This is a genomic window from Trebonia kvetii, from assembly GCF_007827045.1.
Taxonomy (GTDB): Bacteria; Actinomycetota; Actinomycetes; order Streptosporangiales; family Streptosporangiaceae; genus Trebonia; species Trebonia kvetii.
On record NZ_RPFW01000002.1, the window covers coordinates 507,337 to 734,495 of the forward strand.

A 227,159-nucleotide genomic window follows, 5' to 3' on the forward strand; every position below is an offset into this window, starting at 1 on the left:
CAGCTGAGCTCCACAATGCCGGGCGTGCCCGCTAAGCGCCAGACGGGACCTCTGGCCCTACGTTTACTAGGTGCGCGAGGCGATCGTGATGGCAGGGAGCGGAAAGGCTATTCCCATGGTGGTTCGGCGCTGACTGCGGAGTGCGATGCATCCGGATGGTGAGCTCGCGCTGCGGGCTGGTGAGGACGCGCGTGCGGCCGCGCTGCGGCTGGGACGCGCGCATGACACGTTTGTCTCGTCGCACGGCATGTCGTCCTGCGTGCGCCCGGTGATCGCTGGCTCATGGAAGCGCTGCATGACCATGGGCGCCAGCCCGGACGGGCGCCGCCTGCCGGTGATCCGGATGGACGCTGATGAGGTGGAGGGTTACCGGTCCCGGCATCCGCTGGCCCGGGCACTGCCGGTGTTCCGTGAGCTGCTGGGTGAGCGTGCCGTCGATGACGAGCATGTCTTCGCCGTCGCCGACGCGGCGGGGATCCTGTTGTGGGTCCAGGGCCACAAAAGCACGCTGGACCGCGCCGAGCGGATGAACTTCACCGAGGGCGCCGACTGGTCGGAGGCGGGGGCGGGGACTAATGCGCTGGGCACCGTGCTGGCGGTCGGGCGCCCCGTCCAGATCTTCGCGGGCGAGCATTACAACTCGGTCGTGCACCCATGGTCTTGCTCGGCCGTCCCGGTCCGCGATCCGGACGGCGGAGGCGTGCTCGGCGTCGTGGACATCACCGGCGGCGCGAGCATCGCCAGCCCATACGCGCTGGCGCTGGTGCGCGCCACCGTGCGGGCCGCGGAGGCAGAGCTCGCCATCCGCGTGGCGGCGGCCGACGAGCAGGCCCGGCGGGAGTTCGCGGACCGCCATGTGCCGGGGCGGTCGGCTGTCGCGCTGCTCAGCCCCGGCGGACGGCTGCTGGCGGCCACGCCGGGTGGCCGGGACTGCCTCGCCGGGGCTGCCACGGACACCGGAGCGCTGTCCGGCGGAACGCAGATCGGCCTGGTTGCCGAGCCCATCGGCAAGGCCGGCCACCTGCTGGTGCATTTCTCCGGCACTGCCCGGCCACGTGCGGCGGTCGCCGGCGTACGGCTGACGGCCCTCGGCCGCGACTGCGCCCTCGTCGAGATCGACGGGCGCAGCGTGCGGCTACGGCCGCGGCACAGCGAGATCGTCGTCATCCTCGCGCTCGCAGCCGGCGGGCTCAAGGGTCCTCGCCTCGCGGTTGAGCTATCCGAGACGAACATCAATCCGGTCACTTTGCGGGCCGAGATGTCGCGGCTGCGCACCTTGCTCGGGGAGGGGCTGCTCGGCTCGCAGCCGTACGCGCTTCGGCGGCCGGTCACGTCCGACTTCGCTGGCGTACTGGGCCTGCTCGCCGCGGGCCGGGTGGGTGAAGCGCTCGCCGCATACCCAGGCCCGCTGCTGCCGGCTTCCGAGGCGCCGACCGTCGTGGACTACCGGGCCCTGCTGGAGCAGCAGCTCCGGGCAGAGGTGCTCGCGAGCGGCGATGCCATGCTGCTGCGCCGCTGGGTCGGCGCCGCATGGGGGACGAACGACGTCGCCGCCTGGCAGGCCCTCGCGAGGCAGCTGCCTGGGGGGTCGCCACAGCGCGCGGCCGCGGCTGCCCGGGCCCGCGCCCTCGGGGGCGACGACGTGACGGCAATCACGAAGAATTGACGGCTCAGTCCCCCGTCATGGCGTCCGGATGCAACGGTCAGGCAACCCCGCCGCCCCTAGCGTCTGAATTGACGGCAAGTGAGCCCGCCGGGCTCGCTGCCAGATCTCGAGGAAGAGAGGGGACGGCTATGAAGTACGTTCCTCCAGGACAAGCCGGCAGCATCGTCACGGTGCAGCCGCGGTATGAGAACTTCATCGGCGGCAAGTGGCTGCCGCCGGCCGCGGGCAAGTACCGGGTCAACCTCAGCCCCGCCACGGCCAAGCCGATCTGCGAGGTCGCGGACTCCACGCCCGAGGACGTGGAGACCGCGCTGGACGCGGCGCACGCCGCCAAGGATGCCTGGGGCGAGACCTCACCAGCAGCGCGCGCCAAGGTGCTCAACGCGGTCGCCGACGCGATCGAGGCGCATGCCGAGATGCTAGCGGTTGCCGAGAGCTGGGAGAACGGCAAGCCGGTCCGCGAGACGCTGGCGGCCGACATCCCGCTGGCCGCCGACCACTTCCGCTACTTCGCGGCGGCCATCCGCGCTGAGGAAGGAGCGATCTCCGAGGTCGAGGGCGTGGGCGACAAGCGGCGCCTGGTCGCTTACCACTACCGTGAGCCGCTCGGCGTCGTCGGGCAGATCATCCCGTTCAACTTCCCGCTGCTGATGGCCGCATGGAAGCTGGCGCCGGCGCTCGCGGCCGGGAACTGCTCGGTCATCAAGCCGGCCTCGCCGACCCCGTGGTCGATCCTCAAGCTCGCCGAAGTGATCGGCGACATCGTGCCGCCCGGCGTGGTCAACATCGTCACCGGCCCCGGCGCCGAGATCGGCAAGGCGCTGGCGGCAAACCCGCGGATCGCCAAGGTGTCGTTCACCGGCGAGACCGTCACCGGCCGGCTGATCATGCAGTACGCAGCCCAGAACATCGTCCCGGTCACCCTGGAACTCGGCGGCAAGTCGCCGAACATCTTCTTCAGGGACGTGGCGGCCGCCGACGACGAGTTCCTGGACAAGGCCGTCGAGGGACTGGTGCTTTACGCGTTCAACAAGGGCGAGGTCTGCACCGCCCCATCGCGCGCGCTGATCCAGGAAGACATCTACGACGAGTTCATGGCCCGCTGCCTGGACCGGATCGCCAAGATCAGGCAGGGCAACCCGCTGGACACTGAGACCATGATGGGCCCGCAGGTGTCGCAGGCGCAGATTAACAAGATCAGCTCTTACGTGGACATCGGCACGAACGAGGGCGCCGAGGTGCTCATTGGCGGAAAGCGCGCCCAGGTTGGCGGCGAGTTCGCCGACGGGTACTACTTCCAGCCAACGGTCCTCAAGGGTCACAACAAGATGCGGGTGTTCCAGGAGGAGATCTTCGGCCCGGTGCTGGCGGTCACCACCTTCAAGGACTACGACGAGGCCATCTCGATCGCCAACGACACGCTGTACGGCCTCGGGGCTGGCGTGTGGAGCCGCAACTACGACCTCGCCTACAAGGCCGGCCGGGCCATCAAGGCGGGCCGGGTGTGGACCAACTGCTACCACCAGTACCCGGCGGGTGCCGCGTTCGGCGGTTACAAGATCTCCGGCATCGGCCGCGAGACCCACAAGATGATGCTCGACCACTACAGCCAGACCAAGAACCTCCTGGTCGACTACAGCAGCAAGCCGCTTGGCTTCTTCTGATGGGTGAGCCGAGCCGGCAGCATGCCCGGATCTCGGCGACTCGGGCGGCGCGCGAGGCGGTCATCCGCCTCCGCGCCGAACGGGGGCATTCGCCGTGCAGTCCGGAGGATGCTGCGCCGGGAGCACGCCGATGTGCTTTCCGGCCGGGGAATTCATCATCGGCGACGTCGACCTGCTCCTTGGCGAAATCGAAGGCAGCCCTTTCTATATCGATTCCCGGCTGTATGAGGCATGGAATAAGGCAGAGCTGATGCTGGACGTGGCGCCAGGCGAGCCAGAGGGATTCTCGCTCGGACCGGGCGGAGGAATGCACTTCGTGGTGCGATCAGAAGCAAGCGCCCTACCCGATCAAGCTACATAGCGGAAAGGGACCAATTACCCTGTCCGCCGGGGTGAACCGCAGCATAGAAAGGACGTGGTGTGGCGACAAGCGAGAATCGGGAATCCGGTCACGAGACAGCCCGCCAGCAATTCCAAGTTAGGAGAAAGAGCCATGAGGACCATGAAAGCCGCGGTAGTCCCTGAACTGGGCGCCAAGCTCGAGATTCGGGAACTTCCCGTCCCTGAGCCCGGCCCCGGCCAGGTACTGATCCGGATGCAGACCTCCGGACTGTGCCACACCGACATCCACGCCGCCGCCGGCGACTGGCCGGTCAAGCCAAACCCGCCGTTCACCCCGGGGCACGAGGGTGTCGGCATTGTCGAGGAGACCGGCCCAGATGCCAGCCTGCACAAGGTCGGCGACCGAGTTGCCATCGCCTGGCTGGGCAAGGCATGCGGGCACTGCTCGTACTGCGTCGACGGCTGGGAGACGCTGTGCGAGTCGCAGCAGAACAGCGGCTACTCGATGGACGGCGCATGGGCCGAGTACGCGCTCGCCTTCGACAGCCATGTGGTCACGGTTCCCGAAGCCGTGTCCTCCTTCGATGCCGCGCCGCTCACCTGTGCCGGGGTCACCACGTTCAAGGCGCTCAAGGTTTCGAGGATCGAGCCTGGCGAGACAGCCGCGGTGTTCGGCGTCGGCGGCCTGGGGCACCTTGCCCTGCAGTACGCGAGGGACTTCGGCGGCAGGGTGATCGCCGTCGATGTCGAGGACTCGAAGCTGGGCCTCGCGCGGCAACTAGGAGCCGACCACGTGATCAACGCGCGGACGACCGACCCGGTTGCGGCCATCCGGGATCTTGGCGGTGCCGATGTCGCGGTCGCTCTCGCCACGTCGCCCCGGGTATTCGAGCAGGCGTTCGGATCGCTGCGCCGTGGCGGCCGGCTGGTGTGCGTCGCGCTCCCGGCGGACGACAAGATGACCGTTCCGATCTTCGACACCGTCATCGGCGGGAAGTCGATCATCGGGTCCATCGTGGGCACCCGCAAGGACCTCACCGACGTGTTCGCGCTGCATGCCGCGGGCCGCACCAAGGTCATCGCGCAGGAGCGGCACCTTGACGACGTCAACACCTGCATCGAAGAGGTGCTAGCGGGCCAGGTGCCCGCCCGCCTGGTCTTCACCTTCTGACCCATGGCCATGTCAGCCGACGCGCACGGAAACGATAGGAGGAGACCGTGACAATGACGACGATAGGCGTGGTCCGGGAGACCACGCCTGGTGAGCGAAGGGTCGCGCTGGTACCCGACGTCGTCGCGCGGCTGCGCGGCGCGGGCATGGAAGTGCTGATCGAGGCCGGCGCGGGCAGAGGCGCGAGGTTCCCCGACGGCGCCTACATCGCCGCCGGCGCCACAGTCACCACGGCCGGCGACGTGTATGGGCGCGCGGACGTGCTGGCCTGCGTGTCGCCACCCATTGACGCCGCGCTGCACTCCGGCCAGGTCCTGCTTGGCCTGCTTCAGCCGCTGGCCAGGCCGGACCTGATCCGGGATCTCGCCGGGACCGGGGTCACCGCGATCAGCCTTGACCTGATTCCCCGGACGCTCTCGCGGGCGCAGCCGATGGACGCGCTCACCTCGCAGGCCAGCGTGGCCGGATACAAGGCGGCGCTCGTGGCGGCCGATGCCTACGGCGGGTACCTCCCGATGATGATGACCGCGGCCGGAACCGTGAAGCCGGCCACCGTCCTGGTGCTCGGCGCCGGGGTGGCCGGGCTCCAGGCCATCGGGACCGCCCGCAGGCTCGGCGCGGTCGTCACCGGATACGACGTCCGCCCGGAAACCCGCCAGGAGATCGCCTCCCTCGGCGCCAGGTTCCTCGACCTGGGCACGGCCGTCGAGGCGGCTGGCGCGGGCGGCTACGCGCGCGAGCTGACCGCGGCCGAGCGTGACGCGCAGCAGCGCGCCCTCGACGAGCGGATCGCCGGATTCGACATCGTGATCACGACCGCGGCCGTCCCTGGCCGGCGGCCACCGGTGCTAGTCACTGAGCAGGCACTCAAGGGCATGCGCCCCGGCTCGGTCCTGGTCGACATGGCGTCTGGCCCCCTGGGCGGGAACGTCGCGCTGTCGCAGCCGGACACCACGGTGGAGGTCGGCGACGGGGTGACCGTCATCGGCGCGGGCAGCCTGCCAGCTCAGATGCCGGCGGCCGCCTCAACCGCATACGCGCGGAACGTCGGCGCCACGCTTGAAGAGTTCGTCCGCGACGGTGCCCTGACCATTGATCTCGATGATGAACTGCGGGCGGCCATCGTCGTCGCGCACGACGGGAAGCTGCTGAACGCGGCGGTCCGCGCGCTGCTAGAGAAGGAAGGAAGTGCGGCGTGACCACCGAACTGCTCACTGATCTGACGATCTTCGTGCTCGCGGTCCTCGTCGGCTTCGAAGTCATCAGCAAGGTGCCGGCGACCCTGCACACCCCGCTGATGTCCGGTGCGAACGCCATTCACGGCGTCGTGCTCATCGGCGCCATGGTGATCACCGCGACCGTATCGGCCCCGTACGCCTACGTGCTCGGGGCCGTGGCGATGGCTTTCGCCGCGATGAACGTCGTCGGCGGCTACGTGGTCACCGACCGGATGCTGCACATGTTCCGCCGCCGGCCGGCAGTGCCTGCGGCACGGGCGGCCCACCATGACGAGGAGGTGGCGGCGAGATGAGCGGCGTTTCGTTCACCATCAGCCTGATCTACGTGCTGGCGGCGGTGGGCTTCGTGCTCGGCCTGCACCTGATGAACGCGCCGGCGACCGCGCGGCGCGGGAACCTGATCTCCGCGGGCGGCATGGCCGGAGCCGTGATCGCCACTGTGGTGCTGCTCGCACAGCACCATGTGGGCACGGTGAACTGGACCGTCATGGCGGTCGGGGGTGTCGTCGGCGGCGGCGCCGGCCTGTGGGAGGCCCGCGCCGTGAAGATGACCGCGATGCCGCAACTGGTCAGCATCTTCAACTCCGTCGGCGGCGGCGCCGCGGCGCTGCTGGCGATTAACGACATCCTGCAGAACAGGCACGTCGGCATCTCCAACCTGTCCTCGATAACCGGCGCCCTGGACATCCTGATCGGGCTGGTCACCTTTACCGGATCGCTGGTCGCCGCCGGGAAACTGCAAGGCTGGATTCCCGGGCAGCCGCTGATGTTCCGCGGTTCCCGGGCGTTCAACGCGGTGGTAGTGGCCGGCTTCCTGGCCGGCGGTGCATGGCTGATCGTCAGCCCGGCGAGCACCGCGGCACTCGCGCTGCTGCTCGCAGCGGCCGCGACTTTCGGGGTGACGATGGTGCTGCCCATCGGCGGTGCCGACATGCCCGTCGTGATCTCGCTGCTGAACGCCTTCACCGGAACCGCGGTGGCGATGGCAGGCTTCGTGATCGACAAGCCCGTGCTGATCATCGCCGGAGCGCTCGTCGGCGCGTCCGGGAGCATTCTCACCAAGCTGATGGCCGACGCGATGAACCGGTCGATCCTCAACATCATGGTGGGCGGATTCGGCACCGGTGACAGCGCCCAGCCCGCGGCGGTGACTGGCGACGTCTCCGTGCGGCAAGTCACGGCCGACGACGCCGCGATCCAGCTCGGCTATGCCAGCAAGGTCATCATCGTGCCGGGCTACGGCCTGGCCGCCGCGCAGGCGCAGCACGAAATGAGCCAGCTGTCGCAGTACCTGGAGGACCGCGGGATCGACGTGAGCTACGCGATCCACCCGGTGGCCGGCCGGATGCCCGGGCACATGAACGTGCTGCTGGCCGAGGCGAATGTGCCATACCCGCTCCTGAAGGAGATGGACGAGGTCAACCCCGAGTTCGACATGGCAGACGTCGCCCTGGTCGTCGGCGCCAACGACGTCACAAACCCGGCCGCCCGGCGGCCCGGGAACCCGATATCCGGCATGCCGATCCTCAACGTGGACCACGCCAAGAGCATCATTGTCATCAAGCGCTCGCTCGGCCACGGATACGCGGGACTCGACAACGAGCTCTACACCGATCCCAAGACCGCGATGTTCTTCTCCGACGCGAAGAAGGGACTTGCCACGTTGCTCGCGGCGATGAAGACGCTCGTAAGCTGACGTTCCGGGCTTGGAGACCTTCCCGGAATCTCGCCAGCCGGGGTGACCGTACGTCTGGTCTTCACCTTCTGACCAGGCGTACAGCCACGGGATCATCCTCAAGCAATGCTTCCCGGTTGCCGCCGGCCGCCCGCCTGCGCGGTGGACGTGGACGCGGACAGGACAATGGCTAACGTGACTCTGCTCCTGTCCGGGTCGGATCTGTCCCAGCTGCTCGACGTGACGTCGTGTCTCAACGCGATCCGCGACGGATTCACAGCGGTGTCGTCGGGGATCGAGGCGCAACGGGTCAGCACTGCCCTGCCGGGACCCGGCAGCGCCACGGCCCTGATTCCGGGGCTGGTCGAGGGCATCCCCGCTTACACCGTGAAGGTCAACGCGAAGTTCCCCGCGTCACGGCCAGCGCTGCGTGGCGTCGTCTGCCTGCATGACATCGCTTCAGGAGAGTTGCTCGCACTGCTCGATTCCGCGACGGTGACCGCGTGGCGGACAGGGCTGGCCGCCGCCATCGGCACCGATGCCATGGCTGGCTCCGCCGCCGGGACCGTCGCGGTCATCGGCGCCGGGACACAAGCTGGCCTGGTGCTGCGCGGACTGAAGGCCCTGCGCCTGGTGGACCGGCTGGTCGTCTGCGATGTCGACCCGGCGCGTGGCAGCTCGTTCGCCGCCGTACACGCGGGCGGCCGCACCGCGGTCATCGCTGCGGACGCGCGTGAGGCGGCGCGCGACGCGGACATCGTCATTGTCGCCACGTGGTCCCGGGTCCCGCTGCTCGACGACGGCGACATGGGGCCCGGCGCGCACGTCACCGCGCTTGGCGCCGACGAGCCTGGCAAGACGGAACTGTCGGCCGCGCTGCTGCGGTCCGCGCGCGTCATCGTCGACGACACGCGCCTCGCGGTTACCTCCGGCGCACTGGGCACGGCGGGGCTGTCTGCCGGTGACGCGGCGGGCACCCTCGCCGATGTCCTGCGCGGAACCGTCCCGGGCCGGACATCGGACAGCGAGATCACGATCTACGCGCCGGTCGGGCTGCCGTGGCAAGACCTCGCCCTAGCCTGGACCGCCTACCAGCAGGCCCTGCGGGCAGGCATCGGGCGCCACTTCGACTTCCTCGCCTGAATGAGCTCAGGCGGCCTTGCGACCCACGAGGTGAAAGACGCGGCTGAGCTGACGGTAGGGATCGCGCCGGCTCGCCTCCAGTTCGACTGCGGCGGTCGCCGCCACCTGTTTCGCATCGGTAGGGTCAAGCTCGGTTCCGCCGAACTCGAGCCAGTCGACAAACAGCCATACCCCGTACCAGCCCAGTGGCGTCACGCCGCGGCTCACCATGAGCTCGCTGAGTTCCTCGACCGTGTCGGCCCGGCCCAGCACGCCAAGCACGCCGATCTCGGTCCTGGAATCGAATGACGCCAGGGCGTCGTCCCAGCGCCGTTCCATGGCCGGACGGACGGCCGCGGCCTTGGCGTTGCCCGTCATGATCGACACGATGCCGCCGTCGGCAGCGCACTCACACAGTTGCGTGACCAGCGGCTCCGGGTCGTCGAGGTAACCAAGCACGCCGTGGCACAGTACGGCCCGGAAGCACCGTCCGCGCACCGCCTCGGCCGCGTGCTCGCCGTCGGCTTCAAGCAGCGTCACGCGCTGCCGTGCCCCGGCGGGCATTCGCTCGAGGCGCTGCCGCGCCTTCGCGAGCATCGCGGGCGACGAGTCGAGCAACGTCACGTCGTAGCCGGCCTGGGCGAGCGGAAACGACTGATGGCCCGCGCCGCCGCCGACGTCGAGCACTGTCGCCGGCGGCGGCGGCAGGTGCTCGAGCAACTGGTGGTGCATCACGTAGGTGCGCACGTAACCCTTCACCGAGGCGTAGGCCTCGTCGGCAAACCGGTCAGCCAGGCTGGCCCAGGTGTCATCGCTCACCACAGCAACGTTACAAGTCGCTGTCGGACCGCACCGCGCTCCCGCTGCAGCTCCAGGGGTTCGCCGGCTACTGGGTCCGCCGCATAGGCTTGGTGCACGTGACAGCTATCGTGAGGCCCGTACGCGTGGGCCTGCAACTGCAACCACAGCACGCCGACTACAAGGCGATCCGCCGCACCGCTTCCGACGCGGAAGAATACGGCGCGGACGTCGTCTTCAACTGGGACCACTTCTATCCGCTGTACGGCGAGCCCGAGGGCAAGCACTTCGAGTGCTGGACGATGCTCGGCGCCTGGGCGGAGTCGACCTCGCGCGCGCAGATCGGCGCGCTGGTTACCTGTAACAGCTACCGCAACCCGGAACTGCTCGCCGACATGGCGCGGACCGTCGACCACATCAGCGAGGGCCGGCTCATCCTCGGCATCGGCTCGGGCTGGTTCGAGAAGGACTACGACGAGTACGGCTATGAATTCGGCACGGCTGGCCGCAGGCTCGATGACCTCGCTGAGGCGCTGCCGAGGATCGAGTCGCGGCTCGCCAAGCTGAACCCGGCGCCGACCCGCAAGATCCCCGTGCTCATCGGCGGCGGCGGCGAGAAGAAGACGCTCCGTCTTGTCGCGCGGCACGCCGACATCTGGCACAGCTTCGGCGACGCGGACACGCTCGAGCGCAAGCTCGCTATCCTGCATCAGCACTGCGCCGACGTCGGCCGTGACCCCGCGGAGATCGAGATCTCGGTGGGCGTGCGAGGCAACCCGGAAAAGGCTGGCCCGCGGCTGCGAGAGCTCGGCGCCTCGCTGTTCACGGTCGGCGTGGGCGGTCCCGACTACGACCTTGCCGAGCTGCGTGACTGGATCGCCTGGCGTGACAGCCTGAACGGCTGACCCGTCCGATTGCTGCCGGGCGGGGGACCACGTTGCTGCTCCCCCGCCCGCAGCGGCGGGTACCCGCCAGCCCGCGCTACGCCAAATGCCCGGTTTTTAGTTTCAATGTGCCATTGATGCGCAATGGTGGGGAACGTGAGCGACGTCGGCGGGACAGGGACAGCCGTCGGCGCGCCACGCGTGGTTCCCCTGCGGGACAACGCGGGGTTCCGGCTGCTGTGGATCGGCCAGCTGCTGTCCGACACCGGCTCCGAGACCGGACGGCTCGCCTACCCGCTGCTCATCTTGGCGCTGACCCATTCGGCGGTGCTCGCGGGCGCCGTGGGGACGGCGCGGGCGATCGCCGTGTTCTGCGTGCAACTGCCGGGCGGGCCGCTGGCGGACCGCTTCGACCGCCGGCTGACGATGATCGCGTGCGACACGATGCGTGCCCTGCTGCTTGCCCTGCTGGCTGTCTTGATCGTGGTGCAGCTGGCGTCATGGCCGGTCGTTCTGGTGGTCAGCCTGATCGAAGGGGCCGCGGGTGCCATCTTCAACCCGGCGGCCTCCGCCGCGCTGCCGGCGATCGTCCCCGACGGGCAGCTTGAGCGAGCGTGGGCGGCCACCGAGGCCCGGATGTACGGGGCAAGCCTGGCGGGCCCGGCGCTCGGCGGAGCACTGTTCGCGCTGGGCCGTGCCATCCCGTTTCTCGCTGACGCGGTCTCCTACGCGGCTTCGTTTGGCACCGTAAGCCGGATCAAAGGCAGCTTCCGGCCGGAGCGGACGGCCACCCGCAAGGCGCTGTGGCGCGAGGTAGCCGACGGCCTGCGCGTGGTGTGGCAGGTGCCGGTCCTGCGCACAGTGGTGATCGCGGCGCCCCTGGTCAACTTCGCCTTCACCGGCGTGTTCTTCACCATCACGCTCGCGCTGCGCCAGCACGGCACCTCCACCGCGGTGATCGGCCTGGTGCAGGCGGCCATCGCGGCCGGCGGGCTGCTCGGCGCAGTGCTGGCACCCCGGCTGCAGGGACGCCTGCGTCTGTCGACGATGGTCGCCACGATTGACACCGCCGGCGCGCTGCTGTTCGGCGTCGCGGCCCTGCTGATTGCGTCGCCGCTCGTGGCGGTGCCGGTCGCGCTTTCGATGCTGCTCGCGCCCGCGGTGAACGCCTCACTTGTCGCTGTGATGCTGCGCAGCGCGCCGGAGGAGATGCGCGGACGGGTCAGCAACACGGTGCTCATGGCGGCGACCGCGCTGTCCACATTGGCGCCGCTTGCCGCCGGCCTGTTTGTCCAGCACGTGTCCGCCGCCTGGGCGATCGGCGCCTTCGCCGTCGCGATGACGGCGGCTGCGGTGATCGGCCAGCTCCTGCCTGGCCTGCGAGAAGCGGAGGCGCTCGCCGCGGCCCCGGACAGGAAATGAGGCCGACCGCACGAGAAAACTCCGCGACGGCATCTCACGGCGTGCCCCCTGGCGCGCGTCTTCGTGGTGCGCGCCCACCCACGGACGCACCCGACGATTCGCCACAGGAAAGGGGCAGGACCCATGCCGATCGAGGAGAACAAGGCCATCGTGGGCCGGTGGTTCAGCGAGTTCTGGGGCAAGGACTTCAACCCGGCCGTCATCGACGAACTGGCCGCCCCGAACATCCGTTTCGAGTACTCGCTGCACACGCCGCTGCGCGGCAAGGACGCGGTCCGCGCGTTCGCGGGCAAATTCCGCGCCGCGTTCCCCGACCTCAACTTCTGGGGTACCGCCGACCTGATCGCCGAGGGCGACTACGTGGTCGGCCAGTGGGAAGGCGGCGGCACGCACACCGGGGACGCGTTCGAGGACACGCCCTACGGCCCGGTGCCCGCCGCCACCGGGAAGGTCCTGCGGTTCACCGGCACGACGGTACTGAAGGTCGAGAACGGCCTCATCACGCAGGAGATCGGCCTCGACGACGGCGTCACCGCACTGCGCCAGCTCGGGCTCATCCCCGACGCCTGACGCGGAGAACCAGGGTGTGCCGTGCGCGGGTTCCGGCCCCGCTGCGGCACTCCCCGGTGCCGCTAATCAGGACTCAGAACGGGTTCGTGGTGCCACTCCCCGCCTCCTTCCACGCGCGGTACCGGTCCGGGCAGCAGACGGCGCACGGACGATATCCGGCGGCGATCGCGGCCGCCTCGTCGGCGAAGAAGACACGGTGCCGCACGTACCCGCCACGGGCGATGGCGCGCAGCGCCGACGGACAGTCGAGGCGGCCGTAGATCCGGGTGCCCCGGTGACCGCCCCACTCGCCCCGCACGTCCGACTCATACGGCGTGCCGTCCGCGCCGAGCAGCGTGTAGCTCATTCCGCCTCCCACTGGGGCAGACGCGCCGGGCATGCCGAACGTGATATCGCCGCCCGCCATGAGCCTCTCACCGATGGATCACGAGCAAGTCAGCGTGCCGAGTCAGCTGCCGGACGGCGGTGCCGACGACGACGTGGCCGGCGGCGAGGAGTCGGTCGGCGAAGCCGGGGACTCTGAGGGCGCGGACGACGGCGGAGGCGAAGACGGTGCCGTCGGGTTCGGCGACGGGTCGGTCGGCGTCGGCGTCGGCGCGGGCGACGGCGTCGTCGGGGTGGGCCCGGCCGTCGTCGGGAGCGGCGACGGCTGGCGTGACGTTACCGTCCAGGTGAAGGTGAGCGAGCCCGCGACCCCGGATGAGTACGCGGCGCTTACCGTCACCCGGTAGCTGCCCGCCGCCGTGATGGTCCCGGTGATGAGCCCCCCGGTGCTGATCGACGGGCCCGGCGGCATGCCCGACGCGGTGAACTGCGGCGACTGCCCGGCCGCGGCGTTGAGCGAGCTGACCTGCAACTGAATCGCGTCGCCGGCCGCGCTTTGCTGGTCGCCTGGATCCAGCAGCCGCACCGCGGCGCTCAGGAGATAGCTGACGTCCGCGTGCCCGACAATGCCGGGGACGCTCCCCCGGCTCGTGTACTGCCAGAACGTCCAGGTACCCCACCCGGCCGGCATCTCCGGGCTGCCGCTGCGGTACGCGGCCACCCACAGCTGATTGGACCCGAACGCGGTGCTGTCCCCGGTGCAGGTGCTCCACCAGTCCGCGGTGGTGTAAATGAACGGCGACTGGCCGGTGAGCCGCTGCGCCTCGCCGGTGAACGCGGACAGCCACGCGACCATTTGGGCGGGCGACAGCCCGTAGCATTCGGCGCCGTAGGGGTTGTATTCGATGTCGAGCGCCAGCGGCAGGGTGTCCGTCGGGAGAGTAGCCGCCGTTCGCGACGGCGTAGTCGGCCTGGCTGACGCCGTCGCTGACGTTGGGGATGGCGAAATGGTACCCGGCGGAGTACAGGCCTGCCGCCTTCGCCTGCGCCAGGTCAGAACCGTAGTAGGGGTTCGCGTAGTAGTCGCCCTCGGTGGCCTTGACGAACGCGAACTTGTACCCGGCGGCGGCGGCGACCTGCGGCCAGTCGATGGGGGCGCCGTTCGCGTGCTGGTAGTCGGCCACGTCGACACCGAGCGCTCCCGCGTCCGCGGGCGGCGGGGACGTGACGGCGGAAGTGGACAGCTGCTGCTGTAGTTGCGGTGAGTGCGCGGACCCCACATTGTTCCGTCGCACGCCGTCCACGACCGGCGGCGGCTTCTCCACGATCTGCTGGGCTGCCTGTCCGTCGGCGGGGACTGTGGCATCAGGATCGATCGTCAGCGCAGGAGCGGGGGCGGCCGAGGCGCCCGCGGCCGTCGGCGCCTGCTGTGCGGTCATGGTGACGGGAGGCCCCTGGGCTGCCGCCGGAAGCCGCGAGGATCGCTCCGATGCTGCCGGGCAATGCCAAGGCGGTCAGCGCGGCGATAACCGCCGGGCGGTGCGTGCGGGCACGCCTGCGCATGGCGGTCCTCGGCAGGCGGGACATCACGAGTCGCGCTAGGCCAGGCACCCCAGGCCGGTCTGACTTCACTTGTGCGAGTGAAACGGCCCCGGCTGACCGCGGGACCAGGAACGCCCGGTGAATAGTGCCGGAACCTGAGGCCACTCGCGACTGGGCCGATGCCGCTGCCGCGGGCAATGAACGAGCGCGCAATGCAGTGCTGAAAAATACCGGGCTGAAAAGTACCGGAATAGCAGAACTCTTGATAGAGTAGGGATTCTCTGTCTGCACGCAAAAGAAGGGCGCGCTCTTGTCCCAGTTTCAAAATAGCACAGTCCGGGGAATGGCGTCAACTAACGCGCAGGCGACCTCGGCCGAAATTACCCACGAGCAGGCATATCTGACAATGCTGTACGGGCGGCTCGACGCGCTGCGCGCCGCCACCGGCCAGCGGCTGGCCGAGGTGCGGCTCGGCCCGACCGCGGAGAATGACCAGGGATGGTCGGAGCGCGAGGCGTTCGTCCAGGAGTACCAGGATCGCGCGGCGGAGCTTGACGCCGCGGAGCGGAACCTGTGCTTCGGCCGGCTGGACTTCGACGACGCTGACCGGCTGTACATCGGGCGGATCGGCCTGCGCAGCGACGATTACGACCAGGTGCTCGTCGACTGGCGCGCCAGGGCGGCCGAGCCGTTCTACCGCGCCACGCCGCGTGAGCGCTGCGGCGTGACCCGCCGCCGTCACCTGCACACCGCCGGGCGGCGGGTGGTGAGCCTCGACGACGACGTGCTCGACCTGGACGCCGTCGACGAGACCCGGCTGACGGGCGAGGCGGCCCTGCTCGCCTCGCTGCGCCGCGGCCGCACCGGGCGGATGGGCGACATTGTCGCGACCATTCAGGCGGATCAGGACCGCATCATTCGCGATGACATGCGCGGAATTCTCGTCGTGGAGGGCGGCCCGGGCACCGGGAAAACCGTCGTCGCGCTGCACCGCGCCGCCTATCTCCTATACACGTACCGGAAGCAACTGGTGCGGCGCGGAATTCTGGTGATCGGCCCGAGCGCCACATTCCTGCGCTATATCGACCAGGTCCTGCCCTCGCTCGGCGAGAACGACGTCGTGCTCGAGACCATCGCCACGCTGTTGCCCGGCGTCGAGGCGCGCGGCCAGGAGCCCGCCGATGCCGCCCGGGTCAAGGGCGACGCGAAGATGGCGGACGTGCTGGCGAAGGCCGTCACCGGGCTGCGCCAGCTGCCCGCGAGCACCATCGAGATCAAGGTCGACGGCACTGTCTACCGGCTCACGCCTGGCCTGTGCGGCCGTGCCCGCGCCGAGGCCGAGCGAACCACCGACCCGGACACCGACACCCTGCTCCCGCATAACGCCGCCCGGCGGGTCTTCATCGGCCTGGTGGTGCGGGAACTGGCACGGCAGCGGGTACGCGACCTCGGCGGCCGGCGGGCATGGGAGCCTGGCGACGAGGAGGAACTGCGCGGGGAACTGGCGGACACGCCGGCCATTGCGAGCGTGCTCGACGCCCTGTGGCCGGAGGCGGCGCCGCAGCAGCTCCTCACCCAGCTCTACGCCGAGCCCGGCCGGCTCGACCTGACCGACGCGGAACGCGCCGCCATCGCCCGCCTCACCCCGCGGCCGTGGACCCCCGCCGACGTGCCGCTGCTCGACGAGCTCGCCGAGCTCCTCGGCATGCTGACCGCCGAGGAACGGGCGGCAAGCCGCGGCCGCGCCGAGGACGAAGCCGAGCGGGCCGAGGCGCTGCAGTACGCGCGGCAGCTGGTGGCGGACCTGGTCGAAGCGTCGGCCATCGTCGTGCCGCCACTGGAGAACGACACCTTCGTGACATGGATCGCCGGCCGGAACATCGCGTCGGCGGCTGGCGGCGCGATCGCCGAGCGGGCGACCCGCGACCGCAGCTGGACCTACGGGCACGTGATCGTGGACGAGGCGCAGGAGTTGTCCGCGATGGACTGGCGGATGGTGATGCGCCGCTGCCCGGCCAGGTCGATGACCGTCGTCGGTGACCTGGCGCAGACGTCCGCGCCTGGCGGCGCCGACTCGTGGGCGCAGGTCCTCGACCCGGTGGCCGCGGGGCGCTGGCGCACCGCGCGGCTGACCGTGAACTACCGCACGCCCGCGCCGGCGATGGCGCTGGCCGCCGCCCTGCTCCCGCCGGGCATTGAGCCGCCGCTGTCGGTCAGGGACTCCGATGAAGTCCCGTGGTCTGGCCGCGTGGCGGATCTCGCCGCGCTGGTGCGGCGGGAGCGGAAGCTGATCGGCGCCGGGCGGGTGGCGGTGATCGCACCGCAGTCCCTGGTCGCGGGGAACGGCGCGGAGCTCGGCCTGGCTCCCGGGCCCGACCTTGACGCCCCGGTGGCGGTGCTCGCGCCAGAGCAGGCCAAGGGGCTGGAGTTCGACTCGGTCATCGTGGTCGACCCGGCGGTGATCCAGCAGTCGTCACCGCGCGGGTGGTCGGACCTGTACGTGGCGCTCACCAGGACGACCCGCCGGCTCGGGCTGGTCAGCCAGGGAGAGCTGCCCGCCGTGCTGCGGGCCGCGCTCGACGAGATGGCGGACGGAGCGCAGTAAGCCGAACCCGTAGGGATGATTCCGCAGGGAAGTGGCGGACGGCGGTGCGGTCGCCGTGTTCCCGTGACAATGGATGGCGTGATCCATGATCATGTCGCGATCGTGACGGGCGCCAACCATGGCATCGGGGCGGCGACCGCGCAGGCCCTGGCGCGCCGCGGCTGTGCCGTGCTGTGCACGTTCTTCCGGGTGGCTGACCCCGACGATCCCGGTACGCCGCGGGCGTACCGGGATAACCGGGCGCGGGACGCGGCGACCGTCATCGCCGGCATCGAGGCGGACGGCGGCGCGGCGGCCGCAGTGGAGGCTGACCTGTCCGATCCGGCAGCGCCAGCACTGCTCTTCGACACCGCCGAAGAGCGGTTCGGCCCGGTCGACATCCTGGTGAACAACGCGACCGGGTGGCTGGCTGACAGTTTCGCCGCCGCGGCGACCGACCGGCTCGGCCGGACGCTTGAGCCGGTGACCGCGGCGAGCTGGCGCAGGCAGTTCTCCGTGGACGCGATGGGCGCGGCGCTGATGATCGGCGAGTTCGCGCGGCGGCACATCGCGCGCCAGGCGACCTGGCTCGGCTTCCCCGAGGAGGTCTCCTACGGCGCGGCCAAGGCAGCGCAGGAGAACTACACGATGTCGGCCGCCATCGAGCTCGCACCGTACGGGATCACGGCGAACATGGTGCACCCGCCGGTCACCGACACCGGCTGGGTCACCGACGCGGTACGCGCGCACGTGGCGGCGAGCCGGACGCTCATCCACATCGCCGCACCGGGCGAAGTCGCCGAGGTGATCGCCTACCTGGCCTCCGACACCGCCGCGCTGATCACCGGGAACGTGATCAACCTCAGGTAAGTCTGTCGTAGCGGTGGCGGTGCGGCTGGCCTCGCGTATGATCGGCTTAGCAGGCGCCGATCGAGGCTTTCTCTCGGCTTCTCTGCTTATCTGAGGCCTTTCCTCCCGCCACGCATCCTCTGCCGCGTCGCAGGCTTTCCTGTTTCCACCAAATCGCATTCTGCACCAGAGGAGCTTTCTCATGCCGTCCTACATTCTCACCGGGGCGCCAGGTGCCGGAAAGACGGCTGTCCTGCGCATGCTCGAGGTGGCCGGGTACGCGGTCGTCGAGGAGGCCGCGACGGACGTCATCATGCTCGGCAACGCCCTCGGCCGCGACGAGCCGTGGCAGGACCGCGACTTCATCGGCAAGGTCCTCGCCCTGCAACGGCAGCGTCAGGACGCGGCCCGTGCGGACCTTGGGACCGTGTTCTTCGACCGCTCGCCGGCGTGCACCCTGGCGCTGAGCCGCTACTTGGCCGCCTACACAGGCACAGCCCCGTCGCCTCCGCTGGACGGCGAGGTCAGCGCGCTGATGGCGCGCGGCGGTTACGAGACGATGGTGTTCTTCATGCGCAACCTGGGGTTCATCCAGCCCACTACGGCGCGGCGGATCAGCTTCGAGGACTCCCTTGCCTTCGAGCGGATTCACGAGGAGACATACCGTGAACTCGGATTCAGCCTGGTCGACGTCCCCGCCGGGCCGCTGGCCGGCCGAGTCGACCTGATCAGGCAGACCGTGCGTGCGGCATCGGTTGCGGTCAGGAGCCACCGGTCCAGCCCGCGGGCAGAGCAGGCGTCGTAGAGCGGCCGGCTACGGGCGGGACCTGCGCACCAGCGGCATCTGCTGGACGGTTATTTTCCGGCTGACGGCCACCGCTGATCAATGATGCTTCAGTATCCGCGCCAGGCCGCCAGTCAGTCGGTCCAGTCGAGTTGCGGCTCAGGAACGCCAACGGAACGGCCGTGTGCCTGGGCTTCCCCACGCCCGGCCTGGTCGCCGCGCGGGTAACGGAAGACCTTGCCGGGAAAGACCACGGTTGCTTCGGTGTCGCTGTTCCAGTTCGCGTACCAGCCCGGGCTCAGCAGGCTGTCGGCCAGATCGCTGGCTAGCGCATCGCTGATGCTCGCGGCCGCCTCGAATTCAATCAAGGTCCAGATGGGCGGCTGATAATCGGCGGCGCCGGTGACCTCGTACCGTGCGCAGCGGATGACCCGCATGCCGTGGCCGTCGAATCCCGTGCCGACCTTAAGGCTCTCGGCCAGAATGGCGCCGCGGATGACCGCTTCAGCTTCCGAAGGCTGTCGCTGTTCCATGAGGTCCAGTATCGGCACGAGACCCGACATTCGACGCGGCCCCTGCCTCGGCGGGTGCCGCGACTAGCGAGGCCCTTTCGCCGGACGCTACTTGTCTGCTTGCTCGCCTGTGTCGCCCACGGCGATCGCCATGCCGAGAGCTCGGAGAATCTGCCCGGCTGCCGAGGTCACCCGGGGCGTACCCACGACCGGTGCTACGGCGATCATGATGCCCTCGATGTCCTGCTCGGTCAGCCCGGCCTGCGCGAGTGCCGGGGCGTTAGCCAGATAGGACGCTGGCGGGGCGTCTACCGCGATCAGGGCTGCCAGCCTCGCTAGCATGAAATCGCGCGGCGAGACGGAATTGTGCTCAATCGAGGCGGTCGTGATGTCCATGATCGTGTCAAGGACTGGCGTGTCGGTGGTACCCACTGATCCTCCGGCTATCCGTGCAGAACGGCGGGCCGCCGCGCTGCGGCTACGTGACGCTCCAAGTTCAGCGCCACCATTGACCGCTGGCATCCTCCTCGACGGGTGATTCCAGGCCAGTTCTGGTGCCTCGGGCGCAAGTAACCCGTAGCTCCTGCCCTCAGCAACGCCCCTTGGCCTAACGGGCTGAAGTCTGATTATCGAAAAAAGATCTTGATCCGACGCATTGATGTTCGTTGATAGAACTGGTAGTCTAATGACAGAACTTCAGATGATCGACGGCCGGCTTGCCGGCATAGGGCGCGAGCGTGGACGCGCGTAACACGCGACGACAGCGCCGTGACGCCGTCCCCATCTGGAGGTGAGTGCCGTGTGCACCGCGGAATCCGCGCCTGCCGGCGAAGACGCCCCCGGCCCTGCTCCTGATCGCGGGGCTTGTCCCGGCCCTGGTTCTGCCTTCACCGCGTCTGGCTTTGCCTTCACTTCCGCGTCGCAGGCGCTGCGCATGGCGGGCGCCGCACTGGACTACCTCAACGCCGCGGCCGGCAACACGGCAGCCGCCGGTCTGGACGGCGCGGCCTGCGGTGGGGTCCTGATCGCCCTCGGTGAGATCCAGGCGAAGCTGACCGCGGCGCATGCCGGGTTCCTGCGCGCCTTCGATGCCGCCGGTGCTCATGACGCCGAAGGGTACGGCACGTCCTCGTCTTGGCTGGCGGCGAAGGCGGGTCTAACGAAGAAGGCCGCGAAGGCGGCGGTGCGGCAGATGCGCCAGCTGCGCGACCGGCCGCTGCTCGACGAAGCGCTCGCAGCCGGGGACATCACCGACTCCCTGGCCTTCGAGATCGCCGGGTGGACCCGCAAGCTGCCCGCGGCGATGCGTGAGGGGACCGACCGCATCTTGCTGGAAGCTGCCGCGGCTGGGGCGTCCCTGGATGACCTGGCTACCATCGCGGCCTGCGCGATCGAGAACTGGCGCCAGCAGCAGCCCGATCCCGACCGTCCCGACGACGGCTTCGACGACCGCTACCTCCAGGTGGGCACCACGTTCGGCGGCGCGGGGGTGATCAGGGGTGACCTGACACCGGAGTGCGCCACCGCGGTCCGCGCGGTCCTGGAGGCGCTCGGCAAGAAGGCCGGCCCGGAGGATGACCGGACCGAGCCGAAACGGTTCCATGATGCGCTGCAACTGGCGTGCGAGCTCCTGATGCGCGCCCGGCTGGTCCCGGACCGGGCAGGCGCCGACACCCAGGCGGTGGTGCACATTCCGCTGTCCCAGCTGCGCGCCATGCCCGGCGCGGGTGACCTGGAGGACGCCTGGATCAAGGCACGGCTCGGCGAAGACGGCTACCTGACCGGCACCGGCGCCCAGGCTGCAGCCTGCGATGCGCAGGCCGTCCCCGTTGTCACCGCCACCATCAACCCCGACGTCATCGACCAGATCATCGACCTGGCCCGCACCGCCGCCCCGCCACCCGCAACCGCGCATCCCTCGCCGTCCGGCTCACCCGATGCCCGACGCGCTCTGCGCTATGCCATCGCCCGCCTCGCCATCGACCTCGTGTCCGGCCCCGCCGGCGTCGCCGCAGCCCTCCGCCAAAGCCTGCTGGATAAACCCTGGAACCCCCCGAGCCTCCCCCTCGACATCGGCCGCAGCCGCACCATCCCCGGCCACATCCGCCGCGCCGTCCTGCTCCGTGACCGCCACTGCGCCTGGCCACAGTGCGGCCGGCCTGCCGCCCACTGCGACGTCCACCACCTCAGGCACCAAGCAGACGGCGGCGAGACCTCACTCGCCAACTGCGTGCTGCTGTGTCAGTACCACCACGACGTGTGCGTCCACCGCCACGGCTGGACCCTAACTCTCCACCCCGACGGCACCGCCGAGGCCCGCAGCCCCGACGGGCGTCACGTCCTGCACAGTCATCCTCCGCCAGCCCCGCGCCGTCGCGAGGCTGGGTCGAGCGGGTCGCCGTGCCTGCCCGGCTGCTCGTAGAACTCCCTGATGCGGCCGAGCAGCAGCCGGGCACATGACCGCACGACACGCATGACGGCGGTCAGGCCATCAGGTCGCGGCGATCTCGCCGCCCGCGTTCATCGCTGCTGGTCCGGCCGGTGCGCCATGCCGGGCCGGAGCGGACTGGCGGGCCGGCTCGGGACGCACGCGCGGAGCGGCGCCGAAGTCGCGCCAGGCCCGCTGAGTGAGGCCGCCGATAACCGCGGCGGCGATGGTGACGGCGGCGAACAGGAAGAATGACGCCGGGCCGAGCGCGTGCCCGAACCAGGCGGCGAGCAGCACCGAGACCGGGGCCATGCCGAAGCTGGTGAGCAACAGCAGGCCGTTCAGCCGGCCGAGGCTGCCCGCGGGCGCCCAGCGCTGGAACGCGGTGACCGTGTAGGTGTTGCCGAACCCGTTGCAGAGGCCGAACACCGCCTGGGCCGCGATCACCCAGCCGACAACGCCGAGGAACGGGGTGGCCGCGATGGCCACCGCCTCGATGAGGAACGCCGCCGACCCGGTGACGACAGGCCGACGCGGCCGGCCCGCTTGGCCCGCCGCGAGGGTGCCGAGCAGCGCGCCGGCGGCGAACCCCGCGAGGATCGCACCGTAGCCCTGCGCGCTCGCGTGCAGGGGGCCGTGCGCGAGTGACGGCAGCGCAACGCCGTTGAGGCCGGCCGACCCGAGGTTGGCCGCGATGTTGATGGCGATGAGGACCGGCAGCACCCGTTCGGTGCGAAGCAGGGTGCGCAGGCTCGGACCCGCGGTTCCTGAGGCCGCGTCAGGAACGGCAGCCGGTACCTTCTGCGCGTCGCCTGATCGCGTGGCGCCGGATCGCGCGGAGCCGGAGCGGGCGGTGCCGGAGCGGGCGGGGTACATGGCGAGCAGGGTGGCGGCCGACACCGCGAAAGAGACCGCGTCGAGCCAGAACGCCGCCGACGGGCTGCCCATGGCGACCAGTGCGCCGCCGAGAGCTGGGCCGGCCAGCGACGCCAGTTGCGTACCGCCGGAGGCGAGCGCGTTGCCCGCCTGAAGATCGTTGCCTGGCAGCAGCGAGGGGACGACAGAGAAGGAGGCCGGCAGGAACAGCCCCTCGCCCGCGCCGAGCACGACCGCGACCGGGATCAGCAGTGCCGCGCGGGCTGGGCCTGCCGCCGTCACGGCCAGCGCCGCCATGGCCACGACCCGGAGGGCATCGCTCACCAGCATGACCGTCTGCGGCCGCCACCGGTCACTGGCCCAGCCGCCGGCCATGATCAGCGCGGTACGCGGGATGCCGTAGGCGGCGAGCACGGTGCCGAGCAGCACCGTGCCGCCGTGTCCGGCGAGCACGAACCAGGGCAGCGCGACCGCGTAGCAGGCGTCGCCCACGTTGGAGGTGACCTGGCCGGCGACGAGCAGCCGGAAGTCGCGGTGCCGCAGCGGCGCCAGCGCGCGCGGCGGCCGCAGCCGGGTCACCGGCCCGGCCCAGTGTCCTGGTCCGGCGCGATCCCCTGATCCCGCGGGGCTTCCCGGTCCGGCGCGGCGATCGGGTAGTCGAACAGCAGTACCTCGACTGGGGCCGATCCCGCCGGCCGGCGGTCCGCGTTCGCGACCCGCCCGCCGTCGAGCCGGAACCAGCGCATGAGCACCTCGTGCACCTCGGAGTTCAGCTGCCGCAGCTCACCGGGTGTCAGGTAGAACAGGTACTCGCTGTCGGTGGCGGCCTCCTCCCATGCCTTCGGATAGGAGCCGCGATGCGCCCGCCATGTCTCGTAGCGGGCGAGCTGCCGCTCGCGGAACAGGTCAAGCGCCGCCTCGGACGCGACCTTCGCCGCCGAGTCGCCGCTGGCCGGGGCGAACGACATGCCGATCGACGTCAGCCGCCACGGCCTGGACCTGCCAGGGCCGCCGCCCGCCTCCTCGACGAACCCGTACTTGGCGAGCTGGCGCAGGTGGAACGAGCAGGTGGTCGGCGTTTCCCCGATCCGCTCCCCCGCCTCGGTCGCGGTCTGCGCGCCGTCCATCAGCAGCGTCTCGAGCAGCGCGATCCTTACCGGGTGCGTCAGCGCGCGCAGCGTCCGTGCGTCGGTAATCTGCCTGATCTCCCGCTGGCCGGCGTCCTGCTCCGGCGCGGCCGTGTCATCGCTAGACATCTCTCGAGAATAAACTCTCGAGAGAATGCTTTCAAGAGATATCTCTCGACGGTTTCACCCTGCTGGCCCTGGATTCCAGGTAGCGCCGCTCGGCGAGGCTAGCGGTCGCCTTCGCTGCGCGCCGGTAATGCTCGTAGGCGCCGGCCGTGTCGCCGGTTTTCTCCAGCAGGTGCGCCCGCACGGAAAGCAGCCGGTGATGCCCGGCCATGCGCTCGTCGTCGTCCAGGATGGAAAGCAGGGCCAGCCCGGCCCACGGGCCGTCGAGCTCGGCCAGCGCGATCGCGCGGTTGAGCGTGACCATCGGGTTGGGCGCGATGCGTTCCAGGATCAGGTACAGGGCGTGCACCTGCGCCCAGTTGGTCTCCTGTGCCGTGGGCGCGTCGGCGTGCGTCGCGGCGATGGCTGCCTGCAGCGCGTAGGGCCCCAGTGCCGGGCCTGCGATCGACGCCTTGACCAGGTCCGTGCCCTCCTCGATCAGGGCCAGGTCCCACTGGGCGCGGTCCTGCTCGGCCAGCGGCACCAGCTCGCCTGCGGCGGTCGCGCGTGCCCGCTGCCTGGCCTGGGTCAGCAACATCAGCGCGAGCAGCCCGCTCACCTCGCCGTCCGCGGGCAGTTGCCCGTGTACCATCCTGGCCAGCCGGATCGCCTCGTGCGCGAGGTCGGCGCGCTGCAGCGCGGCGCCTGATGAGGCAATGTAGCCCTCGTTGAATATCAGGTAGAGCACGTGCAGGACGACCCGGAGCCGTTCCTCGCGCTCGGCACCCTCCGGCACGGTGAACGTGCTGCCCGCGGCCTTGATGCTCTGCTTGGCCCGGCTGATCCTGGCCGCCATGGTGGCCTCGGGTACCAGGAACGCGCGGGCGATCTCGGCCGTGGTCAGGCCGCCGACCGCGCGCAGCGTCAGCGCGGTCTGCGAGGCCGGGGTCAGCGTGGGATGGCAGCACAGGAACAGCAGCGCCAGCGTGTCGTCGGTGTCCGGCACGTCCTTGGCGGCCACCTCGGAGGTCGCCGCCTCAGAGGTCACCGACTCGGCGGCCAGCGCGGATTCCCGCTCGCGACGCGCGTGCTCGCTGCGCACCTGGTCGATGAGCCGCCGGGACGCGACGGTCAGCAGCCAGCCGCGCGGGTTGTCGGGTACGCCCTCGGCGGGCCACTGGACGGCGGCCGCCAGGACGGCCTCCTGGACCGCGTCCTCGCAGTCTTCGAACTGGCCGTGCCTGCGGATCAGCGGGCCGAGGACCTGCGGCGTGAGCTCACGCAGCAGGTCCTCGATGGCCGGCGTCGTCATGCGTCAAGCAAGCCGTCGGCGAACATCACCTGCCGCACCTCGACCCCCAGGCCCGCGATGGCGCAGTCCGGGATCTGCGCCGCCAGTTCGATCGCCCGCTCCTTGTTCTCGCAGTCGATCAGGTAGAAACCGCCCAGGTACTCCTTGGCCTCGAGGAACGGCCCGTCGGTCACCACCGGCTGCCCGTTGCGCACCGACACGACGGCGGTCTGCGACGGGTCGGCAAGCGCCTGGGTGGTGATCAGTTCGCCTGAGGCCTTCAGCGCCTCGATGAACTTCTGATGGCCGGCGCCGAGCGCCTGCTTCTCCTCGTCGGTCAGCGCGTCGAGCACGGCCTGGTTGATGTGCAGGCTGATCACGAACTGCATGTCGCACTCCTCGTGGTTCGCGGGCCCCGGCTGGGCCCTTGCGCCCGTTGGTCGGAGCCGGTGCCGCCATCTTGACATCCCCCGGCGAATTCCCGCCGCACCGATGCGGATAAGGGGTGCCTGCGCGGCTAGCCACGGGGCGGCCGGCTCGCCCGGGCGATCGCCGTGGGGGCCGGGAGTTACCAGGCAACCGTTCGGGGAGATACTCGAATGGCTCGGCCGCACCTCACCGGACGCCGCAGCCAGGAACTAGGTGGAGACCGCCGCCCTCGCCGAGCACGCCAGCCCGGGCGAGGCCACCGTCTTCGTGCTGCACGGCCGGGTCACCCTCACCGCGGGCGACAACTCCTGGGAGGGCCGCGAGGGCGACCTGCTGCTGGTGCCTGACGCGGCGCCGCACAGCCTGACCGCGCATGCCGACTCCGCCGTGCTGCTCACCGTCGTCAAGCTGCCTTGACCTGCGGGGGTGTGCGCCAATTTTGTAGGTAGCCAAGATCATCTTCGGGCCTGGGCTGGTTAGGCGGTTCGCGTCTGAGTGTCGGGAGTGTTGCAGATGGCTTCCCACTTGCTGCTGGCCTCGCGGCAGCGCAGGGTGATGATGGAGTCTGCGCCGCTGGTGGTCCAGTGCATTCCTGCCTGTTTGAGGCGCTGGCCGACGATGGTCTTGCAGCCGGCCTCGACGACTCCGGAGCCGACGAACAGGCCGCACTGCCGGAACCACTTGTAGCGCATCCGGGGGGCGTTGTTGAGGAAGTACCCGAGTTCCTTGTCGGCCTCGGTTTTCTTGGTTCCTTCGAGGGGGAACTCGCGGACGGCAGCCTCGATGCCGTCGATGTAGCCGTAGTCGAGGTCTTCGAGCCGGGCTTCCAGCCATTCGCCGTAGTGGTCCAGCAGCATGAACTCCAGGGACCGTGCCAGGCTGTGCAGGTGCTCGCGGGCATGGTAAAGGTCGACGATCTGGGTGGCCGCGGGGAACGTACCGGTTACGAGATTCCAGATCCAGGCGGCGCCGTCACCGATGAAGGTCAGCTGCCGGACGTGGTCGGCGCCGCGGCGGATCCCTTCTGCTTTCACCAGGCCGGCGAAGGCGCTCGCGGTCTCGAAGCTGGCGATGTAGCTGGAGGAGGCCCGGTCCCGGACCGGGTAGCCCTCGTCGCTGAGTTCCGACTGGTTGAAAAAGACGGCGAGCTTGACCTCGCGGGTGCGGGCGCGGCCGTCTTCGCCCCTGCCTTCCCGGCCCGCCGTCTCCCTGGCAGTCATCGGGACGCCGGTGCCGTCGATCACGCCGCAGAGCATGTCCGGGGCCGGCCGCAGCGGCAGCGGGACCAGCTTGCGGGCGGCGGTCAGCGCCGCCCGCTCGCGGTCCCGCGCTGCGTGCGCGGCGCCGCTGGCCTCGGCAGCGCGCTCGGTGCGCTTGACGGTCAGGCGTATCCCGGCCAGGTCTTCCAGCATGGCGGCTGCCCCGGCGAATGGCCCTGCCGCTGCGGCCTTGTCGTTCATCGCGGTCAGGCCCGGGGACAGGGAAGCGCCGGCCACGCCGAGTTCGGCGTCGCGCGGCGCCAGGCCGTGCTTGCACTCCGCGCAGTGATACCAGGCGCGGTTCAGCGTGACCGGGCCCAGCACCGTGTCGATGACCTTTTCCCGGTAGGAGATGAATTCCGCCCGGTGGCCGTTCCCGCACGGCACCCGGGGGCCGCGGTGACCCCGGTCGGCAGACAGCAGCTCCCCGAGCATGCCGGCCCCGACCTTGAGCATCCCGGCCCGGATCACCGTCTCCGCGGCCTCCAGGCCGGCATCTCCGCAGCCCAGCGCCCGGGCGGCTTCCCCCGCCAGCCGCGTGATCTCGGCGGCCCGCTCGTCCGCGAGCTCCTTCAGGAGCCCCCCTTTTCCCCTCCCGTCGCGGAGGGGTCCTCATCGCCGGCCTCGCCTGGCGGAGCCACCGGGCGCGCGTCGCAGATCGCCTCGTTTACCTCCGTGACCTGCCCGACCAGGTCACGGAACCGCTGGTAGGCCGCTGCCTCACGCCGGATCTTGTCCAGTTCCGGGCCCGGCCGCAGGTGCCGGGTCTGCGTCCGGCCCTCCACCCGCCGGGTCAGGTTGTACTGCGGGCCGTGACCCGGGTGACCAGGCGCCGCGCAGGCGCAGTTCGGCTTCCCGCACTTACGGCGCACCTCGTTCAGCGACCCGGGCCGGAAGTCCCCGACCCGGGCAAGCTGCTGGTAAAGCTCCGCTCGCCGCCGTTCCAGTTCCGGCAGCTCATCGGGTTCCTCCGGCACCACAGCCTCCAATCTGAGTAATGACAACACTCAGACTAGGCCGACAGCCAGCTACGATCCAGAACCCCTATGAATGTGTCGCACACCCGACCTGCGGGTCGCCGGCTCGCAATGTCAGACCGCGCTGCTAACCTGACGGGGTGACGCCGCAGGAACTCGCCAACTACGCGCACCTGCGCCGCGCCAGGGACCTGATGGACCGCGAGTACGCACGGCCGCTCGATGTCTCCGCGCTGGCGCGGGCCGCGCTGATGTCGCCCGCGCACTTCTCGCGCCAGTTCCGCGCCGCCTACGGCGAGACTCCGCACGCCTACCTGATGACCCGGCGGATCGAGCGGGCCAAGGCGCTGCTGCGCCTCGGCGAACTGTCGGTCACCGACGTGTGCGTGGCGGTCGGCTTCAGCTCGCTCGGTTCGTTCAGCGCCCGGTTCACCGAGCTCACCGGCGAATCGCCGACCGCGTACCGCGCCCGCGACCACGGCGAACTCGCCAGCCTGCCCGGCTGCGTCACGCGGGACATCACGCGGCCCATCCGCAGGCGGGCCGGCAGCTCATCGAGCGGGGACGGAGAAGCGGGCAGCGAGCTGGTTGGCTAGCGTTAGCCGCATGGACCTTACTCTGTCGACCTGCTTCGTTCTCGTGCACGACCCGGAACTCGCCGTGGGGTTCTACCGCGACGTGCTCGGCCTCGAGGTGCGCAACGACGTGAAGCGCGAGGACTACCGGTGGATCACCGTCGGCTCCCCGGCGCAGCCCGGCGTGTCGATCGTGCTCACCAACTACCTCAATGGCAGCCCCGCGGACGCAGACGCGCTGGCCGGCCTGATGGCCAAGGGCGCGCTGAGCGGCGTGAACTTCCACACCGCCGACCTGGACGCCGCCTTCGACAAACTGCGCGCCGCCGACGCCGAGATCGTGCAGGAGCCGACCGACCAGCCCTGGGGCACCCGCGACTGCGCGGTGCGCGACCCGTCAGGCAACATGGTCCGCATCGACCAGCCGCCCGCGTAGCCTGCTCAGTCGGCCGATGGCGCGGTGGTGGCCATCGACTCGTCGAGGAACAGGCAGAACGGATGGCCAGCGGGATCAAGCATGACCCGGACATCGTCTTGCGGCTGGTAGTCGGCGAGGCTCGCGCCGGAGGTGAGCGCCCAACTCACCGTCTCGTCCAGGTCGCCGACGGCGATGTCCAGGTGCTGCGTCGCGTTCTGCGCGCCGTCGGCCGCGGGCCACACCGGCCTGATGAACTTGACCTCGTACTCGAAGTTGAGCGTGGGGCCTTCCTGGCCAGGCGGCGGCCGCAGCTGAGCCCAGCCGTCCTCCGGCGGCATCCCCGGCCGCGCCGGGTCGGTCGCGGTGACCGGCCAGCCGAGCAGCCGCGCGTAGAACGCGGCGAGATCGCGCGGCGCTGGCGCGCCGATCGTGACAGAGGTGACCGCCATCAGCGGGCGACGGTCCATGCCGGCCTCCCAAGCTTCGCTGTGGGTGCTCCTCCGCGCACTGTAACCCAGCCGGCGAGGCCGGCGGGAAACCGAAGCCGGGGTAGCGTGCCGGTATGGACACCAATGCACGCGGCTCGGTGCGAGTCGAACCGGGCAAGAAGCGAGTCCGCGCCTACCTGGCCGGCCGTCTCGTCGCCGATACCCGCCACCCGTCGCTGGTCTGGGAGATCCCCTACTATCCGGCCTACTACGTGCCCCTTGGCGACGTGACCGCCGAGCTGGTGCCGACGGGCAAGACCGAGCACTCGCCGAGCCGCGGCGAGGCCGACCTGTACGACGTGCGCGTGGACGGTCAGGTCGCCGAGGGCGCGGCGAGTCGCTACCCGGACTCGCCGCTGACCGCGATCCGCGACCTGATCCGGTTCGACTGGGCGGCGATGGACGAGTGGATGGAGGAAGACGAACCCGTCTACACCCATCCCCGCGACCCGTATCACCGCGTCGACATCCTGCACAGTTCGCGGCACGTTCGGGTGGAGGTGGACGGGATGACGGTCGCCGACTCGGTGCGCCCGGTCATCTTGTTCGAGACCGGACTTCCGCCGCGCTATTACCTGCCGCTCAGCGACCTCCGCACCGAGCTGCTCACCCCGACGGACACCCAGACGCACTGCCCGTACAAGGGGACGGCGAGCTACTGGACGGTGGACACCGGGCACGGCACGCACGCCGACCTGATCTGGGCGTACCGGATGCCGCTGCCGGAGAGCCAGAAGATCGCCGGCCTCGCCTGCTTCTACGACGAGAAGGTCGACGTCTACCTGGACGGCGAGCTGCAGGACCGTCCCCGCACGCACTTCGCCTGACGGCAGGCTGGTCCGCGTTAAGCGATTACGGTTGTGACCGGCGTGCCGCGTTCGATGGTGCGGCTCACCGTGCACAGCCGGTCGTGGGACTTCTTGACGATGTCCGGCAGGATCGCGCGGGCGGCGTCTCCCGCATCGCCGTCGGGGAATTCGATCCTGAAGGTGACCGCGATGTCTTCCAGGTGGTTGCCCTCGCTGCCGCCGAGCTTCAGCGCGTCGGTGTCCACGCGGAACGAGACGGGCTCGGCGCGCCGCGTGGTCACCACGTCGACGTCGATGGCGGTGCAGCCGGCGATGGCGGCGAGCAGCAGCTCCACCGGGGTGAACTCTGTGCCGCTGCCATCCCCGATGCCGATGGTGGCCCCGCGCTCGTTCGTCGCGGTGTACCTCTTCTCGCCGGTCCGGTCGATGGACACGTGCCGGCGTGCGTCCTGATCCGTCATCAGATTTTCGGCGTGGAGACCCTGGTCTTCAGGCCAGGGAGGAAACGCCGCTCCCTCCTCTCGCGTGTCGGCTCATCCATGACAGTTCCTTCCGGTAGCATTCAAACATGCGTACGGCCTACAAGTGCAGGGCCTACCCCAACCCCGAACAAGCGAGCGTGCTGAACCGCACCTTCGGCTGCGTCCGCATAGTGTGGAACCGCACCCTGGCCTGGCGCCAGGCCCGGTACCATGACGGGCAGCTCAGCACCACTTATGCCCAGGCCAGCGGCTACCTGACCGCCTTGAAGGCCACCGAGGAACTCGGCTGGCTCAACGGAGTCTCTAGCGTCCCGCTCCAGCAGGCGATCCGCCACCAGCAGGCCGCCTTCGCCGGCTTCTTCGCCGGCCGCGCCCGCTGCCCCCGGCACAAATCCCGCACCGGACGGCAGTGCGCCGAGTACACCCGCTCGGGGTTCCGGTACCGCGGCGGGCAGCTGTTCCTCGCCAAGATGCCCGCGCCGCTGGCGTTCGCCTGGTCGTGGCCGCACCTCGACCCGGCGTCGCTCGACCCGAGCACGGTGACAGTCTCGAGGGATCCGTGCGGCCGCTGGTACGTCTCCTTCGCCGTCGAGGTGCCCGACCCCGCGCCGCTTCCCCCGGCCGGCGCTGTTGCCGGCCTGGACCTGGGCATCAAGGACTTCGCCGTCACCTCTGACGGGCAGAAGATCGCGAACCCACGGAGCCTGGTGAGGCGGGAACGCGGCCTGGCCCGCTACCAGCGGCGCCTGGCCCGCTGCCAGCAGGGCTCGGCGAACCGGGCCAAGGCCAGGGCCAAGGTCGCCCGCGCCCACCGCAAGGTCCGCGCGTCGCGGGCCGACTTCCTGCACCGCACCTCCGCCCGGCTGGTCCGCGACCACGACGTCATCGTGATCGAGGACCTGGCCGTGAAGAACATGGTCCGCAACAGGTCGCTCGCCAAGGCCATCTCCGACTGCGGCTGGGGTGAATTCCGCCGCCAGCTCCAGTACAAGGCGGCCAGGGCCGGACGCCGCCTGATCGTGATCGACCGCTGGTACCCGAGCTCGAAGACCTGCTCCGCCTGCGGGCACCTGCTTGCGCAACTCTCCCTCAGCGCACGGGCGTGGGACTGCCCGGGCTGCGGCACCCGGCACGACCGGGACATCAACGCCGCCAAGAACATCCTGGCGGCAGGTCTTGCCGTTACTGCCTGCGGAGCTGATGTCAGACACCCCGGATCCTCCGGGGTGCGGTCGGCCGTGAAACAGGAACCCCGGCCCGCGAGGGCTGGAATCCCCGTTCCTCAGGACGGGGAGTAGTCAACTGCACGTACTTGGCGGAGGCGGCCGTCACTGTCTTTGCAAGCACTGTGTTCGCGTGCACCGCCTGCGCGGGCAGCAGGGCCACGGCCGCCGCGGCGGCGGCAATGCCCAGCGTCCGGATGCTCAGCGTTCGCAACTGTCGCATATCGATACCCCGATACCGGTGAGAAGCGATGGTTTCCCCCGCATCACGCGGGATAACCGTAGCGAAGGTTTCCCGGTGGGATACTCCGAACCAGTGAGTGCTTCCCCTGTTCCCACGCTGATCGTCTTGAGCGGGCCGGCGGGCTCGGGCAAGACGACGCTGGCGCACGAGATCGCTCGCGCCGTGGGTTGCCCTGCGATCTGCCGGGACGAGATCAAGGAGGGGATGGTGCACGCCGCCGCCCCGGGATTCCGGCCCGCGGTCGGCGACGAGCTGACCATGCGGACCCTGCCGGTGTTCTTCGGCGTGCTCGAGCAGTTGCTGCTGGCGGGCGTGACGTCGGTCGCGGATGCGGCGTTCCAGGACAAGGTGTGGCGCCCGTGGCTCACCCCGCTGCTGCCGCTGGCCCGGCTGCGGATCGTGCAGTGCGCCGCTGACCCCGAGGTCGCCTTCGGCCGGATCGTGCTGCGCCGGGAGCGGAACGCAGTGCGCGACGCGCACGCCGACCCGAGTGCCGCGGACCGGGTGGAGTTCCTGAGCCGACTGCGCGCGTTCGACCGGATATCGCTCGACGTTCCTGAGCTTGCGGTGGACACCACCGCCGGGTATCGCCCGTCCCTTGCGGAGATCGTCGCGTTCGCTCGGGGCCAGGACTAAGACCGCCGGCCCTACCTACAACTGCGGCGTCCCGCGGTAGGAGGCGCGGGTGCGCAGCCAGAACCAGCGGTCGCGCATGCTCACCCGGCGGTTGCCGAGCCAGGCGGCCCAGCCGCCCGGCAGGCCGGCCAGCCATCGCGGGCGGTACCGCATCCGGCGGTAGCGCGGCGGCGGTCGGCGGATGCGGGGGCCGAGGTCGGGGCCGGCCTGCGACGTGCGGCGGGTGACCTCGGCGTCGTGCCGGCTCATCAGCGAGTAGCGCTGGTCGTCGGCCAGGCCAAGGCGGTCGGCGACACGCAGCGCCGCGTCGCATTCCAAGTTGCCGAGAGCCGCCAGGTCACCCCGGCGGCGAAGCTTGCCGAGCGGCAGGTGGTCCTGCCGCCAGCGCAGAAGATCCCAGGCGCGCTCGGCGAGTTCTCCGATGGGCAGCGCGGGACGGTCCAGGGTGCCAGCGGGAACCGGCCGCGGCAGCTTGAGCGGCGGCAGCCCGGCGGGCGCCCCCACAGCGGCCAGGGCCGCCTGCCTGACCGCCGCGGGGTCGAGGCCGGCCAGCGACAAGGCGCGCAGCACGTCGGGAGTGGCCTGGTCCAGCAGCGCGGTCAGCAGGTGCCCGGCGGCCGGCTGCTGGCCGAGTGACGCCGCCAGCGACGTGGCCGCGTCCTGCGCCTGCATCTGGAGGTAGCCCGCGCCGTCGCCGAAGGCGTCGCCCGCGTCGCTGACGGCCGCGCGCAGCGAGCGCCCGTCGCCGGGATCCAGTGCCGCGGCAGCGGGGCCGCCGCCCTCGGCGACGCCGACGAGCAGGTGCAGCGGACCGCACTGCCTGCCCAGCTCCCTGGCGTACTGGAACCCCCGGTGGATGGCCCCGAGGTACAGCTCGGGATATCGCTCCTGCGATGCCATGACAGCATGCTAAGGCGCGGATCAGGCGTCGGCCAGCGGTGCCGCCAGGCGGCGCCGGGCCGCAGCTGCCGCCTGCTATATTTGCGAAATTGCGCACCGATGATGCTTTCGGGGCCGGGAGGTTCGCGATCGGCATGTGGCATGACCCGCGGCGCGCGGGCTGGCTGATGTGGGCCTACTTCCTGCTGTCACTGATTGTCGGCTCGGTGGTCTACCTCAGCGTCGGCCCGGCTTCTTCCGGACAGCCGGGCCACGGGTACAACTGGATCTTCTCGGCGTTCTTCGCCTGGCGGGTGACCAGGGGCGGGCGCATCTCCCGGATGCTGCTCATCCTCGGTGCCGGGCTGGGCTACCTGGAGACGGCGTTCACGGTCGCCAGGCACTTCGGGCCAGCGACGTTCGGCGTGCTCGCGATCTACATCGTCCAGCTGGCCTTGCTGATGAGCCCGTCGGTGTACCAGCGGACCCGGCCGCGGGACTGGGCCGAGCCGCCCGCCGCTACCCGTGTCCTGCCGCCGCTCACCCTCCTCCTGCTCGGCGTTTTCGCTGGCCTGTCCGTCACGCTGCTCGGCCTGGCGGGCATGGGTCCCGGGCCGGCGGCGCCCGGCTGCGTCGCAAGCGCGGCGCCGCCCGGCCTGTGCGACACCCTGGCCGACGGCACGCCGCTGCGCTGGGTGACCTTGCATGACGGCCTGCCGTCTGCCCACTGGGCGGCGATGGCCAAGGACTGGGTGCAGTGGTCGGTGGTCAGCACCTCGATGCTCTATGGCCTTTGGCTCGCGAAACTGGCCAGGCGGGAGCCGCTGCGCACCACGTTCCCTGTCGCCGCCGCCGTCGGCTCCGCGCTCGGCGCGCTAGCGCCTCGCCCGCCTTGCCAGCAGGTAACCGCGCGGGCAGCGGCGCCGCCGCGACGGTAGTCACTGAAGACGGCCCGCCAGCCGTCCGAGGGCGCTCCTAGTCCAGCACGGACACCGCGGCGCGCGGCGGTTCCCCCGGCACCGGCTCCCCCGCCACCGCGCCGGGCACGGCCGGCTCGCCGGCGCGGCGGGCGGAGCGGACGCGGATCGTGCCCTGGGCGATGAGGACCCCGGCGACGAGCAGGACCGCGCCCGCGAGCTCGGCCGGGCCTGGGGCCTCGCCGAGCAGCGCCCACGAGCTGGCCATCGCGACCACCGGGGCGAGCAGGACCCACGGCACCACCTGCCCCGAGGGGTAGCGGGACAGCAGCCGGTTGAAGATCGCGTAGCCGACGAGCGAGCACAGGCCCGCGGTGTAGACGGTGGACAGCGCGCCGTGCCAGCCGATGTGCGCCAGTCCGCGGCCCACCTCGGCGGGGCCGTCGATGAGCAGGCTGAGGGCAAGCAGCGGCACCGGGACCACGGTCGCCGACCAGACGGTGAGCGCCAGGCCGCCCGGTGCCTTCGACGAGCGGGAGACGACGTTGCCGATCCCCCACGACAGCCCGGCGAGCAGGCACAGCGTGAGGGCGAGCAGGGTGATGCTGCCGCCGATGCCAATGCCGACGACCGCGAGGCCGGCCACGCCGAGCGCCACGCCGGCCACCTGGGCCCGCGACGGCCGCTCGCGCAGCACGACGGCGGCGATCACGATCGTGAACACGACCTGCGCCTGAAGAACCAGCGCCGCCAGGCCGGGCGGCATCCCCAGGTGCATCGACAGGTACAGCAAGCCGAACTGGCCAAGGCTCATGAACGCCCCGACGGCGGCGACGGTGCGGAACGGCACCGCTGGCCGCGGCACGAGGAAGCAGGCGGGCACCGCAACCACCGCGAACCTGATCGCCGCGAACAGCAGCGGCGGCACGGTGCCCATGCCCCAGTCGATGACCACGAAGTTGAAGCCCCACAGCGAGGCGACCAGGACGGCGAGGAAGGTGTCACGGCGGTTCACGTCATCCAGTGTCACCGAGGCAACGATGAAGCACCAGCGAATATTCGTGCGGTCAATCATGTAGCATTGCTTCATGATTGATCTGGTCGCGCTCGACGCGCTGCGCGCGGTCGGCACGCACGGCTCGGTCGTCGCGGCTGCCGACGCACTCGGCTTCACGCCGAGCGCGGTGTCTCAGCAGGTCAAGCGGCTGGAAAAGCAGACCGGCGTGCCGCTGCTCGAGCGGGTGGGCCGCGGAGTCATGCTCACCCGGCACGGCAGGCACCTGGTCGAGCAGGGTGGCCGCCTCCTGTCCGACCTGGAGGAACTTCAGGCGGGGCTGCACCAGCAGGCGGGCACCGTCGCCGGGCACGTGCGGCTGACCGCGTTCTCCACCGCGATGCGCGGCCTGATCGCGCCGGCGCTGCCGGCCGTCCTGGCGGCGCATCCGCACCTGCGGGTCAGCCTGGCCGAGCGGGAACCCTGGGACACCGTCAGCCTGGTCGCCTCCGGGCAGGCGGATCTCGGCGTCGCGCACAGCTGGGGCGACCTCCCCCTCGTGATCCCCGACCATCTCGCCCGCCGCACCGTGGGGCACGATCTCGCCGAGGTGATCGTCCGCCGCGATCACCCGCTCGCCTGCCGCGACGTCGTCGCGCCGCGCGACCTGGCCGACGAGGACTGGATCGCCACCGCTGAGGGGACCATCTGCCGGCAGTGGCTGAACCGGATGTTCGACGGCACCGGCCGGCTGCCCCGCATCGCGCACGTCTCCATGGAGTTCGACAGCCACCTGGCACTGGTCCGCGCCGGGCTCGGTATCGCGCTGATCCCGCGGCTCGGCCGCGCGCCGCTCGGCGAGGACCTGGTGGCCGTGCCCGCGGTCGACCCGGTGCCCAGACGGGAGATCGTCGCGCTGTACCGCGTCTCGATGAGCGACTCGCCCGCCATCGCCGCGCTGCTCAGCGCCCTGGACGGCGGGGAGGGCGACTGAGGCGCGGTCGCGGGAGATAGGCTCCCGCGAAGAGCACGGCCAAAAAGGTGACTCAACTAGCGAAACCGGCGCAGGGGCGGAACCCGGCTGGCCTGGCGCGCAGACCTGCGGAAAGGGAGGCAGCGCATGCCCTATTCCCTCGACCCCGAGTTGCGGCGGGCCGTGGCCGCCATGAGCGGCGAGCAGGCGCCCGCACCCGCGGCCCGCGGCGACTGGCGGACGCTGCGCGCTTACGGCGAGGCCGCGCTTGGCCGCCTGGAGGCGGTGCTTGACGAGCGCCCGTCGGTTTCCCGCACCGATCACCAGGCCACCTCCCACGATGGCAGCCGCCTGCTGGTGCGCTGGTATGCCCCGGCCGGCCGCGACCGCTCGACGGCAGGTCCGGCCGCGGTCTACCTGCACGGCGGCGGCATGATCATGGGGACGGTGGCGCTGCACGACCGCATGGTGGCCGGCTATGCGGCCGACAGCGGAATCCCCCTGCTTGCGGTGGACTACCGCCGCGCCCCTGAGCATCCGCATCCCGCCCCGGCCGAGGACGCCTACGCCGGGCTGGCCTGGCTGATCGCCCACGCCGCGGAGCTTGGCGTAGACCCGGCCAGGATCGCGCTAATGGGCGACAGCGGAGGCGGCGGCCTGGCCGCCGCGGCCGCGCTGCTCGCCCGCGACCGGGGGCTGGCGGTGGCCAGGCAGATCCTCATCTACCCCATGCTGGATGACCGCACCACCACCCCCGACCCCGCACTGGCCCCGTGGGCCGGCTGGTCCTACGACGACAACTACACCGGCTGGCACGCCCTGCTCGGAGATCTGATCGGCGCCCCGGACGTGCCCGCCTACGCCGCGCCGGCGCGCGCGGCAGACCTTTCCGGGCTGCCCGCCACCTACATCGAGGTCGGGGAACTGGACATCTTCCGCGATGAGGCGATCGAGTACGCCCGCCGCATCGCCCTGACCGGCACCTCGGTCGAACTGCACGTCCACCCCGGCTGCCCGCACGGCTTCGACCGCATCACTGCCGAGGCCGGCGTCGTGCGGCGGGCCCGGGCTGACCGGTTGCGAGCGCTGACCACGCTCGCCTGACTGCCGGGGGCTGGCGCGTCCCGGTGAGCCCCTCCCCGGGCCGGGCATCGCAGGCCGCGGCGGCCTGCGATGAGATCCCGTGCGAGCTGGTGTCAGAGACGATAAGTATGGTGCACGAACGCCGAAGCGAGGAGGGCGTCAGCCAATGGAGTTCAGCGCAGAGCTAGAGCAGGCCCCCGGCAAGGCGGCCACCGGCATCACGGATCCCGAGGACGTGCTCGCCGCACTCGGCGGCGGGCGCCGCCCGGCCGTGGCGGTCACGATCAACGGGCACACGTTCCGTACCACCATCGGCAGCATGGGCGGCTTCGCGAAGATCCCGGTCAGCGCCGCGGTGCGCGCCGCGGCCGGGGTGACCGCCGGAGACGTGCTGATCGTCGGGCTGGCCGTCGACGCCGCCCCGCGGGACGTGGCCATTCCCGACGACCTGACCGCCGCGCTGGCCGGCGACCCGGTAGCCGCCGAGTTCTTCGCCGGGCTGTCCCCCAGCCACAAGAAGGCCTACGTCACCTGGATCGAGGAGGCGAAGAAGCCCGAGACCCGGGCCAAGCGGGTCGGCGAGGCCGCCGCGAGGCTCGCCGCCAAGCAGGCACAGCGCTGACCGACTGCCGGCTGGCGACTGGCCGGCTGGCAACTGGCCGCGGGGTACCGCGCCTGGCGGCCCGCGTCCGCGTCAGCCGGCCGTCCGCGCCGCGACGATCGCCAGCGTGGTGTAGCCCATGGTGAAGCCGCCGCCCGCGGCCTCGACGGCCGCGCCGAGTCCGTCGAGGAGAGCGGCGATGACGGGCGGCGGGAACTGGCTGTGCCCGCCCAGGGTGGGCACCATGTCGAGCCATTCCTGGCGGGTGTAGTGCCGCTCCCACGGCTCGCGCCACTCCTGCGGCTCGCCGAAGGCGCCGGCGGCTCGCATGCCGTCGGCCGCGCGGACCCCGCCCGCCGCGTACGCGTCGACCGCGGGCCTGGACCAGAACCCGGCGGCCATCGGGTGCTCGGGCAACTCCCGCCGGTACACCGCGCCGAACGCTTCCTTCAGCGCGGCCGGCGGCTCCATCGCGTTCCAGAAGACCGCCAGCAGCCCGCCTGGCCGCAGCGCCGACGCCGCCTTGGCCGCACCCGCCACCGGGTCGACCCAGTGCCAGGCCTGCGCGGCGGTCACCGCGTCGAACATCCGGCCCCTGGCGTCCCAGTCCTCGAACTTCGCCACCTCAGCGGCGGTGCCGCCGTTCCTGGCCAGCTCCGCCATCCGGGGGTCGGGGTCGATGCCGAGGACACGGCAGCCCGCCGCGGCGAACAGCCGCGAGGCGATGCCGGTGCCGCAGCCGACGTCGAGCAGGTCGCGTCCCGGGCTCGCCGTGACGATCCGGCCGGTCAGCCCGGCCGGGTAGCTGGGCCGGGCCCGGTCGTAGCGGCCCGCGTCGTCACCGAAGCCCTCGGCGACCCGCCGGTACTGGTGCGTATCCGTGCTTAGCGCGGGTGCGGACGGCGATCCTGAGCCGTGCTCCCGCGAAGGTTCTGCCGGTAGAGTGGCCATGCGCCCACTCTAAATGGGCAAGCGCCCACTTAGGAGACCAGTTCGCCGTCGGCGAAGGGTCAGTCAGGGAAGGACACCCACGACGTGCCCACCGGAGTGGCCATCCGCGACCCGCGCGGTCAGCTGTTCGACGCCGCGGAGCGGGTGCTGCTGCGCGACGGGCTGTCCGGACTAACCAGCCGCGCCGTTACCGCGGAGGCCGGGGTCGCCAAGGGAGTGCTGCACCGGCACTTCGCCGACTTCGAGGACTTCCTCACCGGGCTCGCCCTGGACCGGGTCGCGCGGATCGGCGCCAAGGCCGGCGAGCTGCGCACCACGGCCGGGACCGGCACCGTCGCCGGCAACCTCGCCGCCACGCTGCCCGAGGTGCTCAGCCCCGGCTATCTCGCGCTGATCCGCCTGGTCATCGCCCGCGACGAGCTGCGCGCCCGGTTGCGGGCGGCCACCGGGGTCAGGCTCCCGCTGATGTCGGAGTCCACCGCGCTTGTCGCCGGCTACCTCCAGGCCGAGCGCGACCTGGGCAGGATCGCGGCGGGCGCGGACATCGCCACGCTCGCCCCGACCCTGATCGGCGCCGCGCACCTGCTGTTCAGCGACGCCGACGACGCGGCACCCGACCCGGCGGCGCTCGCCAGGGTGATCGGCACGGTCCTGGCCGGCGTCACGGCAGGCGAGTGAACCCTCTTGGGTACCGCAACTCAATCGCCGTCGCTGGCGGGTCTGCTGTTGGGCATGGCCGCGGCCGAGTCGCCCGGCGTCTCGGTGCGCGCGGTCAGGGAAGACCTCGCCGCCTTCCTGCGGGCGGTCGAGCCGCGGGTCTTCACAGCCCAGCGGACGCGGCAGCATGAACTGCGTCGCCTGCTCGGCTGGGACGATGAGTCTCTGCACCGGTTCATCGGCGCGCCGCTTGTCGTGCACAGCTCGACGCACGTCAGCATGAACGCGTTCGCCCCGATGCTGACCTTCCCCTGGTTCTGCCTGCGGGTCATGTCCGGGGCGGCGAGCGGGCCCGGCAGCAAGGCGGCGCACCTGCGGACCCAGGTCACGCACAACAACCTCAGCGACAGCCGGTGGAAGCCGCACGCGTGGTGGCGGCTCGATGACCGCGGCGTCGTGACGAAGACCCGCCTGTTCAGCCGGCCCGCCGCGGTTTCTCGGAGTGCGGGCCATCGCGCTCGACACGCTCGCGCCGCTTGGTCCGCAGGTCGCCGCCGGGCTTGACCGGGTGGGCGGCAGGCCGTCCCTGCCGCTGTATGCCGCCACGTACCGCGGCTCGCTGGCCGCGGTGCTCGACCGCGCCCTGCCACAGCCGGCCGATGCCCTTGCTAGCGTCGTGGCGAGAGCCTGACGGCTTCTCTGGTTCCTGACCGCGGCCAGTTCGCCGCAGCGGCGGTGCGCCCTGGTTCAGGCGCTGCTGGCGCCCGCAGGGGGCGATGGCGGTGCCGCGCGTCACAACCACAGACCGCGGCCGCGCGAAGGGGGGAACGACATGGCGAAGGTGACGACGGTGGGCCGGGTGCTCGTCCCGGTCGGGGACCAGGACGCGGCGATCTCGTTCTACACCGGCAAGCTCGGGTTCACGCTGACGGCGGATGCCGCGTTCGGCGAGAACTCCCGGTGGGTGGAAGTCACCCCGCCCGGCGGCGGCGCCGCGTTGGCGCTCGTACCGCCGCAGGGCGAGCAGTACCGGCCGGGCCGGATGACCGGCATCTCGCTGGGCTCGACCGACCCGCGCGCCGACCACGCCGAGCTCGCGAGTGCCGGGGTCGACGTGGACGCGGACCTGTGGGGCGGGGACGGGACCGTGCCGCTCGGCTTCTTCTTCCGCGACCAGGACACGAACCAGCTGATGATCGTCCAGGCGTGAGCCGTCGCCAACCGAGGGCCGACGGTGCACGGTAGCCTGCCGGCATGCGGCTCGAATTGGTCACGATCATTGTCGACGACTACGACCCGGCCATCGCGTTCTACACCGGCGCGCTCGGCTTCGACCTCGTCGAGGACTCGCCGTCGCTGACGAACGACGGCAGGCCCAAGCGCTGGGTGGTGGTCCGGCCGCCGGGCGGGCAGACAGGCATACTGCTCGCCCGCGCGGACGGGCCGCACCAGGCCGCGGCGGTCGGAAACCAGACCGCAGGACGGGTCGGTTTCTTCCTGCGGGTCGATGACTTCGCCGCCGCCCACGACCGGATGACGTCGGCAGGCGTGCAGTTCGTCACCGCGCCCCGCACCGAGCCCTACGGGCAGGTCGCTGTGTTCCTCGACATCGCGGGCAACCGCTGGGACCTGCTCGGCCCCTGAACCTTCCGCGGCCGTGCCGCTATGTCAGGAGCGTGCCTGTTCCGGCGCGGCGAGCAGGTGCGGCTCGGCGGCCGCACGCAGCGCGCCCGGGCGCAGCGGGGTGCCGAGCAGCTGGCTGACCAGGGCACGGTGCGAGGCGTGCAGGGTTCGGACCGCGGCCGGGCTGATGCCGGGCTTGGCGGATGGGACTCCGCCGCGGGCCCGGCCCGGCTTGGTCGGGATCCACAGGTGGCCCGGGTCGCTGCCTTCCAGGTCGGCGACGATCGACGCGCGGGCGGCCAGCCAGCGGGTGAGGATGTGCACCGTCGCCTGGGTGAGCGGGACCTGTTCCCCCTCGACATCGGCGTGGGGTTCGTCGCCGTCCAGGTGCAGCGCCTTGACGTTCAGGTCGGCGAGTTCGGGCACGCCGCGGCCGGTGTCGGCGACGAGCGCGGCAACCGCCGCGGTGCGCAGCGCGGTCATCGCGTTGGCATGGATGGGCCGCTTGACGGTCAGGTCATGCAGCAGCGCCTCGGTGTCGCCGGGGGTGAGGTGAAAGCCGCGCGCCGGCGGCTGCCGGTCCAGCCGGGCCGTCTCGCCGATGAACTCGGCGAAGGCGTTGACCGAGTCGATCCGCACCCGCATCGAGTTCGGGTAGGCGGACGCCTCGGGGCCGCGGCTGGTGTTGCGGATGCGGGTCTTGCCGGCCGCCGCGTCCTCCAGCCACGCGCGCGCCCGGTCGGCGTCCATCAGCTCGCCCGCCGTGAGCGGCCGCCCCGTGCCAGGATTCTCCGGGTCCTCGGCCGCCCCCTGCGCGTGCCGCAGGTACTCATTGAGGTACGTCTTGCGGATCCGGCGAGTCGTCGCGGACAGTCCGCGATCGGCGAGGTGCCGCAGGAACGCGTCGATGGCGTCGCGTGCCTGAGTGCTCGCGCCTGAGCCTGGCACGTCGCTGCCTGGCATCTCCGGGACTGGCGCGCCGGAGGCCGGCACGTTGGGGGCTGGCATGGCCATCAGCGTACTATCCAGCGCAGATAACAGTAAGAAAGGACACGCCGGCGGACCGGGATGACAGCCATCTTGGAAATCCTGCCCATCCAGCCCCTACGGCCACGGGGACGCGCCGGCGCTGACGGCGGCGGGCGTTAGCTAGGAGATTGCGATCTTGCGGGCGCGAAGCGCCGTCGCCGCATCGGCAGGATGCGATCAGGTCCACCGCCGGCCGCTGCCAAGGCAGCCGGCACCGCAGACCTTGTGCGCGGTCGCGGTGCCGTTCGCCCGGATCTTGGTCTTGCGGCCGCACCAGCTGATCCGGACGGCTTGCCCTGACAGGTCGTCTGATGATGAGGCGATGAACGGGTTTCGGATGGATTTCCGGGTCGAGGAGGACAGGGTTGGTGACGGTGCGCCAGCGAGGCACGAACTCAGCCGCTGGGGCTGATTGCGAGCGTCGGCGACAAAGCCGCGAAAGCCGGTTCCCGCCAGCAAAGCGCTGGCGGGAACCGGCTTTCGCGGTCGGCGATGCCGATGCCGGGGGTCGGACCGGTGACGAGAGTGACTTTGCCCACGAGGGATGTCCTTTCGGGGTGTCCGGCTCAGATGACCGGGTGGGAGTGTGGGGCAGCCAGGGAATTCTCGTTACCGGCGATCCTCGGGGTTCGAGGACACGCCCCCGGCTACAGGAACTCGCTTCGGTAAGTCGAGGCCAACTCGGCCGCGAGGCGGCGTCGCTGCGCGAGCTCGTCCGGCGACAGCTGTGGCGGCGGCGCGTCCTTGCCCGCGACGACGTCACCGATGCGCATGAAGTACTCTTCCTGGCCGGCGGGGGTACACATGCACAGCATGCGGGCCGGTGCACCCGAGACGTTGCGGAAGTTGTGCGGCGCGTTGGCCGGGATGTTGATCGTGGACCCGGCCCGCACGGTGTGCTTCTCGCCGCGGAAGGTGAACTCGATCTCACCCTGCAGGATCGTGAACATCTCCTCGAAGTCGTGCCGGTGCGGCGGAGGGCCGCCGCCGTCGGGGACGCGCATGTCGATCAGGCAGTATCGGCCGTCGGTCTGCGCGCCGGTGATCAGCATGGCGTAGGTGTTACCCACCAGCGATATGTACGTCGTGCTCGGGTCGTCGGGGTTCGCCACGGTCAGTGAGCGGGACGGATCGTCGTCGGGGATCATCGTGGTTGTCTCCTTCAATGGCCGGTCAGGTGGGAGTCAGGCGCCGGGGGCGACGATGACGGTCTTGCCGCCGGGCAGCTTGCCTGTGGCAGCCTGGGCGTGCACGGCCGGCAGCTCTGCGAGTGGGACGCGCTGGGCGACCTCGATGCGCAGCTCGCCGGAGTCGATCAGCGCGACCAGCCGCGAGAGCTCCTGCGCGTCGCTGCGCACGTACAGGTCGATGCCGCGTACGCCGCGCTCCTCGTCGCTGGGCGCGGGCATCCACACCGTGGTGTTGACCAGGACGCCGCCGGGCCGGATCAGGTCGAGCAGCGCGGCAAGCTGCGCCGGTTCGATCGGTGCCAGGTTGAGCACCACGTCGACCGAGGCTGCCGCCGCGATCACGGCGGTGGTGGTGTGGTCGATGACCTCATCGGCGCCTGCTGCCTTGACCCGGTCGCCGCTGCTCGGGCTCGCCATGGCGATCACGTACGCGCCGGCGTTCTTGGCCAGCTGCACGGCGTAGCCGCCGACCGCCCCGCCCGCGCCGTTGATCAGCGCGCGCTGGCCCGCCGCGAGCTTCGCGTGCTCGAACAGCGCCTGCCACGCGGTCAGGCCCACGATCGGCAGCGCCGCGGCGTCGACCAAGGGGACGCTTGTGGGCGCTGGCGCGAGAATCTCGGCCGGAGCGACCACGTACTGCGCGGCCGCGCCATCGTCCGTCATCGGCAGGAACCCGACGACCTGGTCGCCGACCTCGAAACCCTCGACGCCATCGCCCAGCGCGGCGACCGTGCCGGAGACGTCGATACCCGGCGTGTGCGGCAGCGTCACCGGGATCGGACCCTGCATGAAGCCCGCGCGGATGTTGCCGTCGACCCCGTTGAACGTGGTCGCGGCAACCTGGATCAACACCTGCCCGGCGCCGGGGACGGGCTGCTCGACGTCCTCGTAACGCAGGACGCTCGGGTCGCCGTACTCGTGGAAACGCACTGCCTTCATCACAAGCCCTCATCTCTTCCGTTCTGTCATGTACTTCGGATTCGAAGCACATTTCGACCATAGCACGCTTTGAATTCGAAGCAACTTGGGTGCGGTGTCAGCCGCCCGACAGCCGCCGCGCCCTAGCGCCTCGGCGCTAGTCGCCCGCAGCGGCCAGCAGGCGCAGCTTCTCCTCGCTCGGGGAGCCTGGGACGGCCATGAAGACCAGCAAGACCTGGTATTCCACGGGATCCAGCAGGAGCTGGCGGTACAGCTCCAGCCCGCCCAGCTCGGGATGCCAGTAGCGTCTGAGGTGGTCGTGATCGGTGACGCCCACGCGAACGAGGTAGTGTTCGCGCACCGCCAGGTCGGGGAACCAGCGGTCGACCAGGGAGCGCGACGATCTGCCGAACCGCGTGTAGTCGCCGAACAGGGCAATCGCCGGAGGTGTCTGCGAGAGCACCTCGCCGAACCGGGAGAAGACCACCGCGGGATGGTCCGACAGACGCTCGACGAGGTGCGTCATGAAACGTCCGGCGTGATCGCCGCTCTCGCCCGGCGTCGCAGTCTCCTCGGGGCTAGCCCGCCGGAACTGCGCCAACGGTTCCCGGTCCACGTTTCTCACCGCCTCCCTTGTCCGACGGATCAAGCATGGCGCGAACCGGAAACCGGGTGAAGGTCGAACTTGTCCAGGGACAAGTTGTCCGCGGATAACAAGGCGGGAAGCGCACGGCCCCGCGCCCCGCGCCCCGCGCCCGGGCGCCGGCTTGTGGCGGTCAAATCACGTGGCGCTCAGATCATCGTTTCGTCGCCGCTGCTGTTCACCGTGCTCAGGCTCTCAAGCTTCTGCTCGCTCGGAGAACCGGGCTCCGCCATGAAGACCAGCAACTCCTGGCCCTCGTCGGGATCCACCAGCCGCCGGGTATACATCTCCAGCTCGCCCAGCTCCGGATGACAGTAGCGCTTGAGATCGCGGTGATGGGTGACGTCCACCTCGTGCAGCCGCCAGACCTCGGCGAACTCGGGGCTGACCGCGAGCAGCGCTTCGACGATCTCGCCGGCTACGCCCGTAGGGTCGGCCGTGTACGCCGCCCGGATCTCCACCGTGAAGACCCGGCCGCGCAGGGCATGGTCCTCGGGCGGATAGATGGCGCGTTGCGCCGGGTCGGTGAACCACCGGTAGAGGAGGTAGCGGGACATGCCGCTGAAGCGGGTGTAATCGCCGAACAGCGCAATCGCCCCGCGGGTCTGCAGCAACGTCTCGCCGAACTGGGAGAGCACCATCGCGGGCGTGTCCGCCAGACGCTCGACGATGCGCCGCATGGCGGGACTGACGCGCTCGTCGCGCAGCACGCGCCGCGGAGCGGAGTGCCCGCCGAGGGCGAAGAGGTGCTCGCGCTCGCTCGAGCTGAGATTCAGAGACCGCGCGAGGGCGGCAAGCATCTGCTCGGACGGCATCGGGCCACGTCGCTGCTCGATCCGGCTGTAGTAGTCGGCCGACATGCCGGCCAGCACCGCGACCTCCTCGCGGCGCAAGCCACCGGCACGACGCCGGGTACCGCGGGGAAGCCCGACGTCCTCCGGCTGCAGCGCCTCGCGGCGCGCCCGGAGGAAGTCGGCCAATAGTGCCCGGTCCATTGCCCCCTCTCAGTCGGTTCGGCCGCGCCCGGCGCGAGGTTTGGCCGACCTTGGCGGAGTGGCGCGCATATGGTCCCGCACCCGGCCGAGAACGGTGCTCAGGGCGGCGAGGTCCTTGCCGCTCATCGGCTCGAACAGCACCTGCCGCACGCGCTCGACATGCCCCGGAAGCACGTGGGCGATCAGCTCTCGGCCGGCGCCGGTGACTGTCACGATGACGCTGCGCTCGTCATCCGGCGACGGCGAGCGGGTGATCAGGCCGCGCTTGTCCAGCAACCCCGCCTGGTAAGTCAGCCCGCTGCGGCTGTACACGACACCGTCGGCCAGATCGGTCATCCGTAGCCTGCCTTCGGGCGCGTCCACCAGGCGGGCCAGAATCTGGAACTGCACGTAGCTGAGATCACCGTCGGCGCGCAGGTGCTCGTCCACCGCGTACTGAAGCAGGCTGCTAACCTCCATCAGCGCGAAGTACGCACCGAGTTGCTCCGAGTTCAGGCCGGATGTCGGGTCACCCACCCCACGATCCTACGTGCTTTGAATTCGAAGTGCACCTCAGGCTTGCGCGCCCTCCCTGCGGGACGCCGAGCGTCAATCTTCTGCGACGGACAGGCCGCCTTCGCGAGCTTCTTCGCCGGCCGCGCCAGATACCCGCGGTACAAGTCCCACGCCGGACGGCAGTGCGCCGAGTACACCCGCTCGGGGTTCCGGTACCGCGGCGGGCAGCTGTTCCTCGCCAAGATGCCCGCGCCGCTGGCGTTCGCCTGGTCGTGGCCGCACCTCGACCCGGCGTCGCTCGACCCGAGCACGGTGACAGTCTCGAGGGATCCGTGCGGCCGCTGGTACGTCTCCTTCGCCGTCGAGGTGCCCGACCCCGCGCCGCTTCCCCCGGCCGGCGCTGTTGCCGGCCTGGACCTGGGCATCAAGGACTTCGCCGTCACCTCTGACGGGCAGAAGATCGCGAACCCACGGAGCCTGGTGAGGCGGGAACGCGGCCTGGCCCGCTACCAGCGGCGCCTGGCCCGCTGCCAGCAGGGCTCGGCGAACCGGGCCAAGGCCAGGGCCAAGGTCGCCCGCGCCCACCGCAAGGTCCGCGCGTCCCGTGCCGACTTCCTGCACCGCACCTCCGCCCGGCTGGTCCGCGACCACGACGTGCTCGTGATCGAGGACCTGAATGTGTCCGGCATGCTGCGGAACCGGACCCTCGCCAAGGCAATCTCCGACTGCGGCTGGGGCACCTTCCGCCGCATGCTCGAATACAAGGCAGCCAGGGACGGGCGGCGCCTGATCGTGATCGACAGGTTCTTTCCGAGCAGCAAGACCTGCTCCGCGTGCGGGTGCCTGCTCGCGGAACTGTCTCTCGGTACCCGGACGTGGCAGTGCCCGTCCTGCGGCACCCGGCACGACCGGGACGTCAACGCCGCGAAGAACATCCTGGCGGCAGGTCTTGCCGTTACTGCCTGCGGAGCTGATGTCAGACACCCCGGGTCCTCCCGGGTGCGGTCGGCCATGAAACAGGAACCCCGGCCCGTGAGGGCCGCAATCCACGTCCCTCAGGACGGGGAGTAGTCAACGCACTCTTCCCTCGGCTGGCTGGCTAGCGTATTCGGGGCCGGCGCATCGATGAAAGCGGATAGCGGATGGGCCGATGGTGCCCGTGCGGGGGTAGGACCGTTAGCCGCGCAGCAGGGGCAGGACCCGGGTGCCGAGGAGCCGGACGCCGTCGGAGTCGGTCAGCCCGTGCGGTGTGCCGAAGTCGATCCGGCCGGCGCCGGCCGCGATCACGGCGCTGGCCTGCCCGGCGACCTGCTCGGGGGTGCCGGAGAAGGCGAACCGGTCGAGCACGTCGTCTGGGATGAGCGCGCCGGCTGCCGCCTCGTCGCCGGCCGCGGTCAGCGCGGAGATTCTGGGTAGCAGTCCTTCCGGCAGTTCGCGGGTGCTGTCGAGCGCGCCGACGACCGCCAGGTACATGGCGACCTCCGAGCGGGCCCGCCGCCTGGCGGCGGCGCCGTCCTCGGCGACCACGGTGACCGCGCCCGCGACTACCCGCACCGAGCCGACGGCACGCCCCGCCGCCTGCGCGGCCGCGGCGGTACGGGCGCAAGCCTGGGCGACGACGCCAGGGCTCGCGGTCCCGCCTATCTTGAGCTCGTCGGCGATCTCACCGGCCAGGGCCGCGCCGCGCGGGCCCCATGCGCCGAGCATGAGCGGCGGGAGCCTGTCGGGCAGCGGATAGCGCAGCCGGACGCCAGGCGCCAGCCGGAACTCCTCCCCCGCGAAACCGCTATCGTCGCCGGACAGCAACGCACGGACAATGGCGGCGGTCTCGCGCAGCCGGACCAGCGGCCTCGGCTGGGCGAGGCCGATCGCATCCAGCCAGGCGCCGCGGGCCAGGCCGAGGTAGCCGCGCCCGGCGGAGGCGGCGGCAAGCGCCGCGGCCTGGCCTGCGATCTCGTACGGGTGCAGCGTGTAGGGGTTCAGGCAGGCGGTGCCGAGGCGGACCCGGCTGGTCGCGGCGGCCATCTCAAGCAGCGCGGGCAGCGGCGGCTGGTACAGCAGGTCGGCGAAGACGCTGACCACGTCGAAGCCGTGCGCCTCGGCGGCGGCGGCCAGCGGCCCGTAGCCGCCGGCTGGCTTGTCGGTCTGGAACGCGATCCCGATCTCGGCGGGCGCAGGCCCGGCAGGCTGCGCGGCGTGGTTGCGCCCCGCGTGCAGTTCGCGGTCAGGCACTGGCGTGCCGCTCACGTCAGGTCGGCGGAGCGCAGCGGACGCCGGGTGGTGCGGGTGATCCGCATGACAAGCCGCTCGTCCGGGTCGGGGCAGGCGACGAGGTTGTCGCGCTCGAGCCAGTCGGCCGCGGGCAGGTCACGCTGCTTGGCGGGCAGCAGCGGGAGCACCGCCGCCAGGGCGTACAGGCAGAAGTGGCGGTCGGCCGGAATGGAGAGTCGGCAGCTCTGCGTGACGTCGAAGGAGTCGCCGACCGACAGGCCGCACACTGGACGGCCGCCGATGGAGTCGACGGTGACCCGCAGGTCCCACAGGGTCATGTCGCTGCCACCGTCGCCGGCGGGTTCCGGCTGGCCTGACTGGCTGTCTTCCTGCCCGGTCATCGCCTGCCGCCTTCTGTCGGGACCGCCATGCGGGACGGCGCGGTCCCGGCAGCGGGAACATCCGCTGATTGCGGCAGCGCGCGCAGCGCGGGCAGGACGCGTTCGCCGAGCAGGCCGATCGCGGTGACCGGGTCAGGCCCGAGCGGCGGACCGAACGACAGGTGGCTGGCGCCCATGTCATGCAGCCCGCGGCAGCGCGCGATCACGTCGCCAGCGTCGCCGGCGATGCCGAGCGACAGCATCCGTTCGTCGACGTGCGCGGCGGCCGCCTGTCCGCTGTGCGCGAGCCGCGCCGCCTCGGTGAAATCGGCCGGCCGCAGCCCGGCCTGCTCAAGCAGCGGCTCGGCGAAGGACGCGCCGTAGTACGCGAGCTTTTCCGCGAGCGCGGCCCGGGCCAGCGCCGGGTCGTCAGACAGCGACACCCAGAAGCAGGCGGGCAGGTCGACGTCGCGGCCCGCGGGTGCCGCGCCGGACAGTACCGAAGCGCGGGCGGCGGCGTAGGTCTCCGGCGGGTACAGCAGCGGCAGGGCGCCGTCGGCGTGCTGCCCGGCCATCGTCAGCATCCTGGGGCCCATCGCGCCGACGTAAACGGGAACCGGCCGGCCGAGCGGGAACTTCAGCGCCGCGACGTGCTCGCGGGCCCAGGCAGGCAGCAGCGACCGGTCGACGTCGGTGTGGCCGAGCAGCGCCCGCAGGGTGACGACCGCGGCCCTCGTGGTGGCGAGCGGCGCGGTGCGGGCAATGCCCGCCCAGGCGAGAAACTCCTCGGCGCCCGCGCCGATCCCGAGCAGGAACCGTCCGCCGCTTGACTCCTGCAGCGTGGCGGCCATCATCGCCAGCTCGCTCGGGTGCACCGAGTACGGGTTCATCACGCCGATGCCGAGGCTGATCCGGCTGGTCCGCGCCGCCAGGGTGGCGGCGAGCACCGGGGCGGACCGCAGCAGCAGGTCGTTGGACACCCACACCTGGTCGAACCCGGCGGCCTCCGCCGCGACGGTCAGCGCGCTCAGCTCCGCGACGCTCAGGTCGTTGTTGACTCGGACGGAGAACCTCATCCGGCCGCCACTGCCATTGCCTCCACCTCGACGAGGAAGTCCCCGCCGATCAGCCCGGCGACGTAGAGCATGGTGTTGGCCGGCGCGACATCGCCGAGCGCCTCCCGGTGCGCCTGCGACGCCTCTTCCCAGTTCGCGTCCGGCGCCAGGTACACGACTGTACGAACCACGTCGTCCGGGGTGCCGCCGAGCGCGGCCACCGCGCCGAGCACCCGCTCTAGGCAGATCCGCGCCTGGCCGAGGGTGTCACCCGGGCACAGCGCCGCGCCGTCCGGGCCGGTGGCGGTGGTGCCGCTGACCGTGATTACCGGCCCGCGCCGCACCGCGCGGCTGTAGCCGGCCTGCTGCTGCCACCCGGAGGAGTCGGTGTACCGCGCGGTGCTGGTCACCGGGCCGCCCCGGCGGGAACGCGGCTGTCGCGGATGACCCGGCCTGCCTGCATGACCAGGCTGATGTCGCCAAGCGCGGCAAGGTCCGCGAGCGGGTTGGCGTCGACGGCGATCAGGTCGGCGGCGTAGCCGGGGCGGATCTGGCCGACGTGCTTGTCGATGCCGAGCAGCCGCGCGCCGTTGACCGAGATCGTCTGCAGGGCCTGGTGATTGGTCAGCCCCGCCTCGGCCATCAGGAACAGCTCGAGCACCGCGACGGGCACCCCGTCAACCTGGTCGCCCGGCGGGTAGTCGGTCCCGTTCAGCAGCGTGATGCCGGCCTTGATGGCGCGCCGCGCGCTTGCCAGGTGCTCGTCGGCGGCGTTCGCTGCGTTGGCGATGGTGTGCTCCTCGAACCCGTTGGCCCGCATCCACGTCTCGGACCTGGTCACGCACAGCGTCGGGGTGACGTAGGCGCCGCGGCTTGCCAGCAGCGCGGCGGTGTCTTCGTCGAGCTGGTAGGCGTGCTCGAAGCAGCGCACCCCCTGGGCGAGCGCCTGCCTGATCGCGGTGGACCCGCCGGAGTGGGCCACCACGTAGCTGTCGCGAGTGTCGGCGGCGCGCACCGCGCCGCGGATCTCCCCGTCGCTCATCTCCGGGTTCTCGACCCGCTCCCCCGCGCTTGCCAGGCCGCCGCTGATGAAGATCTTGATGTGGTCGGCGCCCGCCTCGAGTTCGGCGAGCGCGGCCGCGTAGAACTCGTCCTCGCCTGACGCCTCCGCGCAGCCGGAACCCGCGCCGTGCCCGCCACGGGTGGAGACGGCACGGCCGGCGCCGAGGATGCGCGGCGCGTCGATCCAGCCGCGCCGCGCCGCCTGGCGCAGCAGCAGGTCGGCGCGGTTCTGCTCATGCACGCAGCGGATGGTGGTGATCCCCGCGGTGAGCGCCGCGCTGGCCCTGGCGGCCGAGCGGTAGGCGGTGAGCGCCGGGTTCTCCGCCTCGTCGGTGTCGGAGAACGGGAACACCACCGAGAGGTGGGTGTGGCATGAGATGAGGCCGGGCAGCAGCCAGCGGCCCGCCACGTCGCTCACCTGCCCGTCCGGCAGGCCGGGCGGAACGGCGGCCGCGACCTGGGCGATCGTGCCGTCTGGTGCGATCTCGATGGCGCGCGCGGGCAGCACCTCGCCGGCCAGCACGTCGACGACGTGCGCGTTGACAAGCCACATAACGAGGCAGCTCCGGATGCCTGAGGGCGCGAATCGTCCGCGCCCGCGCCGGCTGGGTCGAGGGCGGTGCCAGGCAGCGGCGCGCGGACATGGCAGGCGGCCGCGCGGCTGCCGAGCGGTACGAGCCGCTGTTCGGTGCTCGCGCACTCGTCGCGGGCGATCGGGCACCGCGGGTGGAACCGGCAGCCGGACGGTGGGCTCGCCGGGTCGGGCACGTCACCGGGCAGGTCGGCGGGCAGCACCCCGGCGCCGTCGGCGCGCGGGATTGCCGCCACCAGCGCCTCGGTGTAGGGGTGGTTCGGGCTCGACCACACCTCTGCGGTCTCGCCGGACTCGACGATCCTGCCCAGGTACATGACCGCGACCCGGTCGGCGACCTGCCGGACCACCGACAGGTCATGGGACACGAGCAGCAGGCCGATGCCCTCCTCGCGGACCAGGGCGGTGAGCAGGTTGGCGATCTGCGCCTGCGCGGAGGCGTCGAGCGCGCTGATCGGCTCGTCGGCGATCAGGCACGACGGCTTGGCGGCCAGCGTGCGGGCGATCGCGATCCGCTGCCGCTGCCCGCCGCTGAACTCGTGCGGGTAGCCGTCGGCCGCGGTGGCCGGCAGGCCGACCCGCTCGAGCAGTTCGACCGCGCGGGCCCGGCCGGCGGACCGGCTGCCCCCGCCGAGCAGCACCCCGTCGGCGATCAGCTCGCCGACCTTGCGCCGCGGGTTGAGCGACTCGTACGGGTCCTGGAAGACCATCTGCAGGCCGCGCAGGCGGCCGGGCCTGCGGCGCATGCCGAGCGGCGCGACCGGCTCCCCCTCGAAGCTGACCGTGCCCGCCGCGAGCGGCACCAGGCCGACTGCGGCGCGGGCGAGCGTCGACTTGCCGCAGCCGGACTCGCCGACGAGGCCGACGACCTCGCCGCGGGCCACGGTCAGGTCGACGCCGTCCAGGGCGCGGACCCGCTGGCCATGGCGGCGGTACTCCACGGCCGCGTCCGTCATCGCCAGCACGGGGTTGTCCGACCCGGGGTTGCTGAACACAGTGCCGTCGGTCACGGGGTTCTCCTGGCTGACGGTCATGACGCGGCCCGCAGCGGATCGGGCGGGCAGGCCAGCAGGTGCGGGCCGTTCTCGCCGCCGGCCTGCACGGCGTCGGGCCGCGTGGTCGCGCAGGACGCCACCGCGTGCGAGCAGCGGGGGTGGAACGGGCAGCCGTCGGGCACCGCGCCGAGCGACGGCGGGGTGCCGCCGATCGGGACAAGCGGCGCGCCGCCGGCCTCGGGGTGCGGCAGCGCGTCGAGCAGTCCCCGCGTGTAGGGGTGCCGCGGGCTGGTCAGCAGCCGCGAGGTGGGGCCCGCCTCGGCGAGCCGGCCCGCGTACATCACGTAGACCCGGCGAGCCAGCGCGGACATCACGCCCAGGTCGTGGGTGATGACGATGACCGCCATGTCCCGCTCCTGGCACAGCCGGTCAAGCAGCCGCAGGATGCCTGCCTGGACCGTCACGTCAAGCGCGGTGGTCGGCTCGTCGGCGACGAGCAGCCGCGGCTCGGCGGCGAGCGCGACCGCGATCGCGATCCGCTGGCGCATGCCGCCGGAGAACTGCCCCGGATAGGAGCTGAGCGCCCGCTCCGGGTCGGGGATGCGCACGGTGTCGAGCAGTTCCGCCGCCCGGCTCAGCGCTTCGGTCTTGGAGACGCCGAGATGGTGGCGCATGTGCTCAGTGAGCTGGGTGCCGATGGTGAGGATCGGGTGCAGCGCGGCGGACGGGTCCTGCGACACCATGGCGACCTGCTTGCCGCGGACGGCGCGCAGCTGCTTGCCGCGCAGCGCGAGCAGGTTAGTGCCATCGAGCCTTGCCTCGCCGGAGACCCGGGCGCCCTGCGGCAGCAGGCCGAACAGCGACAGGGCGGTCATCGTCTTGCCGCTGCCGCTCTCCCCCGCGATGCCCACCACCTCGCCGGAGTTCACGGTGAGGGACAGGTTGTCGACGGCGTTGCGGTAGCCCGCGCGGGTCGGCAGCGCCACGGTCAGGTTGTTCACTGCGAGCAGTTCACTCAAGAAAGCCGCACCGCCCTCGCCGTGCGCGGGTCGAGCGCGTCGCGCAGCGTGTCGCCGATGAAGTTGAACGCGAGCACCACCGTCAGGATCGCCAGGCCCGGGAACAGGCCCACCCACCAGTCGTTGAAGTTCTGCGTGCCCTCGGCGACCATGGCGCCCCACTCGGCGGTCGGCGGCTGCGCGCCGAGGCCGAGGAACGACAGGCCGGACAGCAGCAGCACCGCGTTGCCCAGGTCGAGCGCGCCGAGCACGAACACCGGGCCGGAGATGTTGGGCCTGATGTCGGTGAGCAGCACCCGCCACCCCGACGCGCCGAGCATCCGGGAGGCGGTGACGTAGGGGGCGGTACGCGCGGACAGCACCAGCGAGCGGACCAGCCGCGCGTACGACGGCCAGGACACCGCGACCACCGCGATCACCGCGTTGCGCAGCTGGGGGCCGAGCGCGGCGGCGACTGCCATCGCCAGGATGATGCCGGGGAACGCGAAGAACAGGTCCGCAACGCGCATCAGCGCGTTGTCGACCCAGCCGCCGAGGAACCCGGCGGCGGCGCCGATCACCGCACCGATGATCATCGAGAGGATGACAAGCAGCACCGAAAGCGGCAGCGTGACCCGGGCGCCGGACAGCACCCGCGAGAGCACGTCGCGGCCGAGTTCGTCGGTGCCGAACCAGTGCGCCGACGACGGCGCCGCGAGGATGTCGTAGTTCTGCGCCAGCGGGTTGTCCGGGCCGATCAGCGGTGCGAACACGGCGATCACCACCCAGGCGGCGACCACGGCGACCCCGGCGGCGGCGAGGGGACGCCGCCACGGCGCGGGAATCCGGAGCCAGCGGCGACGACGCAGCGCCTCCGCGGCCAGGGCGGGCACGGGCGGGGGAAGAGACGATTCCGTCATGACAGCCTGATCCTGGGGTCGATAACCCCGTACAGCAGGTCGACGACGAGGTTGAGCACGATGTAGACCAGCGCGATGAACAGCGACACGCCCATGATGGCGGGCAAGTCGAGGTTGACGGCGCTGTGATAGGCGTATTGGCCCACGCCCGGCCAGGCGAAGATGTTCTCCACAAGCACGGTGCCTGACAGCAGGTTCGCGAACGCGAGCCCGGCCACGGTGATGACAGAGATGAGGGCGGGGCGCAGCACGTGCCGCAGGATGACCGTCCGCTCGGGCAGCCCCTTGAGCCTGGCGGCCCGCACGTAGTCGTTGCCCATGATCTCCAGCATCGAGGCGCGGGTGAACCTGGTCAGCATGCCGACGGTGTAGACGGCGAGCACCAGGCCGGGGAGCACCAGGTGGCGCAGCGCCGACCACAGCAGCGCCCACTGGCCGTGCACCAGCGCGTCCACCGTGTACAGGCCGGTCAGGTGGGTCGGCGCGACCTGGGTCGGGTCGAGCCTGCCACCGCCCGGCAGCCAGCCGAGGCGGAAGAACAGCAGGTAGAACGCGACGAGCGCGATCCAGAAGACCGGCATCGACACGCCGCCGAGGCTGACCACCCGGATGAAGTGATCCGGCCAGCGGTCGCGGAACGCGGCGGCGAGGATGCCGAGCCCCACGCCGATCACCAGCGAGGTCACGATGGCGAACAGCGCGAGCTCGACGGTGGCGGGCACATACTCGTTCAGGTCGCTGAGCACCGCGCGGTGCGACTGCTCGGAGATGCCCAGGTTGCCGTGCAGCAGGTCGCCGAGATAGCGCAGGTACTGGATGGGCAGCGGCTGGTCGAGACCGTACTGGTGGCGGAACGCCGCCACCGCCGCCGGGTCGTTGAGCGCGCCCTGGCCGAGGTTGGCGGCGACCGGGTCGCCGGGCACCAGGTGGGTCACCACGAACGCCACCAGGGTGATCCCGATCAGCAGCACTACGCCGGTGCCGAGCCGACGGAGCAGGAAACGGCGCAGGTCGTGGCCGGGCTAGCCGAGGTCACGTCAGCCGAGCTCACCCAGGTTGACCAGCCACAGCGCGTTCGACTGCAGGTTCTTCACCGAGGTGGTGCCCACGACGATCTGCGCCGGCTGGATCAGCGGCATGAACGGGCTCGCGGTGTTCATGGACTCCTGGATCTGCTGGTAGATCGACGAGCGAGCGGAGTCCTGCGTGGTCGACGCGGCGGTGGAGGCCAGCGACTCGATCGACGGGTCCGCGCCCTTCGCCCAGCCGGCCCGCAGGCCGACCAGCTGGCCAGGCATGAAGTTCAGGTAGTCGCTCGGGTCCGGGTAGTCCGGGCCCCAGTACCACAGGCCCATCTCCTCGGTGCCCGCCCGGTAGGTGTTGAGCGCCACCTGGATCGACTGGCCCTGCAGCTTCACCGTGATGCCGACCTGCGCCAGGTCCTGCTGCACGCGGGCCGCCAGGTCACCGAAGCTGATGCCGTTGACCGACAGGTCGCTCGGGTAGGTCATGGTGACCGTCGGGTGCCCCAGGCCGGACGCCGCCAGCGCCGCCTTGGCCTTGGCCAGGTCGTACGTCGGCGCCTTGCTGGCCGGCAGCGAGCCGAGGAACATCGACGGGATCACGCCGGCCGCCTGCACCGAGCCCTTGCCCGCCAGCTGCAGCAGGCTCGGGTAGTTGATCCCGTCCCTGACCGCGGTCTGGAAGTCCTTGTTCGACGCGGTCTTGGAGACCTTGGTGCTGTCGTTGGACAGCACGAAGAACAGGTTCGGCGAGGCGCCGTTGACGATCTGCACCCCGCTCATGCCTTCGGCCTGAGTGGGCGACAGGTCGACGGCGATCTGCGACTCACCGCGCAGCACGTCCAGCTTCTGCACGCTGGCCTCGACGTTGCGGATCACGATCTTGCCGTACTTGGCCTTGGGGCCCCAGTAGTCAGGGTTCGCGGTCAGCACGACCTGGCTGGTGGTGCTGAAGCTGGTCAGCGTGTACGGGCCGCTGCCCGCGGAGACCGTGTTGAGCTTGGTCTCGGCCTTGTCAGCGGTCGCCGCCTTGGCGCTGTCCGTGCCGCCGTCGGCCGTCACGGCCTTGGCGTCGAGGATGCCGAGCGCCGGGTTGGTGACGATCGCCGGGATGGCGGTGTTCGGGGTCGCGGACGTCAGCACCACGGTGTTCGCGTCGGGCGCGGTCGCGGTGATCCCCGCCATCAGGAACGACGGGTTGCCTGCGATGTTCTTGGTCCGGTTCAGCGAGAAGACGACATCGCTGGCTGTGACCGGGTCGCCGTTGGCGAACTTCACGCCCTTGCGGAGGGTGAAGGTGAACGTCTTGGCGTCCGACGAGGCGGTCCACGAGGACGCGAGGTCGGGTACCGGCTTGGACACGTCGCTGCCCTTGTAGGTGAGCAGCGTGTCGTAAAGCACACGGTCGATCATCAGGCCGGTCGGCTCGAACATCCGGCCCGGGTCGAGGGTCTTCAGCACGAAGGCGTTCTCGACGACCAGCGTCGCAGACGAGCCCGCCGAGGTGCTCGACGTGCCACCCGAGCTGGGGGAGCCGCTAGATGCGGAGCTGCCGCACGCGGTCACGCCGGCGGCAACCGCCGCCACGGCGCCCGCAGCCGCCCATCGGGACAATCTCATCGATAAAGCTCCTTCACCCTCACTCCGGTCTAAGGTACGCAAACGTTCCCATTCGATACCCCTGCTGGTCAAGCGGGTTGTGTTTCTTCCGTGCAACGACTTCGTGTCCATTTGCCCAGGTAAGGCGATGACCGTCGGGACCGGGGCCCCCGCGCGATGCGGCCGTCCGGAGCCGGATACGGTTGCGCAAACGTTGCCTCAAGCGGTTCTCACGAGACGGTTTGACGAGAGAGGGGAACCCGGTGCGCGAGCTCGATGACCTGGCCGCCCGGTTCTGGGCCTGGCGTGCCCGCCAGCAGCCCCGCAGCCGCGACGACATCCCCCGGCTCGACCGGCCCCGCGGCTGGCTGCCCGAGACCGACCCGGACCTCGCCGGCCGCAGGTACGAGGAACTCCAGGCGTTCCGCGCCGAGCTCGGCCGGATCCGCCCGGACGCGGACGCGGTGCCCGACCGGGTTGACCACCGGCTGCTGCGCTCCGCGATCGCCCGGGTGACCTGGGAGTCCGACACGCTGCGGGTGCGGTCGGTCCCCCGCTTCTGGACCGACCAGGCGATCGGCCCGGTCTTCGACGCGCTGCTGCGCCCCGGTGTGGACGAGGCCAGGGTCACGGAGGTCGTCCGCCTGCTGCGCGCCGTCCCCGCCACCCTGGGGCACGCACCCGCCGCGCTGGCGGGCGCGGCCCGCGAGTTCGCCGAGCTGGCGCTCGGGGAACTCGACGGCATCCGCGGACGGCTCGACGCGTGCACGGACGCGCTCGCCGCGATCGCCCCGGCCGCCGCGGCCGACCTGCGCTCCGCCGCCGGCGAGGCGGCCGGCGCCCTGGAGGCGCACGCGAGCTGGCTGGCCGCCGCGCTGACCGGCCTGGCGCCCGCCGCCCCGGTCGGTCCCGAACGGTACGAATGGTTCCTGCGCGAGGTGGCCTGCGTCCCGCTCACCATCGGCGAGATCGACGCGATCGGCCGCCGCGAGTACGACAGGGCCGTCTGGCTCGAACTGGTGCACCGCCACCGCAACCGGAATGTCCCCGAGCCGCCGCTGCCGGCGACCGCGGCCGGGCAGTGCGCCGCCGAGGACGCCGCCGAGGCGTCGGTGCGCGCGTTCTACGAGCGCGAGGACCTGCTCAGCCAGCCCGCCGGCCTTGGCAGGTACCTGGTGCTGCCCATGCCCGCCTACCTGGAGCCGCTGCGCTTCCTTGGCATGACCGACGAGCTGACCGGTCCGGGGCGGCTGGACGAGAACGGCGTCGCCTACGTGCCGGAACCGGGCCCGCACCTGCCCTACTTCTACGCCGCCAACGCCCGCGACCCGCGCGCCGGCATCATCCACGAGGGCGTGCACTACCAGCAGCTCGCGCTGTCCTGGCGCAACCCGCGGCCCGTGCGGCGGCACTACTACGACTCGGGCGCCAACGAGGGCATCGCGTTCTACAACGAGGAGCTGATGCTGGCCGCCGGCCTGCTCGACGACGCGCCGCACACCAGGGCCGCCGTGTGCAACTTCATGCGGCTGCGCGCGCTGCGGGTGACTGTCGACGTGGGCCTGGCCACTGGCGCACTGTCGATAGCCGACGCCGCCGCCGAGCTGACCGGCCGGGTGCCCATGGACGCCGAGACCGCCGCCGAGGAAGCCGCGTTCTTCGCCGAGTCGCCCGGCCAGGCGCTGACCTACCAGATCGGCAAGTCGCAGCTGATCGCGCTGCTCGCCGACGCCGCCCGGGTGCGCGGGGCTGGGCTCGACGGCACTGGCTTCGACCTGCGCGAGCTGCACGACGCGATCTGGGTCAACGGCAACGTGCCGATCGCGCTGCTCCGCTGGGAACTGCTCGGCCTGACTGACGAGCTCCCCGCCATCGGCGTCGACGACTAGGCCATCGACGACGACTAGGCGCAGGCGCCGGGCAGCGGGCGGCACGAGTCCCGCTCGACCAGCCGCCCGCCCACCCGGAACTCGCTGAACTCCCGGGTGCCGTCCTGGCCGGCCGGCTGCTCGAGCCTGGTCAGCAGCAGCCGCGCGGCGAGCTCGCCCATCTGCCGCGCGCTGTTGTCGACCACCGTCATCGCCGGATGCCACCAGCGCACGAGCGGCGAATCTTCGTAGCAGATCACCGACAGCTCAGCCGGCACCGCGACGGACCGGCCGCGCAGCGCGGGAAGCGCGCCGTAGACGGCCTCGTGGTTGGCGATGATCAGCGCGGTCGGTCGGCGGGCGGGCGGCAGCGCGAGCAGCGTGGCGACCGCCTCGGCCCCGGCGTCGGGCGACAGGTCGGCCGCCACCGCGAGGTTCGCGTCCGGGTCGATCCCCGCGCCGCGCATCGCCAGCCAGTACCCGGCCATCCGCTCCCGGCCGGACTGCACGCCGCCCGGCCCGGCGATGATCGCGATCCGGCGGTGGCCGAGGCCGAGCAGGTGCTCGGCCGCCAGCCGCGCACCGGCGATGTCGTCGCCGAGCACGCAGTCGCCTGCCAGGTGCGGCGGACGGCGGGCCAGGTGGACCGTCGGCACGCTGAGCGCGCGCAGGTCCTCGCTCGCGCTGTCGTCGGCGCCGACCACGATGACGCCGGCGGCGCTGTGCTCGGCCAGGGTCCGCAGTGCCGCCCGTTCGGCGGCGGGGTCCCCCGCCGTCACCGCCAGCATGAGCTGGAAGCCGCGCCTGGCGAGCTCATGCTGCACGACCTCGGCGATCGTGTGGAAGCTGGTGTTGACCAGGTTGGTGACGACGAGGCCGACGAAACCGGAGCGCGCGGTGCGCAGCGCACGCGCGCTGGCGTTCGGCCGGTACGCGAGGGCGGCGGCAGCAGCGCGAACCCGCGCCTCGGTGGCGGGACTGACCCGCCCCGAGCCGCGCAACGCGCGGGACGCGGTCGACACCGACACACCGCTGTGCCGTGCCACGTCCCGGAGATCGACCGCCACAGCCCACGCTCCCGCACCGCCGCATACGAACGTTCTCGCCCCTGCCGCGCCGGTAACCCAAGGGCACCCGGGCCAGCGGCGCGGTGAGCAGTACGAGCGTACTTGCTGGTCACGGCGTTCGTCTGCCCTGTCTGGTGATGATTTGACCGATTATTATGAGCAAGCTAAGCCACGGTGATTCTTGGTGATCGCTTCTTGCTGTTATCAGCGGAGGTGGGAGGCACACGGCGGGCTGGCCTGCCTTGGTCAACTGGCCGGCTCTGCGCCGAGGAAGCGGGTCACGTCGGCGGCCTGCGCGTCTAGTGCGGCCAGGGTCTGGTCGGCGAGCGGTGCGAACGGCGCGAGCGCGACCTTCCCGCCGGCGAACGACCAGGTCGCCACCGCCACTCCCCCGGCCAGGGCGAACGGGCGGAACAGCCCGTTGACGGTGACGATCTGCCGGTGCGGGCCGACGATGGCCTCCCGGGATGCCCAGCCGAGCAGCAGCGGATCGAACGCGCCGAGCAGCAGCGGCGGTGGCAGCGGGGCTTGGGCGCGCCGGCCGGCGCCGGACAGTTCAGCCAGGCCGTCCGGCCGCTGAACCGCGCCGCACCCGGCAAGGCCGAGTCGTGCGTCACGGAGCCCGATGCCCGCCCACTGGGCAAGGTCGCGGTCCGATGCGGGCGCATGCCCGGCGAGGTAGCGCCTGGCGAGCTTACCCAGCGCGCTCTCCCGGCCCGGCGCCGGCGGCGGTGTGCCAAGCCAGTCGCTGACCAGCACGAACGCCTGGTCCTTGCCGGCCATCGGACCCCGCACGATCAGGCCGTCGATGGTGGCGAGCGCGAGGATGTGCACCATCGCCTGGCCTCCGGTCCGCACCCCCGCGGCGGCGACCCGCTCACGGAGCCGCGCCCGGGTCAGCGGGCCGTCGTCGGCAAGCGCCTCCCGCACCGCGGCCACCGCCTTGGCCGCGTCGTCCGGCGGCACGCCCTCCTGCGCCAGCCGGCGCGAGTTCCCCGTGCGCATCTGCGGGGTGGTGAGCGGATGCAGCCACCAGTAGTCCTGCACGCGGACCAGGTGCAGGGTCCCGCGATTCAGCCAGGAGACGACCAGCGATCGCTGGTCGAGCGCGGCGTCGACGTCGGCGGCGGTCAGCCCCGCCGAACGGGACCTGATGGTGAGCCGGGCGCCGCGCGGGTCTTGTGCCTGGACGGCGAGCAGCCGCCCGGTGACCTCGGCGGCGCTGGCCGCCTGGTCGCCGCACAGCAGCTGCGCCGCGCACCGCTGCGCGGTCACCGCCCGCTCGTCGTGGGCGGTCCCCGCGGCCGCCCGTGTCTGTGAAGTGCCCACCGGCGGCGAGCCTACCGCCGGAGCAGGCGGCTGGGATAATCCCTCTCGTGCGCACCTACCGGCAGCCCGGCACTGTCCTCACCGACCATCACTTCAGCGTCCCCCTTGACCACGGAAGACCGGACGGCGAGCGGATCGAGGTGTTCGCCAGGGAGGTCGTCGCGGCGGGCAAGGCCGACCGTCCCGACGCGCTGCCGTGGCTGGTGTTCCTGCAGGGCGGCCCGGGGTTCGCCGCGCAGCGGCCGGTCGGCAAGTCAACGTGGCTCGCGCGGGCGCTCGACGACTACCGGGTGCTGCTGCTCGACCAGCGGGGCACCGGGCGGTCGACTCCGGCGACCGCCCGGTCAGTGGCACGGCGAGGCACGGCGGCCGCGCAGGCGGAGTACCTTGCGCACTTCCGCGCTGACTCCATCGTGCTCGACTGCGAGCTGATCCGCCGCCAGCTGTGCGGCGAGCGACCGTGGTCGGTGCTCGGGCAGTCGTTCGGCGGGTTCTGCACGGTGAGCTATCTGTCCTTCGCGCCGCATGGCATGGCGGAGGCGCTGATCACCGGCGGGCTGCCCGGCCTCGGCTCGCACGCCGAGGCCGTCTACCGGCTCACCTACGGGCTGTGCGCCGACCGCTGCGCCGCGCACTACGAGAACTACCCCGACGACATCGAGTCGGCCCAGGCGGTCGCCAGGCAGCTGGCCACCCACGACGTGCGGCTGCCCGACGGGTCGCGGCTGACCGTCGAGCGATTCCAGTCGATCGGCGACATGCTCGGCGGCTCGTCAGGCAGCCACGAGCTGCACTACCTGCTCGAGGACCCGTGGGACGGCGACGGCGGGCTGTCGGACGCGTTCCTTGCCGACATCGCGGACCGCACCGGGTTCGCCCGCGCCCCGCTCTACGCGGTGCTGCACGAGTCCTGCTACGCGCAGGGCACGGCGACCCGGTGGGCGGCGCACCGGGTGCGGGCCGAGTTCCCCGCCTTCGACCCGGCGGCCGCGGTCGCGGGCGAGGCACCGCTGCTGTTCACCGGCGAGATGGTCTACCCGTGGATGGTCGACCTCGACCCGGCGCTGCTCCCCCTGCGCGACGCCGCGCACCTGCTCGCCGAGCGCGAGGGCTGGCCGCCGCTGTACGACCCGACGCGGCTCGCCGCCAACGAGGTGCCCGCCGCCGCCGCGGTCTACCACGACGACCTGTACGTGCCCGCGGCGCTTTCGCTGCGCACCGCCGCGTCGATCAGCGGCCTGCGCACCTGGGTCACCAACGAATGGGAGCACGAGGGACTGCGGATCAGCGGCGGCAAGGTCCTCGACCGGCTGATCGCGATGAACCGCGGCGAGGTGTAGCCGGGTAACTCGCGCGGGCCATTGGTAAATGCAATTGCGTATATATCCGGTGAAATTCCCCCACAAGCACGCCACCATTCTCGCGAGAACACTCAGAACTGGGCGTGCGGGATTCGCGGGATCACGATCGCCGGATAGCCAGCCCGACGGTGGACGTTTGGGCACGCCGGGGCGTGCCCAAACGTCCACCATGATCGCTGTCGTCGTTTCTTGCGAGCGCTTCTTGCTGTTATCAATGGCCGGGCGAATGGGACGGTGCCCCTGGCCACGGTCGATGGCCGGCAGGCGATCATGGAGGGCATGAACACCGTCACCGTGAGCACCGGGCCGGTCAGCTTCGCCGACGTCATCGCGGTCGCCAGGCATGGCGCGGCCGTGGCGCTCTCTCCGGACGCCGAGGCGGAGATCGTCGCGAGCCGCAAGGTCATCGACGCGCTCGCCCACGACACGGCGCCGCATTACGGCGTGTCGACCGGGTTCGGCGCCCTGGCCACCAGGCACATCCCCGTGGAGCGGCGCACCCAGCTGCAGCGGTCCCTTGTCCGCTCGCACGCCGCGGGATCCGGGCCGGAAGTCGAGCCGGAAGTCACCAGGGCGATGATGCTGCTTCGCCTGTCGACGCTGGCCACCGGGCGGACCGGGGTGCGCCTTGCGGTGGCGCGCACCTACGCGGCGATGCTCAGCGCCGGGATCACCCCCGTCGTCCACGAGTACGGGTCGCTCGGCTGCTCGGGCGACCTGGCGCCGCTCGCGCACTGCGCGCTCGCCGCGATGGGCGAGGGCACCGTGCGGGTCGTCAGGCCGGGCGAGACAGGCCCAGGCGATACCGGCACAGCGATTCCCGCGGCGCAGGCGCTCGCCGCCGCCGGCATCACGCCGCTCGTGCTGGCGGAGAAGGAAGGCCTGGCGCTGATCAACGGCACCGACGGCATGCTCGGCATGCTGGTCATGGCCTGCACCGACCTGCGGCTGCTGCTCGTCACCGCGGACATCACCGCCGCGATGAGCGTCGAGGCGCTGCTCGGCACCGACGCGGCGTTCGGGGCCGGCCTGCAATCGCTTCGCCCGCATCCCGGTCAGGCCGCCTCCGCCGCCAACATGCGGGCACTGCTCGCCGGCTCCGCCATCGTCGCCAGCCACCGCGGCCCGCAGGACACCCGGGTACAGGACGCCTACTCGCTGCGCTGCTCGCCGCAGGTGCACGGCGCCGCGCGGGACACCGTCGCGCACGCCAGCACCGTGGCGCAACGTGAGCTGGCGAGCGCCATCGACAACCCGGTCGTCACACCGGACGGCCGGGTGCTGTCCAACGGCAACTTCCATGGCGCGCCCGTCGGCTACGTGCTGGACTTCCTGGCCATCGCCGCCGCCGACCTCGCTTCGATCGCCGAACGGCGCACCGACCGGATGCTCGACGTGGCCCGCTCGCACGGCCTGCCGCCGTTCCTGGCCGGCGACCCGGGCGTCGACTCCGGCCACATGATCGCCCAGTACGCGCAGGCCGCCATCGTGTCGGACATGAAGCGGCTCGCCGCGCCCGCGAGCGTCGACTCCATCCCGTCGTCGGCCATGCAGGAGGACCACGTGTCCATGGGCTGGTCGGCCGGGCGCAAGCTGCGCCGCGCGATCGACGGACTGTCGCGGGTGCTGGCCATCGAGCTGCTCACCGCCGCCCGCGCGCTCGACATGCGCGCGCCACTCGCGCCCGCGGCCGCCACCGCGGCGGTCACCGCCGGGCTGCGCCACGCGGTCCACGGGCCGGGAGGCGACCGCTTCCTGGCGCCGGAGATCGAGTATGCGGTGACGTATGTCGCGAGCGGCGGCGCCGTCCGCGCCGCCGAGGATGTCACGGGGGCGCTTGAGTGACACCACGCACCCGTTCGGATGATGCTGTCTTAGAACCGGCACCACCAGCCAGCCCGCACTGACCAGCCGACACCGGCGGCGTCGCGGGAGATAAGGAACGATGATCATGGAAGGCGCCCGGCCCGTCCGCGCACCGCGCGGCATCACGCTCACCGCCAGGTCCTGGCAGACCGAGGCACCGCTGCGGATGCTGATGAACAACCTCGACCCCGAGGTGGCCGAGCGCCCCGACGACCTGGTCGTGTACGGCGGCACCGGGCGGGCCGCCCGCTCCTGGGCCGCGTTCGACGCCATGGTCCGCACCCTCACCGAACTGCGCGAGGACGAGACCATGCTGGTCCAGTCTGGCAAGCCGGTCGGCGTCATCCGCACCCACGAGTGGGCGCCGCGAGTGCTCATCGCCAACTCCAACCTCGTCGGCGACTGGGCCAACTGGCCGGAGTTCCGACGCCTGGAGGCGGCCGGGCTGATCATGTACGGGCAGATGACCGCCGGGTCATGGATCTACATCGGCACCCAGGGCATCCTGCAGGGCACCTACGAGACGTTCGCCGCCATCGCCGCCAAGCGGTTCGGCGGCACGCTCGCCGGGACGCTGACGGTGACCGGCGGGTGCGGCGGCATGGGCGGCGCGCAGCCGCTCGCGGTAACGCTCAACGACGGCGTGTGCCTGGTCGTCGACGTCGACCCGGTGCGCCTCGCACGGCGTGTCGAGACGCGATACCTCGACATCGTGGCGGAAGACCTGGACACCGCGCTGCACCTGTGCCTGGCCGCCAAGGCGGAGCGCAAGGCGCTGTCCGTTGGGCTCGTCGGCAACTGCGCCTGGGTGCTACCCGAGATGCTGCGCCGCGGCGTCGAGGTCGACATCGTCACCGACCAGACCTCCGCCCACGATCCGCTGTCCTACCTGCCGGAAGACGTGGACCTCGGCGACTGGCACGACTACGCGGACAAGAAGCCGTCCGAGTTCACCGACCGGGCCAGGCAGTCCATGGCCAGGCACGTGGAGGCGATGGTCGGGTTCATGGACGCGGGCGCGGAGGTATTCGACTACGGCAACTCGATCAGAGACGAGGCACGGCTCGGCGGGTACGGCCGTGCCTTCGCGTTCCCCGGCTTCGTGCCCGCCTACATCAGGCCGCTGTTCGCCGAGGGGAAGGGGCCGTTCCGCTGGGCGGCGCTGTCTGGTGACCCGGCCGACATCCGGGTCACCGACGAGGCGATACTCTCGCTGTTCCCGGACAACGACCGCCTGCGTACCTGGATCACCGCCGCCTCCGAGCGTGTCGCGTTCCAGGGGCTGCCCGCGCGGATCTGCTGGCTCGGCTACGGCGAGCGGGACGTGGCAGGGGCGTGCTTCAACGAGCTCGTCGCCAACGGCGACGTCCGGGCGCCGATCGTGATCGGCCGCGATCATCTGGACGCGGGCTCGGTCGCGTCCCCCTACCGGGAGACCGAGTCGATGGCCGACGGCAGCGACGCGATCGCCGACTGGCCGGTGCTCAACGCGCTCACCTCGACCGCGTCCGGCGCGACCTGGGTGTCGTTCCACCACGGCGGCGGCGTCGGCATCGGCCGCTCGCTGCACGCAGGGCAGGTGTGCGTGGCGGACGGGACGCCACTCGCCGCGGCCAAGATCGAGCGGGTGCTGTCCAACGACCCGGGCCTCGGCGTACTGCGGCACATCGACTCAGGCGACGGACCCAACGGGGAGCAGACGCTGGCGGACAACGCCCGCTGCGGGGTCAGGCTGCCCTCCTGGGACTGACCCGACGGCGGCGCTCACGGTGAACGGTGGCGCCGCTTGCCCGGGGTGGCCGTTCGCGTGCCGCTACCGGGGGCGGCGCCAGCGGGAAGGGCGCCACCACGAACGGGTGCCATTCGCCGCCTTGTCCGGCCGGGCTCCAGCCTTCGCCCCGGGCGCGGCGGCCTTGGCGGCCTGGGCCTCCTCGGCCAGGCGGGCGGCCCGTGCCGTCCGCCAGCGGTTCACCAGGTCATCGGCGTTCACCAGGCGCACGTGGATCGGCGGCCCGACGGGGATGCGCCGCCATTCGACGATCCGCCTGTTGAGGTCGGCGGCGGCCTCGCGGACCTCCGACTCGGACCTGAACTCCCCCGCGCTCTCGGCAAGCCGCTCGATCTCGCGTCGCAGCCGAAGCGGGGTCGGCAGCATCTCCTCGGCGGCGACGCCCTCGCGTTGCGCGTAATCGCGCAGCCACGCCTGGCCGTAGTCGCCGTCGGCGGCCCCCGGCTTGATGTTCAGCGGCTTGCCCGCCCCCGGCAGACCGTCGAACAGGCCGCGCCGCTCCGCGTCCGCTATCTGCTGGTCGATCCAGGAGTGGTAGGACATCTGCGGTGGCTTGCGTTCAGTCATCGCTTCCAGGGTAACCCGGCGGTCAGGGCAGGAGCTTGAGGGCACTCGCCCAGTCCAGGCCGAGCGGGCCCTGCAGGGTCATGTGCAGGAGCTGGAACGCCTCGAGTTCCCTGGCACGACGCAGCGGCCCGGTGTCCACCGGCCGCATGCCGCCGTCGGTGACGAGAGCGGCCACAAGGGCCTTGGCTTCGGGATCGTCGCCGGCGAGGAACACGTCGACCGGCATGCCGCCGACCCAGCCCGCGACGAGCACGGAGGCGAACGTGGTGTTGAACGCCTTCACCACGCGCGCATCGGGGCTTGCCGCCGCGATCTCCTCGGCCGCCGACATGCCCGGGCTTGTCAGCAGCGAGTCGAAGGTGGAGAAGTCGACCGGGTTGCAGGTGTCTACCACCGTCACGCCAGACAGCGCGGCCCCCTGCTCGCGTGCCAGCAGGCGTCCCTGCGGGTAGGGCACCGCCAGGACCACCATGTCCGCGCCCGCGATCGCCTCCCCCACGGTGGCTACGCTCCGTGACAACGAGCCGCTCTCCGGTGCCCCACCGCGCTGCCGCCTCGCCGCCAGAGCCGCGACCAGCGCGTCAGCCTTGCCTGGCTCGTCATCCACGATCCGTACCCGGTGCCCGCCCGCCAAGGCCCGTGCAGCAATGCCTTCGGCAAGCCGTCCGGCCCCCACGATGGTCACGATCATCTATCCCCCCGGTAGCTGACACCTTACCCAGGGGCACGCGTTCAAGATCACCAAGGTGGCGGTGAAGTAACTCTACGTAACTTAACCGCCGGTCGAGCAGGGCGCCAGGGCACAGGAAACGGCGGGCAGGGAAGACGGGGTGCCGCGCTAGCGCGACTCGGTACCGCGGACAGCCGCGCGGGTGCAGGATTGGCCCATGCGAATCCTCATCCTTGGCGGCACCCGGTTCGCCGGCCGTGCGATCGTCGAGGCCGCGCTCGGGCGCGGCGACAGCGTGACGATGTTCAACCGGGGGCAAAGCAACCCCGGCCTGTACCCGGGGGCGGAGACCGTGCTCGGCGACAGGACGAAGAACCTGTCGCCCCTCGACAACCGCGAGTTCGACGCGGTCATCGACGTGGCCTGCTACGACCCGGCCGCGGCGCGGCTGTCGGCTGAGGCGTTCGCGCGGCGGACCGGGCGGTACGTGTTCGTGTCCACCGTGTCGGTTTACGCGAGCCAGGCGACCACCGAGGCGCAGCTCGAGGACGCCCCGCTCGCCGCGCTCAAGCCGGACTCGACGGACTTCGCGGAGAACTACGGCGCGAACAAGGCGCTGTGCGAGCAGGTGATCCAGGAGGTCTACGGCGACCGCTCGCTGATCGGCCGGCCCGGCCTGATCAGCGGCCCGTACGACCCGACCGACCGGTTCCCCTATTGGCCGCGGCGGATCGCCCGCGGCGGCCGGGTGCTCGCCCCCGGCGACCCCGGCGACCTGATGCAGGTCATCGATGCCAGGGACCTGGCGGCGTTCCTGCTCGACGGGCTGCACCGCGACAGGCGCGGCGTGTACAACCTGACGGGAGCCCCGCGCCCGTTCGGTACCCTGCTCGACCTGTGCCGGACGGCGACCTACAGCGACGCCGAGCCGGTCTGGATCTCCACCGAGCGCCTGGTGGCGGCGGGCGTCGACCCGGGCATGGGCATACCGCTGTGGGTCGGCGAGCCCGGATACGAGGCGTTCAACGACGTCGACTCCTCGCACGCGGTCGGCGCGGGCCTGGCGTGCCGGCCGCTGACCGAGACGATCCGTGACACGCTCGCCTGGGACCTGGGCCGCGGCGGGCCAGAAACGGAGGGCCTCGACCCGGCCGAGGAGCAGCGGCTGCTCGACGAGCTCGCCGGGTAACCCGCATCCAGGGCTATCCGCGGGCCTCGACCGCCGCGGCGGACGCGCGGGCGCGGGCCGTGGTGGACAGGAAGCCGGCCAGCGCCACGACCAGGCCGCAGCCGACGGCCAGCGCCCAGGCCGCGTGGGTCGCCGCGCTCAGCGCGGCCGCGTGGTCCTGCCCGGCCGCCATCCGCGCGCTGACGCCGGTGGTGACCAGGTCGCCCATGACGGCGACGCCGAGCAGCGAGCCGATCTGCCGGGTAGAGGAGATGACGGCGGACGCCACCCCGGCCTGCTCGGCCGGCATGCCCGCGATGGCGGCGGCGGTGATCGGCGGGTTGACGAGGCCGAGTCCCGCGCCGGTCACCGCGAGAGCGAGCGCCAGGTAGCCGAACGGCGTACCGGGCGCGAGACTGAGCAGCATCGCCATGCCCGCGGCGGTCAGCAGGCCGGCGGTGACGAGCGGGATGCGCGGGCCGCGGTGGCCGGTGAGCTGGCCGGCGATGGGGCCGGCGGCGGCCATCACCAGTGTGGCGGGCAGCAGCGACAGTCCGGCCCGCAGCGGTGAGAAGCCGCGGGCCTGCTGCAGGTAGAGGGTGATGACGAAGAGGAACCCGCCGAGCACGACGAACGAGGCGACCGCGATCACGCTGGCACCGGTGAACGGGCGGGAGCGGAAGAACCGCAGCTCGAGCAGGGGCTGGCCCCCTTTTTCCGCACTCCGTCGTTCGACCGCGACGAAGGCGGCCGCCGACACCGCGGCGACGCAGAACAGGGTGATCACCAAGGCGGAGGCCCAGCCGGTGACCGGGCCCTGGATCACCGCGAAGGTGAGCGAGCCGAGCAGCGCGATCATCAGCAGCTGGCCGGGAAGGTCGATCGCTCGCGGCTTCGGTGCCCGGGACTCCGGCACGTAGCGAAGCGTCGCGATGATCATCACCGCGCAGATCGGCACGTTGAGCCAGAAGATCGACCGCCAGCCGATCGTGGCGACGAGGACGCCGCCGACGATGGGGCCGCACGCGGTGGCCACGCCGAAGATCGCCGACCAGACGCCCAGGGCCTGCGCTCGTTCGCGCGGGTCATGGAACGTGTTGCGGACGATCGACAACGAGATCGGGGTGAGCATCGACCCGCCGATGCCCTGCAGCATCCGCAGGGCGATGAGCCAGCCGGTGTTCGGCGCGAGCGAGCACAGCAGCGAGCCGACGCCGAAGCCGGTCAGCCCGACGAGGAACAGCCTGCGGCGGCCGAGGCGGTCGGCGGTCGAGCCGGTCAGCATCAGCAACGACGCGACGACGAGCAGGTAGGCGTCGGCCACCCACTGCAGGCCGGACAGCGAGGCGTGCAGGTCCTTCTGCAGCGTGGGCAGCGCGACGTTGAGGATCGTCGTGTCGAGGTAGACGATGAACAGGCTGGAGGAGCAGATCAGCAGCACGCCCAAGCGGCGGCGCCGGCCTGCAGTCCCCTCGGGGATGATCACTTCACGAGCGAACGTCGTCGTCTCGATCTCACCGTCTCCTTGCTGGGCGCCGCATCGTGCGGCGCTATCCGGCCGTGGCCGGCTCCGGCAGCGGCCACGGCAGCGAGCGGAAGAATCGCAGGTCGATCAGCGGCTCGGCCAGCCAGCCGAGGCCCGGCGCCAGCGAGCAGGCGACCGAGCCGAGGGTGAAGGTGGCGATGCCGATCTGGAACACCGTGGGGCGGCCCACCCGGTCCCCCGTGGAGCCGGCCAGCATCAGCAGGCTCGCCGTGACAAGCATGTAGGCGTCGACCGTCCACTGCAGCCCGGAGACGGGCGCGCTGAAGTCCCGTCCGATCGACGGCAGCGCCACGTTGATGATCGTGGCGTCCATGCCGACGAGGAACAGCGACAGACAGCAGATGGCAAGCACCAGGTAACGGCGCTTGCGGCTCGGCTCAGGCAGCGGGAACCTCCACGGAAGCGGCCCCATGGACGCGAACGGACGGCGATACTTCGCATTATACAACTAATACCGTTCGCGCCTTATGCCTGAACAGGCGGGTTCCGGCTAGCCGCTCTGCCCCGCAAGCAGCCCCTCGAGCAACAGGCTGTAGTGCGGGAACCCCGGCACCGCGGCGTGCGGGTCCTTGGCCAGGTCATCCCACCGGCGCACGGCGATCGCGTGGGCCGCGAACGGCACGGCCTCGAAGGCGCGGGCCTGCGCCTCGGTCATCGGGCCGCCCTGGACGGACAGGGTGTAGACCGAGGCTTGTGACAGCTTCGCGAGGTAGCCGGGCTCGGCCGCGCACAGGTAGCGCTTGGCGGCGACGTGCAGCCGGACCGGCTCGGTGAGGGCAGGGGGGAACCAGCGGGCCAGCCACGCCGCGCCGCGGTCGCCGTGGCCGTTGTCGTTGCCCGCCATCAGGTCCCTGCCGCTCAGCTCCGCCTCGTCGGCCAGCGGGTCGGCGCCGCGCAGGTGACCGACGTCGTGCAGCAGCGCGGCGCCGATGAGCGCGGGCGGCGCCGCGGCGGCCTCGGCGAGCGCCGCGGCCTGCAGCAGGTGCTGCGCGACGGTCACCGGCTCCCCTAGGTAATCACCGGCTCCCTCGGAATCAAACAGTTCCGCTAGCCGGCCCACCGGTGACATCATCGTGGACATGCGCCCGCCCTCCCAGATTCTGACGTGTCCCGCCGCCGATACTAGGTGTCCAAGTTGAACGGAGGGTCGATGTACATCGTCGAGACCGCGTACGGCAAGGTCCGCGGGGCCGAGATCGCCGACGGCGTACTGAGCTGGCGCGGCATCCCCTACGCGGCGCCGCCCGTGGGCGAACTGCGACTGCGCCCGCCGTCACCGCCGCAGGCTTGGAGCGGCATCAGGGACGCACTCGCCTACGGTGACCGCGCACCCCAGCCGGAGCCGCTCCCCGAGCCAGATGCGCCGCCGATGGCCGAGGACTGCCTGTACCTCAACGTGACCGCGCCTGCTGGGGCGTCCGGCCGCCCAGTCCTGTTCTGGATTCACGGCGGCGGCTACGAGATGGGCCACGGTCCCGACCAGGCGGGCGACGGCGCGGCCTTCGCGCGCAGCCACGGCCTAGTCGTCGTCACCTTCAACTACCGGCTCGGCGCGCTCGGCTTCCTCGACGCACCCGGCGAGCGGCCGACCGGCGCGTTCGGGCTGCACGACCAGGTCGCGGCGCTGCGCTGGACGCGGGAGAACATCGCGGCGTTCGGCGGCGACCCCTCCCAGATCACCATCTACGGCCTGTCGGCCGGCGGCAAGTCGGTCACCAACCTGCTGGCCTCGCCGCTGGCCGCCGGCATGATCGCGCGGGCGGCGGAGTCGAGCGGCGGCGACCACATCAAGAGCCCGGAGCAAGCCGCCGCGCTGACCGAGCGGTTCCTGCGCGAGCTCGGCACGACGGCAGGCCGGCTGCGCGCCGTCCCCGCCGCCGATATCCTCGCCGCGCAGGCCGCCATCGCCTCGCCGCCGCGGTCGACCTGGATCTGGCGTCCCTCGGTCGACGGGGTGGCGCTGACCGCCCATCCGCTGACCGCGATCGCCGGCGGCGCCGCGGCCCGCGTTCCGCTGCTGCTGCAGACATGCGCCAGGGAGACTGCCCTATACCAGCTGCTCGGCCCGGACGCCGCCGAGCAGACAGAAGGGGTGCTCGACGGATACTTCGGCGCCGGCAAGGCGGCCGCGATGCTGGCCAGCTACGCGGCCGCCTACCCGGACCTCGACGCGACCGCGCTGCGCGTCGTGATCATGTCCGACGAGCGGTACATGGCGCGCACCGAGATGCTCGCCGACGCGCAGGCCGCGCACGGCCCCGTCTGGCGCTCCCGCTACGACGGGCCTTACTTCGGCCTCGACGACGACCCCAGGTTCGCCAAGTTCGCACCTGTCCTCGTCGGCGCGCACGGCGGCGACGGCGCCGGCATCTGGCTGGGCGGCGAGGGCGTGGCCGGCCCGCTGCACGAGGCCTGGGGCGCTTTCGTGACCGCCGGCGACCCCGGCTGGCCCGGCTACAACGCCGCGACCGGCCGGACGGCGATGATCTTCGACGCGGTCCCGGACGGCCCGCGGCTGGCTGCCGACCCGTTCGCGCACGTCCGCGCGACCTGGCTGGACCTCAGCTGGCAGCCAGGCACCTGGTGGCCCGCGCTCGGCCTCGCCTGATTGCCTTAATCCCGAAGTCCCGCGAAGTGCCGGCCCGTTTGACGCGCTCCGCGCTTGTTGCTGTTATCCGAGATCGGCCGCAACCTTTCCATCACAGCGGCTAACCGCCGGCACGCACCGCCCGCACTGCAGCCGAACAAGCCTCACACACTTGCAGCCCTCGCCGTACCCGCACTGAGAACGTGCAGGTCACCCCGGCGGCGGGCGGGCGGCTCCGTTCCGTACGGGAAGGAGCACGCCCTCCGGTCGCGCTTCGGCCCCGGCTCTCCACGCTTGTTGCTGTTATCAGCCTTGAGCGGTGGCCGCGGCAGGTGCGCGGGCACGTTCACGCAGATAGTGGATAGGCCTGCACCCGGTGGTTTTGGCACCTCAATCCGCCATCTTTGCCCTAACGGTTGGCGGCTGTGTACCTTGCTGTTATCCGTTGCTGAGGAGTGGCCGCCTGGGGCCGACGGCCGGTTTGGGCAAGATAGTGGATCGTTAGGAGGCCCGGAGTCGGCTAGCCGGCGGACACCAGGACGCAGAATGGGTGGCCTGCTGGGTCGGCGAATACGTAGAGCGGCTCGTCCTGTGCCGCTGATCGGTCGTAGAGCAGGACCGCGCCGAGTTCCTCCGCCCGGCGACGCTGCTCCCGCAACTCCGCGACGTTCGGCACCCGGAAGTCGTGGTGCATCTGCTTGGGTACCTCGTCGGTCGGCCACGTCGGGCGAGAGAGGGATTCGACCTGGTTGAACGCGAGGACCCGGTGGCCCGATTCGTCGACGAGCACAAGCCAGTCGGCGTCATCGGCGGTGCCATCCGTGGGCGGCTCATCGCCCGGACGGTAGCGGAGCCCGCTCAGTCGAGTACATTCCCACGCTCTCCACTGACAGAGCACTGGTGCGGGCTCGAGCCGGACGCCATCGGCAACTTGCCGGGCGGGGTGTGCCCGGCCGGCGCGCCCTGAACGGGCGCGGTCCCCCGTCGGGAGTCCGGCCTGACGGGAGAAAGGCGGGAAAGGTGGTGCTGGAGTCACGGGCCGGCCAGTAAGGCGGAGCGCGTGCGGAGGTGCGGGCCGCTCGGGCTGCCCGCCGTGGTGCGGGCAATAGGCGAGAACCTCACAGTCCGGTCTGCCTCTGCCCGTTGCGCCGGGGCCCGTGAGGCCGGCGAATCCGCCGCTTGCGATTTCGTCCTGCCGGACCTGGCCCCCGGTGCCATCCGCGAGCTCGCAACCCGTGAAACGATGGTTCCGTGACGGGAACCGATACCGGCGGCCTTGGGCGTGTGTTCAACGAGGTCCCCGAACTCTACGACCGGACGCGGCCTACCTACCCGGACGCGCTTTTCGCGGACCTCACTGAGATAACCGGCCTGGGCCAGCGGTCGCGGGTGCTCGAGGTGGGCTGCGGCACCGGCCAGGCAACGCGGTCGCTCGCACCGCTCGGCTGCCAGGTGACCGCTCTCGAACCCGGGGACGGCCTGGCGGCGCTGGCCCGTCAGCGCCTCGCGATGTTCGGCAACGTCAATGTCGAGTCATCGACGTTCGAGGACTGGGACGACCGCGGCCGGCGTTTCGACGTCCTGGTGGCCGCGTCATCGTGGCACTGGGTCGATCCGGCGGTCGGCTGGCGCAAGGCCCGCGAAATGCTCAGCCCGGGCGGCTGGATGGCCCTGCTGGGCCACGCCACCGTCCGCAGACCCGGTGAGCCGGAGGCGTACGCGGAGACCGCCGACCTTCACGAGCGCTTTTCCCCGGGTGACCCCGACTGGGGGCATCCACCGCTGGAGGACGAGGTACGGTCGACGAGCGAGGGGTGGGGACCGAACCACGACCCGGGCGACCTGTTCGGCCCGACGACCGTTCGCTGGTATCCCAATGTCCTGTGGTTCGACGGGGCGGGTTTCGCCGATCACCTCCGCACGCTGTCGATCTACCGCAAGCTCAACGACGACGTCCGCGAACTCCTGCTGGAGGCGATCGCTGAGCGCATCCGCACGCGGCTAGACGACCGCGTGCCGCGCCGCTACCTGAGCATGCTGCGCACCGGGCAGCGAGCCGACTGAACGAGACACGAAGATCGGGCCGGGGCCGGCGGCCAGCGGGCCGTCGCCGGCTCGTTCCTCAGCCGGTGACGGACGGCCAGAGCTTGGCGACGACAGTGTCCGCTGTGGCCTGCTCGGCCGCGCTCGGCAACTGGTAGACAGCGCTGGCCGGCACCTTGGGCAGGATCTGATACGCAGGCGCGTCGATCATGCCGGCGGCCAGCAGGCTGCGCAGCTCTATCGGGCGCACGGAGCCCTCGAGGAAGAGGTTCTGCCCCTCCGCCGAGTAAAGGAACTCCTCCCACAGCCGGGCGGCGGCCGGGTGCGGCGCCGACGCGCTGATCGCCTGGTTGTAGTAGCTCGCGTACACACCGTCCGGCGGAATGACGATCTTCAGGTTCTTCACCAGCGGCCTGACCTGGGAGTTGAGCAGGTAGTCCCACCAGATCAGGATCGGAGTCTGGCCGGAAAGCATGGTGCCAGGGGTGCCTCTGACCTGCACAAAGTTGCCGGCGTGCTTGAGGCCCCTGAAATAGTTGACGCCTGCGGCGATGTTGGCAAGCGAGCCGCCGTTGGCCAGCGCCGCGGCGTACACGGCGGCGAACGCGGACCTGGTCTGGGTCGGGTCGCCATCAATCGCCACCTGGTTCCGGTACGGGCCCCTGAGCAGCGACTTGAAGGTGGTCGGCGCGACCTTCACCAGCGACGGCTCGTACCCGATGGCCATGTAGCCGCCGTAGGCGGCGTAGTAGCCGCCGTTCGCTAGCTTGGCCCAGGTGGGAATCTTGTTCCAGGCGGTCACCCGGTAGGGCGCCCAGTAACCGTCGTGCTCGCCTTCGGCGGCGGACGCGCTGTCGATGTCAACGACATCCGGGGCGTTGCTCTGGCCCTTGAGCTGCTTGACGGCGTTCAGCTCATCCTGGCTCGATCCCTCGGGGTTCATGTCGGTGATCTTGATCCCGTACAAGGCCGTGAAGTCGTCCATGATGGTGCCGTAGTTCGCCCAGGTGGAGGGCAGGCCGATGACGTTCAGCTGCCCCTCACGCTGGGCCGCCGCGACGAGGCCCGCCATGCCGTGGAAAGCGGCGGCCGACCTGGCGTTGCTCCCGAACGGCCGGGCGGCGTTCGGGGAGCCCGAACTGGTGCATCCGGCGGCGAGCAGAATGGACCCGACCGCGGCAGCAGCCGCCACGATCGCCTTTGACGCGCGCAAAGTATCCCTCCCGTGCCTGCCCAGCGGTAACAGGGCGAGCATGGGCATCTTAGCCAACACCGCGAGCTTCATCGCGTTGTTGGTGCCGTCGCAGGAGCGCCAGGGCGGAAAGCAGGCCGTCGATATCGGCGTAGCAGCCCTGCAGGTGCCGCTCCCCGGTGCCGCCTTCCGGCACGGCGAAGGCGCTGCGGGCGTGCAGGAGCCGGGTGTTATCGAAGATCAGGCAGTCACCGGGCGCCAGGCGCAACGTCAGGCGGAACTCGGGCCGGCCGAGCAGGGTCGCCCAGGCCCGGTACGCGTCGTAGGCCGCCTCCGCCTGCGCGTAGGGCAGCCGCAGCGGCTGCATGGACCGGTTGTTCAGCCGGACCGCGGCGATCCGGCCGCCGGGGGTGAGGGAGATCAGCGGCTGGATGGCGGATAGCTCCGCCGTGTTGTCGGCGTACTCGAACCGCCACGAGGTGCTGGTCAGCACCGCGAAGGACGCCGGGTCGGTGCGCCGCAGTTCCGCGGCGGCGGCGAAGCCGTCGACGAGGCCGCTGTCGCCGCCGATGTCCGCCGAACGCAGGCAGTGCAGCAGCTGCAGGGTGGGCACCGGGTCCCGGTACGGGTTGTCGGTGTGCGGCGCGATCTCCCGGCTGGTGAACGCCAGGTTCGCCGGGTCGGCGACCACGCGGACGTCGAACAGCCGCCCGTAGTTGGTCTCCCTGACGTAGCCGAACGTCTCCGCGACGCGCAGCACCATGTCCGGCTCGGGGTCCACGCCGTGCAGCAGGACGAAGCCGAGCATGGCCACGGCGTCGAGGCACGCTTCTCGCGCCGCGTCGTCGGCTAGGTAGGCGGCCCAGTCCGCGGATGGCAGCGCGTCGCCTGCCAGGTCGGCCGCGCACCATAGTCGCTTGCCGTCCTCGGTGCGCGGGTCCGCGTCGGGCCCGCCGCCTGCGTCAGGTCCAGGAACAAACGAGGCTGCGGCCGAGCCGGACGGCTCGGGGACCGGGGTCTCCCCCGCCGTCGCGGCCGCCGGCCGTGGGACTCCGGCGAGGCCGGCGAGCCAGGGCGACCGCGCCGCGTTCGCGGAACCCGGGGGAAACGCGGGCGCCGGCGGCAGCGCGTGCGCCGCCAGCCAGGCGCGGCGGAACACCGCGCGGTGTCCCTCCGGGGTGAACTCCACCGACACCGAGTCGGCGTCTTCGCTGCGGACGGTCACCCCGCACCCGTTCGGGATGGAAGTGACCTCGGTCAGCCGCTGGCCGGTGACCGGGTCCCGGCAGTCGGAGCATGGGCAGTTGTGCCGCAGCCAGACCGCCGGGAACCCGAGGGCGGACGCCGTCACCGGCGGTCAGCTCTCCCGCGCGGCCACGAGCACCGGCGCCGACGGCAGGCCCACCGTGACGGCCGTGCCCGGCGCCATGGGCAGCGCCGCGGTCGACGGCACGTCAACCGAGACCTCCGTGTCGCCGGACAGCCGGACCGCGACGCGGGTGACCGCGCCGAGGAAGGTCCGCCCGGTGACGATGCCGTCGCCGCCTTCCGCCGGGGTGACCGTGAGGTTCTCGGGGCGGACGAGGGCATCGGCCGGGCCGGCGGCGGGGCCGCCGTCCTGGACGGGCACGGTGACGCCGAGGACGGTCGCGGTCCTGCCGTCGCCGCTGAGCTCGGCCGGCAGCCGGTTCATCGTGCCGACGAACTCGGCGACGAACGCGGTGGCTGGCCGCGCGTACAGCTCGGCGGGCTCGGCGACCTGCTCAAGCTTCCCCGCGCGCATGACGCCGACCCGGTCGGCCATGGACAGCGCCTCCTCCTGGTCGTGGGTGACGAACAGGGTGGTGGTGCCCAGGCGCTGCTGCAGGGTGCGGATCTGCTCGCGCAGTTGCAGCCGGACCTTCGCGTCGAGCGCGGACAGCGGCTCGTCGAGCAGCAGCACGCGCGGCTCGATCGCCAGCGCGCGGGCGAGCGCGACGCGCTGCTGCTGACCGCCGGACAGCTGGTGCGGGTACTGGCCGGCCTGGGGAGCGAGGCCCACCATGTCGAGCAGTTCGGCGGCGCGCTTGCGGCGGGCGGACCCGGCGACCTTGCGCATCCGCAGGCCGAACGCCACGTTGTCGAGCGCGTTCATGTTCGGGAACAGGGAGTAGGACTGGAAGACCATGCCCATGTCCCGCTTGGCGGCGGGCACGCCGGACACGTCGCCGCCGTCGATCAGCACCTCGCCGGAATCGGCGAACTCGAACCCGGCGACGATCCGCAGCGCGGTCGTCTTGCCGCAGCCTGACGGGCCGAGCAGGGCGACGAGCTCGCCTGGTGCGATGTCGAGCGACATCTCATCCAGTGCCCTGGTCGCGCCGAACGCGCGGGTCAAGGCGCGCAGCGACACGCTTGCCCCGTGGCCGGCGCCCGCCGCGTCACTCAGCCCGGCGACGCTCTCGACGGCCTTCGCCGCCGTCGTCTCGTTGCCCGCTAGTTCGTTAGTAGGCATTAGTTTCCAATCGTCTCTCGGGGGGCCACGGTGAACAGTGTCACTTCGCCGCCGCCTGTGCGGCGCGACTGGCGGGTGGCAACGACCGTGATGAGCATCAGCAGGAGCCAGGTGATGAGCAGGGCGAAGATCGATGCCGCGACCGACATCTGCGCGTCGAGCTGGTCGAACAGCACGATCCACACCGGGAACGTCTGCTGCAGGTCGAGGCTGGCCATGGTGAACTCGCCGAGCACGAGCGCGACGATCAGGATGGTCGCCGAGAGCACCGCGGTGCGCAGGTTCGGCAGGATGACCCGCCACAGCGTGGTGAGCCAGCCGGCCCCGAGCGACCCCGCGGCCTCGGTGAGCGTCTTGATGTCGATCGCGCGCAGGCCCGCGTCGATGGCGCGGTAGGCGAACGGCATCGCGAGGATGACGTACTCCAGCGGCAGCATCCACACGGTGGCCCGCAGGCCGAGCGGCATCACCTGCAGCACGCCGATGATGAGCACCACCGGCGGGATCACGATCGGCAGGATCGTGATGCCCTCAAGCAGCCGGCGCAGGCCCGGCAGCCGCAGGTGGATGTAGACCGTGGTCGGGATCATCAGCACCATGGTGACCAGCCACGTCACCGCGGCCAGGCGCACCGACAGCCACAGCGACGAGCCGAACCCCGCCGCGGTGAACACGGTGCCGAACGCCTTGATGCCCGCGAACCGCAGCGCCGCGAACAGCGGGAGCAGGAAGTAGACGGCGGCGATGAGCATGACCACCCATCGCCATACCGGCACCGAGCGCCTGCGGGGCCGGGCCGCGGCGACCGGGGCGGGCGCCGGGGTGCGCTCTGTCGCTACCGCAGCCATTTTGAAGCCCTCCGCTGGAACAGTACGTAGCAGGTCATCAGGATCGCGATGATGACCACCATGCCGAGTGACAGCGCCTTGCCGACGTTCTCCTGGCCCGCGATGACGTTCCCGTTGAGGAACGACCCGATCTGGATCGAGGTCAGCGGGATCGTTCCGCTGGTCAGCGCCTCGGCCGTGGCATAGGCGGCAAGCGCGGAGCCGAACAGCAGCATGAGGCAGGACATGAAGGACGGCAGCAGCACGGGGCCGCCGACGTACCGCCAGTACTGCCGGGAGCCGGCGCCGAGGTTCTCCGCCGCTTCCCGCCATGCCGGGCGCAGCCCCTCGAGCGCGGGCAGGATGATCAGCACCATCAGCGGGATCTGGAAGTACATGTAGACAAGCGCGACGCCGGACATCGTGTAGAGGCTGAATCCCAGGTTGTAGATGTTCAGCCCGATGGAGTTGAGCCAGCCGGTCACCAGCGCGCTCGACCCGAACGAGGCGATGAACAGGAACGCGAGCGGGATGCCGCCGAAGTTGGCGAACACGCCGGAGGCGGTGATCACCACCTGGCGCAGCGCCGCGGCGCCGCGGCCCTTGGCGGTGAAGATCGCGTAGGCGATCAGCAGGCCGAATACGCCGGGGATCACGGTGGCGAGCAGCGACAGCTCCAGCGACTGTTCGAAGCCCTTGAGGTAGGCGCCGTGCGTCGCGATGTTCACGTTGGACCAGGTGAACGCGTTGGTGGTGGGGTTCTGGAAGGCCTCGACCACGATCGAGACCAGTGGCAGGAGCAGGAAGATCGCGACGTAGGCGAGGAACGGCACGGCGCCCGCGTAGCGGGCGATGGCGCGCACCGGCTTGGGCGCGGTGCGCAGCGGCGATTGGAAGCGGCGAACCCCGGGGCTCGCGCGGAACCCCGGGGTCGTGACCGTATCGGTCGTGTTAGTCATGTCAGCCGGCGACGGACGGCCACTGCTGAGCGACGACGTTGCCGGCCGTGGTGACCTGCGCCGTGGTGGGCAGCTGCAGGGACCCGCTGCCCGGCACCTGCGGCAGCGCCGCCTCGGCGGTCTTGTTGATCGTGCCGGCCGTCTGCATGGCCGCCATCTCGATCGGTCGGGTCGAGCCCTCAAGGAACAGGTTCTGCCCGTCGGTGGAGTAGAGGAACTCCTCCCACAGCCGGGCGGCGGCCGGGTGCGGCGCCGACGCGCTGATCGCCTGGTCGTAGTACCCGGCGTACTGCGCGTCCGATGGGATCACGATCTTGAAGCTCGGGACCTTCGCCTTGACCTCGGAGGCGAGCAGATAGTCCCACCAGATCAGGATCGGGGTCTGCCCGGACTGCACGGTCGCCGGGGTGCCCTCGACCGGCACGAAGTTGCCGGCCTGCTTGAGGCTCTTGAAGTAGCTGACACCGGGGGCGATGTTGGCGAGCGAGCCGCCGTTGGCCAGCGCCGCGGCGTACACGGCGGCGAACGCGGACCCGGTCTGGGTCGGGTTGCCGTCGATCGCGACCTGGTTCTTGTACGAGCCGGTGAGCAGCGACTTGAACGACGTCGGCGCGACCTTCACCTTGGCCGGGTCGTAACCGATGGCCACGTAGCCGCCGTAGTCGGCGTAGTAGGCGCCGCTCGCGTCCTTGGCGGCGGCCGGGATGTCGTTCCAGTTGGCCACCTCGTAGGGTGCCCAGTCGCCCGCCGCCTTGCCGGTGACGGCGAAGGAGTAGCCAACGTCCACGACGTCGGGCGCGCTGCTCTGGCCCTTGAGCTGCTTGACGGCGTTCAGCTCGTCCTGGCTGGAACCCTCGGGGTTCGCGTCGGTGATCTGGATGCCGTACTTGGCGGTGAACGCCTTCATGAGCGCGCCGTAGTTCGCCCAGTTGGACGGCAGCGTGATGACGTTGAGGTGACCCTCGGCCTTAGCGGCGGCGACGAGCGCGTCCATGCCGCCCATGGCGGCGGCCGAGGTGGCGGTGCTCGCGTTCGCCGACGCGCTGGGGCTGCTCGATGAGCTGGCAGCCATCGAAGCAGAAGAAGTGCTTGAGCCCGTCGCGGCGGGGGCGCTCGATGAACTCGAGCTGCTGCACCCGGCGGCGAGCAGAATAGACCCGACCGCGGCGGTAGCCGCCACGATCGCCTTTGATGCGCGCAAAGTGACCCTCCCATGCCCGCCCGGGGGTTAAAACGGGCGAGCGTTGGCATCTTGGCTAGACAAGTCAGTATCCTCGCCAATGCCGTTTAACGGAAGGTTGCTAACTAGTGAAACGCAGGCGTCCGTATCGTCGCGATTTGCGATGCGCAATTGGGGGATTTATACCCTTCCCGTTAACCGGGAAGTCATTTTCTGCTGAGCGCGGACCGCTGACGTGGAAAATGCCAGCGGACCGTCGGCGTTGGCCCCCCAACCTTCGCCGACGGTCCGCATGGTCGCCACCGCCGCTGGTTCAGCGTCTGCCGTGGCCTCCGGTGACGGCGGCGCCCCCCAGAGCCGCCATCACCGGGTGCCCGGCTCGGGTCGCGGTCCCCCGTCCGCGACCCTTTTCCCGTGCGACGACGACGGTCCCCCCGTCCGGTCATCGTCGCTTGCCCTCCCCGACGACCGCGTCCTCCGCGCCGCCGCCAGGGAAGTCAGAAAAGCTAAAGCAATGAAAAGGAAATATCTATACAGAACGGATGCGGGTTCCTCTGCCCCGCGCGCCACCACCGCCCGGTTCGGCGCGCCGCTGCCTGGCAATATCCCGTCGTTCCCGCTGCTGCTGACGCTCCCGCTCGCGGCGCACGTGCAGTCGCCGCTCGTCCTCGGTCGTCCCACCCCACACGCCGTCCACCTGGTGCGTCGCGAGCGCGTACTGCAGGCACTCTCGCCGCACCTCGCAGGTGGCGCAGACCGCCTTCGCCTGAGCTATCTCTCCGGCGCCCGGCCCGCGCGCCGTCACGGGGAAGAAAAGCTCCGGATCCGTTTCCCGGCAGGCGGCCAGTTGCCACCAGTCGCGCCGCTCCTCCTCAAGCGCGGCACGCTGGGCTGGTAGCCGAGTAACAACCATGCGCAGACCCCCGAATCACTCCCGTCCTAGATTCACTGGTGACTCTCTGTCGCGCATCGGTAACACTACCTACACAGGTTACCTATATGAAGAGTGTCTTAGGAGAGTGGTCCGAGCATGTTTATGCACGTACAAAGCCTGGTAAGAGGTGGTTTGGCATCGGTATGGGAGTCCCTTCGCCCCGGGCCTGACATCGTGCGACATGCTTGCGCTGTGTAATCGGACTCAGTGAGGTCACGGTCACCGGGCGAACAGCCGCGCGGCGTTGTCATGGCAGACGGCGCGCAGCCACGGCGTGCCGAGGCCCGCCTTTTCCAGCGCCTCAAGGGCGTCCGGATACGGGTACGGGATGTTCGGGAAGTCGGTGCCGAGCAGCACGCGGTCGCCGAGATCCCGCAGCCGGGGCAGCTCGGCCGCGGGGAAGCCGCCGCCCGCGTCCTCGCTGAACGCGGTGAACGACATGGTGGTGTCGAGCAGCACGCGGACGTGGCGCTCGGCGAGCCCGAGAAACTCCGCATACTCGGGCGTGCCCAGGTGCGCCACCACAAGGCGGAGCCCCGGATGGCGCCTGAGCAGCGCGCCGACCGGGCCTGGCCCGGTGAAGCGACCGGGCACCGGGCCCGAGCCACAGTGCGTCACGACCGGGACGCCGGCCTCCGCGAGCAGCCCCCATGCCTCATCGAGCAGCGGGTCGTTCGGGTCGAAGTCACCCACTTGGATATGGCACTTGAAGACGCGGGCCCCTTGGTCAAGCGCGCGGCGCACGTCGGCGGCGGCGCTCGGCTCAGCGAAGAACGTCGCGCTGTGCAGGCAGTCGGGGGTGCGGGCCGCGAAGCCGGCGCCCCACTCGTTGAGCGAGCGGGCCATTCCCGGCTTGTGCGGGTACAGCAGCGCTGTGAAGGCGCGGACGCCGAACGCGCGCAGCGCCGCCACCCGCGTCTGCTCGTCCTGGCGGTACACGATCGGCCACGCCCGGCCGATCAGCGGCCCCGCCGCGTCGAAGTAGGCGCGCACCGCGGCAAGCAGCCGCTCCGGCATGAAGTGGGTGTGCACGTCGATGAGGCTGTCGAGGCCGAGCCGCTCGCGGAACGCCGCAGCCCGCGCCAGGTCCGCCTCCGGCGGCATCACCGGACGGTTCCGCGGGCGTCGAGGAAGACCTGGGCGCACAGCGAGCCGCGCGCGGCCGCCTCCTGCAGCGACGCGGGGTCGCTGGTGAACCGGCAGGCCGTGTACTGGGTCATCGACCCGTCGGGCTGCGGCACCGCCGGGACTCCCGCGATGATGACGGCCTCGTAATCGGCGAGGCGAAGCGCGTGGCCGCCCCGGTCGGCGCTCCGCTCGCCGATGCGCGCGCCGACCGCGAGCTCGACCCCGAGCTTCACGTGCCCGGCCCGCCCGACGGCGGCAACCTCGTCCTCGCCGTCAAGCAGCGTGATCGCCGGCAGCCCCCAGAGCCCGGCGAGCGGGTCATCGGGGTCCTCGGGCCGCCGCACGATGAGGAACTCCTCAGGGACGGACCCGCGCACCACGACCGCCACCGAACGCTTTACACGTTTCATCGCACTCCATGATCCCACTCCCGGCTCCCGCCGGCGACAAGTCGTCCGTGCTTCTTGCTGTTATCTGGGTCCGGGTCCACCGCTCTCCTCGCATGCGCGGGAGGCGCCATCCTGCACAGTTGCTGTTATCCGTGGGCGCTGTGGCGCTTTTGACGGGCCGCGCTATGGTCGGATTATGGGGATTGTCCCTGCGGATGCCGCGGTGCGATCGGCGCGGGTCGGGCGGATCATGGCCGGCGTCACCGTCGCCGTGCTCGCCGCCGATCAGGTCAGCAAGTCGCTGGTGCTCGCCGCGAATCCGACCGGCGACGTGGGCATCGGCTGGGTCTCCGTGCGCCTGGTGCGTAACACGGGCGCCAGCGGCGGTCTCGCCTCCGGCCACCCGGTTCTCGTCACGCTGTCCGCCTTGGCGGTCACCGCGGTCGCCGCCACGTTCGCGCTGCGCGCCCGCAGCCGTGGCGTCGCGCTGTGCCTGGCCGCGGTGCTCGGCGGTGCGGCCGGAAATCTCGCCGACCGGATCTTCCGCGCGCCGGGCTTCGGGCGCGGCGGAGTCGTCGACTGGATCCACTTCGGCGGCCGCGGCGGGTCGCTCGACCTGGCCGACCTCGCGATCCAGTTCGGCGTGCTCGGGGCCGTCGTCGTTATCCTGGCAAGCGGCCGGGCCAGCACCGCCAGCGAGCCCCGCCATCAGGAAGATCACCCATAGCCCTGGAGCGGGGAAACCGATGGGAATCGAGTGGATGCTGATAGTGCGCTGAGGGAGGGTCTTCAGCGGCCACTCAGTTTCACCGGGCATAAACGGGTCATGATCGGGAGCCGGACCGCGCCAGCATGCGCCCAACCGGGCGGAGACGCGGCATGACCACGGTGGCGCAGCGGCGGGGCGCACCGCCCGCGGACGCGCCAGGCAGCCTGCCGCGCTCCGCCGTTCGCGCACGCCCGCGCCTCGTCCTTGCGCTGATCGGCGCCGGGGCGGTCGCGGTGCTCGGGCTGTGGTGGCACGGGACGCCGTCGCTGCACGGTTTCGGCGACTGGCTGACCAACGCGGGCCGGATCACTGGCCTCGAGGCGGGCTACGGGGTGATCATTCTCGTCGCGCTGATGGCGCGCATTCCGCCGGTCGAGCGGGGTGTCGGCGCGGACCGCCTGGCCCGGTGGCACGCCATGGGCGGCCGGTACGTCATCGGGCTGATCGTGGCGCACGCGCTGCTGATCATCTGGGGATACGCGGTCACCGCGCACACGGCGGTGACGAGCCAGACCTGGACGCTGCTCAAGAGTTATCCCGACATCCTCATGGCGTCGGTCGCCGGGCTGCTGCTCGTCATGATCGGCATCGTCTCCGCCCGGGCCGTGCGGCCGCGCATGCGCTACGAGACCTGGTACTACCTGCACTTCTACACCTACCTGGCGGTCGCGCTCGCGTTCAGCCACCAGTTCGCCGACGGCGCCGAGTTCATGACGAACACCGCCGCCCGCGTCGCCTGGTCCGCCCTGTACATCGCGGTGGCCGCGGCCATCGTCTGGTACCGGTTCATCACTCCGGTCAGGCAGGCGGCGCGGCACAAGTACCGGGTGCTGAACGTCAGGTCCGAGGCACCCGGGGTGGTGTCGATCGTGATCGGCGGACATGGCCTGTCCGCGCTGCGGGCGGAGTCCGGCCAGTTCTTCCGCTGGCGTTTCCTCGCCCGTGGCCTGTGGTGGACGTCAGCCCCGTACTCGCTGTCCGCCCCGCCGCAGCGGGACCGGCTGCGCATCACGGTCAAGGCGGTCGGCGACCACAGTCAGGCGCTGCGGCGGCTGAAGCCGGGCACCCGAGTGATCGCCGAGGGCCCCTACGGGGCCATGACCGGGGCGGCGCGCAGCCGCAGCAAGGTGCTGCTGATCGCCGGCGGCGTCGGCATCACACCGCTGCGCGCGCTGCTCGAATCGCTGCCGGCCGCGCCCGGAGACCTCACCCTCATCTACCGGGTGAGCAGCATGCGCGACGCGGTGTTCCGCGAGGAGCTCAAGCAGCTCGCCGACCGCCGCGGTGCGAAGGTCTGGTTCGTCGCCGGCAGCCGCACCGAGCTGGACGGAAATCCGCTGACCGGCGGGGAGCTGACCAGGCGCGTGCCCGGTCTCGTCGACCACGACGTCTACCTGTGCGGACCGCCGGGGCTGACCGCCGCCGTCACCCGCGAACTGCTCGACGCCGGGGTGCGCCGCAGGCACATCCATCACGAGTCCTTCGAGTTCTGACCAGCCCGCAATCCGAAGAAAGGCAAAGCATGCGCCGCGTCATCCTGGCGATCGTCTCCACGGCCATCGGGCTGGTCTTCCTGCTGTCCTTCAAGACGCATACCCAGTCAGCGCTCGGCACTCCGGCCGCCGCCCTCGGCACGCCCACGCCGGGCAGCGGCGGCACGGCAAGCGCGGGCGCCACCCCATCCGCGACCGCGAGTTCGGCCGCCCCGAGCTCAGCGAAGAAGGGCGGCTCGACTCCCGCGGCCAGCGGGTCGGGCAGTGCGACGCCGGGCGCCGCGAGCCCGTCGAAAACGCTGACCGGCGAGGCGATCGACACGATCTACGGCCCTGTCCAGGTGAAGATCACGGTGAAGGGCGGCAAAATCACCGCGGTCACCGCGACCGAGTACCCGCAAGACACTCCGCGCGACTACCAGATCAACTCCTACGCGATCCCCGCGCTCAACTCCGAGACGCTGCAGGCGAGCAGTGCCGACATCGACTCGATCTCCGGCGCCACCTACACGTCGCAGGGCTACATCGGGTCGCTGCAGAACGCGCTGGACCATGCGGGCCTGTAGCCGCCTGCCTGCCAGCGTGGTGCCGCCTAGTACTTGGCGGCGATGGGCAGGTCGATGGCGGGGAACCTGGTGAGAATCTCGATGCCGTAGTCGGTGACCACGACCTCTTCCTCGATGCGGGCGGCGGAGATCCCGTCGGCGGCCGGGCAGTAGGTCTCCATGGCGAAGACCATGCCCGCCTTGAGCTCGATCGGGTGCTCGAGGCTGTTGAGCCGGGAGATGATCGGCCGTTCGTGCAGGCCCAGGCCGAGGCCGTGCGCGAACTGCAGGCCGAACGCGGCCAGCTCGCTGTCGAAGCCGAAGTCCTGCGCCCGCGGCAGCGTGCGCGCCACTGTGTCGGAGGACACGCCGGGTTTGATCGCGTCGAGTGCCGCGTCCATCCACTCACGCGCCTGCTGATAGGCGTCGCGCTGCCCGGGTGTCGCCCAGCCCACCCCGAAGGTGCGGTAGTAGCAGGTGCGGTAGCCGTTGTAGGAGTGGATGATGTCGAAGAACGCCTGGTCACCGGGCCGGATGATGCGATCGGTGAAGTTGTGCGGATGCGGGTTGCAGCGCTCGCCGGAGATCGAGTTGACCGCCTCGACCTGGTCGCTGCCGAGCTCGTAGAGCCGCTTGTTCGCCAGGGCCACGATCTCGTTCTCGCGGCGGCCGGGGCGCAGGAACTCGGCGATGTCCTGGTAGACGCCGTCCACCATCGCCGCCGCCTGGTTGAGCAGCATGATCTCGTCCGGTGACTTGATCACCCGGGCGTCGAGCATCGGCTGCTGCGCGTCGGCGACGGCGATGCCCTGCCGCTGCAGCTCGAACAGGAACGGCGGCTCTACGATGTCGATGCCGAGCGGCGAGCCGAGCACGCCCGCCTCGGCGAGCAGCGACTTGATCTCGGTGACCGCGTCCCGCATCAGGCCGGCCTCGGGGGCGACCGCGCCGCGGAAGCCCAGGAAGCCCGGCCGCCAGTTCTCGTCGGGCAGCCACTGCGAGTACAGCTTGTGGTGCCTGACCGCCGAACCGAAGTCCCACTCCACCGGGGGCCGGTCGCGCAGCAGCAGCGCGTAGCGGATCATCTTGTCGCCGAGCGCGCCGCCGATCCAGGTCTGGGTCGTGTACCTGATGTTGTAGAAGTCGAACAGCAGGAACGCGCCGCAGTCGCTCTCCCGCAGCGCCTGCTGCGCGCGATCGAGCCGGTAGCGGCGGAGCCGGTCGAAGTCGACGCGCGCCTCGTAGTCGACGCCCATGTGGCCGGGCGCGCCGATCGGCCGCACCCCGGCCGGACGCTGCGACGGCCGTTCGTATCGCGCGACTTCTGACGGCTCAGGCATCTAGGGCTCCTCGGGTGCGAGCCCGTCGTCGACCGGCACGTTCTCCGGCTCGATCTGGTACCCGGACCGGCGGGCCTGCTCCAGGACCAGGGTAGCGAAGTCCTGCTCGGTGTAGCCGGCGCCGATGGCCTGCGCGATCATCATGTCTGTCGCCGCGGCGAGCGGCATCGGCACGCCGAGCTCCTTGCCAGCCGACAGGCCGAGCTGAAGGTCCTTGCGGAGCAGCACGTTGGTGAACGTCGGGTGGAAGTCCAGGTTGACCAGGGCCGGGGACTTGTAGCGGGTGAACTCGGAACCCAGCACGGACGCGTTGAGGAACTCAAGGAACGCGGCCCGGCTGACCCCGCCGCGCTCGGCGAGCACGGTGATCTCGGCGAGAGACTGGATGACCACGCCGAGGAACACGTTGTGCGCGATCTTGACCAGCCGGGCCGTCTCGCCCTCGCCGACGTAGGTGACGCCGCGTCCCCAGGTCGCGAGCAGCGGCTGGGCCTCGTCGAACGCGGAGCGCGGGCCCGAGGCGGCCACGGTGAGCTTGCCGGCCGCGATCACCTTGGGATTGCCGCTGACCGGGGCGGCGAGGAACTGCACGCCATCCGCCTCGACGCGGGCGCGGACACGCGCCGACGCCTCGGGCGAAACGGTGGAGGAGTCGACGATGAGCTTCGGCCTGCCGCCCGTGGTGAGCAGCCCGTCCGGACCGTCGATGACCGCTTCCAGGTCCTTGTCGGCCGAGACCATGATGAACACGATCTCTCTGGCGGCGAGGGCAGCCGGGCTGTCGGCGATCTCCGCGCCGAACTCGGCGAGCGGCTCGCACTTCGCCCGCGTCCTGTTCCACGCCGCCACGTCATAACCGGCGTTGAGCAGGCGCAAGGCGAGCTGGTACCCCATACGCCCGGTACCGATCCACCCGACGGTAGGCGCGGTCATGCTTCCTCCTCGCGAAAACCCAGCACACAGAGCCCCGACGATGAGCAATGCTCACTGCACAGGTTGCAATCGTTTGCAAAGCTATTGTTCGCAATGCTGTCGAGAACCGCCGTCAATGTCAAGTCAGCCCGCCGTCAGGCGAAGATCTCCGGATGCCCGGCCAGCTCACTACGGGTGCGGCGGATGTGCATCACGAGGACACGCTCGGCGTCTTCCGGGTCCGCGCGGCGGATGCAATCGATCAGCAGCTGGTGCTCCAGGTGAGTCGCGCCGAGGCCGGCCCGGCCCACGGCCATCCGGGTGAACTCGCGGCGGTAATGCTGGGTGCTGTTCCACATCCGCGCGATGATCTCGCGCGTCTCCCCCGGTCCCGCGGCCGCGTAGCTGGCCCAGTGAAACGCGCGGTCGGCGCGGAGGAACGCGGCGACGTCGCCGTCCGCCGCCTCCATCGCCTTGGCGAATTCGGTCATTCGCGCGATGGCACCGCCGTCGAGCGAAGGCAGCGACGCGCGCAGCAGCAGCGGCTCGAGGCGCTCCCTGATCTGGTACAGCTCGGCGCACTCGGCCAGGGTCAGCTTCGCCACCCAGGCACCGGAGTTCGCGACCAGGGTCACCAGGCCTTCCGCCTGGAGTACCCGCAGCGCCTCGCGGACCGGCATGCGGCTCGCGCCCGAGCGGGACGCCACGTCCTCCTGCCTGATCCGCTCCCCTGGCCGGTAGCTGCCGTCGAGTATCGCGGTGCGCAGCGCGTCGGCGATCCTGACGCTCGCGCCGCCATGACCGTCGAGGCCGCCCTGGCCGGCGGGGCCGGTCACCGCTCCGGGTGGCCCGGATGCCACAGCATCACCGTCGCCCCGTCCCGTTCGTATGCCTTGCCGCCCGGGTAGCTGACCAGCTCGAACTGCATGCCCCAGGGAGCGAGGAAGTACCGCCAGCGCTGCCCGGCCGAGGCGTTCCTGCTTGCTACCGGGCCGGCCAGCAGCCTGACGCCCTTGCTCTCCAGGTAGGCGCACGCCTCGTCCATGTCGTCGACATACAGCGCGACGTGGTGGCCGCCCAGGTCGCTGTTGCGCGGCACGTCGCGCTGGCCATCGTGCGGCTCATACTCGAAGACCTCGAAGTTCAGCCCGAAGCCACACCGGTAGAAGCGGATCTGCCGCACCGCGCGGCGCGGGTCGACGTTCAGGTGCTCGCGCATCCAGTCGTCGTCGTGCCGCATCTCCGGCAGCGCGTACGCGAACTCGCAGCCGAGCACGTGCACGAGGAATTCGTGCGCCTGCTCGATGTCGGGCACGGTGATCCCGATGTGATCGCCGCCCCGCAGCCCCGGTATGCCCATGGATCCTCCTGTCCCGTGACTGTATCCAATCAGATGGTAGATGAACATAATTTGCCCGAACGGGTGCAGCTGACTCTTGATATGTATCCAATCTGCGGTTAGCGTGGCGAGCGTTCATGACCGCAAGAGACCCGCTGGAGGTGCGGAATGCCTCGCGTCAAGCGCCTCGTGCCGGCGGCGGAGTGGAGCGAGCTGTCCACGACGGCGGCGGACTGGAAGGCGGCGGACCCCGCGCTGCTCGCCACGATGCTCGGCCAGCTGCACCTGATCCGCGCCTTCGAGGAGACCGTGCTCGAGCTGGCGGGCGAGGGCCTGGTGCACGGTCCCGCGCACTCCTCCATCGGCCAGGAGGGCGGCGCGGTCGGCTCGATCGTGTCGCTGCGATCGACGGACGCGGTCAACGGTTCGCACCGGGGCCACCACCAGTTCCTCGCCAAGGCGCTCACCCACGTCACGAAGGGCTCGCTCGCCCCGGACGACCTGGTGACCCCCGCGGTCGGCGAGGTGCTGCGGCGGACACTGGCCGAGATCCTCGGCCTAGCACAGGGCTACTGCGGCGGACGCGGCGGCTCCATGCACCTGCAGTGGTTCGAGGCCGGCGCGCTCGGCACCAACGCGATCGTCGGCGGTGGCGTGCCGATGGCCCTGGGCAACTCCTGGGCCCAGAAACATTCGTCGGCACCCGGATCCGGCAGCGATCTGACTGTCACCTACTTCGGTGACGGGGCGGTCAACATCGGGTCGGTACTTGAGTCGCTCAACCTCGCGTCGGCGTGGCGGCTGCCCGTCTGCTTCTTCATGGAGAACAACGGCTACGCGGTGTCCACCACCGTCGAGGAGGCCACCGGGGAGCCCCGGCTGTCGGCCCGCGCCGTCGGTTTCGGCGTCACCGCCTGGCGGGTCGACGGCATGGACCCGCTCGCGGTGCACCTGGCCATGGAGCGGGCGGCCGAACGGCTGAGGTCCGGCAAGGGACCCGTCGTGATCGAGGCGCTCGTCTACCGGTTCTTCCACCAGAACGGGCCGTATCCCGGCTCCGCGTTCGGCTACCGGACCAAGGAGGAAGAGGCCGCGTGGCGCGCCCGCGACCCGCTGGACCTGGTCGCGCGCGAGATGACACGGCTTGGTCTCATCGACGAGGCTGGAGTGGCCGCGGTGCGGGCGCAGGCGCTCGACGCGATGAAGACCGTCGCCGCCGCGCTCGTCGAGCCCGACCCGTCACCCGGCGCGAAGCCCGGGCAGCGGCGGATCAAGCCCGACCTGTGGCCCGACCCGGCGTTCGTCAACGTCGGCATCCGCGGCAACCTGTCGGAGATCGCCGGGGCACGCACCGCCGAGCGTTCCTCGTTCACCGGACAGCTGCGGCAGGGGAAGTTCATCGAGGCCGTGGCGGCGGTGATGGACCGGCGGATGGGCGACGATCCCCGGATCGTCGTGCTCGGCGAGGACGTGCACAAGCTCAACGGGGGCACCAACGGCGCGACACGGGGCCTGGCGAAGAAGTATCCGGGCCGCATCCTCGGCACGCCGATCAGCGAGAACGCCTTCGCCGGCCTGGGCGGCGGCCTGGCGCTCGACGGCCGGTTCCGCCCGGTCGTGGAGTTCATGTACCCGGACTTCCTGTGGGTCGCCGCCGACCAGGTGTTCAACCAGATCGGCAAGGCCAGGCACATGTTCGGCGGCAGGAACCCGGTGCCGCTCGTGCTGCGCACCAAGGTCGCGATGGGCTCGGGCTACGGATCGCAGCACCTGATGGACCCGGCGGGCGTGTTCGCCACCAGCGCCGGCTGGCGGATCATGGCAGCGTCCACCCCGTTCGACTACGTGGGCCTGCTGAACACCGCGCTGGCGGTCGACGACCCGGTGCTGATGCTCGAGCACGTCGACCTGTACGGATCCGATGGCGAGATCCCGGTCGACGACCTGGATTACCAGATCCCGTTCGGCACGGCGGCGGTGCGCAGGACGGGTTCCGACGTCACCGTGCTGACGTACCTGTCGATGGTGGCGGTCGCGGCGGAGGCGATAGAGGCGGCCGGCATCGACGCCGAGCTGATCGACCTGCGGTTCCTCGACCGGGCGTCGCTCGACTGGGACACCGTCGGCGCATCGGTCCGCAAGACCAACGCGGTGCTGATCGTCGAGCAGGGCACCCTCGGTACCTCGTACGGCGGCTGGCTGGCGGATGAGATCCAGCGCAGGTTCTTCGACTGGCTCGACCAGCCGGTCCAGCGGGTCACCGGGGCGGAGTCGTCGCCGTCGATCTCCAAGGTCCTCGAGCAGGCCGCGATCGCGAAGACGTCGGACGTCGTTGCTGGGCTGGAACGGGTTCGGGCGGGCTTTGGAAGGGCGGCTGGCTGATGTTTCCTACCAGGGCTGCCGCATTGCGAAGGGTCGCTGGGCCCTTGGGGCAGATTTCCGCCGGCACTCCTGCGGAAGGCCGGCGGAAATCTCCCCGGCGGGCCCCGCTCCGCGTTTCCCGCGGGGAGGGACGGTCATGGCAGTCGTAGTGCGGATGCCCAGCGTGCTGGCGGGGGCGACGGAGGCAGCCATCGCGCACTGGCTTGTCTCGCCGGGCGACCGCGTGAGCGTGGGGATGCCGCTCGCGGAGATCGAGACCGAGAAGGCGCTCGTTGAGTACGCGGCCGAGGAGGCGGGCGTCGTCGGGCGTCTTGTTCTCGGCGAGGGTGACACCGCGGAGATCGGCGAGCCGATCGCGGTGCTGCTTGTGGCGGGCGAGACCGACGCGGATGCCGAGATGGCGCTTGGCCTGCCGGGGCCATCTGCTGCCGTCGCACCGGGCGCTCCGGTGGTCGCACCGGATTCTGCGGCGTCCACGGGTCCGGGATCCGCGACCGCGCCAAGCGCCGCTCCTGAAACGAATGTCCATGCCCTTCCCGGCGGACGGATCTTCGCCAGCCCGCTGGTGCGCAAGCTGGCCGGGCAGCGGGGCATCGACCTGACGGGCCTAGCCGGCACCGGGCCGCACGGCCGGATCGTCCGCCGCGACCTTGAGCGCTACCTCGCGGCGGGGCCCGGCGCGTCCGCTGTGCACGCGTCCGTTTCCGCCGTGGCGCCGGCCGCCGGACCGTCCGCGCCGCTTTCCGAGACCGCCCCTGGCCGGGAGGCGGAGCGCGCACCCGTTCGGGAGAGTGCGCTGGAAGCGGCGCAGACCGAGGGCGACGGGACTACGCCGGCCGGTGAGACGCTAATTCCGCATACGCCGATGCGGCGGGCTATCGCGCGGCGGCTGACGGAGTCGAAGGCGACGGTGCCGCACTTCTACCTGACCGCCGAGTGCGTGGTGGACGAGCTGCTTGCGCTGCGCGCGCGGGTTAACGAGACGTCACCGGTGAAGGTCTCGGTCAACGACTTCGTGATCGCGGCGGTGGCGGCGGCGTTCGGCGACGTGCCAGAGGCCAACGTCACGTGGACGGACGAGGGGCTGCTCCAACATCGACATGTCGACATATCGATCGCGGTGGCGACCGACTCCGGTCTCGTGACGCCGGTGCTGCGCGGCGTGGAGGGCATGCGGCTGTCCGCGATCGCGCGCGAGTCGGTGGACCTGGCGCGGCGGGCCAGGGACAGGAAGCTGCGGCAGCACGAGATCGAGGGCGGCTCGTTCGCGGTCTCCAACCTGGGCATGTACGGCACGGCGGAGTTCTCCGCGATCATCAACCCGCCGCAGTCCGGCATCCTCGCGGTCGGCGCGGCGCGGCAGCAGCCCGTAGTGGTGGACGGCGCGCTCGCCGTGGCGACCGTCATGCGGTGCACCCTGTCCGTCGATCACCGGGCCATCGACGGCGCCCTCGCCGCCCGCTGGCTCGCCGCCTTCAGCGCTCGCATGGAAAACCCGCTCGCCGCGGTCATCTAAGCACGACTGCGGGGCCTCGTACCCGGGCAGCGGCGGCGGGGCGTATGGTCAGGAGTAGGCCAAGGGTATTTGTCCCGCACGGACCACGTGCAGGGACCGTGTCGCTGCCGATCCGATCCTGGCGGCATGGCCAGGCCGGCCGGGTCGGGTTATGGCGGTTCACCGATGCGCAGGTCATCTGCCGGGTGCCGCGGCACGCTCGCGGCGTCCCGCGGGGCGCGCTCCAGTCGGGGGGGCTCGCGTGCTTGAGTGTTTCCTCCCGGTTGCGTGGGACGGCGCCCAGGCAGTGGTGGTCATGCCGGAGCACATCGGGGCATCGAACGCCGGGCAGGTACGTGACGCACTGCTTTCGGTCATCAACCTTGGCGCGGTGACGCTGATCGCGGACATGACCGCGACCGTGTCCTGTGACCATGCCGGCGCCGATGCCATCGTCCGTGCCTGGCGGCGGACCGTCAGCAGCGGGACGGAGCTGCGGCTGGTGGTCACCGCCGCGAGCGTCTCGCAGGTCCTCAGCCTGCGGGGCCTGGACCGGCAGGTCTCCGTCTATCCCTCCCTGGAGGCAGCCGCCGCCGCGAGGCTGCCGGCGGCGGCCGCCGTCCTGGCTGCGGCCGTGCCCCGGTCCGGCGGCCAGGCACCGGAGGGTTACGGGGCGGACCCGGTCCTGCCAGGATGGCTGCTCGACGCGCTCCAGGATGCGGTGGCGCTGGCAGACGGCGACGGCACGATCACGGCGGCCAGCGCCCGGCTGGAGGACATGTTCGGCTACGGCCCGGGCGAGATGGCCGGCCTTCCGGCCGAGGCTCTCGTGCCCGCCGCCCTGCAGGAGACGCACCGCAGGCACCGGTCCGCCTGGGCGCGGTCCCCGTCGACCCGGCCGATGGGCGCGGGCGCGCAGTTGGCCGGGCTGCGTAAGGACGGCACCACCTTCCCTGTCCGGGTCAACCTGATCCCGGTCACGACCGCGTCCGGGCAGCTCACCCTCGCCGTCATCCGCGACATCACCGGGACCGGGCGGCTCGACGACCTGGCCGCGCTGGCCGGGGACGCCGCCGAGGCCCAGCAGGTGCACCTGCGGCTGCTGGACGCGGTCATCACCGGCCTGTTCCACGCCGGGCTGGGTCTCGCGGCCGCCGAGGGCCAGCCCGCGGGCGCCGCCAGGCAGCGCTTCGGGGAAGTCGCCGCCGAACTCGACGACATCATCGCCCAGATCCAGGCTGCCGTGCTCGCGGGGGCCGCCCGGCGAGGCCCCGCCCCCGCCCCGCGCCGCCGGCGATGACCATTAGCCGGTCGCCTGGCCAGCTCCGTGGGCGGCCGGATCGTCTCTTTCGAGGGGACTGTGAATACTCCGGGAGGGTGATGTTGATCAGCACTGTACAGGCGTAGCCCGCCACGTCCGGCAAAGGCAGCTCGCCGCCGCCGAGGACAACCCGAGGCCGCGAGAACGTCTCGACAAGGACGATCGATTCGCCATCAAGGCTCCGGTGGCCCAGGGAGACCCAGGTCGCCGGGTCACCGATCCGATCGCCGAACGACTCCAGCCACCGCGACCCAGGCCACGACGGTTCCAGGCCGTAGACCGGAAAATCAACCGGCGGCGAAGGAAAAACAGAACCCCGGACGGGACGGTTCATGGTCCTAGTGTGCCCCATCAGGTAGGACCCGCAGGACCCCTATGCGGGGTCGATGGTGACCTCGGCGCGGTTGCCGTAGAAGGCGACGTGGCCGGCGATCTCGGCGACCGACGGGAACGGGTGCTCGTAGGTCCAGATGACATCGGCCTCGGTGCGGCCGTCGGGCGTCTGGACGGTGTAGTAGCTGGCGTCGCCCTTGTAGGGGCAGTAGGTCTGCGTGGTGGTGCGGTCGAGCAGCGACTGGTCGACGTCGCCGAGCGGTATGTACTGAACCACCGGGTAGGAGGCCTCGGCAAGCGACAGCGCGTGATCGGTCTCGGCCACCACGCTGCCGCCCAGACGCACGGTCACGTGCGATCCTGTCGGACGGATCGTGATCGGGTGGGTGGCGTCGGGGATCTTGACGGTGCGGGTCATCTCAACTCCCTGCGAGCGTTCCACTGTTGCTAACGTCAACCCAGCGACCCGTCCGGGACATTCCGGCGAACAGCCGGCCGGGTCGAGCTGCAGGCGCTGCGGCGGAAGGTAGGCCACGTGAACCCGCGGCAGCCGCCGCTTGTTGCTGTTATCCGTTGCCCGGGCGCGGGGCGGAGCGGGCGGCCTCAGTCGACTTGCATTAGACAGACCTGTCTGTTTTAATGATGGTCATGGATAGACAGACTGGTCTACCTAACGATTTCGGACGGGGAGTGGTCATGAGCCAGCACCGTACGACCGCCGAACTGGCGGCCGTCAGGGCAGACAGGGCGGCGGCGCGCGTCGTCACCGGCCTCGACCTGCCTGAGGATCCGCTAGCGGGTCGCGCCGGCCGCCGTGGCGATGGCCGGGCGCAGATCACCGGGATGCCGGCGCTGCTGCTGCTCGCGTCCCTGACCGTATCGATGCTCGCATCCTCCGGCGCGCCGACGCCGCTGTACGCGATCTACCAGCAGCGCTGGGGGTTCACCCCGATCACGACGACGATCATCTTCGGGATCTATGCGATCACCGTGCTCGTCGCGCTGCTGGTGTTCGGGCGGCTGTCGGATTACACCGGGCGGCGGCCCGTACTGCTCGCCGCCATCGCGGTCCAGGCGGCCTCGCTTGTGGTGTTCGCGACGGCGGGGGGCGTCGGCGACCTGATCGCCGCCCGCGTCATCCAGGGCATCTCGGCTGGGGCGGCGCTCGGTGCGATCGGCGCGGGCATGCTGGACATCGACCGCGAGCGCGGCGCGCTGGCCAACGCGCTCACCCCGGGCATGGGCACCGGCACCGGCGTGCTGCTGTCCTCGCTCGCGGTGCAGTTCCTGCCCGCGCCGACCCGGCTGATCTACCTGGTGCTGCTCGGCGTGCTCACGGCGCAGGCCATCGGCGTCCTGCTGCTGCGCGAGACGGTGACACGCGCGCCCGGCGCGCTGCGGTCGCTGGTCCCCGACGTGTCGCTGCCCGCCGCCACCCGCGGCCCGATGCTCGCCGCGGCGCCCGTCGTGTTCGCCGTCTGGGCGCTGGCCGGGCTCATGGCGGCGCTCGGCCCGGAGCTGGTGCACGCGCTCACCGGGTCGGCCAGCGTGCTCGCGGGCGGCGCGGATGTGACGCTGATGACCGTGGCGGCCATCGTCGCGACCTTCACCTTGCGGAACACCGCGGCGACGACGGTGATGCTGACCGGCATCGGCGCGCTGATCGGCGGGTCGGCGATTGTCCTCGCCGCGCTCGGCACCGGGTCCGCGGCGGTGCTGTTCCTCGGCACGGCGGTCAGCGGCTTCGGCTTCGGCGCCGGGTTCCAGGGCGGCATCCGCACCGTGGTGCCCGCGGCGAAGCCGCACGAGCGGGCCGGCGTGCTGTCCCTGCTGTTCGTCCTGTCCTACCTGGGCATGGGCGGGCCGGTGGTCATCGCGGGCTACGCGGTCGTGCACGGGCAGGGGCTTGTCGGCGCCGCGCGGGAGTACGCGATCGGCCTGATCGTGCTCGCCGTGTTCGCGCTGGCCGCGCTGGCGCGCACCAGCAGGACCCGGCGGGTCCGCGCGGCGTGAGCCGGTCGCCACGGCCCCTGACGCGGGTGCGGGGGTGCCGGAGTCACCCGCACCCGTTCGGGATCGGCTGGAGCCCCGGCCGCCGTGCGACATGAGCCTCCGCGCGCGGCGGTACCGGCGCATACGATTCGTTAGACAGGTCAGTCTGAAGAGGTGATGGCAATGAGCGCTAAGGCGGCGACGGGGCTGTCGGCGCGCGAGCGGCTGCTCGATGCCGCGAACGAGCTCTTCTACGCCGAGGGGGTGCACACCGTCGGCATCGACCGGGTGATCGAGCGGGCGGGTGTCGCCAAGGCGTCGCTTTACAACACCTTCGGCAGCAAGGACGAGCTGGTCCGCGCCTACCTGGAGGGCCGCCACGCGCGGATGGCCGGGCGGATCACGGCGTACCTCGAGCGGTATGCCGATCCTCGCGACAAGCTGCTCGGGATTTACGAGGCGCAGGGCGAGCTGTTCGCCGAGCCGGGTTACCGCGGCTGCGCGTTCGTCAGCGCCAGCGCGGAATCGCCTGGCGAGGCGGTGTCCCGCGCATCCGACGACTACCGGGGCTGGGTGCGGACGCTGTTCGCGGACCTGGCGAGCCAGGCGGGGGCGGCCGAGCCTGAGCGGCTGGCGCGCCAGCTGCACATGCTCTACGACGGGGCGTCGCTGTCGACGCGGATGGACCGCGACCCGGCGGCGGCCGCGAACGCGCGGGCGGCCGCCGCGATCTTGCTGGACGCGGCGCTCGCCGGGCGCTGACCCGGGAGAACCGCGGCGGCTCCCTTTGTTCCCGCTGGCGCTGGCGCGGCTCGCCATGCGCCGCGCGCCTCAGTGCATCGGCATGCCGTCCTCCTGACGGCGGCGGACGGGCGGCACCAGGAAGGCCGCGATCACCGCGGCGGCGAGCGCGCTCGCCGCGCCCGCGGTCAGCGCCGTGCGGAAGTCGGTGACGGCGGGGCGCGCCGCCACCAGGGCCGCGCCCGCGATGGTAGACGCCACCGCCACCCCGGCCGCGCCGCCGAGTTCGTGGAACGTGTTCACCAGCGCGCTGCGCAGCCCGGACTCGGCGGGCGGCGCGTCGGTCAGCGACGCGGTGAACGCGGTGACAAAGCAGAAGCCGATGCCGAACGCGGCGACGCTCAGCCCGGTCACCGCCTGCGCCGGTCCCGGCCACAGCGCCGCGATGCCGTAGCCGGCTCCGGACAGGATCAGGCCGGTCACGGCGACCGCCCGCGCGGGAACGTGCGTCAGCAGGTGGCCCGCGGTGTGCGCGGCCGCGACGATGGCGACGGCGACCGGGATGAACACCAAGCCCACGTGGAGCGCGCTGTAGCCGTTGGCGTGCTGCAGCAGGAACGAGGTGAGGAAGAACCCGCCGACGAGCAGCCCGGTCGAGACCAGCATCAGGAAGCCGCCCGCCGCGGTCGGCCGGCGCAGCAGCAGCCCGACGGCAAGCAGCGGGCTCGCGAAGTGCCGCTCCACCCAGGCGAACGTCGTCCAGCCGGCGACCGCGAGTGCCAGCGCGGTCAGTGTCGACATGGACGCCCAGCCGTGGCTTCCGGCGTTGACCAGGCCGTAGACGGCGGCGGCGGTTCCGCCGGTGACAAGCAGCGCGCCGGGCACGTCGAGCGGCCGGGCTCCTTGGTCACTGGCGGCGCGGCCCGACGGCGCCACCAGGGGCACCGCGATCAGCAGCGCGATCCCGATCGGCACGTTGATGGTGAAGATCCAGCGCCAGCCCGCCTCCGTGGTGAGGACGCCGCCGAGAATCACGCCGAGCGCGGAGCCGAGGCCGGCCAGGCCGGACCACACGCCGAGCGCCTTGGTACGGTCGGCGCCGGCGAACATCGCGAGCACGGTGGCGAGCGCGGCGGGCGAGAGCAGTGCGGCGCCGGTCCCTTGCAGGGCCCGGCCGGCCAGCAGCCACGCTGGATCGGCGGCGAGGCCGGACATGAGTGACGCGCCGGTGAAGACGGCCAGGCCGGCCAGGGTGAGCCGCCGTGGCCCGAACCGGTCGGCGAGCCTGCCGCCGAGCAGCATCAGGCCGCCGAAGCAGACCGTGTACGCGGTCATCACCCAGGGCAGCCCGTCCCTGCTCAGCCGCAGCGCGACGCCGATGTCCGGCAGCGCCACGTTCACCACGGTGACGTCGAGTATGAGCATCAGCTGGGCGACCGCGAGCAGCGCGAGCACGGTCCAGCGCGTACCGCGCGGACCCGGTGCGGCGGCCTGCCCGGCCTGGGCGACCGAGGAAGCGGTCATCGTTCCCCTCCCGAGTTAACTCGTATACTGCTATACAGGTTTCCTGAGCTGAGGATAGCAGGTAACCCGTATAGCGCAATACGACTTAATCGTGGAACGGCGTGGCGGAGGCACCCGGTCGCGTCGCGCACCCTAGAAAGGGAAGAACCGCACCAACCGCCGACAGCAGACGAAGGGCCGCGAGTGCGCATGGCCGCAGCAGCCGAACCGACGGAGGGCCGCCCCGCGCCGCGGCGGGCCGACGCCAGGCGCAACGTCGCTGCCATCCTGAACGCGGCCACCGAGTGCCTGGCGAAGAACCCGGACACGAACATGGCCGAGATCGCCGCCGCCGCCGGGGTCGGCCGGATGACGCTCTACGGTCACTTCCCGACCCGCGCCGAACTGGTCGACGCCGTGATGACGCGCACGGTCGCGCACGCGCAGCAGGCGCTGGACGCCGTGGACATCTCCGGGGACCCGCGCCAGGCGGTGGCCAGGCTGGTCGCCGGGAGCTGGCAGATCGTCGACCAGTTCAGGAACGTGCTCGCGGCGGCGGAGCGGGAGCTGCCGCCTGACCGCATCCGCGCCGCGCACGACCCGGTGCTCGACCGCGTCTTCGCGCTGATCGAGCGCGGCCAGCAGTCCGGTGCCTTCCGCGCCGACCTGCCGCTGCCGTGGCTGACCACCCTCGCCCTCACCGTGATGCACGCGGCGGCGACGGAGGTCTCGGCGGGCCGGATGACCGCCGACCAGGCGCCGTCGATCGTCACCAGCACATTGCTCGCCGCGCTCACCGCGCCCGCCGATTACGCTTGATCGTCATGATCACCGAGTCCCTGTACCGGAAGGTCGCCGAGGACATCAAGTCGGCCATCGCGGCGGGCACCTATCCGCCGGGCTCACTGCTGCCCTCCGAGGCCGAGCTGGCCGAGCGGTACGGGCTGTCGCGCGGCACGGTGCGCCAGGCGTTCGCCGCGCTGCGCGCCGACGGGGTGATCGCGTCGCGGCGCGGCGCGCGGCGGGTCGTCATCGGCGGCCCCCGGGTGCAGTCGTTCGGCGAGCTGCTGTCGTTCTCGCGATGGGCCCGCGCGATCGGCGAGGAGCCGGGCGGCCGGGTGATCGCGCTTGAACGGCGCCCGGCGACAGAAGCCGAGACGTCGGCGCTTGGCCTGGACCCCGGCGCCATCGTGTACTACCTGGTCCGCGTTCGGCTGCTGTCCGGGCGCCCGGTCATGATCGAGCGGGCCGCCTACCCGGACAAGGTCGGCGCGCTCGTCGCCGGGCTTGACCTGACCGTGGACTCGATCACCGAGCGGCTCGAGGAACTCGGCGTCGGGTTCACCGACGCCGAGCATGTCATCGACGCGGTCGCCGCCTCGGCCGAGGACGCCCGCTGGCTCGAGGTCAGGGCAGGCATGCCGCTGCTGCGGGAGCGGCGCCGCACCACCGACCGCGCGGGCCAGCCGGTCGAGTGGTCCGACGACCGCTACCTGGGGACAGCCACCGCCTTCAGTGTGCGGAACTCGGTATCGGTCAACGCGCTGTCCCGTCGTCCCCCGGCGTAGCGGGCGGGCGAGCCGGCCCTGTCGAGTGAACAGTTCCGTACCCGCTGAACTCAACTTGGCTATACAAGTTCCTAGATGTCTATACTTGTTTCCGTGGGCGCTCAGTCTGGACAGGTCATCATCGTCGGCGGCGGAATCCTCGGGACAATGCACGCGATCATGGCGCGGCGACGCGGCCTCGCGGTCACCCATCTGGAGCGGGAACCGGAGGGACGCGGCGCCAGCGTCAGGAATTTCGGCCTTGTCTGGGTGAGCGGACGCCGGGCGGGCCCTGAACTGGCCCTCGCGCTGCGTGCCCGTGAGCTGTGGGAATCGATCGGCGCGCAGGCGCCGGGCGCGGGCTTCCGACCGGCCGGGTCGCTGACCATCGCCTCCACCGAGGCGGAACTCGCGGTGATGCGCGAGGCAGTCAACCTCCCGGACGCCAAGCGGCGCGAGTTCGAGGTGCTCTCGCCGGCGGAAGTGCGGTCGGTCAACCCCGCGCTGAACGGCGAGTTCCTCGGCGGGCTGTGGTGCCGGGCCGACGGGATCGTCGAGCCGCGACTCGCGCTGCCCGCGCTCCGTTCGTCGCTTGCGGCGGGCGGTCCCGGGTATGAGTGGCTGCCTGGCCGCGAGGCGGTCGAACTGGCGCCGGGCGCCGTCCGCGACCACCGGGGCGACTGGCACCGGGGCGATCTCGTGGTGCTGTGCACCGGGGCGAACTTCACCGGCGTCGCCGGCCCGCACCTGACCGCGGCCGGCGCCCTGGCGAGCGCTCCCGGGTCCGGCGGTGCCGGGCTGAGGCGGGTCCGGCTGCAGATGCTGCAGACCCGGCCGTTCCCCGGCCGGCTCACCACCTCGGTCGCCGACGGCGACTCGCTGCGCTACTACCCCGCCTACGACGTCCCCGCGCTGGCCTCGCTGCCGCCGCAGGCGCCGGTGGCCGCGGAGAACCGGGCGCAGCTGCTCATGGTGCAGCGCCTCGACGGATCTCTCACCATCGGCGACACGCACGAGTACGACGAGCCGTTCACCTTCGACGTGGACGAGGACGCCTACCATCACCTGGTCGCGCGCGCGGCGGCGCTGCTCGGCGCGGCGCTGCCGCCGGTGCAGCGCCGCTGGGCGGGCGTCTACAGCGAGGTCACCGGCACCCCGGCGCTCTACCACCGCTCGACCGTCATGCCCGGCGTGGTCCTGGTGACCGGCCCCGGCGGGCGCGGCATGACCTGCTCACCCGCGATCGCCGAGGAGACCTTCCTGTGAGCCGTTTCTCCGTCGTGTGCCTGGACATGGCAGGCACCACCGTCCGCGACGACAACACCGTCATGGAGGCCTTCGCCGCAGCGATCGCCAGCAGGAACCTGCCGGCCGCCGATTTCAACAGCGGGATGAAGTACGCCAGGGAGACGATGGGGCAGTCGAAGATCGAAGTGTTCCGGCACATCCTCGGGTCGGAAGCCTCGGCCAAGGCGGCGAACGAGGCCTTCGAGGAGCACTACGCGGGCGCGGTCGCGGCCGGGGACATCTCCCCCATGCCCGGCGCCGTCGGACTGTTCGCCGCGTGCCGTGCCGCGGGGATCAAGGTGTGCCTGTCCACGGGATTCGCCCCGGTCACTCGCGACGCCATCGTCGCGGCGCTCGGGTGGGAGACGCTGGTCGACCTGTTCCTCTCCCCGGCCGACGCCGGCCGAGGCCGGCCCTGGCCGGACATGCCGCTGACCGCGCTGCTGCGGCTGCGCGGCGAGTCGGTGAACTCGCTCGCCGTCGTTGGCGACACGCCATCGGACATCGAGGCCGGGCTGCGGGCGGGAGCCGGGCTGGTGGTCGGCGTGCTGTCCGGCGACTGCACCTTCGACGAGCTGAACGCGGTGAAGGCCGCGACGGGGCTGCCAGGGGCACCGCTCATCCTGGACTCGGTCGCTGACCTGCTCCCCCACCTGGGCCTGTAGCGGCGCCCTGCCGGGAGACGCGCCGCAGCGTGGTGACGGCGGTATAGTCCTTCTCCGGCCCCTGGACCCGCCAGTACTCCTGCACGACGTCGTGCGACTTGACGACCGTGGAGATCTCGTAGTGGTCGGCACCGCACGGGTGGACGGCATCCCAGGCGCCGCCGGTGAGATCGAGGTCGACATAGGGCTGCCGGCCGGGCCGGTAGAGCATGACCGCGCCGCCGGGCCGCCGCACGAAGTCCAGGCTGCGGGCGGCCGGGCTCCGCTGCGAGCCGAGGCAAAGCTGCCCCGTCTCCTCGTACCGCGCCAAGTCCAGCCCTTCCAGCGCCAGGCCCGCAGGGTCCAGCGCCAGCACGGCCCGTCCCTGGAAGGTGGGCGCCGTCCCGGAGCGGTGGTCGGTGTAGAACCGGCTCACCTCCCAGGTGCCAAGCAGGAACCCGAGCGTGTCCGAGATCTCCATGGCACCATTTTGCCCGTGAGGACATGAAGCGGGCATTCCCGGGGCCCGCCCCTGGGAACACTCAGCGACCTCGCTGCCCGCTTGCCGGACGTGGCACTAACCGGACGTGGCGAGAGCGGCCTTGTGTTCGGCGGCGCGCAGCGCCGGGAGGCTGCTCATGGCGATGCCAGCCAGGATGACGACGCCGCCTAGGGCCAGGCGGGGGCCGGCCGGGTCGCCGAAGGCGAGGACGCCGATCAGGGCGCCGACCAGGGGCTCGAGGTTGAGAAAGGCGCCTGCCACCTCGGTGGAGACCTTGTGCTGGCCGTAGGCGAACAGGGTGAACGGCGCCAGGGTGCCGACGGCGGCCAGGCCGAGGACGGCGAGCACCGCGAGCATGCCCGGTCCGCCGGCGGCTGGAGCGTGCGGCAGGCCCTCGGTGATCAGCGCGACCGGCAGGGCGCCGATGGCCGCGCCGAGGAACTGCACGGCGGTGATCGCCGCAGGGTCCTGGTCCCTGAGCAGCCTGCCCTGGGCGACGGTCAGCGTCGCCGCGACCATCGCGGAAGCCAGGACGATGATGTCGCCGGTCCCGCTCGCGCCGCCGCCCTGGCCGCCCGCCACGACGGCGACACCACCGAGCGACAGCGCGAAGCCCACCCAGGCGACGGGGCGTGCCACGTCGCGATGCCAGAGCGCGGCGATGACGGCGACGAGCACAGGCCCGCAGCCGATCAGCAGCGACGCGTGCGTGACGCTGGTCATGCCGATGCCGGCGTTCTGCACGAGGACGGAGCCCCCGAGACCGAGCGCGCCCCAGCCGAGCACCGGGGCGCGGAACGCCGCGCGCAGCGCCTTCCTGTCCACGGTGGCGAGCAGCACGGCGGCGGCGATCGCGAACCTGACGACCACCAGCCAGGCCGGCGGAAGCCAGGCAAGCGCCGACTTGGACAACGGGACGCTCGTTCCCCAGGCCACGCCGGCCGCGGCGAGCGCCGCGACGGCACGGGTCCGGCTGCTGCCGGCTGCTGCGGGAAGGCGAAGAGTCCTCATGCCGTTAAGGATGCCGCTGACCCTGCCATCGTTTGCTAGTTAACGTTGTCCACTAAATATAATTTGGCATTGTGCCCATCAAGCTTGATGAAATTGACATTCAGCTGCTTTCGGCGTTGGAGGCAGACGCCGACCGCACCAACGTGGAGCTCGCCCGGCTGACCGGGCTGTCTCCCGCCGCCACGCTGCACCGGGTGCGCTCGCTCAAGGAATCCGGCGTGATCCGGATCATCCGGGCGCACGTCGACCCGGGCCTTGCCGGATTCCCGCTGCAGGTGTGGGTGACGGCGGCGATGGGGCGGCACGATGCCAGGTCAAGCGCCGCCTTCGAGGAGCACGTCCGCAAGCTGCCGCAGGTCATCGCCGCGGACAGCATCGCAGGCGAGACCGACTACCTGCTGAACATCGTGGCCCGCGACGTCGCCGAGCTGCAGCGGGTGCTCGCGTCGCTGTCCGCCCGCGGCGGCCAGCGGCTCGTCACCTACCTGCGGCTCGCGGAGGTCAAGCCGCCGTCACCGCTGCCGCTCGGCGTGGCGCCCGTGCCCGGCCCGGTGCGCCCGTCCCGGCGCGGCGGCCGGCGGCCCCTGGCCGGCGGCGCGGGCTAGCCAAACCTGCTCAGCGGCTCGGCACTTTGCCGTGGAACAGCATCGCGAGCGCGGCGGGCTTGAGCGCGTCGGTTCGCCGCCAGAACCGCGCGGGGATCGTGTCCCGCTGGCTGACGGCCCGGATGTCGCCGAATCCGGCGCGCGCGGCGATGTCCGCCATCTCGGCCGGGGTGAAGCAGGACAGCCACGGCTCGCCCCGCTCGGCGGACGCCTGCGCGACGAGCGTGCCGTACAGCGCACCCGCCTCGTCCCGCGATCCCTCGGGAAGCATGTAGTCGGCGATCAGCTCGCTGCCCGCGGCGAGGCCGGCGATCGCCGTCATCGTCGCGGTGACGGCCGCTGCGGTGAGGTACATCGTGACGCCCAGCCAGCCGACCACCGCCGGGGCCGCGGCGTCGAACCCGGCGTCGGCCAGGCATCCGGCCAGCGAGTCGGCCGCCAGGTCGGCCGGGACGAACGTGACGCCGCCCGGTACGGGAATCCTCGCGACGGCGAGCGCCGCGCGCTTGTAGTCCTGGCTGGCCGGGTGATCCACCTCGAAGACGCGCAGCGAGCCGTCGCAGCCGCCGCGATAGGCGAATGAGTCCAGGCCCGCGCCGAGGATCACGTACTGCCGGACACCGCCCGCCGCTGCCCGTGCCAGGGCCTGTTCGGTGTAGCGGCTGCGGCAGGTCACCTGGACGCGCGCGCCAGCCAGCACCGGGTGCGTGCCATGCAGCGTGTGATAGCCGGTCAGTTCCGCCGCGCGATCGCCAAGGAGGGCCGCGGCGAGCGGGTCGGCGAAGATCCGCGGTTCGTCGTCCACGATCAGGTGCGCGGCGCGCGCCGCCGCGGCGGTAAGCGCGGTCCCCGACGGTTCATTGTCCATGACACAGAAGGTTATGCGCGGATTCGAACATCATAACATATGGATGAATTTTGCGCATCACTAATGGGATAACAGTTCTATAAGAATTCATGGCCCGCCGCCGGAGGGTGCCGCGAAAAGTTTTCCACAGCCCCTGTGGGTAACCGTGTGCACCACGCCGGCGAACCCTGTGGCTAGAGGTGGGGATAACCGTGGATAACCTGTGCGTACTCATCGATGCCGATGCGCGGCGACATGCGCAAAGCATTGTGCATAAGCATGCGCGCCTGTGGATGATCTCTACCGTGAGGCGAAAACTCAGCCGCTGAACTCCGTGTCGAGCATCCCGAACAGGACATCGTCCGCCCATGCCCCGTTCACCCAGGACCCGCTTCGGATGGTGCCCTCGCGGGTGAAGCCGAGGCCCTCGGCGACGGCGATCATCGCGCGATTGTCCGACAGCGTCTCCATCTGGATGCGGTGCATGCCGCGGATCGCGAACCCGTAGCGGCACAGCACCCGCACCGTGTCCCTGCCAAGGCCCCGGCCCCGGCAGCCGGGCAGCAGCGAGATCCCGATGTGCGCGGAGCGGTTGTGCACGTCGATCCCCCACAGCAGCGCCTCGCCCGCGAGTTCGCCGCTCGCCAGTTCGGTCACCGCGAACACCGCGGCGTCCTGCGCGGACGGCGCCGCGTCGCCGGGCCAGTGCGGCGAGGCGGGACCGAACGGTATCGGGATCCACGGCCGGGTATCGGCCCGCACGTAGTTGTCCACGTCCTCATAGAGGCCGTCGTGCAGGCTTCTCGCGTCATCCGCCGTGCGCGCCCGCAGCAGGGTCAGTTCTCCACGGAGCATGCGGTGACCCTATCGAAGCCCGGGACATGGCGCGTGGCCGGGATCGCCGCATAATCCCGGCCCCGCGGCCGCTGGCGGCCGGCCGGGGCCGTTCACCCCGGCCGGCCTGTCAGGCGGTCAGGGATAACCGACCACGTCCACCGGGTTGGTGCGCCTGGGCTCGTCGAGTTGACCCCACGATGTGTACGTTTTATTAATGAATTCACGCCTGCTAGGCCAGGCCGAGCACCTTGACCGCGTTCGCCTTGAGGATCTTGGCCCTCGCCTCGGGCTTGACGTCGAGCGTCTCGAAGTCGCGCAGCCAGCGCTCCGGGGTCAGCAGCGGGAAGTCCGTGCCGAACAGCACCTTGTCCTGCAGGTAGGAGCTGGCCGCGCGGACCAGGTCCGGCGGGAAGTACTTGGGCGACCAGCCGGACAGGTCGATGAACACGTTGGCCTTATGCGTCGCCATCGAGATCGAGGAAGCGGCCCACGGCACCGACGGGTGAGCCAGGATCACGGTCAGCCCGGGGAAGTCCGCGGCCACGTCGTCGACGAGCATCGGGTCCGACAGCCGCAGCTTGATGCCGCGTCCGCCCGGCATGCCCGCGCCGATCCCGGTCTGCCCGCTGTGGAACAGCGCCGGCACGCCGAGGGACTCGATCGCCTCCCACAGCGGGTAGAAGGCCGGGTCGTTGGGCGTGAACCCCTGCAGCGAGGGATGGAACTTGAACCCCTTCACCCCGTGCTGGGTAACCAGCGACCGCGCCTGCGCCACGGCGTCCGCGCCGCGCAGCGGGTCGACGGAACCGAACGGGATCAGCACGTCAGCGTGCTTGGCCGCCTCGTCCGCGATCTCCGCGCTGGAGATCGGCGGGTGGCCGGTCGCGGTCGACGCGTCCACCGTGAAGACGACCGCCGCCATGTTCAGCGACCGGTACCTGTCGGCGATCTGCGCGAGCGTCGGCGTGCGGTCATGGTCGGCCCTGAAGTACTTGGCGCTGGCGTCCATCAGCTCTTGGTCCAGCGAGTAGTGGCCATGCCCGTCAACCTCGATGTGCACGTGCACATCGATGGCGGCGAGTGAATCGGTCTGCATTCATGGCATGGTACACGTCTCCCATCGCGCGGAATGTCTACCATGCCGCCTGATCAGGAAAGCCATCTCGCGGCCCGGCCGGCGAAGCACTGGGCCCGCCCCCAAGATCACGAGGGGTTAACTAGTAGGCGTCGCCATTGCCGACGACTCGTCCGTTATGCGAACCTCTGCCATGTGAGTGATGCCGTCGATTCCCTTAGCGTGCCTATGGACCTGTCCGCGAACGACCCGGTGACCGGCCACGTGCGGGCTGGCGACCTGTTGTGGACACCGACACCCGAGCGGGTCGCGAACGCGAACATCACCGCGTTCATGAGCTGGCTGGAGGCAAACCGCGGACTGGCGTTCACGAACTACCCGGATCTCTGGGAGTGGTCGGTCACCGAGACCGACGCCTTCTGGCAAGCGATCTGGGACTACAACGACATCGCCGCCGCCGCGCAGCCGACCGCCGTGCTCGGCCAGCGCGAGATGCCGGGCGCGCAGTGGTTCCCCGGCGCGCGGCTCAACTACGCCGAGAACGTGATGCGGCGCGAGGCTCCAGGCGAGGTGGCGCTGTACTACCACTCGGAGACCGTGCCGGTCACCCCGATGTACTGGGACGAGTTCGGCCCCGCCGTCCGGATCCTCGCGACCAGGCTGCGTGAGCTCGGCGTCAAGCCGGGCGACCGGGTCGCCTCGACGCTGCCGAACATCCCGCAGGCGGTCATCGCCATGCTGGCCACCACGTCCATCGGGGCGATCTGGACGAGCGTGTCACCCGACTTCGGCTGGCGCGGCGTGCTCGACCGGTTCCGTCAGTTGCAGCCGACGGTGCTGATCTGCACCGGCGGCTACGCCTACAACGGCAAGGCCTACGACCGCTCCGGCGAGATGCGGCAGATCGTCGACGACCTCACCTGCCTCGAGCACGTCATCTACCTGCCGTTCGGCGACGTTCCCGCGCCGGCCGAGGGTGCGCACGACTGGCACGCCTTGCTCGACCACCCCCCGGTGGCCGCGGAAGACTTCGCGTATCACCACGGACCGTTCGGGATGCCGCTGTGGATCTTGTTCTCCAGCGGCACCACCGGACTGCCGAAGGCCATCACCCACAGCCACGGCGGCATCCTGCTCGAGCAGCTCAAGCTGCAGCGGCTGAATATGAACCTGTCCCCTGGCGACGTGTTGTTCTTCTACACCACCACCGGGTGGATGATGTGGAACTTCATGGTTAGCTCGCTGGTGCTCGGCGTGAAACCGCTGCTTTACGACGGCAACCCCGGCTACCCGGAGCCGGACGCGCTGTGGCGGATGGCGGCCGAGGCGAAGGTGACGCTGTTCGGCGGGTCGCCCGCCTACGCGGACATGCTGTCCAAGCGCGGCGTGGTGCCCAGGAACAAGTACGACCTTTCGGCCCTGGAGTGCGTGATGCTCGCGGGCTCCCCGGTCAGCCCCGAGGTGTACGCCTGGTTCTACCGCAACGTCAAGCGCGACCTGTGGCTTCACGTCGGCTCCGGCGGCACCGACGTGTGCTCCGGCTTCACCGGCGGGTCGTGCACCCTGCCCACCTACGCGGGCGAGCACCAGCACCGCAACCTCGGCGTCGCCGCGTACGCGTTCAACGACGCGGGCCAGCCCGTCGTGGACGAGGTCGGCGAGATGGTGATCACCAGGCCGCTGCCGTCGATGCCGGTGAAGTTCTGGGGCGACGACGAAAACATGACCCGGTACAAGGACACCTACTTCGACACCTGGCCAGGCGTCTGGCGGCAGGGCGACTTCTTCCGGGTCACGCCGCGCGGCGGCACGTTCGTCCTCGGCCGGTCCGACGCGACGCTCAACCGGTTCGGCGTGCGGATCGGCACCGCCGAGATCTACAACGTCCTCGAGGGCATCCCCGAGGTGGACGACGCGATCGTGGTCAACCTCGACCTGCCTGGCGGGCACTTCTTCATGCCGATGTTCGTCAAGCTGGCCGATGGGGTCACGCTCGACGAGCGGATCGAGAATGAGATCAAGACGCGGCTGCGGCGCGAGTACACGCCGCGGCACATCCCCGACAAGTTCATCCAAGTGCCCGCCATCCCCACGACGCTGACCGGGAAGAAACTGGAAGTCCCCGTGCGCCGGCTGCTGATGGGCATACCGCTCGAGAAGGCCGCCAACACGAGCGCGATGGCCGATGCGTCCGCCCTGGACGCGTTCATCGACTATGCGCGCACCCAGCACGATTACAAGATGTAAGGCTGTCCCGACCAGGGGAGTTCCAATGACGGAACAGACCGGCTTCCCGCTGCCCTCGCAGATCGCCGACGTCCCAGGCGCGGAGAACTGGCGCTCCATGTACCAGTACTTCACGCGCTTCCAGCCGGACGACGACAAGCGCTTCTGGTTTTACAACTCGATGCACTTCCCCGAGCCGATGCCGGCCTTCGACACGATCACCGGGGAGGTGCCGTATCAGGCGATCGGCGCCAACACGGCGCGGCTGTTCGTGCTGCCGACCACGCTCGGCATCGAGCACAGAATCGTGAACGGCCGGATCTACATCACCGCCAACCCGGTGCTCGACCCGGCGGAGATCGAGCGGCGCGCGGTGGAGTTCGGGCCGCGGGCCGGGTACTACTTCGAGAACTGGGACGCGCTGTACGAGGGGTGGAAGAACCGGCTGCGCGCGCTGATCGCCGAGATCGAGTCGATCGACGTGCCGCAGTTGCCCGAGTGGGAGCCCGCCGACGTGGTGTTCGGCGCGGTCGGCATCGCGCAGAACCACTACCTGCAGGAGAACTTCCACCGGGTGCTCGCCCTGTACTCCAAGATGTGGCACCACCACACCGAGATGCTCATGCTCGGCTACGGCGCCTACGTCGTCTTCTTCCAGTTCTGCCAGCAGGCGTTCCCCGAGATCAGCGACCAGACCATCGGCCGCATGGTGGCCGGCATCGACGTGATCATGTACCGGCCGGACGACGAGCTCAAGGGCCTGGCCAACCTCGCCGTCGAACTCGGCGTGGACGACCTGTTCACCCAGGGCTGCGTCGCCGCCGAGGTGCTCGCCGCGCTCGAGGGCCGCGGCGAGGCCGGCGCGCGCTGGCTGGACGCGTTCGGCAAGGCACGCGACCCGTGGTTCCACGTCTCCTCCGGTGACGGCTTCTACCACCATCACCTGTCCTGGAACGACGACCTGACCGTGCCGTTCACCGCGCTGCCCGGCTACGTGGCGGCGGTCAAGGCGGGCGGTATCGCGCCGCGCCCGACCGAGCAGCTCACCGCCGACCGCGAGCGGATCGCCAACGGCTACCGTGACCTGCTTGGCAGCGACGACGAGAAGGCCGCCTTCGACCAGATGCTCGGCCTGTGCCGCCTGGTGTTCCCGTTCGTCGAGGACCACAAGTTCTACTGCGAGCACTGGTTCACCACCAGGTTCTTCCAGAAGGTAAAGGCGTTCGGCGCGCTGCTCGCCGCGCAGGGCGTGATCGCCGCGACCGACGACGTGTTCCACCTGCACCACACCGAGATCGACCAGGCGCTCGCCGATGTATCGCTCGCCTGGGCGGCGGGCACGCCGCCGCTGGGCGCCGGGCACTTCCAGCCGATCATCGCCGAGCGCAAGGCGATGATCGAGGTGCTCAAGGGCTGGTCGCCGCCGCCCGCACTCGGCCCGGTACCCGAGGCGCTCAACGACCCCGCCGTGCGCATGCTGTGGGGCATCACCCAGGAGCGCGTCGCGTCCTGGCTCAACCCCGACCCCGACGAGGTGGTCGGCGTCGCCGCGTCGTCCGGGGTCGTGGAGGGCATCGCCCGGGTGCTGCACGACGTGTCGGAGATGAGCCAACTGCGCGAGGGCGAGATCCTCGTCGTCCCGGTCACCGCCCCGTCCTGGGCGCCGGTGTTCGCGAAGATCAAGGCGGCCGTCTCCGACATCGGCGGCTCGATGTCGCACGCCGCGATCGTCGCCCGCGAGTACGGATTGCCGGCCGTCGTCGGCACCGGAGACGCGACCAAGAGGATCAGGACTGGCGACAAGATCCGCGTAGACGGCGACCGCGGCCGGGTACGGGTGCTCTCGTGACGGGAGGCCTCGTGACTGGTGATTGTGTGACTGGGAGCCGCGGATGAGTTTCGTGGTGACGCTCGCCTCGGCGCGCGGTGCCGGCGCGGTCGGCGGCAAGGCGGCGAGCCTCGGCGAGCTGATCCGGGCCGGGGTGGCGGTGCCGCCCGGGTTCGCGGTCACCGTTGCGGGGTTCTCCGCGGCGATGGACGCGATCGACCCCGGCGGAACGCTGCGCGCCGAGGTATCCCGGCTCGACGCCGCCGACCTGGCGGGCATCGCCGCGGCGGGCGCCCGGCTGCGCGCTGCGGTCGGCGCCGCGGCACCACCGACGGACGTCGCCGCCGCGATCAGCGAGGCATACGCGGCGCTTGGCGGCGCCGGCGGCCCGGCAGCAGGCGCGGACGTCGCGGTGCGCTCGTCGGCGACCGTCGAAGACAGCGCCGACGCCTCCTTCGCCGGGCTGCAGGACACCTACCTCGGCATCCGCGGCGCGCCCGCGGTGCTTGAACACGTCGTCCGCTGCTGGGCGTCGCTGTTCAATGACGAGTCGCTGACCTACCGGCGCCGGCTCGGCCTGGACGAGGCCGGACTGTCGATGGCCGTCGTGGTGCAGACGATGGTCGCGCCGCGCGCCGCCGGCGTGCTGTTCACCAGGTCCCCGGTCTCCGGCGACCGTTCGGTGGTGGCCATCGAGGGCACCTGGGGCCTCGGCTCCGCGCTCGTCGCCGGCGACGTGACGCCGGACTCGTGGGTCATCAGCAAGATCACCGGCGAGATCACCGCCCGGCGCGTCTCCGCCAAGCTGAAGACCCATCGCTACATCCCGAACGGGTTCGCGGCTCCGCCGTTCCCCGCCGCGGACTCTCCCTCCGGCGCCGGCGTGCTCATCGGCGACACGCCGCCCGAACTGCGCGACGCGCCCTGCCTGACCGACGACGAGATCCGCGCCCTTGCCGACACGGCTCGCCGCGTCGAGGCGCACTACGGCACGCCGCAGGACATCGAATGGGCCGTACTGGATGGCGAGTCCGCGCCGGAAGCCAGGATCGTGCTGCTGCAGTCCCGGCCGGAGACCGTCTGGGCGGCGCGCGAGACCGGCCCGGCCGGCGCGCCGAAACCCCGGGCGGCCGACCACGTGCTGGCCCTGTTCGGGAAGCAGAACCGATGGACCTGAGCAACGACGACGTCGCCGAGATCCTCGCGCTGCTCGACTCGCTGCCGTATGACGAGCTCGACGTCGAGACGCCGCGGTTCCGGCTGACGCTGCGCCGCGCGCCGGGCGGCGGCTGGACCGAGGAAAGCCAGGTGCGCGCGGAGCCCGTCGTGGCAGAGGCGGCGTCGCGGGCTCGCGCAGCGGGCGCGTCCGCGGCAGCGGCGGATGCCACTGCCGCCGCCAGCGGCGCCGCGGCCGGGCCGGCCGGCGGCGATGCGGCAGGGGAAGACGGCAGGGACGGCCTCGTCGCGGTCACCGCGCCGCTGCCGGGGACGTTCTACCGCGCGCCGCGGCCGGGCGCCGACCCGTACGTGCGGGAGGGAGACGCGGTCAGCCCGGACACGGTCGTGGCGATCGTGGAGACGATGAAGCTGATGAACTCGGTGCATGCGGGCACGGCCGGCCGGGTGGCCAGGATCTGCGCGGACAATGGCGAGTTCACCCCGCTCGGCACCACCCTGCTGCTGATTGAGCCGGACACGTGATCAGCCGCCAACCGCCCAGGACGCGCGCGAGCGCTTGTTGCTGTTATCCGGATCGGGCGGCGGCGGAGTGAGTGGCCGGCGGGTGCTGCGGCGGGTGCTTGTCGCCAACCGGGGAGAGATCGCCGTCCGGGTGATCCGCACCTTCCGGCGGCTCGGCATCGAGACCGTGCTCACCGTGTCGGAGGCCGACGCCGCGTCGCTGGCGGCGCGGCTCGCGGACCGGGTCATCGGCGTCGGGGCCGCTCCGGCCGCCGCGAGCTACCTGAACGTGGACGCGGTGGCAGGCGCCGCGGTGGCCGCCAGGGCCGACGCCGTCCACCCGGGATACGGGTTCCTGTCGGAGAACGCGCGGCTTGCCCGGGCCTGCGCGGCGGCCGGGGTCGTGTTCATCGGTCCGGACCCGGAGACGCTCGAGGCCACCGGGGACAAGCTCGCGGCGCGGGAGCACGCGGTCGCCGCGGGACTTCCTGTGCTGCCAGGCGGGCACGTGACGGCAGCTGGCCGCAGCGACGCCGACATCGCGGCGATGGAGTCGCGCGCTCAGCAGGCCAGTCCCGGTTTGGCTGGCGGGCCGGCGAAACAGGCCGGCGCGGACCAGGTCACCGGCGAGGACGCCGCCGGGCTTGCGGAGCGGATCGGGTATCCGGTGCTGGTCAAGGCGGCGGGCGGCGGCGGCGGGCGCGGGCTGCGGGTGGTCCGCGACCCGGCTGGGCTGGAGCACGCGGTCGCGGTGGCGAGCGCGGAGGCGGCGGCCGCGTTCGGTGACCCGCGGGTGTACCTGGAGCGGTACGTCGAGCGCGGTCGGCACGTCGAGGTGCAGCTGCTCGGCGACGGCGACAGCGTCATCCACCTGGGCGACAGGGACTGCTCGGTGCAGCGCCGCTACCAGAAGCTGATCGAGGAGGCACCCGCGCCCGGCCTCGACGCCGGCCTGCGGGACCGGCTGCGCGCGGCGGCCGTGGCGCTCGGGCGGCACCTGCGCTACCGCGGGGCGGGCACGGTGGAGTTCCTCGTCGACGCCGAGCGCGGCGAGTTCTACTTCCTTGAGGTCAACGCGCGCATCCAGGTCGAGCACCCGGTCACCGAGGCGATCACCGGCATCGACATCGTCGCCGAGCAGATCGCGATCGCCGAGGGACGTGCGCTACGGCTGACACAGGACGACGTCGCGTTCGCCGGGCACGCGATCGAGGTGCGGGTCAACGCCGAGGATCCGCGCCGGGACTTCCTGCCGAGCCCCGGGATGGTCACTCGCGCGGTGTTCCCCGCGACGACCCTCACGGCCGGGAACGCCGCCGGGCGGGTGCGAGTCGACACGCACATCCAGGCGGGTGCGGCCGTATCGCCGCTCTACGACTCGCTGCTCGCCAAGGTCATCGCGCACGGCGCCGACCGCGACGACGCGCTCAACGAACTCCGCGACGCACTGGGCCGGTGCCGGATCGAGGGCGTGACCACCAACGTGGGCCTGCAGCGGGCGGTGCTCGCTGACGGCGAGTTCGCGGCCGGCGGGGTGGATACCGGGTACCTCGGGCGCTTCCTGGCGCGCGATCCCCTCGGCGACGGGCAAGGCGCCGCGGGGCCGGCCGGCGACATGAGGGCCGGCGACGGGCAGTCGGCCGGCCGCGGCGCCGGCCAGGCGGCGGGGAGTTTCGGTGCGCGGGGCGAGTCAGCCGAACCCGTTCGGGATGATCGTGATGGGGATGCGGGGGCGGCCCGTGGCTGACATCCGCCTGGTCGACGTGTCGCTACGGGACGGCAACCAGTCGCTGTGGGGTGCGGCGGGGCTGCGGACCGCGCACATCGCGACGATCGCGCCGCTGCTCGGCCGGGTCGGGTTCCGCGCCCTTGACTACTCGTCGTCCACCGCGATGGGCATGTCGGTGCGCAGGCACCGGGAGGACCCGTGGGCGCTGCTGCGGATCAGCCGGGCCGCCATGCCGGACACGCCGCTGCAGTTCATCGGGACCGGGTTCCGGTTCATCTCCTGGGAGCGTGCGCACCCGGAGGTGATCGAGCTCGTGTACCGCCAGCTGGTCGACAACGGCATGGACCGGTTCGTCGTGCTCGACCCGTCGCACGACATGGACGCGGCGCGCGCCACCGCGCGGATCGCGAAGAAGGCCGGCGGCCGCGAGGTCATCGGCGCGCTCACCTACACGATCTCCGCCGTGCACGACGACGCCTTCTACGCGGGGATCGCCGCGCAGTACGCGGCCTGCGCCGATATCGACCGCGCCTACATCAAGGACCCGGCGGGCATCCTCACCCCGGAGCGGGCGCGCACGCTGATCCCCGCCGTCCAGGCGGCGCTGGGCGGCAAGCCGCTGGAACTGCACTCACATGCCACCCTCGGGCTGTCGCAGCTCACCTGCCTCACCGCCGCCGCACTCGGCGTGCACGTGCTGCAGGTCGGCTGCGGCGCCCTCGGCGACGGCTCCTCACTGCCCGACGCGGAACGCCTGGTGGCCAACCTGCGTGCCTCCGGGCACACGGTTGACGTGGACGACCGGCTGCTCACCGCGGTCGCCAGGTACTTTGACCGGCTCGCCGTGGCGGAGGGCCTGCCGCCCGGCACGCCAGGCTCCTACGACGCGGCGTTCATGGACCATCAGCTGGCGGGCGGCACCATGTCGACCACCAGGCGGCAGCTTGCCGAGCTCGGGCTCGCCGACCGGTTCGGGGCGCTGCTGGCGCAGATCGCCCAGGTGCGGGCCGAGCTCGGCTACCCGATCATGGTGACGCCCTACCCGCAGATGGTGATCGGGCAGGCGCTGGCGAACCTGCTGTCGGTCACCGCCGGCGGCGGCCGCTACGACAACGTGCCCGACCAGGTGATCAGGTATGCGCAGGGCACGTTCGGCAAGCCGACCGCCCCGATCGACCCCCAGGTGCTCGACAAGGTGCTCGGGCGGCCGCGGGCGGACGAGCTCGCCGCCGAGCCGCCGCCGCTGACCGTGGCCGAGCTGCGGCAGCGCTTCGGCGGCCGGATCAGCGACGAGGAACTGCTGCTGCGCTTCGGCATGCCGGGCGCGGAGGTCGACGCGATGGTCGCCGCCGGGCCCGCGGTCACCCACTACAACCCGGACACCGTGCCGGTGCTGCGGCTGCTGCGGTCGCTTGCTTCACGCCCTGCGGCACGGGAGCTGACGGTGGACAAGCCGGGCTTCCGGCTGTCGTTGCGGAGTTCGATGTCTACGGAAGGCGGGGACGTGTCGTGAGCGCGCAGGACGCTGCCATTCCCGACGAGGTGCTCGCCCGACTGCGGGACGCCCGCGGGTTCATCTTCGACATGGACGGCACGCTTGCGCTCGGCGACCGGGTCAACCACGGGCTCACGCCGCTGCCCGGCGCCGTCGAGATGCTCGCCTGGGCACGCGCCCGCGGCCTGCCGTACCTGGTGTTCACCAACGGCACCAACCGTTCGCCCGCGCACTTCGCCGCGGTGCTGCGCGAGGCGGGGCTCGACGTGCCGGACGACGCGATGATGACGCCGGCGTCCAGCGCGGTCGTCATGTTCACCAGGCGCGGCTACAAGCGGGTCATGGTGCTCGGCGGCGACGGTCTCACCGGGCCGCTGCGCGCCGCGGGCATCGAGGTCGTGCCGCCGGTCGCGTTGAGGGCTGCGGGTCGTCTTGGTGACCGCGGGCCGGCCGCGGTGGACGCGGTGCTCGTCGGCTGGTTCCGCGAGTTCACGCTGGCGCACCTGGAGGCCGCCTGCGACGCGGTCTGGTCAGGCGCCGCGCTGTACTCGGCGTCGCAGACCCCGTTCTTCGCGACCGCCGGCGGCCGGGCGCTCGGCACGTCCCGCGCGATCTGCGCGATGATCACCTCGATCACCGGCTGCCGCCTGACCATAACGGGAAAGCCGTCGCTTGACGCGCTGCGCGCGGCATCCGCTCGCCTCGGCGTTCCCGCGCGTCACCTGGTGGTGATCGGCGACGACCCGCTGCTCGAGGTGCCGATGGCGCACCGCGGGCACGCCCTGGCGATCGCTGTGCAGACCGGCCTGACCGGGCCGGACGCCTACGACCGAGTGCCGCCGGAGAAGCGGCCCCATCTGCACCTGCGCGGCATCGATGAGCTGCTGTCCCTGTGCCGCGCAGCCGAACAACAACCCTGACACCGAACGGGTGCGTGGCTCCGCCGCGTACCCTCGCACTTCTTCTGGAGGACGAATATGGCGGACATGCGGGCCGTTGGCTGCACCGAGTTCGGTGACCCGTCGGTGCTCGGCATCGTCAGCGTGCCGAAGCCTTCGCCGGGACCAGGGCAGGTCCTGGTGGCGGTGGCGGCGGCCACCGTGAACCCGACCGACATCGGCTTCAGGCAAGGCTTCCGGCCGATGCCGGACGAGGTGACCGGTCCGTACGTTCCCGGCATGGACCTGGCCGGCGTGGTCTCGTCGGCCGGGCCGGAGGTGACTCAGTGGCAGGCAGGCGACCGGGTGATGGCCGCGGTCTCCCCCTTCGAGCCGGGCGGCGGCGCGCAGTGCGAGTACCGGGTGGTGGACGCTGATCAGCTCGCGGCGGTGCCCGACGGCTGGGCGCTGACCGAGGCCGCGACGCTGCCGATGAACGGGCTGACCGTCCTTGCGGCATATGACCTGCTCGCGCTGCCCGCGGGGTCTGTTCTTGCGGTGACTGGCTCGGCCGGCATCGTCGGGCAGTACGCGATCCAGCTCGGCACGCACCGCGGGCTGACGATGATCGGCGACGCGGCGCCGGCCGACGAGGCCTTGATCGCGTCGTTCGGCGCCGCTCACGTGGTGCCGCGCGGCGAGCCGATGGCCGCCGCGGTCCGCTCGCTGTACCCGGACGGGGTCGACGCGGTCATCGACGCGGCGCTGCTCGGGCCGGCGATCTTGCCCGCGGTCCGCGACGGCGGGCAGCTGCTCGCGGTCCGGCCGTTCGCGGGCTCAACGGAACGGGACATCACCATTCACCTTGTCCTCGTCGGCAGGCACCTGCACGAGGGACACCGGATCGCGGAGCTGGCCGGCCTGGTCAGCGAGGGCGTGTTGACGGTGCGTGTCGCCGAAGTGCTGCCTGCCGAACGAGCGGCCGAGGCGCACCGTCGGCTTGAGGCCGGCGGGGTCCGCGGCCGGTTGGTGCTGACCTTCTGACGCATCCACGCCAGCGGAGCGTGCAGAACTATCCACCATCATGACGACGCCGCGGTCTCATGGAGCCGCGCCGCAGGCCAGGACTTGCTGCACGCGCAGCGGACGGCGGGCTAAATCAATAGACGACGCGCGGCGCGCTGTGTCACCGTCGGGTGCCATGGGCATGGAAGAGGCCGCGATCAGGGCGTACTACGACCGCGGCGAAGAGCGGGACAGGCTGAACGACGGCGCGGGCCAGCTCGAGTTCCTCCGCACGACCGAGATCCTGGCGCGCCGCCTGCCGCCGCCGCCCGCCGTCATCGCGGACATCGGCGGCGGTCCCGGACGCTATGCCCTGTGGCTCGCCTCGCTCGGCCATCAGGTCGAGCACAGGGACCTGATGCCGCTGCACGTCAGCCAGCTCCAGGCGGACGCAGCCGAGATAGCGGGCATCCGGACCGCCGTCGGCGACGCGCGCGAACTCGACCTGCCTGACGCCTCCGTGGACGCGGTCCTGCTGCTTGGCCCGCTGTACCACCTGGTGACGAGGTCCGAACGGATGGACGCCATCGGCGAGGCGGTCCGCGTCCTGCGGCCCGGCGGTCCGCTGTTCGCCGCGGCGATCACCCGGTGGGCCTTCCGCATCGACGGCATCGTCGCGAAACGGATCTACGACGAGTACCCGGCCGCCCTCGACCTGATCGACGAGACGGAACGCACCGGAATCATGCCGCCGCTGCACCCGGGCGCCTTCACTTCCTACTTGCACCGCCCGGAAGGGCTGCGGGCGGAACTGACCGAGGCGGGTCTCGACGTCACCGGCATGGTCTGCGTGGAAGGGCCGGCGGTGATACTCGCCGACCTGGACACGCGGATGGCCGACCCGGCGGAGCGCGCCGTCATCCTCGAGGCCGCACGGGCCATGGAAAGCGTTCCCGAGCTGCTCGGCTTCGGCCCGCACCTGCTCGCCACCGCCATCCGCCCCGCGGCCGGCTGAGCCTGACGGGCGGCGGGCGGGTGAAGGCGGACGGCTGCCCAGGCGGCGAACGCTAGGCGGCACCGCCAGTGCTGAGCGCGGCGGCGAGGTCGCCGGTCCTGCCGAGCAGCCGGGCCAGCGCGATCGGGTCCATGTAGTCGTCGTAGCGGACGATCTCGCCGTTACGGACCCGGATGAAGCCGAGCGCGGTGAGCCGGTACGGGCCGCCGGTGACGTTCGACCGGCCGTGGTGGGTGATCTCGGCGATGACGAGGTCCGGGTCGTCGGTCTCCCAGACGGTGGCTTCGACCCCGTCCTGGACGAACAGCTCGCGCGCGCGTCCCATCGCGGAGAAGTAGGAACGGATGGTGTCGCGCCCGCGCAGTTCCGCGGGCTGCCCCGGCGGCGCGAACGGGTAGGTGAGCACGCCGTCCTCGGCGAACAGGTCGGCGAACACGACGCCATCGCGGTCGCGGGCTCGCTCCAGGAGGACCTGCACGCCGCGCTCGACGTGCTGCTGACCCGCGCTCAGCGGGCGGGCGCGGTGCGCGCGGACATCACCACGCTGGACCTGGTCGTGCTGCTCAAGGGGCTGCTGCGCAGCGTCCATGAGGCGGCGGCGAGACCTGACCTGCCCGGCCGGCTGCTCGCCGTGCTCAGCGACGGGCTGCGGCCACCGCCCTGAACAGCCCGGTGGCCGGCGAGGCGAGCAGCGGGACGAGGAACCACAGCCAACCGCACCGATCAGCCGCCCGCGTCGAGACGGCGCAGGGCGAGCTCGGCATACAGGGCGGCGCCGTCCGCGAGCACGCCGTCGTCGAAGCGGGCGGCCGCCGAGTGGTTGGAGGGGACGGTTGCCGGGTCTGCGTCCGGCGGGCAGGCGCCGAGCAGGACGAACGCGCCGGGGACCTCGTTGAGCACGTAGGAGAAGTCCTCGGCGCCGGTCAGCGGCGCCGCGGGCGTGACGATCCGCGCGGCACCGAACAGGCCGGCGACGGTCTCGCCGGCGAAGCTCGCCTCGGCCGGGTCGTTGAGCGTGACCGGGTAGCCGGGGATGTACTCGGCCTCCGCGGTCAGGCCGTGCGCCGCGGCGATATCCCGTACCAGGCGTGCGGTCTCGTCCCGCAGCCGGTCGCGGGACACCTTGCTGAAGGACCGGAGCGTGGTCTTGAACACTGCCTCGTCGGGAATCACGTTGTCCGTCGTTCCCGCGTGGAAGCTGCCGACCGTGACGACGACCGGGTCGAACACGTCGAACCGGCGCGTCACCAGGGTCTGCAGCGCGGTCACCATCTCGCACGCGGCGGGAATCGGGTCGGCGCTGTGCTGCGGCGCCGAGGCATGCCCGCCGCGGCCGCGCACGGTGACGTACAGGCGGTCGGCGGCCGCGAGCGCCGGGCCCGGCCGGACGGCGAACACCCCGTGGCCGAGCTGATGGGACTGGACGTGCATGCCGTAAGCGGCCACGGGCCGCTTGCCCGCCACGTCGAGCACGCCCTCCTCGATCATCATCCTGGCCCCGTGGCCGCCCTCTTCCGCGGGCTGGAACATGAAGATCACGCCGCCCGGCAGCTCGGCCTGCCGCGCGGAAAGCAGCCGGGCGGCGCCGGCCAGCATCGCGGTGTGCAGGTCGTGGCCGCAGGCGTGCATGACCCCGGCGAACCGCGACGCGTAGGGAAGCCCGGTCGCCTCGGTCACCGGCAGGGCGTCCATGTCGCCGCGCAGCAGCACCACCGGGCCCGGCCGGCCGCCGCGCAGCACCGCGGTCACCGAGGTGAGCTCGCTGCCCTGGCTTATCTCGAGCGGAAGCCCATCGAGCGCGGCGAGCACCTTGTCCCGCGTTCTCGGCAGGTCATGGCCGATCTCCGGCTCACGGTGGATGGCGTGGCGCAGTTCCGCGATCTCGCCGGAGATCGCGGACGCCTCCTGAAGCAGCGTCACGGCAAGCACCTTCCTCGGTAAAAGGGCCTCGGTAAACGGGGCCCCGGCAAACGGGCCTCAGCAGACGGGCCTCAGCAGACGGGCCTCAGCCGCGGGTGGTGAGGATCACCGGGCCGTCATCGGTGATCGCGATGGTGTGCTCGACGTGCGCGGCGCGGCTGCCGTCGCCCGTGCGGATGGTCCACCCGTCCTCGTCCAGGTAGATGTCGTCGCTGCCGCCTCCGATGAACCATGGCTCGATCGCGATGACCAGCCCGGGCACCAGCCGCAAGCCGCGCCCCGCCTTGCCGCGGTTAGGGATGTGCGGGTCCTCGTGCATGGTCCGGCCCACGCCGTGCCCGCCGAGGTCCGTGGAGATGCCGTAGCCGCCCGCCTTGCCGATCTTGCCGATCGCGGCGGAGATGTCGCCGAGCCTGCCGCCTGGCTGTGCGGCGGCGATCCCGGCGGCGAGCGCGGCCTCGGTGGTCGCGATCAGCTCCGCGTCGCCGTCGTGCGCCGTTCCCACGCTGAACGAGATCGCCGCGTCGCCCACCCAGCCGTCCAGGGTCGCGCCGGCGTCGACGCTCAACAGGTCGCCGGGGCGCAGCCGGTAGTCGCCCGGTATGCCGTGCAGCGCGGCGTCGTTCACCGACGTGCAGATGACCGCCGGGTACGGGATGGGGGCGAACCGCGGGTGATAGTTGAAGAACGGCGAGGTCGCCCCCGCCTTGGTGAGGATCTCCCTGGCGGCGGCGTCGAGTTCGGCAAGCGTGACGCCGGGCGCGGCGGTGGACCTGGCCGCGGTCAGGATGTCCGCGACTACCTGCCCGGCGGCCGCGATCGCGTCGATCTCCCCGCGCGTCTTGATCTCGACCACTGGCAAATCCTCTCCCCGCGCCGTCCCAGTGCCGGCACCGAAGGCCGGCACCCGACGGGCGGCGGCCGGCGATGCCGGGCAGTGCATGCCAGGATACGAACCCGGCAGCGGTGCCGGCGAGCCGGCCCGCGAGAGGTTACCGGCGGAGCGGAGTCAGCCGCAACCGTTGTGCTGATTGGTCTTGGTTATTTGTCCCTAGGAGGCGACGGCGACCACGGCGGAGTTGATCAGGTCCCAGTCGATGCCTGCGCCGAGGCCCGGGCCGGCCGGCGCGTGCACCTCGCCGCAGGAGTCCACCGCGAAGGGCTCGGTGAGACCGTAACTGAGCTGGCCGAGGCTGTGGTCGCCCGCGCGGTTGAACGCGAGGACCTCAAACCAGTCGCAGTTGTCGATGGCCATCATCACGTGCAGGCCCGCGACGTTGTTCAGCGCATTGTAGGAGTCGTGGACCTCGCAGTTCATGCCGAACGCCTCGGCCAGGTGCGCGATTTTCATCAACCCGGTGATGCCGCCCGTGATGACGACGTCGCCGCGCAGAAAGTCGGTGGCGCCCGAGGTGATCCACGGCGGCAGCGCGGCGAGGCCGCCTGGGTTGATCTCGGTGGCAAGCAGCGGGATGCTCAGGTGCCTGCCGAGGCGGACGTAGCTGTGCATGTCATGGGTGGGAAACGGGTCCTCGAACCAGTGGTAGCCGAGGTCTTGGATCGCCTGGCCGACCCTGAGCCCTTCGGTGTAGGAGTAGCTCCACGAGGAGTCGAGCATCAGCGTCATGCCGGCGCCGGCCGCTTCCCGCACCGCCGCGCACGCCTCGATGTCGAAGTCGATAGGGGGCGAGCTGTCCGGCGGCAGCCACGGTGCGCGGGGCGGGTGGAGCTTGTAACCCTTCCAGCCCTGCTGCTGCCAGTAGACCGCCTCGTCGGCGTAGGCCTGCGCGGTGTCGTGGTTGGCGGAGGAGAAGTAGGCGGGGACGCGATCGCGGCAGGTGCCGAGCAGCCGGTGCACGGGCAGCCCCGCGGCCCGGCCCGCGATATCCCACAGCGCGATGTCGACGGTGCCGACGGCGTGCGGCGACAGAAAATGGAACTGATTCTGCATCCGCCGCCAGTGCCTGCCGATGTCGAGGGGATCCTCACCGAGCAGCCACGGCTTGATATGGGTGACGATCTGGTAGGCGATCTGCGCCGGGCCCGGTCCCGGCGAGCTGAGGAACGCGTTGCCCTCGATGCCCTCGTCGGTTGTCACCCGCAGCACGCCGAGCGGCACCGGGCGGGCGGGGCCGAACGCGGCGGAGGGGACCGACCTGCGCTCGTGGAGGACAACCGTGATATCCGTGATCCGCACGTCCCCTGACGTTACTCGCTCGCGCGGTGAACGTCAGGGGACGGCGGGCCAGGCGGCTAGCTCAGGCCGACGGACTGCAGCCACTCCTGGGCGGCCGTGGTGTAGTTCTCCTTGTCGGTGATGACCTTGACGTCAAGCGCGAGCAGGGCGCTCGTGGTCAGCTTGGCGGAGACCGCGTTGAGTGTGTCCGAGATGGTAGAGGTCAGCGCCGGCTTGTAGACCAGCGGGATGACGTTCTGCGCGGCGAAGTTGAACTTCGGGTCGGTCAGCGAGACCAGCTTGTCGCTGACAATCTGCGGCGTCGTGGTGAACACGTCCGCGGCCGCGACCTTGCCGTTTTGCAGCGCGGCCAGGGTGATCGGGCCCGACTCGTCGAGCGGGTCGAAGCTCTTGAACGTCAGGCCGTAGGTGGACTTCAGTCCGACCAGGCCGTCAACCCGGGTCTTGAACTCCGGCGGGCCGCCGATGACCAGTTGCGACGCGTAGGGCTTGAGGTCCGCGATCGACTTGAGGTGGTACTTGGCCGCGGTCGCCTGGGTGACCGTCACCGAGTCGCTGTCCTGGGCGTCTGCCGCGTTGAGCACGGTCAGCGTCGACGGCAGCTTGGCCGCGAGTTCCGCGTCGACCGCCGCGGTGGTCTTCGCGGTGGAGTTCTTGTCCACCTCGACGCTGAGCAGGGTGCCGTTGTACTCGGGGATGATCGAGATCGTGCCCTTCTCGATCTGCGGGTAGTAGGCCTCGCGGGCGCCGATGTTGAGCTTGGTGGTGACCTTGACCCCCTTGGCCTGCAGGGCGAGAGCGTAGACCTCGGCGAGCACCTCGTTCTCCGGGAAGTTGGCGGAGCCGATGACCACGGAGCCCGACGAACCGCCGCCGCTGAGCGGGTTGGAGGAGGCACTGGAGGCGGACGCGGACGAGCTCGCGGCCGAGGCGCTGGTGCTGCCGGCCGCGGCGGGGGTGGAAGAACTGCTGCTTGAGCACGCGGTCACGGCCGCGAGGCCGACGACCGCGAGGGCGGCGATCCCGCTCGTCGCGGTAAGCCTGATCGTCATATGGGTTTTCCTTCCGGACGGGTTGGTTAATCGGTCTTGGCCTGCTTGCGCAGGCCGGCCGGGATGACCAGCCTGGAAAGGCCGGCGAAAAGCGCGAGGATGATGATGGCGAGGATGACGACGAGCAGCGCGCCGCCCGCGACGGGGCCGTACTGCTCGCTCGCCAGGCCGTCGATGATGAAGCGGCCCAGGCCGCCGAGGCCGATGTAGGCGGCGATCGTCGCGGTGGCCACCACGAAGATCGCCGACGTGCGCAGCCCGACCAGGATGAGCGGCATCGCCATCGGGACCTCGACCTGCACGACCTGCTGCCAGGTCGTCATGCCGACGCCCGTCGCCGCGTCCCTGATGTCTGGGTCGACGCCGGCCACGCCCGCGCAGGCGTTGACGAGGATCGGCGGGATCGCGAGCACCACGAGCGGCAGCAGCCAGGTGAACGTGGAGAAGCCCAAGAAGACCGCGAGCAGGATCAGCAGGCCGAGGGTGGGGATCGACCGCCAGGCGTTGGCGATGTTGACCACGATGACGCTGATCTTGCCGCCGCGGTGGCCGATCGCCACCCCGGCGGGTATCGCGATCAGCGCGGCGACGAGCAGCGGCAGCAGGCTGTAGCCGATGTGCGCCAGCAGCTGCTGCGGGATGCTGTCGTTGCCCTGCCAGTTCGCCGATGCGGTGACCCAGTCCCAGGCGTAGGAGAAGAAGCTCATCAGCGCACCGTCCACGGGGTCAGCGCCCGCCCGGCGCCGACCAGCAGCAGGTCGCAGACGAGGGCGAGCGCGATGACGAGGACGAGGCCGACGTAGATCTCGGTCGGGAAGGATCGCTGCAGGCCGTCGATGAACAGGTAGCCGAGGCTGGAGACGCCGATGAGCTGCCCGACGCTTGCCAGGCTGATGCCGGACACGACGCCGACCCGCAGCCCGGCGATGATCACCGGGGTCGCCAGCGGCAGCTCGACGGTGACCAGGCGGCGCAGCGGGCCGTAGCCCATCGCGGTCGCCGCCTGCGTCACCGGGGCGGGGACGCCGCGCAGCCCGGCGACCACGTTCGGCAGGATGACGCACAGCGAGAACACGGTCAGCGCGATGATCACCGTGGTGTCGGTGAGCCCGAACGTCGGGATCAGCGCGATGAACAGGGCGAGCGACGGAACCGCGTACAGGATGTTGATCGCGGTGAGCACCGGCGGGTAGAACCAGCGCCAGCGGGCGGCGATGATGCCGAGCGGCAGCGACAAGATCAGCCCGTACAGCGCGGGCAGCACGCCCAGCTTCGCGTTCTCCCAGGTGAGCTGCCAGATCAGCGAGCCGTTGCTGGGAATCCACGACCACATCATGGGCGCGGTCCTCCCCCGGCGTCGCCCGCGCTCGCCTGGCCGGCGCCGGCGCTCGCCCGGCCTTCGCTGGCCCGGCTTGCCGCGTGGATCGCGGCGCGCAGCTGGTCGAAGCTGGCGACGCCGAGCACCCGGCCGTCGCCGTCCACCGCGACCGCCTGCCCGGCGGGCGACAGCACGGCGGCGTCGAGCGCGGCCCGCAGCGAGTCGGTGCCCGCCGTGAAGCTGTGCCCGATCCCGTCGGGTGCCAGCGAGCCGAGCGTGCCGCCGTCGGGCAGCGCGGCGAGCCGCGCCGTGTCGACCCAGCCGAGCGGCCTGCCGGTGCCGTCCTCGGTGACCAGGAGCCACGGCTCGCCCGCGGTCCGCGCCTTGACGACGGTGGTGTCGGCGGCCAGCACCGGGCCGGTGCCGAGCGGCAGGTCCGCGGTGGACACGAACGACAGCCGCCTGATGCCGCGGTCGAAGCCCACGAAGCCGGCCACGTAGTCGTCGACGGGCGAGGCGAGCAGCTCGTCAGGCGGTGCGAGCTGCGCGATCTTGCCATGCGGGCGGAACAGGGCCACCAGGTCGCCGACCTTGATGGCCTCCTCGATGTCGTGCGTGACGAGCACGATCGTCTTGCGCAGCTCGGCCTGCAGCGACAGCAGCTGATCCTGCAGCGAGGCGCGAACCACCGGGTCGACGGCGCTGAATGGCTCGTCCATCAGCAGGACCGGCGGGTCAGCCGCCAGTGCCCTGGCAACGCCGACGCGCTGCTGCTGCCCGCCGGACAGCTGGTGCGGGTAGCGCTTGGCGAGCGTCGCGTCGAGGCCGACCAGGGTGAGCAGTTCCCGCGCGCGGTCCCTGGCCTTCTTGCGCGACAGGCCGGTGAGCACCGGGACCGTCGCGATGTTGTCCTCAACGGTCCGATGCGGGAACAGGCCGGTCTGCTGGATCACGTAGCCGATGCCGCGGCGCAGCTGCGCGGGGTTGCGGTCCCTGATATCGGTTCCGTCGAGCAGGATGCGGCCGGAGCTTGGCTCGACGAGGCGGTTGATCATCCGCAGCGACGTGGTCTTGCCGCAGCCGCTCGGCCCGACGAGGACCACCGTCTTGCCGGCCGGGACCTCAAGGTCGAGGTCGTCGACCGCCACCGTCCCGTCCGGGTATCGCTTCGTCACTGACTCGAACGTGATCAAGCCGCTGCCAGGCCCTTCCGGATATTTCGCACTTTTCCGACCATAATAGTATGAATATATACGAACTTGCGTGCTGTCCTCACCCGGATCACTGGCCCGAGCCGCATCCCCCCACCCTAACCGGCGCCACCGACAACGCCCATGTTTGCGGCACTCGCGTCGCTAACGATTTGTGCTGCATGAGCCGTTATGGCACGGCGCAGCACGACACGCTACCCCGCCGCCGGCCGTTCATGCCCGCGCGCCGCCGTGACCGGCCACAATCGTGAGATGGACGCCGAGTTGACCGCGCGGTTGCGCGACATCTGCATGGCACTGCCCGAGGTCACCGAGCGGCCCTCGCACGGCGCACCGACCTGGTTCGCGGGCGGCAAGAAGTCGTTCGTCCAACTGTGGGCGTCCGGGCACCACGCCGACGACTTCCCGCACCTGTGGTGCGCCGGGCTGCCCGGCGCTCAGGAGGCGCTGACCGGGTCGGCGCCCGACCGCTTCTTCCGCCCGCCGTACGTCGGTCACCGTGGCTGGATCGGCGTGCGGCTCGACGGCGAAGTGGACTGGACTGAACTGGCCGAACTGTGCGCCGACGCCTACCGCGCGGTGGCCTCGGCCCGGCTGATCGCGCTGCTCGACGACGCGCGCTGAGCCGCGCTCCATCATCCCGAACGGGTTCGTTCCTTCGCCTCATCCCCACAGCGGCTGAGTAGGCGTTGTGACGTTCTGTCCCCGACTGCGCCTCCGGCGATATGCTCCAGGCGAAGTCAGGCGGCTGGCGCGCAGCGGGCGGGAGGCGTGATCCGGAGATGGCCGTGAGCCGGGAAACTGACGCACCGCCAGTCAAGTGGGTCTCCGCCCTGTTCGTGCGGGAGGACGAGTCCCTGGCGGAGGCTCTCTGGGCGGGACTGACGTCGCGGCGAATCCCCTTCCCTGATGCGCAACTGGCCAGCGTCGACCGCTACAACACCACCGATCAAATTGACATCGACGCGGCCACCGTGGTCCTCGCGGTCTGCTCGCCGGCCAGCATTCAGGACGTTCCGTTCCTGGATCAGGCCAAGCGTGCCTATGGCCGCACTGTTGCCGTGACGCTCGGCGATGTGTCCTCCCTGCCAGGCGAATTCGGCAACATTGAGCCGTTCGACCTGTCCGGGTGGCTGGGCGACACCGCCGATCCCCGCCTCGACGAACTCGCGCGCGCCCTGATCTCCGCGCTCGCCGAACGGGAGGCACCAGCCATCGCAGACGGGAGCGCGGCGACGGCCGACAGCCAGGCCAGCTTCGAAACGGAGGTCCCGTCCGAGAGCGAGACCCCGCCAACGAGCGGGGTGTCGTCCGCGTCCGGTGAACGCGTGCCCGACATGCTCGACCGGGCCGTCGAGCTGCTGCCTGGCGGCGCCGGGGAAGCCGTCAGGTTCAGCGACTCCGCTGCGAATGTGCTCAGGCTGAGCGGGCAGACGTCGGGGGATGCCACCGCCGTCTTCCTCATCGCGCTGAGCAACGCGCCCCACGAGCCAGGCTCAAACGTCAGCAGCGCCCTCCGGGGCGTGATCGCCAGCGAAGTCCCCGATGACCTCGGCGCACTGCTCCGTGATCTGACGAGCGGCCTGCCCGCCCGGACAGCGACGGGGGGTGACGATCCTCCGCCAGCCTTCGTCGCGCTCCTCGGCGACGCGCTCGGCTACGCGGACGCCGTCTCGGGCCGCCCGGAAATTCACACCAGGCACCTGCTCGCGGCGGCCGCGCTCGCCAACGACCAGCCGATCGCCGGGGCGGTCCTCGATGCGCTGCACCTGTCCCGGGCGCAGTTGTGCCGACTGCTCTTCGAGGTGATCAGCCAGTTCCGCGGCATCGGGCGGGTGCGGGCCTGGCACGACCTGCTGCTGGCCAGCCTGACCGGCGGCATCAGCACCGACCGGGTGGACCCCAACGAGGGGATTGCCCGCGACCTGGACGCGCTCGACTTCAGCGTATGGACGTCCATGTTCGCCGACGTGATCGCCGACAGGAACACCGACGCGAACCTGCCGTTGTCAATCGGCCTGTTCGGCGCGTGGGGATCGGGCAAGAGCTACTTCATGGGGCTGCTCCGCTCGGAGATCGACAGCAGGTGCGGCCGTCCCGGTTACGTGCGCGACGTGGTGCACGTCGGCTTCAACGCGTGGCACTACGCGGACTCCAATTTGTGGGCGAGCCTCGGCGATGAGATCTTCCGCAAGCTGATGGATGAGCTCGCGTCGAAGGCCGGCGAACAGAAGGAGATACTGCGGGAAGAGATCGCCGCTGGCCTGGTCGCGACCGAGGAGCTCCGCACCCGCCAGAAGCAGGCGACTGCGGAAACCCAGCGTTACGCGCGCGAGGCGGACCAGGCCAGGGCGGCGCGGCAGGCGGGCACCCGTGAACTGCTGACCGCCATGGCCGGATCGGCCGAGCTGCGTGGATACCTGAACAAGGCGTGGCGGTTTCTTGGCGTCAGCGACCAGGCCGAACAGGCGGACCTGCTCGCCCGCCAACTGGGCGGCGAGCGCCAGGACGCGGTCGTGCTGCGCGGTCTGCTCGGCAAGCGCAGCACGGTGTTGATCGCGGCGGTGTGCCTGATCGCCTTGCTCGTCACCATCGCGGGTGCGATCATTCCGGCCCGCTGGGGTGCGCGGCTGTTCGGGGCCGGCGGCCTCAGCACCATTGCGCTCGTCCTCGGCTGGGCGGTCACGCTGGCACGCAGGGTCAACGGCGGGCTCGCCGCGCTCCGGACCGCCGCGGTCAAGGCTGCGGGCGAGAACGACGTGGCTATCAGGGAGGCGGAAAGCAACCTCCGCAAGGCGCAGGCGGATGAGAAGGCGGCGATGGCGCAGGTCGACCACTCGGCCGAGCATGTGGCGGACCTGCAGCGCCGGCTCGACGCTCTCGATCCCGCCCAGCAGGCCTACGCCTTCCTCGCCGAGCGCGCAGCGAGTCGTGACTATGCGAGCCAGCTCGGGCTGGTCTCCACGATCAGGAAGGACCTGCTGCATCTCGTCAGGGTGCTCAAGAACTCACGGGGCGCCGTCGGGGCCATCGAGGCGCTGGCAACCCCGGCAAACGCAACCCCGGCAAACGCAACCCCGGCGAACGCGACCCCGGCGAACGCGCCCGCCCAGGCCGCGAGGGACATCGCCGACGCGCACGCGATCGACCGGATCGTGCTGTACATCGACGACCTGGACCGGTGCCGCCCGCGGCAAGTCGTCGAGGTGCTCGAGGCGGTGCATCTGCTGCTCGCGCTCGACCTGTTCGTCGTCGTGGTCGGTGTCGATCCGCGCTGGCTGCTGCGGTCGCTGCGGGAGCAGTACCCTGGCCTGCTCGACGCGGGCACGCGGTCAGTCCCCGGTGGCAACGCCCACTCCGACGCGACGACGGCCGATTACCTGGAGAAGATCTTCAACATTCCGTTCGTGCTGCCCGGCTTCCCCGCGGCCAGGCTCGGCGAGCTCGTTCGCGGCATGAACCGGCCGGCCCAGCGCATCGCGGACGGCGCCGGCGCCGCATCCTCGGGCGGCAGCGGCCAGGACCGCGGCACCGGCAGCGCGACGACGGCCGGCGGTGCCGCCACACCCTCCGGTGCCGCCGCCACGGCCGTCCCTGCGCATGCTCGGCGAGCGGGCGGCGGGGCCAGGCAGCCGGCTCAGGCCGGGCGCACCGCCCCCGGCGCGCCGCCGCAACCGCTGACCGAGCCTGAGATGGAGTTCCTGGCCGGCCTCGGCCCGTTCATCGGCACCCCCAGGGACGCCAAGCGGCTGTTCAACCTGTACCGCATGCTCCGTTTCAGCCGCAGCCTCTCGCCGGCCTCGGTCTTCCTCGGCGACGATGCGGAGTCCGGCCACTACCAGGCCGTGGCGGTGCTGCTGGCCATGCTGACGGCGGACCCGCGGCTGCTCAGGCACGTCCTCGACGCACCCAAGCGGCCGGCCAGCGACCCGGCCGCCGATGGGGCGGCGGTCGGCGGCGGACTGATGGCCCAGCCGGACACCGGCGTCACCTGGGGTCGGTTCACTCGATCGCTGACCCCGAGCCACACGGCGGGCAGCTGGCGAAACGGCGTGATCGGGCCCATTCCCGACGCGGACGTCGTCGCGTGGCAGCGGCTCGCAGACGCTGCCACGCGAACCAGCGAGCTCGTGGTCCTGCGCGATCTTTCCGCGTTCCGCTCCTGGGCCCCGCACGTCCGCCGCTTCTCCTACCTCCTGCTCACCGACGAAACCGGCTGAACGCGGACGGAGCGGTCCCCGGACCGTGGCACACCGGGTCAGTGACGGACGCGGATCACCAGCGCGTGTGCACGTCGGCGCGGAAGTACTTGTCGTACAGGTCCTCGATCTGGCGCAGCGCGGTGTCGCTGAGCGGCGGCAGGAGCGCGGCCGCCGCGTTCTGCCTGGCCTGCTCGGGGTTGCGCGCGCCAGGAATGACGGTCGTGACGCCTGGCTGCTGCGTCACCCAGCGCAGTGCGGCCTGGGCGGTGGTCACCGCCGGACCGGGGTCGGCGGTGAACGCGGCTGGTTCCGCCACGAGGGCGGCGAACTCGGCGGCCGCGCGAACCCCGGTCGCGTAGTCGACGCCGGAGAACGTCTCGCCGACGTCGAATGCCTCGCCGTGCCTGTTGTACGTGCGATGGTCGTCGGCGGCGAACACGGTGTCCGCCGTGTACCGGCCGGACAACAGTCCGGACGCCAGTGGCACCCGGACGATGATGCCGACACCGGCCGCCGCCGCCGCGGGCAGCACCTCGTCAAGCGGCTTGCGGCGGAACGCGTTGAATATGATCTGCACTGTGGCCACGCCCGGCCGGGCGATGGCCGTGCGGGCCTCGGCCGCCGTCTCGACGCTGACCCCGTACGCGGCGATCCGCTCCTCGGCGACCAGCGTGTCAAGAGCGTCGTAGACCGCGTCGGTCGAGTAGACGGGCGGGGGCGGGCAGTGCAGCTGGACGAGGTCCAGCCGGTCCACGCCGAGGTTGACCCGTGACCGGTCGGTCCAGGCGCGGAAGTTCTCCAGCACGTAGTTCTCCGGCACCTGCGCGACGCGCCGCCCCATCTTGGTGGCGACCGTGACGCCCCGCCCCTCGATGTCGCCGATGAACCGCCCGATGATCCGCTCGCTGCGCCCGTCCCCGTACACGTCGGCGGTATCGAAGAAGGTGACACCGGAGTCGACGGCGGCGCGCAGCACCGCGAGGGCGTCGGCTTCTGTCACGGCTCCCCAGTCGGCGCCGAGCTGCCAGGTGCCGAGGCCGATCACCGAGACGGGCCTGCCGGTCTTGCCAAGGACTCGCTGCTCCATGATTGGCGATTCTAGAGCGCGCCCGGGTCCGCGAGGCGCACCCGGGTGCAGCGCGCGATGTACGGCATCGCGATCTCCTCGCGGCCGCTAAGGTCAGGGTGCTCGCCGAGCAGTTCCGCCACCTCGCCGAGAAGCGCGTCACGCTCCGGCGCCGGCATGCTGATCACGTAGCTGCGTGAGGCGACCATGTCCAGGATTTCCTGCCGGGTCACCAGCTGCTGCCAGCGGAGCTCCATCCGCTCCGGCGGGCCGAACGAGGGCCCGAGCGGCGGGCTTGTGTCGATGACCTGCGCCGCTTGCCTGTGCATGATCGCGCCGAGCGCCGCCATCCATGGCTCGGTCTCGTCGCGGTCGTTCCAGACCAGGGACAGCGTCCCGCCAGGCACCAGGACCCGCGCGACCTCAGGCACCGCGAGCGCGGGATCGAACCAGTGCCACGCGTGGGCGACGACCACCGCGTCCACGCTGGCATCGGGGAGGGGAATCCGCTCGGCGGTGCCGGCCAGCACCGCCGCACCCGCCACGGCCGCCGCGAGCTGCTCGCGCATGCCCTGCGAGGGCTCGACGGCGGTGACCTTGAGCCCGGCCTGCACGAGGGGGCGGGTCAGCTTGCCCGTGCCGGCTCCGAGGTCGAGGACTGACTTGGCACGGCGCGGGACAAGCCACTCGACTACCGACGGGGGGTACTCTGGCCGCCCGCGCTGGTAGCTGTCCGCGGCCGCACCGAACGAGGAGGCGTGCACCAGCCGGGACCAGCGCCGGGTGGCGCCCTGGCGGGTCATCCCGCAGGCCGCGCCGATCTCCTCCCAGCTGGCGCTCGGCCCGCGCCGGAGTTCGCCGATGATCACCGTCCGGCTCGTCTCCATAGCGGCGATCGCCGCCGTCAGCCGGCGCAGGCCGTCAAGCCCGCCCGTCTCTGTCACCTGCCGCGCTACGGCTTCTGCTGCTTCTGCTGCCTCCGTCACGACAGGCAACATATGTTGCATACATGACGTTTGTCAACATATGTTGCGAGGCGGTGCCCGGTGTCAGGGGGTGGTCTCGTACTGGGAGGCCTGGAGGGTGTAGAGCTCGGCGTACTGGCCGCCGAGAGCCATCAGGTCGGCGTGCGTGCCCGACTCGGCGACGTTGCCGTGGTCGAGGACGTAGATCCGGTCGGCGTGCCTGACCGAGGCGAGCCGGTGCGTGATAAGCAGCACGGTCCTGTCGTTCGCGAGGGTGCGCAGCGAGGAGAACAGGGCGTACTCGGCGCGCGCGTCGAGGGCGGCGGTCGGCTCGTCCATGATCAGCAGCGGCGCGGTGCGGTAGAACCCGCGGGCGGCGGCGATCCGCTGCCACTGGCCGCCGGACAGTTCCGCGCCGTCCTTGAACTCCCTGGCGAGCAGTGTGTCGTAGCCCCGGTCGAGTTCGGCGATCACCGCGTCGGCGCCCGACCCGGCGGCCGCCGCGGCAAGCAGGGATTCATCGAGCAGGCGTCCCATCACGATGTTGTCGCGCACCGACAGCGGCCAGTGGCCGTGATCCTGCGCGATGACCGCGATCCGTTCCCGCAACGGCTCGCCGTTCATTTCCGCGATAGAGACGCCGTCCCAGTACACGGTGCCGTCCTGCGGCCGGTATAGCCCGGCGAGAATCTTGGCGAGGGTGGTCTTCCCCGATCCGTTCTCCCCCACCAGGGCGACCACCTCGCCGCGGCCGATCTCGACCGACACCTCGTGCAGCGACGGCTGCTCCGCGCCGGGATAGCTGAACGTCACGCCGGACGCGACGATGCGGGCGAAGTCCTGCGGCACCGCGGCCGAGGCGGGCGGCGGGATCCGGGTCTGCGCGTCGGCGCAGAACGCCATGTAATCCGAGAAGTACAGGCCGTCCTCGTAGCACTGGTTCACGGAGTACATCAGCTGCTGCAGCGACCCCGCCGCCGAGCGGAGCGCGAGCACCGCGGTGCCCGCCACCGACAGGGCCAGCCAGCCGGCGGCGAGCAGCACGCCGAGCACCGTGTACACCCCGGCCGTGGCGATCCCGCCCAGGGCCTTGCCGACCGCCGTGGTCGCCGTCTCCTGCCGCGCGGCCCGCAGTTCGGCGCTGCGCGTGTAGGCGGCCAGCCGTGCCACCCGGTCGATCAGGTACGCACGCATGGTGAACGAGCGCAGCTCCGCGGCGGTGCGCCGCTCGGCGATCAGGTCGGCGAGTATGTACTTGCGCCGGTAGGAGTCGACCAGGGCGAACCGGGTCAGGTAGCTGATCCGCGCCGTGCGCACCGCCGCCCACGCCCCCGGCAGCTGGGCGAGCAGCAGGACCACGACAAGGATCGGCTGCAGCAGCCCGACGACCACCGTCGCCGACGCCAGCCCCGCGAACGCGGTGATGAAGTTGATCACGTCGTTGACCAGCTGGGACGCGGAGTAGACGCCGCGGTCGCGTGCCCGCTGCATCCGGTCGTGGAAATCGGGCTCATCAAAGGCGGCCAGCTCCACCTGGGTGGTCAGGTCGTAGAGCCGGACCTCGACGACCTGGGTCACCTGCGGCTCGAGCCTGCTCTGCGCCCAGCCAGCCGCGGTCGCCACGCCCGAGCGGACCGCGGTCGCGGTCGCGACCAGGATCAGCGACGGCAGCGCGGCCCGCACCCGGTGCGGTGTCGGGCCGCCCGCGAACAGCGCCTCAAGGACGCCGGTGGTCGCGAACAGCGCGTACCCGCCGAACACGCCGGAGATCAGGTTGAGCGAGATCGTCGCCACGATGTCGCGCCTGTTCGCCTGCCAGCCCAGGGTCACCGCCTGCCCGACGAGGGCGGGGAACCGGCGAGCGACATCACCGAACTTGACGGTGGCCATTCGCTCGTCGTATGCCCGCCAGAAATGCGTAGTCAGCTCGGCCAGCTCGTCGTCGGATGCCGCGCCTGCCCGCTGGCCGCCGGCCTGGCGTACCCGCCGCCAGGCGGACGCCATGGCATGCCCCAGTGCGCGCAGCCGCCGAGGGCGCCGGTTCCGTGTCCCCGCCCGCACTCTCTCAGTATGTGGCGGTTCCCCGCGGGCACAAAGCGAGTTAATGCGCCGGCCAGGGATCAGCCGGCTGTGTTACCCGTCAGCGCGGCGCAGCGCCCAGAACAGGATGTCCTTGCGGTGCGCGAAGCCGAGCTCCTTGTACAGCCTGATCGCGGTCGTGTTGCTGGCGATCGCGTGCAGGAAGGGGACGTCGCCGCGGGCGGCGATGCCGGCCGCCACGGCGCGGGTCAGCCGGGAGGCGAAGCCGTGGCCGCGCCACGCCGGATCGGTGCAGACCGCGCTGATCTCCGTCCAGCCCGGCGGGCGGAACCGCTCGCCCGCCATCGCGACAAGCTCGCCGTCGCGCCTGATGCCGAGGTAGCCGCCGAACTCGACGGTCCGCGGCAGGAACGGTCCCGGATTGGTCAGCTTGGTCAGCCGGAGCATGGCGGGCACGTCGGCGGGACCGAGCGGCTCGGCCTCCGGGTCTGGTTCCGCGTTCAGGGTGTCCGCGACCAGCTGGACGCCATCGCCGCTGCCGAGGACCTCCCAGCCGGCGGGCGGCGCGGCGCGCAGCCCGGGGAACAGCACGACCTCCCCCTGGCTGATCAGTCGCGCGGCGCCGGCCCAGTCGGCCGGCCCTGGCTCATCCGGCAGGGCGCAGAACGGGCTCATGTCGGCCGGGTAGCGCACCGCGCCGCCGTCGCTGAGGGCGAGGTCACGCTGCGGCCCGGTGAGCGACCACAGCACCGGGTTGTCCAGTGGATGCCTCATCACGCGGCGTCCCTCGGGTCCGAAGTGGCGGCCCGGCGCACCGGGGCGCTGAGGCCGAGGCGGCGCTGCTCGATGGCCAGGCAGCGGTCCTCGACGTAGAGCATTCCGGCGGCCTCGGCGATCACCCTGGCCTCCGGGAGACGATGCCGAACTGGAGCCAGAGCGCCGTCGCGCCGGTGGCGGCAGCCTGCCGCGCGACCTCGGCGGCCTGCCGCGCGGGGCGGAAGACATCGACGAGCCCGGCCCGCTCGGGGATCTCGCCGAGCGCCGGGTAGGCCGGCTCGCCGAAGAGCGTGCCGCCGCGCGGGTTCACCGGGATGATCCGCCAGCCGTGGCGCTGCATCAGCGCGGGCACGCGGTGGGCGGCCTTGGCCGGGTCCCCGCTCGCACCGACGACGGTGATCGTGTCATAGGTAGTGAGAATGCGCGCGACCACGTCGTCCATGCCTGCCACGGCGTCCACGGTACCGGGTGCGGCTCACCGCCAGCATCCGCGGCTTCGCCCGCCAGGGTCCCGGTGGCCGCGCGGGTTAGCAGCAGCCCCGCTGCGTTACCGGGACGGCGGTGCCGGCCTCGCCGGCGTCTGGGGCGCAGCAGACGGAGGACGCGGCCTTGTCGCGCACGTCGGAGTCGGCCTTGACGACGTAGACCTCCCAGGGTTCGGCGCCCGGACCGGTGACCCAGACCTTGTCCTGGACCGCGTAGCAGCAGGCGGTGTCCTCCTCGGTGGCGGTAGCGAGGCCCTCAGCGGCCAGCCGGCCGGTGGCGGCGGTGACCTCATCGGCCGTCTCCACCTCGACGCCGAGATGGTCAAGCCGCGTGGCCTCGCCGGCGGCGCCCTCGATGAGGACGAGCTTGAGCGGCGGTTCGGCGATCGCGAAGTTGGCGTAGCCGGGGCGGCGCTTGGCCGGCTCGGCGGCGAACAGCTTGGAGTAGAAGGCGATCGAGGCGTCGAGGTCGGCGACGCGGAGCGCGAGCTGGACTCGGGACATGACGTTCCTCCTGCGCGAGACTGTCTCTGGCCTGATTAGAGAATTCTTTAACCAGGGGCTCGTGCTCAGTTTGCGCTCTATCTAAAGATGTGTCAAATTAAAGACATGTCTAAGCAGACGCTGGACCCGGCCGGAACGGTGGAGTGCTGCGCCCCGCTGGCCCGCGCGCCGCTGTCGGATGCCGGAGCGGAGGACCTGGCGCCGCTGTTCAAGGCGGTGGCCGACCCGATGCGGCTGCGGCTGCTATCGCTCATCGCCTGCCACGAGGGCGGCGAGTCGTGCGTGTGCGACCTGACGGACGCGTTCGACGTGACCGCGCCGACCATCAGTTACCACCTGCGGATCCTGCGCGAGGCCGGCCTGATCAGCGCCGAGCGGCGCGGTACGTGGGTCTACTACCGGGTCAACCCGCCCGTGATGACGCGGATGTCGGCGGTGCTCGAGCCGCGGGCGGCGCTGGCCCCGGTCGCGGGGTAGGCGGGCGTCCAGGAGTAACGGGTGGCTGACCAGAGTCAGCCGAACCCGTTCCGTACCGCTGTGATCTTCCGTGGTCGGGGCCGGGTCTCAGACCGTCTCTGAGTCGCCGGCCGGGCCCGAGGCGGCCGACTCCATGCCGTCGCCCAGGTAGGCGGCGATGACCTTGGGGTCGCGGCGGACCTGTTCCGGGGTGCCCTCGGCGATCACCTTGCCGAACTCGAGGACGACCACCCGGTCGCAGATGCCGAGGACCAGGCCCATGTCGTGCTCGATGAGCAGCATCGACTGGCCCTGGTCGGCCAGCCGGCGCAGGGTGACGCCAAGCTCTTGCGACTCGGCGTTGTCCAGGCCGGCGGCCGGCTCGTCGAGGCACAGCAGCTTCGGCTTGGCGACCAGGGCGCGGGCGACGCCGACCAGCTTGCGCTGGCCGGACGACAGCTGCGACGGCTCGGCCTCGGCGGCCCACTCCATGCCGACCAGGGCGAGGGTCTGCTTCGCGTCGTCCTCGTGGACGCCGCTTTCCTTGGCGGCGACCGTCAGGTTCTCCAGGACGCTCAGGTCGTCGAAGAGTTCCGTCGACTGCCAGGTGCGGGTCAGCCCGGCGCGCGCCCGGTCGTGAGCGGCCAGCCCGCGCAGGTCGCGCTGGCCGAGACTGACGGTGCCCGTCGCGGTCACGAAGCCGGAGATGGCGTCGATGAGCGTGGTCTTGCCTGCGCCGTTCGGGCCGATGAGCCCGAGCAGTTCGCCCTCCTTGACGCGCAGCGACACGTCGCTCAGTGCGTGCACGCCGCCGAAGCGGACCGACAGGCCATCGATCGCCAGGATGTCCTGGTGTCCGGACAGGTCACGCCGCTCGGTGCGCGCGGTGATCCGCTCCCTGGTCGCCGCGTCCACCTCGGGCGCCTTCACCCGCGCCTTCTTGTGCGTCCTGCGGTAGAAGTCGCCGGCCACGCCGGTGGGGTTCCCCAGCAGGGTGAAGATGAGGATGACGCCGCCGAACAGCAGGAACCAGTTGCCGTTCAGGCCGAACCACTTGTCGAGTGCGTACGGGATCATCGCCTGGGCGGAGATCAGGCCCGCGAACACCGCGCCGGAGATGAGCGTGATGCCGCCCGCGTAGGCGAACGCGATCAGCGACAGCGCGGTGAAGGCGTCGAACCGGTCGCTGCTGACCGAGCCGAAGTTGTAGGCGTACAGGCAGCCGGCGACCCCGGCGATGAAGGCCGCGATGCTGAACGCATACAGCTTGACGGTCCGCGGGTTGATCGCGGCGGCGGCGGCCGCGCGCTCGTTGGAGCGGACCGCGAGCATCTGCTGGCCCAGCTTGCCGCGCCGTAGGTACCCGACGCCGACGCAGGCGAGTATCACGAAGATCAGCACGACCCAGCCGAAGACGGGACTCGGCTGGTTGCCGTCGATGCCCCGGAACCCGGCGTTCGGACCGAGGTCCAGGCCGAACCAGTTCATCTCCGGCACCGGGGAGCCAAGGCCGCCGCCGCCCCAGGTGGTGTTCTGGAAGCCGAAAGAGTTGATGGCCACGGCGCCGGCCAGGGTGACGACGGCGAGGCTGACGCCGCGCACCCGCACCGCGGAAATGGCGGTGACGACGCCGATGGCGACGGCCACCGCGATGCCCGCGAGCGCCGCGAGCGGGAAGGTGATGCCGAAGTTGCTCGCCATGTGCGAGATGGTGAAGCCGGCCGCGCCCGCCAGGGCGAGCTGGATGATCGAGATCTGACCCACGAAACCGGTGATGACGACCAGCGACAGCGCCATCAGGATGCCGATCAGCGTGTTGATTAGCGCGTTGCGGAAGTCGAACGGGAACACGACGAGCAGCACCGCCGCGCCGCCGCCGAAGATCAGCGCGGAACGCCACAGGTGCTGCGGCCGCGGCGCTTCCGGCAGCCTGCGCTCAAGCACCTCGCCGCGGCCGGGGATGCGCGCGCCGCGCCAGAACAGCACGCCGATGATGATGAGGAACGCCAGCAGGTCCGTCGTGCCGGGTATCGCGACACCGCCGGACTGCGGGAACCAGGCCTCCGACGATGCCAGCTGGAGCAGCGAGTCCAGGATCCCGATGCCGAAGGCCGCTACGGTGACCAGGCCGAAGGAGGTGAACCTGGCGATCAGCGCGGCGGCCAGCGCCGGGATGATCTGCAGCGGCAGCGTCGACGGGTCGAGCTGGGTGACCGAGGAGGCGAGGATGCCAAGCGAGCCCGCGATGAACGCGGCGATCAGGGAGTTGCTGAGCGAGATCGTGCCCGGCGAGACCCCGCCGAGCATCGCCGCGACCTCGTTCTCCGACGCCGCCCGGGTGGCCAGCCCGAACTTGGTCCACTGGTAGACCGCGGCGAGCACGGCGGTCGCGGCGATCACGATGGCGGCCAGCAGGAACCGGTCGAGCGTGATGCCGGAGCCGAGCATGTGGATCAGCTTCGTCGGCAGCACGGAGGGGGAGGCCTGCTGGGTCACGCCGAAGGCGAGCAGCATGGACGACTGCGCGATGAGCAGCACGCCGAGCGAGGCGATCAGCTTGCCGAGCGGTGAGGCGTTGCGCAACGGACGGTAGACGGCGAACTCGAGCAGCGCGCCGACCGCGAGCACGAACAGCAGGGCGAGCGGCAGCGCCACGAGATGAGGGAGCGAGGCGATCTTCCCGCTGGTCAGCGACCAGAAGGCGTAGCCGCCGAGCATCGCGATCGCGCCGGTGGACAAGTTGATGACCCCCGAGCCACGGTAGGTCGCCACGACGCCGAGCCCGATGCCGGCGATGAGCGCGCCAGAGCCGAGCCCTAGCAGGATGAAAAGCAGGACTGTTTCCACGGGGGGTTATTCCTCGGTCAGTGGTTGCTAAGTCAAGAGTTCAGGTGATGCCACGGGATTTCAAGTGAAAAGGGGTGACGCCGCGGCCGCGAGGGAGAGCCCCCGCGGCCACGGCGCACCAGTCAGCCGCTACGGATCTGGCAGCGGTGGCGGGTCACTCGCCTGCCGGCGGCTGGGTCCAGCCGGCCGTCTTGACCCACTTGTTCTTGCCGTCGTACTCGAAGAACTGCGAGCGGTTGTTGCAGACACCGGGCGCGGCCGGGTTGTAGCCGCACTCAAGCGCCGGGGCGCCGAGGGCCTGCGGGCCCTTGAACGCCTGCACGGCCGACTGGATCGCGCTCGGGGACAGGTTGGCGAAGCCGACCTGGTTGAGGACCTTGTCGATGGTCATCAGCTGGCCGAAGTCGACGATGTTCCACGGGTCGGGCGCGTTGGCCGGCGTGGAGTAGGTCTGCGCCAGCTTCATGTACTCGATCATGCCGGGGTCGGTCGTGTCGCCGAACAGCGAGCTGGCGATGAGGTAGGTCCACTTGGGGAAGTCACCGCCGAGGCCCGCCGCGACCTGGCCGTTGAGGCACAGCGGGGCGGCGACGATCTTCTTGGGGTCGGTGATGCCCTGCTGGGTGAACGCCTTCTGGATGTTCACGCAGTCGGGGGCGGCGACGGCGGGGACGACCATGTCAGCCGTAGCGGCCCCGGTCGACGCGAGCACACCGGTCAGGTCGGTGGCGTTGGGCGGGTACGGGCCCATCTTCACGGAGATGCCGGCCGACTTGAGCGCCGCCTCGGTGGCCAGTGCGCCGGGGGTGGCCGAGGCGGTGTTGGGGTAGAGCACCGCCGCGGTCTTGGCGTGCAGCACGTCCCGGCCGTAGGTGCCGAACGGCCCGAGCACGCTGGTGGCGTCACCGAAGAGCACCGCGGTGTTCTTCTGGGCGCCGTCGATGGGGAGCGGGGCCACGCCGCCGACCACCGGGAGCTTGCCGCCCAGGGTCGCGTAGAAGGACTGGTCGCCGATCACGACGGCGCCCATGGCGATCACGTCGACGGACTTGTTGGCGAGGAACTTCTGGGCGCAGGTGGTGCCCTCTTCCTCGGCCGAGGCGATGAAGCAGGTGTCCAGCTGGACCGGGTGGCCGTCGACCCCGCCGAGCTCCTTGTTGATGTAGTTGACCGCCATCTCCGCGCCGTCGGTGGCGTGCTGGCCGATCACCTGCTGGCCGCCCTGCTGGTTGACGAAGCCGACGGTGACCGGCGGCAGCGACTTGTCCGCCGGGCCTGACTTGCCGCCGGTGTAGGACAGGTAGTTGGTGACCGACTGGGCGCCAAGGCCGCCGGTTGAGCCGCTCGGGCTCGGCGCCGCGGCGCTGCTTGAGGGCGCGGCGGCGCTGCTCGACGGTGCGGTCGTGTTCGTGGTCGAGCTTGAGCTGGAACAGCCCGCCGCGGCCAGGGTCGCTACCGCGAAGGCAGCGATCCCGGCGAAGCCGGCTCTCTTGTATCTAGGCAACTTCGTTTCCTCCTAGTGGAGTGGTTCTTCTTTGACACGCTCTCGGGAGAAAAGCCGGGGAATTACTCGTCCGCCTCGTCGCCCCACAACTCGCGGGAGGCGATGCGCGCGCCCTCGACCAGGGAGGCCAGCTTGGCCCACTGGATCTCCTCGTGCACCCGGTGCATGAACGCGCCCTGTGCGAAGCCGCAGTCGGTACCGCCCATCACCCGCTCCCTGCCGACGACGTTCGCGAGCCGGATCAGCCGCTGCGCGACGAGCTCGGGGTGCTCGACCACGTTGGTGTGGTGCGTGACCACGCCGGGGACAACCACCTTGCCCTCCGGCAGGGTGACGTCTTCCCAGATCTTCCACTCGTGCTCGTGGCGCGGGTTGGCCTGCTCCATCAGGTAGTACTTCGCGTTCACCGCGAGAACCAGGTCGATCGAGTCGCGCAGCGGCGGGTCGTAGGCGTGCGGGCCGTGCCAGCTGCCGAAGCAGATGTGGTAGCGGATGCGGTCCTGCGGCAGCCCGCGCAGCGCGTGGTTGAGCGCGTCCACCCGCAGCCGCGCCCAGCGGCGGTAGTCCTCCCAGGACTGGCCCCGGGACAGCATGGTGTCCGCCTCGTGCATCAGCACCGCGTCGTCCACCTGAAGGAACGCGCCCGACTCGACGATCGCCTTGTACTCCTCGTGCAGCACGTCGGCGAGCGCGTAGACGAACTCCTCGTCGGTCGGGTAGTACTCGTTGGCCAGCCAGTAGGCGGACGCGGGCGCGACGACCGGCATGAAGGACTCGGTGATATCCCTGCCCGCGGTCTCGAGCGCCGCCTTGAAGTTGAGCAGGTCGCGGTCGATCGCGGACCTGTCGTAGCTCATCGGGCCGGTGCACACCCAGGAAACCCGGGCCGCCGCCTCCTGCTCCACCTCAGGGCCGCTGATCTCGGTCCTGACCCGGACCGTCGCGTCGTGCTCGAGCATGTCGAGCTCGGCATAGGCACCGGGAAAATGCTGGCGGTCCCTGCTGGCCGGCAGGATTGAGGAGAAATTGCCCGTTATCGGCCGAGCCTCGAGGCCGGTGGTCCGCTCGTACAGATAAGTGATCCAGGTAGCCTTGCCCATCTCGCCGTCGTCGATGACGTCGATGCCCGTCTCGGTCTGCCGTCGCACTACGTAGGCGACCGCCTTGGCCAGGGCAGCCTGGTATTCGTCGCCTTCCGCCGCCGCCCGTCCGTGATCGACCGCGGAAAGAAAGGACAGCAGTTCCGGCGGACGGATCAGGCTTCCGGCATGCGTGACCGGGATTCGCTTCATCGCCAACTCCGAAATTTTCGGCATGGACTAGTCATGGGGTACTAGTCCTCCAAAAAATGAGCCATGGCCGGCATTGCGTCAACATAGATTGTTAACGATCGAGGTCACAATCGCGTCAAGTGTCCGGAGAGCACACATCCGCGCCCGGCAAGTTGGCGATGCACCCAAACGCCTAACGACATCGGTCCATGTAGCTGGCACCAAATGCGTTTGTGCTGTACAAGCCTTATGTTGAGATCGGTGAAGACACCCGGCCCAGAGCCGGTGAAGGTGGGTTCAGGACACGATGGCTGACACCGGCGCTGTACTAGAAGTGAATAATCTCAGCGTCAGTTATGACCGCTCTCCGGTCGTGCGCGACCTTACGCTCACTGTGCGTAGCGGCGAGGTGGTCGCACTGCTCGGTGCCAACGGCGCTGGGAAGACGACAACGCTGCGAGCGATCTCCGGCCTGCTGCGGCACGCGCCGGGAGCGGTGAAGCTTGGCGGCTCCGACCTGGCGGGCGTCGCGCCGCCCGCCCGCGCCCGGCTCGGCATCGCGCACGTTCCCTCCGACCGCGGGCTGTTCTTCGGGCTGACCGTGGCCGAGCACTTCCGGCTCGACGGCCAGGGCGTCGCGGGCGACATCGACGCCGCGTTCGACCACTTCCCCGCGCTGCGCCCGCTCAAGGACCGCAAGGCCGGCCTGATGTCGGGCGGCGAGCAGCAGATGCTCGCGATCGCCCGCGCCCTGGCACGCAAGCCACGGCTGCTCATGCTCGACGAGATGAGCCTCGGCCTCGCCCCGGTGATCGTCGGCCGCCTGCTGCCGGTGGTGCGCGAGTACGCCACGACCACCGGGACCGGCGTGCTGCTCGTCGAGCAGCACGTGCACATGGCGCTGAAGCTCGCCGACCGCGGCTACGTGCTGTCGCACGGCGAGCTGGCCGCCAGCGGCACCGCAGCGGAGCTGAGCCGGGACAGCGCGCTGCTCGCCGCGAGCTACCTGGGCGGCGAGGCGTCCTGACGCTCGAGCCGGCGCCACGGCCACCCCTTACTTGCTGAAGGCCCAGTTCAGCAACACCGCCGCGTCCTTCGACGCGGCGGTGATGTTGGAGATGTCGTTCGACGAGTCGAGCACCACGCCGATAAACGTCTTGGTCCCCCGCTTCGCCTCGAACAGCAGGCACTGCCCGGCGGCCCCCGTGTAGCCGGTCTTGATGCCGAGAGCGCCTTTATACATGGCGAGCAGCGGGTTGAGGTTCTTCCACGTGTGCGCGCGATGCGCGCTCGTGGCCGCCACGTGATAGGAGCGCGTGCCGACGACCGTCGCGAGCGTCTTGAGCTTCATGGCGTCCCTGCCCAGGTTCACCAGATCGTGCACGGTGGAGTAGGTGCTGTACTGCCCCGGGTTCGGCAGCCCGGCGGGGTCAGTGAAGTGCGTCTTGTTCAGCCCGAGCTTGTGCGCGGTCGCGTTCATCTTCGCGATGAACCCGTTGAACCCCGGCCCGTAGGCGGTGGCGAGCGTGAAGGCGGCGTCGCAGCCGGACGGCAGCATCATCGCGTAGAGCAGCTGCAACGTGGTGAGCTTCTCCCCCGGCCGCAGCCCCGCGGTGGACGCGTCGAACTCCTCGTCGTAGTTGACGACGGCGGCGGGCACCGTGATCACCCGGTTCAGGTTGAGCTTGGGCGTGGTGAGCACCACGTACGCGGTCATCACCTTGGTGACGGACCCCATCGGCCGCTTGCTGACCGACGAGCGCGACCATAGGTCCTTGCCCGTCGCCGCCACCGCGATCTCCGCCCACCGCGCCCGCACCGCGGCGAGCGGGCCCGCGGTGACGGCCGGCGTGACGGCGCCCGGCTTGGCGACGGCCTGCTTGGCGGTGCCGGTCGCGGCTGGGGCGGCGACAGCCGGGCTGCCCGTTCCGGTCACCGTTGCGGCCCGGGCGGCGGGCGCGGCCGCGCCTGCCATTACGATCAGTCCCGCGGCCACGGCACCCACGGCCAGCCGGCCAGCGATCCGCATCGGGCTACCTCCCAGCACGTCCGAACGCATACCCACGCATTCTGTCAGTGCGGGCCACCCACGGGCACTGGTTGCGATTGAATTTTCTTCCGAACGAGTGCGACCTTCGCCATAAAGCGAGCCCAGTCACGCCGTTCGCGTGGCGAGTCCCCACGTGTGGCACTAGCCTGCTTGGGATACCCGAAAGGGACATGATGGTTGGTATGGATAATTGGTGCCCGTCTTGCGGGTACTCGGTAGAGCCTGGGACACGGTTCTGTAACAGCTGCGGACAGCAGTTCGCGGCTCCGGCCCAGTCTGGCGCCGCCCTGACACCGTCTCCCACGGTAACCGCGCAGTCGCTGCCCGCTTCCTATCACGGAGCTCCCACGCAGGTCTCCGCGCCGCCGCCGCCCACCGCGGGCAGCCGGGCGGCCTGGCCGCCCCCGCCGGGAGGCGGGCAGCAGGGATCGCCGGCGCCGCGGCGGGCCGCCGCGGCCAATGAGCCCACCTCGGAGCAGGCCCCCATCTCGGACACCGTCGAGCGGATGCTGCGGCCGCAGGGCCTGTTCCAGAACCAGCAGCCACGGCCTGTCGACTGGCAGCCGTCCTACCCGCCCGCACCTGGCGGGTACCAGCAGGGCGGCGGCCAGCACCCGCCCGGTGGCCAGTACCCGGCGGGCTATCAGCAGCCGGGACCGCCGCAGCCGTGGCCACAGGCCCCGGCCGGTGCACTGCCGCCCGCTCGATACCAGCAGGCGGGCGGCCAGTACCCGCAGGGCGCACCGCCGCAGAACGGCGGGTATCAGGGGTCCTATCAGAACAGTCAGTACGGCGGCGGCCAGTACGGCCAGGGCCAGTTCCCGACAGGCGCGCAGTACGGCCCGGACGGGATGCCGCTCGGCGGCGGTCCTGGTCCGCGGCGCGGCAGGCTCCCGTTCGGGTCCAAGGGCCCGGTCATCCTGCTGGCGGCGGCGGGTGCGGTGGTGGTGGTGGTCGTGGTGGCGGCCATCCTGCTTTCCAGCCATGGCAAGACCACCGCCAACGCGGGGTCGAGCATGTCGGCGAGCGGTACGCCGACCGGGACCTCCTCGGCGAGCGCGACCGCCAAGACGCAGCGCCAGGCGGCGACCTCGCTGTCCGCTCTGCTGTCGCAGAGCGGCGGCGACCGCGCCGACGTCGGCGCCGCCTACACCAACGTGTCAACGTGCGGCAAGAACCTCGCCAAGGACGCATCGGTGTTCACCAAGGCCGCCGCCAACCGGCGCACCCTGCTCGCCAAGCTGGCGAAGCTGCCCGGCCGGTCCGCGCTGTCCACGGAGATGCTGACCGATCTGACCAACGCGTGGCAGGCGTCGGCCACGGTGGACGCCGACCTGGCGAAGTGGGCGACCGACGAGGCCGGCCACTGCAACAAGAAGCAGGTACTGAAGGACAAGAACTACATCGCCGCGACGGGCGCCCCCAACAACGAGGCGACCAACAGCAAGAACGCGTTCGTCGAGCTGTGGAACCCGCTGGCGAAGAAGAACGGCCTGCCGAAGATCCAGCCGACGCAGCTCTAGGCACGGCGGGCGCGCCCGGGAACTGCCGGGTGGCGGTGCCGTAGCCTTTGCTGGTGGCGATGGGTGAGGTGTACCGCGAGCTCGGCGAGGCGGCTTGGGCGTGGGTGCTTGGCCAGGTCCGGGATGCGGAAGGCCCGTGGCTGCCCGAGGTGGTCGCCGGCGACGAGGGGTTCGCCGGGCCTGCCGCTGACCGTGATTCTGTGTATGCGGGGATCGGCGGTCTGGCCCCGGTCCTGGCCGAGATTGGCCAGCACCGGGTCCTGGCCGCGGTCTGGGCCGGCGGTGAACACGCGGGCAGCATCGCCGCGGTGGGCGGCACAGCCCTGCTGAACGCGGCCGAGCAGACCGGGGACGGCCTTGACTGGGCCATGGCGCCTGGATATCCGTCCTCGACGCCGAACTACTCACACGGCACCGCGGGAGTGGCCACCGCGCTAGCGATCGCCGGGGCAGCCCTGGGCCGTGCGGACTTCACCGCTGCCGCCGCGCTGGGTGCACGGCACCTTCTCTCCGTGGGCACGCTCGACAGCAGCGGGTTCATCGTCCCGCACACTCTCCCCTACTCCACCCGGGACGTTGAACCGGTGACCTACAACTGGTGCCATGGGCCCACCGGGACCTCGCAGCTGTTCGCCGCGCTGGCGATGGCCGGAGTGCAGGACGTCGCCGGGCAGCCGGTGGCGTGGCTGCGGCGGCAATGCCTGGAAGCCATCCTTTCCTCCGGCGTGCCAGCGCGGCTCCGGCCGGGTTTCTGGGACAACGACGGGCGCTGCTGCGGCACCGCGGGAGTCGGGGATGTGCTGCTTGACGCCGCCCAGGACTGCGACGACCAGACGGAGGCCGGCCGGCTGCTTGAGGGTGCCCGCGTCATGGGAGCGGCCCTCGCCGAGCGCGCGGTCCGCGTCCAGGGCGGGGCATGCTGGCGGTTCACCGAACACCGCAAGGACCCGCCGCTGCTGCCCCCGGGCACCTCATGGATGCAAGGCGCCGCGGGAATCGCCGCCTTCCTCCTCCGCCTGGCCCGCGTCATGGACACCGGTCTCACTGCGCCGGTCGTCGACCGGCCGGATCAGTGGTGGGCCGTACCGGCACGGCTTCGCGCGGTCACATGAGCAGAACGCCGCGGATGTTCTTGCCGTCGTGCATGTCCTGGTAGCCCTGGTTGAGGTCTTCGAGCGGGTAGGTCCTGGTGACCATCCCGTCGAGGTCGAGCAGGCCGTCGCGGTACATGCTGAGCAGCAGCGGCACGTCGGCACGTGAGTTGACCGAGCCGAAGATGCAGCCCACGACCTGCTTCTCCCACTGGGCGAGCCCGTTCAGTGCCAGGTGCGGCCTGGTGTCGTTCGCCGGGTAGATGTTGGTGACCACGACCCGGCCGCGCTTGGCGGCGAGGGCGAGGATCGCATCCATCAGGTCCGCGCGTCCGGTGCCCATAGTGAGCACGACCACGTCGCACATCCGGCCCCAGGTGACCTCGCGGATCAGGTCGTGCGCGGCGACCACGTCGGTGGCGGTGTGCGTCGCCCCGAAGCCACGCGCGCTGGTGCGCTTGAACTTCACCGGGTCGATGGCGAAGATGTGCCGCGCGCCCGCCAGCCTGGCGCCCTGGACCGCCGCCGACCCGAGCCCGCCGACGCCGACAACGGCGACCGCGTCGCCGGGCCTGACACCGCCCGCGTAGACGGATGAGCCGTACCCGGTCGCGACGCCGCACCCGGTGAGGCAGGCCGCCTCGGGCCGGTAGGAGGGATCCACGGGAATCACCGACGCCTCGTTGACCACGGTGTGCCTGGCGTAGCAGCCGACGAGGCAGGTGATCGTCCGGTCGCTCCCGTCGGTGCCGTGGTGGCGCGAGCTGCCGTCGAGGATCTGCCGCCCGGTCATGATCCCGGCCGCGACATCGCACAGGTTCTGCCTGCCGCGCACGCACGACGGGCAGCGCCCGCAGTTCGGTATCGAGGAGAAGACGATGTAGTCACCCGGCTTGGCCAGGGTGACGCCAGGGCCGACCTCCTCGACCCAGCCCGCGCCCTCGTGCCCGCCGATCATCGGCCCGGCGAACGGCACGTCACCGACCCGGTGATGCTCCTCGGAGTGGCACAGCCCCGCGGCTGCCACCCGGACAAGCACCTCGCCCGCCCGCGGCGGGTCAAGCTCGACGTCCTCGACCTTCCAGTCGGTGCCCGCCTCGTAGAGCACCGCCGCTTGCGTCCGCATGTCCAGGCCCTTCCTTCAGCACTTGAGCTGGTTGCCCGCGTCGACGGGCAGCGTGACCCCTGTCACGTACCGCGCGGCGTCCGAGCTAAGCCACACGATCGCGTTGGAGACGTCGACCGGGTCCACCCACGGGATCGGCAGCAGGTTCATCTCCGCGAAGCCCGCCTTGACGTCTTCCCTGCCCGGGGATTCCAGGTCGGGCCGGAACGAACGGTGCAGCGCCTCGTTCTGGATCATCGGGGTGTCGACGGCGGTCGGGCAGATCGCGTTGACCCTGATGAAGTGCTCGGCGAGTTCGCAGGCCAGGGTGTCCTTCAGCGCGAGGACGCCCGCCTTGGCCGCCTTGTAGTCGGCCAGACCCTTGCCCGCGGTGATCGCCGCGCCCGAGGACGTCAACACGATCGAGCCGCCGTTGCCCGCGGCGATCATCGGCGGGACCGCCGCCTTGACAGTGAGGAAGGTTCCGGTCAGCGTCACGTCGATCAGCTCGCGGAACTCGGCCGGGTCGATGGCCCAGGTGTCGCGCGGCCAGGAGATGATCGCCGCGTTCGCCGCGACGATGTCGAGCCGCCCGCCGAGTTCGGCGAGGCCCGCCTCCAGCACCGACTCGACGGCGGCGAAGTCGCGGATGTCGGCCTTGCGCGCCACGATCCGCCGGTCGAGCGCCTCGACCTCGGCGACCGTCCGCGCGAGATCATCCTCGGTGGCGAGCGGGTAGCTCAGCCAGTCAGGCGTGGCGCAGGCGTCGAGCGCGATGATGTCGGCGCCCTCCTGCGCGAGGCGCACCGCGTGCGAGCGTCCCTGCCCGCGGGCCGCCCCGGTGACGAAGGCGACCTTCCCGTCGAGAAGTCCCATGCCCGCTCTCCTAGCCTGCCGGCGGCTTGTTGCTGTTATCTCGCTTGGGGTCCGGCTCGAAGTACGGGAGCGTCACCGCGTCGGTGACCGGACGGAACACCACGCGGACCGGCAGTCCGACGCGCGCCTCGTCGGGTTCGATGCCGGTCAGGGCGGTGACCAGGCGCGGGCCCTCGGCCAGCGCCACGATCGCCAGGATGTACGGGATCTTGTCGGCGAAGGCGAAGTGCGTGGGGTGCCGGACGACCGTGTAGCTGTAGACGGTGCCCTCGCCCGACACGTCGCGCCAGCCGACGGCGTCCGCGTGGCAGTGCGGGCAGCGCGGCAGCGGCGGGTGCCACACCTGGCGACACGACTGGCATTCCTGGACGGCGAGGCGTCCGTCCCCGGCCGCCTCCCAGTAGGGTGCGGTCCGCTCGGTCATCGCTGGAATTACCGCCATCGCATCACCTTGTTGTTGACTGTCGCTTGGTCGCGGGGCTCACCGGGCTCACCGGGCCAGGATCGTGGCGCTGCCGGCCGGGGCGCCGACCAGGGCGACTTCCGCGCCCGGCACCTGGCTCGCGGCGGTGCCGCGCAGCTGACGGACCGCCTCGAGTATCCCGTTCATGCCGTGCAGGTACGCCTCGGACAGGTGGCCGCCGTGCGTGTTGACCGGCAGCAGGCTGTCCGGACCGGTTCCCTGCTCGGTGACGTGGCGCCAGGCCTGGCCGTCGGGCACGAAGCCGTAGGACTCAAGCGAGCGCAGGGGCATGTAGGAGGTGGCGTCGTAGAACTCGGCGACGTCGATGTCGCCGTGCCGCACTCCCGCCTGGTCGAACAGCCGGGCAGCGGCGGCGGGCGGGAACAGTTCGAGCAGTTCGCCCCCGGTGTAGATGCCCATTGGCTCGCGGTACGGCGACAGCGTCTGGGTCGCCGACAGAATCCAGACCGGGTCCGCGCGCAGCGCCCGCGCCCGGTCCGCGGCGGTCACCACGAAGGCGCAGGCACCGTCGTTTTCCAGGCACAGGTCGAACAGCCGCAGTGGCTCGCTGATCATTCGCGCGCCCCGGTAGATGTCCCAGTCGAGCGGCCGGTCGCGCATCATCGCGTTCGGATTGCGGTGGGCGTAGGCCCGCTGGGTGATCGCGATCGTGCCGAGCGCGCGGGTCAGGTCCTCGTCGGTCAGCCCATGCACCGCGGCGTACCTGCGCGCCCACAGGGCGAACAGCTGCCCGGGTGACATCAGCCCGTACGGCCAGGCGAACGACAGGTTGTCCTGCTCGGGCACCACGATGTCACCGTCGGCTGGGCTGCCTTGTGCTGGGCCGGCCCCTTGCGCGCCGCCCGGGCCGCGTCCGTCGGCCCTGCCGAACCGGCCGCCGGTGGACTGCGACAGCGCCCGGTACACCACGACGACCGACGCGAGGCCGGCGCTGACCGCGGCGGCCGCCTGCATCACGACCGCGCCGAGCGCCTCGCCGCCGTGCGGCGCCTGGGCGAAGAACGACAGTTCGGGTATGCCGAGCCCGCGCACCAGCATGGCCTCGCTGACCGGCTCGAACGGCGCGGTGAAGCGGCACATCCCGTCCACCTCGGTGACGTCGAGGCCGGCGTCGGCGCACGCGGCGAGCACCGCCTCCATCGCGAGGTCCCATGCGGTGCCCGGCAGTGCCTTGCCGTACCTGGTCTGGCCGATGCCGACGATCGCCGCCTCGCGCCTGATCAAGGCGTCTCCCTGAGCAGGCCCGGTTCGCCGAGCAAGCCCGGTTCCCCGAGCAAGCCCAGTGCGCGCGCGTCCTCGCCGAGCCAGTCCCTGATCACGGCCGCGGTGTGCTCGCCCGGCTGGGGCGGCGCCACCACCCGCACCGGGGAGCGGGACATCCGCACCGGATAGCCGGGGATCGTCACCTCGCCGCGTCCCGGGTCGTCCACGGTGACGAAGATGCCGCGCTCGCGCAGGTCGCCGTCGGCGAGGACCTCCGTCGTCGAGCGCAGCGCGCCCGCCGGCACCCCGGCCTCGCCGAGCGCGCGCATCGCGGCCATCTTGTCGAGCCCGGACGTCCAGGCGCGGACCGCGTCATCGATGAGGTCCTTGTGCTCGCCCCGGCTCCTCATGGTGGCGAACCGCGGGTCGGCGAGCAGGTCCTCGCGGCCCATCAGCCTGGCCATCCGCTCCCACTGCCGGTCGCTGCCGCAGTGGATGTGCACATAGTCGCTCGGCCCGAACGGCGGGCAGGGATAGATGTCGGACGGCGCGGTCGGGAACAGGAACGGCGGCCGGTTGCCGAACCGCGGCGTGTCCATCGAGCGCTCGATCGGCCATCCATAGTGGATCCGCATGAACGTGGCGACCTGGTCGGTCATCGCGATCTGCAGCCGCTGGCCGAGCCCGTCCTTCTCCCGCTGGTACAGCGCCGCGAGTATCGCGCCGACAAGCACCATGCCGGTGCCGGTGTCGCCGACATCGGGGCCGGGCTTCATCGGCAGGTCGTCCGGCTCCCCGGTGATCGATGACGCGCCGGCGAAGCCCTGCGCGATCGGGTCGAAGCACGGGTAGTCGCGGTACGGCGAGTCCTCGGCGAACCCCTTCACCTGGGCGTAGATCAGCCGGGGGTTACGGGCGGACAGCACATCCCAGCCCAGGCCGAGGCGGTCGATGACGCCGGGCGAGAAGTTCTCCACAAAGATGTCGGCCCGGTCCGCGAGCCGCAGCGCCGTCTCGCGTCCCGCGTCGGACTTCAGGTCGAGTTCGACCGACTTCTTCGACGCGTTGTTCAGGTAGAACGGGACCGCGTCGTAGCTGTCCCGGCTGCCAGGCGCGATCACCTTGACGACCTCGGCGCCGAGGAAGGCGAGCATCAGCGTCGCCGACGGGCCCGCCACCTGGTGCGTCAGGTCGAGGACTCGCACGCCGTCGAGTGCGCGCCGCTGCTCGCTGTCGTCCATCCGCCGCCTTCCGGGTTCGCCTGGTTCTCGCAGGAACGTATACGATCGCCCGGGACCCGGCAATGGTCCCCCGCACGCGTGAAGGCCGCGGCCGACGGTGACGCGGGCACAAGGGCACCCAGCCACCCCGTCCTCACCGGAACCGTCAGAATCACGGCTCGCGCTGAGGTCTTGGCACCCGTCAGGCGCTCACTTACCCTGATGCTGAGGGGTGTCGCCATGGACGCGATGAGCGGCCGGTGCCTGGCATGCCAGGCGGACCTGAGGCCGGACGCGCGCTTTTGCCCGCGCTGCGGGCAGCGCGCCGTCGCCGCGACGCCTGATCCTTCCCAACCGCCGACGATCACCGCCCTGGCGAGCCCCGCGATGCAGGAACCGCGGCCGGCCCCCGCCACCCGCGGCGACTGGGACGACTGGTACACGATCACGTCGCCAGGGCAGGCTCCGCCGCCCCCGCCCTACCAGCCCCCGCCCTATCAGATCCCGCCACCTGCCCGTCAGCAGCAGCCCTATCCGCCACGGGAGCTGCCGCCAGGATCGGTGCCGCTCCAGCGCCAGCCGAATCAGCGCCAGCCGTTCCAGCCGCCGCCCGGCGGCCCACCGGGGTACGAGCCATGGCGCCCCTACCAGCCTGGACCGCCACCGGCCGGGCCGCCGCGCGGCAGCCGCCGTTCCCAGTCGAACGCGGGGCTGTGGACGATTCTGCTACTGCTGCTGGCCGGCGTGGGAGCGGGCGTCGTGCTGCTGCTCGCGCATCCATTCGGCAACCACAATCAGCGCCAGACGGCAAGCACGGGGACCGCCGCGGCCTCGCGGACCGCATCGGCCAGTCATAAGACGCATGCGTCCGGTTCCGCTAAGGCCACCGCCGGCTCCGGAACCCCGTCCACAGTGGCGACGAGCGCCGCCGAGCAGCGGGCCGCGTCGAGTGTCGCCTCGATGCTGTCGCAGAGCGCCTCCGACCGCACCGCGATCATCGGTGCCGCCACCGACATCGGCAACTGCGGCCCCAACCTCAACGCAGACCCGAAGGTCTTCGATGACGCGGCCGCCTCGCGGCAGACCATGCTCGCCAGCCTCAGAGCCATGCCCGGCAGGGACACCCTGCCTCCCGCGCTCGTCAGCGACCTCACCCAGGCCTGGCAGGCGTCGATTGCCGCCGACCAGGCCTACGCGAAATGGGCGAACGACGAGATCACCGGGGGCTGCGTCCGCCACGACACGAGCGATCCCGGTTACCAGGCCACCGTTGCGCCGGACCGCCAGGCGAGCCAGTCCAAGGACTCCTTCGTCGTGCTGTGGAACCCGATCGCTTCCGGCTACGGCCTCACCCAGTACTCCGCGGACCAGTTCTAAGCTCAATCGCCCGACGGGCCCCGGCGCGTACCGATTGTCCCGCGCCCGTCAACCACCTCGTTCGGGTGATGTCAGGCCATGCGCGAACCATGACGATTGGATGATGACGAAGCAAGCCGCTCCCCCGGGGTCGCGATGGGCGCCGTGGCTGGCACGGCTCAGCATCGTCCTCGCCGCGTGCGCCATCGCCGTGGTGGGGGTCGAGGCCGGGCTGCGCAGCTTCGGCATGCTGGCCGTGGGCCTGGCCGCCGCCGTGGTGAGCCTGGCGGCGATCTACCTGTTCCTGGCCCGCCGTGGCGTTGCGCGCTGGGTGTCGCTTACCGTCTTCGCGGCCGCGCCGATCGCCGTTATCGTCGTGTACGCGCTGCATTCGCTGCTGTGGGTGGCGCTTGCCTCGGCCGCCGGGTGGGGGCTCGCGGCCATGACCGCACGTCAGGCGCTAGTCGACGACATCGGGGACTGGCGAATGCCCGAGTATCCGGTGCCGCGGCAGGCCCGGCACCCGTTCGTGATCATGAACCCGAAGTCGGGCGGCGGAAAGGTCGTCAGGTTCGATCTCAAGCGGCGGGCTGAGGAGCTCGGCGCCGAGGTGTTCCTGCTCGACGGCCCGGGGCCCGTCGACGTCGCCGCGGTGGCGCGCGCGGCCGTCGCCGACGGCGCCGATCTGCTCGGCGTCGCCGGCGGCGACGGCACGCAGGCGCTGGTGGCAGGAATCGCGGCGGACCATGGCCTCCCGTTCGTGGTCGTCACCGCGGGCACCCGCAACCACTTCGCGCTCGACCTCGGGCTTGACAGGGAAGACCCGGCCGCCTGCCTTGGCGCGCTCCGCGATGCCGTCGAACTCCGCGTCGACCTCGGCGTGATCGGCGGCAGGACTTTCGTCAACAACGCGTCCTTCGGCGCCTACGCGGAGATCGTCGAGGATCCCGCCTATCGCGACGACAAGCTCGGCACGACCCTGCAGTTGCTGCCCGACCTGCTGCAGGGCCAGCGCGGTACCCGGCTGACCGCCCTGGCGGACGGCATGGAGATCAGCGGGCCGCAGGCACTCCTCATCGGTAACAACCCGTACGGGACCGGCGACATCGCGGGCCTTGGCCGGCGCGTCCGGCTGGACCGCGGCGAACTCGGCGTGGTGGCCGTCACGGTGGCCAGCGCGCGTGAGGCGGTGGGCCTGATCAGCGGCAAGCGCGCCGCCGGGCTGCGCGCGCTCACCGCGCGGGACGTGATCGTCACCGCCGACACCGAGCAGGTGCCGGTTGGCATCGACGGCGAGGCGATCATCCTGCCGGTCCCCGTGCTGTGCGGGATCCGCCACCGCGCGCTGCGGGTCTGGGTGCCACGCGACCGGCCCGGCGTCCCCGCGCCCAAGCCGGAGCTGAATTGGGGCAGGATCTGGCAGCTCGCAGTCGGCCGCCGCGGTACGCGGGACGCTGGCGCGTCCGGGGCGGGCGACACGCGCCCGCGCGTGCTGAGGTGAGGCTGGTGAGAGGCCGCTACGAACGCTACACGGACCTCGATGACATCCTGGAGCAGGCGAGAAGGCTGTCGGTCCAGACGCTGATCGTCGACATCGAGCCACTCGTCTCCTGGTGGCATAACACCCAGGAGTCGCTCGACTGGGGCGTGGCGATGGTCGTGGGCAAGGTCGCCATGCTGCCGGCACTGCGCGTCCTTGTCTTCTCGACGAACTCCGTGCGCCGTCCCTCGGCGATCCCGGACGCCGGCGACCTGGAGGTGCGTTACGTCTCCTCGGCGGGCAAGCCGCTGCGCACCGCGCCCTACGCCGACCTGCCACGGCCCGGGGCGGTGATCGGCGATCAGGTCCCCACCGACGGGCTGCTCGCCCGGCGTCTCGGCTTCACCTTCCTGCATTACCAGCCGCGGCTTGACGGCGCGCCGCTCGGGCCGCGGGTGATGCACCGCCTGGGGCGGCTGGCCGTGCCCGCGCTGTTCAGCCGCGGCCGAAGAGATCGGGCAGAGTAAGACCCGCCGTCAGCGGACGTCCCCCGCTCCCGCTGAGCGGGCGGGCCACTGGGCGCCGGTCTGCACGCGGAACGCTTCGACCGCCGACTCGACGGTCGGGAAGAAGTCCCGCGGTCCGATCGTCCTGGCGAGCCCGTACCGTTCGATCTTGCGCCGCACCGGGTCCTTCAGCTCGGCGAACACCAGCCTCGTGCCGCGCTCGGTCAGCGCCTCGTCAAGATCCTCGAGCATGTCGGACGCGGTAGTGTCGACGTCGGTCATCGGCTCGGCGGCCAGCACGATCCACGCGGGCTTCGGTTCGGCCCTGGCCAGCCGCATCACCTGGTCACGGAACCTCGTGGCGTTCGCGAAGAAGAGCGGCGCGTCGAACCGGTAGATCACCAGGCCGGGCAGCTGCTGCGCGCCTGGATGGCCGCGCACGTCGTGGTAGCCCTCGAGGCCGGTGGCCCGCCCGAGCACGGTCTCATAGGGCCGCCAGGCCCGCCGGAACACGTTGAGTATCGATAGCCCGACCGCGATGGCTATCCCGGGGAGCACCCCGAGCAGGGCGACCCCGCTGAACGCGGCGAGCGACAGCCAGAACTCGGCCTTGTTCTGCCGCCACAGCCGCGCCGTCCCCGGGATGTCCGCGAGCGACAGCGACGCGGTGATCACCACTGCGGCGAGCGCGGGCTGCGGCAGGTTGCGGAACAGGCCAGGGACGAGCAGGATCATGACGACGATCACCGCCGCGCCGACGACGCCCGCGAGCTGGGTCTTCGCGCCTGACCTCTCCGCCACCGCCGTCCGTGAGCCGCTGGTGCTGACGGGGAACCCCTGGAACAGGCCGGCCGCCAGGTTCGCCGCGCCGATCCCGGTCATCTCGCGGTTGCCGTCGATTTCCTGGCCGGTCCGCGCGGCGAACGCCGACGCGGTGGAGATCGTGTCGGCCAGCGACACCAGGGCGATGCCCGCCGCCCCCGCGAACAGCGGACCGAGGTCGGCAAGCCGGACATCGGGCAGGGTGAGCGGCGGGAATCCCTTGGGCAGCACGCCCACCAGGCTGACGCCGCGGGCCGCCAGGCCGAAGATCGATGTGGCCGCGATCGATAGCACCACCACGATGAGCACGGCGGGCAGCTTGGGCAGCCAGCGCTGCAGCACCAGGATCAGCGCGGTGCCGCAGATCCCGACCGTGGCCGCCGCCGCCACGGCCTTGCCGTCGGCAAGGCCCCTGACGAACGCCGCGGCCTCCCCGATCAGGCCCTCGGCGTCGGTCTTGAACCCGAACAGCTTCGGCAGCTGGCCGACGAGAATGGTCAGCGCCAGGCCGTTCATGTAGCCGATCATCGTCGGCTTGGAGATCAGGTCGGCGATGAAGCCGAGCTTCGCCACGGCTCCCACCACCATGATCGCCCCGACGATGATCGCCAGCATCGAGGCCAGCGCCACCGCGCGCTTCGGGTCGCCGCCCGCGCCGGCCAGCGGCAGGATCGTGGCGGCGATCATCGGCCCGAGCGAGGAGTCCGGCCCGAGCACCAGGACCCGGGACGGGCCGAACAACGCATAGCCGAGCAGGCACATGATCGACGTGTACAGGCCGGTGATGGGCGGCAGGCCCGCCAGCTCCGCGTAGGCCATGCCCTGCGGCACAAGCAGCGTGCTCAGCACGATCCCGGCGGCGATGTCGCTGGCCAGCCACGTGCGCCGGTAAGTCCTTACCGCCTGGAGGCCAGGCAACCATCCGAGCACGCTCACCACCCCGGCCGCGATCGCACGCATCCGCATCCTCCCCATTCGGCCCGGCCCGGTACGGCCGGCGCCTCACCCACGAGGGGTGATGCCGGCGCCGGCAGGAAGGTGTGGGATCGAAACCGGGCGAGGCGGGCGAAACGCCGCTATCGCAAGCCGAGCGGCTCGCGCGGCGCGCCGGCAATCACCCGCGGATGGGTGACGACAGCACGGCGCCGCTCGGGCAGCATCTGAGCACCCGGCCAGAGCACCGCAGGAGCTGAGCATGACCACGATGAGTCCGAGATCCGACGACGTCGCCTGGTACACCCTGTCGGCGGAGGACGCTGCCCGCCGGCTGAGCGTCGTGCCCGCTCAGGGCCTCAGGCCCGATCAGGTGACGCGCCTGCGCGCCAAGTACGGGCCCAACGAGCTGCCGAAGGAGCCGCCGCCGAGCCGGTGGGCCGTGGCGCGGGGACAGCTGCTGAACCCGATGAACATCATGCTGATGATCGTCGGTGCTGCCAGCATCGCCATCGGCCAGGTCCCGACCGCCATCGTGGTGCTGGCGCTCGTCACGTTCAACGTCGTCATGGGCACCAACCAGGAGATGAAGGCCCGGGCGAGCGTCGACGCGCTCGCGCAACTGCAGGTGCTCAAGGCGCGGGTGCGGCGAACGGGCGAGATCTTCGAGATCGACTCGACCACGCTCGTGCCAGGCGACATCGTGCTGATCGAGGCGGGTGACGTCGTCCCCGCCGACGGCCGGATCATCTCCTCCGCCACCCTGGAGGTGCAGGAGGCCGCGCTGACCGGCGAGAGCGCGCCGGTGGCCAAGGACCGGGGCGCCCTGGCAGGCGGCGAAGTCGGGATCGGCGACCGTACGGACATGGTCTTCCAGAACACGCAGGTGACGCGCGGCTCGGCGATGTTCGTCGTCACCGCGACCGGCCAGGCCACCCAGATGGGCCAGATCGCCGGCATGGTCTCCGCCACGAAGCGCTCGCGCTCGCCGCTGCAGCGCGAGCTTGACGGGATGACCAAGGTCTTCGGCACCATCGCGTGGCTGGCCGTCGCGGTGATCGCCATCGTCGGCATCGTCCGCGGCCAGGACATCACCACGCTGGTCCTGCTGTGCGTGTCCACCGCGATCGCGTCGATCCCTGTGGGCCTGCCCACGTTCGTGCAGACAATGCTGTCGTCAGGGGCGCAGCGCCTCGCGGCGGCCAAGGCGGTGGTCAAGTCGCTGTCCGACGTGGAGACGCTTGGCGGCACCACCGTCATCAACAGCGACAAGACCGGCACGCTGACCATGAACGCGATGACGGCGACCACCATGCTGGCAGGCGGCGACTGGTACACCATCTCCGGCCCCGGCTACCAGAAGGCGGGCGTCATCATGGGCGTCGCCGGCGGCGAGAGCCCGGACTTCCGCCGCCTGGCGCTCGGCCTCGCGCTGTGCACCGACGCCACCGTCGGGGACGACGAGTCGGTGATCGGCGATCCGACCGAGGCCGCGTTCGTCGTGCTCGCCGCGAAGATGGGCGTCGACGCGGCCGAGACAAGGACGGTGCTGCCGCGCAGGACCGAGGTGCCGTTCGACTCCGAGTACAAGTTCATGGCGACCTTCCATGACTGCCCAGAGTCGCTGGCCGGCGGGATCCTGAGGCAGCCGCACCTGGTGTGCGTGAAGGGCGCGCCCGACGTCGTGCTCGAACGGTGCGGCACGGCGCTGTGGCATGGCAAGCAGGTTCCGGTGGACACCGTGCGCGAGCAGATCATCGCCGCTAACAGCGACCTTTCCTCTCGCGGGCTGCGCGTGCTCGCGTTCGCCGCCAGGGAGCTCGGCTCCGACACGATGACACTGGCCATGACCGACCCGATGGCAGTGGTCACCGACCTCGTCTTCGTCGCGCTTGTGGCCATCATGGACCCGCTGCGCACCGAGGCCAAGGACGCCGTCCGCGCCGCCCTCGGCGCGGGGATCGACGTAAGGATGATCACCGGCGACCACACCGTCACCGCGCGGGCGATCGCCGACGAGCTCGGCCTGGGGGCCGGCGTGATCACCGGCACCGAACTGCAGCACCTGACCGACGCCGAGCTGACAAGCAGGCTCCCCGCGCTGCACGTGTTCGGCCGGGTGGCGCCCGAGGACAAGCTGCGGCTCGCCAGGCTCATGCAGGAATCGGGCGACGTGGTCGCGATGACCGGCGACGCCGTCAACGACGCTGCGGCGCTTAAGCAGGCCGACATCGGCGTCGCCATGGGCAGCGGCTCGGAGGTGTCCAAGCAGGCGGCCAAGATCGTGCTGACCGACGACAACTTCGCGACCCTGGTGCACGCGGTGGACCTGGGCCGCGATATCTACCGGCGCATCTCCTCGTACGTCAAGCTGCAGCTGACGATCCTGTCCTCGGTGCTGCAGCTGATGGTGTACGCGACCATACTCAACATCAATCACGGCATCGCGCTGTTCCCGCTCCAGCTGCTGTTCTGCAAGTTCTTCGTGGTGATCACCGTGGTGATCGGCTTCATCGCCGACGTGCCCGACCCCGGCGTGATGCAGCGGCCGCCGCGCAGGCCAGGCACCAAGATGGTCAACCGGCCGCAGCTGATCCGCTGGTTCGCCAGTGGCTTCATCGTGGCGGCCATTGCGCTCGGCGTGCTCGAGTGGGGCCCAGGCAAGCCGAGCACCACCCACGCGTCGGCCAACATGACCATGGCCTTCGCCATCGTCTCGTTCAGCGCGGTCAACCTCGGCCTGGTCATGCGACGGGAGCGCGAGCCCGCCTGGTCGCGGCCGGTCTTCCCCTACCTGGGGTGGATCATCCTTGGCTGGACCCTCACCTGGGCCGCGGTGGAGCTCGGCATGTTCCAGCGGCTGCTGAACACGCAGTCGCTGACCGGCGGACAGTGGCTGACGGTGCTCGGCCTGTCGCTGGTCATGCCGCTCGCGGTCGGCGTAGACAAGGCCATCCAGCTGCGCCGCCAGCGCACTATGCCGGCGGCGGCCGGTCTCCCCGCCGTGCCCGCCGTCCCCGCGCCCAGGGCTTGACCCGGGGCATCCCGAGTACGCCGAACCCGTTCAGGAGAGGAATGGCGAAGAATGGCGGACGAGAGAGCCGATCGGATCGCGGAACTGATCAAGCCGCTGCGGGTCAAGCCGGGGTCGACGGTGAAGCTGGCCAAGGACTTCGACCCCGGCTACAAGGCCGACTACGTGAAGAAGGGTGACGCCGCGGAGATCATGGAGCGCGGCATCGCGATGCTGTGCGACTACCAGGCGCGGCTTGCCGCCCAGGACACGCACGGGGTGCTTGTGTGCCTGCAGGCGCTGGATGCCGCCGGCAAGGACGGCACGATCCGGCACGTCATGAGCGGGGTGAACCCCCAGGGAGTGCACGTCTCCAGCTTCAAGGTGCCGTCCGCCGAGGAACTCGACCACGACTACCTGTGGCGTTTCAACCGGCACCTGCCCGCGCGCGGCGACATCGCCATCTTCAACCGCTCGCACTACGAGGAGGTCCTCGTGGTGCGGGTGCACCCGGAGAACCTGAGCCGCCAGAAGCTGCCGGAAAAGGCCAAGCGGAGCGGGGTGTGGCAGCGCCGCTACCGCGAGATCAACGACTGGGAACGCTACCTGACTGACAACGGGTTCCACATCGTCAAGATCTTCCTGAACCTGTCCAAGGAGGAGCAGCGGACCCGGTTCTTCAAGCGGCTCGACCTGCCGGAAAAAAACTGGAAGTTCTCCGCCGCCGACGTCCGCGAGCGCAAGCGCTGGGACGACTACCAGGAGGCCTACTCGGAGATGCTGTCCGCGACAAGCACGCCCTGGGCGCCGTGGTACGTCATCCCCGCTGACCACAAGTGGTTCGCCCGGCTGTGCGCGGCCGCGATCCTGGTCGACACCTTGATGGACATCGACCCGCGGTATCCGGAGGTGAGCACCGAGCGGCGCGAGGAACTGCTCGTCATCAAGGGCGAACTCGAGGCCCAGGCGCCCAAGGGAGCCGCGGCCGATCCGTTCGCGGCCGAGCAGGCCGCCAAGCAGGCCAAGGCGGCGCAGCGGGACAAGGCGGCGCAGCGGGACAAGGCGGCCCAGCGGGACAAGACAAGGGCCGGGAAGAAGGCGAAGGGTTGACGTGGCTCGACGGCTCGTCGGCCTGATCCGGGCAATAGCCTCCCGTTCGGGCTAAAAGGGACCTGCCCTACGGTTGGGTCCATGACGGAACCTGTGAACGACGGTCCGGCGCTGACATTCGCGGCGGCGACCGCGGTGTCGTCGTGCGGCGATGGCGCCTACCGGGTAGAGCTTCGGCCGGAGTACTCGATCGGCCGGCGCAAACCCAACGGGGGCTACTTGCTCGCCTGCCTTGGCCGGGCCGCGCTCGCCGCCGCCGGCGCCGGGTCCGGCCACGAGCACGTGATCGCCGCCGGGGTTCAGTACTACGCCGCGCTTGACGTCGGCCCGGCCGTCATCGAGACCCGGGTAGTGCGGGCGGGCCGCACTGCCACGCAGGTCACGGCCACCATTAGCGGTTCCGGCGGGTCCGGCGGGCTCGGCGCCCAGGCCCGTTTCACGCTGGCCAGCCTGCCTGCCGGCAGCGAGCCGTTCTGGGGCGGCGGCGAGCCGCCCGTGCTCCCGCCGATCGGCGAGTGCGAACCGCCGCTGCATGGCCGGCGGCGCGGCACCACGGTCAGCCTGGACCCGGCCACCAGCTTCACCATCACGCCGGACGGCCCGCTGGTGACCGGGAAGGGCGAGTTCCGCGCCTGGTTCCGTGACGACGACACCGACGTCGTGGACACGGTGGGCCTGCTCTACGCGGCGGACGCCCTGCCGCCCGCGACCGCGGGAATCACGCTCACCGGCTGGGTGCCGACGCTCGACCTCACCGTCTACATTCGCGCCCTGCCGGCTCCCGGCCCGCTCCGGCTGCGGATGCGCGCCCAGATGATCCAGGACGGCTTCGCCGACGAGGTCTGCGAGGGGTGGGACTCGCGAGGCCGGCTGGTCATGCAGGCCACGCAACTGGCCGCCCTCCGCCATCCCGAGGGCCGTCACGCCTAGGCTGGCTCTTCCTGCTGCCAGGCTCCCTGCCTACCCGTGACCCGCCTAGACACCGTCAGGCCAGGCCGAACGACACCCTCAGGCGGGCCCGAAGCGGACGCGCAGGCCGTGGCGGCGAAGCATGGACATGAGCCACACGACGGACACCGCGGTGCCCGCTACCACCCCGGCGACGGTCACCAGCGTGGTGGCCAGGAGAAACACGGGGACCGGCTCAAACACCATGAGGAGGACCAGGCCGACGGTGGAGGCTGCGAAGATTCCCGCCCACAGCCAGGTCACGCCGCGGAAGAAGCGGTCGAGGCCGGCGTGCGTCGCCGACGGCCTGCGCAGCGCCACCACCTCGGCGGCCAGCTGGTCCACCAGCGGCCGGCCGGTGGGCGCTGTCCTGGCGAACAGGATGCACAGGGCCAGGTTGGCGAGCGGGAATTGCAGCAAGAACAGCAGCATGCTGCCGGTGGCGATGACCAGCACGGTCTGCAGGGTGAGCACCAGGCCGGAGATCACCAGCAGGCCCGGGATCCCGCCGGTCAGGATGGCACCGCCGACCTCCTACAGCAGGGGTGCCGCGGTCAAGGCATACGGAGTTTGGGGGAACAAACCGGATCAAATCAGGCGCATTTTGGCCCCGAAGTCAGTACATGTCTCTCCGTGCACCCGCCCGGCCATGATCAGATTGCCGCCAGGATGGGAGTTTCCGTGATAGTGCGGGAGACGCGCCGCATGGGCCGAGGGTCGCACCGCCGGCGATCTCCGCCGATCAGCGCATCGCGGACCAGACGAGCTGGGACAGGTGGTTAATCGTCTGTATGCCGTACTTCTCCGTCGCGGTGCCGGTGCTGAAGACGGCGATCAGGTAGTCGCGGCCGTCGCCTGATATCCAGCCAACGCTGTTGACCTGCCAGTTTGAATTCACGCCGTCGAGCGGCAGCCAGCCGTTCTTCAGCGCCACCTTCACCCCGGCGGGAACGCCAGCCGACACGCCCCAGCGCTGGCCGAGGGCGATGTGCTCGAGCAGGGACAGGGCGTAGGAGCGGGCGGCGTGCGACAGCAGCGGCCGCTCCCCCGGCAGGACGAGCTGGCGCAGCAGAACCAGCTGGTCGTACGGAACGGTGGTGGTCAGCCCCCAGCCGGGCCACGGGAAGCCCGCGCAGGTGACGCACGCCGAGGGGGCCGTCCTCGTCAGCCCGGCCCGGTCGTTGTAGGCGGCGAGGCCGACAGCGCCGCCTGCCTCGTCCCACAGGCTGGTCGCCGCGTCGTTGTCGCTGTCCTCGATCATGGAACGGGCCAGCGACTTGTCCGCCGCCGACAGCCCGGACACGCCGCCGCGGGCGAGCAGCGCCTCAAGGATGTCGAGCTTGACGACGCTGGCCTCGGCCTGCACCGGCCCGTCGCCGAGCCGCCAGGACTGCCCGGTGGTCACGTCGTAGACGGCGGCGCGCACGGTGCCCGAGCGGCCCGCCACCCACGCTGCCGCGGCGCCGGACAGCGGGTTGGCGCGCGGGGCGCCAGGCGACGATCCCTGCGGTCCCAGCGCGGCGCCAGCGGCGGAACCTGATGGCCCGCCGGAAGCCCCGGCAATGGCCGCGGCACCGCCAGTTCCCGCCGCCCCGGCGGCCGAGTCGCCGCCACGCCCGCGCAGCACGATGAACAGCCCGATGACGAGCACGAGGGCGGCAGCCACGGTGACCGCCACGCCAGCAACGGCGCGCCCGGCGCTCACCATGACCGCTGCCCTCCTTGCCGACCCGGGAACCACTCCAGGCCCATCCGGAACGAGTCCGGGACTGATCCGGACCGGTCAGGGCCCAGAAGCTACCGGGGCATCATATGCGGGACGGCGCGAACAGGGCGTAATTCTGCTTTCTCCCCCGCGCCGGACGCGTCGCCGAGCGCCTCCGCGACGGACCCGTCGAGCACCGCGCTCGCCTCGACCGCAGACCCGCGCAGCAAGTACGCGGAGTGCAGCCGGTCCGGGTGTTCCTTGAGTTCGGCCGCCGTGCCCGAGTAACGCAGCACGCCGCCCTCCATCACGTGCGCCCCGGTGGCCAGGGACAGCGCGACGGTGGCGAACTGCTCGATGAGCAGGATGCCGACGCCGCTCGCCGCCACCTCGCGGATCACCGGGATCAGCTGGTTGACGATGACCGGGGCCAGGCCGAGTGACAGCTCGTCGATGAGGATGTACCTCGGCTGCGAGACCAGGGCCTGCGCGAGCACCACCATCTGCTGCTCGCCGCCGGACAGCAGCCGGGCCGGGACGGTGAGCCGCTGGCCGAGCCGGGGGAACAGCTCGAGCGCGCGCGCCCGCCCGTCGGCCGCGTCCTTCTTGCTCAGCGCGTAGGTGGCGACCCTGATGTTGTCGTCGACGGACAGGTCGGGCAGTAGCCGACGGCCCTCGGGGACGATCGCCACGCCGGCGGCGCGGATCCGCTCGGGGCGCTGGCCCGCCAGTTCAGTCCCGTCGAGCAGCACCGAGCCCGGGCGCGGCCGCAGCACTCCGCCGACGGCGAGCACAAGGGAGGACTTGCCCGCGCCGTTCGGCCCGAGCAGCGCGGTGACCTCCCCGGCGGGCACCGTGATGGTCACGTCCTTGACCACCGGCCGGCCGCCACGCTCGACGGTGATGTCACGGAGTTCAAGCTGGCTCACGGTTAGATCACCTCCGCCGTTCCGAGGTAGGCGCGCATCACGTTCTCGTCGCGCAGCACCTGCGCGGTCGGGCCCGACGCGATCAGCTTGCCGAAGTCGAGCACGGCGGTGGTGCCGCAGACCGCGGAGACCAGGGACATGTCGTGGTCGACCAGGATGGTCAGCGCGCCGGTGTGCTCGGGGATGTTCTTGATGACGCCGGTCAGGTGCTCGGTCTCGCTGTCGGGCAGGCCGGCGGCCGGCTCGTCGAGCAGCACCAGGCGCGGCTTGCCCGCGACGGCGCGCGCCACCTCGACGAGGCGCCGCTGGCCGGCGGTGAGCGACCCGACCTTCGCGTCCGGCGAGATGCCGCCGCCCACGAACTCGATCGCGGCGAGCACGTCCGCGCGGCGGGCGGCCCCGCGCATCGCGGAGTGAATCATCGCCACGTTGTCGTAGACGCTGAGCGCGGAGATCGCCTGCTCGGTCTGGAAGGTGCGGCGGATGCCCCACCGGGCCCGGCGGAAGTGCGCCATGCGCAGCAGGTCGTCGCCGAAAGCGGTGACCGAGCCGGCGGCAGGCCTGACGAAGCCGGACAGCACGTTGAAGAACGTGGTCTTGCCCGCGCCGTTGGGGCCGATGAGCCCGCACACCCCGCTGTCAAAGTGCAGGTTCATGCCGTCGAGCGACGTCACGCCGCCGTACCTGACGGTGAGGTCGGTGACCTCGATCATGCCGTGTCGCCGCCCTTCGTGCCCGCAGCAGTGCCGCCCGTGGCTGAGCCGCCCGAGACTGGCGCGCCCGCGCGATGTGCCCCGGCTGGCCGCCGCCACAGCCGGCTGATCAGCCTGTACAGTCGCCTCATGTCCTTAGGGAACTGGTCGGCGAGGCCGGCCGGCGCGGTGGTGAGCACCTGGAGAACGCCGATACCGAACACGATGGTGAGCCAGTCGAAGGCCACGCCGAGGTTCTGCAGGATGGCCGGAAGCAACTGCATCAGCAGCGCCGCGATCACCGCGCCCCACAAGTTGAACACGCCGCCCATCAGCGCCACCGCGAGCAGGATGATCGAGTCCTGGGTGGTGAAGTTGATGGAGTACAGGTAGTGCGCCTGTCCGGCGAGCACCGCGCCCGCCACGCCGGTGATGAACGAGGCGAGCGCGAACGCCCACAGCTTGTAGAACGTCACGTTGATGCCGGCCGCCAGCGCCGCGGGCTCGCTCTGCCTGATCGCCGCCCAGGCCCGGCCGGGCCCAGTGCGCAGGTGCAGGAAGACAAGAGCGAACATCACCAGCGCGACCACGACCGCGAACCGGAAGTACGCGGGGTCGGTGCCGGCGATCGAGGGCCGCCTGATCGGCGGGATGTGCACGGAATTGCCGTTGTAGCCGCTGAAGCCACCGCCGCCGTTGGGGAAGTTCACCGTGGCCAGGATGACCGTGATGGCGCCGGCCAGCATCAGCGTGATCAGCGCCAGGTACAGTCCGCGCATCCGCAGCGCGGGCAGCCCGATCGCGGTGCCGATCAGCATGGTGACCAGGCCGGCCTCGATCAGCACGACGGGATACGGCTGCGTGGTGGCGTACAGCAGGCGCGCCCCGGTCCAGGCGCCGATCTGGATCACGGCGCCCTGGCCGAGCGAGAACAGGCCCACCCTTCCGACGAGTACCCCAAGGCCGAGCGCGACGACCGCGTAGATGGCGGCCAGGGTCAGGTAGCCGGTGTAGTACCCGTTCATGAACCCGGGGAGCCCGAAGATCACGAACAGGACCAGCGCGGCCGCCACCCCAAGCCTTACCGGGTTATCGGGGACGCGCAGCAGCTGGCGCCGCTGCGCGGCGGCGGCGGTGTCCTCGGCTCCCGTGGTGTCGATCACGAAGCCTCCTCGCCGGAGCGGCCCATGACCGTCTGGTGCCGCGATACCCATAGCAGCGCGACTGCGGCGAGCACGAACGGTGTCATGTCCCGGTAGTTGGACAGCGCGGTGAAGGTCGTCGCCATGTCGTGGATCATCCCGATGACGAGCGCCGCCACGAACGTGATGGTGATCGACCGCAGCCGTGCGATCAGCGCGGCGGCCAGCGATGAGATCACCAGGTAGGTGAGCGTGGTGGCGTCGAGCGAGACGAGATCCTGCAGCAGCAGCCCGGCGATGCCGGCCAGCACTCCGCAGCCGAACCAGGCGGCCGCCTCGACCCGGCGCACGGGTACCCCGAGCGTCGCGGTGATCTCCCGGTCGTTGGCCATCGCCCGCATCGCGGTGCCGAGCTTGGTGTACCTGAGGAACGCCCCGGTGCCCACGGTCAGCGCCACCCCTGCGGCGACCCCGATCACCTCGGTCCAGGTCACCTGGATGCCGGCGACGGTGAAGCCACCGCCGTCCGTTGGCAGCGGGAGCGACCGCGCCTGTCCGCCGCTCGTGGTCCACAGCAGGTCCATCGCCCCGGCGAGGATCAGGGTGAGGCCCAGCGTGGCCACCGCGCGGACAAGCGGGCCACGCGCGGCCAGGGGCGGTCCGAAGACCGTCCCGTAGCCGAGCGTAACCACGCCGCCAAACAGGATGCACACGATCCACGCGATCCACTGCGGGATCCCGCCCTGGACCATGGACCACGCGATGAGCGCGCCGAACGCCCCCACCGCGCCGAACGCAAGATAAAGCACGCCCGTAGCGCGGTAGAGGACAACCAGCCCCACCCCGGACAGGGCATACACCCCGCCCAGGGCGAGACCGCTTATGATGAACGGCTCGAGTTCAGACCAGCTTGGCATTGTTCCTTGTTTACTGTCAGGCGCCGAGCGACGTCGCGTCCGCCGGCGCACGGCCCGCGAGCTTGACGTACTGCGCGATCTGCGGGTCGTCGGTGGAGATGTTCAGGCATCCGGAACCGGGGACGAGCAGCATCTGGCCCTTGTTCGGCGTGACGGTGTAGTCCGCGTTGTTCGGGATGTGCATCGGGTAGTTGCCGTAGGTGAACTGCCCGCAGAGCATGCCGGTGTTGGCGTTCTTGAGCGCCTTGAACGCCGCGTTCACCGACTGCACGGTGTAGTCGCCCGTGATGGTCTCAAGCGCCTGCACCGCCAGCCGGGCCTCGACGAAGCCGAACTGGCTGAACGAGCCGATGCCGCCGGAGACGTTCGAGCCGTACTGCTTGAGGATGGCACGGTACAGGTTCATCGTCGCCGTGTTGGTCCCGTCGGCCGGGGTCAGCTCCGCGTTGATGAACAGCTTGTTGTCGAAGGCGGTGCCGAGCGCGCTGGCCAGGAAGTCGGTGTCGCAGGGGGTGGAGCAGCCCCACGCCTTGACGTTGTTCTGGATGTGCAGCTTGGCCGCGGCCTGCAGGATCTTCAGCGCCTCAGGCGGGGTGAAGTTCAGCACCACGGCGCCGTTCTTGCCTGCCGCCTGGACCAGCTGCAGAGCGACGGAGTTCGCGCTCTGGATCGGCACGTTGGTGGTGAACGTCTGGATCGGCACGTTCGCGGCCGCGGCGATGGCCTTCGGGCCGGCGGCGATGTAGTCGGTGCCGGGAACGTTCGACTGGTCGAATGCGACCTTGTCCACCTTCACCGTGTTGATCACGTACTGGACCGCGCCGTCCGAGCTGTAGCGCGGGCCCATGTTGACCGCGGCGCTGTTCGAGGTCGACCAGCACTCCGGCGCGATGCCCGAGTCGATGATGTCGTAGCCCAGGCCCTCCCAGTACTTGTGGTCGATCGTGCACTCGAGAATCGAGGTGTTGCCTACGATGCCGACCACATGGTCGCTCTGCACGAGCTCCTTGGACACCGACCCGATCTGCGACGGGTTGGTCTGCTCGGTCTTGATGAAGTACTTGATCGGGTGGCCGTTGACGCCGCCGTTCGCGTTCACGCAGTTGAAGTAGGCCTGCGCCATGTTCGCGATGTCGGTGAACGAGGTGCCTGGCTGGTCGGTGTTGATCGTTCCGAGGTTGATCGGCGTGCCGGTGGCGGCGACACCCGGCTTCGTGCCGCACGTGGTGGTGTCGACCGCGCCCGCGCTCGCCGTGCTCGACGCCGACGAGGAGGCGGGGGCGGAGCTGCTCGCGGCCGGGGCGCTCGACGATGCCGGCGGGCTACTCGTCGTGGAACTGGAACTGCACGCGGCAAGGACGCCAAGCGACAGCGCCGCGACGGCGGTCGCCGCCGTCCGCGCACTCCAGTGGAAGGATCTATTCATGTGTTCTGCCTTCTGGTGGCTAACGGAGAAACATTTTTCTTCCGAACGGGTGCCTGGCTTTGCCTGTCAGGCCGCCATTACACCCGGGAGCTAGCCGAAGAAGAGACCGTCGACATCCCACGAGTAAACGGCGCTTCTTTGCACTGCTTTCCATGGTGACCTAGGTGATTTGAGTTCAAGCAGCTATCAGGTGTTCTTCTGGGATTATCGCCATGCGGTGCGGACGGGTCATCCCCCCGCAGAGAACGTTTTCATCACGTTTCGCCGCTTATCAATCCTCCTTCGCGCCCTGGACCGCCCCGCGCCGGGCCCGGCTTAACGGCGACGATCGCATGGCTGCTGACCCCGGACAATGCCCGGTCCGCCAAACTCACCGGGCCGATTACTACGGCCGGCCACAAGGATTTTCGTCACTCTGATTAACTGGAGTAACATCAAGAACATCATTTGCCGCCACGCGCCCGTCCGTCACCGCGTCGTCACCGGCAGGCCGGAGCGCGCGGGCCACCATGCATCAATCCCTGCGATGCGTGGCATCTCCAATCGGAATACCTGCGGAATTCCTTAAGCGCCGGCTTTATGCAATGCAGAAAAAAAGACGCGTGCCCCGCGGATCGCGGGGCACGCGTCGTGCCTGAAGGGAAACTAAGCCAGGCCCGCCTGCGTGCGGAGCTGGTCGGCCTTGTCGGTCCGCTCCCAGGTGAAGCCGTCGCCGGTACGGCCGAAGTGGCCGTAGGCGGCGGTCGGCTGGTAGACCGGACGGCGCAGGTCGAGGTCGCGCAGGATGGCGCCTGGCCGCAGGTCGAAGTTGTCCTGGACCAGCTCGACGATGGTCTTGCGGTAGATCTTCTCGGTGCCGAACGTCTCGATGAGCAGCGACAGCGGCCTGGCAACGCCGATCGCGTAGGCGACCTGAACCTCGGCGCGGTCGGCGAGGCCTGCCGCGACGATGTTCTTCGCCACGTACCGGGCGGCGTAGGCGGCCGAGCGGTCCACCTTCGACGGGTCCTTGCCGGAGAACGCGCCGCCGCCGTGCCGCGCGAAGCCGCCGTAGGTGTCGACGATGATCTTCCGGCCGGTCAGCCCGGTGTCACCGACCGGGCCGCCGATGACGAACCGCCCGGTGGGGTTGACGTAGAACTCGTCGCGGAGACGGGCCGGATCGTACAGATCGCCCGGCAGCACCTGGGTGACGACCTCCTCCCACAGCGCCTCGGGCAGCTTCGACTCCACGCCGTCCTGGTGCTGCGTGGAGATGAGCACCTTCTCGATCTCCACCGGCTTGCCCGCGTCGTCGTAGCGCACCGTCACCTGGGTCTTGCCGTCCGGGCGGAGGTAGGGCAGCAGCCCGGAGTGGCGGACCTCGGACAGCTTCTTGGACAGCTTGTGCGCCAGGATGATCGGGGTCGGCATGTACTCGGGCGACTCGTTGGTCGCGTAGCCAAACATCATGCCCTGGTCGCCTGCGCCGATCCGGTCGAGCGGGTCCTCGGAACCGCCGACCCGGCCCTCGTGCGCGGTGTCCACGCCCTGGGCGATGTCCGGTGACTGCCGGTCCATGGCGACGATCACGCCGACCGCGTTGCCGTCGAAGTAGTACTCGCCGTTGTTGTAGCCGATCTCGTTGACGACCTTGCGGGCGACGGCCGCGTAGTCGATCGTCGAGGCGGTGGTGATCTCGCCGGCCACCACGATCAGCCCGGTGGTCAGCATGGTCTCGCAGGCGACCCGGGACAGCGGGTCACCGGCGAGGGCGGCGTCGACCACCGCGTCGGAGATCTGGTCGGCGATCTTGTCCGGGTGCCCCTCCGTCACCGACTCGGAAGTGAAGAGGAATCCGCTATCCATGGCTGTCTCCTGAGATCTGGGAGTCGCTGTCTCCCGGGACGGGAGAAAGGCTATTCGGTTGTGGGCCTAGCTCTGACCGGACAATCGCCGCGCCAGATACCATAGCGCGCAGCTTCCGCCGCGCCACATCCGGTGCGAGGTGACGCAGCCCGCAGTCGGGATTGATCATCAGCCGTTCGGCGTCGATGTACTCAAGCGCCCGTCCGATTCTGGCGGCGACAAGCTCCGGGCTTTCCACGGCGGGCGACTTGACGTCGATCACGCCGAGGCCGAGCGCCTTCGGCCAGCCGTACTCCCTGATCAGCCGGAGGTCTTCCAGGCCCTTGCGGGCGAATTCGAGTACGAGCTGGTCGACGCGGGCCTCGAGCACCGCGGGGAACAGGAAGTCGTAGTGGCCCTCCCAGGACGGGCGGGCGTAGCGGTTGCCGTAGCAGACGTGCAGCGCCCAGGTGGCGGGCACGCCGTCGGTGACGATGTTGACCGCCTCGACGGCGAGCGCCGCCTGGTCCGGATAGCCGGCCAGGAACGGCTCGTCGATCTGGAGGAAGAGGGCCCCGGCGTCGGTCAGCGCGCGCGCCTCGGTATTGAGCCGCCTGGCCAGGGCCCGGACCAGATCGTCCGGGCTGGCATAGGCGCCGCCGTCAAGGCGCCGCGACAGCGAGAACGGGCCGGTGAAGGAGAATTTCACCGGCCGGTCGGTCAGCGCGCGGGTGAACTCGTAGTCCGCGGCCAGGCCTAGTGCCGATTTGTCGCCCTCCGGCAGCGGCGCGCTGACCTCGGCCTCGTAGTAGTCGTAGTAGTCCGACTTGGCCCGCTGCGCGATGTGCACGCCGGGGATCCTGGCCAGGAAGTAGTCGATGTCGTTGTCCCTGCGCAGCTCGCCGTCGGACACGATGTTGATGCCCGCCTGCTCCTGGTCCTTGATCGCGGCCTTGATGACCACCTCGTGGATCTCTGCCAGGTGGGCCGCGCTGATCCGCCGCTGGTAGAACTCGGTCTTGAGCCGCTCAAGCCATTCCGGCACCGAGTAGGAGCCGACCACCGTGGTCGGCAGCAGCGGAAGCGGGCGGTCCTCGTTCTCGATCAGCGTCATCGGCTCAGTCCCTGACCTGGACCGTGAGCGTCTTGACGTTGGACGCGGACCGCTGCTTGAACGTCGAGAACCGCACGTCGAAGCCGCGGCGGCTGGCGATCAGCTGCAGCAGCGGGCCGTTCACCCAGTTGACGACGGAGCCGTCGTACTTGCCGGGGCCGAAGAAGCCGTCGCGGTAGTCGCCCGGCCGCGTGGTGAACAGGTCGTGGCAGACCATCCGGCCGAACGGGTGCAGCAGCGGCAGCGTGTCGGCGAACGACGACAGCGCGCCGTTCGACACGTGCATCCGCACGTTGCCCTCCGCGGCGAGCAGCGGGCGGAGGATCTCGCCGGTCACCGCCGGGGTGATCAGGTAGGTGTCGAGTCCCTGCAGCGGCACGTAGCGCTCCGCCTGGCGCAGCGCCTGCCAGACCGCACGCCAGAACTGCACCGCCTGGCCCGTGTCGGTGAACTTCTCCGGCAGCGACTCGGCGAGCAGCTCGGGGCCGATCCGCAGCAGCCGCTCGGTGAGCTGGGCGATCTCGGCACGGCCGAGCCCGAAGCCCGCGGCGATCTCATCCGCGGCCGCGCCCGGCAGGTAGGACCTGGTCTGCACCAGGTAGGTCCGGCCGCGGATGACCGCGACCTCGTCGCTTGGCAGGTTGTCGTAGACATTGGAGATGTAGACCAGGAACGCCTTGCCGGCCAGGAACCCGACGGAGCCCGACAGCTTGGTCGCCTCGAGGACCAGGCCGGAGACGTGGTTGCCGTGGTGCGCCACCTCGGCGCGGGCCCGGTCGAGCACGTGCGCGGAGTAATCGCCCATCAGGTAGTGGAGCCGCCGGTAGTAGTCGCGGCCGTGCCGGTGGTCGAGCTCGGCGAACTCATCGAGCCAGGTGCGGGCCTGCCCGCCGTTGCCCACGCCGAGCTCGATGACATACAGCTCCTCGGGCAGGGCGCGCCGCGAGGCCAGTTCGTCCCAGCAGGAGAACAGGTCGAGGATGACCTCGCGGGCGGCGGCGGCGTTGCGTGCGTCGGACTCACCGCCGGGCAGCGACTGCTCGTACTCCTTGCCGGTCGCCTTCTCCCAGGCGGCCAGCGCCTGCCAGTACAGCGCGTTGAACCGCCAGACGCAGCTGGCCGAGCCGGGCACCCAGGGCTCGAGCCACACCCGGTCGCCCGCACCGCCGCCCAGTCCGCCGACCCCGGCGCCGGTGCCGTCGGTGACGTGCACCGCGTCGGACAGCGCCGCGGTCACCTCGGCGGCGACGTCCGTCTCCGGGCGGGCGCAGCGCCGCAGGTCCATGGCGAGTTCGTAGCCCTCAACCGAGGCCTGGGCGGCGCCAGTGCTGGCAAGGAGAGCGGCGTCGGTGGCGAGCACCGGCCTGACCATCGCGATCTCGCGGAAGTTCGACCGGTACTGGATCCAGTCGCAGACCGCGCGCACCGCCGTCAGGTCGACCTCGTACCGGCACAGCGCTTCGACCATCGGCTCGATGGCCGCCTGCGCGCCCGCGGACTCGCGCAGCCGCCGGACCGCCCTGATGTCAATCTCCACAGGTGCAGCGCATTCCACGGGAATTCCCCGCATGAAAAGAGACGAATTTTATGACTCGCGAGCCAGTAATTTCCGCGCCAGTGCTTTGCACACCGAATTCGGCACCGAATTTGGTGGCCGCGCACAACTGCGGCGGGTTGTCCTGGCTATCTTGCACGTTCCTCATGCTGCCTCAGCGAATGCGCGCGGACATCCGCCCGCTGCACAAGCTTCGCCGCGAGGGCGTTGTGTCAGCCGCACAAATGACAACAGGCCCGACGATCGTCGGGCCTGTCGCAATACCTCCTGGTCAGAGACCGTATTAACGGAAACGGCTGACTACCTGCTCGCCGAGCAGTTCGATGTGCGCCACGTCGGACGGCCCGTACACATGGAGGTAGACGGTGTCCGCGCCCTGGGTCGCCAGGTCCTCGATCACCCGGATCAGGTCGTCCGCGTAGCCGGTGACCCCGGCCTGCAGCAGCCGGGCGCCCGGCTCGCCGAGCGACTCCTTGCGCCGCTCCAGGTCGGCCGCGTCTCGTCCGATGCAGGTGGGCACGGTGGCGGACAGCCGGATGCCGGCCGGGTCGCGACCGACCACCTCCTCGCAGACCCGCCTGAAGTTGGCGTACCGCTCCCGCAGGTCAAGGCCGAGCGCTCCGTTGAACTCGTCGGCGTACTTGGCGGCCAGGGTGGGGGTGCGCTTGGCGCCCGCGCCGCCGATGATGATCTTCGGCCGGGACGCGAAGCGCGGGATCGAGGCGCAGTCGCGCACCTGGTAGTGCTTGCCCTCGAAGCTGAACCGCTCCCCTGGCTTGGTGTCCCAGATGCCGGTCAGGATCGCCAACTGCTCCTCGAGCCGGTCGAACCGCTCGCCGAGCGGCGGGAACGGGATGCCGAAGTAGTTGTGCTCCCGCTCGTACCAGGCGGCGCCGATGCCGAGTTCGGCGCGCCCGCCGCTCATCTGGTCCACCGTGGCGACCTCGACGGCGAGCTGCCCCGGCAGCCGGAACGTGCTGGCGTTGACCAGCGTGCCGAGGCGGACCCGCTGCGTTTGCACGGCCAAGCCCGCCAGGGTCGTCCAGGAGTCGGTCGGCTGGTAGGTGGTGTCGTCGGCGTCAATGCCCAGGTAGTGGTCGGAGCGGAAGAAGGCGTCGAAGCCGCCCTCCTCCGCCGCCGTCGCCAGGGCCAGGATCTGCGCGTAGCTGGCGCCGTGGTGCGGTTCGAGCAGAATCCGCAGCCGCATCGGCCGTTCCTTTCGGATAGAGGTGAAGCGGTGCGGGTGCGGTGTAACCCGCACCCGTTCCGTACGATCGTTCGAGGTGGGACGGTGACGGGCGCCTAGCGCTGTGCCTTGGCCGTCGTCGGCGTCGTGTCCTGCGGCACCATCGCCTGGCCGGCGGGCGCGGACTGGGCCAGCGGGAAGTGGCAGGCCACCAGGTGCCCGGGGCCGAGCTCGCGCGGCTGCGGCACCTCCGACGCGCACACCTCCTGCGCCCGCGGGCAGCGGGTACGGAACCGGCACCCGGACGGCGGCGAGATCGGCGACGGCGGCTCGCCGGTGAGCGTCGCGGTGGCCCGCGCCGCCCCCGGCTCGGTCGACGGGATCGAGTCGAGCAGCGCCTTGGTGTAGGGGTGCAGCGGCTGCTTGTACACCGACTCGCCCGGGCCGACCTCGCAGAACTTGCCGAGGTACATGACGCCCACCCGGTCGCTCACCTGCTTCACGAGCGCCAGGTCGTGCGCGATGAACAGGTAGGACAGGCCGAGCTCGCGGCGGAGCCGCTCGAACAGGTTGAGCACCTGCGCCTGGATGAGCACGTCGAGCGAGGAGACCGCCTCGTCGCAGATGAGGAGCGACGGCTCGAGCGCGACGGCGCGCGCGATGGCGACACGCTGCGCCTGTCCGCCCGACAGTTCGCGCGGGTGCCGCTTGGCGTACCTGGCCGGGTCGAGGCCCACCAGGTCGAGCAGTTCATCGGCGCGCTTGCGTCTCGCGTTCCTGTCGCCCGCCCGGTGCGCGGCGAGCGGCTCCTCGACGATGGAGCGCACCTGCCACTTGGGGTCGAGCGAACCGAACGGGTCCTGCCAGACGAACTGCAGGTGCCGCCGCGCGGAGATCAGCGCGCTGCCGCTCAGCCTGGTCAGCTCCATGTCGCGGAAGCGGACCGAGCCGGACTTCGGCCGCGGCGCCTGCAGCACCGCGCGGGCGAGCGTCGACTTGCCCGACCCGGTCTCGCCCACGATGCCGAGCGTCTCGCCCGGCATGATGTCGAACGACACGCCGGAGACGGCCTGCACGACGCCGCCCTTGGTGCCGCCGGCCTGGCGCACGACGAACTCCTGGACTAGGTCCCGTACCGACAGCAGTGGCTTCTTTTCCGCACTGTCAGTACTCCCCCCAGGGGGACGACCCCCTGGAACCCCCGCACTATCGCTGGGTGCCTGCGTCACGCCGCACCTCCGTTCTCACATGGATGCCAGCAGGCCCACCGGTGGCTCTGAGCGTGCTCGATCAGCCCCGGCGCGGTGGTCCGGCAGTCGTCGGCGGCGCTCGGACAGCGCGGCGCGAACGAGCAGCCGGGCGGGAGCATGGTCGGGTCCGGCGGACGGCCGCTGACCACGGGCAGCTCGGTGTGCGCGGGCCGCTCCAGGTGCGGGATCGCGTCGAGCAGCGCCCTGGTGTACCGCATCTTGACGGTCCCGCCGGCGCCGAACAGCCGCTTGGCCGGCGCCTGCTCCACGATCTTGCCCGCGTACATGACGATGACCTCGTCGGCGTAGGACGCGGCGAGGCCCAGGTCGTGGCTGATGAAGATCAGCGCCATGTCCAGTTCCTGCTGCAGTTCGAGCAGCAGTTCCATGATCTGCGCCTGCGTGGTCACGTCGAGCGCCGTGGTGGCCTCGTCCGCAATCAGCAGCTTCGGCCGGCAGGCGAGGGCCATCGCGATGACCACGCGCTGGCGCATGCCGCCCGACAGCTGGTGCGGGTACTCGTAAAAGCGCCGGTCGGCGGCCGGGATGCGGACCAGGCGGAGCAGTTCGACCGCCTGGACGTGCGCCTCGGACCTGCTGACCTTGCGGTGCGTCCTGATCGCCTCGGTGATCTGCGCGCCGACCCGCATCGTCGGGTTGAGCGACCTGGCCGGGTCCTGGAACACCATCGCCATGTCGCTGCCGCGGTGCTTGCGCAGCGCCGCATCCGACAGGCCGATCAGCTCGGTGCCGCGCAGCCGGGCGGAGCCGCTGATCGCGGCGCCGGCGGGCAGCAGGCCCATGATGGCGCGGCAGCCGACGGTCTTGCCCGAGCCGGACTCGCCGATGATGGCCAGCGTGCTGCCCGCGTCGACCTTGTAGCTCACGCCGTCGACGGCGCGGACCTCTCGCCCGCCGGCCGCGAACGCGACTCGCAGGTCCTCGACCTCCAGGAGGGAGCCGTTCGTTCGCAGACTGCTCACTGGACTCCCCACCGCTCGCGCAGCGCGTCGCCGAGCATGTTCAGCGCGACCACGGTGATCAGCAGCACGATGCTCGGGATCACCACGTATTCCGGCTGAGCCGTCAGCACCTGCTGACCGTTCGCGATCATGGAGCCCCAGCTGGCCCCGGGCGCCGGGATTCCGTAGCCGAGGAAGTCGAGCGCGCCCTCAAGGATGATCACGATGCCGATGCCGAGCAGGCTGAACGTCACGATGCCCGGCATGATGTTGGGCAGCACGTGCCGCGCGATGATCTTCCAGCCGCGCGTACCCGCCAGCCGGGCGGCGACCATGTAGGGCAGCCCCCGCACCACCAGCGTCGCGCCGCGCGAGACGCGGCCGAACGCCGGGATGCTGAACACCGCGAGCGCCCAGATGACGTGCAGCTCGCTCGGCCCGAGTCCCTCGGCGATCACCAGCGCGAGCACCAGGGCGGGAAATGCGATGAGGATGTCGAGCACCCGGGAGATCACCGCGTCCGTCCAGCCGCCGACGTAGCCGGCCGTGACGCCGAGCGCCATGCCGATCACCATGCCGATGAGCGTGGTCGCGGCGCTGACCTCGAACGCCACCCGGCCGCCGTACACGAGCTGGGAGAAGATGTCGACGCCGACCGCGTCGGTGCCGAGCCAGTGGCCGGGCGAGAACGGCGGCTCCTGCGCCTCGATGATGTTGCCGTTGGTGGCCGAGGGCAGGTGGTAGACGATCGGCCACAGGAAGCACAGGGCGAGCATTACGATCAGGATCCCGGCGGGCACCCACAGCCGCAGCGCGCGGCCGATCCGCTGCGCCCGCAGCTGCCGCGCGCTGACAAGCGAGGGCAGTGGCGGCGGCGCCGCGGTCGAGAGCATTGCGTCAGGAATTGGAATTGCCATACCGGATCCTTGGGTCGAGTACCGCGTACGCCAGGTCGGCGAGGAGGTTGCCGAGTACCGTGACGAGCGCGAAGATCAGCACGATTCCCTCGACAAGCGGCACGTCATGGTTGCCGATGCCGGTCAGCAGGTCGTTGCCGATGCCCGGCACCGAGAAGATCGTCTCGATGATGGCCGTCGCGCCCACCAGGCCGCCCAGGTTCAGGCCGACGACGGTGATGAGGGTGAACATGGAGTTGCGCAGCGCGTGCTTGACGAGAACGTTCCAGGGCGTGATGCCCTTGGCCTTCGCCGTCACGATGTAGTCCTCGCGCTGCATCTGCTCCACGAGGTCGGCACGCAGCAGCCGGGTGTAGATGGCGAACAGCGGGAAGCCGATCGCGGCGGCGGGCAGCGTCAGCGCCTTGAAGAACGACGCGGGGGTGGTGCCGACGGAACCCGAGATGACGGGGAACCAGTTGAGCTTGACCGCGAAGACGATGATGAGCAAGAACGCGAACGCGTACGGGGCGATCGACAGCCCGAGCATGCTCACCGCGAGGCTGAACCGGTCGGCGATGCCGTTGGGCTTGCGCGCCGCGAGCACGGCCACCACGATCGACAGCGCGAGCGAGACCACCAGCGCGTAGATCAGCAGTTCCAGGGTGGCCGGCAGGTGGATGGCCAGTTCGTGGTTCACGCTCACGCCGCCGATGGACGTGCCGAGGCTCCCGTGCAGCACGGAGATCAGCCAATGCCAGTACCGCTCGAGGAACGGCTGGTCAAGGCCGAGGGTGTGGTTGAGCGCGGCGACCTGTCCTGGGGTTGCCTGCAGTCCGAGGATCGCCTGCGCGGTGTTGTTGGGGAGCGTGCTCATGACGGCGAACGTCAGGAACGTGACACCGATGAGCACCGGGATGGCGGCCAGCAAACGCCGGCCCGCCAGCCGCAAGGCCGGCGAGCCGGCGACCCGGCGCGCGGATTCCCGCGCGCCGGTGCCGTCCTGGAGCTGGATTTGCTGTGCCAGCGCCATGAATAATCGAGCCCTTCTTTCTTCAGGTCTTTCTTTCAGGTCTTCCGGTCAGGAGGACGGGTTGTAGTACACGTCCTCCCACGGGATCGTCGGCACGACCGCGACCGACGACAGCGGCGTGGAGATCCCAGGCCCGCTGACGCCGTGCACCGCGACGTTCGACGGGGCCAGGGTGAAGAAGAACGGTCCGTAGTAGTTCTTGGCGATGTAGGCCGCGGCCTGGTTGTAGAAGCCGCAGCGGGTGTTCAGGGACGTGCTGCCCTGCGCCTGGTTAAGCAGCTTGTCGAGCGCCGGGTCGTGCACGCCGCTGAACGGCGACAGCGAGCTGAACCGGAAGCCGACGCCGATGCCGCCTGCCGGGTCGTAAGCGCCGGCCGTCTGCACCATCGACTGCCAGCTCTTGCCCTTGTTCGCCTCGAACGCCGCGATCAGGCCCTGCAGGTTCCAGGACTGGATGTGGACCTTCAGCCCGAGCGACTCCCATTCGGTGCGCAGCGCGTCCATGGACTCCTGCGCGGTCTGCAGGGCGATCGTGCCGAGCTCGATCGTCACCTTGTCAAGGCCGGTCTGGGCGATGAGCTGCTTGGCCAGCGTCGGGTCGTACTGCTGGTACCCGGGCACCTTCTGCTCGTAGCAGATGCCGCCCGGTCCGGTGAAGCTCTCGGCGATCGGGTACCGGCCGCCGAAGACGTGCTGGAGGATCGGCGCGAAGTTGGTCGCCGCGTAGATCGCCTGACGTGCCTTGGGGTTGTTGAACGGCGGCACCGCGGTGTTGAGCTGTAGGTCGTACGGGGACGTGCCCAGGTTGTTCTCGACCTGAAGGTGCTGCTCGGACTGCGTGATCAGGGCCGAGGTGGACATGTTCTCGTAGACCTGGCCCTGGTTGGCGAGCAGTGCCTCGTAGGCAGCCTCGTCGCTGCCCACCGTCTTGAACGTGATCTCGTCCAGGTAGGGACGACCGGTCTGCCAGTAGTCCGGGTTCTTCTTGACCACCAGCTCGTTGTTGGGAACGTTGCTCACGACCATGAACGGCCCGGCACCGACCGGCTTCTGGCCGAACGTCGTACCCTCGCTCGTCAGCGCGGTCGGCGACGCGATCCAGTTGGGGATCGAGTCGAAGAGCTGGTCGACGAACGCGCCGTTCGGCGCGATCTGGTGTACGACGATCGTGTAAGGACCGGTCACCTGGATGGCGCCGGGCGCGGGCGGCGTGGGCGTCCCCGGCGCGCTGCCCGCGGGCGGCGGCAGCTTGGCGATCAGCCAGTTGGGGTTGAGACCGTTAGAGATGCCGACCGTGCCGAGGTCACGCTCCCAGTTGACGTACACCGCCTGCGCGTTGAACGGCGTGCCGTCGGTGAACTTCACGCCCTGACGCAGCGTGATGGTGACGTCCTTGGCGTCCGGGCTGAACTTGTAGCTGGTGGCCAGGTCGGGGACGATCGCACCGCCGGTGCCGAGCTCGAAGAGCTGGCCGTAGATCGCGGTCATGAAGTCCTGGGTGGCGGCGCCTTCCTTGTTCTGCGCCGGGTCGAGAGTGGTCCACGAACCGGAGTAACCGGAGCTTTCCAGGACCGTGATCGACCCGCCGGACTTGACCGGGGCGTTGGTGTTGAGCGGGCTGCCCGTGGAGGAGCCCTGCGCGGAGCTGCTCGGGCTGGAACTACCCGACGGGGACGAGGAACTGCTGCACGCGGCAGCAGTCAGCACAAGTGCAGCCGCGCCACCGAGGCAGGCGGTCCGCACTGACATCAGCCGAAATCTCACCGGCATTCACCTACTCGTGATTAATCGTACGCTGGTGTGTGACAAATATGGAGTCGAGCGTCCTGAGATTTGTCTTGGATACTCTCACCCGCTCGGTGCGCCTGCAAGAAGCAATATTCGAGGCCAGGCGGTTTGCTAACTCACTTGTATCCGCCCCCCGCAGACCGCTGTCCGGCCTTGTGCCTCGCCACAAAAGCCCGCTGACAAGCTGTTTCGCGTTCGCGAACCAAATTCCCGCCACAGGCGGGAAAGATCATGGGCATGAGCACTGGTGCCGGGGACAGCCCGGGTCGCCCTGCCCCTGCCGAACCCCGCCCGGCTAGCGAGCACGGCCTGGCGCGGTCGCTGTTCGCCGACCCGCGCTTCGGGCCGCTGCCCGCGCTGCTCGTCACGCTGACTGTGGTGACCGGAGTGGTGGACGCCGTGTCCATCCTGGCGCTCGGCCGGGTGTTCGTCGCGAACATGACGGGCAACGTGGTCTTCGCCGCGTTCGCTCTCGTCGGCGCGCCCGGGTTCTCGCTGTCCGCGTCGCTGTTCGCGCTCGCGGGCTTCCTCGTCGGCGCGTACGCGGGCGGGCTGATGATCGCGCGGTCGGCCGACCGCGGCGCGCTGCTGCGCACGGGCACCGCCGCCGAGGTGCTGCTCGCCGCCGTGGCGCTGCTCATCGCGGCGCTGTCCGGCGATCCTGGTGCCAGCCACGGCACCCTCCAGCTCGGTGCGGCCGGCGCCTTCGGCGCCGCCGTCACCGATGTCCTGGCCTGCCTGCTCGCCGGCGCCCTCGGCATCCAGAACGCGGTGGCACGCAAGCTGGCCGTCCCCGACATGACCACCACCGTGCTGACGATGACCCTCACCGGCCTCGGCGCCGACCTGCGGGCCGGCACGGGACCCGGCTCTGCCGGGCCGGCCCGCACCGCCGCGCGGGCCGCGCTCGCCCGACGGCTGCTCGTGGTCGCCGCCATGGTTGCGGGCGGCGCGGCCGGTGCCACCCTCGCCCTGCGGATGAGCCCGCTGTCCGCCATTGCCCTCGCGACGGCGCTGCTCGCCGTCGCGGCCCTCGGCGCCACGACGGCAAGCCGGGGCGGGTCTTCAGGCACGGCCTCGTGGCGCGCGTTTCCCGCGGGCAAGGGCTGACCTCCTCTCCTCAGGGAGAGCCTTAAGGACATGTCTAAAAGTGCCTTACATGCATCGGTGACCTAGGCTGGCCCGTACTTTTTCGACATGTCCTCGCCCCAGACCTCGGCGGCGACCGCGGTGATCAGCTCGAGCTTCGCCTTCTGCTCGTCGGCGGTGAGCGCGTTGCCCTGCTCGGTCGACGCGAAGCCGCACTGCCCGGACAGGCACAACTGGTCCAGGTCCACGTACTTGGCGGCCTCGTCGATCCGGCGCTTGAGGTCGTCCTTCGACTCCAGTTCTGGGCGTTTGGTGGTCACCAGGCCGAGGACCACCTGCTTGCCTGGCGGCACGAAGCGCAGCGGCTCGAAGCCGCCGGACCGCTCGTCGTCGTACTCAAGGAAGAACCCGTCCACGTCCAGCCCGTTGAACAGCGCTTCGGCGACGAACTCGTAGCCGCCCGCGGCCACCCAGGACGACTGGAAGTTGCCGCGGCACAGGTGGGTGGTGATCGCCATGTCCGCCGGGCGGCCCGCCACCGCCGCGTTGGTGAGCGCGATGTACCGCTCGTGCATGTGCTCGGCGTCCTCGCCGCGCTCGGCGATGTAGGCGCGCTGCGCCGGGTCGTTCACGTATGCCAGGGACGTGTCGTCGAGCTGGAGGTAGCGGCAGCCCTGCGCGGCGAGGCGCCGCACCTCCTCGTGGTAGGCCGCACCCAGGTCGGCCCAGAACTCCTCCACGTCCGGGTACACGTCCTCGTCCACCACGGCCCTGATGCCGGAGCGGTAGTGCACCATCGACGGGGCGGGAATCGTCAGCTTTGGCAGCAAGCCGCCCGCGACGGACTGCAGGAACGCGAAGTCCTCGCCGAAGATCGTCTTGTCCATGCTCAGCCGGCGCGTCACCTTGATCGCGTCCGGCGTGTACGTGATGTCGCCGTTCTCATTGTGGAAGGTGGACAGCAGCGTGCCCGGCACCTTGGAGATGCCGCCGATCTGGTACACGAAGTCCATGTGCCAGGTGGTGCGACGGAACTCGCCGTCGGTCACCGACCGGAGCCCCGCCTCTCGCTGCAGCGCGACCACCTCGCGGACCGCGTCGTCCTCGACCGCGCGCAGCTGCTCGGCGGAGATCTCGCCCGCCGCCCGCTGCCTGCGAGCCTCGTGCAGCCTGGCAGGTCGCAGGAAGCTCCCGACATGATCGGCACGGAACGGCGGCGATGTCCTCGGCGACACGGCGACCCCCTCGGCTCGGTACGAAACGGACCCTTCGGGCAGCCTGTCACGATCGTTGACTCTTGTCACGGGGAGTAGACCGTCCGGTGCCTGCAACGGGTGAGGCGACAACCGGGACGCCGTGTCCGTCTCACGTCACCACAAATCCGGCCAGGATCACACCGCCTTGTCTTGCGCGTTGATACTCAGTACCATATGAGAGGTACTGAGTTCCAATCTGTGGGAGGGCGCGATGATGTACGAACTGCCGGAGGAGCTCCGGCTGCTGCGCCAGACGGTCCGCGAGGTGGCGGAGGCGAAGATCGCGCCGTTCGCCGCCGAGGTCGACGCGGCCGCGCGGTTCCCCGCCGAGGCGCTCGACGCGCTGACCGGGGCCGGGCTGCACGCGGCGCACATCCCGGACAGCTACGGCGGCGAGGGTGCCGACGCGCTCGCGACGGTGATCATCATCGAGGAGGTCGCGCGCGCCTGCGCTTCCTCGTCGCTGATCCCCGCCGTGAACAAGCTGGGCACGGTGCCGCTGCTGCTGTCCGGCTCGGCGGAGCTGAAGCAGAAGTACCTGCCGCCGGTGGCCCGCGGCGAGGCGCTGTTCTCCTACGCGCTTTCCGAGGCCAACGCGGGATCCGATGCCGCGGGGATGCAGACCCGGGCCGTGCGCGACGGAGACTGGTGGGTGCTCAACGGCACCAAGATGTGGATCAGCAACGCCGGAGTCTCGCAGTACTACACGGTGATGGCCGTCACCGAGCGCGACCGCGGCGCACGCGGCATCTCCGCTTTCGTCGTTGAGAAGACCGATCCCGGTGTGAGCTTCGGCGAGCCAGAGAAGAAGCTGGGCATCAAGGGCTCGCCCACCAGGACCGTCATACTCGAAGACACCATGATCCCGGCCGACCGCATCATCGGCGCCGAGGGAACCGGCTTCAAGACCGCCCTGGCCACCCTCGATCACACCCGTGTCACCATCGCCGCCCAGGCGCTGGGGATCGCGCAGGGGGCGCTCGATTACGCCACCGGCTACGTGAAGGAGCGCAGGCAGTTCGGCAAGCCGATCGCCGACTTCCAGGGCGTGCAGTTCATGCTCGCCGACATGGCCATGAAGCTGGAAGGCGCCCGCCAGCTGACCTACCACGCCGCCGCGCTGTCCGAGCGTGCCATGGCGGGCGACAAGGTCACCGACCTCACGTTCGCGTCCTCAGCGGCCAAGTGCCTGGCATCCGACACGGCCATGGCCGTCACCACTGACGCGGTCCAGCTCCTCGGCGGCTATGGATACACCCGCGACTTTCCCGTCGAGCGGATGATGCGCGACGCGAAGATCACCCAGATCTACGAGGGCACCAACCAGATCCAGCGTGTGGTGATGGCGCGGCAGCTGCTGAAGGGGTGATATTAGGGCGCTGACCTGCGGATTCTTGGTGCCCGTCCAGGCCGTGCGTGCAGGCTTAAGTTTCCCGGTGGCTGACGCGTGAGCGCGTAAAGCACCGCCGCGAGGGTGGTGCCGGTGGATATCTCGCCTTGGCTGACCAGCGCGGGGATGTCGGCGAGTGGCACCCAGCTGACGTGGTCGGACTCGAAGTAGTCTTCGGGCGGCCCGATCCGCTCGGCGCCGTCGGCGAGGTAAATGTGGTGGACGGAGTCGGAGATGCCGGGCGTGGGCTCGACCCGCAGGAGCGGACTGAGTGGGCCAGGGCGCCAGCCGGTCTCTTCCTCGGTTTCGCGCGCAGCGGCATGGCTGGGATCCTCGCCGGGGTTGATCTTGCCGACTGGTATCTCCCAGCCCCAGGTATCGGTGATGAACCGGTGCCGCCATAGCAGCAGGACGCGCTCGTCTTTGAGAGTGACGCAGCCGGCGCCGGGAGGGGTGCGGATCAGCCGGTGTTCCAGGTGGCGTCCGTCGGGCAGCTCGACGTCCGCGAGCCGGATGTCGAGCCACTCGTCTTCGTACAGCGGCTTCTCACTGTGCACGGTCCAGCGCATGCCCGCCAGTATCGCAGCCCGGCTATCCGGCGCGCAGGTGCGCGCCGGTCATGTCAGTGACCCGCTCGGCCAGTTCGGCGGACGCGCGGCCGTCGGACACGCTGGTAATCGCGTCGCGGACGGCGACGATGCGCTCGTGGATACGACGGGATTCCATGCCTGTCGCGTGGTCGAGCATCCGCATCGCGGTGCCTGCCGCGTTCTCGGCGTCGCGTTGCCCGGCCAGGACGGTGGCGAGCGTGGCAAGCCGGTGGACGCGTCCCCGGGCGTGGCTGTGGGCGGAGGCGTCGACGGACTGCTGGGCGGCGGCAGCCTGGTTCATTACGATCTCCACCCCGGCAACCTCAAGGTGACCGGCCGCGGAGACGTGCTCGCCGTCGACTGGGCCTTCGCCTGCGCGGGTGCCTCGTGGATCGACGCGGCCCTGCTCGTTCCTCGTCTCATAGAGGCCGGACACAGCCCAGCAAGCGCCGAGCAACTGGTGGCCCAGATGCCAGCCTGGGGTACCGCGCCTCCTAGCGCTGTAACAGCTCTCGGAGCGCTGTGGACAATGTTCCGCGAGTACAAGGCCATCCACGGGCCGATGGACGGACGCGTCTTTCGTGCCCAAGCCGCCGAGGCCGGACGCTCATGGATCACCCACCGGATGGATCAAACCGAGCCGCGACCAGCCAAACCGAGGCCGGACAGCCCGCGGCCTGACAGGGGACCCGACACCGCCCGGGTCCCCTGGGACACGAGGTGAGGAGCACCGTGGAACACCGCATCGCGTGGGACGAGCTACGCCCGGCTGCCCAACAAGCCATCTACCTGCGGGAACTGCCCAGTGGTCCACGATCACCCAGATCTACGAGGGGACGAACCAGATCCAGCGCGTGGTGATGGCGCGGCAGCTGCTCAAGGCCCGGTAATCGGGTAACTGACCACGCTCGCGACGGGTGGCCGCCGCCTGCCTGAAGATCGGCCGATCTACGGAGTGTCAGGGCGGTCGAGGACTCGTTGGACGACGTCGCGAGTGATCTCGAAGTGCCGTTCGGCGATGCCCCCGGCCCCATCGACGTCGCCGGCGATGATTGCCTCCACCAGTTCCGTATGCTCGTTGAGCGCCTGGTCGTAGTGGGTTGCGCTATAGGGTTCGATGCCGATGCCGAGAGTGATGGTCGCGAGGATGCTCTCGCGCATGGCGAGCACATGCGTGTTCTGCGTGGCGGACGCGACCGCGCGGTGGATCGACTGGTCTGCGGCGTGGGCTTCTTTCGACGACCGAGCGCGGCGGCAGGCGAGCAGGCCGTTCTCGAGCTGGCGCACGTCATCGGGGGTTCGACGCTCGGCGGCGGCGCGGGCGATCATGCCCTCGACGAGTCGCCGCAGATCGAAAAGCTCCCCGAGCTGCGGTCGCTGAACCGAGAGCGTTCGCGCGACGGCGCCGGCCGACTCTGGTGTCCAGTCGCTGCGGACCACTGCCCCGCCGCTGCGCCCGAGACGGATCTCGACGACGCCCGCGTCGCGCAGCTGGTGCAGCGCGTCATGAACGGTTGATCTCGCGACGCCGAGCATCTGGGCGAGCGTGCGCTCAGCGGGAAGTCGCTCACCCGGGAGGAACTCGCCGATGGCGATGGCAGCAAGGAGCCGATCGGTGACCTCACTGGGGGCGCTGGCGCGCTGGACCGGCTCGCTGAGGGGCGCGGGGTGAACGAGGCGGCGCACGCCGTCGGCCGCACCCGCACCAGAGCCCGTGGGGTAAGGCACGCCTCACTCTCCGTTCACTAGCGGGGGGCGATGGTGTCTGGTGTGTTAAGCGTCATGAAGACCTTATTAAATGGCTTGTCCACCAGGACATTTAACCTCCAGTCTTACTTCACCCGCGCAACTATCGCGGGTTTTTTGAGTAACTAGGAGGAACCGTGGCGATCCCCGAACCCACGGTCACCGGCTATGCCCCCTTCGGGCCCTGGCAGACCTGGTACCGCATCACCGGTGACCTCGGGTCGGGCGCGCCGCCGCTGGTCGTGCTGCACGGCGGCCCCGGCGCGGCGCATAACTACACGCTGCGCATGGCCCGGCTCGCGGAGCAGGGGCGAGCGGTCATTCACTACGATCAGCTCGGGATCGGCAACTCGACTCACCTGCCGGAGAAGGGCGCGGGCTTCTGGACCGTGCAAGTCTTCCTCGACGAGCTCGACAACCTGCTCGCGGCCCTCGACATCGCCGACGGCTACCACCTACTCGGGCAGTCCTGGGGCGGCATGCTCGGCGCCGAGCATGCCGTGCTCCAGCCGCCGGGCATGAGGTCGCTCGTGCTCTGCGACTCGCCGGCCTCAATGGAACTGTGGGCCTGCGAGACGAGCAAGCTCGTCGCCGAGTTGCCGCAGGAGGTCCAGGAAGCACTCCGGCGACATGAAGCAGCCGGTACTTACGACGATCCGGAGTACGAGGCGGCGACGAAGGTCTTCAATGGCCGCCACCTGTGCCGCGTCGTGCCGAACCCGCAGGAGGTCATCGACACCGACAACGCGATCCGGGCCGACCCGACCGTGTACCACACGATGAACGGGCCGAATGAGTTCCACATCACCGGCACGCTGCGCGACTGGTCCGTGGCGGACCGGGCTCATCGCATCACGGCGCCCACCCTGCTGATCAACGGCGCCTACGACGAGGCGACGGCCGCAACGATGCAGCCCTTTTACGACGCGATCCCTGATGTGCGCTGGGAGGTCTTTGCCGAGTCCAGCCACATGCCTCACGTCGAAGAGGAAGAGCGCTTCCTCGATGTCGTCGGGATGTTCCTCCGCGAGCACGACTGACCGCCCGCCCCTCTCATTCCCGGAGTGTCCATGAAGCATCACAGAACCGCCGCAGCGCTCGCCAGCGTTGCCGTCCTGTCCGCGATCGCGGCCTGCAGCAGCGGAGGAGGCGCAAGCAGCAGCCCTTCCGCCTCGGCGAGCGGCTCGGCGAGCTCGTCTGCCCCGGCGGCCGCAGGCTACAACGCCGCCCACGCTGGCGGCACGCTGCACCTAGTCGCCAACGCCGCCGGGGGCACGCTCGACCCGCAGATCAACTACACCCTGCAGTACTGGCAGCTCTACCAGGCCACGTACGACGGCCTGCTCGCGTTCCAGAAGGTGAGTGGCCAGGCCAGCTTTCAGGTCGTGCCCGACCTGGCGGCCGCCATGCCGACGGTGACAGACGGCGGCAAGACCTATACCTTCAAGCTCCGCTCTGGCATCAAGTTCTCCAACGGCCAGCCGGTGACCACCAAGGACGTCGTCGCGTCGTTTGAGCGCATCTTCAAGGTCTCCAGCCCGACCGCCGGCACCTTCTACAACGGCATCGTGGGCGCCGACGCCTGCCTCAAGACCCCGGCGACGTGCGACCTGCCGAAGGGAGTCGTGGCCGACCCGGCGACCAGCACGGTCGTGATCCACCTGACGGCGCCGGACCCGGAGTTCGAGTACAAGCTCTCGGTGCCGCACGCGACGATCCTGCCCGCCTCGACCCCCGGCAAGGACCAGGGCTCGACGCCGATCCCCGGCACGGGCGCGTACTACTTCGCGTCCTATGACCCCAACCGTCAGCTCGTGCTGAAGCGCAACCCGTACTTCAAGCAGTGGTCCGCCGCGGCCGAGCCGCAGGGCTACCCCGACGAGATCATCCAGACCTTCGGCCTCACCGTCGAGGATGAGGTGACCGCGGTCGAGAATGGGCAGGCCGACTGGATCTTCGACCCGCTGCCCGCCGACCGGCTAGGCGAGATCGGCACGAAGTACGCCAGCCAAGCGCACGTCAACACGCTGACGGCGATGTTCTACGCCCCGATGAACGCCAACATCGCGCCGTTCAACAACGTCAAGGCCCGCGAGGCGGTCAACTGGGCGATCGACCGTTCCGCCATGGTCAAGATCTACGGCGGGAGCAATCTCGCCTCACCCGCCTGCACCTTCTTGCCGCCAGGCTTCCCCGGGCACGTTGACTTCTGCGACTACACGGCCAGCGGTGGCGCGACCTGGACCGCACCCGATCTCGCCAAGGCGAAGCAACTGGTCAAGGAGTCTGGCACGGCCGGCCAGACCGTCGGCGTCGTCGTCCAGTCCGACGATGTCAACAAGCAACTCGGTGAGTACCTGCAGAGCGTGCTGAACCAGATCGGCTACAAGGCCGTCCTCAAGCCGATCTCACCGAACATCCAGTTCACCTACATCCAGAACACCAACAACAAGGTGCAGATCTCGATCTCATCGTGGTACCAGGACTACCCCGCCGCCTCGGACTTCCTGCATGTGCTGCTGTCGTGCGCCTCGTTCCACCCGGGCAGCGATTCGAGCATCAACATCGCCGGCTTCTGCGACAAGGGCATCGACGCCCAGATGGATGCCGCTCTCAAGACGGAGCGGACCAGCCTGACGCAGGCCAACACGATGTGGGGTCAGATCGATAAGGCCGTGATGGAGCAGGCCCCGGTCGCCCCGCTCTTCACCCCCAAGCTGATTGACTTCACGTCAAGCAGGGTCGGCAACTACGAGTTCAGCAAGCAGTTCTACATGCTGGTCGACCAGCTCTGGGTCAAGTGACCGAGACGACAGTCGCTACGCCGTCCGCCATGGTCCCCACGGGGGGACCATGGCGGACAGCGCTGGCAGATCTGGCACGAGACCGCACGGCGATCGCCTCATCCGCGATCTTCCTGCTCATCGTCCTGTTGTGCCTGCTGGCGCCCGTCTACGCGCACTACATCGCACACACCAACCCGTTCATGTCGAACGTGTCAGGCACGACGCTAGTGGATGGCAAGACAGTGCCCGTCCTCGCGCCGACGACCACGGGGCTGGGCCTTGGCGTCACTCCGATCGGCCCGACCTGGGACGTCCGCCATTACTTTCTCGGCGCGGACAACCAGGGCAGGGACGTGATGGCGCGCCTGCTCTACGGCGGCCGCAACAGCCTCCTGATCGGAATCAGCTCAGCGCTCATTTGCTGTGTCATCGCCGCGCTTCTCGGCGTAATCTCTGGCTACTTCGGCGGCGTGGTCGACGCCGTGCTGAACTGGTTCTTCGACGTGATCTGGGCCTTTCCTGTCTACCTGCTCGCCATCTCACTCTCGGTGGTTTTGCTGACCAATGGGCTGCGACTCGGGCCGGTCACCGTCGGAGCGGGCAGCATCTGGCTCCCGGTGCTGATCATCGCGGCGGTCTACGTGCCCTACGTCGCCCGGCCGGTGCGCGCCCAGGTACTTGCCCTGAGAGGCAGGGAATTCATCCACGCCTCAATCGGCGTCGGCGGCTCCGATGCCCGGATCCTGCGGCGGGACGTGCTGCCTAACGTCGCGCCCATGGTGCTGGTCTTCCTGCCCCTGATGACCGCGATCAACATGCTCACCGAATCGGCGCTGTCGTTTCTCTCGGTCGGCGTGCAGCCGCCGAACGCCAGCTGGGGCACGATCATCAACGACGGTCTCGGGCTGCTCTACACGCGGCCCATCGTTGCGATCGCCCCCGGGCTCATGATCGTCATCACCGCCGTGGTGCTGAACCTGCTCGGTGACAGCGTCCGCAGCGCGCTCGATCCGAAGGCACGGCTGCGGGGGGCCGCATGACCCGCTTCGTTCTGCGCCGCCTCGCCTCCACGGTCTTGGTGCTCTTCACCATAAGCGTCGTGACGTTCCTCATCTTTTTCGCGACCCCTGGCGTCGACCCGGCAGCCAGGATCGCCGGGCGCAACGCCGATCCAGCGACCCTGGCCCAGGTGCGCCACACGTTCGGCCTGGACCGGCCGCTGCCGATCAGGTACCTGCTGATGATGGATCACCTCCTCGTCAGGCATGACCTCACGTCGTACGTGAACCGCGGAACCGAGGTCATCCCGCAGATCTTGCAGGCCGCGCCGGTCACGCTCTCCCTCGTGATCGGCGCCGCCGTGATTTGGATGCTGCTTGGCGTCCTGTTCGGCACGATATCCGCGGCCACCCACGGGTCGGTCGCTGACCCGGTGATGATGGTTGTCGGCGTGGTTGGCGTGTCGGTGCCTACCTACTGGCTCGGCGAGGTCGTCAACCTGGTCACGCAGGACAAGTGGCACTCCGGGGCATTCTCCTGGGTGCCGCCTCTCGGCTACGTCAGCCTGACCGCCAACCCGGCCGAGTGGGCCCTGCACCTGCTTTTCCCCTGGCTGACGCTGGCGGTCCTCTACGCGGGCATCTACGCCCGCGTTCTGCGCGGCGAGATACTTGAGGCGCTCAACGAGGACTACGTACGCACGGCACGGGCCAAGGGCCTGTCGGAGCGGCGCGTCCTGGTTGCTCACGCGCTGCGCTGCTCCCTCATCCCGATCGTGGCGCTGTTCGGGCTCGACTTCGGCGCGCTCGTCGGGGGGGCGGCGCTGCTCAACGAGGTGGTCTTCGGGCTGCCAGGAGTCGGCCTGCTCACCTACAACTCCCTGCAGGACCTCGACCTCCCGGTGATCATGGCCTGCGTGCTTTACGCGGCGTTCTTCGTCGTGCTCGCCAATGCGCTGGTCGACATCGTCTACGCCGCCATCGACCCCAGGGTGCGCCGTGCCTGAACCAATTCTCGACGTCCGCGACCTGACCGTGCGCTTCCGCACCCGGCGGGGCATCGTCACCGCGGTCGATGGCCTGTCTTTCACCGTTGCCCAGGGGGAGGTGCTGGGCATCGTGGGCGAGTCCGGTTCTGGCAAGAGCGTCTCGATGATGACGCTCATGCGGCTCATCAGGGATCCCAACGCATCCGTGACCGGTCACGCCTACTTCCGCGGGCGTGACCTTGAGGTGCGTGACTTGCTGGCGCTGCCCGAGAGCGAGATGCGCGGGCTGTGCGGTCGCGAGATCGCCATGATCTTCCAGGACCCCATGACGTCGCTCACCCCGGTCTACACAGTCGGTTGGCAGATCGCCGAGCAAGTCCGGGCGCACGAGAGGGTGACGAAGAAGGCCGCGCTTGACCGGGCGGCCGGGATGCTCGGTGAGGTGGGAATCCCTGATCCGGCGCGCCGTATCCACCAGTATCCCCACGAGTTCTCCGGCGGCATGCGGCAGCGGGTGATGATCGCCATGGCCCTTACCTGTAATCCGGCGCTGCTGATCGCTGACGAGCCCACGACAGCGCTCGACGTCACCACGCAGGCGCAGATCCTCGACCTAATACGGCGGCTGCAGGCGGCCCACGGCTCGTCTGTCATCTTGATCACCCACGACATGGGCGTTGTCTCCGAGATCGCCGACCGGGTGCTGGTGATGTACGCCGGCCGGGTGGCTGAGCAGGGGCCGAAGAGCGCTGTCTTCCACCGGCCGCAGCACCCCTACACGTGGGGGCTGCTCTCCTCGGTGCCGAACACCCGCGGCGGGCGGGTCCGCCGACTCCCGGTGATTCCCGGAGCACCGCCATCGCCACTTGAGATCGCCGAGAGCTGCGCCTTCGGCCCGCGTTGTCGCCTGCGCCACGATGCCTGCGCGGTGCGACCTGCGCTTGGCGGCACCGGAGACCACGTCGACGCCTGCTGGCTGCCCCGGGATGACCGTCAGCAGCTCCGGCTTCAGATAGCGCAGGCGGCGGTCCGCCGTGATCAGCCGGATGATCTCGAGGGGGCGACGCAGTGAGTGACGCAGGGCGTGAGGTCGTGCTCGCCACGGATAACCTCACCAAGACGTTCAACGTGCACCGGCGCGGACGGGGGCGTAGCGGCGTGCTGCGCGCCGTCGACGGCGTCTCGCTGGAAGTGCGCGCGGGCGAGACTCTGGGCATTGTCGGCGAGTCAGGCTGCGGCAAGTCCACCCTCGGCCGGTGCCTGGTGCGGCTCACGGACATCACGTCCGGCACGGTGACGTTCGGTGGCCGCGACATCAGCAAGCTGTCCCGCCGGCAGCTGCGCCCCGTCCGCAAGGAGCTTCAGCTAGTCTTCCAGGATCCCTACGCCTCGCTCAACCCGCGCCGGCGTGTCGGTGACATCATCGGTGAGCCACTGGAGATTCACGGCTACGGAGACCGGCGCTCCCGGGAGCGGCGGGTCCGTGAACTGCTGCACGTGGTCGGGCTCGACGCCAGTCATGCCGACCGGTTCCCCCACGAGTTCTCGGGCGGGCAGCGCCAGCGCGTGGGCATCGCCCGCGCACTCGCCATGGAGCCGAAGGTGATCGTCGCCGACGAGCCCGTGTCGGCGCTCGATGTCTCGATCCAGGCGCAGGTGCTCAACCTCTTCGCTGACCTGCAGGACGAGCTCGACCTCACCTATGTCTTCATCGCCCATGACCTCGGGGTGGTGCGGCACGTGTCGGCGCGCATCGCCGTGATGTACCTCGGGCAGATCGTCGAGCTGGCCGACGCCGAGAGCCTCTACCAGCAGCCAGCCCATCCGTACACCCAGGCCTTGCTCTCGGCGGAACCGGAGATCGCGGACGAGACGACGATCCCCCGCGAGCGCATCCTGCTGACCGGGGACGTGCCTGACCCGATGGACGGCCCGTCGGGCTGCGCGTTCCGGACGCGCTGCCCCTATGCCAGGGAGCGTTGCGCCACCGAGCGGCCGATCGCGCGGGAAGTGGCGCCTGGCCGGGTCGCGGCCTGTCACTTCCCCCTGCTCGGCTAGGCCCCGAACGGAACCGCCGGTGGCTGGCACGTGAGCGCGTAGAGCAACGCGGCGAGGGTGGTACTGGTGGAGATCTCGCCGCGGGCGGCGGCGTGGGCGGGGTCTTCGCCGGGGTCGATCTTGCCGACGGGGATCTCCCAGCCCCAGGTGCCGGTGATGAACCGGTGCCGCCATAGCAGCAGGACACGCCCGTCCTTGACCGTGACGCGGCCGGCGCCGGGCGGAGTACGGATCAGTCGGTGTTCTAGGTGGCGGCCGTCGGGCAGTTCGACATCGGCGAGCCGGATGTCGATCCACTCGTCTTCGCACTGCGGCCTCTCACTGTGCACGGTCCAGCGCATGCCCGCCAGTATCGCAGTCCGGCTACGGCGTCGACGGGCTGCTGGGCGTAGGCGCGGGCGGCGTAGGGTCTGCACTCAGCGATTACGGAGAGGGCGCTCGTACTGGCCGCCGCCGTCGAAGCCTTCCATCGAGACAGTTGAGGCTTTCCACGGGAGCAAGGCTACGAAGAATGTGACGCCGACCGCCTGGTCTTCCGCGACGGGCAGCAGGTCACAGGACTCCCCTCCCGGCGAGCCAAGGCGAAGGCTCCGCACGCGGGACTCGGTACAGACCATCACGCTGAGGGGCTCGTCACCGTTCTGACTCAGGCAGAACTTGAACGGGATCCCGGCACTAAGCGCAGGGCCCTGCATCCCTCCGCCGTCAGCGTGGCCATCCTGGTGGACGGTTTTCAGTCCCACGTAGTAGTCATCGGACGTTCCACCTGCCATGAGGGACCAGCGCTCGCCGCTGGGGATCTCTCCCTCAGCGATGACAGGCACGTCCGGAGGCCGCATCTCTTGCTCCTCTTCTCAGGGGGTAGCGACAATATCGCAGGTCGCCTGACGGCATGGCCGCAAGCCTAGGCGTGATGCGGAGCGCTTCCTGATGGTTAGCTGTGGCGGAACTCCACCGCGAACCGTTTCAACTACCCAGCGGACACCAAGACGCAGAACGGGTGCCCAGCGGGATCGGCAAGCACGTACAACGGCTCGCCCTCGTCGTCTGAGCGGTCGTAGAGCAAGACCGCCCCCAGCTCCTCTGCTCGTCGGCGCTGCTCCTCCAGCTCTACGACGCTAGACACGCGGAAGTCATGGTGCATCTGCTTGGGTACCTCGTCGGTCGGCCATGTTGGCCGGGCGAGCGATGCGACCTGGTTGAACGCAAGGACTCGCTGGCCGGATTCGTCGACCAGCACGAGCCAGTCAGCGTCGTCAACGCTCCCATCGTCAGGTGGCTCATCGCCGGGCCGATAGCGCAGTCCGAGGAATGCGCGGTAGAACTCGGCAAGTTCCCGACCATCCGTGGCATCCAGCGCCGTGTGCATCAAGATAGGGAACCTCGGCATGTTCGTACCTCCCCGTCCGTGCGGAACCAGTCCAGCCAAGCACACGCGGGCCAACCGGCCGAGATGGTTAGCTGTGGCGGAACTCCACCGGGGCAGGATTCACCCTCACGCGGTCTGTTGCCAGGCGGCCTGAAGCGCGACGAGAGCGGCGTGGAATCCAGGGAACGTCTTCTTGACGCATTCCGGATCGTCCAGGCTGATGCCGGCCGTAACCAGGCCGGCGATACTGAAGGCCATCGCGATGCGATGATCGCCGTGGCAGGCGATGTGCGCTGGACGAGGCTGGCCCGGGCGGATCTCGATCCAGTCGCGGCCTACCTGGACTGGAACGCCCATGGCGCGGAGGTTTTCTGCACACGCTTCGAGCCGGTCGCATTCCTTGACCCGAGTGTTGTAGACGTCCTCGATGCGGACCGGGCCGCTGACGAAGGGTGCGATCGCAGCGAGCGTGGGCATGGTGTCCGAGATATCGCGCATGTTGACGGTGACGCCGCGCAGGCCTGCGCTTGCGGGACCGGTGACGGTCACGGACTCCGGGGTGATCGTAACGTCGGCTCCCATTCGGGAAAGTACTTGAGCGAATTGGAGATCGCCCTGGAGGGAGTGCGACCCGAGTCCGGGGATGGTGATACTACGGCCGGTGAGCGCAGCCGCGGCCAGGAAGTAACTCGCTGTCGAGGCGTCGGGCTCGATCAGGTAGTCGGCCGCGGTGTAGGGCCGGGAGGGCACGAGGTAGGTGTCGCCGTCGCGCTCGACGCCGACCCCAAAGCGCTCCATCATCGCCATGGTGATCTCCACGTACGGCACCGAGACGAGGTCGGTGACGGTGATGGCAAGCCCTTCGGCGGTGAGCGGGCCGACGAGCAGCAGCGCGCTGAGAAACTGGGAGGATAGGCCGGCGTCCAGCGTGATGTGCCCGCCCTTGATCCCGTCGGCACGGATGGTCAACGGGTGGTGGCCTTCTTCGATCTCGTGGACGAGGTCGACGCCCATGCTGCGCAGCGCCTGAGTCAGGGGACCAAGGGGACGGCGGCGCATCTGGCTGGACGCGTCGAAGTGGAACTCGCCGTGGCCCGCTGCGCTCAGTGTGGGCAGGAACCTGGAGGTAGTCGCGCCATCGCGGCAGAACACGTGAGCCTGCGTGACGGCCGGTCCCTGTGGGCGTCCCTCGACCCGCCACTGTCCCGGTGTCCGATCCAGCCTGTAGCCGAGTGCGGCGAGGCCCTCGACGAAGGCGGCTGTGTCATCGGAGTCCAGCGGCTTGCGCAGCACCGTGGTGCCACGGGCCGCAGCCGCAAGAAACAACGCGCGGGCAGTGATGGACTTGGATCCCGGGACTTCGAAGACCGTCATGACGCCGAGCCTAACTGCTGTCAGTCGCAATGCCGTGATGGTTAGCTGTGGCGGAACTCCACCACCTGGCTCTTCAACATGACTGGCCAGCGCCTCGGATCTGGGTGCAAGTGCCGGAGTTACGAGCTTGCCCAGGCGGCGGAGATTGCCTTCTCAAAGGCCGAGCACCGCAGGCCACCCTCCGGTCCGCCCGGTGGGCTGATCACATAGCCCGCGTAGCAGCGGATCGTGTACTGCCCGTTCCCCTGCCGGTAGGTTACTTGCTGGCCGATCGCGTACCCTCCTGCGCGGGTCTTGGCCGAGACGTCAAGGACGACCTCGTAGGCGTCATGCGTCGTGATGCCGGCATTCGGCGGATCCGGGCGGATCACCGCGCCGGGAACGCTCTGCCGTCGCGCCCATGCGGCCGGGTCCGAGCCCAGGCTGATTACCGGCCACCCGTCGACCAGGGTGAGCTGGTGCTGTTCACGCTCCGCCTCGTAGACGACCGCCTTGTGCAGGACAAGGTTGTGCGCGTCGATCAGGGATACCGACTCGACGACGACCGGCGACGTAGAGGCGTTGTAATACCAGACAAGGGCGAACCCGACCGGCGAGTCCCACCCGGGTATGTCGTCGGACGGATAGCTGCTAGGCGCCGGTACGCAGGCTTGCACGGCTTCGTTGTTTTGCGTTACCAGCGGGCCGCCCTTGCCGCCGGTCGAGCATGCGGCGGTTAGCAGCGCCGACGCCGCGATCACCACGGCCACCGAGTACTTGATCATCAGCATCATCAGCGCCTTAGCCGCAAGCGAGGCGCTGTCAGACTGATTTATCACCAGAGCTTAGGACGGCACCGGGACCGTACACATGATCCCTGACGACGCGGCACATCACCAGAGCGTTAGCTGTGGCGGAACTCCACCACGTCGCCGATCACTATGTCTGGCGGGGCCGGTGCCTCGCGTTGTCAGCTGAAGCACCGGGATTCCTTAGCGGTCGGCGGCGAGCACCGCAGGTACGCCGTCTCACATGCCGGGCGGTAACTTGCCACAATGACGGATCACTCTGCCCAGTCGGGCTGGCATGGCATCGCCCCCGCTGACAAGCGGAACCATGTCCATCCAGGAGCACGAGACGTGGTACGACGCGCACGCCTAAGGTCATCGAAACAGATGGCGCCGTCACCGGCCAGGAACACGTCACCTGGACGGAGATCGCCCAGGGCAACGGGCGCGTGGCGCATGCCCGCATGGACCAAGAAACCATCCTGGCCTCTGGGCAGGAGGCAAGCTGCCTCGATGATCTGGCAGATGAACAGCTTGACGCCTCGCTGCCCATCCTCGCCAGGCACACCGTCTCTACGCACTGCTGGTTTCTGCTGTGGAATAGCTTCGGTGACCTCAATGAGCACATTTTCGAGCCGCAGCCCAAGGTGCGCCATCCCATGCGGGACTTCTACCTCCTGGGCGGCGCGCTCGACACGTATCGGCACCTTCCGCATGACCCTAACTACTAGTGGCCGGATGATAGGTCGTGGTGCCTGTGCACCGATACCGACTTTCGCTGGGCCTACATCTGCGGGTCTGCTGCCTGCATCAGGGAAGTGCTGTCCGTCCCCGAGCTAGACGCCTACGAGACGAACCCTGATGCCCCAGCACACAGCGGAATGGACACCGTCAACGACCCTCATGGAACTGTTCCCAGGATGCCGTGATGGTTAGCTGTGGCGGAACTCAACCTAGATCCGCATGTTGATAGCCAAGCTGCTGGCACCTTGTCAGGAGGGTCCGCAGGGCTTGAGTACGATGCGGCTCATGACCGGGAAACCGGCCGAGACACTGCTTGAGCTGATGTACCAAATCGAGTACTTCACCCTTGGCCGGGCCTGGGCGGCCCTGACCGATGATGAGTTCTTCTGGGAGCCATTCACGACGACCTGGAGCATTCGCCGGCGCGTCGAGTGCAGGACATCGAACCCGTTCGGAGCCGGCGAATGGGTGGCTGACTTTGAGATTCCTGAGCCGACTCCGGTCCCGGTGACCACCATCGCCTGGCTGTACTGGCACATAGGGTCGATGCCAGGCCGCCTGTGCGACATCGACCTCCTGCGCGGGATGCGCACCATGGCCAGCGGCTTGACATCCCCCTACCTGACTCATCACCCGATCTTCAGCAGCGCTGCCGAGGCCGTCAGCGCGTTGCGCGACGGCTGGCGCAGGCTCCGCGGTGCGATCGAGCGGGCCGACGACGACCAGCTCGAAGTGACGACCGCCGGGTACACGTACGCCGTGGAACCGCCGAGAGGCGGCCTGTGTGTTGTCGGTCCGCCGGGTCCCGCGCAGCCGGCCACGCACTTCATCGCCGGCACACTCAATGAGGTGGGTCACCACGGTACCCAGATCGGTGCCCTGCGCGATGCCTGCGCGTGGCGGCGATCGACCGCCGCCGCCGACACGGCGACTTGACACGATCACCGACGCAATCGTTCGGCATGCTGCCCGGCCGAGCGTCACCGGTCTCCGGGCTGGCCCGCGAGCAGGTCTCTCGCGCGCAGGGCAAGCCACCACTGCGCGATGTGGTCGGTCCTGGTGACTCCCCGGCCGGTGAGCTGCTCGATCTTCCGCAGCCGGTAGCCGAGGGTCTGCCGGTGGATGTGCAGTTCCGCCGCGGCGTCCCGCCATGAGCGGTCGGTCCGCAGGAACGTCTGCAAGGTGGCGACGTAGTCGGTGCTGTGCCCGGCATCGTGCCTGATCAGCGGGGCCAGGATCCTGGACACCAGGACCCGCGCCTCGGCCGGGGTACGGGGCGGCAAGGTCATCGACTCGTCCCCGTAGTTGGCCGCCCGCTGGCCGCTTGCGCTGGCGACCGCAAGGGCCCAGCGGGCCTCCTGCGCCGCGTCCGCCACCCGGCTCGGGGACGTGATCCGGTCGCTCACCCCGAGCCGGGCCGTGCCGCCACCGGGGCTTGGCCAGATCTCGGCGGCGACGGCCGTGTCCAGGGCCGTGGCCGGCAGCAGAAAGTACACGGTGTGGTCCCGGTGGAGCAGGGCGTGGGGCACGCGGGCCGCGGCGAGGCGGCGGTGCGCCGCTGTCCCGTCCCCGGCGGCGCTAGCGGCGATGAGTACGCACTTGGCCAGGTCCAGCCCAAGCTCGGCCAGCTGGAGCTGCGCCGCATGCGAGTCGATGCGCCGGTCGAGCAGCCGTGTCAGCGTGTTCGAGCCTAGCCGCCGCATCCGTTCCTGTGACTCCATGAGCCTGGCCAGCTCTAGGGCACCGCCTACCGCGACGTGGTGCAGCAGGACCATGCTCGGGAGCTGGCCGTCGGTGAACTCGACGACGAGCGCGGTTGGGTGCTCGCCTGGCATCGCGACCGCGACGGCGGCGACCGCCCCCGGCTCAGCGTGCGGCGGCCGCAGCGTGAGCATCGCAGGAAGCGTATTGCCGTGAGTCCCGTAGCCGGCGGCCAGCTCGGCAGCGTAGCGGCATTCCCCTTCGCCGAACAGCGAGTGCCCGGTCGCTGGGTCCACGACCGACAGCCGCACGCCAAGCTCCTCACCGAGCTTGCGGAAGAGTTCCTGCCCTGAACTGCCGGCCGCAGCGGACGTGCGGAGCAGTTCGTACAGCCGGGACACCCGCCACAACTGCCTGGACTCCTCGCGCGAGTTCGCGTCGGCGACCGCGCGGACGATGGCCGTGAACGGGGTGCTCAGCGGTACGGTCAGCAGCGGCAGCGCGAGCTCGTCGGCGCGGCGCCTCGCGCCGGCGAGCAGCGAAGGGCCGGACAGGCCCAGTCCGATCCCCAGGCCACTCGCATCGCACTCACTGAGCCGTTCCACGAACTGCACCTGCTCAGCCTCCTCCGCGGGCAGGCCGACCGTGTTGGTGAGCAGCAGTTCCCCCGCACCGTGCCACTTCCATGGCTCCGGCAGGTCAGAGGTGTGCACCCAGCTCACCTCGTTATCGAGCCCAGCCTCACCGGCCACCACCGTGAACCGCAGGTGCGGCAGCCGAATGAGGTCACGAACGGTTATTGCCATGGCCGTTCACACATACGAAACAATTCCAGGCCAGGGCGTTTTCCTCATACTTCAGTATGAATCATGCACGCGGTCTTTGCCTCTAGTCGCATTCACCTCGTTCACCGCCACGTTGATCCTTTCCCTAGCGAAAGGAAACGAACGCGTGCCTGACACGGACATGACAAGCAGCGCAACTCCCGCAGTGCCAGTCACCTGGCCCGCGGGGATCCAGGCCGCCGCGTGCCTGACCTTCGACATCGACGCCGAGTCGGCGGTGCTCACCGCCGACCTGTCATCCGTCAGCCGGATGTCCCCGATGAGCCACCAGTCCTACGGCCCGCTGGTCGGGGTGCCACGCATCCTCGGGCTGCTCGAACGGCACGACGTGAAGGCGACGTTCTTCGTCCCCGGCTACACCGCGCACCGGTACCCGTCGGTGGTCCGCGCCATCGCCGGCGCTGGCCACGAGATAGCCCACCACAGCTACTTCCACGAGAACACGATCGGGATGGACGCGAAGACTGAGGCAGCGATGCTCGACCTCGGCCTCAAGGCCCTGTGGGACGTGGCGGGGGTGCGTCCGGTTGGCTACCGGGCGCCGATGTGGGAGATGAACTACCACACGCCCGCGCTGCTTGCCGAGCGCGGCTTCCTGTACGACTCGAGCTTGATGGACGCCGACCATCCGTACCCGCTGTCCGTCGGCGACGGGCAGGTGCTCGCCGAGGTGCCGGTCTCGTGGGGCCTGGACGACTGGGAGCAGTACGCCTTCCTGCCCGGCCTGATCGGCTCCGGGGTGATCGAGAGCCCGGCCAAGGCGCTCGAGATGTGGACGCTGGAACTACAGGCGCTGCATCGTCTCGGGGCCGTCTTCACGCTGTGCTGTCATCCCTTCCTGACGGGCCGGCCGTCCCGGGCCGAGGCCCTCAGCACCCTGATCGAGCGGATGAAGGCACTTCCCGGCCTGTGGATCGCAACGGTTGGCGAGGTCGCCGCGCACACGATGTCGCTGGGGTTGTCGCCCAGGGCCTGCCCGCAGCCGCAATTTCCACATGACGCCTACTGGGTGACAACCAAGGAGCGCACGCCGTGACCGAAACAACTGTCCCCCTTGACGACAGCCCGCTGACCCGTCAGCCAGTTAAGGAATTCGGCCTGCGGTCCGCGTTCGCGCTGTCCTTCGCTGACCTGTCGCCGATCGTTGGCATCTACACCGTGTTCGCCATCGGCATCGTCGCCGCCGGCCCGGCCTTCCTCTGGGCGTTCCCGCTGGTCCTGGTCGGCCAGCTGTTCGTCTGCGGTGTCTTCGGCAACCTGGCGTCGCGGTGGCCGCTGCAGGGCAGCGTGTACGCGTGGTCAAGGGAGCTGATCGGCCGCCGCTTCGGCTGGCTGACCGGTTGGGCGTACATGTGGGGCCTGACCCTCGCGATCGTCGTCCTGGCGCTCGCCGCGTCCCCGTACCTGCTGGGCGCCTTCGGCGACAACGCGCCCGCCCAGCTGACGACGGAACTGGTCGCCGTGGGCTTCCTGGTCTGCGGCACCGCGGTGAACCTGCTCGGCGGCCGGACTCTCAAGACCTTGATCTACGTCGCCCTGGCCTGCGAGTTGGTCGCCTCGATCGGCATCGGCATCGCGCTGCTCATCTTCGACCGGGTGAACTCACTGTCGGTGATCTTCAACGGTGGCGGGACCGCGCACGGCGCCCACTGGCTGATCGGCCCGTTCCTGCTGCCGGTCGCGTACATCGCCTACTCGTTCATCGGCTTCGAGGCGTCGGCGTCGGTCGGCGAGGAAGTTCACGACGCCAACCGCGCCCTGCCCAAGGCGGTCATGTATGCCCTGGCGTTCGGCGGCGTGCTGGTCATCCTGGCGGCCGCCGGCCTGGTGCTGGCCATACCCGACATGCCGGCGGTGCTGTCGGGCAAGGACACCAACCCGATCGCGACCACCCTCGAGCACAGCTTTGGCTCGGCGGCCGGCCGTGTCACGCTCGTCATGCTCGTGGTGGGCTTCACCTCAAGCATGATCGCGGTGCAAACCGCGGTCAGCCGCGCCATCTGGGCGAGCGCCCGCGACAAGGCGCTTCCCGGGGGCGCGCTGCTCGGCAAGCTCTCCGGCCGGGAGGGCATGCCTAGGTACGCGATCGGCCTGACCTTCGTCGTGGCGTGCGTGCTGGTGTTCTTCGGCACGACCAAGGTGTTCGCGCTGCTGGTGTCGTTCGCCTCGTTCGGCTTCATCCTCTCCTACTACATGCCGATCGTCGGCCTCGCCTACCGCCGGCTGCGCCGGAGCATCGACCTGTCCGGCACGTGGGGCGAGCGGTGGATCGGGATCATGACCGGCGTGGCCGTCGTCTGGCTCACCGCGGAAATCGTCAATCTCGTGTGGCCCCGGGCCGTCTACAGCGACTGGTACCTGAACTGGGGCGTCCTGATCATGACTGGCGTGCTCGGGATCATCGGCGGGCTGCTCTGCTGGCGGGTGTTCCCTGGCGGTGCCCCGGTGACCTCGGGGACGGGGGCGCCTGCCGCCGAGGTCACCGCTGCGGAGGATGCGGCGTGACGGACGTCCCCGTCGCGGTCATCACCGGGGCCGCCAGTGGCATCGGCGCCGCCTGCGCGTGGATGCTGCGGGCCGCAGGGTGGCGGACGGCCGGCCTCGACCTGAACGAGTCCGACACCGACTTGTCCGTGCGCCTGGACGTGACCGACACTGGCCTGGTCCGGGCAGCGGTGGACGGCGCGGCGCACCGGTTCGGCCAACTGGACCTCATGGTCACCGCGGCGGGCTACTACGAGGAGGGCATCGACGTTGCCGCGATCACCCGCGCGCAGTGGGACCGGATGCTCACCGTCATCCTCGGCGGCACTGTGAACGCGTTCAAGGCCGCCTTGCCGCACCTGCTGCGGCGCGGCTCCGGCGGGCTGATCGCCATCTCCTCGGAGCTGGCGCTGGCCGGCAGTGCGACCGACCTGCATTACGTCGCCGCCAAGGGCGCGGTGCTTGGCCTGGTGAAGTCCCTGGCCCTGGAGGTCGCCCACACCGGCATCCGGGTGAACGCCGTCGCGCCGGGCCCGACGGACACCCCGCTGCTCGCGCAGGACTCGCTGTGGCGCGAGCCCGGGTACCTGGCAACCCTGCCGCTGCGCCGCCTGGTGACACCGCAGGAGGTCGCAAGCACCGTCTGCTACCTGGCCACGGAAGGATCCATGTACTGCGGCGAAGTGCTCTCGCCCAACGCGGGGGCGGTGATCTGAGCATGGGCGACTCAATGGTCGCGCTGGTCACCGGGGCGGCCGGCGGCGTCGGCAGCGTGGCCGCGCGGCGCCTGGCGGCCGATGGCCACCGGGTCGCGGTCAATGACATCGCCGGCGAAGGGCGGCTGCGCGAGCTCGCCGAGCAGGTCGGCGGCGTCGCGGTGCCTGGCGACATCGCCGACCCGGACGCCACCACCGCGATGGTGGCTAAGGTAGCCAAGGCGCTCGGGCCCGTGCAGGTCCTGGTGGCGAACGCCGCCGCCATGGCGATGAGCCCCTTCCTTGACGCCGACCCGGCGCAGTGGTGGCGGCAGGTCGAGGTGAACCTGTCCGGGCACTTCCGGCTCATCCAGGCGGTGGTTCCTGGCATGCGCGCCCTCGGGCACGGCCGCATCATCGTCATCGCCTCCGGCTGGGGGGTGATCGGTCACCAGAACGCCACCGCCTACGCGGCGTCCAAGGCCGGGCTCATCGCGCTGACCAAGGGACTTGGCCGCGAGCTCGGACCAGACGGCATCCTGGCCAACGCGCTCGCCCCCGCGTTCATCGACACCGAGCAACTGCTGGTGGACGCCAAGGACGCGGGCATCTCGCTTGAGGAGATGCGCCAGCGCTATCGTGACCTGGTCCCCGTTGGCAGGCTCGCGACGACCGACGACATCGCCGCCGCCATCTCTTTCCTGGCGGGCCCCGGGTCCACCGGGTTCGTCGGGCAGGTGCTGCAGCCCACCGGCGGAGTAACGAGAACCCGTGCCTGACGACAATCCGGCAGCGCTTGCCCCTGCTTGCAGCGCCTGCTGTCGTTCGGGATCAAAAGGGGGTTACCGGTCATGACTGATAGCAGCACTCCTGTCAGCAGTACCACCGTGATCGGGCCGGTCGACGGCCGGGTCATGCCGCGCTTCGCCGGTGCCGCGACCTTCGCCCGACTGCCCGAGATCGACCGGGTCAGCGACTATGACGTCGCCGTGCTCGGGATCCCCTTCGACAGCGGCACCTCCTACCGGCCAGGCGCGCGGTTCGGGCCGACCGCCGTCCGCCAGGCGTCCCGGCACCTGCGGCCAGGCCACCATGTGGAGCTGGACTGTGAGCCGCTGACCGCGATCCAGGTGGCCGACGCCGGGGATGTCCCGGTCAGCCCCTTCTCCATCGACTCCGCGATCGCGCAGATCGGCTCGCACGCCAGCGATCTCATGCGCGGCGGGCGCACGGTGGTCGCGATCGGCGGCGATCACACGGTGGCATTGCCCATGCTCCGCTCGGTCGTCCGGGAGCACGGCCCCGTCGCGCTCGTCCACTTCGACGCGCACCTCGACACGTGGGACACCTACTTCGACGCGCCCGTCACGCACGGCACGATCTTTCGCCGGGCCTTCGAGGAGAACCTGCTCGTGGAGGATCACTCCATCCACGTCGGGATCCGCGGCCCCGTCTACGGCCACGCGGATCTTGCCGACGACAGGCGGTTCGGGTTCCGCACCATACGGGCCAGCGACATCGACGACCTGGGCATCGCAGGCACCATCGAGGCGATCACCGAGCGCACCGGAGACCTGGCCGTATACCTGTCGGTCGACATCGACGTGCTCGACCCGTCCTTCGCGCCTGGCACCGGCACCCCGGAAGTCGGCGGGCTGACCAGCCGGGAGCTGCTTCGCGTGCTACGCGGCCTGACCGGCCTGCACATCGTCGGCGCCGATGTGGTGGAGGTCGCCCCGGCCTACGACCACGCGGAGGTGACGGCACTCGCCGCCGCGACGGTGATCTTCGACATGATCACCCTGCTCGCCCGCGCCAGGAACAGGTAGCGGGGGGCATCGGCGCAGTCACAGTTGGCGAGGAGGGCGGCCAGTGAAATACAGGTCTATCCTGGCGGAGCCGGGCCACTGGAGTCGCGCACGACCAGTTCTGTGGCCAGCTCAACGTGCAGTGCGTCGAGCCGCTGGCGCTCCATGAGCCGGATAAGAAGACCGACGGCGATGCGGCCCATCTCCTGCAGTGGCTGACGCACGGTTGTGAGCTGGGGACGGCTGGCCTGAGCGAGGTCGATGTCGTCGAAGCCGGTGATGGAGAGCTCTTCTGGTACGCGCAATCCGCGCTGGGCGGCCGCGGCCAGCGCACCAATGGCGACCTTGTCGTTGAAGCCAGCCAGCGCGGTTGGCCGCTGCGGCAGGTCAAGCAGTTCGCCGGCCGCGTGGTAGCCGAACTGCGTGGTTGCCTCGCCGCTACGCACCAGCTCCGGGTCCGGCAGCACACCGGCATCTGCCAGCGCCGACCTGTGTCCGGCGAGGCGCGCTTCGCTCGCTAGCCAGTTGTGCGGGCCGGCGATCACGCCGATGCGCCGGTGTCCCAGGCCGACCAGGTGCCTGGTGATGCTGCGGGCCCCGGCTAGGTGCGCCGCCGACACGGCCGCGATGTCTCGGGGCATCGGGGCGCGTGGATCCACCACCACAAACGGGAAGCCGCGCGCCCGCAGATCCAGGAGCTGCTCGCTGGGTTCCGGCGGCAACACGATGATGGCCCCGTCTATGCCGGGGCGGGATGCGAGTGCGGGCAGGATCGCCGCCTGCTGTGCGGCTTCTCCGGCGTTTAGCACCACGGGCCTGCCGTGCAGCTCCAGCGTCTCGGCGATCGACGAAACGATGAGCCCGAAGTAGTCGGTCAGCAGATACGGGCAGCGCAGGTAGACGGAGCCCTGCGCCATGTGAGCCGGGAACGTCCCCGGGCCGGGCGCCCGGGTGCTGAGCCGCTCGACGGCCCGCTCAACTAGGTCGCGCGTGTGCGGGGCTACGTGGGCCTGGTTATTGAGGACTCGCGAGACGGTGGCAATGGATACGCCCGTCTCCGCGGCGAGGTCCCGGACAGTAACGCGCTGGCTGCGCGGGCTACTCATTTGTTACACAGTTTTGTTTCATCATGCGCAGCATAACTGTCCGGCCTGATCGCCGCCAAGCCGCGTATTCGCTTATTGACAGCCCTATTTCCGGCTGCTTTCATCATCGTATCGCAAATGTTCCAATCTGTTACATGATGTTTCATGACAGGAGGACGACGATGTCCCGCAGCGAAGGCATGACAGCATCGCTGGGCGCGGCGGCGCTCCTCGCCGCGGGGGCAATTGCCGGGCTGAGTCCAGGCGCCGCACACGCCGCGTCCGGGCCGGCGGTTTCGGTCTGGGAGACCACTGCCAACCAGAGCCAGCTCCTGGCGCCGCAGGCGGGTGCGGCGTTCAACGCCGGCAACGGGTCCGCGAGCCAGACAATCACGGTTAACCCGGCGACTACCTACCGGTCCGTGACCGGATTCGGCGCGTCGTTTACCGACTCCTCGGCCTGGCTGATCGCCAACTCCCCGCTGCGCAGCCAGATCATGACGAAGCTGTTCAGTCCCACGAGCGGCATCGGCCTGGACTTCCTGCGACAGCCGATCGGGGCGTCGGACTTCTCGCAGTCGCTGTTCAGCTATGACGACCTGCCGTCCGGCCAGACCGATCCCACGCTGGCGAAGTTCTCCACCGCGCACGACAACGCTTACATCCTGCCGGTGCTCAAGCAGGCGCTGAGCCTCAACCCGGACATCACCATCATGGCCACGCCATGGAGCCCGCCGGGATGGATGAAGTCGAGCGGCTCGATGATCGGCGGGTCCCTCAACAGCGCCGACTACCAGGTGTTCGCCGACTATCTCGCCAAGTTCATCCAGGCCTATGACGCCGCGGGCGTGCCGATCTCACTGATCACCGCACAGAACGCCGACACGTCCAGCGCGCACACCTTCAACGTCGACGAGAACGGGCAGTACTTCACCTACACCCTGCCCGCCCGGGCCGTGGCCACGTTCATCTGGACCCCGGGCACCACCAGCACCGGCGGCGGTATCAGCTCGAGCACATGGTACGAGGTCGTCAACACAAACAGCGGCGACTGCGTGGACGACACCAACGGCAGCACTTCCAACGGCACCGCCGTGCAGCAGTGGGCCTGCTCTGCCGGCAGTACCAACCAGGAGTGGCAGTTCCAGCCCACCAGCGGCGGCTACTACCAGGTCGTCACCCGCAACGCGCCCAGTGAGGCATGGGACGTCACCGGCGGCCCGTCCGCCACCGGCAACGGCACCCCGATCCAGCTGTGGAGCACTACCGGCGGCACCAACCAGCAGTGGCTGCCGACGCTGCAATCCGACGGCAGTTATACCTTCACCGCCCGCAACAGCGGCAACGAATGCCTGGACGTCACCAACCGCTCGACCGGCAACGGCACGCAACTACAGCAGTGGGCCTGCACCGCGGCTGATACAGCCCAGACATTCCGGCTCGTTCCAGAATCCTGACGCATGCGCTGAGCGCAGCGCGGAAGTTCCCCGCTAGCGCTAGCGCTCAGCCATCCCCTAGCCATCAGGCTGACATCGATGAACGGAGGCTCGAATCTCATGCGGGAACAAGTTGGACCTCTCCGGCGACCCGGGCTATGCCGGCTGTTCACGCCGCGCTCGGCAAGCCTACTCGCGGCCGGCGTAACCGTCGCCGCGCTCGGCGCGGCCGGACTGAACGCGACTGCTACGGCCGCCCCGGCGCCACCGGCGGCTTCGGCCCACGTCTGGATCACCACCGCGGACGGCGCTGACAAGCTGAGCGATCTCGGCACGGTCGGCTTCTCCACGGCTCCGAGCAGCGCCCCGACGGTGGTGGTCGATCCCACCCTGACCTACCAGACGATGCAGGGATTCGGCGGTGCCATCACCGATTCGTCCGCCCGCGTGGATGAAGACCACAGGCACTCTGATCGGCGGCCGGCTGATCGATGATCCCCGCGTCTACCGCTCCTACGCCCTTTACCTGCTGAAGTTCATCGAGGCCTACCGGGCCAACGGAGTCACCGTCAACGCGATCACGGTGCAGAACGAGCCGCAGAACCGCGCCCCCTCCGGTTATCCGGGAACGGACATGCCTTCCTGGCAAGAGGCCGCGGTCATCGAGGACCTGGGCCCGATGCTCCAGGCTGCCCACCTGGGGACCGAGATTTTCGCCTACGACCACAACTGGCAGGAGCACCCCAACGACATCGCCTCCACCCCTCCGGACGAGGCTGGCGACATCAATGACTACCCGCAACAGGTTCTTGCCACCCCGGCGGCCAGATGGATATCCGGTGTCGCGTTCCACTGCTACTACGGCGACGCCAGCGCAATGACGGCGTTTCACAACGAGTACCCGAAGCTGCAGATCTTCATGGACGAGTGCTCGGGCAGCCAGTCCGCCGATCCTGCGGACACCTTCTCCGACACGCTCAAGTGGCATTCCAGGAACCTGGAGATCGGCTCCACCCGCAACTGGTCGGGCACCGTGATCAACTGGAACCTGCACCGGAATCGTTACCGTCGGCCCGAGAGATACGGTCACTCCTGACGCCGAGTACTACGCGCTGGGGCAGCTGTCCAGGTTCGTCCAGCCAGGCGCCGTGCGCATCGCCAGCACCTCGTTCGGCACCACCGGATGGAATGGCGAGGTTATGGACGTCGCGTTCCGGAACCCAGATGGCTCGACCGTGCTGGTCGCGCACAACGAGAACGACAACGCGCAGGCGTTTGCCGTCCAGGAAGGCCAGCAGCGGTTTACCTACACGCTGCCTGGTGACTCGCTGGCCACCTTCGTCTGGAAAGGCGATCTCGGGCAGCATTCGCTCCTGAGGCAGGTCAACCCCGCAGGCTGGACCGCTACCGCCAGCCCCAGTGGGCCTGCCGACCTGTGCTGCTCGGGTGACGTCGCGGCCAACGCCGTCGACGGCGACGCCAGCACCCGCTACTCAACCGGTGAAGGCCAGGCGCCCGGCCAGTACCTGCAGGTCGACTTCGGCACCGCCATCCGCGCCCGGCAAGTCGTCTTCGACACCGGTGTGTCCACCGGCGACTACCCGCGCAGCTATGCCGTGCAAACCAGCACCAAGGCGGCGGTCTGGAATACCGTCCTGCCTAATGGACAAGGAGCCGGCCAGTTCACCACCATTGACTTGCCGGGCAACGCTATCCAATACGTTCGCATAACCCTCACTGCGGCGGACCCCAACAACTGGTGGAGCGTCGCTGACGTCCGTGCCTACGTTGGCGGCGATTCCAGGAGCTGACAGCGAGTAGTGACGCAGGTGCTGGGCACGTTCGCTCACGCCGCGACGCTGACACTCCGGCAGTGCCAGACCTTCACCGGTCAGGCGAGGGCTAGGCCGAGGGCTACTGCGTAGCGGTGGCCCAGGGCCTCGCCGCCTCGGGTGGCACCGAGGTTGCCCCGGCCGACCGTGAACGCGACGGGCAGGGAGCGGGTGAGGACGCCGACGAGCTCGTTGTCGGCGGCCGGGCCGCCGACCAGCAGGAGCTGGGCCGGGCTACCCAGCGCGAGCCGCGTGCCGGGCTCGCCAAGCGCGGTCAGTGCACGCTGCAGGCTGGCGGCCAGTACGGCCTGCTTGAGGCGGAGGCGGATCGCGCGCCACTCCGACGGAGTGTGCTGCCGGCCGGAGCGGCCCGCGAACGGCACCAGGCCGCCGGGGCCAGGGACCGCGAGCATCCCGGCGGCGGCCGCGGGCGCGGGGGCGTCCAGGAAGCCCCGGCCGCCGTCCTCGGCCTCATACCGCTGGCCGCCGTCGAGCCGGACACACGGGCCGCGCTTGATCCAGTCGGCCGCCGCGCGCGGAACGCCGAGGGCTTCGGCAACCGCGAGCGTGAGCAGTTCCCCGGCCCCGGCCACGACCGCCTCGCGGCCGTCGGCCGCGATCGCGTCGATGGTGCCAGAACCGATGTCGGCGACCACCGCGCCGGGCAGCATGCCGGGTGTTGTGGCCGTGCCCAGCCGGGCGGCGGCCGGCTCGGTCAGTGGAGAGGCGACCGGAATGCCGAGCAGGGTTGCCAGCTCTGTCGCGGCCGCCCCCGCGTCGGGCGGCTGCCGGTGCAGGGTGGCGACGAGGAACGCGCGGCCCAGGCTCCCCCGCCTGGCGGTTGCGGCGTCCCAGACGGCTGCCAGGTCGACGGTGAAGACGTCGCCGGCGTCCGTGTCACGCCGCGGCGACGGGTCCGGGGCGGGCGGCGGCGGCGCCGGCGCCGCCGCCGGGGTCAGCCCGACGACCGCGTTGGAGTAGTCGAGCAGGGACCGGCTGATCGTGGCGGCGTCACCAACGTCGCGCTCACGCAGGCCGAACGCCGCGCCAAGCGCGACCGGGTCGGCCAGCGTCGTCAGGGGGTGACCGGGCGAGCGCACCTCGACCGCGAGCAGCGTGCAGGAGGCCGCAGCGGCTGAGTCCACCTGGTCGATGACAGGAACGCGGCCGATCGCGGCCGGCAGCCGGTTGGCGACAAGAACAGCCTCGTCGCTCGCGACGAGCACGGCGCCGACTCGCGTCCCCGCCGCGAGCAGTACGCGGATGCCGGCCGCCGCCTGGTCGAAGCGCGTCTGCGGCGGCACCACCACGACGACCGGGCCGGCGTGATCTGCGGCCGCGGCTGGGTCCCCGAGCAGGAGCGGTACGCCGACGCAGGCGCCGGCGCCGCCAGGCGTGGCGACGCCTGCCCGCAGGACGCGGAGACGGCCCGTCGGCGGCGGCACGTCAGGGACGGTGCGGACGGACGTGTCGACCGGGCGCAGCGACGCGATCCGCGCCTCGTCGACGACCGCGCCCGCCTGGCGGGCGACCCGGCGCGCCACGGCGGCGGCGCCGCGCAGTGAGTCAGCCGACCCCTTACGGCCGCGGGTCGGTGCTCGCCCCGCGCCGAGGATGACGCCGTCGGCCACGATGACGACCTCGGTTGTCGCGTTGCCGACATCGACCCCGGCGATCACCGTCATCGGATGAGCCCGCGACGCGCGTAGACCTCGGCGGCCTCGGCGACCAGCGCGGCGTTGAGTGGTAGCCCGCGGGCAGCCAGTGACCCGGCAAGCGCGGTCAGCTCGGCGCCGGTCGAGCGGCCTGGGCGCAGTGCTTCGTAGATCGCCAGCACTTCCTCATCGGGCAGCGACGTCAGCTCGGCCGCGCGCCGCAAGTTCGCCGCGAGCTGCGGATTGCCGTGCTGCTGCGCGATCACCGCCTGGCGTTCCAGCGTCTCGGGGTGGATCCGCAGGTCCGCGAGGCCGGCCTCACCGGCGCGGACGGCGTCGAGCGTCAGGTCGTCCACCGGCCGTCCGGACAGTGCCCGCGTTTCAGCGTTCACCGCAGCCCCTCCAGCGACAGCTCGACCGGTGCCGCGCCCGGCACCACGCGGGCGCGCTCCAGTTCCATCAGGGCGATCACCGTGGTGTGGTAGCGCGCCTCGATGGCCTCGTCGGAGTACGGGTTGCGGGCCGGGTCGGGGGTGGCGCCCTTGGCGTGCCTGCCGGCATTGGCGCCGAGCAGCCGGTAAAGCTCCAGCGTCACCGACGGCGCGACCGAGTACAGCTCCAGGTTGGCCAGTGGCGCCAGGTCGCGGCGGTGGATCAGCGCGGTGCCCTTGCCCTGCAGGCCGATCGCGATGCCCGACCCGGACAGCCGCGCGGCGGCCAGGCCGATCTGCCCGAGGTCCACCGTGGCGGGGAACCGCACCACCCGGCCAGCGCAGCCTTCCTCCTCCAGGCCTGCCAGCACCTCCCGGAGCACGTCCGCCACGCTCGCGCCCGACAGGCACTGCCAGACGTCCACGCCGAGCGCGGGAGACACGCCGATCACTACGTCGCGGGGGCTGGTCCCTGCGCTGGCCGCCCCGACCGGGCGGAGCAGGCCAGGGATGGCCGCCGCGGACTGGGACCTGCGCAGGTCCTCCACGCCTCGCACCTGACGGATCGCGTCGATCTCGGCCTGCCGCGCTGGCGGCGGAACGTAGCCCGTGCCGGGGCCGGCGTAGTCGTTCGGGTCGGTGACGAGGGAGAGCACCGACAGCTGCTCGTCGAAGATCGCCGACGTCTGCAGGTAATCCCCGGCGAGCCTGGCCCGGACAAAGGCCAGCGTCCGTTCGGCGTATTCCGGATAGCCGCACTCGTCGAGGGCGGTCACGATGTCGACCACCGTCAGCCCGCGATGGCGGATGGCCTGGGCAGCGCCAAGCACGGCAAGCGTGTCGGTCTCCCCGAGGTCCTTCGACCCGGCCGCGTCGGCCGCCAGGTCGACGTGCGAGAAATCGGCGAGGCCGAGGTAGCGGTAGACGTCGGCGCAGACCTGCGCGGCCTCGCGGCGCAGGCCGAGCAGCCGGCCGGGCGCCACGGTCCGCAGGCCGCCGTCCACGCCCCAGTCCCGTTGCATCGCCAGGAAGTCGTCGATGTCCTCGGCGTTGAAGTTGCTCGGGCCGAACATGTTGTCATACCGCTGGATGGATCCGAAGCCGCTGAACACGAAGTCCGATCCGGCCAGGACGATCGGCAGCGTGCGGGACGTGCGGCGCATGTCCGACTCGCTCATCAGCGCGTCGTTGCCGGAACAGGATTCCAGGTTGCGGGCCATCACCATGACGTTCTCTGCCATCAGCTCGCGCAGCCCGGACGGCACGGAGGCGGCGACGGAAGCGCCGTCGATCCCGCCGTTCTGCACGCCCTGCGCGCCGATCGCCCGGGCCAGCGCGACGCAGCGGGACTCCAGGTAGAGCATCGACTTGGCTTCGGCGCCCGCCATCAGGACCTCGGCGCCCGCGCCAGAAGAGACCCGCATTTTCATGCCGCGCGAAGCGTACGCGGAGGTGAGGAACGCCTTGGACCACGGGGTGTCGTCGCCATCGGTGAAGACCTGCTCGGTGCCGTACAGCGAGACGGTCTCCGCGTAGGAGGTCAGGCCGCGCATGCCGAGCTCAAGCTCGGCGGCCTCTTCCACCGAGCACTGGATCAGCACGCCGGGCGCGGCCACGGTCGCGCCGATCAGGCAGGCGACCGCGTTGGAGGGCGCGTCCGCGAGGACCGGCACGGTCGTCTCGACCTCACGGAAGCCGAACGCCGCCGCGGTCGCCGCGTCGGCTGCGAGCAGCAGCGGGTCATCCAGTCGGTTGGTGACGTGCGCCTGGTTGGATGGCGTGCGGCGGGCGCGGAGCTTGGTCATCGCGATCGTCAGCTCGGCCGGCCGTAGCAGCGCAAGCACCCGGGCGAGCTTCGCGGGGGTGGCGCCGGCGGCGAGCCTGATCACCTCGGCGCGCGGCGTACACGTGTCGACGAACAGCCGGGCGAAGTTCGTGTCGGTCAGCGCCATCGTCTCGGCGGCGACGTCCAGGTCGAGGCCGTGCCGGGCGATGTAGGCGTCGATCGAGTCGAAGTCCGCCTCGGTCACGCCGTCCATCTCGACGACCCGGCCGGCGGCGATGACGAGGCTTGGCGGAGGGTCGGCGGGCGCGTCCATGGCGACCAGGCCCAGGGATGCGTCCGGCACGGCGAACCCGTCGAGGTTCACCCGCTGGGCGTCCATGAACCGTTCTCTGCCAGACTTCACAATCAATTTTTCCGAACGGGCCGTTGTTTCACCCGGTGACCGCCCCGGATCTCCCGTGACCGGGCCGGCCATCAGCCGGCCGCCCTACGCAGCTCGACTACCTGCGCCCGGCCTGCGCCGCCGTCACCGGACCTGACCACCAGCCGCGTCCGGTCGCCGCGGAACAGGTCGTGCGCGTACTCAATCGGGTCCCCGTCGGAATCGCTCGCGGTCCTGGTGATCGCGAGCAGCGCGGCGTCCGGCTGCACGTCAAGCACCGCCGCCTCGTCGGCGGACGCGAGGGTCACCTCGATCCGCTCGACCGCGCTCGCTGGCCTGGTGCCGAAGTGCTCCTGCAGAAGCTCGTAGACCGAGCCGCCGAGCGGCAGCTCAAGCAGGCCGGGGAACCGCCGGGCGGGGAACCTGGCGTGCTCAAGGCACAACGGGCTGCCGTCGGCGAGCCGCAGCCGCAGCAGGTCGACCGCGAGCTCGCCTGGCCGCATCCGCAGCGCCTGGGCGGCGTCGTCCTCCGGCTCGGCCAGCCGGGCGCTGAGCACATGTGTGCCTGCGGTCACGCCCTGACTGCGCAGCAGCGCCGGTATCCCCTCGATCCGCGACGACATATCCCGCTCGATCTTGCCCCGACTGACGTACGTACCGCCACCGCGCCCGGGCACCCGCCTGATCATGCCGCCGTCCTCCAGGATGGACAGCGCCTGGCGGAGCAGCGCGCGACTGACTCCGAGCTCGGCCGCCAGCGCGCGCTCCGCGCCGAGCCGCTGCCCCGGCCGGAGCTCGCCGGCGACGATCTGCCTCGCCAGGATGCGCCGGACGTCCTCCGGTGTCGCGAGTTGTGTCATGGAGTCAAGCCCCTCCCGTCAAGAAACGGCCTCGGGTGACTCGGGCAGCATGAATCCCAACTGCCCGGCCTTGCTCGCGCCGTAGTGTGTCCAGCCGGGGTAGCCGGTGATCGGCCCGGTGATCGAGCTCGTCAGGATGACCCGGCCCCGGCCCGAGCGCGCCAGCAGCGGCAGGCAAGCCTGCACGGACAGGATGGTGACCTTGAGGTTGGTGCCGAGCACGTGGTCGATGTCCTCCTCGGTAATGTCCGCCAGCCGCGTGTCGGGGAAGATTCCGGCGTTGGCGCACAGCACGTCGATGCCGCCGAGCCGATCCGCCGCGCATCCGGCGACCAGTTGGCAGTCCGCCTTGCTGGCGACGTCGGCGGCCAGGTAGCTCACCCCCAGCTCTTCGGCCGTGGCCGCGAGGTCCTGCTCCGACCGGCCGGTGATCAGCACCCGGGCGCCGTTGCATGCGAAGACGGCGGCGATGCCCTTGCCGATGCCACGGCTGCCCCCGGTGACGACGACCGCCCGTCCCGCGATGGATGTGAACAAGGAATTCCTCCTCACGCCCTCATGGCTAATGACTGGCGAGGTACCACTCGGCCAGGTCGCAACTGTCGCGGGTGTAGCCGGCCCCGAGCTCCGCGGCGCCTGCCGCGGCCGGGTGCGAGCCGATCCAGGCGACTAGCAGCAGCCGCCGGAACAGGATGAAAGTCCAGATCTCGGCCTCGTCCGCGGCGGGCAGCCGTGCCCCCGCGCGCCGGTAGCCGTCCAGCCAGCAGGCAACCAGATCGGGTACGGCGGGGTCGTGCTCGAAGAAGCTGACGGCGGTGCCCAGATCGTACAAGTACCAGGCGAACCCGGAGTCGTCGAAGTCGATGACCGCTGTGCTGCCCTCGTGTACCAGCAGATTCGCCAGCCGGGTGTCGGCGTGCACCAGCCCGAACCGTTCGGGTCCGGTCCCGAACGCGGCGAGCCGGTCATGGAGCCTACGCTCGAGCCGCCCGAGGATCTCCGCCTCAGCCGGGCCGACGCCGGTGCCGTCCTGCCAGCGACCCCATCGTGGCTGCGGGCCGAACGCCGCATCGACGTCCCACCGGAACCGGGTGAACCAGGCCGGCCGATCCCAGTCCCTGGCGTGCGCGTGCATCCGCGCCGTGATCTCGCCGAGCTCCGCGAAATGCGCGGCGGCCGCGGCACCGCCGTCCGATCCGGGCGGTTCCGTCCCTGGCAGGAACTCGAACCGCACACAGAAGCGGGTCGCTGGGCGCTGCCGGGAAGCACCGCGACGGCGGGACACGCCGGGATCGGCCACGCTCACGATGCGGCGGCCGTCAGCGGCGGGCAGCACCCATGGGGTGCGGATCCCGGCCTCGGCCCGCAGCGCGTCCATCCACACCAGCTCCGACGCGATCGCCTGCTGGCTGTGATAGCCGAGCCGGTGCACGCGGAGCACCGACGGTCCGGCGTCCTGGTCGGTCACCAGGAACGTCGCGTTCTCCGAGACATTGAGGAGCCTGACATCGGCGTCCGGCCGGACGCCGTAGTCGGCGAGCGCGGCCCGTGCGCACGCGGTGACCCGGTCCAGGATGTCCCCGCCCGCCGACAGATCGTGATCCGCCATCGTCACCTCGCGTTGGACGGGTGAGGGTACGGCGGCTCGCCGACGGCAGCCCACGCGGCCAGTTGTTCCGTCAGCAGTGACCGCGCGGCGGGGTCGGCCGGGAACGACGGCAGATCGCCCAGCGGGATGTCGCCTGTGTCGGCGGGGATAACTGCGTCCACGACACGGGATGACACCCCGCGCTCGGCGGCGGCGTCCTCGCGTGCCTCCCCGATGGCCGCCTCGGTGATCTCCAGGATCTCCGCGCACAGCGCCGGGTCGAGCAGCAGGCCCGGCTTGTACTGCAGGACATGCGGATCGAGGGTGGAGAAGATCGCCCAGACCCCGCGGGAGTACAGGCGGCGCATCACGAACTTGGCGCCCTCGGGATGGGCGAACTCCAGGCCCATGACCAAGCCGTCCTTCCGCACGCCGGTGAACCAATCGGGGTATTTGGCCTGGATCCGGTCTAGGCCCTGGGTGAAGAAGGCCGCGATGTGGTGGGACATCGTCCGGACCGCGGGCCGGGTCGTGATCTCAAGGCAGCGCAGCGCGGCGATACAGCCCACTTCGGCACCGCCGAACGTTGACATGTGGGCGAAGCCGTCGGCCTCCATCCAGGCGGCGGCCCGCTCGGTGGCGAGGACCGCCGCGATCGGGTACAGGCCGCCGGAGATGCCCTTGCCGGTGACCAGCAGGTCGGGTGCGACGCCGTGCTTGCTGATGCCCCACAGCTCGCCGGTGCGCATCAGCCCGGTCTGCACCTCATCGGCGATGTACAGGCTGCCCTGGCGCTCGCAGAGGTCCTTGACGGCCCGCAGGTAGCCCGGCGCAGGCAGCGGAAACCCGTAGGTGGCCGGGATCGTCTCCATGATCACCGCTGCCACATCACCGGGCGCCAGCGCCTCCTCCATCGCGTCGATGTCGTTGAACGGCACTTGAGTGAACTCATCCGGCCGGTCGGCGAGGAACAGCCTGGCGAACCGCTCGTCGCCGGCCGCGACGGCCAGCCCGGTATGGCCGTGGTACGCCTTGGCGACCGAGACGACCCGCCGCCGCCGCGTCGCATGCCTGGCCGACTTGAGCGCGATGTCGATGGCCTCGCCGCCGCCGCTGCCGTACATCACCTTGGCGATGCCGTCAGGCGCGGTGGCGATCAGGGCCTCGGCCAGCGCGGTCCGGGCGGCCGACGGAAAGTGGTGGTTGCCGATGTCGAAGTAGGCCATGGCCTGCGTTACGGCCGCGACGATCTCCGGGTTGCGGTGCCCGAGGTTGTAGGTGCCGCCGTTGAGGTGCATGTCGATGAGGCGCTTGCCGCCGACGTCGTGGATCACGTACCCCTCGCGCCGCCCGATTACGAGCGGCACACCGGACTGCGTCCAGAACCGCGTCTTGCCCGGGTTCCAGAACCGCTCGGCCTTCGCCAGCAGCTCTTTCTTGGACGTGAAACGGATGAGTTCCCCGGTCACGGCCACCTCTTCCTTATTCGGTCAACCAAAACTCTGCCTTCTCAACCATTTCGTGTCAAGTGGTCCATGTTTCAGACAAATTATTTCAACCAAGACTCTTGATAGGTAATCCGATTAACTGTTACTTTCCCCGCAGACGCCAATAGGCCCTCAGGGGAGGCAACCCGTGGCACAAACAGAGCCCGTCACCGCGCCAGCGGGGACGGAGGACTTCGACATCTCCACCCAGGGGGATGTCGCTAAGCTCAAGAAGGGCGCGGTCGGCCTCGGCGGCGTGCTCTTCCTCACCCTGACGGGATCAGCGCCGATCACCGCGATGCTCCTGAACACCCCGATCGTGGTCGGATCAGGCGAGGGCATCGGCACGCCGGCCGCTTTCATCGTCGCGACCGTCATCCTGACCATCTTCTCCGTCGGGTACGTCGCGATGTCGCGCAAGAAGACAACCGCCGGCGGGTTCTACTCCTTCATCAGCCACGGCCTTGGCCGTGAAATCGGGTTTGGCGCCGGGTTCGGCACGCTGGTCGCCTACGGCGTCTTCGAGGCATCGCTGGCCGGCGGCTTCGCCTACTTCGCCAACCTGAAGCTCGCGTCCCTCGGGCTGAACGTCGGCTGGGCACCCCTGGCCCTCGGCATGGTCGTCGTCATCGGCCTGCTCACTTACTTCGACGTGTCGCTCTCAGCCAAGATCCTCGCCGTCGGGCTCATCACCGAGGTGCTGATCCTGGTGCTGTTCGACGTCCTGCTGCTGTCCAAGGGACACATCTACTGGTCGGCGATCAACCCGGTCAACGCGTTCAAGTCCTTCCCGGCCTCGGGCAAGCTGACCGCGGGCGCGATCGGCGTCGGGCTGTTCTTCGCGTTCTGGTCCTGGGTCGGCTTCGAGATGGCCCCGAACTACGGCGAGGAATCCCGCAACCCGAAGAAGAACGTCGGGCGGGCGATGTACATCTCGGTGATCGGCCTCGGCGTTTTCTACACGCTCACCTCCTGGGCGTCGCTGGCGGGCTACCCGTCGGTCAACTCGGCCATCGCATCGGCGCAGAGTGACCCGGCCAACTTCTTCTTCACCCCGTCCACCCAGTACGCCGGCCACTGGGTCACCTCGGTCATGAGCTACCTGATCATCACCGGCTCGTTCGCCTGCGGAATGGCCTTCCACAACACCACAGCCCGGTACACCTACTCGCTCGGGCGGGAGGGGATGCTGCCGCCGGTCCTCGGCAAGACGCACCCCCGGTGGCAGTCGCCGCACATCGCGTCGATCTTCGCCACGGTGGTGTCGGCGATCATCATCGGGCTCTTCGCGATCTTCGTGGGGACCAACGACCCCAGCTCCCAGGCCTACGGGCAGTTGTACGGCCTGATGGCGGTCATGGGCGTGATCATCATCCTGTCGGTCCAGGCGCTCGTCTCCCTGGCGATCCTCGTCTACTACCTGCGCCATCACAAAGACGAGGTGCACTGGTGGACGACGCTGCTCGCCCCGGTGCTGGCCTTCATCAGCCAGGGCTACGTCGTGTACCTGCTGTTCGAGAACCTCAACTTCCTGGGGGCCGGGTCATACGGGTACGCGAAGCTGTTCGGCCCGATTGACCTGGCGGTAGTGCTGATCGGCATCGCCCTGGCCTTCTACTACAAGCGGTTCAAGCCGCAGACCTTTGACAAGGTCGGCCGCCTCATCAACGAGGGCCTTTAGTCAGCCGCCGCGATGCGCGGCTAATCGGTCGCAATAGCCGGACGGCAGAAGCGGGGGTGCTGAATCCGTGCTGACGCCCAGCTACCCTACAAATCATCTACCTGTGGAAACTGCCCGTTGGTCCACGATCACCCAGATCTACGAGGGCACCAACCAGATCCAGCGCGTGGTCATGGCCCGGCAGCTGCTGGTCTCGACCCCTAGGATGGCGTGCCGACGCCCCGGATGCGGTTCTGCTCCGACGCCGGAGGCTGGCTGGTGATGGTTTTCGACTACCTGGATGCCAGGGACGCTGACCTCTCGCCGGGCTCACCCGACCTGGCGGGGGTGCTGGCCGCGCTCGACAAGATCGGCACCATGAAGCGGGACGCGCCGCGCCCGTCATGCAGAACATTGCGACGCTGCGGGACAAGGCTGCCGCGCTGCTTGGGAAGCACCCGGGCGGGCACCGGTGGGACATGTACAACGCCGCGATCAACGGCTTCGAGGACAACGACCTCGCCGGCGGCAGGCTAGTCCACTACGACCTGAACCCCGGGAACCTCAAAGTCTCCGCTGACGGGCAGGTGCTCGCCGTCGACTGGAGCTTCGCCGGCTCGGGTGCCCCGTGGATCGACGCGGTCCTGCTCGTCCCGCGTCTTATCGAGGCTGGGCACAGCCCCGGCAGCGCCGAGCAGTTGATCAGCCAGATCCGGTCTTGGCACGCCGCGCCTCCTGGAGCCGTAATCGCCGCCCTCGGGGCGCTGTGGACGATGTTCCGCGAGTACAAGGCTCTCCACGGCCCGATGAACGAACGCGCCTTCCGTGCCCAAGCTGCCATGGCCGGACGCGCGTGGATCGCCCACCGGATGAACTGAACTCCGCGCGGTTGAGCCGCGATGTTGACGTGGTTGTACCAGGCGGCGCACTGTCAGTGCGGGCCCTCTATCAGGCGGCGCAGTGCGGGGATGAGGGTCTCGATGTCTTGGTCGCCGCTGAACGCGACGACCGTCGTGCCGGTGCCGCGTGAGGCGTCCGCGGGTGCGGTGAAGAGACCGATCACCAGGGCCAGGGCGTCATCGAGTTCGCGTACTGGATCGGGGCTCTCGCCGCGCAGCCACCGGCGCAGGACGTGGTTGTGCGCCGCCACGGCGGCGGCGGCCATCAGTTCGGCCCGCAGCGGGGCGGGTTCAGCGGTATCGCCCATCCAGTCGGCGATGAACTCGCGGATCAGCCGCTGGTACCGGGCGACGGTGGCGATTTCGCGGTCGCGCAGCGCGGGCACGGTGCTGGTCAGCATGTAGCGTCGGCGCGCAAGGTCACCCTCGTCGATGTAGTGCAGCAGGACGAGGCGCACCGCCTCGGCGACCGCGACCAGGGCCGTGCTGTGACTGGATGTCCGCAGCCGCTCCCCCATCTGCTCAAGCAGCCGCTCATGGTCGGGAAAGATGACGTCTTCCTTGGAACGGTAGTGCCGGAAGAAGGTCGTCCGGCCGAGTCCGGCCCGCTCGGTGATGTCATCCACCGTGGTCTGCTCGTAGCCACGCTCGTCGAACAGTGCGAACGCGGCCTCGGCGAGCCGTTGTCGCGGCAATGGCTTGGTCATGGCCGCCAGTCTTTCCAATCTCGTGGCTGGTCGCCACTTGCGACTTGCTGAGGTACTCAGTACCATCCGAACGATACTCGATACCGTGGAGGCCAGACATGATCGTGCGGATGATTGTCGGCCTGGTGCTGACTGTCGCGGCGTTTGCCGTGGCGGGGCGGCGGCTGTGGTGGCTGAAGCGGCTGGCGTTCAGCGGCCAGCCGGCGCCGGAACGCCTTGAGTACGCCAGGTCGCATCCGGGGCGTGAGGCGGAGACGCAGCTGACGGAGGTGGTCGGGCAGCGGAAGCTGCTGCAGTGGACGGTGCCGGGGATGGCGCACGCGGCGACGTTCTGGGGTTTCCTGGTGCTGCTGCTGACGATCATCGAGGCGTACGGTGCTTTGTTCCAGCGGGACTTCGCGATCCCGGTGATCGGGCACTGGGCGGTGGTCGGGTTCATCGAGGACCTGTTCGCGGTCGGGGTGCTGTGCGGGATCAGCACGTTCACGGTCATCCGGTTCCGCGAGAACCCGCACAAGGAGGGCCGCAGGTCGCGGTTCTTCGGCTCGCACACCCGCGCCGCGTGGGTGGTCCTCGCCATGATCGCGCTGGTCATCATCACGCTGCTGGTCTACCGGGGTGCGCAGCAGAACACCGGGGTGTTCCCCTACCCGCACGCGTGGGCGTTCGCGTCCTGGGCGGTGGCGCAGGTCCTGCATCCCCTGGGGTACGGGGTCAACGCGGTGCTTGAGGTCGTGTTCATCTTGGCGCAGCTGGCGGTGGTGCTCGCGTTCCTGGTGGTCGTCACCTACTCCAAGCACCTGCACATCTTCCTGGCCCCGGTGAACGTGATGTTCGCCCGCCGCCCGGACGGGCTGGGCCCGCTGGAGCCGATGCGCTCGGGCGGGAAGGTGCTGGACTTTGAGGAGGCCGACCCGGACACCGATGTGTTCGGGATCGGGAAGGTGGAGGACCTGACCTGGAAGGGCATGCTCGACCTGGGCACCTGCACCGAGTGCGGCCGCTGCCAGTCGCAGTGCCCGGCCTGGGCGACCGGCAAGCCCCTGTCGCCGAAGCAGCTCATCCTGGACCTGCGCGACCACGCGTTCGCGAAGGCGCCCTGGCTGCTGGCGACCGAGGAGGAGCGGGTCACGCTGTCTGCCGACGTGCTGGCCGAGGCGGAACGGCCGCTGGTCGGCGGGCCGGACGTCAACGGGGTGATCGACCCGGAGGTCATCTGGGCGTGCACCAACTGCGGTGCGTGCGTGAACGAGTGCCCGGTCGACATCGAGCACATCGACCACATCAACGGGATGCGCCGCCACCAGGTCCTCATCGAGTCCGCCTTCCCCGCCGAGGCCACCACGATGCTGAACAACCTGGAACGCAGGGGCAACCCGTGGGGGATGGCCGAGGACAAGCGGGCCGAGTGGATCACCGAGCTCGACTTCGAGGTCCCCGTCCTGGACGGGACCATCCCTGCCGACACCGAGTACCTGTACTGGGTCGGCTGCGCCGGGGCGCTGGACGACCGGGCGAAGAAGGCCACCAAGGCGATCGCCGAGCTACTCCATGTTGCCGGGGTCAAGTTCGCGGTGCTCGGCCCGGCCGAGGCCTGCACCGGCGACCCCGCCCGCCGGCTCGGCAACGAGTTCGTCTACGGCATGCTCGCCGCCCAGAACATCGAGACCCTCAACGACGCCGGGGTCGGCGCCGGGACCGGCAAGAAGGTCATCGCGTCGTGCCCGCACTGCTTCAACACCATCAGCCGCGAGTACCCCCAGCTCGGCGGCACCTACGAGGTCATCCACCACACCCAGCTGCTCGCCCGGCTCGTCGCCGACGGAAAGCTCACCCCGGTCACCGCGGTGGAAGAGAAGATCACCTACCACGACCCGTGCTTCCTCGGCCGGCACAACAAGATCTACACCCCGCCCCGGGAAATCATCGACGCCGTCCCCGGCACCACCGCCGAGGAAATGCACCGGTGCAAGGGCAAGGGCTTCTGCTGCGGCGCCGGCGGCGCCCGCATGTGGCTCGAAGAAAGAACCGGCAAAAGGATCAACGAGGAACGCATCGACGAGGCCCTCGCCCTGGACCCCGACACCATCTCCACCGCCTGCCCCTACTGCATGGTCATGCTCGGCGACGCCGTCAACGCCAAGAAAGCCGCCGGCCAGGCCAAACAGACCCTCGAAGTCATCGACGTCGCCCAGCTCCTCGTCCGCGCCATCAAACTCCGCGAAGGCGGGGCCGCGGCGGACCAGCAGCCGGCGGGTGACACACCGGTCAAGTAAGGGGCACCTGAGCGGGAACGGTGGGCGTTGGCTGACCGAGCCGGTCGATAACGTCGACGACTCCATCGACGTCCCACATCAGCCGCAGCGCGACCGGGATGAGGTCACCGTGCTCACCGGCCTTCGGGTCAAGCGTCCCGGTGAGAGTGACGACCCCGTCCCGGACGCTCACGTCGGCCTCCCCTGGTCCCGCGAGCAGGATTTCGTCGAGCACCCGGCGCACGTCCGCGGCGATGTCCTCGTCCGGGCGGAGGAACACGGTCAGCAGGTCACGACGGCTGACCACGCCGAGCAGCTTCCCGTCGTCGTCCACGACGGGCAGCAGCCTGAGGTGGTGGCTGGTCATCAGCCGGGCCGCCGAGGGAACAGTGGAGTTCTGGCCGATCGTGATAGGCGGGGCGGTCATCAGCTCCCCTGCGACGAGCGCCGGATGGCTCTTACCGCGTACACCCCACCCCAGGCGGACGGGTGCACGAAGCCGACGCGCCGTCCTCGCCTGCACGGCAAGCAGGTCTGCCTCTGTCACAACGCCCGCCACCTCGCGGCCCATCTTCAACACGGGCATGCCGCTGATCCGGTGCTCCTCCAGGAGCTGGGCGATCACCTTGTAGGGAGTTGCCCGGTCGACGGTCACTACAGAGGTCGCCATGACGTCGCCGACCCGGCGGGACCACCCTCGGGTACCGGCAGCGTGGCCTGCACGACCTCCCTTGGCCGCCTGCTTGGTGGCATTCGCCGCACGGGATGCCGCGGGCATGGCCTGCTCGTTCATGTGCTCGGCCACGTTGTCGAGCGCCCGGTCCAGGTCGGCCTGAGTAGCCCGGCCCTGCAAGGATTCGTAATACGCTGCACCGAGGTGCCGCAGCATTCCATCCAGGTGATTTTCAGTTCGGGGCATCTGTGGTCACTTCCTTCTTTCCCAGCACTTTCAGTTTCCCGCTGAGAGCGGCTGGCTCGTCATGGCTGAATGTCCCTTGTGGCGAGGACCACGGTCCCGAAAGATCGGACGCTTACGCATGCGTCGTCCAGCGCGGGCCCGTCGCCTGCCAGTCGGCATCCCACTCCGTCATCCTGCGCTTGTTGAACAACCAGCGGGTCAGGACCCCGGCCAAGGCGACCACGATCGCGACGGCGACAACCCCGCCTGCCTCGGCAGCGACAGTCAGGTTCGCCACCTGCGAGTCGCTCATCGGCTGCTGGACGAGGTGCCCGTCAGGGGTCACCCACACTCGGAATGTCGCGCCGACCTCCGTACCGTAGGGGACGGGCAGATCACCCGTCACCGAGGTGCCGTCTGGCGCGATCCAGTGCGCCTTCGCCTCCGAGGCGACATTCCCTGAGCCCAATGCGGGCGGTCCGGGCGCGACGAGGGTCACGGCCGTGACCTTATGCCACGAGGCGGCTTGAGCCAGTTCGGACCGCTGCGCTGACGCATGCGCCCACGCACCCGATGCCAGCGCGACTAGCGGCGCGCTCATCAGGAACACCACCACAAGCATGATCAGCACGACGGTCTCGGCGCGGTCCGAAGCGCGCCGCAGCGGGTTTCGGTCAAAGAGCCGACCGCGGACCAGCCTGCTCATCAGTGTCACCCTGGGTATTCGCTGCCTGCTGCCCATCAGTCTCACCTCATTACAGCTATAGAGGCACTCAATCCACGGTCCCGCGGCCGCCACGGCAGCGGCAGGGCCGAAGGTCCCGGCAGGTCAGGACATCCGACGGTGCCGACCGCGCCGCTCCCGTTGAAAGCTTGGGAGTGTCAGGAGTGAAGGGAGTGACCCAGCCATGGCTAC

The 227,159-nt window shown here is 70.4% G+C and carries 219 protein-coding genes and 1 pseudogene (1 of these 220 running past the window's edge); 97 read left to right on the plus strand and 123 right to left on the minus strand.

The window, feature by feature from the left end:
- The first annotated feature begins 145 nt into the window (after positions 1–145).
- From EAS64_RS10970 to EAS64_RS11005, 8 genes are all read left to right on the plus strand, one after another.
- Positions 146–1,666 carry a GAF domain-containing protein gene (locus EAS64_RS10970; protein ID WP_145852825.1) on the plus strand — a complete coding sequence of 507 codons (1,521 nt, stop codon included), beginning with the start codon at positions 146–148 and terminating at the stop codon, positions 1,664–1,666.
- Between the two features lie 128 nt (positions 1,667–1,794).
- Entirely contained in the window at positions 1,795–3,330 is a 1,536-nt protein-coding gene (locus EAS64_RS10975) for an aldehyde dehydrogenase family protein (protein ID WP_145852826.1), read from the plus strand.
- A gap of 94 nt (positions 3,331–3,424) precedes the next feature.
- On the plus strand, positions 3,425–3,691 hold the full coding sequence (locus tag EAS64_RS44670) for a DUF779 domain-containing protein (RefSeq protein WP_281283233.1): 267 nt from the start codon (positions 3,425–3,427) through the stop codon (positions 3,689–3,691).
- 132 nt (positions 3,692–3,823) lie between these two features.
- Positions 3,824–4,843, plus strand: coding sequence for a zinc-dependent alcohol dehydrogenase (locus tag EAS64_RS10985; RefSeq protein ID WP_246115626.1), 1,020 nt, complete (start codon positions 3,824–3,826; stop codon positions 4,841–4,843).
- A gap of 53 nt (positions 4,844–4,896) precedes the next feature.
- Positions 4,897–6,042, plus strand: a complete 1,146-nt coding sequence (locus EAS64_RS10990) for an NAD(P) transhydrogenase subunit alpha (protein WP_145852827.1) — start codon at positions 4,897–4,899, stop codon at positions 6,040–6,042.
- The gene (locus EAS64_RS10995) at positions 6,039–6,374 is read left to right on the plus strand and encodes an NAD(P) transhydrogenase subunit alpha part 2 (protein ID WP_145852828.1); all 336 of its coding nucleotides are present in this window, start codon (positions 6,039–6,041) and stop codon (positions 6,372–6,374) included. The genes EAS64_RS10990 and EAS64_RS10995 overlap by 4 nt, the downstream gene beginning before the upstream one ends.
- A complete protein-coding gene (locus tag EAS64_RS11000; protein ID WP_145852829.1) occupies positions 6,371–7,777 on the plus strand; it encodes an NAD(P)(+) transhydrogenase (Re/Si-specific) subunit beta in 1,407 nt (468 codons plus the stop codon). Before EAS64_RS10995 ends, EAS64_RS11000 begins: the two co-directional genes overlap by 4 nt.
- A gap of 165 nt (positions 7,778–7,942) precedes the next feature.
- Entirely contained in the window at positions 7,943–8,899 is a 957-nt protein-coding gene (locus EAS64_RS11005) for an ornithine cyclodeaminase family protein (RefSeq protein WP_342782037.1), read from the plus strand.
- Positions 8,900–8,905: 6 nt separating this feature from the next.
- Here the strand turns inward: EAS64_RS11005 and EAS64_RS11010 are convergent, their stop codons facing one another.
- On the minus strand, positions 8,906–9,697 hold the full coding sequence (locus tag EAS64_RS11010) for a class I SAM-dependent methyltransferase (protein ID WP_145852830.1): 792 nt from the start codon (positions 9,695–9,697) through the stop codon (positions 8,906–8,908).
- A 98-nt stretch (positions 9,698–9,795) separates the two neighbouring features.
- Here EAS64_RS11010 and EAS64_RS11015 point away from each other — a divergent pair, with 98 nt between their 5' ends.
- The 3 genes from EAS64_RS11015 (at position 9,796) to EAS64_RS11025 (ending at position 12,552) form a co-directional block, all read left to right on the plus strand.
- Positions 9,796–10,581: an LLM class F420-dependent oxidoreductase gene (locus tag EAS64_RS11015; RefSeq protein ID WP_145852831.1), complete on the plus strand. Its 786-nt coding sequence runs from the start codon at positions 9,796–9,798 to the stop codon at positions 10,579–10,581.
- Between the two features lie 135 nt (positions 10,582–10,716).
- A complete protein-coding gene (locus EAS64_RS11020) occupies positions 10,717–11,982 on the plus strand; it encodes an MFS transporter (RefSeq protein WP_222849201.1) in 1,266 nt (421 codons plus the stop codon).
- Positions 11,983–12,105: 123 nt separating this feature from the next.
- The gene (locus tag EAS64_RS11025) at positions 12,106–12,552 is read left to right on the plus strand and encodes an ester cyclase (RefSeq protein WP_145852833.1); all 447 of its coding nucleotides are present in this window, start codon (positions 12,106–12,108) and stop codon (positions 12,550–12,552) included.
- A gap of 73 nt (positions 12,553–12,625) precedes the next feature.
- Here the strand turns inward: EAS64_RS11025 and EAS64_RS11030 are convergent, their stop codons facing one another.
- The 3 genes and pseudogenes from EAS64_RS11030 to EAS64_RS47410 form a co-directional block, all read right to left on the minus strand.
- Positions 12,626–12,898 (minus strand): Ada metal-binding domain-containing protein, encoded by a 273-nt coding sequence (locus tag EAS64_RS11030; protein WP_145852834.1) that lies wholly within the window; start codon positions 12,896–12,898, stop codon positions 12,626–12,628.
- Positions 12,899–13,000: 102 nt separating this feature from the next.
- Complete coding sequence (locus EAS64_RS46690) at positions 13,001–13,933, minus strand: GH25 family lysozyme (protein WP_369333559.1); 933 nt, start codon at positions 13,931–13,933, stop codon at positions 13,001–13,003.
- Positions 13,836–14,315: pseudogene (locus tag EAS64_RS47410) on the minus strand (GH25 family lysozyme); the annotation flags it as partial. The gene EAS64_RS46690 and the pseudogene EAS64_RS47410, both read right to left, overlap by 98 nt.
- A 446-nt stretch (positions 14,316–14,761) precedes the next feature.
- Between EAS64_RS47410 and EAS64_RS11045 the strand changes: the two are divergent.
- The 3 genes from EAS64_RS11045 to EAS64_RS11055 all read left to right on the plus strand — a co-directional run bounded on the left by EAS64_RS11045 (position 14,762) and on the right by EAS64_RS11055 (position 18,656).
- Positions 14,762–17,023: a HelD family protein gene (locus EAS64_RS11045; RefSeq protein ID WP_145852836.1), complete on the plus strand. Its 2,262-nt coding sequence runs from the start codon at positions 14,762–14,764 to the stop codon at positions 17,021–17,023.
- A gap of 78 nt (positions 17,024–17,101) precedes the next feature.
- Positions 17,102–17,872, plus strand: coding sequence for an SDR family NAD(P)-dependent oxidoreductase (locus EAS64_RS11050; protein ID WP_246115627.1), 771 nt, complete (start codon positions 17,102–17,104; stop codon positions 17,870–17,872).
- A 181-nt stretch (positions 17,873–18,053) separates the two neighbouring features.
- On the plus strand, positions 18,054–18,656 hold the full coding sequence (locus EAS64_RS11055) for an AAA family ATPase (RefSeq protein WP_145852837.1): 603 nt from the start codon (positions 18,054–18,056) through the stop codon (positions 18,654–18,656).
- A gap of 113 nt (positions 18,657–18,769) precedes the next feature.
- On the opposite strand, the gene EAS64_RS11060 is transcribed toward EAS64_RS11055, so the two are convergent.
- Together EAS64_RS11060 and EAS64_RS11065 are read right to left on the minus strand one after the other, a co-directional pair.
- Positions 18,770–19,168 carry a hypothetical protein gene (locus tag EAS64_RS11060; RefSeq protein WP_145852838.1) on the minus strand — a complete coding sequence of 133 codons (399 nt, stop codon included), beginning with the start codon at positions 19,166–19,168 and terminating at the stop codon, positions 18,770–18,772.
- Between the two features lie 87 nt (positions 19,169–19,255).
- Positions 19,256–19,579: a carboxymuconolactone decarboxylase family protein gene (locus EAS64_RS11065; RefSeq protein ID WP_222849202.1), complete on the minus strand. Its 324-nt coding sequence runs from the start codon at positions 19,577–19,579 to the stop codon at positions 19,256–19,258.
- A gap of 502 nt (positions 19,580–20,081) precedes the next feature.
- Here EAS64_RS11065 and EAS64_RS11070 point away from each other — a divergent pair.
- Positions 20,082–21,569 carry an HNH endonuclease gene (locus tag EAS64_RS11070; protein WP_145852840.1) on the plus strand — a complete coding sequence of 496 codons (1,488 nt, stop codon included), beginning with the start codon at positions 20,082–20,084 and terminating at the stop codon, positions 21,567–21,569.
- Between the two features lie 69 nt (positions 21,570–21,638).
- Here the strand turns inward: EAS64_RS11070 and EAS64_RS11075 are convergent, their stop codons facing one another.
- The 4 genes from EAS64_RS11075 to EAS64_RS11090 are packed head-to-tail and all read right to left on the minus strand — an operon-like array spanning position 21,639 to position 25,363.
- Entirely contained in the window at positions 21,639–23,030 is a 1,392-nt protein-coding gene (locus EAS64_RS11075) for an MFS transporter (protein ID WP_187365836.1), read from the minus strand.
- Positions 23,027–23,707 (minus strand): winged helix-turn-helix domain-containing protein, encoded by a 681-nt coding sequence (locus EAS64_RS11080; protein WP_145852842.1) that lies wholly within the window; start codon positions 23,705–23,707, stop codon positions 23,027–23,029. The genes EAS64_RS11075 and EAS64_RS11080 overlap by 4 nt, the downstream gene beginning before the upstream one ends.
- Positions 23,708–23,738: 31 nt before the next feature.
- Positions 23,739–24,995 (minus strand): RNA polymerase sigma factor, encoded by a 1,257-nt coding sequence (locus tag EAS64_RS11085; RefSeq protein ID WP_145852843.1) that lies wholly within the window; start codon positions 24,993–24,995, stop codon positions 23,739–23,741.
- Positions 24,992–25,363: a YciI family protein gene (locus EAS64_RS11090; protein ID WP_145852844.1), complete on the minus strand. Its 372-nt coding sequence runs from the start codon at positions 25,361–25,363 to the stop codon at positions 24,992–24,994. The genes EAS64_RS11085 and EAS64_RS11090 overlap by 4 nt, the downstream gene beginning before the upstream one ends.
- A 253-nt stretch (positions 25,364–25,616) precedes the next feature.
- On the opposite strand from EAS64_RS11090, the gene EAS64_RS11095 reads away from it, so the two are divergent.
- Positions 25,617–25,820: a cupin domain-containing protein gene (locus EAS64_RS11095; RefSeq protein WP_145852845.1), complete on the plus strand. Its 204-nt coding sequence runs from the start codon at positions 25,617–25,619 to the stop codon at positions 25,818–25,820.
- Positions 25,821–25,879: 59 nt separating this feature from the next.
- On the opposite strand, the gene EAS64_RS11100 is transcribed toward EAS64_RS11095, so the two are convergent.
- A complete protein-coding gene (locus EAS64_RS11100) occupies positions 25,880–27,133 on the minus strand; it encodes an ISKra4 family transposase (RefSeq protein WP_187365837.1) in 1,254 nt (417 codons plus the stop codon).
- 101 nt (positions 27,134–27,234) lie between these two features.
- Positions 27,235–27,639: a DUF6788 family protein gene (locus tag EAS64_RS11105; RefSeq protein ID WP_145851094.1), complete on the minus strand. Its 405-nt coding sequence runs from the start codon at positions 27,637–27,639 to the stop codon at positions 27,235–27,237.
- 194 nt (positions 27,640–27,833) lie between these two features.
- On the opposite strand from EAS64_RS11105, the gene EAS64_RS11110 reads away from it, so the two are divergent.
- Together EAS64_RS11110 and EAS64_RS11115 are read left to right on the plus strand one after the other, a co-directional pair.
- Positions 27,834–28,235 (plus strand): helix-turn-helix transcriptional regulator, encoded by a 402-nt coding sequence (locus EAS64_RS11110; protein ID WP_145853505.1) that lies wholly within the window; start codon positions 27,834–27,836, stop codon positions 28,233–28,235.
- A 10-nt stretch (positions 28,236–28,245) separates the two neighbouring features.
- Positions 28,246–28,650, plus strand: coding sequence for a VOC family protein (locus EAS64_RS11115; protein WP_145852847.1), 405 nt, complete (start codon positions 28,246–28,248; stop codon positions 28,648–28,650).
- Positions 28,651–28,655: 5 nt separating this feature from the next.
- Here the strand turns inward: EAS64_RS11115 and EAS64_RS11120 are convergent, their stop codons facing one another.
- Entirely contained in the window at positions 28,656–29,099 is a 444-nt protein-coding gene (locus tag EAS64_RS11120) for a VOC family protein (RefSeq protein WP_187365839.1), read from the minus strand.
- 95 nt (positions 29,100–29,194) lie between these two features.
- On the opposite strand from EAS64_RS11120, the gene EAS64_RS11125 reads away from it, so the two are divergent.
- The gene (locus tag EAS64_RS11125; protein WP_145852848.1) at positions 29,195–29,947 is read left to right on the plus strand and encodes a DUF427 domain-containing protein; all 753 of its coding nucleotides are present in this window, start codon (positions 29,195–29,197) and stop codon (positions 29,945–29,947) included.
- A gap of 17 nt (positions 29,948–29,964) precedes the next feature.
- Here EAS64_RS11125 and EAS64_RS11130 read toward each other — a convergent pair whose 3' ends face one another.
- Positions 29,965–30,390 (minus strand): OsmC family protein, encoded by a 426-nt coding sequence (locus EAS64_RS11130; RefSeq protein WP_145852849.1) that lies wholly within the window; start codon positions 30,388–30,390, stop codon positions 29,965–29,967.
- A 107-nt stretch (positions 30,391–30,497) separates the two neighbouring features.
- Between EAS64_RS11130 and EAS64_RS11135 the strand changes: the two genes are divergently transcribed.
- Positions 30,498–31,709, plus strand: coding sequence for an RNA-guided endonuclease InsQ/TnpB family protein (locus EAS64_RS11135; protein ID WP_145852850.1), 1,212 nt, complete (start codon positions 30,498–30,500; stop codon positions 31,707–31,709).
- A 241-nt stretch (positions 31,710–31,950) separates the two neighbouring features.
- The gene (locus tag EAS64_RS11140) at positions 31,951–32,514 is read left to right on the plus strand and encodes a P-loop nucleotide/nucleoside kinase family protein (protein WP_222849203.1); all 564 of its coding nucleotides are present in this window, start codon (positions 31,951–31,953) and stop codon (positions 32,512–32,514) included.
- A gap of 15 nt (positions 32,515–32,529) precedes the next feature.
- Here the strand turns inward: EAS64_RS11140 and EAS64_RS11145 are convergent, their stop codons facing one another.
- A complete protein-coding gene (locus EAS64_RS11145) occupies positions 32,530–33,414 on the minus strand; it encodes a Clp protease N-terminal domain-containing protein (protein ID WP_145852851.1) in 885 nt (294 codons plus the stop codon).
- Positions 33,415–33,503: 89 nt separating this feature from the next.
- Between EAS64_RS11145 and EAS64_RS11150 the strand changes: the two genes are divergently transcribed.
- The gene (locus EAS64_RS11150) at positions 33,504–34,331 is read left to right on the plus strand and encodes a hypothetical protein (protein WP_145852852.1); all 828 of its coding nucleotides are present in this window, start codon (positions 33,504–33,506) and stop codon (positions 34,329–34,331) included.
- A gap of 37 nt (positions 34,332–34,368) precedes the next feature.
- Here EAS64_RS11150 and EAS64_RS11155 read toward each other — a convergent pair whose 3' ends face one another.
- Positions 34,369–35,340 (minus strand): EamA family transporter, encoded by a 972-nt coding sequence (locus tag EAS64_RS11155; RefSeq protein ID WP_222849204.1) that lies wholly within the window; start codon positions 35,338–35,340, stop codon positions 34,369–34,371.
- Between the two features lie 58 nt (positions 35,341–35,398).
- Here EAS64_RS11155 and EAS64_RS11160 point away from each other — a divergent pair, with 58 nt between their 5' ends.
- The 3 genes from EAS64_RS11160 (at position 35,399) to EAS64_RS11170 (ending at position 37,982) form a co-directional block, all read left to right on the plus strand.
- Positions 35,399–36,298, plus strand: coding sequence for a LysR family transcriptional regulator (locus EAS64_RS11160; RefSeq protein ID WP_145852853.1), 900 nt, complete (start codon positions 35,399–35,401; stop codon positions 36,296–36,298).
- A gap of 126 nt (positions 36,299–36,424) precedes the next feature.
- Positions 36,425–37,381, plus strand: coding sequence for an alpha/beta hydrolase (locus tag EAS64_RS11165; RefSeq protein WP_145852854.1), 957 nt, complete (start codon positions 36,425–36,427; stop codon positions 37,379–37,381).
- A 145-nt stretch (positions 37,382–37,526) separates the two neighbouring features.
- On the plus strand, positions 37,527–37,982 hold the full coding sequence (locus EAS64_RS11170; RefSeq protein WP_145852855.1) for a YdeI/OmpD-associated family protein: 456 nt from the start codon (positions 37,527–37,529) through the stop codon (positions 37,980–37,982).
- A gap of 72 nt (positions 37,983–38,054) precedes the next feature.
- Here the strand turns inward: EAS64_RS11170 and EAS64_RS11175 are convergent, their stop codons facing one another.
- On the minus strand, positions 38,055–38,912 hold the full coding sequence (locus tag EAS64_RS11175) for a class I SAM-dependent methyltransferase (protein WP_145852856.1): 858 nt from the start codon (positions 38,910–38,912) through the stop codon (positions 38,055–38,057).
- Positions 38,913–38,996: 84 nt separating this feature from the next.
- On the opposite strand from EAS64_RS11175, the gene EAS64_RS11180 reads away from it, so the two are divergent.
- From EAS64_RS11180 to EAS64_RS11195, 4 genes are all read left to right on the plus strand, one after another.
- The gene (locus EAS64_RS11180; protein WP_145852857.1) at positions 38,997–39,590 is read left to right on the plus strand and encodes a TetR/AcrR family transcriptional regulator; all 594 of its coding nucleotides are present in this window, start codon (positions 38,997–38,999) and stop codon (positions 39,588–39,590) included.
- 54 nt (positions 39,591–39,644) lie between these two features.
- The gene (locus tag EAS64_RS11185) at positions 39,645–40,133 is read left to right on the plus strand and encodes a hypothetical protein (protein ID WP_145852858.1); all 489 of its coding nucleotides are present in this window, start codon (positions 39,645–39,647) and stop codon (positions 40,131–40,133) included.
- 268 nt (positions 40,134–40,401) lie between these two features.
- Positions 40,402–40,779, plus strand: coding sequence for a VOC family protein (locus EAS64_RS11190; protein WP_145852859.1), 378 nt, complete (start codon positions 40,402–40,404; stop codon positions 40,777–40,779).
- Positions 40,780–40,823: 44 nt separating this feature from the next.
- Positions 40,824–41,213, plus strand: a complete 390-nt coding sequence (locus EAS64_RS11195; protein WP_145852860.1) for a VOC family protein — start codon at positions 40,824–40,826, stop codon at positions 41,211–41,213.
- Between the two features lie 24 nt (positions 41,214–41,237).
- On the opposite strand, the gene EAS64_RS11200 is transcribed toward EAS64_RS11195, so the two are convergent.
- The 6 genes from EAS64_RS11200 to EAS64_RS11225 form a co-directional block, all read right to left on the minus strand.
- Positions 41,238–42,200, minus strand: a complete 963-nt coding sequence (locus EAS64_RS11200) for a hypothetical protein (protein WP_222849205.1) — start codon at positions 42,198–42,200, stop codon at positions 41,238–41,240.
- Between the two features lie 668 nt (positions 42,201–42,868).
- Entirely contained in the window at positions 42,869–43,369 is a 501-nt protein-coding gene (locus EAS64_RS11205; RefSeq protein WP_145852861.1) for a cupin domain-containing protein, read from the minus strand.
- Positions 43,370–43,405: 36 nt separating this feature from the next.
- Positions 43,406–44,350, minus strand: coding sequence for an NADP-dependent oxidoreductase (locus EAS64_RS11210; protein ID WP_145852862.1), 945 nt, complete (start codon positions 44,348–44,350; stop codon positions 43,406–43,408).
- A gap of 136 nt (positions 44,351–44,486) precedes the next feature.
- The gene (locus EAS64_RS11215) at positions 44,487–44,945 is read right to left on the minus strand and encodes an MmyB family transcriptional regulator (RefSeq protein WP_145852863.1); all 459 of its coding nucleotides are present in this window, start codon (positions 44,943–44,945) and stop codon (positions 44,487–44,489) included.
- Positions 44,946–45,121: 176 nt separating this feature from the next.
- Complete coding sequence (locus EAS64_RS11220) at positions 45,122–45,967, minus strand: helix-turn-helix transcriptional regulator (protein WP_145852864.1); 846 nt, start codon at positions 45,965–45,967, stop codon at positions 45,122–45,124.
- Positions 45,968–45,976: 9 nt separating this feature from the next.
- Positions 45,977–46,483: a MarR family winged helix-turn-helix transcriptional regulator gene (locus tag EAS64_RS11225; protein WP_222849206.1), complete on the minus strand. Its 507-nt coding sequence runs from the start codon at positions 46,481–46,483 to the stop codon at positions 45,977–45,979.
- 42 nt (positions 46,484–46,525) lie between these two features.
- Here EAS64_RS11225 and EAS64_RS11230 point away from each other — a divergent pair, with 42 nt between their 5' ends.
- Positions 46,526–47,533 carry an RNA-guided endonuclease InsQ/TnpB family protein gene (locus tag EAS64_RS11230; protein WP_145852865.1) on the plus strand — a complete coding sequence of 336 codons (1,008 nt, stop codon included), beginning with the start codon at positions 46,526–46,528 and terminating at the stop codon, positions 47,531–47,533.
- Between the two features lie 105 nt (positions 47,534–47,638).
- Here the strand turns inward: EAS64_RS11230 and EAS64_RS11235 are convergent, their stop codons facing one another.
- The 10 genes from EAS64_RS11235 to EAS64_RS11280 are packed head-to-tail and all read right to left on the minus strand — an operon-like array spanning position 47,639 to position 57,317.
- A complete protein-coding gene (locus EAS64_RS11235) occupies positions 47,639–48,709 on the minus strand; it encodes an LLM class flavin-dependent oxidoreductase (protein ID WP_222849207.1) in 1,071 nt (356 codons plus the stop codon).
- Positions 48,706–49,074 carry a TIGR04076 family protein gene (locus tag EAS64_RS11240; RefSeq protein WP_145852866.1) on the minus strand — a complete coding sequence of 123 codons (369 nt, stop codon included), beginning with the start codon at positions 49,072–49,074 and terminating at the stop codon, positions 48,706–48,708. The genes EAS64_RS11235 and EAS64_RS11240 overlap by 4 nt, the downstream gene beginning before the upstream one ends.
- Positions 49,071–50,129, minus strand: a complete 1,059-nt coding sequence (locus EAS64_RS11245) for an LLM class flavin-dependent oxidoreductase (protein WP_145852867.1) — start codon at positions 50,127–50,129, stop codon at positions 49,071–49,073. Before EAS64_RS11245 ends, EAS64_RS11240 begins: the two co-directional genes overlap by 4 nt.
- Entirely contained in the window at positions 50,126–50,518 is a 393-nt protein-coding gene (locus EAS64_RS11250; protein WP_145852868.1) for a Rid family hydrolase, read from the minus strand. Before EAS64_RS11250 ends, EAS64_RS11245 begins: the two co-directional genes overlap by 4 nt.
- Positions 50,515–51,693, minus strand: a complete 1,179-nt coding sequence (locus EAS64_RS45740) for an amidohydrolase family protein (RefSeq protein WP_246115680.1) — start codon at positions 51,691–51,693, stop codon at positions 50,515–50,517. The genes EAS64_RS11250 and EAS64_RS45740 overlap by 4 nt, the downstream gene beginning before the upstream one ends.
- A complete protein-coding gene (locus EAS64_RS11260; RefSeq protein WP_246115628.1) occupies positions 51,585–52,772 on the minus strand; it encodes an oligopeptide/dipeptide ABC transporter ATP-binding protein in 1,188 nt (395 codons plus the stop codon). Before EAS64_RS11260 ends, EAS64_RS45740 begins: the two co-directional genes overlap by 109 nt.
- A 20-nt stretch (positions 52,773–52,792) precedes the next feature.
- Entirely contained in the window at positions 52,793–53,776 is a 984-nt protein-coding gene (locus EAS64_RS11265; protein ID WP_145852871.1) for an ABC transporter ATP-binding protein, read from the minus strand.
- Positions 53,773–54,675: an ABC transporter permease gene (locus tag EAS64_RS11270; RefSeq protein ID WP_145852872.1), complete on the minus strand. Its 903-nt coding sequence runs from the start codon at positions 54,673–54,675 to the stop codon at positions 53,773–53,775. Before EAS64_RS11270 ends, EAS64_RS11265 begins: the two co-directional genes overlap by 4 nt.
- On the minus strand, positions 54,672–55,685 hold the full coding sequence (locus EAS64_RS11275) for an ABC transporter permease (RefSeq protein ID WP_222849314.1): 1,014 nt from the start codon (positions 55,683–55,685) through the stop codon (positions 54,672–54,674). Before EAS64_RS11275 ends, EAS64_RS11270 begins: the two co-directional genes overlap by 4 nt.
- 27 nt (positions 55,686–55,712) lie before the next feature.
- Positions 55,713–57,317, minus strand: coding sequence for an ABC transporter substrate-binding protein (locus EAS64_RS11280; protein WP_145852874.1), 1,605 nt, complete (start codon positions 57,315–57,317; stop codon positions 55,713–55,715).
- A 242-nt stretch (positions 57,318–57,559) separates the two neighbouring features.
- Here EAS64_RS11280 and EAS64_RS11285 point away from each other — a divergent pair, with 242 nt between their 5' ends.
- Complete coding sequence (locus tag EAS64_RS11285; protein WP_222849208.1) at positions 57,560–59,185, plus strand: DUF885 family protein; 1,626 nt, start codon at positions 57,560–57,562, stop codon at positions 59,183–59,185.
- Positions 59,186–59,199: 14 nt separating this feature from the next.
- On the opposite strand, the gene EAS64_RS11290 is transcribed toward EAS64_RS11285, so the two are convergent.
- Both EAS64_RS11290 and EAS64_RS11295 read right to left on the minus strand, forming a co-directional pair.
- On the minus strand, positions 59,200–60,231 hold the full coding sequence (locus EAS64_RS11290) for a LacI family DNA-binding transcriptional regulator (protein ID WP_145852876.1): 1,032 nt from the start codon (positions 60,229–60,231) through the stop codon (positions 59,200–59,202).
- Between the two features lie 246 nt (positions 60,232–60,477).
- Positions 60,478–61,560 carry a winged helix DNA-binding domain-containing protein gene (locus EAS64_RS11295; RefSeq protein ID WP_145852877.1) on the minus strand — a complete coding sequence of 361 codons (1,083 nt, stop codon included), beginning with the start codon at positions 61,558–61,560 and terminating at the stop codon, positions 60,478–60,480.
- Between the two features lie 47 nt (positions 61,561–61,607).
- On the opposite strand from EAS64_RS11295, the gene EAS64_RS11300 reads away from it, so the two are divergent.
- From EAS64_RS11300 to hutU, 3 genes are all read left to right on the plus strand, one after another.
- Positions 61,608–62,900 carry an alpha/beta fold hydrolase gene (locus EAS64_RS11300; RefSeq protein WP_145852878.1) on the plus strand — a complete coding sequence of 431 codons (1,293 nt, stop codon included), beginning with the start codon at positions 61,608–61,610 and terminating at the stop codon, positions 62,898–62,900.
- A gap of 300 nt (positions 62,901–63,200) precedes the next feature.
- Complete coding sequence (hutH, locus tag EAS64_RS11305; protein ID WP_145852879.1) at positions 63,201–64,766, plus strand: histidine ammonia-lyase; 1,566 nt, start codon at positions 63,201–63,203, stop codon at positions 64,764–64,766.
- 106 nt (positions 64,767–64,872) lie between these two features.
- Positions 64,873–66,537, plus strand: a complete 1,665-nt coding sequence (hutU, locus tag EAS64_RS11310; RefSeq protein WP_145852880.1) for a urocanate hydratase — start codon at positions 64,873–64,875, stop codon at positions 66,535–66,537.
- 63 nt (positions 66,538–66,600) lie between these two features.
- Here hutU and EAS64_RS11315 read toward each other — a convergent pair whose 3' ends face one another.
- Both EAS64_RS11315 and EAS64_RS11320 read right to left on the minus strand, forming a co-directional pair.
- A complete protein-coding gene (locus EAS64_RS11315; RefSeq protein WP_145852881.1) occupies positions 66,601–67,143 on the minus strand; it encodes a DnaJ family domain-containing protein in 543 nt (180 codons plus the stop codon).
- A gap of 22 nt (positions 67,144–67,165) precedes the next feature.
- On the minus strand, positions 67,166–67,828 hold the full coding sequence (locus EAS64_RS11320; protein ID WP_222849209.1) for an NADPH-dependent F420 reductase: 663 nt from the start codon (positions 67,826–67,828) through the stop codon (positions 67,166–67,168).
- Between the two features lie 202 nt (positions 67,829–68,030).
- Between EAS64_RS11320 and EAS64_RS11325 the strand changes: the two genes are divergently transcribed.
- Positions 68,031–69,002 carry an NAD-dependent epimerase/dehydratase family protein gene (locus EAS64_RS11325; RefSeq protein ID WP_145852883.1) on the plus strand — a complete coding sequence of 324 codons (972 nt, stop codon included), beginning with the start codon at positions 68,031–68,033 and terminating at the stop codon, positions 69,000–69,002.
- Positions 69,003–69,015: 13 nt separating this feature from the next.
- Here the strand turns inward: EAS64_RS11325 and EAS64_RS11330 are convergent, their stop codons facing one another.
- The 3 genes from EAS64_RS11330 to EAS64_RS11340 form a co-directional block, all read right to left on the minus strand.
- Positions 69,016–70,467: an MFS transporter gene (locus EAS64_RS11330; RefSeq protein WP_222849210.1), complete on the minus strand. Its 1,452-nt coding sequence runs from the start codon at positions 70,465–70,467 to the stop codon at positions 69,016–69,018.
- 64 nt (positions 70,468–70,531) lie between these two features.
- Positions 70,532–70,939 (minus strand): MFS transporter, encoded by a 408-nt coding sequence (locus EAS64_RS11335; RefSeq protein WP_222849211.1) that lies wholly within the window; start codon positions 70,937–70,939, stop codon positions 70,532–70,534.
- A gap of 78 nt (positions 70,940–71,017) precedes the next feature.
- A complete protein-coding gene (locus EAS64_RS11340; RefSeq protein WP_145852884.1) occupies positions 71,018–71,608 on the minus strand; it encodes an HD domain-containing protein in 591 nt (196 codons plus the stop codon).
- Positions 71,609–71,677: 69 nt separating this feature from the next.
- Between EAS64_RS11340 and EAS64_RS11345 the strand changes: the two genes are divergently transcribed.
- The gene (locus EAS64_RS11345) at positions 71,678–73,135 is read left to right on the plus strand and encodes a carboxylesterase/lipase family protein (RefSeq protein WP_145852885.1); all 1,458 of its coding nucleotides are present in this window, start codon (positions 71,678–71,680) and stop codon (positions 73,133–73,135) included.
- Positions 73,136–73,634: 499 nt separating this feature from the next.
- On the opposite strand, the gene EAS64_RS11350 is transcribed toward EAS64_RS11345, so the two are convergent.
- The gene (locus tag EAS64_RS11350; protein ID WP_342782039.1) at positions 73,635–74,150 is read right to left on the minus strand and encodes a VOC family protein; all 516 of its coding nucleotides are present in this window, start codon (positions 74,148–74,150) and stop codon (positions 73,635–73,637) included.
- Positions 74,151–74,365: 215 nt separating this feature from the next.
- On the opposite strand from EAS64_RS11350, the gene EAS64_RS11355 reads away from it, so the two are divergent.
- Positions 74,366–75,178 carry a class I SAM-dependent methyltransferase gene (locus tag EAS64_RS11355; protein WP_222849212.1) on the plus strand — a complete coding sequence of 271 codons (813 nt, stop codon included), beginning with the start codon at positions 74,366–74,368 and terminating at the stop codon, positions 75,176–75,178.
- A 58-nt stretch (positions 75,179–75,236) separates the two neighbouring features.
- Here EAS64_RS11355 and EAS64_RS11360 read toward each other — a convergent pair whose 3' ends face one another.
- From EAS64_RS11360 to EAS64_RS11385, 6 genes are read right to left on the minus strand one after another with little or no spacing between them, the layout of a single operon-like run.
- Positions 75,237–76,370 (minus strand): ABC transporter substrate-binding protein, encoded by a 1,134-nt coding sequence (locus EAS64_RS11360; RefSeq protein WP_187365840.1) that lies wholly within the window; start codon positions 76,368–76,370, stop codon positions 75,237–75,239.
- 49 nt (positions 76,371–76,419) lie between these two features.
- Complete coding sequence (locus tag EAS64_RS11365; RefSeq protein ID WP_222849213.1) at positions 76,420–77,700, minus strand: TauD/TfdA family dioxygenase; 1,281 nt, start codon at positions 77,698–77,700, stop codon at positions 76,420–76,422.
- 6 nt (positions 77,701–77,706) lie between these two features.
- Positions 77,707–78,843 (minus strand): ABC transporter ATP-binding protein, encoded by a 1,137-nt coding sequence (locus EAS64_RS11370; RefSeq protein ID WP_145852888.1) that lies wholly within the window; start codon positions 78,841–78,843, stop codon positions 77,707–77,709.
- Positions 78,843–79,691 carry an ABC transporter permease gene (locus EAS64_RS11375; RefSeq protein WP_145852889.1) on the minus strand — a complete coding sequence of 283 codons (849 nt, stop codon included), beginning with the start codon at positions 79,689–79,691 and terminating at the stop codon, positions 78,843–78,845. The genes EAS64_RS11370 and EAS64_RS11375 overlap by 1 nt, the downstream gene beginning before the upstream one ends.
- Entirely contained in the window at positions 79,679–80,629 is a 951-nt protein-coding gene (locus EAS64_RS11380; protein ID WP_145852890.1) for an ABC transporter permease, read from the minus strand. The genes EAS64_RS11375 and EAS64_RS11380 overlap by 13 nt, the downstream gene beginning before the upstream one ends.
- 1 nt (position 80,630) lies before the next feature.
- Positions 80,631–81,623 (minus strand): ABC transporter substrate-binding protein, encoded by a 993-nt coding sequence (locus EAS64_RS11385; protein WP_246115630.1) that lies wholly within the window; start codon positions 81,621–81,623, stop codon positions 80,631–80,633.
- On the opposite strand from EAS64_RS11385, the gene EAS64_RS45745 reads away from it, so the two are divergent.
- The gene (locus tag EAS64_RS45745) at positions 81,622–81,861 is read left to right on the plus strand and encodes a hypothetical protein (RefSeq protein WP_187365934.1); all 240 of its coding nucleotides are present in this window, start codon (positions 81,622–81,624) and stop codon (positions 81,859–81,861) included. The genes EAS64_RS11385 and EAS64_RS45745 overlap by 2 nt on opposite strands.
- A gap of 477 nt (positions 81,862–82,338) precedes the next feature.
- On the opposite strand, the gene EAS64_RS11390 is transcribed toward EAS64_RS45745, so the two are convergent.
- The 3 genes from EAS64_RS11390 to EAS64_RS43480 all read right to left on the minus strand — a co-directional run bounded on the left by EAS64_RS11390 (position 82,339) and on the right by EAS64_RS43480 (position 84,281).
- Positions 82,339–82,722, minus strand: coding sequence for a WhiB family transcriptional regulator (locus tag EAS64_RS11390; RefSeq protein WP_145852892.1), 384 nt, complete (start codon positions 82,720–82,722; stop codon positions 82,339–82,341).
- Positions 82,723–82,962: 240 nt separating this feature from the next.
- Positions 82,963–83,847, minus strand: a complete 885-nt coding sequence (locus EAS64_RS11395) for an amidohydrolase family protein (protein ID WP_145852893.1) — start codon at positions 83,845–83,847, stop codon at positions 82,963–82,965.
- Positions 83,847–84,281: a DNA mismatch repair protein MutT gene (locus EAS64_RS43480; RefSeq protein WP_187365841.1), complete on the minus strand. Its 435-nt coding sequence runs from the start codon at positions 84,279–84,281 to the stop codon at positions 83,847–83,849. Before EAS64_RS43480 ends, EAS64_RS11395 begins: the two co-directional genes overlap by 1 nt.
- 175 nt (positions 84,282–84,456) lie before the next feature.
- On the opposite strand from EAS64_RS43480, the gene EAS64_RS43485 reads away from it, so the two are divergent.
- The 3 genes from EAS64_RS43485 to EAS64_RS11415 all read left to right on the plus strand — a co-directional run bounded on the left by EAS64_RS43485 (position 84,457) and on the right by EAS64_RS11415 (position 87,088).
- Positions 84,457–84,987 (plus strand): signal peptidase II, encoded by a 531-nt coding sequence (locus tag EAS64_RS43485; RefSeq protein WP_187365842.1) that lies wholly within the window; start codon positions 84,457–84,459, stop codon positions 84,985–84,987.
- A gap of 152 nt (positions 84,988–85,139) precedes the next feature.
- Positions 85,140–86,522, plus strand: coding sequence for a ferredoxin reductase family protein (locus tag EAS64_RS11410; protein ID WP_145852896.1), 1,383 nt, complete (start codon positions 85,140–85,142; stop codon positions 86,520–86,522).
- Positions 86,523–86,551: 29 nt separating this feature from the next.
- Positions 86,552–87,088, plus strand: coding sequence for an FMN-binding protein (locus EAS64_RS11415; protein ID WP_145852897.1), 537 nt, complete (start codon positions 86,552–86,554; stop codon positions 87,086–87,088).
- 26 nt (positions 87,089–87,114) lie between these two features.
- Here EAS64_RS11415 and EAS64_RS11420 read toward each other — a convergent pair whose 3' ends face one another.
- The 4 genes from EAS64_RS11420 to EAS64_RS11435 form a co-directional block, all read right to left on the minus strand.
- On the minus strand, positions 87,115–88,407 hold the full coding sequence (locus tag EAS64_RS11420; protein ID WP_145852898.1) for a M24 family metallopeptidase: 1,293 nt from the start codon (positions 88,405–88,407) through the stop codon (positions 87,115–87,117).
- Entirely contained in the window at positions 88,408–89,340 is a 933-nt protein-coding gene (locus EAS64_RS11425; protein ID WP_145852899.1) for an NAD(P)-dependent oxidoreductase, read from the minus strand.
- Between the two features lie 134 nt (positions 89,341–89,474).
- Positions 89,475–90,179 carry a GntR family transcriptional regulator gene (locus tag EAS64_RS11430; protein WP_222849215.1) on the minus strand — a complete coding sequence of 235 codons (705 nt, stop codon included), beginning with the start codon at positions 90,177–90,179 and terminating at the stop codon, positions 89,475–89,477.
- Positions 90,152–90,679 carry a VOC family protein gene (locus EAS64_RS11435; protein ID WP_145852901.1) on the minus strand — a complete coding sequence of 176 codons (528 nt, stop codon included), beginning with the start codon at positions 90,677–90,679 and terminating at the stop codon, positions 90,152–90,154. Before EAS64_RS11435 ends, EAS64_RS11430 begins: the two co-directional genes overlap by 28 nt.
- A gap of 147 nt (positions 90,680–90,826) precedes the next feature.
- Between EAS64_RS11435 and EAS64_RS11440 the strand changes: the two genes are divergently transcribed.
- The 3 genes from EAS64_RS11440 (at position 90,827) to EAS64_RS11450 (ending at position 95,835) form a co-directional block, all read left to right on the plus strand.
- A complete protein-coding gene (locus EAS64_RS11440) occupies positions 90,827–93,040 on the plus strand; it encodes an alpha-ketoacid dehydrogenase subunit alpha/beta (protein ID WP_145852902.1) in 2,214 nt (737 codons plus the stop codon).
- Positions 93,041–93,176: 136 nt separating this feature from the next.
- Positions 93,177–94,556: a dihydrolipoamide acetyltransferase family protein gene (locus tag EAS64_RS11445; RefSeq protein ID WP_145852903.1), complete on the plus strand. Its 1,380-nt coding sequence runs from the start codon at positions 93,177–93,179 to the stop codon at positions 94,554–94,556.
- A gap of 241 nt (positions 94,557–94,797) precedes the next feature.
- Positions 94,798–95,835 (plus strand): PAS domain S-box protein, encoded by a 1,038-nt coding sequence (locus EAS64_RS11450; RefSeq protein WP_222849216.1) that lies wholly within the window; start codon positions 94,798–94,800, stop codon positions 95,833–95,835.
- A gap of 394 nt (positions 95,836–96,229) precedes the next feature.
- Here EAS64_RS11450 and EAS64_RS11455 read toward each other — a convergent pair whose 3' ends face one another.
- Complete coding sequence (locus tag EAS64_RS11455; protein ID WP_145852905.1) at positions 96,230–96,607, minus strand: DUF427 domain-containing protein; 378 nt, start codon at positions 96,605–96,607, stop codon at positions 96,230–96,232.
- Positions 96,608–96,885: 278 nt separating this feature from the next.
- Here EAS64_RS11455 and EAS64_RS11460 point away from each other — a divergent pair, with 278 nt between their 5' ends.
- Positions 96,886–98,202: an MFS transporter gene (locus EAS64_RS11460; RefSeq protein WP_222849217.1), complete on the plus strand. Its 1,317-nt coding sequence runs from the start codon at positions 96,886–96,888 to the stop codon at positions 98,200–98,202.
- Positions 98,203–98,364: 162 nt separating this feature from the next.
- Positions 98,365–98,943 (plus strand): TetR/AcrR family transcriptional regulator, encoded by a 579-nt coding sequence (locus EAS64_RS11465; protein ID WP_187365844.1) that lies wholly within the window; start codon positions 98,365–98,367, stop codon positions 98,941–98,943.
- 69 nt (positions 98,944–99,012) lie between these two features.
- Here the strand turns inward: EAS64_RS11465 and EAS64_RS11470 are convergent, their stop codons facing one another.
- The gene (locus EAS64_RS11470; RefSeq protein WP_145852906.1) at positions 99,013–100,446 is read right to left on the minus strand and encodes an MFS transporter; all 1,434 of its coding nucleotides are present in this window, start codon (positions 100,444–100,446) and stop codon (positions 99,013–99,015) included.
- A gap of 189 nt (positions 100,447–100,635) precedes the next feature.
- On the opposite strand from EAS64_RS11470, the gene EAS64_RS11475 reads away from it, so the two are divergent.
- From EAS64_RS11475 to EAS64_RS11490, 4 genes are all read left to right on the plus strand, one after another.
- Entirely contained in the window at positions 100,636–101,244 is a 609-nt protein-coding gene (locus tag EAS64_RS11475; RefSeq protein ID WP_145852907.1) for a TetR/AcrR family transcriptional regulator, read from the plus strand.
- Positions 101,245–101,249: 5 nt separating this feature from the next.
- Positions 101,250–101,993, plus strand: a complete 744-nt coding sequence (locus EAS64_RS11480; protein WP_145852908.1) for a GntR family transcriptional regulator — start codon at positions 101,250–101,252, stop codon at positions 101,991–101,993.
- Between the two features lie 93 nt (positions 101,994–102,086).
- The gene (locus EAS64_RS11485; RefSeq protein WP_281283238.1) at positions 102,087–103,238 is read left to right on the plus strand and encodes a TIGR03364 family FAD-dependent oxidoreductase; all 1,152 of its coding nucleotides are present in this window, start codon (positions 102,087–102,089) and stop codon (positions 103,236–103,238) included.
- Complete coding sequence (locus tag EAS64_RS11490; RefSeq protein ID WP_246115631.1) at positions 103,235–103,924, plus strand: HAD family hydrolase; 690 nt, start codon at positions 103,235–103,237, stop codon at positions 103,922–103,924. Before EAS64_RS11485 ends, EAS64_RS11490 begins: the two co-directional genes overlap by 4 nt.
- Here EAS64_RS11490 and EAS64_RS11495 read toward each other — a convergent pair.
- The gene (locus EAS64_RS11495) at positions 103,878–104,384 is read right to left on the minus strand and encodes a DUF6314 family protein (protein ID WP_145852910.1); all 507 of its coding nucleotides are present in this window, start codon (positions 104,382–104,384) and stop codon (positions 103,878–103,880) included. The two genes, EAS64_RS11490 and EAS64_RS11495, sit on opposite strands and share 47 nt — an antisense overlap.
- A gap of 96 nt (positions 104,385–104,480) precedes the next feature.
- On the minus strand, positions 104,481–105,416 hold the full coding sequence (locus EAS64_RS11500; protein ID WP_145852911.1) for a DMT family transporter: 936 nt from the start codon (positions 105,414–105,416) through the stop codon (positions 104,481–104,483).
- Positions 105,417–105,487: 71 nt separating this feature from the next.
- On the opposite strand from EAS64_RS11500, the gene EAS64_RS11505 reads away from it, so the two are divergent.
- Positions 105,488–106,021 carry an Lrp/AsnC family transcriptional regulator gene (locus EAS64_RS11505; RefSeq protein WP_145852912.1) on the plus strand — a complete coding sequence of 178 codons (534 nt, stop codon included), beginning with the start codon at positions 105,488–105,490 and terminating at the stop codon, positions 106,019–106,021.
- A gap of 10 nt (positions 106,022–106,031) precedes the next feature.
- On the opposite strand, the gene EAS64_RS11510 is transcribed toward EAS64_RS11505, so the two are convergent.
- From EAS64_RS11510 to EAS64_RS11520, 3 genes are all read right to left on the minus strand, one after another.
- A complete protein-coding gene (locus EAS64_RS11510; RefSeq protein WP_145852913.1) occupies positions 106,032–106,889 on the minus strand; it encodes a class I SAM-dependent methyltransferase in 858 nt (285 codons plus the stop codon).
- 297 nt (positions 106,890–107,186) lie between these two features.
- Positions 107,187–107,723, minus strand: coding sequence for a GNAT family N-acetyltransferase (locus EAS64_RS11515; RefSeq protein ID WP_145852914.1), 537 nt, complete (start codon positions 107,721–107,723; stop codon positions 107,187–107,189).
- A 211-nt stretch (positions 107,724–107,934) separates the two neighbouring features.
- Entirely contained in the window at positions 107,935–108,801 is an 867-nt protein-coding gene (locus tag EAS64_RS11520; RefSeq protein ID WP_145852915.1) for an amidohydrolase family protein, read from the minus strand.
- 174 nt (positions 108,802–108,975) lie between these two features.
- On the opposite strand from EAS64_RS11520, the gene EAS64_RS11525 reads away from it, so the two are divergent.
- The 9 genes from EAS64_RS11525 to EAS64_RS11565 all read left to right on the plus strand — a co-directional run bounded on the left by EAS64_RS11525 (position 108,976) and on the right by EAS64_RS11565 (position 120,636).
- A complete protein-coding gene (locus tag EAS64_RS11525; RefSeq protein WP_222849218.1) occupies positions 108,976–111,027 on the plus strand; it encodes an acetoacetate--CoA ligase in 2,052 nt (683 codons plus the stop codon).
- A 25-nt stretch (positions 111,028–111,052) separates the two neighbouring features.
- Positions 111,053–112,855, plus strand: a complete 1,803-nt coding sequence (locus EAS64_RS11530) for a PEP-utilizing enzyme (protein ID WP_145852916.1) — start codon at positions 111,053–111,055, stop codon at positions 112,853–112,855.
- A 43-nt stretch (positions 112,856–112,898) separates the two neighbouring features.
- On the plus strand, positions 112,899–114,011 hold the full coding sequence (locus EAS64_RS11535; protein WP_145852917.1) for a PEP/pyruvate-binding domain-containing protein: 1,113 nt from the start codon (positions 112,899–112,901) through the stop codon (positions 114,009–114,011).
- Positions 114,002–114,535 (plus strand): acetyl-CoA carboxylase biotin carboxyl carrier protein, encoded by a 534-nt coding sequence (locus tag EAS64_RS11540; RefSeq protein WP_145852918.1) that lies wholly within the window; start codon positions 114,002–114,004, stop codon positions 114,533–114,535. Before EAS64_RS11535 ends, EAS64_RS11540 begins: the two co-directional genes overlap by 10 nt.
- 67 nt (positions 114,536–114,602) lie before the next feature.
- On the plus strand, positions 114,603–116,261 hold the full coding sequence (locus EAS64_RS11545; RefSeq protein ID WP_145852919.1) for an acetyl-CoA carboxylase biotin carboxylase subunit: 1,659 nt from the start codon (positions 114,603–114,605) through the stop codon (positions 116,259–116,261).
- Positions 116,254–117,756 (plus strand): biotin carboxyl carrier protein, encoded by a 1,503-nt coding sequence (locus EAS64_RS11550; protein ID WP_145852920.1) that lies wholly within the window; start codon positions 116,254–116,256, stop codon positions 117,754–117,756. The genes EAS64_RS11545 and EAS64_RS11550 overlap by 8 nt, the downstream gene beginning before the upstream one ends.
- The gene (locus tag EAS64_RS11555; protein WP_222849219.1) at positions 117,753–118,658 is read left to right on the plus strand and encodes an HAD-IIA family hydrolase; all 906 of its coding nucleotides are present in this window, start codon (positions 117,753–117,755) and stop codon (positions 118,656–118,658) included. Before EAS64_RS11550 ends, EAS64_RS11555 begins: the two co-directional genes overlap by 4 nt.
- A gap of 57 nt (positions 118,659–118,715) precedes the next feature.
- Positions 118,716–119,660 carry a quinone oxidoreductase family protein gene (locus EAS64_RS11560; RefSeq protein ID WP_222849220.1) on the plus strand — a complete coding sequence of 315 codons (945 nt, stop codon included), beginning with the start codon at positions 118,716–118,718 and terminating at the stop codon, positions 119,658–119,660.
- 157 nt (positions 119,661–119,817) lie between these two features.
- The gene (locus EAS64_RS11565; RefSeq protein WP_187365845.1) at positions 119,818–120,636 is read left to right on the plus strand and encodes a class I SAM-dependent methyltransferase; all 819 of its coding nucleotides are present in this window, start codon (positions 119,818–119,820) and stop codon (positions 120,634–120,636) included.
- Positions 120,637–120,688: 52 nt separating this feature from the next.
- On the opposite strand, the gene EAS64_RS11570 is transcribed toward EAS64_RS11565, so the two are convergent.
- On the minus strand, positions 120,689–121,114 hold the full coding sequence (locus EAS64_RS11570; protein WP_222849221.1) for a nuclear transport factor 2 family protein: 426 nt from the start codon (positions 121,112–121,114) through the stop codon (positions 120,689–120,691).
- A gap of 12 nt (positions 121,115–121,126) precedes the next feature.
- Between EAS64_RS11570 and EAS64_RS44675 the strand changes: the two genes are divergently transcribed.
- Entirely contained in the window at positions 121,127–121,300 is a 174-nt protein-coding gene (locus EAS64_RS44675) for an SbtR family transcriptional regulator (protein ID WP_222849222.1), read from the plus strand.
- Between the two features lie 59 nt (positions 121,301–121,359).
- Here EAS64_RS44675 and EAS64_RS11575 read toward each other — a convergent pair whose 3' ends face one another.
- The 7 genes from EAS64_RS11575 to EAS64_RS11605 all read right to left on the minus strand — a co-directional run bounded on the left by EAS64_RS11575 (position 121,360) and on the right by EAS64_RS11605 (position 128,316).
- Entirely contained in the window at positions 121,360–122,556 is a 1,197-nt protein-coding gene (locus tag EAS64_RS11575) for a M20 metallopeptidase family protein (RefSeq protein WP_145852923.1), read from the minus strand.
- Positions 122,557–122,641: 85 nt separating this feature from the next.
- Positions 122,642–123,412, minus strand: a complete 771-nt coding sequence (map, locus tag EAS64_RS11580) for a type I methionyl aminopeptidase (protein WP_145852924.1) — start codon at positions 123,410–123,412, stop codon at positions 122,642–122,644.
- 195 nt (positions 123,413–123,607) lie between these two features.
- The gene (locus EAS64_RS11585; RefSeq protein ID WP_145852925.1) at positions 123,608–124,753 is read right to left on the minus strand and encodes an enolase C-terminal domain-like protein; all 1,146 of its coding nucleotides are present in this window, start codon (positions 124,751–124,753) and stop codon (positions 123,608–123,610) included.
- A 56-nt stretch (positions 124,754–124,809) separates the two neighbouring features.
- Positions 124,810–125,805, minus strand: coding sequence for an ABC transporter substrate-binding protein (locus tag EAS64_RS11590; protein WP_145852926.1), 996 nt, complete (start codon positions 125,803–125,805; stop codon positions 124,810–124,812).
- Positions 125,806–125,831: 26 nt separating this feature from the next.
- A complete protein-coding gene (locus tag EAS64_RS11595) occupies positions 125,832–126,512 on the minus strand; it encodes an ABC transporter permease (RefSeq protein WP_145852927.1) in 681 nt (226 codons plus the stop codon).
- Positions 126,512–127,141 carry an ABC transporter permease gene (locus tag EAS64_RS11600; protein WP_222849223.1) on the minus strand — a complete coding sequence of 210 codons (630 nt, stop codon included), beginning with the start codon at positions 127,139–127,141 and terminating at the stop codon, positions 126,512–126,514. The genes EAS64_RS11595 and EAS64_RS11600 overlap by 1 nt, the downstream gene beginning before the upstream one ends.
- The gene (locus tag EAS64_RS11605; RefSeq protein ID WP_145852928.1) at positions 127,138–128,316 is read right to left on the minus strand and encodes an ATP-binding cassette domain-containing protein; all 1,179 of its coding nucleotides are present in this window, start codon (positions 128,314–128,316) and stop codon (positions 127,138–127,140) included. Before EAS64_RS11605 ends, EAS64_RS11600 begins: the two co-directional genes overlap by 4 nt.
- Positions 128,317–128,586: 270 nt before the next feature.
- Here EAS64_RS11605 and EAS64_RS11610 point away from each other — a divergent pair, with 270 nt between their 5' ends.
- Both EAS64_RS11610 and EAS64_RS11615 read left to right on the plus strand, forming a co-directional pair.
- Complete coding sequence (locus tag EAS64_RS11610; RefSeq protein WP_145852929.1) at positions 128,587–128,958, plus strand: MmcQ/YjbR family DNA-binding protein; 372 nt, start codon at positions 128,587–128,589, stop codon at positions 128,956–128,958.
- Positions 128,959–129,122: 164 nt separating this feature from the next.
- Positions 129,123–132,554: a P-loop NTPase fold protein gene (locus EAS64_RS11615; RefSeq protein ID WP_187365846.1), complete on the plus strand. Its 3,432-nt coding sequence runs from the start codon at positions 129,123–129,125 to the stop codon at positions 132,552–132,554.
- 55 nt (positions 132,555–132,609) lie between these two features.
- Here EAS64_RS11615 and EAS64_RS11620 read toward each other — a convergent pair whose 3' ends face one another.
- The 7 genes from EAS64_RS11620 to EAS64_RS11645 form a co-directional block, all read right to left on the minus strand.
- Entirely contained in the window at positions 132,610–133,623 is a 1,014-nt protein-coding gene (locus EAS64_RS11620; RefSeq protein WP_145852931.1) for an aldo/keto reductase, read from the minus strand.
- Between the two features lie 11 nt (positions 133,624–133,634).
- Positions 133,635–134,588 (minus strand): methyltransferase domain-containing protein, encoded by a 954-nt coding sequence (locus tag EAS64_RS11625; RefSeq protein ID WP_222849224.1) that lies wholly within the window; start codon positions 134,586–134,588, stop codon positions 133,635–133,637.
- Between the two features lie 63 nt (positions 134,589–134,651).
- Positions 134,652–136,571: an ABC transporter ATP-binding protein gene (locus EAS64_RS11630; RefSeq protein ID WP_145852932.1), complete on the minus strand. Its 1,920-nt coding sequence runs from the start codon at positions 136,569–136,571 to the stop codon at positions 134,652–134,654.
- Positions 136,572–136,700: 129 nt separating this feature from the next.
- A complete protein-coding gene (locus tag EAS64_RS11635) occupies positions 136,701–137,381 on the minus strand; it encodes a GNAT family N-acetyltransferase (RefSeq protein ID WP_145853524.1) in 681 nt (226 codons plus the stop codon).
- Entirely contained in the window at positions 137,381–137,506 is a 126-nt protein-coding gene (locus tag EAS64_RS46695; protein ID WP_281283241.1) for a hypothetical protein, read from the minus strand. Before EAS64_RS46695 ends, EAS64_RS11635 begins: the two co-directional genes overlap by 1 nt.
- Positions 137,503–137,826, minus strand: coding sequence for a CoA-binding protein (locus tag EAS64_RS11640; RefSeq protein ID WP_246115682.1), 324 nt, complete (start codon positions 137,824–137,826; stop codon positions 137,503–137,505). The genes EAS64_RS46695 and EAS64_RS11640 overlap by 4 nt, the downstream gene beginning before the upstream one ends.
- An 85-nt stretch (positions 137,827–137,911) precedes the next feature.
- Positions 137,912–138,373, minus strand: a complete 462-nt coding sequence (locus EAS64_RS11645; protein ID WP_145852933.1) for an ArsI/CadI family heavy metal resistance metalloenzyme — start codon at positions 138,371–138,373, stop codon at positions 137,912–137,914.
- Between the two features lie 105 nt (positions 138,374–138,478).
- On the opposite strand from EAS64_RS11645, the gene EAS64_RS11650 reads away from it, so the two are divergent.
- On the plus strand, positions 138,479–138,850 hold the full coding sequence (locus tag EAS64_RS11650; RefSeq protein ID WP_145852934.1) for an ArsR/SmtB family transcription factor: 372 nt from the start codon (positions 138,479–138,481) through the stop codon (positions 138,848–138,850).
- A gap of 87 nt (positions 138,851–138,937) precedes the next feature.
- On the opposite strand, the gene EAS64_RS11655 is transcribed toward EAS64_RS11650, so the two are convergent.
- The 3 genes from EAS64_RS11655 to EAS64_RS11665 all read right to left on the minus strand — a co-directional run bounded on the left by EAS64_RS11655 (position 138,938) and on the right by EAS64_RS11665 (position 144,472).
- Positions 138,938–141,676 (minus strand): branched-chain amino acid ABC transporter permease/ATP-binding protein, encoded by a 2,739-nt coding sequence (locus tag EAS64_RS11655; RefSeq protein ID WP_145852935.1) that lies wholly within the window; start codon positions 141,674–141,676, stop codon positions 138,938–138,940.
- A 154-nt stretch (positions 141,677–141,830) separates the two neighbouring features.
- Positions 141,831–143,180, minus strand: a complete 1,350-nt coding sequence (locus EAS64_RS11660; RefSeq protein ID WP_145852936.1) for an ABC transporter substrate-binding protein — start codon at positions 143,178–143,180, stop codon at positions 141,831–141,833.
- A 62-nt stretch (positions 143,181–143,242) separates the two neighbouring features.
- Positions 143,243–144,472 carry a cobalamin-independent methionine synthase II family protein gene (locus EAS64_RS11665; protein ID WP_145852937.1) on the minus strand — a complete coding sequence of 410 codons (1,230 nt, stop codon included), beginning with the start codon at positions 144,470–144,472 and terminating at the stop codon, positions 143,243–143,245.
- Positions 144,473–144,824: 352 nt separating this feature from the next.
- Here EAS64_RS11665 and EAS64_RS11670 point away from each other — a divergent pair, with 352 nt between their 5' ends.
- Positions 144,825–145,478, plus strand: a complete 654-nt coding sequence (locus tag EAS64_RS11670; RefSeq protein WP_246115632.1) for an ABC transporter ATP-binding protein — start codon at positions 144,825–144,827, stop codon at positions 145,476–145,478.
- Positions 145,479–145,505: 27 nt separating this feature from the next.
- On the opposite strand, the gene EAS64_RS11675 is transcribed toward EAS64_RS11670, so the two are convergent.
- A complete protein-coding gene (locus EAS64_RS11675) occupies positions 145,506–146,480 on the minus strand; it encodes a D-alanyl-D-alanine carboxypeptidase family protein (RefSeq protein ID WP_145852939.1) in 975 nt (324 codons plus the stop codon).
- 203 nt (positions 146,481–146,683) lie between these two features.
- Between EAS64_RS11675 and EAS64_RS11680 the strand changes: the two genes are divergently transcribed.
- Together EAS64_RS11680 and EAS64_RS11685 are read left to right on the plus strand one after the other, a co-directional pair.
- Positions 146,684–148,024, plus strand: coding sequence for a zinc ribbon domain-containing protein (locus EAS64_RS11680; RefSeq protein WP_342782041.1), 1,341 nt, complete (start codon positions 146,684–146,686; stop codon positions 148,022–148,024).
- 59 nt (positions 148,025–148,083) lie between these two features.
- A complete protein-coding gene (locus EAS64_RS11685) occupies positions 148,084–149,136 on the plus strand; it encodes a lanthionine synthetase LanC family protein (protein ID WP_145853525.1) in 1,053 nt (350 codons plus the stop codon).
- On the opposite strand, the gene EAS64_RS11690 is transcribed toward EAS64_RS11685, so the two are convergent.
- From EAS64_RS11690 to EAS64_RS11710, 5 genes are read right to left on the minus strand one after another with little or no spacing between them, the layout of a single operon-like run.
- A complete protein-coding gene (locus tag EAS64_RS11690; RefSeq protein WP_145852941.1) occupies positions 149,129–150,241 on the minus strand; it encodes an NDMA-dependent alcohol dehydrogenase in 1,113 nt (370 codons plus the stop codon). The genes EAS64_RS11685 and EAS64_RS11690 overlap by 8 nt on opposite strands.
- 15 nt (positions 150,242–150,256) lie before the next feature.
- Entirely contained in the window at positions 150,257–151,096 is an 840-nt protein-coding gene (locus tag EAS64_RS11695; protein WP_145852942.1) for a mycofactocin-coupled SDR family oxidoreductase, read from the minus strand.
- Positions 151,097–151,106: 10 nt separating this feature from the next.
- A complete protein-coding gene (locus tag EAS64_RS11700) occupies positions 151,107–151,538 on the minus strand; it encodes a Zn-ribbon domain-containing OB-fold protein (RefSeq protein WP_145852943.1) in 432 nt (143 codons plus the stop codon).
- A 48-nt stretch (positions 151,539–151,586) separates the two neighbouring features.
- Positions 151,587–152,804, minus strand: coding sequence for a thiolase C-terminal domain-containing protein (locus tag EAS64_RS11705; protein ID WP_145852944.1), 1,218 nt, complete (start codon positions 152,802–152,804; stop codon positions 151,587–151,589).
- Positions 152,801–154,024 (minus strand): CaiB/BaiF CoA transferase family protein, encoded by a 1,224-nt coding sequence (locus EAS64_RS11710; protein ID WP_145852945.1) that lies wholly within the window; start codon positions 154,022–154,024, stop codon positions 152,801–152,803. The genes EAS64_RS11705 and EAS64_RS11710 overlap by 4 nt, the downstream gene beginning before the upstream one ends.
- A gap of 201 nt (positions 154,025–154,225) precedes the next feature.
- Here EAS64_RS11710 and EAS64_RS11715 point away from each other — a divergent pair, with 201 nt between their 5' ends.
- From EAS64_RS11715 to EAS64_RS11725, 3 genes are all read left to right on the plus strand, one after another.
- Positions 154,226–155,380, plus strand: coding sequence for a zinc ribbon domain-containing protein (locus tag EAS64_RS11715; RefSeq protein WP_222849227.1), 1,155 nt, complete (start codon positions 154,226–154,228; stop codon positions 155,378–155,380).
- Positions 155,381–155,480: 100 nt separating this feature from the next.
- The gene (locus EAS64_RS11720; RefSeq protein ID WP_145852947.1) at positions 155,481–156,860 is read left to right on the plus strand and encodes a diacylglycerol/lipid kinase family protein; all 1,380 of its coding nucleotides are present in this window, start codon (positions 155,481–155,483) and stop codon (positions 156,858–156,860) included.
- 5 nt (positions 156,861–156,865) lie between these two features.
- Positions 156,866–157,366 carry an HAD family hydrolase gene (locus EAS64_RS11725; protein WP_145852948.1) on the plus strand — a complete coding sequence of 167 codons (501 nt, stop codon included), beginning with the start codon at positions 156,866–156,868 and terminating at the stop codon, positions 157,364–157,366.
- A 9-nt stretch (positions 157,367–157,375) separates the two neighbouring features.
- Here the strand turns inward: EAS64_RS11725 and EAS64_RS11730 are convergent, their stop codons facing one another.
- Positions 157,376–159,127 (minus strand): SulP family inorganic anion transporter, encoded by a 1,752-nt coding sequence (locus tag EAS64_RS11730; RefSeq protein WP_187365848.1) that lies wholly within the window; start codon positions 159,125–159,127, stop codon positions 157,376–157,378.
- A gap of 235 nt (positions 159,128–159,362) precedes the next feature.
- Between EAS64_RS11730 and EAS64_RS11735 the strand changes: the two genes are divergently transcribed.
- The 3 genes from EAS64_RS11735 (at position 159,363) to EAS64_RS11745 (ending at position 164,153) form a co-directional block, all read left to right on the plus strand.
- The gene (locus tag EAS64_RS11735; RefSeq protein WP_145852950.1) at positions 159,363–162,134 is read left to right on the plus strand and encodes a cation-translocating P-type ATPase; all 2,772 of its coding nucleotides are present in this window, start codon (positions 159,363–159,365) and stop codon (positions 162,132–162,134) included.
- 51 nt (positions 162,135–162,185) lie between these two features.
- Positions 162,186–163,223 (plus strand): polyphosphate kinase 2 family protein, encoded by a 1,038-nt coding sequence (locus tag EAS64_RS11740; RefSeq protein WP_145852951.1) that lies wholly within the window; start codon positions 162,186–162,188, stop codon positions 163,221–163,223.
- An 81-nt stretch (positions 163,224–163,304) separates the two neighbouring features.
- A complete protein-coding gene (locus EAS64_RS11745; RefSeq protein WP_145852952.1) occupies positions 163,305–164,153 on the plus strand; it encodes a thioesterase family protein in 849 nt (282 codons plus the stop codon).
- A 78-nt stretch (positions 164,154–164,231) separates the two neighbouring features.
- Here EAS64_RS11745 and EAS64_RS11750 read toward each other — a convergent pair whose 3' ends face one another.
- The 16 genes from EAS64_RS11750 to EAS64_RS11825 form a co-directional block, all read right to left on the minus strand.
- A complete protein-coding gene (locus EAS64_RS11750; RefSeq protein ID WP_145852953.1) occupies positions 164,232–164,660 on the minus strand; it encodes a hypothetical protein in 429 nt (142 codons plus the stop codon).
- A 253-nt stretch (positions 164,661–164,913) separates the two neighbouring features.
- Positions 164,914–165,879, minus strand: a complete 966-nt coding sequence (locus tag EAS64_RS11755) for a serine hydrolase (protein WP_145852954.1) — start codon at positions 165,877–165,879, stop codon at positions 164,914–164,916.
- A gap of 89 nt (positions 165,880–165,968) precedes the next feature.
- Entirely contained in the window at positions 165,969–166,805 is an 837-nt protein-coding gene (locus EAS64_RS11760) for an ABC transporter ATP-binding protein (protein ID WP_145852955.1), read from the minus strand.
- A gap of 2 nt (positions 166,806–166,807) precedes the next feature.
- Positions 166,808–167,518 (minus strand): ABC transporter ATP-binding protein, encoded by a 711-nt coding sequence (locus EAS64_RS11765; protein WP_145852956.1) that lies wholly within the window; start codon positions 167,516–167,518, stop codon positions 166,808–166,810.
- The gene (locus EAS64_RS11770; RefSeq protein ID WP_187365849.1) at positions 167,515–168,660 is read right to left on the minus strand and encodes a branched-chain amino acid ABC transporter permease; all 1,146 of its coding nucleotides are present in this window, start codon (positions 168,658–168,660) and stop codon (positions 167,515–167,517) included. Before EAS64_RS11770 ends, EAS64_RS11765 begins: the two co-directional genes overlap by 4 nt.
- Positions 168,657–169,556 carry a branched-chain amino acid ABC transporter permease gene (locus tag EAS64_RS11775; protein WP_145852958.1) on the minus strand — a complete coding sequence of 300 codons (900 nt, stop codon included), beginning with the start codon at positions 169,554–169,556 and terminating at the stop codon, positions 168,657–168,659. Before EAS64_RS11775 ends, EAS64_RS11770 begins: the two co-directional genes overlap by 4 nt.
- A 16-nt stretch (positions 169,557–169,572) precedes the next feature.
- Positions 169,573–170,982 (minus strand): ABC transporter substrate-binding protein, encoded by a 1,410-nt coding sequence (locus EAS64_RS11780; RefSeq protein ID WP_145852959.1) that lies wholly within the window; start codon positions 170,980–170,982, stop codon positions 169,573–169,575.
- 645 nt (positions 170,983–171,627) lie between these two features.
- Positions 171,628–172,830, minus strand: a complete 1,203-nt coding sequence (gene metK, locus EAS64_RS11785) for a methionine adenosyltransferase (protein WP_145852960.1) — start codon at positions 172,828–172,830, stop codon at positions 171,628–171,630.
- Positions 172,823–173,923 carry a methionine synthase gene (locus EAS64_RS11790; protein ID WP_145852961.1) on the minus strand — a complete coding sequence of 367 codons (1,101 nt, stop codon included), beginning with the start codon at positions 173,921–173,923 and terminating at the stop codon, positions 172,823–172,825. The genes metK and EAS64_RS11790 overlap by 8 nt, the downstream gene beginning before the upstream one ends.
- 4 nt (positions 173,924–173,927) lie before the next feature.
- Complete coding sequence (locus EAS64_RS11795) at positions 173,928–175,460, minus strand: hypothetical protein (RefSeq protein WP_145852962.1); 1,533 nt, start codon at positions 175,458–175,460, stop codon at positions 173,928–173,930.
- A gap of 301 nt (positions 175,461–175,761) precedes the next feature.
- On the minus strand, positions 175,762–176,685 hold the full coding sequence (locus EAS64_RS11800; RefSeq protein WP_145852963.1) for a TIGR03560 family F420-dependent LLM class oxidoreductase: 924 nt from the start codon (positions 176,683–176,685) through the stop codon (positions 175,762–175,764).
- A gap of 95 nt (positions 176,686–176,780) precedes the next feature.
- The gene (locus tag EAS64_RS11805) at positions 176,781–177,773 is read right to left on the minus strand and encodes an ABC transporter ATP-binding protein (RefSeq protein WP_246115633.1); all 993 of its coding nucleotides are present in this window, start codon (positions 177,771–177,773) and stop codon (positions 176,781–176,783) included.
- A 116-nt stretch (positions 177,774–177,889) separates the two neighbouring features.
- Complete coding sequence (locus EAS64_RS11810) at positions 177,890–178,897, minus strand: ABC transporter ATP-binding protein (protein ID WP_222849228.1); 1,008 nt, start codon at positions 178,895–178,897, stop codon at positions 177,890–177,892.
- The gene (locus EAS64_RS11815) at positions 178,894–179,793 is read right to left on the minus strand and encodes an ABC transporter permease (protein WP_145852966.1); all 900 of its coding nucleotides are present in this window, start codon (positions 179,791–179,793) and stop codon (positions 178,894–178,896) included. Before EAS64_RS11815 ends, EAS64_RS11810 begins: the two co-directional genes overlap by 4 nt.
- Positions 179,774–180,805 carry an ABC transporter permease gene (locus EAS64_RS11820; protein ID WP_145852967.1) on the minus strand — a complete coding sequence of 344 codons (1,032 nt, stop codon included), beginning with the start codon at positions 180,803–180,805 and terminating at the stop codon, positions 179,774–179,776. Before EAS64_RS11820 ends, EAS64_RS11815 begins: the two co-directional genes overlap by 20 nt.
- A 48-nt stretch (positions 180,806–180,853) precedes the next feature.
- Positions 180,854–182,554, minus strand: a complete 1,701-nt coding sequence (locus tag EAS64_RS11825; RefSeq protein ID WP_187365850.1) for an ABC transporter substrate-binding protein — start codon at positions 182,552–182,554, stop codon at positions 180,854–180,856.
- 276 nt (positions 182,555–182,830) lie between these two features.
- Here EAS64_RS11825 and EAS64_RS11830 point away from each other — a divergent pair, with 276 nt between their 5' ends.
- Positions 182,831–183,703 (plus strand): YoaK family protein, encoded by an 873-nt coding sequence (locus tag EAS64_RS11830; protein WP_145852969.1) that lies wholly within the window; start codon positions 182,831–182,833, stop codon positions 183,701–183,703.
- A gap of 62 nt (positions 183,704–183,765) precedes the next feature.
- On the opposite strand, the gene EAS64_RS11835 is transcribed toward EAS64_RS11830, so the two are convergent.
- Positions 183,766–184,917: a 5-methyltetrahydropteroyltriglutamate--homocysteine S-methyltransferase gene (locus tag EAS64_RS11835; RefSeq protein ID WP_145852970.1), complete on the minus strand. Its 1,152-nt coding sequence runs from the start codon at positions 184,915–184,917 to the stop codon at positions 183,766–183,768.
- A gap of 232 nt (positions 184,918–185,149) precedes the next feature.
- Between EAS64_RS11835 and EAS64_RS11840 the strand changes: the two genes are divergently transcribed.
- On the plus strand, positions 185,150–186,307 hold the full coding sequence (locus EAS64_RS11840; protein ID WP_145852971.1) for an acyl-CoA dehydrogenase family protein: 1,158 nt from the start codon (positions 185,150–185,152) through the stop codon (positions 186,305–186,307).
- Between the two features lie 2 nt (positions 186,308–186,309).
- Here EAS64_RS11840 and EAS64_RS11845 read toward each other — a convergent pair whose 3' ends face one another.
- On the minus strand, positions 186,310–186,897 hold the full coding sequence (locus EAS64_RS11845) for an NUDIX hydrolase (protein WP_145852972.1): 588 nt from the start codon (positions 186,895–186,897) through the stop codon (positions 186,310–186,312).
- A 22-nt stretch (positions 186,898–186,919) separates the two neighbouring features.
- Entirely contained in the window at positions 186,920–187,354 is a 435-nt protein-coding gene (locus EAS64_RS43490) for a hypothetical protein (protein WP_222849229.1), read from the minus strand.
- Here EAS64_RS43490 and EAS64_RS47415 point away from each other — a divergent pair.
- Positions 187,265–187,642: a hypothetical protein gene (locus EAS64_RS47415; RefSeq protein WP_369333560.1), complete on the plus strand. Its 378-nt coding sequence runs from the start codon at positions 187,265–187,267 to the stop codon at positions 187,640–187,642. The two genes, EAS64_RS43490 and EAS64_RS47415, sit on opposite strands and share 90 nt — an antisense overlap.
- A gap of 224 nt (positions 187,643–187,866) precedes the next feature.
- Here the strand turns inward: EAS64_RS47415 and EAS64_RS11855 are convergent, their stop codons facing one another.
- The gene (locus EAS64_RS11855; protein ID WP_145852974.1) at positions 187,867–188,646 is read right to left on the minus strand and encodes a FadR/GntR family transcriptional regulator; all 780 of its coding nucleotides are present in this window, start codon (positions 188,644–188,646) and stop codon (positions 187,867–187,869) included.
- 155 nt (positions 188,647–188,801) lie between these two features.
- Between EAS64_RS11855 and EAS64_RS11860 the strand changes: the two genes are divergently transcribed.
- The 6 genes from EAS64_RS11860 to EAS64_RS11885 are packed head-to-tail and all read left to right on the plus strand — an operon-like array spanning position 188,802 to position 195,495.
- Positions 188,802–189,704: a proline iminopeptidase-family hydrolase gene (locus EAS64_RS11860; protein ID WP_145852975.1), complete on the plus strand. Its 903-nt coding sequence runs from the start codon at positions 188,802–188,804 to the stop codon at positions 189,702–189,704.
- A 30-nt stretch (positions 189,705–189,734) separates the two neighbouring features.
- Entirely contained in the window at positions 189,735–191,468 is a 1,734-nt protein-coding gene (locus tag EAS64_RS11865; RefSeq protein ID WP_145852976.1) for an ABC transporter substrate-binding protein, read from the plus strand.
- Positions 191,465–192,490 carry an ABC transporter permease gene (locus EAS64_RS11870; RefSeq protein ID WP_246115634.1) on the plus strand — a complete coding sequence of 342 codons (1,026 nt, stop codon included), beginning with the start codon at positions 191,465–191,467 and terminating at the stop codon, positions 192,488–192,490. Before EAS64_RS11865 ends, EAS64_RS11870 begins: the two co-directional genes overlap by 4 nt.
- On the plus strand, positions 192,487–193,455 hold the full coding sequence (locus EAS64_RS11875) for an ABC transporter permease (RefSeq protein WP_145852977.1): 969 nt from the start codon (positions 192,487–192,489) through the stop codon (positions 193,453–193,455). The genes EAS64_RS11870 and EAS64_RS11875 overlap by 4 nt, the downstream gene beginning before the upstream one ends.
- Positions 193,448–194,509, plus strand: a complete 1,062-nt coding sequence (locus tag EAS64_RS11880) for an ABC transporter ATP-binding protein (RefSeq protein ID WP_187365853.1) — start codon at positions 193,448–193,450, stop codon at positions 194,507–194,509. The genes EAS64_RS11875 and EAS64_RS11880 overlap by 8 nt, the downstream gene beginning before the upstream one ends.
- Positions 194,506–195,495 (plus strand): ABC transporter ATP-binding protein, encoded by a 990-nt coding sequence (locus EAS64_RS11885; RefSeq protein WP_145852979.1) that lies wholly within the window; start codon positions 194,506–194,508, stop codon positions 195,493–195,495. The genes EAS64_RS11880 and EAS64_RS11885 overlap by 4 nt, the downstream gene beginning before the upstream one ends.
- Here the strand turns inward: EAS64_RS11885 and EAS64_RS11890 are convergent.
- The 5 genes from EAS64_RS11890 to EAS64_RS11910 form a co-directional block, all read right to left on the minus strand.
- Positions 195,492–195,836, minus strand: coding sequence for an NUDIX hydrolase (locus EAS64_RS11890; protein WP_145852980.1), 345 nt, complete (start codon positions 195,834–195,836; stop codon positions 195,492–195,494). The two genes, EAS64_RS11885 and EAS64_RS11890, sit on opposite strands and share 4 nt — an antisense overlap.
- Positions 195,837–195,911: 75 nt before the next feature.
- Entirely contained in the window at positions 195,912–196,334 is a 423-nt protein-coding gene (locus tag EAS64_RS11895) for a hypothetical protein (RefSeq protein ID WP_145852981.1), read from the minus strand.
- A 131-nt stretch (positions 196,335–196,465) separates the two neighbouring features.
- Entirely contained in the window at positions 196,466–196,885 is a 420-nt protein-coding gene (locus EAS64_RS11900) for a VOC family protein (protein ID WP_145852982.1), read from the minus strand.
- Between the two features lie 105 nt (positions 196,886–196,990).
- Positions 196,991–198,238 (minus strand): 3-phosphoshikimate 1-carboxyvinyltransferase, encoded by a 1,248-nt coding sequence (gene aroA, locus EAS64_RS11905; RefSeq protein WP_145852983.1) that lies wholly within the window; start codon positions 198,236–198,238, stop codon positions 196,991–196,993.
- Between the two features lie 119 nt (positions 198,239–198,357).
- Positions 198,358–199,056: a hypothetical protein gene (locus EAS64_RS11910; protein ID WP_145852984.1), complete on the minus strand. Its 699-nt coding sequence runs from the start codon at positions 199,054–199,056 to the stop codon at positions 198,358–198,360.
- Positions 199,057–199,469: 413 nt separating this feature from the next.
- Between EAS64_RS11910 and EAS64_RS11915 the strand changes: the two genes are divergently transcribed.
- A complete protein-coding gene (locus EAS64_RS11915) occupies positions 199,470–199,736 on the plus strand; it encodes a hypothetical protein (RefSeq protein WP_145852985.1) in 267 nt (88 codons plus the stop codon).
- A 298-nt stretch (positions 199,737–200,034) separates the two neighbouring features.
- Positions 200,035–200,685, plus strand: a complete 651-nt coding sequence (locus EAS64_RS11920) for a DinB family protein (protein WP_222849230.1) — start codon at positions 200,035–200,037, stop codon at positions 200,683–200,685.
- Between the two features lie 44 nt (positions 200,686–200,729).
- On the opposite strand, the gene EAS64_RS11925 is transcribed toward EAS64_RS11920, so the two are convergent.
- The gene (locus EAS64_RS11925) at positions 200,730–202,256 is read right to left on the minus strand and encodes a PucR family transcriptional regulator (RefSeq protein WP_145852986.1); all 1,527 of its coding nucleotides are present in this window, start codon (positions 202,254–202,256) and stop codon (positions 200,730–200,732) included.
- A gap of 145 nt (positions 202,257–202,401) precedes the next feature.
- Here EAS64_RS11925 and EAS64_RS11930 point away from each other — a divergent pair, with 145 nt between their 5' ends.
- From EAS64_RS11930 to speB, 5 genes are all read left to right on the plus strand, one after another.
- On the plus strand, positions 202,402–203,331 hold the full coding sequence (locus EAS64_RS11930) for a polysaccharide deacetylase family protein (RefSeq protein ID WP_222849231.1): 930 nt from the start codon (positions 202,402–202,404) through the stop codon (positions 203,329–203,331).
- Positions 203,328–204,800, plus strand: coding sequence for an APC family permease (locus tag EAS64_RS11935; RefSeq protein ID WP_187365854.1), 1,473 nt, complete (start codon positions 203,328–203,330; stop codon positions 204,798–204,800). The genes EAS64_RS11930 and EAS64_RS11935 overlap by 4 nt, the downstream gene beginning before the upstream one ends.
- Positions 204,797–205,495, plus strand: coding sequence for an SDR family NAD(P)-dependent oxidoreductase (locus EAS64_RS11940; protein WP_145852988.1), 699 nt, complete (start codon positions 204,797–204,799; stop codon positions 205,493–205,495). Before EAS64_RS11935 ends, EAS64_RS11940 begins: the two co-directional genes overlap by 4 nt.
- A gap of 2 nt (positions 205,496–205,497) precedes the next feature.
- The gene (locus EAS64_RS11945; RefSeq protein WP_145852989.1) at positions 205,498–206,253 is read left to right on the plus strand and encodes an SDR family NAD(P)-dependent oxidoreductase; all 756 of its coding nucleotides are present in this window, start codon (positions 205,498–205,500) and stop codon (positions 206,251–206,253) included.
- Positions 206,254–206,325: 72 nt separating this feature from the next.
- Complete coding sequence (speB, locus tag EAS64_RS11950; RefSeq protein ID WP_145852990.1) at positions 206,326–207,303, plus strand: agmatinase; 978 nt, start codon at positions 206,326–206,328, stop codon at positions 207,301–207,303.
- 56 nt (positions 207,304–207,359) lie between these two features.
- On the opposite strand, the gene EAS64_RS11955 is transcribed toward speB, so the two are convergent.
- Positions 207,360–208,388 carry a LacI family DNA-binding transcriptional regulator gene (locus EAS64_RS11955; RefSeq protein ID WP_145852991.1) on the minus strand — a complete coding sequence of 343 codons (1,029 nt, stop codon included), beginning with the start codon at positions 208,386–208,388 and terminating at the stop codon, positions 207,360–207,362.
- 161 nt (positions 208,389–208,549) lie between these two features.
- Here EAS64_RS11955 and EAS64_RS11960 point away from each other — a divergent pair, with 161 nt between their 5' ends.
- The 4 genes from EAS64_RS11960 (at position 208,550) to EAS64_RS44690 (ending at position 211,614) form a co-directional block, all read left to right on the plus strand.
- Positions 208,550–209,824 (plus strand): RICIN domain-containing protein, encoded by a 1,275-nt coding sequence (locus EAS64_RS11960; protein WP_222849232.1) that lies wholly within the window; start codon positions 208,550–208,552, stop codon positions 209,822–209,824.
- Positions 209,825–209,923: 99 nt separating this feature from the next.
- Positions 209,924–210,298, plus strand: coding sequence for a hypothetical protein (locus EAS64_RS44680; RefSeq protein ID WP_222849233.1), 375 nt, complete (start codon positions 209,924–209,926; stop codon positions 210,296–210,298).
- Positions 210,255–210,899 carry a glycoside hydrolase gene (locus tag EAS64_RS44685; protein ID WP_222849234.1) on the plus strand — a complete coding sequence of 215 codons (645 nt, stop codon included), beginning with the start codon at positions 210,255–210,257 and terminating at the stop codon, positions 210,897–210,899. The genes EAS64_RS44680 and EAS64_RS44685 overlap by 44 nt, the downstream gene beginning before the upstream one ends.
- Positions 210,900–210,951: 52 nt before the next feature.
- On the plus strand, positions 210,952–211,614 hold the full coding sequence (locus EAS64_RS44690) for a discoidin domain-containing protein (RefSeq protein ID WP_222849235.1): 663 nt from the start codon (positions 210,952–210,954) through the stop codon (positions 211,612–211,614).
- 80 nt (positions 211,615–211,694) lie between these two features.
- On the opposite strand, the gene EAS64_RS11970 is transcribed toward EAS64_RS44690, so the two are convergent.
- From EAS64_RS11970 to EAS64_RS12000, 7 genes are all read right to left on the minus strand, one after another.
- Positions 211,695–213,320, minus strand: a complete 1,626-nt coding sequence (locus EAS64_RS11970) for a diol dehydratase reactivase ATPase-like domain-containing protein (protein WP_145852992.1) — start codon at positions 213,318–213,320, stop codon at positions 211,695–211,697.
- The gene (locus EAS64_RS11975) at positions 213,317–213,682 is read right to left on the minus strand and encodes a diol dehydratase small subunit (protein ID WP_222849236.1); all 366 of its coding nucleotides are present in this window, start codon (positions 213,680–213,682) and stop codon (positions 213,317–213,319) included. Before EAS64_RS11975 ends, EAS64_RS11970 begins: the two co-directional genes overlap by 4 nt.
- Positions 213,679–215,910: a propanediol/glycerol family dehydratase large subunit gene (locus EAS64_RS11980; protein WP_222849237.1), complete on the minus strand. Its 2,232-nt coding sequence runs from the start codon at positions 215,908–215,910 to the stop codon at positions 213,679–213,681. Before EAS64_RS11980 ends, EAS64_RS11975 begins: the two co-directional genes overlap by 4 nt.
- A gap of 71 nt (positions 215,911–215,981) precedes the next feature.
- A complete protein-coding gene (locus EAS64_RS11985; RefSeq protein ID WP_145852994.1) occupies positions 215,982–216,749 on the minus strand; it encodes a GntR family transcriptional regulator in 768 nt (255 codons plus the stop codon).
- 18 nt (positions 216,750–216,767) lie between these two features.
- Positions 216,768–217,286 (minus strand): SDR family NAD(P)-dependent oxidoreductase, encoded by a 519-nt coding sequence (locus EAS64_RS11990; protein WP_145852995.1) that lies wholly within the window; start codon positions 217,284–217,286, stop codon positions 216,768–216,770.
- Between the two features lie 25 nt (positions 217,287–217,311).
- A complete protein-coding gene (locus EAS64_RS11995; protein ID WP_145852996.1) occupies positions 217,312–218,358 on the minus strand; it encodes a phosphotransferase enzyme family protein in 1,047 nt (348 codons plus the stop codon).
- 2 nt (positions 218,359–218,360) lie between these two features.
- A complete protein-coding gene (locus tag EAS64_RS12000) occupies positions 218,361–219,806 on the minus strand; it encodes a class-III pyridoxal-phosphate-dependent aminotransferase (protein ID WP_145852997.1) in 1,446 nt (481 codons plus the stop codon).
- A gap of 166 nt (positions 219,807–219,972) precedes the next feature.
- On the opposite strand from EAS64_RS12000, the gene EAS64_RS12005 reads away from it, so the two are divergent.
- Both EAS64_RS12005 and EAS64_RS12015 read left to right on the plus strand, forming a co-directional pair.
- Complete coding sequence (locus tag EAS64_RS12005; RefSeq protein WP_145852998.1) at positions 219,973–221,505, plus strand: APC family permease; 1,533 nt, start codon at positions 219,973–219,975, stop codon at positions 221,503–221,505.
- Positions 221,506–221,888: 383 nt separating this feature from the next.
- Positions 221,889–222,362 (plus strand): phosphotransferase family protein, encoded by a 474-nt coding sequence (locus tag EAS64_RS12015; protein WP_145852999.1) that lies wholly within the window; start codon positions 221,889–221,891, stop codon positions 222,360–222,362.
- A 53-nt stretch (positions 222,363–222,415) separates the two neighbouring features.
- Here EAS64_RS12015 and EAS64_RS12020 read toward each other — a convergent pair whose 3' ends face one another.
- The gene (locus EAS64_RS12020; RefSeq protein WP_145853000.1) at positions 222,416–223,090 is read right to left on the minus strand and encodes a TetR/AcrR family transcriptional regulator; all 675 of its coding nucleotides are present in this window, start codon (positions 223,088–223,090) and stop codon (positions 222,416–222,418) included.
- Between the two features lie 98 nt (positions 223,091–223,188).
- Here EAS64_RS12020 and EAS64_RS12025 point away from each other — a divergent pair, with 98 nt between their 5' ends.
- Positions 223,189–225,366, plus strand: a complete 2,178-nt coding sequence (locus EAS64_RS12025) for a (Fe-S)-binding protein (protein ID WP_187365855.1) — start codon at positions 223,189–223,191, stop codon at positions 225,364–225,366.
- Here the strand turns inward: EAS64_RS12025 and EAS64_RS12030 are convergent.
- Positions 225,359–226,198, minus strand: coding sequence for a CBS domain-containing protein (locus EAS64_RS12030; protein WP_187365856.1), 840 nt, complete (start codon positions 226,196–226,198; stop codon positions 225,359–225,361). The genes EAS64_RS12025 and EAS64_RS12030 overlap by 8 nt on opposite strands.
- 178 nt (positions 226,199–226,376) lie before the next feature.
- Entirely contained in the window at positions 226,377–226,949 is a 573-nt protein-coding gene (locus EAS64_RS12035; protein WP_145853002.1) for an Rv1733c family protein, read from the minus strand.
- Between the two features lie 202 nt (positions 226,950–227,151).
- On the opposite strand from EAS64_RS12035, the gene EAS64_RS12040 reads away from it, so the two are divergent.
- On the plus strand, positions 227,152–227,159 hold the beginning of the coding sequence (locus tag EAS64_RS12040) for a universal stress protein (RefSeq protein WP_145853003.1). It continues 895 nt past the right edge of the window; 8 of the gene's 903 nt are visible here — the first part of the coding sequence; its start codon is at positions 227,152–227,154; its stop codon lies beyond the right edge, outside the window.

Excerpts from the sequence above, each read along its gene's own strand:
- EAS64_RS10970 (WP_145852825.1), top strand. The coding sequence starts at position 146 with ATGCATCCGGATGGTGAGCTCGCGCTGCGGGCTGGTGAGGACGCGCGT.
- EAS64_RS10975 (WP_145852826.1), top strand. The coding sequence starts at position 1,795 with ATGAAGTACGTTCCTCCAGGACAAGCCGGCAGCATCGTCACGGTGCAG.
- EAS64_RS10985 (WP_246115626.1), top strand. The coding sequence starts at position 3,824 with ATGAGGACCATGAAAGCCGCGGTAGTCCCTGAACTGGGCGCCAAGCTC.
- EAS64_RS10990 (WP_145852827.1), top strand. The coding sequence starts at position 4,897 with ATGACGACGATAGGCGTGGTCCGGGAGACCACGCCTGGTGAGCGAAGG.
- EAS64_RS11000 (WP_145852829.1), top strand. The coding sequence starts at position 6,371 with ATGAGCGGCGTTTCGTTCACCATCAGCCTGATCTACGTGCTGGCGGCG.
- EAS64_RS11005 (WP_342782037.1), top strand. The coding sequence starts at position 7,943 with ATGGCTAACGTGACTCTGCTCCTGTCCGGGTCGGATCTGTCCCAGCTG.
- EAS64_RS11025 (WP_145852833.1), top strand. The coding sequence starts at position 12,106 with ATGCCGATCGAGGAGAACAAGGCCATCGTGGGCCGGTGGTTCAGCGAG.
- EAS64_RS11030 (WP_145852834.1), bottom strand. The coding sequence starts at position 12,898 with ATGAGCTACACGCTGCTCGGCGCGGACGGCACGCCGTATGAGTCGGAC.
- EAS64_RS11045 (WP_145852836.1), top strand. The coding sequence starts at position 14,762 with ATGGCGTCAACTAACGCGCAGGCGACCTCGGCCGAAATTACCCACGAG.
- EAS64_RS11055 (WP_145852837.1), top strand. The coding sequence starts at position 18,054 with ATGCCGTCCTACATTCTCACCGGGGCGCCAGGTGCCGGAAAGACGGCT.
- EAS64_RS11060 (WP_145852838.1), bottom strand. The coding sequence starts at position 19,168 with ATGGAACAGCGACAGCCTTCGGAAGCTGAAGCGGTCATCCGCGGCGCC.
- EAS64_RS11070 (WP_145852840.1), top strand. The coding sequence starts at position 20,082 with ATGGCGGGCGCCGCACTGGACTACCTCAACGCCGCGGCCGGCAACACG.
- EAS64_RS11080 (WP_145852842.1), bottom strand. The coding sequence starts at position 23,707 with ATGTCTAGCGATGACACGGCCGCGCCGGAGCAGGACGCCGGCCAGCGG.
- EAS64_RS11085 (WP_145852843.1), bottom strand. The coding sequence starts at position 24,995 with ATGACGACGCCGGCCATCGAGGACCTGCTGCGTGAGCTCACGCCGCAG.
- EAS64_RS11090 (WP_145852844.1), bottom strand. The coding sequence starts at position 25,363 with ATGCAGTTCGTGATCAGCCTGCACATCAACCAGGCCGTGCTCGACGCG.
- EAS64_RS11110 (WP_145853505.1), top strand. The coding sequence starts at position 27,834 with ATGGACCGCGAGTACGCACGGCCGCTCGATGTCTCCGCGCTGGCGCGG.
- EAS64_RS11115 (WP_145852847.1), top strand. The coding sequence starts at position 28,246 with ATGGACCTTACTCTGTCGACCTGCTTCGTTCTCGTGCACGACCCGGAA.
- EAS64_RS11120 (WP_187365839.1), bottom strand. The coding sequence starts at position 29,099 with ATGGACCGTCGCCCGCTGATGGCGGTCACCTCTGTCACGATCGGCGCG.
- EAS64_RS11125 (WP_145852848.1), top strand. The coding sequence starts at position 29,195 with ATGGACACCAATGCACGCGGCTCGGTGCGAGTCGAACCGGGCAAGAAG.
- EAS64_RS11130 (WP_145852849.1), bottom strand. The coding sequence starts at position 30,390 with ATGACGGATCAGGACGCACGCCGGCACGTGTCCATCGACCGGACCGGC.
- EAS64_RS11135 (WP_145852850.1), top strand. The coding sequence starts at position 30,498 with ATGCGTACGGCCTACAAGTGCAGGGCCTACCCCAACCCCGAACAAGCG.
- EAS64_RS11145 (WP_145852851.1), bottom strand. The coding sequence starts at position 33,414 with ATGGCATCGCAGGAGCGATATCCCGAGCTGTACCTCGGGGCCATCCAC.
- EAS64_RS11160 (WP_145852853.1), top strand. The coding sequence starts at position 35,399 with ATGATTGATCTGGTCGCGCTCGACGCGCTGCGCGCGGTCGGCACGCAC.
- EAS64_RS11165 (WP_145852854.1), top strand. The coding sequence starts at position 36,425 with ATGCCCTATTCCCTCGACCCCGAGTTGCGGCGGGCCGTGGCCGCCATG.
- EAS64_RS11170 (WP_145852855.1), top strand. The coding sequence starts at position 37,527 with ATGGAGTTCAGCGCAGAGCTAGAGCAGGCCCCCGGCAAGGCGGCCACC.
- EAS64_RS11175 (WP_145852856.1), bottom strand. The coding sequence starts at position 38,912 with ATGGCCACTCTACCGGCAGAACCTTCGCGGGAGCACGGCTCAGGATCG.
- EAS64_RS11185 (WP_145852858.1), top strand. The coding sequence starts at position 39,645 with ATGGCCGCGGCCGAGTCGCCCGGCGTCTCGGTGCGCGCGGTCAGGGAA.
- EAS64_RS11190 (WP_145852859.1), top strand. The coding sequence starts at position 40,402 with ATGGCGAAGGTGACGACGGTGGGCCGGGTGCTCGTCCCGGTCGGGGAC.
- EAS64_RS11195 (WP_145852860.1), top strand. The coding sequence starts at position 40,824 with ATGCGGCTCGAATTGGTCACGATCATTGTCGACGACTACGACCCGGCC.
- EAS64_RS11200 (WP_222849205.1), bottom strand. The coding sequence starts at position 42,200 with ATGCCAGCCCCCAACGTGCCGGCCTCCGGCGCGCCAGTCCCGGAGATG.
- EAS64_RS11205 (WP_145852861.1), bottom strand. The coding sequence starts at position 43,369 with ATGATCCCCGACGACGATCCGTCCCGCTCACTGACCGTGGCGAACCCC.
- EAS64_RS11210 (WP_145852862.1), bottom strand. The coding sequence starts at position 44,350 with ATGAAGGCAGTGCGTTTCCACGAGTACGGCGACCCGAGCGTCCTGCGT.
- EAS64_RS11220 (WP_145852864.1), bottom strand. The coding sequence starts at position 45,967 with ATGGACCGGGCACTATTGGCCGACTTCCTCCGGGCGCGCCGCGAGGCG.
- EAS64_RS11240 (WP_145852866.1), bottom strand. The coding sequence starts at position 49,074 with ATGACCGGGCAGGAAGACAGCCAGTCAGGCCAGCCGGAACCCGCCGGC.
- EAS64_RS11245 (WP_145852867.1), bottom strand. The coding sequence starts at position 50,129 with ATGAGGTTCTCCGTCCGAGTCAACAACGACCTGAGCGTCGCGGAGCTG.
- EAS64_RS11270 (WP_145852872.1), bottom strand. The coding sequence starts at position 54,675 with ATGACGGAATCGTCTCTTCCCCCGCCCGTGCCCGCCCTGGCCGCGGAG.
- EAS64_RS11280 (WP_145852874.1), bottom strand. The coding sequence starts at position 57,317 with ATGAGATTGTCCCGATGGGCGGCTGCGGGCGCCGTGGCGGCGGTTGCC.
- hutH (WP_145852879.1), top strand. The coding sequence starts at position 63,201 with ATGAACACCGTCACCGTGAGCACCGGGCCGGTCAGCTTCGCCGACGTC.
- hutU (WP_145852880.1), top strand. The coding sequence starts at position 64,873 with ATGGAAGGCGCCCGGCCCGTCCGCGCACCGCGCGGCATCACGCTCACC.
- EAS64_RS11315 (WP_145852881.1), bottom strand. The coding sequence starts at position 67,143 with ATGACTGAACGCAAGCCACCGCAGATGTCCTACCACTCCTGGATCGAC.
- EAS64_RS11325 (WP_145852883.1), top strand. The coding sequence starts at position 68,031 with ATGCGAATCCTCATCCTTGGCGGCACCCGGTTCGCCGGCCGTGCGATC.
- EAS64_RS11335 (WP_222849211.1), bottom strand. The coding sequence starts at position 70,939 with ATGGGGCCGCTTCCGTGGAGGTTCCCGCTGCCTGAGCCGAGCCGCAAG.
- EAS64_RS11340 (WP_145852884.1), bottom strand. The coding sequence starts at position 71,608 with ATGTCCACGATGATGTCACCGGTGGGCCGGCTAGCGGAACTGTTTGAT.
- EAS64_RS11345 (WP_145852885.1), top strand. The coding sequence starts at position 71,678 with ATGTACATCGTCGAGACCGCGTACGGCAAGGTCCGCGGGGCCGAGATC.
- EAS64_RS11370 (WP_145852888.1), bottom strand. The coding sequence starts at position 78,843 with ATGCCTACTAACGAACTAGCGGGCAACGAGACGACGGCGGCGAAGGCC.
- EAS64_RS11375 (WP_145852889.1), bottom strand. The coding sequence starts at position 79,691 with ATGGCTGCGGTAGCGACAGAGCGCACCCCGGCGCCCGCCCCGGTCGCC.
- EAS64_RS11380 (WP_145852890.1), bottom strand. The coding sequence starts at position 80,629 with ATGACTAACACGACCGATACGGTCACGACCCCGGGGTTCCGCGCGAGC.
- EAS64_RS45745 (WP_187365934.1), top strand. The coding sequence starts at position 81,622 with ATGCCGCCCATGGCGGCGGCCGAGGTGGCGGTGCTCGCGTTCGCCGAC.
- EAS64_RS11385 (WP_246115630.1), bottom strand. The coding sequence starts at position 81,623 with ATGGACGCGCTCGTCGCCGCCGCTAAGGCCGAGGGTCACCTCAACGTC.
- EAS64_RS11390 (WP_145852892.1), bottom strand. The coding sequence starts at position 82,722 with ATGGTTGTTACTCGGCTACCAGCCCAGCGTGCCGCGCTTGAGGAGGAG.
- EAS64_RS11395 (WP_145852893.1), bottom strand. The coding sequence starts at position 83,847 with ATGCCGCCGGAGGCGGACCTGGCGCGGGCTGCGGCGTTCCGCGAGCGG.
- EAS64_RS43480 (WP_187365841.1), bottom strand. The coding sequence starts at position 84,281 with ATGAAACGTGTAAAGCGTTCGGTGGCGGTCGTGGTGCGCGGGTCCGTC.
- EAS64_RS43485 (WP_187365842.1), top strand. The coding sequence starts at position 84,457 with ATGGGGATTGTCCCTGCGGATGCCGCGGTGCGATCGGCGCGGGTCGGG.
- EAS64_RS11410 (WP_145852896.1), top strand. The coding sequence starts at position 85,140 with ATGACCACGGTGGCGCAGCGGCGGGGCGCACCGCCCGCGGACGCGCCA.
- EAS64_RS11415 (WP_145852897.1), top strand. The coding sequence starts at position 86,552 with ATGCGCCGCGTCATCCTGGCGATCGTCTCCACGGCCATCGGGCTGGTC.
- EAS64_RS11420 (WP_145852898.1), bottom strand. The coding sequence starts at position 88,407 with ATGCCTGAGCCGTCAGAAGTCGCGCGATACGAACGGCCGTCGCAGCGT.
- EAS64_RS11425 (WP_145852899.1), bottom strand. The coding sequence starts at position 89,340 with ATGACCGCGCCTACCGTCGGGTGGATCGGTACCGGGCGTATGGGGTAC.
- EAS64_RS11435 (WP_145852901.1), bottom strand. The coding sequence starts at position 90,679 with ATGGGCATACCGGGGCTGCGGGGCGGCGATCACATCGGGATCACCGTG.
- EAS64_RS11440 (WP_145852902.1), top strand. The coding sequence starts at position 90,827 with ATGCCTCGCGTCAAGCGCCTCGTGCCGGCGGCGGAGTGGAGCGAGCTG.
- EAS64_RS11445 (WP_145852903.1), top strand. The coding sequence starts at position 93,177 with ATGGCAGTCGTAGTGCGGATGCCCAGCGTGCTGGCGGGGGCGACGGAG.
- EAS64_RS11455 (WP_145852905.1), bottom strand. The coding sequence starts at position 96,607 with ATGACCCGCACCGTCAAGATCCCCGACGCCACCCACCCGATCACGATC.
- EAS64_RS11460 (WP_222849217.1), top strand. The coding sequence starts at position 96,886 with ATGAGCCAGCACCGTACGACCGCCGAACTGGCGGCCGTCAGGGCAGAC.
- EAS64_RS11465 (WP_187365844.1), top strand. The coding sequence starts at position 98,365 with ATGAGCGCTAAGGCGGCGACGGGGCTGTCGGCGCGCGAGCGGCTGCTC.
- EAS64_RS11470 (WP_145852906.1), bottom strand. The coding sequence starts at position 100,446 with ATGACCGCTTCCTCGGTCGCCCAGGCCGGGCAGGCCGCCGCACCGGGT.
- EAS64_RS11475 (WP_145852907.1), top strand. The coding sequence starts at position 100,636 with ATGGCCGCAGCAGCCGAACCGACGGAGGGCCGCCCCGCGCCGCGGCGG.
- EAS64_RS11480 (WP_145852908.1), top strand. The coding sequence starts at position 101,250 with ATGATCACCGAGTCCCTGTACCGGAAGGTCGCCGAGGACATCAAGTCG.
- EAS64_RS11495 (WP_145852910.1), bottom strand. The coding sequence starts at position 104,384 with ATGGAGATCTCGGACACGCTCGGGTTCCTGCTTGGCACCTGGGAGGTG.
- EAS64_RS11500 (WP_145852911.1), bottom strand. The coding sequence starts at position 105,416 with ATGAGGACTCTTCGCCTTCCCGCAGCAGCCGGCAGCAGCCGGACCCGT.
- EAS64_RS11510 (WP_145852913.1), bottom strand. The coding sequence starts at position 106,889 with ATGGACAATGAACCGTCGGGGACCGCGCTTACCGCCGCGGCGGCGCGC.
- EAS64_RS11515 (WP_145852914.1), bottom strand. The coding sequence starts at position 107,723 with ATGCTCCGTGGAGAACTGACCCTGCTGCGGGCGCGCACGGCGGATGAC.
- EAS64_RS11520 (WP_145852915.1), bottom strand. The coding sequence starts at position 108,801 with ATGCAGACCGATTCACTCGCCGCCATCGATGTGCACGTGCACATCGAG.
- EAS64_RS11530 (WP_145852916.1), top strand. The coding sequence starts at position 111,053 with ATGACGGAACAGACCGGCTTCCCGCTGCCCTCGCAGATCGCCGACGTC.
- EAS64_RS11535 (WP_145852917.1), top strand. The coding sequence starts at position 112,899 with ATGAGTTTCGTGGTGACGCTCGCCTCGGCGCGCGGTGCCGGCGCGGTC.
- EAS64_RS11540 (WP_145852918.1), top strand. The coding sequence starts at position 114,002 with ATGGACCTGAGCAACGACGACGTCGCCGAGATCCTCGCGCTGCTCGAC.
- EAS64_RS11560 (WP_222849220.1), top strand. The coding sequence starts at position 118,716 with ATGGCGGACATGCGGGCCGTTGGCTGCACCGAGTTCGGTGACCCGTCG.
- EAS64_RS11565 (WP_187365845.1), top strand. The coding sequence starts at position 119,818 with ATGGGCATGGAAGAGGCCGCGATCAGGGCGTACTACGACCGCGGCGAA.
- EAS64_RS11590 (WP_145852926.1), bottom strand. The coding sequence starts at position 125,805 with ATGACGATCAGGCTTACCGCGACGAGCGGGATCGCCGCCCTCGCGGTC.
- EAS64_RS11595 (WP_145852927.1), bottom strand. The coding sequence starts at position 126,512 with ATGAGCTTCTTCTCCTACGCCTGGGACTGGGTCACCGCATCGGCGAAC.
- EAS64_RS11600 (WP_222849223.1), bottom strand. The coding sequence starts at position 127,141 with ATGATGTGGTCGTGGATTCCCAGCAACGGCTCGCTGATCTGGCAGCTC.
- EAS64_RS11610 (WP_145852929.1), top strand. The coding sequence starts at position 128,587 with ATGGACGCCGAGTTGACCGCGCGGTTGCGCGACATCTGCATGGCACTG.
- EAS64_RS11620 (WP_145852931.1), bottom strand. The coding sequence starts at position 133,623 with ATGGAGCAGCGAGTCCTTGGCAAGACCGGCAGGCCCGTCTCGGTGATC.
- EAS64_RS11630 (WP_145852932.1), bottom strand. The coding sequence starts at position 136,571 with ATGGCGTCCGCCTGGCGGCGGGTACGCCAGGCCGGCGGCCAGCGGGCA.
- EAS64_RS11635 (WP_145853524.1), bottom strand. The coding sequence starts at position 137,381 with ATGAGGCATCCACTGGACAACCCGGTGCTGTGGTCGCTCACCGGGCCG.
- EAS64_RS11640 (WP_246115682.1), bottom strand. The coding sequence starts at position 137,826 with ATGGACGACGTGGTCGCGCGCATTCTCACTACCTATGACACGATCACC.
- EAS64_RS11645 (WP_145852933.1), bottom strand. The coding sequence starts at position 138,373 with ATGTCCCGAGTCCAGCTCGCGCTCCGCGTCGCCGACCTCGACGCCTCG.
- EAS64_RS11650 (WP_145852934.1), top strand. The coding sequence starts at position 138,479 with ATGTCTAAGCAGACGCTGGACCCGGCCGGAACGGTGGAGTGCTGCGCC.
- EAS64_RS11665 (WP_145852937.1), bottom strand. The coding sequence starts at position 144,472 with ATGAAGCGAATCCCGGTCACGCATGCCGGAAGCCTGATCCGTCCGCCG.
- EAS64_RS11675 (WP_145852939.1), bottom strand. The coding sequence starts at position 146,480 with ATGCGGATCGCTGGCCGGCTGGCCGTGGGTGCCGTGGCCGCGGGACTG.
- EAS64_RS11680 (WP_342782041.1), top strand. The coding sequence starts at position 146,684 with ATGGATAATTGGTGCCCGTCTTGCGGGTACTCGGTAGAGCCTGGGACA.
- EAS64_RS11685 (WP_145853525.1), top strand. The coding sequence starts at position 148,084 with ATGGGTGAGGTGTACCGCGAGCTCGGCGAGGCGGCTTGGGCGTGGGTG.
- EAS64_RS11690 (WP_145852941.1), bottom strand. The coding sequence starts at position 150,241 with ATGCGGACGCAAGCGGCGGTGCTCTACGAGGCGGGCACCGACTGGAAG.
- EAS64_RS11695 (WP_145852942.1), bottom strand. The coding sequence starts at position 151,096 with ATGGGACTTCTCGACGGGAAGGTCGCCTTCGTCACCGGGGCGGCCCGC.
- EAS64_RS11700 (WP_145852943.1), bottom strand. The coding sequence starts at position 151,538 with ATGGCGGTAATTCCAGCGATGACCGAGCGGACCGCACCCTACTGGGAG.
- EAS64_RS11710 (WP_145852945.1), bottom strand. The coding sequence starts at position 154,024 with ATGGACGACAGCGAGCAGCGGCGCGCACTCGACGGCGTGCGAGTCCTC.
- EAS64_RS11715 (WP_222849227.1), top strand. The coding sequence starts at position 154,226 with ATGCTGAGGGGTGTCGCCATGGACGCGATGAGCGGCCGGTGCCTGGCA.
- EAS64_RS11720 (WP_145852947.1), top strand. The coding sequence starts at position 155,481 with ATGATGACGAAGCAAGCCGCTCCCCCGGGGTCGCGATGGGCGCCGTGG.
- EAS64_RS11730 (WP_187365848.1), bottom strand. The coding sequence starts at position 159,127 with ATGCGTGCGATCGCGGCCGGGGTGGTGAGCGTGCTCGGATGGTTGCCT.
- EAS64_RS11735 (WP_145852950.1), top strand. The coding sequence starts at position 159,363 with ATGACCACGATGAGTCCGAGATCCGACGACGTCGCCTGGTACACCCTG.
- EAS64_RS11740 (WP_145852951.1), top strand. The coding sequence starts at position 162,186 with ATGGCGGACGAGAGAGCCGATCGGATCGCGGAACTGATCAAGCCGCTG.
- EAS64_RS11745 (WP_145852952.1), top strand. The coding sequence starts at position 163,305 with ATGACGGAACCTGTGAACGACGGTCCGGCGCTGACATTCGCGGCGGCG.
- EAS64_RS11755 (WP_145852954.1), bottom strand. The coding sequence starts at position 165,879 with ATGGTGAGCGCCGGGCGCGCCGTTGCTGGCGTGGCGGTCACCGTGGCT.
- EAS64_RS11765 (WP_145852956.1), bottom strand. The coding sequence starts at position 167,518 with ATGATCGAGGTCACCGACCTCACCGTCAGGTACGGCGGCGTGACGTCG.
- EAS64_RS11775 (WP_145852958.1), bottom strand. The coding sequence starts at position 169,556 with ATGCCAAGCTGGTCTGAACTCGAGCCGTTCATCATAAGCGGTCTCGCC.
- EAS64_RS11780 (WP_145852959.1), bottom strand. The coding sequence starts at position 170,982 with ATGAATAGATCCTTCCACTGGAGTGCGCGGACGGCGGCGACCGCCGTC.
- metK (WP_145852960.1), bottom strand. The coding sequence starts at position 172,830 with ATGGATAGCGGATTCCTCTTCACTTCCGAGTCGGTGACGGAGGGGCAC.
- EAS64_RS11790 (WP_145852961.1), bottom strand. The coding sequence starts at position 173,923 with ATGACGCTGATCGAGAACGAGGACCGCCCGCTTCCGCTGCTGCCGACC.
- EAS64_RS11800 (WP_145852963.1), bottom strand. The coding sequence starts at position 176,685 with ATGCGGCTGCGGATTCTGCTCGAACCGCACCACGGCGCCAGCTACGCG.
- EAS64_RS11815 (WP_145852966.1), bottom strand. The coding sequence starts at position 179,793 with ATGGCAATTCCAATTCCTGACGCAATGCTCTCGACCGCGGCGCCGCCG.
- EAS64_RS11820 (WP_145852967.1), bottom strand. The coding sequence starts at position 180,805 with ATGGCGCTGGCACAGCAAATCCAGCTCCAGGACGGCACCGGCGCGCGG.
- EAS64_RS11825 (WP_187365850.1), bottom strand. The coding sequence starts at position 182,554 with ATGTCAGTGCGGACCGCCTGCCTCGGTGGCGCGGCTGCACTTGTGCTG.
- EAS64_RS11830 (WP_145852969.1), top strand. The coding sequence starts at position 182,831 with ATGAGCACTGGTGCCGGGGACAGCCCGGGTCGCCCTGCCCCTGCCGAA.
- EAS64_RS11840 (WP_145852971.1), top strand. The coding sequence starts at position 185,150 with ATGATGTACGAACTGCCGGAGGAGCTCCGGCTGCTGCGCCAGACGGTC.
- EAS64_RS11845 (WP_145852972.1), bottom strand. The coding sequence starts at position 186,897 with ATGCGCTGGACCGTGCACAGTGAGAAGCCGCTGTACGAAGACGAGTGG.
- EAS64_RS11865 (WP_145852976.1), top strand. The coding sequence starts at position 189,735 with ATGAAGCATCACAGAACCGCCGCAGCGCTCGCCAGCGTTGCCGTCCTG.
- EAS64_RS11875 (WP_145852977.1), top strand. The coding sequence starts at position 192,487 with ATGACCCGCTTCGTTCTGCGCCGCCTCGCCTCCACGGTCTTGGTGCTC.
- EAS64_RS11890 (WP_145852980.1), bottom strand. The coding sequence starts at position 195,836 with ATGCGCTGGACCGTGCACAGTGAGAGGCCGCAGTGCGAAGACGAGTGG.
- EAS64_RS11895 (WP_145852981.1), bottom strand. The coding sequence starts at position 196,334 with ATGCGGCCTCCGGACGTGCCTGTCATCGCTGAGGGAGAGATCCCCAGC.
- EAS64_RS11900 (WP_145852982.1), bottom strand. The coding sequence starts at position 196,885 with ATGCCGAGGTTCCCTATCTTGATGCACACGGCGCTGGATGCCACGGAT.
- aroA (WP_145852983.1), bottom strand. The coding sequence starts at position 198,238 with ATGACGGTCTTCGAAGTCCCGGGATCCAAGTCCATCACTGCCCGCGCG.
- EAS64_RS11915 (WP_145852985.1), top strand. The coding sequence starts at position 199,470 with ATGGACCAAGAAACCATCCTGGCCTCTGGGCAGGAGGCAAGCTGCCTC.
- EAS64_RS11920 (WP_222849230.1), top strand. The coding sequence starts at position 200,035 with ATGACCGGGAAACCGGCCGAGACACTGCTTGAGCTGATGTACCAAATC.
- EAS64_RS11925 (WP_145852986.1), bottom strand. The coding sequence starts at position 202,256 with ATGGCAATAACCGTTCGTGACCTCATTCGGCTGCCGCACCTGCGGTTC.
- EAS64_RS11945 (WP_145852989.1), top strand. The coding sequence starts at position 205,498 with ATGGGCGACTCAATGGTCGCGCTGGTCACCGGGGCGGCCGGCGGCGTC.
- speB (WP_145852990.1), top strand. The coding sequence starts at position 206,326 with ATGACTGATAGCAGCACTCCTGTCAGCAGTACCACCGTGATCGGGCCG.
- EAS64_RS11955 (WP_145852991.1), bottom strand. The coding sequence starts at position 208,388 with ATGAGTAGCCCGCGCAGCCAGCGCGTTACTGTCCGGGACCTCGCCGCG.
- EAS64_RS11960 (WP_222849232.1), top strand. The coding sequence starts at position 208,550 with ATGTCCCGCAGCGAAGGCATGACAGCATCGCTGGGCGCGGCGGCGCTC.
- EAS64_RS44680 (WP_222849233.1), top strand. The coding sequence starts at position 209,924 with ATGCGGGAACAAGTTGGACCTCTCCGGCGACCCGGGCTATGCCGGCTG.
- EAS64_RS44685 (WP_222849234.1), top strand. The coding sequence starts at position 210,255 with ATGAAGACCACAGGCACTCTGATCGGCGGCCGGCTGATCGATGATCCC.
- EAS64_RS11970 (WP_145852992.1), bottom strand. The coding sequence starts at position 213,320 with ATGACGGTGATCGCCGGGGTCGATGTCGGCAACGCGACAACCGAGGTC.
- EAS64_RS11985 (WP_145852994.1), bottom strand. The coding sequence starts at position 216,749 with ATGACACAACTCGCGACACCGGAGGACGTCCGGCGCATCCTGGCGAGG.
- EAS64_RS11995 (WP_145852996.1), bottom strand. The coding sequence starts at position 218,358 with ATGGCGGATCACGATCTGTCGGCGGGCGGGGACATCCTGGACCGGGTC.
- EAS64_RS12015 (WP_145852999.1), top strand. The coding sequence starts at position 221,889 with ATGCAGAACATTGCGACGCTGCGGGACAAGGCTGCCGCGCTGCTTGGG.
- EAS64_RS12020 (WP_145853000.1), bottom strand. The coding sequence starts at position 223,090 with ATGACCAAGCCATTGCCGCGACAACGGCTCGCCGAGGCCGCGTTCGCA.
- EAS64_RS12025 (WP_187365855.1), top strand. The coding sequence starts at position 223,189 with ATGATCGTGCGGATGATTGTCGGCCTGGTGCTGACTGTCGCGGCGTTT.
- EAS64_RS12035 (WP_145853002.1), bottom strand. The coding sequence starts at position 226,949 with ATGAGCAGGCTGGTCCGCGGTCGGCTCTTTGACCGAAACCCGCTGCGG.